Origin of the sequence: Rathayibacter sp. AY1F2 (genome assembly GCF_002930885.1) — a bacterium.
Taxonomy (GTDB): Bacteria; Actinomycetota; Actinomycetes; order Actinomycetales; family Microbacteriaceae; genus Rathayibacter.
This window is the reverse complement of record NZ_PSVG01000007.1, coordinates 1-176,658: the sequence shown is the minus strand read 5'-3', so window position 1 is coordinate 176,658 and position 176,658 is coordinate 1. Positions and strand designations below refer to the sequence as shown.

Sequence of the window (176,658 nt, the reverse complement as noted above, 5' to 3'; positions counted from 1 at the left end):
GGAGCGCGACGGCGTCCTGGTGGAGCAGCAGGCGCTGCCGTTCGGCATCGCCGCCTGGCGCCTGGGCGCCGGACGCGCCCGCCACCTGATCGGCACCGTCCTCGAGCAGCTCGCCGCCCGCTGACCCCCCAAGACCCGAGCAGCCGTCCGCGCGGGAACCCGGCTCTCGGCACGCCGCTCCGCGGCCACTCGACCAGCAGGGGCGGACGACGGACGCCCTCCCACCGCACGGTAGACACATCGCGCCCTGGAAATGGGAGTCTTGATACGCCGCTCTGCGGCTACTCGACCAGCAGGAGGAGGGAGCGCCCTCTCACCGCAAGGTGGAGGGCGCGTCCGAGAATCGCGTGGCAGCGATTCGAGGCAGCCCGACGGAATACGCTCTGCGGAACGCACCCCGTCGGGAGGCCGACCGCGCTGAGCCGCGCAGGGAGCGGCTCAGAGTCGAGCTCAACCCAGCGCCCGCTCGATCTTCTCCGTGATCTCGTTCTGGTCGAGGTAGTTGTCGATGACGACGACCTCGGCGAAGGTGCGGCCGATGCGGTCGACGAGCTCACCGGAGGTGAGGATGACCTGCGCGTCGGCGGCGAGCGCGTCGACGGAGGCCAGGTCGGAGGCGATCACCTCGGCCTCGAGGTCGAGGGTCTCGAGGGCGCGCTCGGCTCCGAGCTTGAGGATGGCGGAGGTGCCGATTCCGGCGCCGCAGAGGGTGACGATCTTCATGCGCTTCTTCCGTGGTGCGGGTGGTGCGGGGTGCTGTCGGTGAGGACGGCGTTGATGCTGCGGACGGTGCGGGCGGCGGCGAGGGCACCGACCGCGTCCGGACGGCTGAGCACATCGGCGAGCCCGGAGACGAAGCCGACGTGTCCGTGCGCCTGGGTGGCGGCGATCCCGATGACGACCGACACCGGGTCGTTGGTGCTGTGGCCGAAGGCGACGGGCTCGGCCAGCGTGACGACGGAGAGGCCGTCCGCGAGGACGTCGTTGCCGGGCCGGGCGTGCGCGAGGGCGAGCCCGGGCGCGATGACGATGTACGGCCCGAGCACGTCGACCTGCTCGACCATGCGCCGGGAGTAGGCGGCGTCCACCGCGCCGGTCCGCTCGAGCGCACGGCCCGCCTCGAGGACGGCCTCCCGCCACGATCCGGCGGAGTGGCGGAGGGCCACCGCCTCCTCGGGGAGCGCGTCGAGCGGCACCGTCAGGCCGCCTCGAAGCCGGCGCTGATCGTCTCGACGAGCTCGCGGCGCTCGTCGAGCGGCAGGAAGGCGGCGTGGGCCGCGTTCAGCTGGAAGGCCTCGAAGTCGTCGAGGTCGTACCCGAACGCGTCGGACAGGAGGGCGAGCTCGCGGCTGAGTGTCGTCGCGCTCATCAGGCGGTTGTCGGTGTTCACCGTGACGCGGAAGCCCAACTGGTAGAGCAGGTCGAAGGGGTGGTCGGCGAGCTCGGCACCCCACGCCGCGACGGCGCCGGTCTGCAGGTTGGAGGAGGGGCTGAGCTCGAGGGCGATCTCGCGGTCCTTCACCCACTCCGAGAGCTCGCCGAGGGTGACGTAGCTCGCGTCGTCGTCCTGGCGCTCGATGCGGATGTCCTCCGCGATCCGGACGCCGTGACCCAGGCGCAGGGCGCGGCCGTCGAGCAGGGCGGAGCGGATGCTGTCGAGGCCGTCCGCCTCCCCCGCGTGGACCGTGGTCGGGAAGTGCGCCGCCGCGAGCAGTTCGAAGGCGGGACGGTGCCGCGAGGCGGGGTAGCCCGCCTCGGCTCCGGCGATGTCGAAGCCGATCGCACCGCGCTCGCGGTGGCGCAGCGCCAGCTCGGCGACCTCGAGCGAGCGGTCGGCGTGCCGCATCGCGGTGATCAGCTGGCCGACGCGGATGCGGTGTCCCTCCGCCGCCGCCTCCTGCACGCCCTGCTGCAGCCCCTCCTGGACCGCCTCGACAGCCGCGTCGAGCGAGAGCCCGGCGCGCTGGTGCTGCTCCGGCGCCCAGCGCACCTCGCCGTGCACGACTCCGTCGGCGGCGAGGTCGAGCACGAACTCGCGGGCCACGCGCTCGAGCGCCGGCGCGGTCTGCATCACGGCGACCGTCGTCTCGAAGGTGGCGATGTAGTCGGTGAGGGAGCCGGAGTCGGCCGTGGCGCGGAACCACTCGGCGAGCGCGTCCGGCTCCTCGGCCGGGAGCGGCACGCCCGTCTCGCGGGCGATCTCGAGGACCGTCCCGGCCCGCAGCCCCCCGTCGAGGTGGTCGTGCAGCGACACCTTGGGGAGCTCGTCGATGAGGACGCCCTCGCCCGGGAGGAGGTACTCCTCGGTCTGATCGGTCACGGTGCTCCTCGCAGGTCGGCGGTGGTTCGCCGACCACCCTAGAGGGTCGGCGGGAGCGGCTCGCCGGGCGGCGCCTCTTCCGTGCCGGGCGGCGCGGGGCTAGGAGACGCGCTCCGCCACGAGGGGGCCGCCGTCGAGCACCTCGTCGCCGTCGTCGCCGATCCGGTAGGCACCGTCGAGCGCCTCGAGCGCCCGGGCGAAGCGCTCCGGCTCGTCGGCCGACAGCGTGAGCAGGGGCCGGCCCGCGCGGACGCGGTCGCCCGGCTTCGCGTGCAGGTCGATCCCCGCCGCGTGCTGCACCGCGTCGGACTGTCGGGCGCGTCCGGCGCCCAGGCGCCAGGCGGCGATGCCGAACGGCAGCGCCTGCTGCTCCACCAGGACGCCGTCGCGCTCCGCGACCACGACGTGGGTCTCGCGGGCCTCGGGGAGCGCCGCATCCGCGTCCCCTCCCTGAGCGCGGATGACCGCGCGCCAGGTGTCCATCGCCGCGCCGCCGTCGAGGGCGCGCTCGACGTCCGCGTCCGGCTGCCCGGCGAGGGCCAGCATCTCGCGGGCCAGGGCCAGCGTCAGCTCCCGGACGTCCGAGGGGCCGCCGCCGGCGAGCACCTCGACCGACTCCCGCACCTCGTTCGCGTTGCCGATGGCCAGACCGAGCGGCACGTTCATGTTGGTCAGCAGCGCGGTGGTCCGCACCCCCGCGTCGTTGCCGAGGTCGACCATCGCCCGCGCCAGCTCCCGCGAGCGCTCGATGTCGACCATGAACGCCCCGGAGCCGAACTTCACGTCGAGCACCAGGGCGTCGGTCCCCTCGGCGATCTTCTTCGACATGATCGAGGACGCGATCAGCGGGATCGCCTCGACGGTCCCGGTGATGTCCCGGAGCGCGTAGAGCTTCTTGTCGGCGGGGGCGAGGCCCGAGCCCGCGGCGCAGATCACGCCGCCGACCGTCCGCAGCTGCTCCAGCATCTCCTCGTTGCCGAGGTCGGCCCGCCAGCCCGGGATCGACTCCAGCTTGTCGAGCGTTCCGCCCGTGTGGCCGAGCCCGCGTCCCGAGAGCTGGGGCACCGCCACGCCGAAGGAGGCGACCAGCGGCATCAGCGGCAGCGTGATCTTGTCGCCGACCCCGCCCGTGGAGTGCTTGTCGACCGTGCGCTTGCCGAGTCCGTCGAACCGCATGCGCTCGCCGCTGGCGATCATCGCCAGGGTGAGGTCGCGGATCTCGTCGCGCTCCATCCCGTTCAGCAGGACCGCCATCGCGAAGGCCGCCATCTGCTCGTCAGCGACGTAGCCGCGGGTGTAGGCGTCGATCAGCCAGTCGATCTGCGCGGTCGAGAGCGTGCCGCGGTCGCGCTTGGTGCGGATGATGTCGACGGCGTCGAAGTCCTCGACGGGGGTGGTGCGGGTCATGCGGGGTCCTCGGTTCGGGAGTGGGAGCGGTGACGGCGGCCCTAGGAGGCGGCGTAGGCCTCGAGCGTGCGCGGGCCGAAGGCGTCGGGGATGACCTCGTCGATCGTCTTCACGCCCGACACGGTCTGGAGGAGCATGCCCTCGGCCGAGTGCTCGAAGAGCAGCTGGCGGCAGCGCCCGCAGGGCATCAGGACGCCGCCCTTCCCGTCGACGCAGGTGAAGGCGACGAGCCGGCCGCCGCCCGTCATGTGCAGAGAGGACACCAGCGCGCACTCGGCGCAGAGCGTGAGCCCGTAGGAGGCGTTCTCGACGTTGCAGCCCGAGATCGTCCGGCCGTCGTCCACGAGCGCGGCGACCCCGACGGGGAACTTCGAGTACGGGACGTAGGCGTGGCTCATGGCCTCGAGCGCGGCCTCGCGCAGCGCCTCCCAGTCGATGTCGGTCACGACGGCTCCTCTCAGGACTTCAGGTACGGCTTGCCGGCGGCGGCCGGTCCGCGGGACTGGCCGACGAGACCGGCCACCGCGAAGATCGTCACGACGTACGGCAGCATCAGCATGAACTCGCTGGGCACGGGCGAGCCGATGACGCCGAGCACGTTCTGCAGGTTGGTCGCGAAGCCGAACAGGAGCGACGCGAGCGTCGCCTTGATCGGGTCCCAGCGGCCGAAGATGACGGCGGCCAGGGCGATGAAGCCCGCACCCGCGGTCATCTCCTTGCCGAACGCGCCGACCGCGTCGAGCGTGTAGTACGCGCCGCCGACTCCGGCGATCGCCCCGGCGAGGGAGACGTTCCAGAAGCGCGTGCGGGCGACATCGATGCCCACGGTGTCCGCGGCCTGCGGGTGCTCGCCCACGGCGCGCAGGCGGAGGCCCCACTTGGTCTTGAACAGGCCCCACCACACCGCGAAGATCGCGAAGTACATCAGGTAGACGATCACCGTCTGGTTGAACAGGACGGCGCCCACGATCGGCACCTGGCTGAGCACCGGGATCGGGAGGCGGTCGAACTTCACCGGCGAGTTGAACGTCGACGCATCGGCGGAGAGGACCTGGGAGTAGAGGAAGCTCGTCAGGCCGGTCACCAGCACGTTCAGCACGACTCCGACGATCACCTGGTCGACCAGGTACTTGATCGCGAAGGCGGCCAGCACGAACGACACCAGGACGCTCGCGACCATCGCCGCGAGCAGGCCGAGCACCGGCTGGCGGGTGAGGGAGCCGACCATCGCCGCGGTGAAGGCGCCGGCGAGCAGCTGCCCCTCGATCGCGACGTTGACGACTCCGACACGCTCCGAGATGACGCCGCCGAGCGAGCCGAAGATCAGCGGAGTGGCGAGCCCGACGGTCCCGAGCAGCAGTCCCGAGACGGGCAGCGCGGCACCGGCCGACGCCCAGACGAGGAACCCGATCAGGAAGACCAGGGCGAAGACCGCCGAGAGCCAGAGCGGGATCCGGCGGCCGGCGCGGGTGAGCCCGGCCGACGCGACGGCCAGGGCGACCAGGAGGATCGCGACGACCACGCCCGTCCCCCGCGTCGGGAACGGGATGTCCGGCAGCGCGAAGAAGTCGGTCCCCGCGGCGAGGCGGAACGAGCTCGTCCCGTCGCGGCCGAGGGCCACGAAGAGGACGACGGCGAGCAGCGCGAAGACGCCGAACGCGATCGGCGCCTTCCAGCTGCGGATCACGACGCGGTCGGGGGCGGTGGCGACGGCGGTGCTCATGCGGACACCTCCGAGGTGCGGCGGGTGCGGCGCTTCGGGGCTGCCCCGGGCGTCGGGAGGCGGAAGATCGCGCGCACCAGCGGCGGTGCGGCGATGAAGAGGACGATCAGCGACTGGACGACGAGGACCACGTCGATCGGCACGCCCTCGGCGGCCTGCATCGAGTAGCCGCCCGCCTTGAAGGCGCCGAAGAGGATGCCGGCGAAGAACACGCCCCAGGGTCGGGAGCGGCCCAGCAGCGCGACCGTGATCGCGTCGAAGCCGATGCCCGCGTCGATCCCGGAGGTGAAGCCGGTCGTGACCGTCCCCATCACCTGGGCGCTGCCGGCCAGGCCGAGCAGGCCGCCGGAGAGCAGCATCGCGTACACGTAGCTGTTCTTCACGTCGATGCCCGCGACCCGTGCCGCGTGCGGGTTCTCCCCCACCGCGCGGAACTTGAAGCCGATCGTCGAGCGGTTCAGGAGCCACCAGACGAACACGGTCGCGAGGACCGCGAAGACGAAGCCGAGCGTGAGCGAGTATCCGGGGCCGAGGAGCGCCGGGAAGACCGCGGTCTCCTTCATCCCGGGCGACTTCGGGTTGTTCGAGCCGGGCGCCTGCAGCGCGCCGGGCGTCCGCAGGAGGTAGGAGATCAGGTAGAACGCGACGTAGTTGAGCATGATCGTGAGGATCACCTCGTGCGCGCCGGTGCGGGCCTTGAGCAGTCCCACGAGTCCGCCCCAGAGCGCGCCGCCCAGGATGCCGGCGGCGAGCGCGACGATCAGGTGCACGCCCCACGGGAGGTCGAAGGAGAAGCCGACCCAGCCCGCGCAGGCGGCGGCGATCAGCATCTGGCCGCGGCCGCCGATGTTGAACAGGCCGACGCGGAAGGCCAGCGCCACTCCGAGGCCGCCGGCGATCAGCGGGGTCGCGAAGGCCAGGGTGTCCGTCAGCGGCTTGATGCCGTTGGCGAAGCCCTCGCGGCGGAAGTTGTAGACCGAGCCCTGGAAGAGCGAGGAGTAGGCACCGGAGACGGACTGCCAGATCGCCTGCAGGGTGTCGAGCGGCCGGGCGAAGAAGTAGCCCGACGCCGCCTGGACGTCCTTGTCGGTCGCGGCGATCAGCACGCCGCCCGCGATGAGGGAGAGGAGCACGGCGAGCACCGACATCAGCGCGGTGCCGGAGAGGATCTCGCGCAGGACGCGGGAGGCGCCGCTCTCGAGCGGGCCGGAGCGCACCTCCTGATCCGGCTTCTGGCCGGGCTCGAGCCCGGACGCCTTCTCGGTCTCCGCGTCGGGATCGACCGCGGGCAGTTGCGCGTCGCTCACGCCGCCGCTCCCTTCTCGGCGGGCGCCTGCCCGGCCATCATGAGCCCCAGGACCTCGCGGGGCGTGTCGGCGGGGACGATGCCGATGATCCCGCCCTTGTACATGACCGCGATGCGGTCGGCGAGCGCCGCGACCTCGTCGAGCTCCGTCGACACCACGATCACGGGGACCCCGGTGTCGCGCGTCTCGACGATGCGCTTGTGGACGAACTCGATGGAGCCGACGTCGATGCCGCGGGTGGGCTGCGCCGCGATGAACAGCCGCAGCTCCCGGCTGAGCTCGCGCGCGAGCACCACCTTCTGCTGGTTGCCTCCGGAGAGGCGGCCGACGTGGGTGCCGATCCCCTGGGCGCGCACGTCGAACTCGCGCACCCGCTCCTCGGCGAAGCGCTCGAGCTCCTTCAGCCGCAGGCCCAGTCCCTTCACGAACGGACCGCGGTCGCTGCGGTCGAGCATGAGGTTCTCGGCGATCGTGAACTCGGCGACCAGACCGTCCTCGGTGCGGTCCTCGGGGACGAAGCCGACCCCCGACTCGAGGACGCGGCGCACGGACAGCCCGTCGAGGCGGCGCCCGTCCAGGGTCACCGAGCCCTCGACCCGCTCCTGCAGGCCCATGATCGCCTCGGTGAGCTCGGTCTGGCCGTTGCCCTGCACGCCCGCGATCGCGAGGATCTCGCCGCGGCGGACCTCGAAGGAGACGTCGTCGACGACGGCCTGGCCGTTGGCGTCGCGCACGGTGAGGTTCGAGACGACGAGGGCCTCGTCGCCCGGCACCGCCTGCTCCTTCTGCACCGTCAGCTCGACGGCGCGGCCCACCATCAGCGAGGCGAGCTCGGCGTTGCTCGCCGTCGGCGACGCCTCCCCCACGACTCTGCCGAGGCGGATGACGGTGATGCGGTCTCCGACCTCGCGCACCTCGCGGAGCTTGTGCGTGATGAAGACGATGGCGGTCCCGGCCGCACGCAGCTGGCGCATGATCGCGATCAGCTCGTCGGTCTCCTGCGGGGTCAGCACCGCGGTCGGCTCGTCGAACACGAGCACCCGGGCGTCGCGGGAGAGGGCCTTGATGATCTCGACCCGCTGCTGGACGCCGACGGGGAGGTCCTCGACCAGGGCGTCGGGATCCACGTCGAAGCCGAAGCGGTCCGAGATCTCGCGCACCCGGGCGCGCGCGGCAGCGAGGTCCAGGCGCCCGCCGGCCTTCGTCTCCTCGTGGCCCAGCATGACGTTCTCGGCGACGGTGAATACGGGGACGAGCATGAAGTGCTGGTGGACCATCCCGATGCCCGCCTTCATGGCGTCACCCGGACCGGAGAAGTGCTGGACCGCGTCGTCCAGCAGGATCTCCCCCTCCTCGGCCTGGTACAGGCCGTAGAGCACGTTCATGAGCGTCGACTTGCCCGCGCCGTTCTCGCCGAGGAGGCAGTGGATCTCACCGGGTTCGACGGTGAGATCGATGTGGTCGTTGGCCACGAGCGCGCCGAAGCGCTTCGTGATGCCACGCAGTTCGAGCTTCATGGGACCAATCTAACTTTCGGTTCGCGCCACGATGCGCCGTCGGCCGGGATCGATGGCCGCAGCGGAGCCGATCCGCCCGCCGGACCGACGAAGAGGCCGGCGGGCCCGAGGTGTGCTCGGGCCCGCCGGCCTCTTCGAGGAAGCGGCTAGGACGCCGCGGGAGCGGACGGGGAGGTGACGGTGATGGAGCCGTCGATGATGCCCGCCTTGATGGTGTCGAGCTCGCCCTGCAGGTCGCCCGAGACCTTCGACTCGAAGTCGTGGAACGGCGCGATGCCGACTCCGTCGTTCTCGAGGGTGCCCACGAAGGGAGTGGGGTCGAAGTCGTCGGCTCCGGCGGAGCTGGTGACGTCGGTCGTGCCGGCCTCGATGCCCTTGAGGATCGAGGTCAGGTACAGGTCGGCGCCGTCGGGGTAGGTCTCGTACAGGTCCGCGTCCACGCCGACCATCGCGATGTCCTTGCCGGAGTCGCGGATCGCCTCGATCGCCGACTGGAAGATCGGACCGCCGACGGGGAGGATGACGTCCGCGTTCTGGTCGATCAGCGACTGCGCGGCCGACTTGGCCTCGACGCCCGCCGCGAAGCCGCCGGTGAAGGAGCCGGTCTGCGCGTCGACGTCCCAGCCGACGACCTTGACGTCCTTCCCCTTCTGCTCGTTGTAGTACTTCACGCCGTCGGCGTAGCCGTCCATGAAGATCGTGACGGTCGGGAACTGCTGGCCGCCGTAGGTGCCGACGACGCCGGTCTTGGAGTACGACGCGGCCGCGTAGCCGGCGAGGAACGCCGCCTGCGAGGTGTCGAAGGTGATCGGCTTGACATTCGGCAGGTCGATCGACGCGTCGTCGATGATCGCGAAGTCGATGTCCGTGTTCGCCTCGGCCGCGGCCGACGTGGCCTCGGCCAGCGCGAAGCCGACGGTGATGATCAGGTTGCAGCCCTGGTCGACGAGGCTGGTCAGGTTCGGGGCGTAGTCCGTCTCGGACTCCGAGGTGACGGTCTTCGGCGTGACGCCGAGGTCCTCCGAGGCCTTCACGAGGCCGTTGTAGCCGAGCTCGTTGAACGACTTGTCGTCGAACCCGCCCGCGTCGGAGACCATGCAGGGCAGGAAGTCGCCACCGGCGGCGGCGCTGGAGCCGCTCTCCTCGGGGGCGGAGGCGCAACCGGCGAGAAGCGCGGTGACGCCGAGGGCGGCGAGACCGCCGAACGCGGCCTTACGCGAGGTGATAGTCAAGATGTCGTCCTCCAGGAATGCGGCCCCGCGCGACGAGCGCAGCAGGGCGTCGATTCCCACACGTTACCCAATGTGACAAGCCGCTCAGGCGCCCGGACGGTAGACCTCAGGAAGCGTTACACAGTGTTGATCTTCGCGACACGCGGAGCATGTCGTGGGTGCGAGCGGCTGGGCTCGATTCCGAGCCGCGGAGCGGCTCGGCGCGGTCGGCTGGGCTCGATTCCGAGCCGCGGAGCGGCTCGGCGCGGTCGGCTTCGCGACGGGTGCGTTCCGCAGAGCGGGTCGCGTCGGGCTGGCCTGAATCGCTTGGCACGCGATTCCGGCTCGCGGCCCTCTCCCCTGCTGCCGGACGTCGAGAGTGCTCGTGGGAGCTCCGCGCTGCGCGCGGTCGGGCACGGACGGGTGCTTCCACGGTGGTCGAGTTGCCGCGCGAGCGGAGACCCGCCCGCCAGCACCGAACGGGACGGCCGAGGCCCTCATCGAGGGTGGTCGAGTGGCCGCGCGAGCGGCGTATCAGGACCGCCGCACGCGCATGAGGCGAGGGGCGGAACGGCGAGGGGCGGAACGGCGAAGCGCGGCGCCTCCGAGGGGAGGGCCGCGCTTCGCCGGGTGTGACGGAGGGCTAGAGGACGTCGGTGCGGCCGGAGAGGCGCAGGGCGTCGACGACGCCCTTGACCTTCTGGGCGTTCTCGGTCGTGGTCACCAGGAGTGCGTCGGGGGTGTCCACGACGACGATGTCCTTCACTCCGATGAGGGCGATGGTGCGGTTGCCGCCGCTGACGACGATGCCCGTCGCGGAGTCGGCCAGAACACGCGCGTCCTCGCCGAGGATGGCGAGGTCCGAGCGGAGTCCGCTCGAGTGCAGCTTCGCGATCGAGGCGAAGTCGCCCACGTCGTCCCAGGAGAAGTGGCCGGGCACGACGGCCAGCTTGCCCGCGGCCGCGGCCGGCTCGGCGACGGAGTAGTCGATCGCGATCTTCTCCATGCCCGGCCAGATGCGGTCGACGACCGCGCCGCGCTCCGGGGTGTCCCACGCGGCGGCGAGCTCGAGCAGTCCGGCGAGCAGCTTCGGCTTGGCGCGGCCGAGCTCCTCGAGGAGGCGGTCGGCGCGGGCGATGAACATGCCCGCGTTCCAGAGGTACTGACCGCTGGAGAGGTAGGCGCGCGCGGTGTCGGCGTCGGGCTTCTCGACGAAGGAGTCGACGGCGAGCGTGTGCGTCGCCCCGTCGATCCCGAGGTGCTTCCCCGTGCGGATGTAGCCGAAGCCCACGGCAGGCTCGGTCGGCGTGATGCCGATGGTCGCGATGTAGCCCGCGTCCGCCGCGACGACGGCCTCGGCGACCGCGTCGTGGAACAGCTGCTGACCGCTGATGACGTGGTCGGCGGCGAACGAGCCGATGATCACGCCCGGCTGGCGGCGCTCGAGGATGGCGGCGGCCAGGCCGATCGCGGCGGACGAGTCGCGCGGCTCGCTCTCGAGGACGACGTTGAGGTCCTCGAGGCTCTCGAGCTGCTCCTCGACGGCGGCGCGGTGCGCGCGGCCGGTCACGACCATGATCCGGTCGGCGCCCGAGATGGGCGCGAGGCGGTCCCAGGTGTCGCGGAGGAGGGTCTGTCCCGATCCCGTCAGATCGTGCAGGAACTTCGGGGCGTCGGCCCGGGAGAGCGGCCACAGCCTCGAGCCGATCCCGCCGGCGGGGATCACGCTGTAGAAGCGGTCGAGCGGGGCGCGGCCATCGGTCTCAGGTGATGTCATGTCCGCAGGATACAAGGGAGCCCGAGCGCGACCGTCCGTTCACCCGGGCGCGCGCCGCCGTTCATCCCGCCGCCGTAGCGTCCGGGGCGTGAGAGTCGCGGTCGTCACCGAGAGCTTCCTGCCGTCCTTGAACGGCGTGACCACGAGCGTCCTGCGGGTGCTCGACGAGTTCGCGGAGCGCGGGATCGAGGCGCTCGTCGTCTGCCCGGCCGCGGGGGCGCCGGGCCACTACGCGGGCCACCGCGTCGTGGAGCACCCGGCGATCGCCTACCGCGACTTCCCGGTCGGGATCCCCACGCTCGCCCTCACCCGGGAGCTGGCCGACTTCGAGCCCGACGTTGTGCACGTCGCCTCGCCCTTCCTCCTCGGCGCCCGCGCCATCGCCTCCGCCGGTCGGCTCGGGGTGCCGAGTGTCGCGATCTACCAGACGGACGTCGCGCGATTCGCGGCCCGCTACGGCATCCGCGGCGCCCGCGCCCTCGCCTGGCGGGTGATCCGCCAGATCCACGCCGGGGCGGACCTGACCCTCGCCCCCTCCACGAGCGCCCTCGACGACCTCGCCGCCGCCGGCATCGAGCGCACCGCGCTGTGGGGCCGCGGCGTGCAGAGCGAGCGCTTCCACCCGCGCCGCCGCTCCTCCCCCTACGCGCAGGCCGTCCGTGCCGGACTCGGCGCCGACGACGCGCTCGTCGGCTACATCGGGCGCCTCTCCCCCGAGAAGAGGGTGGAGCGGATGGCGGCGCTCGCCTCCCTCCCGCACGCGGAGCTGGTCGTGGGCGGCTACGGCCCCTCCTCCGCCCGGGTCGCCGCCGCCCTCGGCCCGGCGGCGCGGATGCTCGGCCGGCTCGACGGCGACCGGCTGCCGGCGGTCTTCGCCGCGCTCGACGTGTTCGTGCACACCGGCACGGAGGAGACGTTCGGCCAGACGGTCCAGGAGGCGCAGGCGTCCGGCACCGCGGTGGTCGCGCCGCACGCGGGCGGCCCCACCGACCTCATCGAGCACGGCGTGGACGGCCTGCTCTACGCGCCCGAGAGCGACTCCGACCTCCGCCGGCAGGTGGAGCGCCTGGTCCGAGATCCCGCACTGCGCGCCCGGCTCGGCGAGGCGGGCCGCCGCCGCGTGCTCCACCGCACCTGGAGCGCGCTCACCGACGAGCTCCTCGCGCACTACGCGACCGCGGGGGCGCCCGCCCTCGCCCTGCCCCGCAGCTAAGGCTCGCCTAAGCCGCGCCCGCCTGCGAGCGCGCTTAGAATCGGAGGGCGAGTTTCTCGTCGCTCCCCGCCCCGTCCCCGTCCACGCGACGTGGGAACAGGTCAGGCCGTCGGAGCACAACCAGGGAGGGTTGTTCGTGTCAGTTCAAGCTGCTCAAACCCTCGCACCCCGGAAGCAGGGGAAGATCCGGCGTCCGGCCGGCACCCTGTACCGCGGTCGCGAAGGCATGTGGTCATGGGTGCTCCACCGGATCACCGGTGTCGCCATCTTCTTCTTCCTCCTCGTCCACGTCCTCGACTCCGCTCTCATCGCCGTGAGCCCCGAGGCGTACAACGCGGTCATCGGCACGTACAAGAACCCGATCATGGGACTCGGCGAGACCGGGCTCGTGGGCGCCATCGCGTTCCACGCGCTGAACGGCCTGCGGATCATCCTGGTCGACTTCTGGAGCTGGGCGACCCGCAACCAGCGCGTCCTCTTCTGGGTCGTCATGGGCCTCTGGGTCGTGCTGATGCTCGGCTTCGCGCCGCGCCACCTGATCAACGTCTTCAGCGAGGGGGGTGCGCATTGAGCACCGTCGCCGCACCGCGGACCCCGCACACCCCGACCCGCTCCTCCGGCACCAACTGGGAGAAGTGGGGCTGGATCTACATGCGCGCCTCCGGCGTCGTGCTGATCGTCCTGATCTTCGGGCACCTCATCTACAACCTGCTGCTGGGCGACGGCATCAAGGCCATCGACTTCGGCTTCGTCGGCGGCAAGCTGGCGAATCCGTTCTGGCAGTGGTGGGACGTCCTCATGCTGTGGCTCGCGCTGATCCACGGCGGCAACGGCATGCGCACGCTGGTCAACGACTACGCGACCTCGCCCCTGCTGGCCAAGGCCTTCAAGGGCGGCATCCTCGTCGCCGTCGTCGCGCTGATCGCGCTCGGCACCTGGGTCGTCTTCGCGTTCGACCCGTGCCCCGCCGGCACCGCCGCGGACCTGCTGCCCTCCTTCTGCGCAGCGTGACCACGGTGCCGCGGATCGGAGAGGGGCCCGCGCCCCTCCCGGTCCGCGGCACCGCGTCCCGGCACCTCCCCCTCCCATCCCCGTACGACGGAGCACCCACCCCGTGAGCACACCAGGCCACTCCCACACCGGCGCCGACCAGAGCGCCTTCGCGCAGACCGTCGGACCCGACGGCGTCCACTACCACCAGTTCGACGTCGTCATCGTCGGCGCCGGCGGTGCCGGGATGCGCGCGGCCATCGAAGCCGGCCCCAAGGCGAGGACGGCCGTGATCTCGAAGCTGTACCCGACCCGCTCCCACACCGGAGCGGCGCAGGGCGGCATGGCCGCCGCCCTCGCGAACGTCGAGGAGGACAGCTGGGAGTGGCACACCTTCGACACCGTCAAGGGCGGCGACTACCTCGTCGACCAGGACGCAGCCGAGATCCTCGCGAAGGAGGCCATCGACGCGGTCATCGACCTCGAGAACATGGGCCTGCCCTTCAACCGCACCGAGGAGGGCAAGATCGACCAGCGCCGCTTCGGCGGCCACACCCGCGACCACGGCAAGGCGCCCGTCCGCCGGGCCTGCTACGCGGCCGACCGCACCGGCCACATGATCCTGCAGACGCTGTTCCAGAACTGCGTCCGGCTCGGCATCAACTTCTACAACGAGTTCTACGTCCTCGACCTGGTGATGACCGAGGTCGACGGAGTGGCCAAGCCCTCCGGCGTCGTCGCCTACGAGCTGGCCACGGGCGAGCTGCACGTCTTCCAGGCGAAGGCGATCATCTTCGCGACCGGCGGCTTCGGCAAGATCTACAAGACCACCTCCAACGCGCACACCCTCACCGGCGACGGCGTCGGCATCATCTGGCGCAAGGGCCTCCCCCTGGAGGACATGGAGTTCTTCCAGTTCCACCCGACCGGCCTCGCCGGCCTCGGCATCCTCCTCACCGAGGGAGCGCGAGGAGAGGGTGCGATCCTCCGCAACGCCTCGGGCGAGCGCTTCATGGAGCGCTACGCCCCCACCATCAAGGACCTCGCGCCGCGCGACATCGTAGCCCGCTGCATGGTCCAGGAGGTGGCGGAGGGACGCGGCGCCGGACCGCACAAGGACTACGTGCTGCTGGACTGCACCCACCTGGGCGCCGAGGTCCTCGAGACCAAGCTCCCCGACATCACCGAGTTCGCCCGCACCTACCTGGGCGTCGACCCCGTCGTCGAGCCGGTCCCCGTCATGCCGACCGCGCACTATGCGATGGGCGGCATCCCGACCAACGTCAAGGCCGAGGTGCTCTCGGACAACACGACCGTCGTCCCGGGCCTCTACGCGGCCGGCGAGTGCGCGTGCGTCTCGGTGCACGGCTCCAACCGCCTCGGCACCAACTCCCTCCTCGACATCAACGTCTTCGGCAAGCGCAGCGGCAACAACGCCGCCGACTACGCCAAGACGGTCGACTTCACCCCCCTGCCCGCCGACCCGGCCGGCGCGATCCGCGACATGCTCGCCTCGCTCCGCTCCGCGACCGGCACCGAGCGGATCGCCTCGATCCGCAAGGAGCTGCAGGACGAGATGGACAAGAACGCCCAGGTGTTCCGCACCGACGAGTCCCTCGAGGCCGTTACCGGGACCATCCAGCGCCTGCGCGACCGGTTCCGCAACATCTCGGTGCAGGACAAGGGCAAGCGCTTCAACACCGACCTCCTCGAGGCCGTCGAGCTGGGCTTCCTGCTCGACCTCGCCGAGGTCGTCGTCTACTCGGCGCGCAACCGCAAGGAGAGCCGCGGCGGCCACATGCGCGACGACTTCCCGAAGCGCGACGACGAGAACTACATGCAGCACACGATGGCGTACCTCTCCGGTGACGCCCACTCCTCCGACGCCGGTGACCACATCCGGCTCGACTGGAAGCCCGTCGTGATCACCCGGTACCAGCCGATGGAGAGGAAGTACTAGCCATGTCGACCGCTACCCTCGAGCAGCCGCCCGCCGCGCCCGCGGCCCCGGAGGCGTTCACCGTCACGTTCATCATCCGCCGCTTCGACCCCGAGGTGGACGCCGAGCCGCGCTGGCAGGACTTCGACGTCGAGATGTACTCGACCGACCGCGTCCTCGACGCCCTGCACCGCATCAAGTGGGACCAGGACGGATCGCTGACCTTCCGCCGCTCGTGCGCGCACGGCATCTGCGGATCCGACGCGATGCGGATCAACGGCCGCAACCGCCTGGCCTGCAAGACGCTGATCAAGGATCTCGACATCTCGCAGCCGATCTACATCGAGGCGATCAAGGGCCTGCCCCTCGAGAAGGACCTCGTCGTCGACATGGAGCCGTTCTTCGCCTCCTACCGCGAGGTGCAGCCGTTCCTGGTCGCCAACACCCCGGCACCCAAGGGCAAGGAGCGCGTGCAGTCGGTCGCCGACCGTGCCCGCTTCGACGACACCACGAAGTGCATCCTCTGCGCCGCGTGCACGTCGTCCTGCCCCGTGTTCTGGACCGACGGGCAGTACTTCGGCCCTGCGGCGATCGTGAACGCCCACCGCTTCATCTTCGACTCGCGCGACGACGCCGGTGGAGCGCGCCTGGACATCCTCAACGACAAGGAGGGCGTGTGGCGCTGCCGCACGACCTTCAACTGCACGGAGGCGTGCCCGCGCGGCATCCAGATCACGCAGGCGATCGCCGAGGTGAAGCAGGCCGTCATCCGCGGCCGCGCCTGATCCTCCCCCTCGCGAACGCGTCCGGCCCGCCGGGATCCTCGGATCCCGCGGGCCGGACGCGTTCCTGCGTGCAGGCGGGCGCGTGCACGGGAGCGCCGCGAGGCCTCAGTACGCTGGAGGAATGACCGAGGCGGCCGACTCTCCCCGCGGGATCCCGGGCCTGTTCGAGCGGGTCATGCGGACGCGGCCGGTGCGGGTGATGCTGCACTACTCCGAGACCGGCGGGCCCCTCTTCGCCTCCGGACTCGCCTTCCAGGCCCTGTTCGCGGTCTTCGCGGCGCTCTTCGTCTTCTTCGCCGTCTTCGGCTTCTGGGTGCGCGACGACTCGGTGCTGCGCGACTCCCTCCTCGACCTGGTGACCCGCTCCGTCCCCGGCCTGATCGGCGGGAAGAACGCCCTCGTGTCGGTGGACGACCTGCTCGACTCGTCGATCCTCGGCTGGACGGGTGCGATCGCGGCCGCCGGCCTGCTCTGGACGGCGCTCAACTTCCTGGGGAGCCTGCGCCAGGCGGTCCGGCTGCTCTTCTCGCTCCCCGGACCCACGACCCTCTTCGTCCTGCTCAAGCTCAAGGACGCGGGGCTCGCCCTGGTCTTCGGGGCGGTGCTGCTGGTCTCGGCCGGTCTCTCCGTGTTCTCGACCTCGCTGGTGGACGTGGCGTTCGGCTTCCTCGGGATCGGCAGCGAGTCGATGCCGGCCCGTCTCGCCGGCAGCGCGGTCGGCCTGCTGATCATGCTCGCCCTGGACACGGGCACCCTGGCCGGCTCCTTCCGCATCCTCTCGGGCATCTCGATCCCCTGGAAGAACCTCTGGGCCGGCTCGCTGCTCGGCGGGATCGCTCTCGGCGCGCTCAAGGTCCTCGGGACGCAGCTGCTGGGCGGCGCCTCCCGCAATCCGCTGCTCGCCTCGTTCGCGGTCCTCATCGGTCTGCTGATCTGGTTCAACCTCGTCTGCCAGGTGATCCTGATCGCCGCGTCGTGGATCTCCGTCGGGATGAGCGACGCCGGGATCTCGGCGCGCAAGCTCACGCCGGAGGAGCGCGAGAAGGAGCGGGAGGAGCAGCTGCGCACCGCCCGCCGCACCCTCGCCGAAGCCGAGCGCGAGCGGCTTCGCGCCGCGCTGCCGGAGGCGTCCCTCCTCAAACGACGGCGCCTGGAGCGCCAGCTCGCGCAGCTCGAGGAGGAGCTCGAGCAGCTCGCCGCCTGACCGGCGGACTACTTCCCGTCCCTCCCGGCGTCGCCGCGCCCGATTCCGCCTGCCGATTCTGTCCGTTTCTGTTGACTTCCCTCCTGAACGGGTCTAAAAAGAGGTAAACGCAGATCCGAGGTCGGCAACGACACCGCGGATCCGGCGCACCACCCTCGGCGAGACGACGGAGTCCACATGTACGCACCGGAGCGGCACCAGGCGATCCTGGACCGCGCCCGCACCGACGGGCGCGTCGAGGTCCGCGACCTCGCCCTCTCCCTCGCCGTGACGCCGGAGACGATCCGCCGCGATCTCACCAGCCTCGAGAAGCGGGGCCTGCTGCGCCGTGCCCACGGCGGCGCCATCCCGGTCGAGCGCCTGGGCATCGAGCCCGAGGTCGCCGCCCGCGAGGGACACCTCGCCGGCGAGAAGGACCGCATCGCCACCGCGGCCCTCGCCGAGGTGCCCGACGGCGGCTCGATCGCCATCGACGCCGGCACCACCACGGTGCGGCTGGCGGAGCTGCTCCCCCTGGACCGCCGGCTGACGGTCGTCACCCACTCCCTCCCCGTCGCGATGGCGCTCGTCGGCCGGCCCAACATCGACCTCCACCTCATCGGCGGGCACCTGCGCGGAGTCACGCAGGCCGCCGTCGGGCCGTGGGCCGCCCAGGCCCTCTCCACGGTCTCGGTGGACGTCGCCTTCATCGGCACGAACGGCCTCAGCCTCGAGCGCGGGCTCACCACCCCCGATCTCGATGAGGCCGTCGTCAAGTCCGCGATCATCGCCTCCGCGCGCCGGGTCGTGGTCCTCGCCGACCACTCGAAGTTCGGCCGGCAGGACTTCGGGCACGTCGCTCCGCTGTCCGCGGTCGACACCGTCATCACCGACGCCGATGTCGACGACGAGCTCGCCGACGACATCGAGTCGGCCGGCCCGGAGGTCGTCCGCGCATGATCGTCACCGTCACCGCCAACCCGAGCATCGACGTCACCCTCTCCACGAGCGGCTTCGCCGTCGGCGAGGTCAACCGCGCGCACGACGTGCGGCGCGACCCGGCCGGCAAGGGCGTCAACGTCGCCCGTGCCCTCGCGCGCAACGGCGTCGAGGCGACCGCGGTCTACCCGGCCGACGCCTCCACCGGCGTCGACCTGTCCACGATGCTCCGGGCCGCCGGAGTCCGCTCGGCCAGTGCGGCGATCGCCCACCCGATCCGCACCAACATCACCGTGGTCGACGACCGGACGGGCCGCACCACCAAGATCAACGAGCCCGGCCCCGCCGTCACGGAGGAGGAGGCCCACGCCCTCTCCGAGCTGATCGGCGAGCACGTCTCGGCCTCGCCCCGCTGGCTCGTCGCCTGCGGCAGCGTCCCCCCGGGACTGGGAGCGGACTTCTACCCCGCCCTCGGCCGCCTCGCCCTGCACTTCGGCGTCCCCCTCGCCGTCGACACCTCGGGAGCCCCCCTGACCGCGATCACCGCGGCCGGCACCGCCACCCTGGTGAAGCCCAACCTCGAGGAGCTCGAGGAGCTCCTCGGCCGCTCCCTGACGACGGTCGGAGACGTCGTCGCCGGAGCCCGTGAACTCCTGCAGCTGCCCGACGCGCGAGCGCTCGTCAGTCTCGGAGAGCACGGCGCCCTCCTTGTCACGGCGCACGCGTCGTGGTGGGCGGGCGCCCCCGCCGTCGTGCCCCTCAGCACCGTCGGCGCCGGCGACAGCACGCTCGCCGGCTACCTCTCGGCCGTCGACGCCACGGAGGCGGAGCGCCTCGCGACAGCAGTCGCTTGGGGTACCGCCGCCGTCCAGCTCCCGGGCAGCGAAGCCCCGGGTCCCGACTCCCTCCGCCTCGACGACGTCTCCGTCGTCGAGAACCCCGACCCCACCCTCCCGATTGGAGAACTGAGCGCATGACTGCTCTCACCGAGGCGTCGACGGTCATCGTCGACCTCACCGCCGCCACGAAGGACGAGGCCACCGCGCAGCTCGCGAAGACGCTCGCCGACGCCGGCCGCGTCACCGACCTCGACGGCTTCCTCGCCGACGTCCGCGACCGCGAGTCGCAGATGGCGACCGGCATGCCCGGCGGCATCGGGATCCCCCACGCCCGCTCCTCCCACGTCGTCTCGCCCAGCGTGGCGGTCGGCATCGCGCAGCAGGGCGTCGACTTCGGGGCCCCCGACGGCCCGGCCGACCTGATCTTCCTGATCGCGGCTCCGGACGGCGCCGACCAGGCGCACCTCAAGATCCTCGCCCAGCTCGCCCGCAAGCTGATCCACGAGTCCTTCACCGGTTCCCTCCGCGCCGCCGCCAGCGGCCAGGAGGTCGCGGACATCATCGCCCGAGAGGTCGTCGTCTCATGAGGATCGTCGCCGTCACCAGCTGCATCGCCGGCATCGCGCACACCTACATGGCGGCCGAGGCCCTCGAGCAGGCCGCGAAGAAGAGGGGGTACGAGATCCAGGTCGAGACCCAGGGCGCCGCGGGCTCCGATCCCATGTCGGACCGGACCATCGCCGACGCCGACGTCGTGATCCTCGCCGCCGACCTCGAGGTCCGCGGCAAGGAGCGCTTCGCCGGGAAGCCCACCCTCGAGGTGGGCACGTCGGAGGCGCTCGCGAAGGCGGCGGACGTCATCGACCGCGCCGTCGCGAAGGTGCAGGACGCGCCCGCCGCGAGCCCAGCCTCCGGCCCGCGCTTCGTCGCCGTGACCAGCTGCATCGCGGGCATCGCCCACACGTACATGGCGGCGGAGGCGCTCGAGCAGGCCGCGAAGAAGCGCGGCTACCCGATCCACGTCGAGACCCAGGGCGCGGCCGGCTCGGACGAGATGACCGCGGCCGACATCGCCGCCGCGGACGTCGTCATCCTCGCCGCCGACCTCGAGGTCCGCGGCAAGGACCGCTTCGCCGGCAAGCCGATCCTCCAGGTGGGCGTCGCCGAGGCACTGTCCAAGCCGGACGAGGTCCTCGACCGCGCTCTGGCCCTCCGCGGCTCCGGCTCCGCCGCGTCCGCCCCCGCCCGCTCGACTCCGGCCGCGGCCCCCGCCGCGCCGAAGAAGGTCGGCGTCGGCACGCGCATCCGCCAGAACCTGATGACCGGCGTCTCCTACATGATCCCGTTCGTCGCGGCGGGCGGTCTGCTGATCGCGCTGTCGTTCCTGTTCGGCGGCTACCGGATCGTCGACTTCACGGCCCAGCAGATCATCGACGACGGCTTCAACGTCGCGAACATCACCGACTGGGCCGGAGTGATGTTCCTGATCGGAAGCGCGACCTTCGCGTTCCTGGTGCCGGTGCTCTCGGGCTTCATCGCCTTCGGCATCGCCGACCGTCCCGGCATCGCGCCGGGCTTCCTCGGCGGCGCGGTCGCGGTCACCGTCGGCGCGGGCTTCCTGGGCGGCCTCGCCTCCGGCTTCATCGCCGGCTACGCGGCCCTCTACATCTCGCGGATCAAGCTCCCCGCGGCGTTCAAGTCGCTGATGCCCGTCGTGATCATCCCCCTGATCGCCACCTTCATCACCGGCTTCCTGATGTTCGTGGTGCTCGGAGCGCCGCTCCGCGCACTGAGCGAGGGCCTGTCGTCCTGGCTCTCGGGCCTCTCGGGCGGCAACCTGATCATCCTGGGGATCATCCTCGGCCTCATGATGGCGTTCGACATGGGCGGTCCGGTCAACAAGGTGGCCTACGCCTTCGCGACCACCGGCCTCGCCTCCGTCCCCGCCGACGGCGACCCGAACTCCGTGCAGTTCAAGGTGATGGCGATCGTCATGGCCGCCGGCATGACCCCGCCGCTGGGTCTGGCCCTGGCCACGACGCTCCGCAAGCGCCTGTTCACCGACGCCGAGCGCCAGAACGGCAAGGCCGCCTACCTGCTGGGCGCGTCCTTCATCTCGGAGGGGGCCATCCCGTTCGCCGCGGTCGACCCGCTGCGCGTGATCCCGTCCGCCATGGTCGGCTCGGCCGTCACGGGTGCGCTCGTCGCGCTCTTCGGCTCCACCCTCCGCGCCCCGCACGGCGGCGTCTGGGTCACCGGGCTCGTCGGGCAGCCGATCCTCTACCTGGTCGCCATCCTGGTGGGCATGGTCGTCACGGCCGTCTGCGTGATCATCGCGAAGAGCATCAAGCGCGCCCCGGTGGTCGCCGAGGTGCCCGAGCCCGCCACCGCGCAGGCCGTCCCCGCCTGATCCCCTCCGACCGACCGTCCTGAGCGGTCCCGCCGGCGGTCGCCTCCGCGCTCCTCCCCCTCTCCGAGGGAGTGGCGCGAGGCGGCCGCCGGCTTCCGCGTTCCGGGGTGCGAGCGCGGCCGGGCGGCCCGCTCCGCGGCTCCGAATAGACTGCTCCGGTGACTCGCAGCACCCTCCGCATCGCCTCCGTCAACGTGAACGGCGTCCGCGCCGCCTACCGCAAGGGGATGGGCGACTGGCTCGCCGCTCGCGACGTCGACGTCCTGGCCCTGCAGGAGGTCCGCGCCTCCACGGACGACCTCACGGGGCTCCTCGGGGACGAGTGGGACGTGCTGCACGACGAGGCGACCGCCAAGGGGCGCGCCGGAGTCGCTCTCGCCTCGCGCAGGCGCGCCACGATCCACCGCGTGACCTTCGGCGCCGACGACTTCGACTCGGCCGGACGCTGGCTCGAGGCCGACTACGAGGTCGGCGGCCGCTCGCTCACCGTCGTCTCCACCTACGTCCACTCCGGCGAGGTCGGCACCCCCAAGCAGGTCGAGAAGTACCGCTTCCTCGACGCGATGGAAGCGCGCCTGCCCGAGATCCGGGCGCACAGCGAGCTCGCCGTGGTGATGGGCGACCTCAACGTCGGCCACCGCACGCTCGACATCAAGAACTGGAAGGGCAACGTCAAGAAGGCCGGCTTCCTCCCGGAGGAGCGCGCCTACGTCGACCGCTTCGTCGGCGCCGAGGGCGACCCGGACTACAACGCCGGTGCCGGACTGGGCTGGGTCGACCTCGGCCGCCGGTTCGCGGGCGAGGTGCCCGGACCGTACACGTGGTGGTCGCAGCGCGGCCAGGCCTTCGACACCGACACCGGCTGGCGCCTCGACTACCAGCTCGCCACGCCCGCGCTCGCCGACCTCGCCCGCAGCTACGAGGTCGACCGCGCCGCCTCCTACGACACCCGCTGGTCCGACCACTCCCCCGTGGTCGTCGACTACGAGCTCTGACCCTCTCCCCCGCGAACCGACCCCTCGAGGCCACCCATGACTCCCAGCACCCCGGGCGCCAAGCCCGTCATCTTCTCCGGCATGCAGCCCTCCTCCGGGTCGCTGCACCTCGGCAACTACATCGGCGCGCTGACCCAGTGGGTCGCGATGCAGGAGGACTTCGACGCCTACTTCTGCGTCGTCGACCTGCACGCGATCACGGTCCCGCAGGACCCGCAGCAGCTCCGCGAGCGCACCCGCGCGACCGCCGCGCAGTACATCGCCGCGGGCATCGACCCCACGCGCTCGACCCTCTTCATCCAGTCCCACGTACCCGCTCACGCCGAGCTCGCCTGGGTCCTCAACACCCTGACCGGCTTCGGCGAGGCCAGCCGGATGACGCAGTTCAAGGACAAGTCGGCGAAGCAGGGCGCTGAGGCCGCCTCGGTGGGCCTGTTCACCTACCCGATCCTGATGGCGGCCGACATCCTGCTGTACCAGACGGACGCGGTGCCGGTCGGCGAGGACCAGCGCCAGCACCTGGAGCTCACCCGCGATCTCGCCGCGCGCTTCAACTCGCGCTTCGGCGAGACCTTCGCCGTGCCGGAGCCCCACATCGTGCGCGAGACCGCGAAGATCTTCGACCTGCAGAACCCGGGCGCCAAGATGTCGAAGTCGGCGGAGTCGGATGCGGGCCTGCTCAGCGTGCTCGACGAGCCGAAGGCGACCGCGAAGAAGATCATGCGCGCCGTGACGGACACCGAGTCGGAGGTGCGCTTCGACCGGGCGGCGAAGCCCGGCGTCTCGAACCTGCTGACGATCTACTCGGTCCTCGCCGACCGCTCCGTCGAGTCGCTGGAGCAGGAGTACGCGGGCCGCGGCTACGGGGACCTCAAGAAGGGCCTCGTCGAGGTGGTCGCCGCCACCTTCGACCCGATCCGAGCGCGGACCGCGGAGCTGCTCGCCGACCCGGCCGAGCTCGACCGGGTCCTCTCCCTCGCCGCCGACCGCGCGTCCGAGACCGCGGAGCGCACGCTCGCCGCCGTCTACGACTCCGTCGGCCTCCTCCGCCGCGTCCGCTGAGGCGGCCGTGCTGCGGCTCGCGCTCTTCGACCTCGACGACACCCTCTTCGCCCATGCCCGCGCTGTGCGGGAGGGGATCGTCGCGTACGCCGCCTCGCTCGGCGCCGCCTACGCCGGCGAGCCGGCCGACGTGCAGCGCCGCTGGCACCTGCTCGAGGAGGAGCACTACCACCGCTACCTCGCGGGCGAGCTCGACTACGAGGGCCAGCGCCGGGCGCGCGCCACGGACTTCGCCGCGGAGGCCGGAGTCGGGCTGACTCCCGAGGAGGCGAGCTCCTGGTTCCGCGGGTACCTCGAGCACTACGTCGCCGCCTGGACCCTCCACGACGACGCGCTGCCCGTCCTCGACCGGCTCGACGCCGCCGGAGTCCGCCTCGGCGTCATCACCAACGGCGTGCTCGACTTCCAGCGGGGGAAGATCGAGGGCACGGGCCTCTCCGGTCGCTTCGAGCACGTGATCGCCTCCGGCGACGTCGGCGTCGCCAAGCCGGACGCGCGGATCTTCGCGATCGCCTGCGAGCGGTTCGGGGTCTCTCCGGAGGAGGCCCTCTACGTCGGCGACCGGCTCGGCACCGACGCCGTCGGAGCGGCCGCTGCGGGCCTTCGCGGCGTCTGGCTCGACCGCGTCGGCGGTCCCGAGCACGGCCGCGAGCTGCCGCCCGAGGCGGTCGAGCTGGGCGTGCGCCGGATCGGCTCCCTGGACGAGCTGGACGCGCAGCTCGGGCTGTCGGCGGACTGAGGCCCCGCCCGGTCCGGGTCTCGATAAGCCGCCTGCAGCGACTACGCGACCAGCATGCAGGTCCGAATTGCCGGGTCTCGATGAGCCGGCTGCGGCGAAGACTCGACCAGCATGGGTGTCCCCGAACCACCCCGTTGCGATACTCGTTGCGCCGTCGTCGGAACGACGAAGCGCCCCACCCGACCCGAGGGTCGGACAGGGCGCTTCACGTGAACGGACTCACGCCATCCGCTCGTTGCGCAAGGCGAACGGGGAGGACGCGTGTCAGCGTCGTCCCCTAGCCGGACGCGACCCGCTCCCCGAGACGCGACCACCTCGATGAGCCGACCGCGCCGCGGCAGGCAGGGACTGCCGCGGAGAAAACTACTGCACGTCCTCGTCGATCCAGTCGAAGGTCTTGGTGACGGCCTTCTTCCAGAGGCGGTACTGGCGGGCGGCCTCGTCCTGGTCCATCTGCGGGGTCCAGCGCGAGTCCTCCTGCCAGTTCTGGCGCAGGTCGTCGAGGTTCTCCCAGAAGCCGACCGCGAGACCGGCCGCGTAGGCCGCTCCGAGCGCGGTGGTCTCCGCGACGACCGGTCGGACGACCGGGACGCCGAGGATGTCGGCCTGGAACTGCATGAGCAGGTTGTTGGCGATCATTCCGCCGTCGACCTTGAGCTCCTGCAGGGGGACGCCGGAGTCGGCGTTGACCGCGTCCAGGACCTCGCGGGTCTGGAAGGCGGTCGCCTCGAGCGCGGCGCGGGCGATGTGGCCCTTGTTGACGTAGCGGGTGAGGCCGACGAGGGCTCCGCGTGCGTCGGAGCGCCAGTAGGGGGCGAACAGACCCGAGAAGGCGGGCACGAAGTACGCGCCTCCGTTGTCCTCGACCGTGGCGGCCAGCGCCTCGACCTCGGGGGCCGAGCCGATGAGGCCCAGGTTGTCGCGCAGCCACTGGATCAGCGAGCCGGAGACCGCGATCGAGCCCTCGAGCGCGTAGTGCACCTCGCCGTCGCCGAGCTTGTAGCCGATGGTGGTGAGCAGACCGTTCTTCGAGTGGACGATCTCGGTGCCCGTGTTGAAGATCAGGAAGTTGCCGGTGCCGTAAGTGTTCTTCGCCTCGCCCGGGTCGAACGCCGCCTGGCCGAAGGTCGCGGCCTGCTGGTCGCCGAGGATGCCGGCGATCGGGACCTCGCGCAGCAGCGACGAGGACTCGACGTGGCCGTAGACCTCGGAGGAGGAGCAGACCTCGGGGAGCATCGACTTCGGGACCCCGAAGGCCTCGAGGATGTCGTCGCGCCACTCGAGGGTCTCGAGGTCGAGGAACAGGGTGCGGGAGGCGTTGGTGACGTCGGTCTTGTGGACGCCGCCGTCGATGCCGCCGGTCAGGTTCCAGAGGACCCAGGTGTCCGTCGTGCCGAAGATCAGGTCGCCCGCCTCGGCCTTCTCGCGAGCACCCTCGACGTTCTCGAGGATCCAGACGATCTTGGTGCCGGAGAAGTAGGTCGCGAGCGGGAGGCCCACGATCGACTTGAAGCGGTCCGCGCCCTCGTCGCCGGCGAGGCGGTCGACGATCGACTGGGTGCGGGTGTCCTGCCAGACGATGGCGTTGTAGACGGGCTTGCCGGTCGTCCTGTCCCAGACGACAGCGGTCTCGCGCTGGTTGGTGATGCCGACGGAGGCGATGTCGTGGCGGGTCAGGTCGGCGCGGGAGAGAGCCTGGCCGATCACCTCGCGGACGTTGTTCCAGATCTCGATCGGGTCGTGCTCGACCCAGCCGGCGCGCGGGAAGATCTGCTCGTGCTCCTTCTGGCCGGTGGAGACGATCGATCCCTTCTTGTCGAAGATGATCGCGCGGGACGACGTGGTCCCCTGGTCGATAGCGATGACGTAGTCAGCCATGAATGATTACTCCTTCGTAACGGGGGTGAAAGGAAGCGCGGCGGTCTAGAGGACCGGGAGCAGCACGAGCGAGGCGAGGCCCGCGAGCACTCCACCGACGATCGGGCCGGCGACGGGCACCCAGGCGTAGCTCCAGTCGCTCGAGCCCTTGCCCTTGATCGGCAGGAGAGCGTGCGCGATGCGGGGGCCGAGGTCGCGGGCGGGGTTGATGGCGTAGCCGGTCGGGCCGCCGAGGGAGGCGCCGATCGCGATCACCAGGATGGCGACGGGCAGCGCGCCGAGCGCGGCCAGACCGCCGTCGCCCTGACGTCCGCCGCCGAAGCCGATGACGACGAAGACGAGGACGAAGGTGCCGATGACCTCGGTGACGAAGTTCCAGCCGTACGAGCGGATCGCCGGGCCGGTCGAGAAGACGCCGAGCTTGTTCGCCGCGTCGGGCTCCTCGTCGAAGTGCTGCTTGTAGGCGAGCCAGCAGAAGACGGCACCGAGGATCGCACCGATCATCTGGGCGAGGATGTAGACGAGGATCGAGACGATGTCGACGGGCACGCCGGATCCGAACTCGGTCGCTCCGCTCGCGACGAGGCCCAGGGTGACCGCGGGGTTGAGGTGCGCCCCCGAGTTGTACGAGACGATCACACCGGCGAAGACCGCGAAGCCCCAGCCGATGTTGACCATGAGGGTTCCGCCGTTGAGACCCTTGCTCTTCACGAGCGCGACGTTGGCGACGACACCGCAGCCGAGGAGCACGAGCATGGCCGTTCCCACGACTTCGGCGAGGAAGACCACTCCGAGATTGTCCACGTTGACCTTTTCCTTTTCGTAAGACGGACGCGCACAGGCGTCCGCGGCGGGCTTCGATGCCCGACGGTGTGAAGTTATCGGCGCCCTGTCCTAGCGACAAGGAACGGCGCGTGCACGTTTGTGCGTTGTCACGACGGAAGCCCCGGTCGAGGTGGTCCTCGGTCCGGGGCTTCCGTCGATCCGCGCCTGATCGCCGATCAGGAGGCGGGCACGGCCGTCGGGGTCTGCACCGAGGTGCCCCCGACGTCGACGCCGTTGTACTTCTTGAGGTGCGCGATGGTCGCGTCGACCTCCGACGCGCGGGCGGCGTCGTCCCAGCCCAGCACGGCGCCCGTGTGCTCGGCGAGCTCCTCGAGGAGCTCGCGGCTCAGGCCGCCCGTGAAGGCGTGGTTGGTGCGGCGCATCACCAGGTCGATGAGGTGCACCACGCTCTCGCGCTGGGCGAGGTAGCGGATCTCACCGGTGGTGAAGTCCTTGTCGAAGTCGAGCGCCTCGTCGTGTCCGTCGGCCAGGGCCTCGATGACCTCCTGCGCGCGGGTGCCGTAGCGCTCGAGCAGCTGGCCCGTGCGGGCCGAGGAGAGCCCGGAGCGGTGCTGGCTGATCCACTGCGCGCGGGACGCGTCGGTGCGCGGGAAGCCCTTGCCGCCTCCGATGGGGGTCTTCACGGTGGAGACGCGACGGGTCACGCCGATCCGCTTGAAGACCTCGTTCGAGAGGTGCTCCGACAGGGCGCGGAACGTCGTCCACTTGCCGCCGACCAGGCTGAGCACGGGCGAGCCGTTGCCGGGGAGCGTCGAGGGCTCGATGCGGTAGTCGCGGGAGACGAAGCCCGGGGCCTCGTCGTCGTGGCGGGGCAGCGGGCGGATGCCGGAGAACTTGAAGACGATCTGCGAACGGTCCACGCGGATGGCCGGGAAGACGTGGTTGACGAGCTCGAAGAAGTAGTCGATCTCCTCCTCCGTGCACACCGCCGGCTTCGTGGGGTCGGCGTCGATGTCGGTCGTGCCGACCATCACGCGGCCCTTGAGCGGGTAGATGAGGACGATGCGTCCGTCGCTGTGCTCGAAGAACATCTCGCGACCCTCGCAGGCCTCGACCAGCTCGGGGTTGTCGAGCACGATGTGCGAGCCCTTGGTGCCGCCCATGAATTTCGTCGACGTGCCGAGGGCCGTGTTGGTGAAGTCGGTCCACGGTCCGGAGACGTTGACGACGACGTCCGCCGCGAAGGTGAACTCCTCGCCGGACTCGCGGTCGCGGAGGACGACGCCCTTCTCGTCGGCGCCGACGGCCTCGACGTAGTTGGCCGCGCGGGCCTTCCTGCCGCCGATCAGCGCGTCGTGGAGCACGTCGAGCGCGAGGCGCTCGGGCTCGTGCACAGAGGCGTCGAAGTAGGTGGCGGTGTACTTGATCTTCGGGTCGAGCTTGGGGAGCTCGTTCAGCGAGCGCTTGCGCCCGTGGAACTGGTGGCGCGGGACCGTGCCGCCGTCGCGGGAGAAGAAGTCGTACATCGTGAGGCCGACCTTGATCAGCAGCGCACCGCGCTCCTGCGGCTTGCCCGACTTGTGGGTCAGGAAGCGCAGCGGAGCCGCGAGGATGCCCGAGAACGTCGAGTAGATCGGGATCGTCGTCTGCAGCGGCTTCACGTAATGGGGAGCGATCTTCAGCAGGCCGTTGCGCTCGTGCACGCCCTCGTTGACGAGTCGGAACTCGCCGTTCTCGAGGTAGCGGATGCCGCCGTGGATCATGTGGCTCGAGGCGCTCGAGGCACCGGAGACGTAGTCGCCGCGCTCGACGAGGGCGACGTCGACGCCGTTGAGCGCGAGCTCGCGGAAGGTCCCGATGCCGTTGATGCCACCGCCGATGACCAGGACCGTGGCGCGGGGGTTGTCGCGGAGAGCAGCGACGCTCTCGCGCAGAGCGGAGTTTCCGGGAGTTCCGTCGGACTGTGCCACTTCGTACTCGCCTTCGTGTCGTAGGGGTGTCGTCGAGGCCTCCGCACCAGCGTGCACCGGGGAGATGACCGATTGATTTCGCGGAGGAATACAGCCATCCTTGACCCGACAACACATCCGGTCAAGACGGGTGGAAATCCGTGCAGGGAGCGCTATGACCCCGGTGAGACCGGTCGTCGAACTCGACGAGACGACCCACGCGACCCATCCCGACAAGACGCGGGACGCGCTGCGTGCGGCCCAGCTGTACTACATGCAGGATCTGACGATGGACGCGATCGCGCACGAGCTGCACACGTCGCGCTCCTCCGTCTCGCGCCTGCTCTCGCACGCCCGCGCGACCGGCCTGGTCGACATCCAGATCCGCTCCCCCCTCGACCGGGCGAGCGCCCTCTCGGCCGAGGTGCGGTCCCACTTCGACATCACGGCGCACATCGTGCCGGTGCCGGACCACACCAGCGAGATCGACCGGCTCGAGCGGGTCGCCCTGTCCGCAGCGAGGATCCTCGGGCAGTTCATCGACTCGAACATGATCGTCGGCATCGCCTGGGGCTCCACGATGAGCGCGATCAGCCGCCACCTGATCGCCAAGGAGACGCACAACACGCAGATCGTGCAGCTGAACGGCGCCGGCAACACCGAGACCACGGGCATCAACTACTCGAGCGAGATCCTCCGCCGCTTCGGTGACGCCTACGCGGCGAAGGTCCAGCAGTTCCCGGTGCCGGCGTTCTTCGACGACCCGACCACCAAGCAGGCGGTGTGGCGCGAGCGCTCCACCCGACGGGTCCTGGAGCTGCAGCAGCGGATGGACGTGGCGCTGTTCGGGCTCGGGTCGCCGTTCGCGGCGGTCCCCTCGAAGGTCTACATCGGCGGCTACCTGGAGCCGAGCGACTTCACCTCGCTCAGCGGCTCCGGGGTCGTCGGCGACGTCGCGACGGTGTTCTACCGGTCCGACGGCAGCTGGGACGACATCCCCATGAACGAACGTGCAAGCGGTCCGGACCTCTCCACCGTGCGCCGCGCGTCGCGCCGGATCTGCGTCGTGTCGGGCGCCTCGAAGCTGCCGGGCCTGCGCGGCGCCCTGGCGGCCGGCCTCATCACCGACCTCATCCTCGACGAGGGAACGGCCCGCGCCCTCATCTCGGACTGACGACTCCCGCCCTTCCGCGGGACGCGCTCGGGTACGCGGCACGCCGACCCAGGCGCACCGGAGCGGCGTCTCGCGGGAGCGGTCAGGACTCGCGAGCGTGCGCGTCGAGGAACTCGTAGACCTCGGCGTCGTCGATGCCGGGGAAGGTCCCCGACGGCAGCGGCGCGAGCACGTGCGCGTGCAGGCGCGCGCTCGGCCAGGCGTTGCCGTCCCAGCGCGCGGCGAGCTCCGACGGGGCGCGTCGGCAGCAGGACTCGTCGGGGCAGCGGGAGAGCTCGCGGCGGTCGGTGTCGCGGCCTCGGAAGAAGCGGGCCTCGGCGAACGGGACGCCCACGGTGATCGAGAACTCCTCGGTGGCGGTCGTGCCGGTCTGCGACGCCGACCAGAAGGTGCCCGCCGGAGTGTCGACGTACTGGTAGTACTCCGTCGTCCGGTTGGTCCGGGTGAACGCGGAGCGCGCCGACCAGTAGCGGCAGACGACCTGGCCCTCGACGGCCCCGGTGACGTCGGTCGGCAGCGGCAGCCCGTCGTTCTCGTAGGCCTTCTGGATCGAGCCGTCTCCCAGCACCCGCAGGAAGTGCATCCGGATGTCGAGGTGCGAGGTGAGCAGGTTCGTGAAGCGCAGGGCGGCGGCCTCGTGGGTGACGCCGAAGCCGTCGCGGAAGTCCTCCACCGAGATGTCCCGCTCGCGCTTCGCCTCCTGGAGGAACGCGACCGCCGGCTCCAGCGGCATCAGGCACGCGGCGGCGAAGTAGTTGATCTCGAGGCGCTGGCGGAGGAAGTCGGCGTAGGTCACCGGCCGCTCGTGCCCGAGGAGGCGGTGCGCCATCGCCTGCAGCGCCAGCGCCCGCAGGCCGTGCCCCCCGGGGATCGAGGCGGGCGGGAGGTAGATCCTGCCGTTCGCGAGGTCGATCACCGAGCGGGCGGAGTGCGGCAGGTCGCCGACGTGGATGATCTCGAAGCCGAGGTGCCGGGCCATCTTCGAGACGGAGCTGTGGGTCAGTGCTCCTCCGCGGTGCCCGACGGTCCGGAGCATCTCGCCCGCCACCTCCTCGATCTCGGGCAGGTAGGAGCTGCGCTCGCGCAGCTGGAGCCGCTGGGCGGTGTTGGCCCGGCGCGCCTCCTCCGGTGTGGCACTCGCCTCGCTCCGGCGCCGTGCGAGCTCGCGGTAGACGCCGAGGAACGCCTCCAGCACGGGCGTGCTCAGCCCCTTGTTGACCTTGAACTCGGGCAGGCCGAGCGAGCGGTACAGCGACCCCTTCTGCACGCGCGCCAGCTCGATCTCCAGCGCGGCCCGCTCGCTCGGCGGCTCGTCCGAGAGCAGCGCCGCCAGCTCGACGCCGAGCGCGGCCGCGAGGCGCTGCAGGAGGGAGAGGCGCGGCTCGCGGCGGCCCGTCTCGATCAGCGAGAGCTGGCTCCCCGACACGTCGACGCGCTCGGCGAGCTGCCCGAGGGTCAGTCCGCGCCGGGTGCGGAAGTGGCGCAGGCGCTGCCCGAGCAGCACGGCGTCGGAGCCCGGGGCGGGTGTCGAGGGATCGGTCACGGCGAGCTCCAGCGGTCGGTTGTGACGGAAGCGCAAAAAGGCGGTTTCTTGACCGCCTGAGCGCCGGGAATACCTCCTGATCCTCCTCCATCCTGGCTTCAGGCGCCACTGAGCGCCCCTCCCGGCCCAGCCGGCCTCTTCCCGGCTGCGGCCGGCGACTCCCCACCCCCGTCGACGACGACCACCGAAAGCGGAGCCAGCATGAGCATCTACAGCAACACCGTCCGACTCGAGCCGAGCACCATGACCGCGCCGACGTCCGTCCCCGCGCCCGTCGTGCCGCCGGCGCCCCTCGCCCTCCGCCGCTGGGTGCGCGAGACCGCCGCGATCCTCCAGCCCGACGCGATCGAGTGGAGCGACGGCTCCCCCGCGGAGTGGTACCGCCTGACCGAGCGGCTCGTCGCCTCCGGCACGCTCCTCCCGCTCAATCCGGAGTGGCGGCCCGGCTCGTTCCTGGCCCGCACCGACCCGGACGACGTCGCCCGGGTCGAGGACCGCACCTTCATCTGCACGAGCGACGAGGCCGACGCGGGACCGACCAACAACTGGCGCGAGCCCGCCGCGATGAGGGCCGAGCTCGCTCCCCTCCTCGACGGAGCGATGCGCGGACGGACGATGTACGTCGTCCCGTTCTCGATGGGGCCCGTCGGCGGTCCGCTCTCGCAGCTGGGCGTCCAGGTCACCGACTCGGCCTACGCGGTGCTGAACCTGCGGATCATGGCGCGCGTGGGCTCCGAGCCGCTCGCCGCCTTCACCGAGGAGACCCCGTTCGTCCGCGGCGTGCACACCGTGGGGCTGCCCCTCCGCGACGCGGACGGCGTCTCCCGCGAGGACGTCGCCTGGCCGTGCAGCCCCGTGAAGTACATCACTCAGTTCCCGGAGACGCGCGAGATCGTCTCGTACGGCTCCGGCTACGGCGGCAACGCCCTGCTGGCGAAGAAGTGCTTCGCCCTGCGCATCGCCTCGGCGATGGGGCGCGAGGAGGGCTGGCTCGCCGAGCACATGCTGCTGATCCGCATCGTCTCGCCCGAGGGACGGCGCTACCACGTCGCCGCCGCCTTCCCGAGCGCGTGCGGCAAGACCAACCTCGCGATGATGCAGCCCGCGATCCCCGGCTGGCGGGTCGAGACGCTGGGCGACGACATCACCTGGATGCGCCGCGGGGAGGATGGACGCCTCTGGGCGATGAACCCCGAGACGGGCTTCTTCGGCGTCGCTCCCGGCACCGGGGAGACCTCGAACCCGAACGCCGTGCAGACGCTCTGGGGCAACACGATCTTCACCAACGTCGCGCTCCGCGAGGACGGCGACGTGTGGTGGGAGGGCCTGACCGACGAGGTCCCGGAGCGGCTGACCGACTGGCGCGGGCACCCGTGGACGCCGGCGTCCGGCACGCCTGCCGCGCACCCCAACTCCCGCTTCACCGCGCCGGCCGCGCAGTGCCCGTCGCTCTCCGCCGACTGGGACGCCCACGAGGGCGTGCCGCTGGACGCGATCGTCTTCGGGGGCCGACGGGCGAGCAACGTCCCGCTGGTCACGCAGGCCACCTCGTGGCAGCACGGCGTCTTCCTGGGTGCGACCGTCGCCTCCGAGAAGACCGCGGCCGCGGAGGGCACGGTCGGGGAGCTGCGCCGCGATCCGTTCGCGATGCTCCCCTTCTGCGGCTACAACATGGCCGACTACTTCGCGCACTGGCTCGCGATCGGCGCCGAGCTCGGCGATGCGGCGCCGGCCGTGTTCCAGGTCAACTGGTTCCGGAAGGACGCGGACGGCGAGTTCCTCTGGCCCGGCTTCGGCGAGAACGCGCGGGTGCTGCAGTGGCTCGTCCGCCGCCTGGAGGGGCTGGCGGAGGCGCGGCGGAGCCCCCTCGGCGACCTGCCGGTCGCGATCAACACGCACGGGCTCCGGCTCTCCGCGGCCCAGAAGGAGGAGCTGTTCTCCGTCCCGGTCGAGGCGTGGCTGGAGGAGTGCGCGCTCACGGAGGAGTTCTTCACGCGGTTCGGCGACCGGCTGCCGCCCGAGCTGACCGCCGAGCTCCGGGCCCTGCGGCTCCGGCTCCTCGCCGAGAAGCTGCCGCTGGCGGCCTGATCCCCCTGACCGAGCCGGCTCCGGCCGGACACCCCTGTGGCCCGCGGGCGGATCATCCCCCTTTCCTCGCACCCCCGCGGGTCCACTCTCCCCTTCCGCTCCCACGACGACGGGCACCATGACCGACCGCATCACGCTCCGCTTCCTCGCCGCCCCGCAGGACGCCACCGCCGACGGCCGCAGCGCCCAGGCCGGCCGCGTCCTCGAGTGGATCGACAAGGCCGGCTACGCCTGCGCCGTGGGCTGGAGCGGCGGCTACTGCGTGACGGCGTACGTCGGCAACGTCCACTTCACCCGGCCCATCTCGGTCGGCAACCTGATCGAGGCGACCGCCCGCGTCATCCACACCGGGCGCACGAGCATGCACGTGCTGGTGCAGGTCGCGCAGGCGGATCCGCGGACCGGCCTCTACGAGGGCGCCACGCACTGCCTCCTCGTGTTCGTGGCCGTCGACGACGAGAAGAGGCCGCGGTCGGTCCCGGAGTGGCGGCCCCGCTCGATCGAGGACCTGTCCCTCGCCGAGGGCGCCGCCGCGCGCATCGACGGCCGCCGACGGCTGCACGACGTGATGCGCGCCCAGGAGTACACCGAGGAGGGCACCGGTCCGCGGATCGTGTTCCGCTTCCTCGCGGCGCCGGGCGACGTCAACTGGGGCGGCAACGCCCACGGCGGGATCGTGATGCGCTGGATCGACGAGGCGGCCGACGCGGTCGCGCAGCGCTGGACCGGCCGCGACGCGGTGGCCGTCTACTCCGGCGGGATCCACTTCTACCGTCCGGTGCGCATCGGGCACCTCGTCGAGGTGGAGGCGCGCCTCATCCACACGAGCGCCCGGAGCATGCACCTGGCGGTGCACGTGCGCTCCGGGGACCCGCGGACCGGCGAGCTGGAGCTGACCACGCAGTGCCGGAGCGTCTTCGTGGTGCGGGGCGCCGACGGGGCGGCCGAGCCGGTTCCGCCTCTCGAGCTGCGGACCGAGGAGGACCGGCGTCTGGACGCCCATGCGCGCGAGCTGATCCTCCTGCGCGCGGCGCTGCCGTCGCTCCCGCTCGCGGGGACGGCCGGCGCTAGGGTCGGAGCGTGAAGCTGCCGATCCTCGTCCTCAACGGCCCGAACCTGAACCTGCTCGGCACCCGCGAGCCCGAGCTCTACGGCTCGGACACCCTCGCTGACGCCGAGGCGCTGGCGGCGGAGGCGGCCGAGCGGCACGGCTTCACGGTCGAGACCTTCCAGAGCAGCTCGGAGGGCGCGATCGTCGACCGGCTGCACGCGGCTCGCGGCTCCGTCTCGGGAGTGGTGCTCAACGCCGGGGCGTACACGCACACGTCGATCGCGATCCGCGACGCCGTCCTCGCGACCGAGCTGCCGATGGTCGAGGTGCACGTGAGCAACGTGCACCGGCGCGAGCCGTTCCGGCAGCACTCCTACCTCTCGGACGTCGCGATCGCCGTGATCGTCGGCGCGGGGATCGCCGGCTACGGCTACGCGGTGGACGTGCTCGCGCGGGCGGCGGAGAAGCGATGAGCGGCCTCGGACGCTCCTTCGGCAGCGCGGTCGACGCCTACGACCGCGGGCGGCCCGGCTACCCCGACGACGCCGTCGACTGGATCGTGGGGCACGCCCCCGCGCGGGTGGCGGGCGCCTTCGTCCCGGAGCGGGCCCGCGCGGCGGGAGCCGACGCCTCCGATCGGCTGCGCGCCGTGGACCTCGGCGCGGGAACGGGCAAGTTCACCGCGTCGCTCGCGTCCCGCGGCCTCGCCGTGACCGCGGTCGAGCCCGACGCGGAGATGCTCGCGCGGCTCGCCTCGAATCTGCCGGGGGTCCGCCCCGAGGAGGGGACGGCCGAGGCGATCCCCGCCGCGGACGCCTCCGCGGAGCTCGTCACCGCCGCGCAGTCGTGGCACTGGGTCGACGCCGAGCGCGCGGGAGCCGAAGTCGCCCGCGTCCTGGTGCCGGAGGGCGTGCTCGCGCTGGTGTGGAACATCCGCGACGAGTCGGTCCCCTGGGTGCGCCGGCTCGGCGAGGTCGCCGGGGCCTCCACCGCCGAGCGCTTCGAGACGCTCCGGCCGCCGCTCGGCTCCGCTCTCGAGCGGGTGGCGTTCGCGGCCTTCGAGTGGTCCTTCGAGCTGGACCGAGCCGGGGTGCGCGACATGTTCGCGTCCCGCAGCTACATCATCGCGATGCCCGACGAGGAGCGCGCCGCGGTCCTCGCGGCGGTCGACGCCGTGGTGGACGAGGAGTCGGGCGGGAGCGGGACCGTCGCGATGCCGTACTCGACGCGCGTGACGATCGCGCGCCGCTCCTCCTCCGCCTGACTCCGCGCCGCGCGCCGCGGACCGCCCCGCCCGCCGACTACCCTCGGAGGGCGCCGCACCGGCGCGAGCACCGAGAGCACGAGGAGAGACGCACGTGAGCATCATCGCCGCCGCAGACGGGTCCGCACTGGGCAACCCCGGCCCCGCCGGCTGGGCCTGGTACGTCGACGACGAGCGCTGGGCCGCGGGCGGCTGGTCGCACGGCACGAACAACATCGGCGAGCTCACCGCGGTGCTCGAGCTGCTGCGCGCGACCGCGCAGGAGGAGGAGCCGCTGCACATCCTCTGCGACAGCCAGTACGCCATCAAGGCCTGCACCGAGTGGCTGCCGGGCTGGAAGCGGAAGGGCTGGCGCAAGGCCGACGGCAAGCCGGTGATGAACGTCGAGATCATCAAGGCGCTCGACGAGGAGCTGCAGGGCCGGGCCGTCACCTTCGAGTGGGTGAAGGGGCACGCCAACCACCGGATGAACGAGGCCGCCGACGTCCGCGCCCGGAGCGCCGCGACCGCCTACCAGCGCCGGCAGCCCGTCGACGCCGGACCCGGATGGCCGACGGCCGCCGCCGCGCCCGCCGCGGCCGCCGCGCCCCCCGTCGAGGACTCCGCCACCCTCTTCTAGCCGCGTTCCCCCTGGGGCAGCCGCAGCAGCCCCGTCGCCACCAGCTCGCGCACCCGCGGCAGCACCGAGTCGGACACCGCCTCCTCCTCGACCTGGAGGAGCGAGGCGACCGCCGCCGCGATCGCCGCCACCGAGAGCTCGCCGTCGCAGGCGCCGACCACGGCGGCGAGCGCCGTGTCGACCTCCTCGACCCGGGCGAACCCGCCGCCCTGGCGCAGCCGCAGCACCGTCGGATCGTCGTTGCCCGGCCAGTAGTGCCGCTCCTCCGTGACGTCTCCGGCGACGACCAGGGCGAGACCCGCCAGAGCGCGATCGTCGATCGACGCGAGGGCCTCGGCCGCGTCGAGGCAGGCGGCGAGGTGGCCGCCCAGGCCCGCGGTCGCGACCGGCGTGGTGATCCGCTCGAGGCGGCGGATCGGCGGGCGGGGCTGCTCGGGCAAGCGGAGCGTGACGTAGCCGAAGCCGACGCCGGTCACCCCGCGCCGCTCGAAGTCGGTCAGCCAGGCGTCGACCAGCGCGTCGAACGCGGGGCCGCGAGTCGTGCCGCCGTCCCGGATCCAGGTCTCGGCGTAGACCGCCGGATCCTGACGCTCGCGCTCCACGACCCAGACGTCCAGAGGAGAGGCGGTCCCGCCCATCCAGGCGTCGAGCCCCTCGGGCCCCGCCTCGAGCGCCTGCTCCAGCGGGCTGCGGGCGTCGGCGAGCCAGTCCGCGATCCGGTCGAAGGCGTCCGCGCCCTCCCGGTACTCCCAGTTCCCCAGGAGCTGCGCGACACCGCCGGGCACCAGGTGCTCGGCTGCTCCGAGGATCACGCGGCGCACGATCTCGTCGCCCTCCAGCCCGCCGTCGCGGTACTCGTAGGAGGGGACGCCCTCGACTCGCGGCGTGATGACGAACGGCGGGTTCGTGACGATGTGGTCGAAGCGCTCCCCCGCGACCGGCTCGTAGAGGCTGCCGAGGCGGAACTCGATGTTCTCGATCCCGTTGAGCGCCGCGGTGAAAGAGGCGAGCGCGAGCGCGCGCTCGGAGATGTCGGTGGCGACCACCTGCTCGGCGTGGCGGGAGGCGTGCAGCGCCTGGATCCCGCAGCCGGTCCCCAGGTCGAGCACGCGGCCGACGGGCCGCTGGATCATCAGGCCGGTCAGCGTGAGGCTCGCGCCGCCGACGCCGAGCACGTGGTCCTCGTCGAGCGCGCGGCCGAGGGCGAGCTCCCCGAGGTCGGAGGCGATCCACCAGGAGGCAGCGCCGCGCTGGTCGACCACGTCGTAGGGGCGCAGGTCGAGGGCCGCGGTGACGACGGCTCCGGCCTCGACGCGCACCAGGCCGAGCTCCACCGCCCCCTCCAGCGCGAGAGCGCCGAACGCCTCGTCCGCGTCGTCGGCCGAGACGGGATCGGCCAGGAGGAACAGGCGGGCGAGGGTGGCCAGCGCGTCGTGGTCGCCGCTGCGCTCGAGGGCGCGGCGGGCGGGGACCCGGTCGCCGCGGTGCAGCGCCTCGGCCGCTTCGTCGCCCCAGAGCCCCCGCACGGCGTCCACGCCGTAGCGGGCGCGGATCAGGTCGTCGCGCAGGAGGGCGATACGGGCTCGGTCGAACGGGTCTGCGGAGAACACCGCTCCATCCTCCTGCACACGGGTCGGCCACCGGGGCCGCCGCGGCCGTACGATCGGAGGCATGCCGCTGACCGGAGAGTACGAACCCAGCACGTCCGAGTGGGCCCGCGAGCAGGCGGAGCTCTACGAGCGGACCGGCGGAGCCGAGGGGAACCTCCTCCGCGGCCGCCCCATCATCGTCCTGACCACCGTCGGCTCGAAGAGCGGGAAGCTCCGCAAGACCGCGCTGATGCGCGTCGAGCACGAGGGCGAGTACGTGGTCGTCGCGTCCAAGGGCGGCGCGCCCGAGCACCCCGTCTGGTACGGCAACATGCTCAAGGAGCCGCACGTCGAGCTGCAGGACGGGCCCGTGAAGAAGGACTACGCCGCGAGCGTGCTCGAGGGCGATCTGCGCGCGGCCTGGTGGGAGCGCGCGGTCGCCGCGTGGCCGGACTACGCCGAGTACCAGACGAAGACCGAGCGGCAGATCCCGCTCGTGCTGCTCACTCCCTGGTCCTGAGCGCGGCGGGCGGCTCGGCCCGTCGCTGAGGCGGCCGTCCTCCGGTCGAGGTCGCGCCGCACGGCAGGCGCCTCACGCGGGCGGCGAGCCCAGCGGATCCGGTCCGGCCTCAGACCCGGGCCGCGATGAGGTCGAGCACCTTCGGGCTCGAGAGCAGCGCGAAGTGGCCGACCACCGAGACCGCGATGTTCTCGTGCGCCCCGGCGAGGCGGCTCCCTCCGGGGATGTACTGGTCGCGCATCCCGTAGATCGACGTGATGCGCGCGTCGGCCTCGCGCTCAGCCAGCAGGGTGCGGATCAGCGGGCGGTGGGGCGCGAACTCCCGGAGCGCCCGCGCCGGGGCGATCCGTGCGAGCGACGAGCCGTTGAACGGGGTCGAGACGGCGATCATCCGCTCGATCCGCCCGTCCTCGCGGTCGTCGACGACCATCATGTGCTTGCCGATCAGGCCGCCCTTGCTGTGCGCGACGACGACGACTCCGCGCAGATCGTGCTCGCGCAGGTAGTCCTGGCCGAGTCCGGCCGACGCGACGATCGGCCGCGTGTTGTAGCCGAGCGCGGGCAGCACGTGGATCGGATGGCCCGCCGCGTGCAGCCTCTCGGCGATGGGCCGGAGGAACTGCCACGTCTCATAGATCCCGGGGATGAGCAGCACCGGAGCGCCGTCGCCGGACGCGTACCGCGACACGTCCCAGCCCTCCCGCAGGTGCACGAAGCGCGAGCCGTAGGCGTAGCGGTAGTCGCGGAGGTACGCGCGCCGCAGCGAGGTCGAGCGGCGCGGGCGGGCGGAGTCACGCGCCGGCATGGGCCCGCTCCAGCTCCGCGATGTCGAGGCGGCTCATCGCGAGCATCGCCTGCAGAGCGCGCGCGGACGCCTCGGGGTCGGCGCCTCCGAGCAGACGCGGGAGGACCTCCGGCACGATCTGCCAGGACAGCCCCCAGCGGTCGCGGAGCCAGCCGCACCGGCTCTCCTCGCCGCCGTCCGCGATCAGGGCGTCCCACAGCCGGTCGAGCTCGGACTGGCCGCCGACGGTCACGACGATCGAGACGGCCTCGGTGAACGGGAACCGCGGCCCGGCGTTGATCGCCTGGAACCGCTGCCCGTCGAGCTCGAACGTCACCGACAGCACCTCGCCGGGCGACGGAGAGCCCTCCGGCAGCACCTGGCTTCCGGTGATCCGCGAGTTCGGCACCAGCTCCGTGTAGAAGCGCGCCGCCTCCCCCGCGCCGTCGTCGAACCAGAGGAAGGTGCTGACCGCGCCCATCGGAGTCTCCGTCCTGCGCGGGAGGGTCTCCGCGGCTCCCTCAGTGTGCCGCGGAGGCGCGCTCCCCGCGACGGATCACAGCGGGTTGACGCCGAACGCCGTGGCCAGCTTGTCGATCTTCTTGGCGCGGCCCAGCCGGGGCAGGTCGCTGCCGTCGCGGATGACGCGGCCGCGGGCCTCGAAGTCGTCGAGGAAGTCGCGGGCCCAGGCGACGTCGGACGGCGTCGGGCTGATGACCTCGTTGATCACGGCGAGCTGCTCGGTGTCGAGGCAGAGCTTCCCGGTGAGGCCGAGCGAGACCGTGAGCGCGGACTGCTCGCGCAGCACGGGGTGGCTGTTCGAGACGGTCGGGCCGTCGATCGGGCCGGGCAGGTCGCCGATGCGCGAGGCGACGACCAGGCGCGAGCGCGGGTAGGCCATCGCGAGGTCGTCGGCGCTGGTGCCGGTGTCGCGGCGGTAGTCGCCGCTGCCGAACGCGAGGCGGAAGGTGCCGCGGGCGCGGGCGATCGAGACCGCCTCCTCGATGCCGAGGGCGGACTCGACCAGGGCGAGCACCGGGGTGGAGCCGCCGAGGCGATCGAAGGTCTCGGTGACGTGCTCAGCGGCCTCGGTCTTGGCGAGCATGACGCCGGCGAGGCCGGGCAGGCCCTTCAGCGCGTCGACGTCGTCGGACCAGAACGGGGTGGAGTGGTCGTTGATGCGGACCCAGGCGCGCTTCTCGCCGGTCAGCCACTCCGCGACGTCGGTCCGCGCGTCGGGCTTCGCCTTGGGGTCGACCGCGTCCTCGATGTCGAGGACGATCTGGTCGGCGCGGGACGCGTGCGCGGCGTCGAACGTCTCGGTGCGGGTGGCGTTCACCAGCAGCCAGGAGCGCGCGATCTCAGGGGCGACGTCGCGCCCCTTCCGCTTCGCGATGGCGGTGGTGGTGGTCTCGGGCAACGTCACGTTCGGGTCCTCTCGGTGGCGCGGTCCTCGCTCCGCGGACGCCACCGCTCTGCGACGGCGCCGGGGACAAGGGTAGCGGCTCCCCGTCGGCGGGGCTCCGGGCACTCCGGCGTCTCTCCACTCCGGGGCTGCGACGCCCCGAGCGCTCCGGATCAGCGGCCCTCCGGACGCTCCCACAGCGTCAGCACGGTCGTCGGCACCCGGATCCGCTCGCGCGCGACGAAACCCGCCTCAGCGAGCACCGCGTCCGCCTCGCCCTCCGGCAGCGCCTGCCAGACCCGGTCCTCCCCGGCGAGCGCGGCGAGCAGGGCCTCGCCCTCCAGGAGCACGTCGGAGTACGTCCCCGTCGTCCCGTACGGAGCGGCGAGGGCGACGTCGTCCACGCCCGCGAACGCCTCCGGGTAGGCGGCGAGCGCCAGGCGGGGCCGGAGCGAGACCGTCCCGGAGGAGCCGAGGAGGACGGCGTCGCCCGGACGGGCCCGCTCCTCGACGGCGGCCGCCAGACCGCGGAGGTCCTGCCCGGCCGGCTTCCCGGTGACCGTGCGCATCTGCACCAGGACCGGCAGGGCGGCCACCGCGATCAGGGCGAGGAGGGCGACGCCCGTCCGGGCCCTGAACGAGTCGAGCGCGAGGCCGAGGAGGACCGCGAGGGCGGGCGTGCTCGACGCGAGGTAGCGCGGAGTGAACATCGGCTCGACGAGGAGGGTCCCGAGCACCAGCACCGCCGTCGGCAGCACGATCCAGAGGACGAGGGCCGGCAGGAGCGGCCCGCGCATGCCGCCCCGCACCGCGGCGACCGCGAGGAGCGCGACGGCGATCCCGGCCAGCCACCACGCGGATCCGAAGAACGGCTCGACCAGGACGGTGAACGCGGTCACCGGCTGCGAGCGGAGCCAGCCGACCTGGCCGCTCTGCCCGGCGGCGAGGAGCAGCACCGGCACGGCGCCCAGTGCAGAGAGGGCGCTCGCCGGGAGAGCCCGCACGGCACCCCGGGGCGCCGCGGCCGCGGCGAGCGCGACGAGAGCCGGCAGCACCAGCACGGAGTAGAGGAACACCGCGTCCGCCAGACCCGCGACGGCCGCGAACGCGATCCAGCGCAGGGCTCCTCCGGAGCGGGCCGCCCGCACGACGAGGACCGCCGCTCCCACCACGAGCGCGGTGGCCAGAGCGGAGGATCGCGCCTCGGTCCCCGAGAACGAGGACCGCGGGAGCAGCACGAGCACCGCGGCGGCGAGGAGTGCCGCCCGGGGCCGGTCGAACGATCGCAGCAGGACGACGACGCCCGCCGCCGCCGCTCCCGCGGCGAGAGCGGACGGCGCCCGCACCGCGAGCTCCGACTCCCCGGCGATCGCGATCCAGCCGTGCATCATCAGGCCGTAGACCAGGTGCACCGCGTCCTTCTCCTGCACGAAGGCGAGGAGCTCCCCCACCGGGAGCCGCGCCAGGCGGAGGGTCGCGGCCTCGTCGTTCCAGTAAGAGGGGATCCAGGAGCCGACGAGGGTCAGCGCGGTGGCGAGGGCGAGGACCGCGCTCGCGGGCAGGGTCCGGAGCGCGCGCATCCCGCCAGCGTAGAGGCCGGGCTCAGCGCGCCGAGCGCTCGGCGAGACCCTTCGCGTACGCGGCCTGGCCGACGTGCTGCGTGTCGTCGTCGATCACCGAGACCAGCCGCACCCCGAGGGTCACCGGCGGATCCCACTGCTCGTCGACGACGCGCTCGAGGTCCTCGTCGCCGAGCGTGTCGAGGAGGGCGAGCGTCTGCCGGTGCACGGCGTCGGCGTACTCCGCGAGCAGCGCGGCCGGCACCGCGGCGAGCGCCGCCACCTCGGCCGGCTCCTGCCCGTAGCCGGTCTCGTCGGGCCCGAAGGGCAGGCCGGACCGGCCGTGGAAGCCGTCGGCCGTCCACACCTGCTCGTGGCCGGCGAGCGGGGCGAGGTGGTCGTCCTGCACCCGGACGAGATGCCAGACGAGCCAGGCGGGCGAGTTCGAGCGGGCGTCCGCGCGGAACGCGAGCTGATCGGGGGTGCTGTCGTCCAGGACGGCGTGCACGTTCTCGTGCACCCGGCCGAAGGCGTCGCGGAGGAGGTCGATGGCTGCGCTCATGCCGCCAGCCTGCCGCTCCCGCGCCCGGCGCGGCACCCCCTCCGCGCGCCTCGGAGGAAGTGCGGAGGCGGGTGCCCGATACTCGGCCCGTGACCTCCGGATCCTCGAACCTGGCGACGAAGCCGTGGCTGACCTCCTACGCGGAGGGCGTGCCCGCCGAGATCGACCCTCCCACCCAGACCCTCGTCGACCTGCTCGAGGACTCGATCGCGCGGTACCGCCGCGGCACCGCCCTCGAGTTCTTCGGCGCCGAGACCAGCTACGCCGAGCTCGGCGAGCAGGTCGCGCGCGCGGCGGAGGGCCTGCGGCGCCTCGGCGTGCGCGCCGGCGACCGCGTCGCGCTGGTGCTCCCGAACTGCCCGGAGCACGTGGTGGCGTTCTACGCCGCTCTCCGCCTCGGAGCGATCGTGGTCGAGCACAACCCGCTCTACACGCCGCGCGAGCTGCGGCGGCAGTTCGAGGACCACGGCGCCCGGTTCGCGGTCGTGTGGGACAAGATCGCCGACGTCGTCGCGACCATGCCCGCCGACCTGGGCATCGAGCGCGTCGTCTCCGTCGACCTCACCCGCTCCTTCCCGCTCGGCAAGCGCCTGGCGCTGCGGCTCCCCCTGCCGTCGGTGCGCCGGTCGCGCGAGAAGCTGACCGCGACCCCCCGCAGCCGCTCCCTGGTGCCCTTCGCGTCGCTGCTGAAGAACCGCCGCATCGCGCGCTCGCACCCCCGCCCGGTCCTCGGCGACACGGCCCTGCTGCAGTACACGAGCGGCACCACCGGGACGCCCAAGGGCGCGATCCTCTCCCACGCGAACCTCCGCGCGAACGCCCTGCAGGGCCGCGCCTGGGTGCCGGGCCTGCGCGAGGGCGACGAGACGTTCTACGCGGTGCTCCCCCTGTTCCACGCCTACGGCCTGACGCTGTGCCTGACCTTCGCGATCAGCATCGGCGCGAAGGTCGTGCTGTTCCCGACCTTCGACGTCGGCCTCGTGAAGGCGGCCGCGAAGTCGTCGCCGCCCACCTTCCTCCCCGCGGTGCCGCCCGTGTACGACGCGCTGGCCCGCGCCTCCGAGCGCCACGAGCTCGACCTGCGCGGCATCCGCTTCGCGATCTCGGGAGCGATGAGCCTGCCGGTCGCGACGGTCGACCGCTGGGAGCGCGCGAGCCGGGGACTCCTGGTCGAGGGCTACGGCATGACCGAGAGCTCGCCGGTCGCCCTCGGGAACCCGGTCGGCCCGACCCGCCGGCCCGGCACCGTGGGCGTGCCGTTCCCCAGCACGACGATCCGCCTCGTCGACCCCGCCGATCCGTCGGTCGACCGCGGCCCGGGCGAGTCCGGCGAGCTCCTGCTCCGGGGGCCGCAGGTGTTCCAGGGGTACTGGAAGCGGCCGGAGGAGACGGCCGAGGCCCTCCTCCCCGGCGGCTGGCTGCGCACGGGCGACATCGCGACCGTCTCGGCCGACGGCTTCGTGACGATCGTCGACCGGGCCAAGGAGCTCATCATCACCGGCGGCTTCAACGTCTCCCCCTCCGAGGTCGAGGGAGTGCTGGAGTCGCACCCGGACGTGACGCGCGCGGCCGTCGTCGGGCTCCCCCGCGAGGACGGCGGCGAGAGCGTCGCGGCGGCCGTGGTCCTGCGGGCCGGGACGGCCGTGGATCCGGAGGCGCTGCGCGACTTCTGCCGGCTGCACCTGACGCCCTACAAGGTGCCCAAGCGGATCGTCCCGGTGGACGAGCTGCCGACCTCGCTGATCGGCAAGGTGCTGCGCCGCCAGGTGCGCGAGAGTCTGCTGGACTGAGGCGACCGGAGCGGGCGGTGGCCCGCGAGGAGGAGGACGACATGGCGAGGATCGTGCAGTACGAGCGGATCGGCGGGCCCGAGGTGCTCGAGACCGTCGAGGCGCCGGAGCCCGAGGCGGGGCCCGGCACCGTGGTGGTCGCCGTCCGCGCGGCCGGCGTGAACCCGATCGAGTGGAAGGTGCGCTCCGGCCTGCGCCCGAGCCCGCCGTTCGACGGTCCGCGGAGGCTCGGGTCGGACGGCTCCGGCGTGGTCTCCGCCGTCGGTCCGGGCGTGACCGGTTGGAGCGTCGGAGACCGGGTGATCGTCAGCGGCGCCACCGGCACCTACGCGACCGCCGTCGCGGTCTCCCCCGACTCCCTCGATCCGCTCCCCGACGGACTCGGCTTCGAGGAGGCGGCCGCGCTCGGCATCCCGGTCTCCACCGCCTACCAGGCGGTGGTCTCGCTCGGCGTCGCGGAGGGATCGACGTTCGTGGTCCACGCGGGCGCCGGCGCGGTAGGACGGGCGGCGATCCAGTTCGCCGTCGACCGCGGAGCCCGGGTGATCGCCACGGCGAGCCCGGCGAACCACGAGGCGCTGCGCGCGCTCGGAGCGGTGCCGGTCGCCTACGGGCCCGGGCTGCTCGAGCGGCTGCGCGCCGCAGCGCCCGAGGGCGTCGACCGCGTGCTCGACGCGGCCGGGACGGACGAGGCGCTCGCCGCCTCGCTCGCGCTGGTGGCGGATCCGCAGCACGTCGGAACGGTGGTCGCCGGCCCTCGTGCGGCAGAGCTGGGCATCCGGGCGTGGAGCGGCGGCAGTCCCGTGCCGCTGACCGAAAAGGAGCAGCGCCTCCGCCGCGAGGGCGTGCCGCTCGCCGCCCGGCTGGCGAGCGAGGGGCGCTTCGCGGTCGCGACCGGTCCGCGCCTCCCGCTCGAGCAGGCCGCCGAGGCGCATCGGCTCAGCGAGGACGGCCACGTCCGCGGGAAGATCCTGGTCGTTCCCTGACCCGGGCCGGCATCCGGCATCCGTCTCCCCACCGCTTCCCCCGCTCTCACCGTCGAGAAGGAGTCCCCGTGTCCACTGACGACACCACCCCCGTGATCCTGGGGGGCGCCCGCACCCCGTTCGCCCGCTTCTCCGGGGCCTTCGCGCCGCTCTCGGGCGTCGAGCTCGGCGCCGCTGCCATCCGAGGGGCTCTCGAGCGCTCGGGCGCCTCCGCGGCCGACGTCGACGCGGTCGTGCTCGGCCAGGTGATCCAGGCCGGAGCCGGTCAGGGCCCCGCCCGGCAGGCCGCGGTCCTCGCGGGCCTGGGCTGGGACGTCCCGGCGGTCACGATCAACAAGCTCTGCCTGTCGGGTCTCACCGCGGTGATCGACGCGGCGCGGATGATCCGGCTCGGCGAGGCGCAGGTGGTCGTCGCCGGAGGGCAGGAGTCGATGACCAACGCGCCGCACCTCCTGCTCGGATCCCGCTCGGGCCTGGGTGTCGGTCCGCGTCCGCTCGAGGACGCACTCCTTCACGACGGCCTGCTCGATCCGTTCGACCGCCGCCTGATGGGGAGGGTGACCGACGACGGCAACGCCGCACGGGGCATCCGCCGCGAGCGCCAGGACGCCTTCGCCGCGCTCTCGCACCAGCGGGCCGCCGCGGCACGGTCCACCGGCGTGCTCGCCGAGGAGATCGTGCCGGTCGCGGTGCCGCAGCGGCGCGGACCAGACCTCGTCGTGTCCGCCGACGACGGGATCCGGGAGGACAGCACGGTCGAGACGCTCGCCCGGCTGGCCCCCGCGTTCTCAGCCGAGGGCACGATCACCGCGGGCAGCTCGTCACCGATCACCGACGGTGCCGCCGCGCTGGTCGTCGTGTCCCGCGGCTGGGCCCGCGAGCGGGGACTGCCCTGGCTCGCGACCGTCGCCGAGCACGGGCAGGTCGCCGGACCGGACAACTCCCTCCACTCGCAGCCGTCGGCGGCGATCCTCCAGGCGCTCGGCCGCCGCGGTGCAGCGGTGTCCGACCTGGACCTGATCGAGATCAACGAGGCGTTCGCCTCCGTCGTCCTCCAGTCGGCGGACGATCTCGGCGTCGAGCCCGAGACGGTCAACCTCGACGGCGGGGCGATCGCGCTCGGCCACCCGGTGGGCGCCTCCGGAGCACGGCTGGCCCTGCACCTGGCGCTGGCCCTCCGTCGCCGGGGCGGCGGGCTCGGCGTCGCCGCGCTCTGCGGCGGAGGCGGCCAGGGCGAGGCGCTGATCCTCGAGGACTGACCGGCGGTCCGCCCCCAGGAGCGCGTCGGCGCCTCCGGCTACGCTCGCGGGATGAGCATCCTGAGCGCCGACGGCCTCGCCTTCGTCACCGAGCGCCACCTGGCCACCCTCTCCACCCCCGGCCGCCAGGGCCGCCTGCACGTGGTCGCCGTGGGCTTCACCTACGAGGACGGCGTCGTCCGCGTCATCACCTCCCGCGAGAGCCAGAAGGTGCTCAACGTCCGGCGGGGCGGCACCGCGACGGTCGGGCAGGTCGACGGCATCCGGTGGCTGAGCCTGGGCGGTCCGGCCACGATCGAGGAGGAGCCGGACGCCGTGCAGCACGCCGTCGAGCTCTACTCCCAGCGCTACCGCACCCCGCGCCCGAACCCCCTCCGCGTCGCGATCCGCATCGACGTCGACTTCGCCCTCGCCTCCTCCGGCCTGCGCGCGGAGTAGCCGGGTGGCCCGCGGCGACGCGCTGGGCGGGGGCGGCGCCGTCTCCTCCCTCCGCACCTACCGCTACGTCCGCCTCTCCCTGGTGGCGGCCGTGGTGCTCCTCACGGCCGGCCTCGTCCACCAGCTCGTCGTCGGAGGCCCGCTGCGCTCGATCAGCGCCTCGTACTACACCCCGGTCCGCTCCCTCTTCACCGGGGCGCTCTTCGCGGTCGGCGTCGCGCTGGTCGTCCTCGCCGGGAGGAGCGTGCGGCGCTTCCTCCTGCTGCTGGCGGGCATGACGGCGCCGGTCATCGCGATCGTGCCGGTGCCCCTCGCCTCGGAGGAGCTGCAGCGCCTCCAGGGAGCGGTGTGCCCGGCGGGAGGGGCGTCGTGCCTTCCCGCGACGGCCGCGGGTGAGGTCGCCGCCTCCCTGCCCGCCTACCTGGTCACGGCCGCGGCCGTCCTCGTCGCCTCCGTGATCCTGCTCGCCCTCGACCGGGTCCTCGACCGCTGGGCGCTCGTCCGCACCGCGATCGCCGCCGCCCTCCTGATCGCTCTGGCGGCCTGGAGCACGCTCCCGTCGTTCCTGCGGCTCGGCCACTACGCCGCCGCCGGCGTCTTCTTCCTCCTCATCGCCGTCACCGCGGGTCTGCACGCCGTCGCGGTGCGCGAGGAGGGAGCGAGCGGGCCGGGGACGCCGCGCTTCTACTCCCGCTGCTACGCCGTTCTCGCGGTGCTGATCGCCGCGGTCGATGCGGCGCTGGTGCTCCTGCTTCTCACGGGGCGGGGAGCGGAACTTCTCGGCGAGCAGTGGCTCCTGCTCGGCGAGGCCGTCGCGCTCGCCCTCTTCGGGATCTTCTGGGTGCTGCAGACCGTCGAGAACTGGGATCGTCCCGACGTGCTGCTCGTCGCGCCGGGCTGAGGGGGCCGGTGACGGACGGCCCCCTCAGCCGCTCAGCGCTTGAGGGTGATCGAAGAGCTCCGCCCGAGGTTCCCTGCGGCGTCGTAGGCGTGCGCGACGATCGCGTACCGCCCGGCCGGGTAGGAGGAGGCCGAGACGGTCAGGCGCCACGTGCCGTCCGACGCCCTCGTCGCGTCGCCCAGCCGCGTGGCTCCGCTCCAGAAGCTCAGCTTCGTCGTGCCGACGTCGTCCTTGGCGGTGGCGACCAGGGTGACAGAGCCGCGCACCGTCGATCCGCTCGTCGGCGCGGTGATGACGGTCTTCGGAGCCGTCGTGTCGCGCGACGGCGCGGGCGAGCCCGTGGGTGCCGGAGCAGGAGCCGCGGTGGGCGCCGACGTGGGAGTCGGGGTCGGGGTCGGAGCCGGTTCGTCGCCGAGGCCCCAGGCCGTCCACAGCTCCTCCGCGATCATCGCCTGGCCGGCGACGTTCGGGTGGAAGTAGTCGACGTCCGTCGAGAGCTGGTCGAGCGAGATCGGAGCCGCCGTGAGGGCGCCGCCGTCCCAGACGCAGTCGTTCGCGGCGGATGCGCAGGCCGATTCGAGTGCCTCGTTGAAGGCGGCCTCCCGGTCCTCCGCCGCCGCGAGCGAGGCAGTGTAGGCCGAGCCGGTCAGCGCGGCTCCGGTCGTGGCGTCGACTCCGCGCTGGGTCCGGCAGACCCCGCCCCAGGCCCAGATCGCGGCGCCCGGCGTCGGCTTCACGGCCTCCCACTCCGACTCGATGTCCGGGACCGAGCCGACGAGCACCGTCGCCTCCGGCCACTCCTCGCCGATCGAGCGCAGGATCCGGGTCGCCGACGCGGCGAAGGAGGCCGCGGGCGTCATCGCGTAGCCGTCGCGGGAGTCGGGCGAGAGGCTCAGCGAGCAGAGGTCGTTGCCGCCGATCAGCAGCGTGACCACGTCCGGCTCCTCCCCGGCCGCGACCGCGGCGTCGATCCGCGACTCGACTCCGCTGATGACCGCGCCCGACTTCGCGTAGTTCACCGCGCGGACCGCCGTCCGCGGATCCGCCGCCGCCATCCGGTTCGCGATCGAGTCGACCGCGGGCGCCGATCCCGTCGCCCAGGAGTTCTCGACGCAGTCGCGGTTCACCCCGCAGGTCGTGGCCGCGCGCGTGATCGAGTCGCCGAGCGCGAGCAGCGTCTGCGTCCCGGACGCCTGCGCCGGCGGTGCCGCCAGGAGCCCCGCCAGGAGCGCGATCGCCCCCGCGCCGACCCCTGCCGCTCTCCGCCGTGCCCTGTGTGCTGTGGTCCCCATGTCGTCCCGTCCCCTGGTCGTCCGTCGCTCGAGTGCCTCGCGTGCTGCGAGAGCACGAGGGGCGAGCGTACGTCGCTGCGGATCCCCCGACGGACCGGAGGAGAACGGCTCCCGCCCGGCGCGGCCCGGATGGGGGACACGGAGGACGCACGGAGGCGGGCGGCCCACAGCTTCGGGCGCCCGATCGTCAGGACCTGCACGACCGGCCCGCGCGCTCTCCCGCCCGGAGAGCACGTGGACCGACGGCTCCTCCTCGATACTCTGAGGCGATGATCGGCCGTCGCCGTGGAGGGAAGAGGGATCAGCATGGACTACTCGAACGAGGACGATCTCAAGCAGAGGATCGGTATCGTCTCCTGGAGGAATCTGTCGAAAGAGAACTTCATCGCGTTCGCATCCGAGTTGCCGAACATGAGCGAGGAGCTCGCCCTGAAGGTCGTCGAGCAGTTCCCGGATTTCAGGAATCTCGTCCTCGACTCGTTCAGTGAAGTGCGAGATCAGGCGAGTTCAGCCGTTCGAGCCAACTGGAAGAGTCAGAAGAAGGTTCACAGGGCCTTCGCCGAGTACCGCGCCGTCCTGAACCGCGAGCTGGATCGTGACACCCTGAGCGCGGCGGACCGCTACTCGGTCCTTCGGCTGTTCAAAGAAGCGATCGACGACGAAGCACTCAAGGATTCGGAGCACAAGGCGTTCGTGCTCCGGGCACTGGGCATCGTCGCGATGGTCGCAGTCGCCGGAGTCTCGACGGGAGTCGCCGTCCTCGGCGGTCGAGCCAGGATCGGCGGAGACGCCTAGTACCGAAGCCGATCCAACGGACCACTCCTCCGCCGACGAGCGCGTCGAGGCCGCGAGGCGGTCGACCCGCCGAACAGGCGAGGTTCCCGATCCGGCCGCCGGGAGAACACAGAAGGCCCGCTCTCTCGAGCGGGCCTTCTGTGGTGGTGGACCTCCTGCACGCCTACTCCAAACAATCACTGGGCACTCCCCCAGTCCAGTCACTCGTTGCCAACGCGCGCGACTCGTTGCGTATTGGCGCCGGTGCGCCTGCAGTGAAGCGTGCACGGCAGCTCCGCGCGGACGAGGTCGGCGCGCTCGTCGACCACTACCGCGAGCGCGGTAGCGTCATCGCGGCGGCGAAGGCACTGAGCATCACGCGGCAGACGGCAGGCAAGCATCTGGCTGAAGCGGGAATCACCACGGTTCGGCGGATGACGGAGGCTGATGTCGCCGCGGCGCGATCGGCACACTCGGCGGGCACATCGGCGACTGCCATCGGGCGCCGTCTTGGCTTCTCCGTGAACACAATCATCAAGGCACTGAATCAGGACATCCGCGACACCGGCAATGAGGTCGTCGGTCGAGCGGCCGAGAATCTGCACGATTGAGCCGAGCTGGCTATGTCACTGCTCGTTGATCGCGTACCCCCGCACAACAATGCCTCGAGGCAGGTTCGCCGCCTGCGACACAGTCCTCGAGCCCTCTTTACTAACTGATCGGAATCCGAGCAATTGCCTCAGCTGACAGCTCCCCGATCCGCGAAGACACCCTCGATGTGCCCGCTGAAGTTGGCCTTCGATGAATGGAACAAGTAGACCAGCGGCGCCCGTGTCAGCCAGACCGTCTTAGCGTTGAAGTGCACCTCCAGCGTGTTCGCACCGACTTCGCGCTGAAAAAGACGATCTCGCCCGTTGGCGGTTCAGTCCTCCTGCCGTATTCTCCGGCCGCCACGGAGCGACCAACAGTTGGATCTGGCTTCGAGGATTGGACGTTGAGCGGTAGAGATGCTCCATCGGCCCCTGAGCATGCGAAACGTTGTTCGATCCGTCGAGACCACGGCGTCTGCCCAGCAAGCGATCAGACCACCAGTTGCGCAAGCGGCGCGACGGCGGGATGCAGTCGCCCTCCGACGAGCAGCACGATGATTCGCTGACGAGCGCGGGAAAAGACAACATAGAGCAGCCTGCTCGTCGTCGGAAACGGCTCGACCTCCTTGCCCATGAAGTCTCCTTCACGAAGAACGACGATAGTCGCGTCTGCCTCGCGACCCTTGGTTTGATAGAGATTCATCAACTGCACTTCTCGCGGGCGCAGGACCGAGTCGGTGAGAGCGGCGTACCCAGCCTCGCGCGATTCAGCCGAGATTGTCGCGACGATCTGCATACCGCTCTGGTCCCTTCCCTGCCGAATTGCGCGGGCGTGCATGACCGCAACCAGAACGCCCGCCTGCGCCCATGCGCCTGACTTCTGCGGTAGTCCAAGAGCGTCGTGGGCCGCACGCGCTTCGTCGAGCGCCGTCTCGACTACTACGGCGTCAGTCAACCGGCCGCGAAGTGCAGTCAGCCGTTCGAGCAGCGTCTGCGGGCCGGTCCCGTTCAAGATCTGCGTTGCCAGCACCGGTACCTGGGCACCACGCCGTGCGCTCGTAAGAAAGACCGCGAGTGACTCGAGCACATCCTCCCACGAAGCGTCTCCGAATCGGAACTGCATCATCGTCACTTGGGCGTCCAAAGCAGCCGCGAGCGCATCACTCAGCCCGGCAATCTCGTGCTCAATGCCCTCTGCTTCGAGCGCATCCGACAGTGACGCGAGCATGTCGTTGTGGTGGGTGAAGACCGCCACGCCGAGCCCCTCGCTGCTGAGTTCGGTGACGAGCTGTGCCACGCCGGACGCCTCGTCGCTGAGCGCGATTCCGCTCCGGACGACCAATCGGCCCCCTTCGATGGCGCTCGCCAGCGCTGGCGCATCGAACTGACGCGTTCGAATGGCGTTCGCTACTGCCGGGATGACGCCGGAGGGGTCACGGAATGATGTCTCCGGGAGCACGATCGTGTGCTCCTGTCCGGCGGCCGCACACGCCTCGTTGATTCGTTCGACGCGGACACCATCCGCGACGAGAAAGGTGTAGATGCACTGATTGGGATCACCGAGCAAGAGCATGCGGCTGCTCGGGGTGATCAGCTCGAGCAGTTTTTGCTGCGCATCGCCGGTGTCTTGGAATTCGTCCACGATCACCAGGCCCCAGCGCGTGCGAAGGTGAGCCGCAACCGCAGGCGACGCTCGTGCGATCTCGAGCGCCAACGGCAGAAGACTCCCGTAGCCGATCTCATTGCCCGCCAGGCCGAGCTTTTCCCGGGCAGGGCTGACGAGCACCACGTCACCGCGTCCGATCATGCTCCCAAACCTCCGGACGATCGAGAAAGCAAGGGAGTGGAACGTCATCACATCGACGCGATCCGCGCTCTTCCCGAGTACCTCACTTGTCCTGGACGCGATCCGGCCGACGGACGCGCGAGAAAAGGAAAGAAACAGCACTCGCTCGTGGGGCTTCGCATCCTGAACCCGATCAAGGTGCGCGGCGGCGGCCGCCAGCGCGCTCGTCGTCTTGCCAACCCCCGCACCCCCGAGCACAACCGTGAGCTCGGCCTCTGTCTCAACGATCTGAGCTTGCTCGGGGTTCTGGGCTACCCAGGTCATGAGAGCGCAGGAAGGTCGATGCGCCCCAGCTCACCGACGCAGAGCGCCTCGATCACGGCGCGGGCGGTCGGCGGCTGGACCGTGAGTGCCTCGACCCACGCGGGCCCAAGCCCCTGCTTCTTCAGGATCTTCTTGGAGATCAGGTGTTCGGCGATCGCATCGTCGGCGAGATCGTCTGGCAGAGACGGCATACCGAGCGTGGCCAGCGACTCGACGACCTCCCGCAGGTTCTCCCCCGGTACTCCTCGAATGAGCGCCGCTTCAACTGCTGTGCGATCAGGAAGCACCACAAGTTGCTCGGTCAGCGCCTCCAGCGCGACGACGGCCGGATCCTCTTGCCCAGGTTTGTCGTTGTCGACAATCGCACGCACATGGAAGCCAAGCTGTAGCGCAACCTCAGCTATCGCCGGCAGCCGCGAGATACCCCCGTCAGTACCCGGTGGCGCGATCAGACGAATGCCGTTCGCGGCCAATCCATGCTTGCGCTTACCGGTCTTCCTGAAGAGCCTCGCGGCCAGTGCGCCGTAGCCCTCGACGTCGAGGGGGCCCTCGACCAGCGCGACCGTTCGCGCGCTTAGCGCAGCCAGGAGCTGGTCGAGTACGAGCCGACGCGTGACTCGGGCCGCCTTGTCCGTTACGTCAGGAAGCTGGTGCTGCGATCGGCCACCTTCGGTGCGTGTCAAGCGAACAAGCTCCTCCGGCTTGAAGGCGCGCACGACTTCTGGGCGACGCGTCGTGAGGATGGACTGGCCCGCGGTCGCGTGCAGTAGGCCTGCCATGTACTCGGACGACGAGGCATCCAGACCGTCGCCGAAGTCATCACCGATAACGACAACGCCGGACTCCCCCGCGCGCGCCGCCGCGATGGCTTCGGCCACCGAGAACACACTCTGGATCGTCGACCCGTGCGAACGGATGGGCAAGGGACCTGCCGCATCGAGCGACAGCGCAGGCTGCAGCGCGCGAAGAAGGGCTGCGAGCGAACCGTCATCGGCCACGAAGTCAACCGCACCGGGATCGTCCACACCGAACAGTGTCTTCGGACCGGCGTCGAGTACCTGCTCAAGCACGTCCGTCACGACGGATGCGCCCGCGAATTCAGCTGTTGCCGATCGCACACCGTCATTCAGGCCAGCAAGTGCATCGTCGAGTCCACTTGAATCCGATGCGGCCAACAGGGTTCGAAGTGCCCCCTCGGCGCGAAGCTGGAGAGCGGGCGCATTGTCGATGAACTGCACGGGCAACGCCTCGCGTTCCACGCGGCCGACCCGCTTGAATGAGTTCGCCGCGGCGTCGCTCCGTGCGGGGAAGTCGACCCAGTGATCGCCGCTGTCGGCGTCAAGGTCGTAGCGGATGCGGTAGCAGAGGCGAACGCCGAGCACGGCGCCCGCGCCGCCGCCCGTCCCTGCGGGCGTCGCAGCCGAAGGGTCAAATGCTTCGAGGCTGTCGCTGAGTAGCGTCTCGAGCTGCGCGCCAAGCTCGAGGAGCGTTACCTCCACCTCAGTCAGGGTTTCGTTTGCGATGGGGCGGTGAATGTCGAGCGGATTGACACGCGCCCGTGTGCTGCGCGGGTCGAGCACGCGCCGAAGCGCCTCCACAAGGTCACTGCGGCCCGCCTGCGGCTCCCCTGCGATGACGACATCGGCGGGGATCACCAGTTCGGCTTGCTCAAAGCCGCGGAAGCGCTGGATCCGGACTCTCGCAACTCTCATGACATCGCCTCCCTCGGCGCGGCCGTCGCCGGAACCCGCGACGCAGCGATGGCATAGAGCCCAACGGGTAGCCCTGAACCAGCGAGGAATGAGGCTTCGTCCACTCCAGCCTCAAAGAGCACCTCACGCGCGCGCGGCAGCATCGACGGCATCTCCAGAGACGAGATCCGCCCCGGCTCCGCTCGGCGCCAACCGTTCTGTGACATGCGGATGACTGCGTTGCGGTAGGAGACGTCGCTCATGATGCCCAGCGCACGCGTCCGGTAAAGGAGCGCCGCAAGGCTCACGCCCCAGTATTCCTTTAGCTCTGCGAGGCGCGCCCAGGCTTTGCCCGCGGTGGAAACCGGGAGGGACGGCGCGATCTCCTCGGCTGGCATCAGGAACTCGGATGCGAACCGGTTGGCTTGCTCCTCGGCAACCTTCCCTCCGGGCTCGGCGTCGTGATGCATTATCAGATGGCCGAGTTCATGGGCAGCGTCGAAGCGCTGCCGGTAGTAGTCATCTTTCACCGGGTTCAACACGATGATCGGTCGGGTCGCCGAATGGAGCGAATACGCATCAATCGCGGCAACGCCAGGCTCGCTGAACACCACGACGACTCCGCTGCGTTCGACGAGACGGACGACATGCTGCACCGGCCCCGGCGCGACGCCGAAGAAGGCCCGCGCCTCGCGTGCGGCCTCCTCGGGCGTCATCGAACGCTCATCGGGGTCGACCGGGAGGTCCGGCAAGAGGGCCTCAGGAAACTCGACGGCGTTCTCCAGCATCCCCGCGATCTCAGCTACGAATCGTCCGTACGCTTCAGCCTCGTCCTGCGCGATCTGTGGTGTCGAGCGGAGCGAGCGAAAATGCGGCTTGTTTGTCTTCGGCGGCGCTCCTCCCCCGAAGAACTGCGGCTCGACTTGAAGCGCTAGCGCGAGCTTGGCCACCGTCGCGCGGTTGGGCTGCTTAGCGCCGCTCTCCCAGGCCGTCACGGACGCAGGCGACATCTCGATGAGGCTCGCTAGGTGGGACTTCTTGAGTCCCTTGAGCTGGCGCGCCATGGTTAGGCGCTCACCGTTGAAGAACGAGGCTGCGGCGGCGAGCGTCTGGGACGGCCGGCGCACCTCAACCATTTGCCGCGCCCGACCCTTCGCCCGCACCCGTCCGCTTGATCCGCACCGGCACGTCGTCGACTTCCGTCGAAGCGCCACCGTTCGGCATCGTGGGCGCGACGGGAATTCCACCGCCACCCGCCGGGGTACCGCCGGACAGCAGCACCTTCTTCCAGTGCCAGCAGGAATCGTCTGCATGTTCCGGGTTCTTGCTCTGGCCGAGGTAGAGCTCGAACTGCTTGGTGGTCGGGTTGAAGGCATGGGCCGCGATCAGCGTCACGCCGGTGAAGTCGTCATCGTCCGGGATACCCGGGATCGACTCGAGCCCAAACTCCTCGTCGGAGAAGAGCGTGTTGTCGCCGACGAACAGTTGGTCCGCGACGCGTCTCTTCGCGTCGCTGCGCTGCACCCACTTGATGTCGTCGACCTTGCCGAAGGGGTAGGACTGCAACAGCACCCGATAGCCCTCCACCGCCCACCCAGGAGACTGCTTGTAGTCCCGACGCACGACGGCACCCGCCGCCAGACGCGGCATCATGTTGAACGCCTCCGGCGTAATGCCGCGCTCGAGCACGTCCCCACCGAGGCTGTCGAGTCCCTCACCCAGCTTGAACCGCCCGTTTGAGGTCGCCCGGTCGACGAGATCCCGTAGGTGCTTGAAGTTGAGGTAGCCCACGACGCCTTGGTCGTGGCCCTGGTCCTCGTCGTAAAGCTGATCCGTCGCCTCGAACGCCACCGGCGCCCCCCACTTCAGGACATCGAGGAGCGCGGAAGCCTGGAGGACGGAGAGAGCGTCATCTTCTGCGGTCATGAGCCCAGAGTACACGCGGTCAGTAGACGACGCGCCTATCTTCACTCCTGGCATGTCGAGTATGCCAATACCCTCGCTAGCGCGGTCTGCGCGCGCGCGATCGACCCAGCAGTCCTGCCTCACGCACTTGATGCAGTTCCAAAAGGTGCGCGACGCGCTCCTCGGCGGCGCGGAAGGGGGTTGCGCGATACAGGCTCGCCACGCGCTCGTCGAGCTCTGAGTGAGCCTCGCGGAGAGCGCGTGGCATCGTCGTCTCGTCGTAGAGCCATGCAAGGGTTCTATCCGGGTAGCTCGCCCGAGCAGTCAGCACAGCGCCCGCCAGCATTGCGAGTTCGTCGCTCGCCGAGGCATCGAAATCGGGGAAGACAAAGTTGTTGTAGACGACGTCCTTCGAATAGCGGTAGTCGCTTTTCAGTCGACCGCCCACCGTTCGCACCCAGTCCATGTGTATCTCGCTGTTGAGCAAAGCAAAATCAACGAGGCTCGCTCCCACGATGACGAGGCACCCGTCGGATGCAACATGTCCGGGCTCGAAGAAGGCCATAGGCACGTAGCGCCGTCTCTCCGACGAAGTCCTCGGCACAATCAGGAACGGCGCAATGGGCCTCTGAGTGATCTGCGCAAATAGCTGAGGCGTCGCCGCGAGCTGCGGACGAGCGGAGTCGAGCCTGACAGCACGAGTGGCCTCGACGCGACGCGCGATCTCAGGGATCTCACGCCACTCGGCTTCCGGTACACCATCGAGCCAGATGCAGAATCGATCGATGCCGTTTATGAATTCACGCGACCCGTAGAAAGGCAGGACGAACCGCTCAGCTTCGGGCGACTGCGAAAGCAATACATTTCGCTCATCCGGCGATAACAGCAAATTGCCCTTGTCTGCCGCCATATTCCCGAAGACCATTTCCTGCCTGCCAGAGATCTGCGAGTGGCGGTTTCCAACCGCATACTCAACTCCGCCGGTGAGGTAGGGACTGATCGTCTTCGGGTTTGTCTCAAGCGGCACCCCCCGCCCACGCGCGTAGGAGAAGAGACGCTTGGGTGCTGCGTTGTCAGGCGAGTAGCCAATGATGACGCAGTGCACCGCGGCCGCGTCTGGGGATTCGTTGTCCCACTCGAACGTCTGGTGCGCGAAATTGATGTGCATCCCCGCGGCGTACATCGGACGCCATATGATAGCGGGCTGCTCACCCTGAGCCACTGAATTCGTCGAGACAAGCGCGGACTTGATGCTTGGGTTCTCCGACATCATGCGAGCAGCGAGCAAGTACCATCCGGCGACGTAGTCGAGGAGCCCCGCCTCACGCATACCGTGGGCGACTGAGCGCAACTCCGCTTTCTGAGCGGCGCTCATCGTGCGCGAACCGTTGAACGGCGGGTTACCTACGATGTACCTCAGCTCGGCAGCGGGTACGACATCGTTCCAGTCCGTCGAGAGTGCGCTGCCGAGATGAATCTTCGGCGCGATTTGGATGGGCAGCCTGTCTGGCGCGAGGCCAAAGTCCTCCGCCATGCGCTGATTGGCGAGGTGGTCGACGAGCAGCATCGCCGTCTCGGCGATACGCGCAGGCCACTCCTCGATCTCGATGCCATAGAAGTGATCGAGGCGGACCTTGAGATCTCCGGTGACGTCGAGTGAGAGTTGAGCGTAGTTCTTTCCCTTGTCCTGAAGATCTAGCTGCCGCTGCCGTAGCAAAAGTTCGAGTTCGAGCGCACGAAGTTCGCGGTACGCGACGATGAGGAAGTTCCCGCAGCCGCACGCCGGATCAAGCACACGGATCTTTCCGAGTTCGTTGTGGAGACGAGTGAGCTGCCCGCGGTCGTTCCAGGCGCGCTCGAGTCGATCGCGAAGACCGTCCATGAAGAGCGGATTGATCGTCCGAAGGATGTTCGTCTCAGTCGTGTAGTGCTCGCCGCCACCGCGACGATCCGAACGTGTCTTGACCGTCTGGAACATCGATCCAAAGACCGCCGGAGAGATGACCGACCAGTCGAAGTCCCCCGCATCGATTAGCTCCGCGCGGAACGCCCCGGTGAGTGGCCCCATCGTGAACTCGTCGGTGAACAGTCCGCCGTTGACGTACCGGAACTCGCGGACCACTTCAGGCAATTCTGGCCGTCGCCGCTCTTGGCTGAGCGCTTCGAACAACTCGCTCAGGTCATCAGCTAGCGTGTCGACAGTGGTGTGGTCGACAAGGAAAGCCTGGAATTGGTCAGGACGCCCCGAGTGCTTCCACATGCCCGAGTCGTCGGCGAAGTACAGGAAAAGAAGCCGGGCAAGGAGCAACGTCGAGTTGTGCTGGTCCCACCCCGATCCTTCGAGCTCGGCGTACAGGATGCTCATGAGTCGCGCCGCCTGCGCGGCGGTTGTTTCAGCTTCGTGGTCGAAAGCCCCGCGCATACGCGAGAGGAGATCGACAAGCGTCAGTTCTTCGTCGAACCCGATCGCGATGGCCTGAAGCTGGCGGACAAGTCGGGCATCGCTGTCGCCGACTCGGCGCTCATGGAGGACCAGCTTGGCGTTCGCGCCGCCCATCTGCGCCCGTCGTGGCCAGCGCCAGGCTTGGTTGTTCTCATCGGCAAATACGACGAGGCGCTCGAGGTTCTTCGCGCCGATCGTCTGGTCGATCAGACGCTGCTCTGACCGCGCGGGCATTCCATCGTGGAACCAAACGCGCAAGCCTTTGAACCCAGCGACCTGCGTCAGGCGGTAGCTACCGATCTCTGTGGCTACCTCGAAGTCTCCCTGATCTGGGTTGCTCCAGCCCAGGTGGTCGACGAAGAGGTCTCGGAACTCCCGTCGATCAACGAGTTCTAGAAGCACGGAAGTGTCCACGGCTAATTCACTCCCATGGTGCTCACGATGCGAATGGAGTCGTTGCCCGATCGACGTTCGATGACGAGCTTGTCCTCCCGAGCCAATGCGGCGACACGGCTGGCAAGCTCGTCATCCGACGCGCCGTTGCGCACGGCGTTGCGAAGCCGTCGGTCTGCCTCGTTGGTCAACGGGTGCTGGTAGAGCAGATCAAGCGCTGCTGATGCCTCGGGCCCGAAATCAAACAGACTCTCGCCGAGTCGCTTCCAGATCTGTCGGCGAACCCCTCGAAGACGCCCCGCAGCGACGATCGGATTGGCAAGAGGCCCGCGCACGAGATCGGTTACCAACTCGTCGTGGTTCGGCAACCGATCCGTTGAAGGTTCGTCCGGGCTGCTCTCGAAAACACGGAGCGTCTCGAATCCTGTCAGGAGCCGAGTCTCACCCGCGGGAGTAGTCCACCCGAAACCGTCGATGCCAGCCTCAGTGCGGATGTAGCAGCCGACCCCCGCTTCAACATCGGTGACACGCTTTGCACGGGTCGCGTCAACCAGATCCGGTAGGCGACGAGCACGCTCCGCGGCCTCCGGGGTCTGCTCCAGTGCGTTACTCCAGTACTGATACGCCAGGCTCGCCGCGTCGATGTCCTCAACATCTTCGGCCTCGTCAAGGGTGCCGTCGTAGAGGTCGTTGATCGCCCGAACCTCGTCCTCAGAGCCAAAGAACTGCTCGTCGGAGCCGAAGGCCTGCGCGTTCTGCTGCAGGCGATCCGCGATGCGCTGACGAAGCGAAAGGACGTTGTTCAGAGACCCGTGGAAAATCGAGTAAAGCAGGACTTCGGAAGACTCTTGCCCAACCCGGTCGACGCGACCAGCGCGCTGAATCAGACGGACGATTGCCCAGGGCAGGTCGTAGTTGACGACGATGTGCGCATCCTGGAGGTTCTGTCCTTCGCTGAGGACATCGGTGGAGATAAGCACACGAAGCTCATCACCCCCGTTTTCGACGGCGCTCTTACCGCGCAGCTTGTTCGAACGAGGAGAGAAGCGACGTGCGAGCTGAGTGGGATCCTCGTCGCCTCCCGTTGCGGAATCGACGGCATCGATCCCCATCGAACGGAGTGCGGCCGCGACGTAATTGGCGGTGTCTTTGTACTCCGTAAAAACCAAGACCTTGTCGGCTGGGTGCTCGTCCGTGATCAACTTGGCAAGCGCCGCGAGTTTAGAGTCGCGTCCGATCTCCCACGACCCGTACGCATCAAGGAGAGCGGCCAGCGCCTCGGTATCGGCGCTCAGTGCGTCTCGTAAGCCAGGAGTGAACAGTTCCGGGCGGATCCACGTCATGTAGCCAGGATCCGCATCGACCAATGCCTGGTAGCGCTGCGCGGTCGCATCCCCCAACCGCTCCGTGTCATCTACCTCGTGTTCAATGATGTCGTCATCGTCCAAGAGGTCCGCCTCTTGAATGGTGCCGGTCGGCAACGGGAGGCCGCTATCGATCGCGTAGAGGAACAGCTCGTTCCGCGCGACGTGACGCCGCAGCGAGAGTGTGAACGCATAGCCACCGGACGAGAGTCGCTTGTACAGAGTGGTGCGCACGAAGCCTGCTACCTGGCCACGCGCACGACGCAGGTTCTCGACGACCATTTTGTCGTCGTCAGACCACTCGGACTTACGCTTCTCATCGACGTACGCGATGAGTGAATAGCGCGGGAGTATGAGGTTTTGAAGCGTGTTGAGCGTCTCATCGCTGACCATCAGCGCTGCCGGGTCGCCGTTGTCGAACGGGTGGTCGATCGGCCGCGCCACGCGGTCGGGGAATCGGAACTTGGTGCCGTCAGCGAAGCGGAGATACTTGGATCCGTCGTCGTCCGTGTCGGAGTAGTTGTTCTTGATGAACGTCCTGGTGCGCCGCACCAAGTGCTCGCTCATGAGTCGCTTCCAGTCGTCCGGATCCTCGGATCGCTTGAATGCCTGCAGCGTGGTGACCTTGCCATCGACGCGGTCCGCGAGCCTCGGGTCCGCCGCGAGCGCGTTGACCGGCGAGATGCCGAGGTCCTCGTCGGGCTGGATGAAGAGCCCAAGCTGGTTTGCCACGTCCTCGAAGCGTCGGTTGTACGGCGTCGCCGTCAGCAGCAGCGCCCTCGCCCCGACCCGGTCGATGTACTCCAGCACGGCCTGGTAGTCACGACGCTTGTCGTTTCGGAGGGTGTGAGACTCATCAACGATGACGAACCGGTAGCGGCTGATCGCCGGCAGCACATTGTGCGCCTCGGTGTAGGAGACGACACGTCCCGGAACCTCGTAGGCGTCGAAGTAGTCCTCCCACATCTGCTTGAGATTTTTTGGGCAGACGACCAGGGGAAGATACCCGTGCTCCTCACGAAGCATCAACGCGACCGCGACCGCAGTAATTGTCTTGCCGAGACCAACCACATCGCCCAGCATGGTGCCGCCGCGCGTAACGATCCTGCGCGCAAGCGTGCGCACAGCCGTCGCCTGGTACTCAAGAAGCTCGGACTGCACCTCGAGCGGAACGGAGTACTCGTCCTGGCCCTCTCGAACATCACGCGAAAGGTCATAACAGAGCTTGAGGAACACCTCGTAAGGAGGCTTCGGCTTCACCGAAGCCCACGACTCATCGAGTAGGGCCAGCAAATCGGCAGTGACGACGCGGCTGTGCGGGTCGTTCCAGCGAGCGTCGAACCACGCCGCGAGATCCTTGCCGCCGCCAAACGAATCCGGCACGTCGACGTTGAGTTCGAGGTTCGAGTTCAGCCCGGGCGCAGTCAGGTTACTGCTCCCGACAAATCCCATGATCGGCGAGTTGAGATCCTGGCGATGGAAGATGAAGGTCTTGCCGTGGAGCGGACGACGCGTGAATACCCGCACCTCGACCTTGCCTGCCTCGAGGTGTTCGCGAAGGGACGCAAGCGTCTTGCGATCGGCAGCCGTAGGAACTCCTCGCATCAGCTGCACCCGTAGATGCTCGAGGAGCTGCGCCTTACGCTCCTTCGAAATCTGAGCATCCGCATCGGGACGCGGCTGACCGTCTACCGTCGCCTGGAGCTGGTCGAGCGTCTCTTCTTCGGGTCCGGCGAAGACCATTCCGATGAGGATTCGGGCGACAGGTGCCCCTGTCGCTTCTTTCGCGGCGACGATCTCGTCGAACTCGCTCCAGCCCCGGAGGTTGAAGTAACCAACCGCGACATCCATGCGATCAAAGTCGCCCAGCGTCGCCTGAAGGTGCTCGCCGAGGCGAAGCTCGATGTTGTCAAAAATCCGCGTCACGGCGCTCCTTCGTCGCTTCCCGGACTGCCAGGAAGATGGTTCTCCCTCAGGGTATCGAGGCGCGCAGACAACACCCAGAAACAGGGCGTGGTGGGCGTGGCGGGAAATCAGGCGAGCGCGTCCGCGGCGTCCAGTACCTTTATCGTGGCCAGCACGGTGTTGTCGCGGTACTGCCGGAACCCGCCAGCTCGCGAACCGTCCTCACTACCTCAGCTGCTCCAACCACCGCAATCGGGCCTACGTTAACGAACTGCTGAGCCCAATCGCGCACGTCGGTCACGCTCCCACCGCCGGCGAACTTGCCGACGTGGACGGACTTGCGGGTGCGGCGCTTGACCGGCAGTTTGAGCGCGGTCGAGACGACGAGCCCCCCGACGATGTGTCGAAGGGCTCAGACCTGCGGAGGCGAGAGCGGGCGCGTAGCCGGACCATGTCCCCAACAGGGAGTTGGCGACGATTGACTCAACCAGGCCATCTTCCGCCGACTCTGGATCATCGACCTCGAACGAGTGCAGTCCGAACTCTCCGAACCTGCCCAACTCCTCGTCGAAGCGCAGATGACATGGCAGACGGCACAGTTCGCACAGCAGCCAATGCAAAATCCCCGCCCGCCAACGGCGGACGGGGACTTCCCAACTGTTACTTCAAGCTCAACTCTCCGCACCGACGATGGCAATGTTTGGAGTAAGCGTTCTCTGGTGGATCCGAGGGGATTCGAACCCCTGACCTCTTCATTGCGAACGAAGCGCGCTACCAACTGCGCCACGGACCCGTGCCTTCCGAGCCGTCACCGGCCCGAACAACTCGTCCACACTAGCACGGACGAGCAGGCGCCTCGCACTCGGGTCAGGCCCCGCGGCGGCGCTGCAGAGCCTGGTCGAGGTCGATCGCGTCGACGCCGTCCACGACGCCCATCGCGGCGAAGCGGGAGGAGGGACGCGGAGCCTCGGGAGCGGGAGCGGCGGCACGCGGGACGCGCAGCGGCGCCACCTCGGGAGCGGTCGCGGCGGCGCGCTGGGCGAGCTCCGCCTCCGCCGCGGCGGTGCGCAGGCGCTCCACGGCGTCGATCGACGCCATCGCGGAGGCGGCGACCGTGCCCCGGGAGAGGTACAGCGGCTTGGGGAGCGGCTGCGGCGTCCAGCTCGCACGGTCCTCGGCGAGCTCCTCGGAGGCGTCGTCCGCCGCCTCCTCGGCGAGCTCGGCCTCGAAGACCTCGGCGCGCCGGCGCTCGGTCGCGGCGGCCGTCGTCGCTGTTGCGGCCGGAGCGGCGGCGCGGCGGCGACCCGGCGCCAGCAGGATCAGCGTGCCGAGCCCCGCGACGGCGAGGAGCAGGCCGACGAGCGGCACCGCACCCGTGCCGCCGAAGGGCAGCATCACGAGCCCGACCAGCGCGGCGACCGCCCCGACCAGCACGGCCAGCGCGGCGCCCTGGCGCCAGCGCAGGACCGAGGGCCCTGACCGCGTGCTCCGCCGTGCGCTCGCGGTCGCCCGTCGCAGCGCGTCGCGCGCCGCCTTCTCCGCCTGTGCCAGCTCCATCGCCTGTGCCTTCTCTTCGGCTCGTCGTCGTGTCTCGGTCACCCGGAGCCGGCGCTGCTGCAGCGCCACCTCGCGGGCTGTCGCCTCCGCACGCACGTGCTCGGGCACTTCCGCGGTCTCGGCGAGGATCCGCAGCGTCTGCTGCAGCCTCACCGCGTTGCGCTCGGTCGCGTTGTACGACCGCCTGCGCATCCACGTGGGGATCAGATAGGCGACCCACAGAACGGCGGCGAGCGCCCAGACGACGCCCCCGCCCAGCCAGTCGCTACTCATGCGGACAACGCTAGGAGCACCGGGCACTCCCGTCCGTCATTACGGGTAGGTGTGTCCGTGCGGATCGCGGATCAGCCGGGGCCCCGTCGGAGGGACACCGGCGCCGTCGGAGGGTCCGGAGAGACCCGAGCGGCGCGAGGCGCGGAGGTCCGCGTCGGTCGGCAGGCCGACCTCCGACGGGACCTGCCCGTCGAGGTAGCGGCGGAGCACGCCGCGGGGCACCTCCTCCGCCACGAGGGCGAAGCAGAAGTGGTCCCGCCAGTCGCCGTTGATGTGGATGAAGCGCCGCCGCAGGCCCTCGTAGCGGAAGCCGAGCTTCTCGACCACGCGCAGGCTCGGCCGGTTCTCCGGGCGGATGCAGATCTCGATCCGGTGCAGGCCCAGGTCGAGGAAGGCGTGGTCGGCAGCGAGTGCCACGGCGATCGGAGTGATCCCCCGCCCGGCGTAGCGCTCGGACACCCAGTAGCCGATCGACCCGGAGGAGAGCGAGCCGTACCCGATGTTCGAGATGTTGAGCTGCCCGGCGAGCTCGCCGTCCCAGTCGATGAGGAACGGCACTCCCCCGCCGGCCCGCGCGTTCTGCTGCAGCGAGCGGATGCTGGCGCGCACGTCGAATGCGGCGCCTCCCCGGGGGTCGGACGCCTCCCACTGGCGCAGCCACGACCGGTTCGCGATCAGCTCCCGCTCGAGAGGGCGGGCGTCGCGCACGCGGATGGGGCGGACGGTGACACGACCCTCGGTGAGCGTCGGGATCGGGAGCGGCATGATGCGACCCTACTGCTCCGCCGCGCTGCGGGAGGGGACTGGACTCCGCGGCGTTCCGTGCTCTCGGGGAACGGACGAACGGACGGGATCCCGTGCCGCAGCAGGGGGTCCCGTCCGTTCCGGAGGAGCGCTCGCCGGGGCTCAGAGGCCGGCGACGAAGTCCTTCAGCCAGGGCTTGAGGTCCTTGCCGAGGTCGTCGCGGTCGGAGGCGAGCTGCACGATGGCCTTGATGTAGTCGAGCTTGTCGCCGGTGTCGTAGCGGCGGCCGCGGAACACGACGCCGTAGACGCCGCCGAACTCGGCCGGATCCTGGGCCATGCGCTCCAGCGCGTCGGTCAGCTGGATCTCGCCGCCCTTGCCCGGAGCGGTGTGCTCGAGCACACCGAACACGTCGGGCTTCAGCACGTAGCGGCCGATGATCGCGAGGTTCGAGGGGGCGTCCTCCTTGGAGGGCTTCTCGACCAGCCCGGTGATCCGCACCACGTCGTCCTCGTCGGTCGCCTCGACCGCCGCGCAGCCGTAGAGGTGGATCTGGTCGGGGTCGACCTCGAGCAGCGCGACCACCGTGGTGTCGCGCTGCTCGGCGACGTCGATCATGCGGGAGAGCAGCGGGTCGCGGGCGTCGATCAGGTCGTCGCCGAGGAGCACGGCGAAGGGCTCGTCGCCGACGTGGCGCTGCGCGCGGGAGACCGCGTGGCCGAGGCCCTTCGGCTCGCCCTGGCGGACGAAGTGCACGTCGGCGAGGTCGCTGGCGTACTTGACGTGCTCGAGCTTCTTGTCGTCCTTCTTCTGGGACAGGTTCTGCTCGAGTTCGGGCACCGAGTCGAAGTGGTTGGCGAGCGCGTTCTTGTTGCGCCCGATGATCACGAGCACGTCCTGGAGGCCGGCGTCCGCCGCCTCCTCGACCACGTACTGGATCGCCGGCTTGTCGACGACCGGCAGCATCTCCTTGGGGATGGCCTTCGTCGCCGGCAGGAAGCGGGTGCCGAGACCTGCGGCGGGGATGACTGCTTTGCGGATTCGAGTGCCCATGGGGCGCCATCCTAGCGGCGGGGGAAGTCGCGGGAGTTTCGCGCCAGGACCGGCGACGGAAGGCGCCGGACCCCGTTCCGGGGCGGTCCGGGACGAGCGTCCCTCAGGGTAGTCCGCGCGGAGGCCGGCGCGGGGCCCGGTTCTAGACTGAGCGCATGCCAGCCGACATCACGCACGAGAAGCGGGCGCTGCGCGCCGAGCTGCGCGAGCGCCGCCGCACGCAGACCTCGACCGCTCGCGACCAGGCCGCGGAGCAGATCACCGCCCACCTGATCGAGCTCGCCACCCGCGTGGGGGCCCGCTCCCTCGCGTGCTACCTCTCCGCTCCGGACGAGCCGAGCACCCGGCCGTTCCTGGGCTGGGCCGAGAGCGACGGCATCCGCGTCCTCTTCCCCGTCTCGCGCCAGGACGGCCTGCTCGACTGGGCGGTCGGCGACGGCCACACCGAGACCCAGGGCCTGTTCGGCATGCCCGAGCCCGTCGGGCAGCTGCTCGGCCCCATCGCGATCAACGACGTCGACCTCATCGTCGTCCCGGCCGCCACCGTCGACCGGCAGGGGATGCGGATGGGCTGGGGGCGCGGCTACTTCGACAAGACCCTCGGCTCGATGGAGAAGTGCCCGCCGGTCTACGCCGTCGTCTTCGACAGCGAGCTCGTCGACCGGGTGCCCAGCGAGGTCCACGACCAGGCCGTCGACGGAGTCGTCACTCCCTCCGGCATCGTCGACCTGCGCCACTGACCCCGTCCTTCTTCTCCCCCACCCGCCTCCGAGGAGCCCCCTGTGCCCACCTACTCCTACCGCTGCACACAGTGCGGCAACGCCTTCGACATCCAGCAGAAGTTCACCGACGACACGCTCACCGAGTGCCCGAGCTGCCAGGGGGCGCTGCGCAAGGTGTTCAGCGCGGTCGGCGTGACCTTCAACGGCTCGGGCTTCTACCGCACCGACTCCCGCTCCGGCGGGAAGTCGAGCGAGGGCGGCTCCTCCTCCTCCTCCTCGGGTGCCGGCTCGTCCGGCTCGGGCGCATCCGGCTCCGGCTCATCCGACTCGTCGTCGGGCTCCTCGGGATCGGGCGGCTCCTCCTCCGGATCCTCGGGTTCATCGGGCTCGGGCGGCTCCTCGTCCGGCTCGGGGTCCTCGGGCTCCGGATCGTCCTCCTCCTCGTCGTCCTCGGGCTCCTCCGGGTCCTCCTCCTCGGGTTCCTCCTCCGGGAGCTGACCCGCCACCCACCGCTCACGGCAGAAACGGAACGATCATGATCAACGGCTTCAAGGAGTTCATCCTCCGCGGCAACGTCATCGACCTGGCTGTCGCCGTGGTCATCGGCGCCGCCTTCACGACCATCGTCAACGCGATCGTGACGGGGATCTTCAACCCGCTCATCGGCGTGATCTTCGACGCCTCCTCCCTCGAGGCCCTGGTCTGGCCCATCCGACCGGGAGAGAACGGCGAGGACCCGACCGTCATCGCCTACGGCTCGGTCGTCTCGGCCCTGATCCAGTTCGTGATCGTCGCCTTCGTCCTCTACTTCGCGTTCGTCCTGCCGATCAACCACCTCAAGAACGCCGCGTTCGCCAAGAAGGCCGCCGACGCCCCCGCCGCGGAGGACAAGGCCCCCACCGAGCTCGAGCTCCTCGCCGACATCCGCGACCTGCTCGCCAACAACGGCACCGCCACCACCGCGAACTCCGGCAAGCACGTCGACTGAGTCGCTCTGTCTCCTTCCGCCGGAGGCGGAAGAGGACCGCGGTCGATTTCCCGATCGGGGAACGCTTCGCAGAGCGTTGTGCGAACGGTGCGTCCGAAACGTCGGCACGCGTTTCGGACGGCACCTGCACCTTCGGGAGGTCGCCGAACGGGACCTTCGGCGTCTCCGACGGGGACTGATCGGCCCTGTCTCCACGCGCTCCTCGGAAACCGCCGGGCACCGGGCGGGAAGCGATCGGTCAGCGGGCATTGGACGGAAGCAGTCGGTCACCGGGCGCTAGGCGCACGCGGTCGCCAGCGGGCGCCGGGCCGAAGCAGTCGGTCAGCGAGCACCGGAAGGAAGCGGTCGTCTGCGGGCGCCGGACGGAAGCGGTCGGCCACCGTCGACGGGCCCGACGTGAGCGGTCGGCAGGCGTCGGCGTGACGTGGTCGCTCGTCGAGCAGGGGTGTGCCGGGGTGAGGTCCGAGGTCGCCGACGGGACATGTCTCGACTCGCGGATAACCGACCGGTCCGGCTGACGTCAGTAGTGCGGGGGGACGTCCTGGCGCAGGCGCGCGTCGTTCGGGCCGGTGTCGGGGCGCGCGGGCGGCGCGGAGGGGTCGGCGACCGGAGCATCGTGCGGCGACGGATCGGTGCCGGGCTTCGCGGGGAGCGTCGCCCGCCGGCCGCCGCGGGTGCGCCGCAACGGGCGGTCGGCACCCGCGGGGGCGTCGGGATCCGGCGCCACGATCAGTCGTGCGGCAGCGGCTCGTCGGGCTGCGTCTCCCCCGACGCCGGAGCGGCGGCGGCAGCAGGAGCGGCGGGAGCAGCGGCGGCGGCGGCAGGAGCGGCGGGAGCAGCAGCAGCCTCGCCGGCGGCGGGAGCAGGGGTCTGCTCCTCCCCCGCGGTCGCGCCGATCAGCCCGGCCACCCGCGCGGCCACGGCCTCGGGGTCGGCGAACAGCTCGAAGTTGTGCACCCGCAGGTAGTGCCAGCCCAGCCGGCGCAGCAGCTCCGGACGCAGGCGCAGCGACACGCGCAGGCTCTGCGTGCTCACGTCGCGGTCGGTCTCGACCACCACGGCACGGGTCCCGTGCGCGGCGACGAGGGCCAGCTTGCCCTTGTGCCCGATGTTGACCCGGAGTCCACGGCGCTCGAGGCGCGCGGCGAGATCCACCAGCATCGGCTCCGAGTAGTCGTCGCGGTCGCTCGGCTGGACGCGGTCCTCCGCCTCCTGCAGCACCTGCGCGAGCGCGACCATGCCGTAGCGCATGCGCGACTCGTCGATGTCGCCCGGGCGAAAGCACGAGACGATGTCCATCGAGCGGCGGGCACGGGTCATCCCGACTGCCAGCAGGCGCTCTCCGCCCGGCTCCGCGAGAGCGCCGAAGTTCGACAGCAGGCGGCCGTGGGGCGTCCGGCCGTAGCCGATCGAGAAGATGACGCGGTCGCGGCTCTGCGCGACCGACTGCTCCAGCGTCACGACGGCGAAGGGCTCGGGACGGTCGCCGAGGATGAAGTCGCTCAGATCGGTGCGCTTGGCGAAGGCCGTCAGCACCGCCTGCTGCACCCGCACGGCGTGGCGAGGACTCGCGGTGATGACCATCAGCGACTCGCGCGGACGGATCACGGCGTGCTCGAGCACCAGCTCGACCACCTTCGCGACCTCGGCGTCGACGGACTCGACGGCTCCGGAGTCGTTCTCGGGCATGCCGTGCCCGCTCGCGATGTAGTGGAAGCGGAGCGAGTCGTGTCCGAGGAACGAGCCGGCCCAGGGCAGCGAGTCGATGCGGCCGCCGTAGAAGCGGCGGTTGACCAGCTCGGCCAGGTCCTCGCCGCCCGCGCGGTAGCTGCGGGTGAGCGTGACGGTGTTGAGCAGCTCGCCGAGTCGGGCGAGCGCCGACTGGGCGTGCAGCGCCTCCACGTCGGTCCGCGAGGCGGTAGAGCCGAACTCCGGCGTCTCGTCGACGCGCAGGCCGAAGGGAGTGGGGGTCTGCGTGACCGGGTCGCCGAACGCGACGACCTGCTTCGCCCGGCGGATCGCTCCGACGTTCTCGGCCAGCGTGGTCGCCCCGGCGTCGACGAGGAACACCGCGTCGAAGGTCGTCTCGGTGCCGATGCGGTGCACCTCGTACGGCGAGGCGAGCCAGGCCGGAGCGAGCACGCGCGAGAGGTGCGGAGCGGCCTTCTGCAGCTCCTGAGGGGTCGTCGCCGCCTCGGTGCGCAGCAGCGCGCGCAGCGCGTCGCGCTCCTGCGGCCAGTCGACGAGCCCGATCTTCCAGGTCTCGGAGAGCTTCCAGGCCAGCAGCTCGGCGCTCGAGGCGGCGTGCGCCTCGTCGACGAGCTTGAAGTCGGCCTCGAGCCGGTCGAGCACGCTCGTGTTGCCGCCGAGCAGCGCACGCTCGTCGGTCAGCATGATCTCGAGCGCCGAGCGCCACCAGGCCAGGTCCAGCTCGCCCGCGACCAGCTCGGCCGGCACGTGGCGGCGCGAGAGATCGGTGAGCAGCGGGTCCAGGCCCCAGTCGCGCAGGGTGGCGAGGAGGGTCGTCCGCTCCTGGAGGTTGGCGAGCACCTCGCTGTCCTCGGCGAGGCCGGACACCATCGAGGCCAGCTCGGCGAGAGGGAGCGAGGCGAGCTGCAGGTTCGTCCCGCGTCGGCCGAGCGGCTCGTCGAGACGGCTCAGCTGGTCGGTCACCTGCTGGTAGGCCACCTGCACGTCGGCGACGCCGACCGGGACCTCGGGGATCGTGCCGGCGACCGCGTAGCGCTGCCACAGCGTCCGCTGCTGCTGCACCCGGCGGAGCGCCGCGTTCAGGTCGGTGACGTGCGCGCCGGGACGCAGGTACTCGCGGGCGAGCTTCTTCAGGCGCCGGCGGTTGGTGGACGACATCTCGGCTGCCTCGCGGCGCGGCGAGGTGGCGACGATGAGGTCCTGGATCGAGCGGTCGAAGACGGCCGGCTGGAACTTGTCCAGCGTCTCGCGGACGTCCTGCAGCAGGCGCAGGTAGATGCCGAGCTCGGCGACCGACTCGAACGGGCGCATCCGTGTCTGGCCGATGACGTCCTGGGCGCGGTCGAGCAGGCGCGGCAGGTCGCGCAGGTGCAGGCGCTTGGCCAGCTCGTGGGCGATCTCGGCGTCGGCGGTGGAGTCGAACTGGGCCCCGTACCAGGGCGAGTCGCCCGGGCCGTAGCGGAACTCGCCCAGGCGCGCCGACTCGATCAGCATCCGGGTCGCCTCGGGGCGGCTGTGCGCGAGAGCGGTGACGGAGCGGCGGTCGAGGCGGGCGGCGGTCGACGGGGGCGTCCGCAGCTGCGAGAGGCGGGCGAGCTCCTCGAGCGCCTGCAGCGCCGAGACGCCGAAGCTCTCGTCGCGCCGGGAGAGCGCGCCGCGGTAGTCGAGCAGCACCTTCCGCAGCCGGAGCAGGGCGTCGTCGATCTCGCTGACGGAGGGGCGCGCGGCCTTCTCGTTGCGGCCGATCGACTGGATGAGGTCGCGGCGGAGCGTGCGGGGCCCGACCGCGATGCCGCCCAGGCCCGCCGAGAGCAGGCGCTGGTGGATGCTGTCGAGGCTCGACCGGCGGGCGCTGACGACCAGCACGCGCTTGTGCTGGGCGGCCAGGGCGCCGATCGCGTTGACGATGGTCTGGGTGCCGCCCGTGCCGGGGAGGGTCTTCACGACGAGCGAGTTGCCGGCCGCGATGTTCGCGATCACCTGCTCCTGCTCGGCGTCCGCGTCGAGGAGGAGGTTGTCGGTCGCCGGAGGACGCTCGTCCTGCGGGATGATCGACGCCACCTTCTGCGACTGCTGCAGCGCCCGCTTGGCGGCCGGGTTCCCGGCGACGGCGTCGAGGACCGGGTGCTCGAGCATCCGGGCGTCGCGGAGCATGTCGCCCGCCACGTCGGCGAAGCTCGAGACCACGAGGCGCGGGTGCACGGCGAACCACGGCAGGTGCGAGGTCAGGCCGCGCAGCTGGTCGATGACCGGCTGCGGCTTGAAGACGCCGTTCTGCACGGCCAGCTCGACGAACTGCTCGGGGTCGATCGTGATGCCGAACTGCTGCTTGAGGGCGCGCGCGAGCTGCGGATTGAAGTAGGGCTGGCCCTTGAGCTTGAGCTCGAAGTCGCGGCCGTAGCGGCGGATGGCGAGCGGGCGCAGGAGCACGGGTGCGGTGAACTCCGTGTCGCCGGCGCGCCACTGGGCGAGGCCGATGGCGAGGTGGACGCCCTCGATGCCGCGGACCGAGCGCAGCTCGATCCCCTTGTCGGTGATCGCACCCGCGGCGTTCTTCGCGGTGCGCAGGGCGAGCTCGTCGCGGATGAGCGAGGAGAGGAGCGTCGTCTTTCCCGAGATGAACGGGGGCAGCCCGCCGGGGTGCGTGGTCGAGAGCTCGATGCGCGTCCGGGGCGAGTCCACGAAGTGGAGCAGGGGCGACGGACCGCCGACCTTGGCGAGCTCGTCGCGCCACGACTGCCACACCGGATCGGCCACGTTGCCGCCCTGGTAGCCGGCCTCGCCGCTCGTCACCTGCACGGGAGAGGTCGCCGTCGGGGAGAGCCGATGCGCGGACGCCTCCCCCTGGTCACCGGATTCGGGTGAGGTCGCCACCGGTCCGGCTCCTGGGAAATCGTCGACTCGTTGCACACGGACACCCTAAACCGGGCACCTCCGAAAGGCCGTAGCGACGCGGGTCGGCGGCACGGCACCTCCGAACGGCTCACCTGCCTGGAGCATCACGCGGAGCGCCGGGTCGGATCGGCGAGCGCGTCCGCCCGATCGGGGCGGGCGGGGGGCTCAGGAGGGCCAGACGGCCAGGGGCGGCGCCGTCTCGACCCGGCGCTCGTCGCCGACCACGCGGATCCGGCTGCTCACGCGGTCGTGCCCGGCGGCCGCGGCGACCGCGGTCATGACGAGCCGGGCGTGGTCGCGCGTGAGATGCCCGAAGGCGCTCCGCAGATCGACGGGGCGGCCGGTGGCGAGCGACACGGCGATGCGGGCGACCGCCTCCTCCGAGAGGTCGAGGAGGCACGCCTGCTCGGCGAGGACGGCGAAGTCGATCCGCGGCGCGGCCTCCGTGGCGGCACCGGCCGCCCACGGGTGCTCGGGGCGGAGGCATCCGGCGCGGACGAGGAGCTGCTCCGCGGCTTCGAGGCCGGGCCCGGCGAGGACGGGGATCATGCCGCGGTCCGCTCGGCGCGGCGCCCGGAGGCGCGGACCCCGACGGACACGACGGCCGACAGCAGGCAGGCGACGCCGGCGATCAGCGGCGCGAGCCAGCCGAGGACGCTCACCTCGTCGACGTCCGCGCCGAAGTACTGCCAGTGCGCGATGGCGTAGACGAAGAGGGAGAAGAAGCAGAGCGCGACGCCCGTGAGCGCCGACACCAGGTCCGCCGGACGGACGAGGGGCTCGTGCTCCGCCGAGGCGGCCTGCTCGATAGCGGGCTCGGAGAGGGCGGCGGGCGGGACCTGCGGGAGGGTCGCGGTGGCGGGGTGCTGCGTCATGTCTCCGAGGCAACCAGCCGCGCAGTGTCACGGTCGTCACTCGCTGGCATGACGTCCTGAGCCGAGCGGATGGTGGCGCGGTCGGCCGGTCAGGGAGCGACGGGGACGTCCGCTCGGGCCGGTCGGCGTCCGAGCGACGACTGGAACCGCAGAAGGTACCCGTCCGGATCGGCCACCACCAGCTGACGGACGCCCGCCTCCTCCGCTCCGACCCGGTACCAGCGGGTCTCGAGCGGCGAGAACAGCGGCGTCCCGGCCTCGGCGAGCGCCGCCGCCGTCCGGTCGGCGTCGTCGACGTGCAGCTGCAGGTTCATCCCCCGGCCGAGCGGGCGCTCCAGCGGTGCAGCGATCCAGTTGCGGCCCCGCCCCGCCTCGTCGAGCATCACGTGCGCGGAGCCGAGGACCAGGTACGCGAAGCCCTCCTCGGGCCGGGCGTAGTGGATCCGGAACCCGCAGGGACCGCACCAGAACCCGAGGCTCCGGTCGAGGTCGGCGACGAGCAGCTCGGGGACGAGATCGGGATCGGCCATCCGCGCGTTCTACGCCTCGGCGCTTTCGGGGCGCTTCGTGCGGCCCGGGAGCAGGAGCAGGCCCGAGACGCCCACGACGATCAGCAGGATGGCCGCGACCGTCACGAAGGAGGCCAGCGCCAGCACGGGCATGATGATCGTCAGGACGCCCGCGATGACCGAGGCGATCCCTGCCGCGATCGGCAGCCACGCGGGGCCGGCGACGGTGCGGCCGCTGGTGATGCTCGAGACGCCGTCGAGGATCCAGCCCGCGCCGATCACGAGGCCCAGGACACTCAGCGACTCGAACGGGTTCGACAGGCACAGGATGCCCGCGACCAGGATCAGGGCGCCGAGCAGGCCCGCGAGCCAGCGCACCCGGGCATCGAGCCGCGAGGCGGTGAAGGCCAGCAGCAGGCGGAAGACGCCCGCGGCGATCAGGTGGATGCCGAAGACGATGGCGACGGTCAGCAGCGTCGGACCGGGGATCAGGACGGCGATGACGCCGAGCACGATCGCGATCAGCGAGACGGCGATGATCCACCAGCGCTCGACGGAGGTGCGGGACATCGTGGGCGCGGCGGTCTCGGACATGGCGTTCCTTCGCGTCGGGGAGTGCGGACCCCTCGAACGTTAGGGCACCGGGGCGGGGTGGCGCGGGGCCTTGCGCCCGCCCGCCCGAGGACGCAGGTCAGTGGCGCGATCCGGTGCGCGCCGCGGCACGGTGCCGCCGCACGCGGCGCACCACGAGCGCGAGCAGCAGCACGCCGAACGCGCTGTAGATGATCGCGTCGAGCACGCCCGCGTACTGGTCGACGAGCTCGTACTGCGTGCCGAGGGCCGCGCCGAGGCCGATCAGCAGGCCGTTCCAGACGCCGGAGCCGAGGATCGTCAGTCCCGAGAACAGCAGCAGGTTCATCCGCTCGGCCCCCGCGGGGAGCGAGATGAGGCTGCGCACGCCCGGGATGAGGCGACCGAAGAGGACCGCCCAGGTGCCGTGCCGGCGGAACCAGCCGACCGCCTTCTCGAAGTCCTCGCGGTCGACCAGCGGGAGCTTGGAGAGCAGGCGGATCGAGCGCTCCGTGCCGATGCGGTAGCCGAGCGCGTAGAGGATCAGGCCGCCGAGGTAGGCGCCGAGGGTCGCCGTGATCACGACCAGCACCAGGTTCATCCGGCCCTGCTGGGCGAGGAAGCCGGCCAGCGGCAGCACGAGCTCGCTCGGGATCGGCGGGAACACCGTCTCGATCAGCGTCAGCAGGCCGACGCCCGCCTCTCCGAGCGCGGCGATCACCCGCGCGGCGACGCCGACGAGCCCGGAGAGCTCGTCGATGCTGTCGGAGGAGGAGGCGGTCGCCACGGAGGCGGGGGCGAGGGCGAGGGTCGCGATCGTCATGACTGAGAAGCTACTCAGTCCGCCGAGCGCGCACCTGGGAATCCGGCGGCCCGCTCAGGGGCGGCCGGTGAGCACGACGGTGTCCGATCCCTGCAGCCGCACCTCGACCGAGGCGATCTCGGACAGCGGGAGCCCGGTGGCGAGGCTGGGCTCCATCGTCGTCCCCGGCGCGCTCGTCCACGATCCGACGGCCTCGGTGCCGCCCGAGGTGTCCGTGACGTAGAGGACGTAGCCGGCCGAGCCCGCGTACTGCTCGGCCGTGTCGGCCCAGCTGCAGTCCATGTCGATCCGCGTGCCCCACTGCTGCGGCACGAACCGCACGGAGGCCTCGACGGGGACGCCCGGAGCCGCGGCGAGCGAGACGGTCGAGCCGACGGTCTCGACGGGGGCGAGGGACGGGCCGATCGCGAGCGGCAGGGCGACGGCGGCGGCGGCCGAGACGCCCGCGGCGGCGAGCACCAGGCCCGCGATGCGCAGCCGCGTCCGGCGGCGGACGGAGTCGGTGGCCGCGGCGAGGCGGGTCAGCAGTGCCGCCGGAGCCGGATCGCCGGCCGCCTCCGGCTCCTCGACCAGGCGCATCGCCTCGTCCTGGGGCAGGTGGGCCAGCAGGCCCGGCAGCGGGACGAACTCGGCGAGGGACTCGCGGCAGCCGGGGCAGGCGCGCAGGTGCAGCTCGTACTCGCGGCGGTCGGCAGCGGTCAGGGATCCGAGGAGGTACGCGGCGTCCCAGTCGCGGAAGGGGTCGTCGTGCCGGTCGTCGGAGGAGGGGTCGCGGCTCACAGCTCCGTCACCCCCCGCTCCTGCAGTGCGAGCTTGAGGGCCCGCATCCCGTAGTGCATCCGCGACTTGACGGTGCCCGGGGCGATCCCCAGCAGCGCGGCGATCTCGGTGACCGTGCGGCCGCCGTAGTAGGCGTGCACGATGACGGCGCGGTGGTCGTGGCTCAGTCCGCTGAGCGCGTCCGAGAGCAGCCAGGCGTCGAGCACCTGGTCGGTGCGGTCGGCGGTCGGGCGCTCGGGGACCTCGTCCGTGCCCAGCTCCCGGGCGTAGCGGGCGCTGCGGCGGTCGTCGATGACGAGGTTCCGGGCCACGGTGTAGAGCCAGGAGCGGGCGGCGGCCTCGCCCTGGGCGAGGATCTCGGGGTGCTTCCAGGCGCGCAGCAGCGCCTCCTGCACGACGTCCTCCGCCATCTGGCGGTCGCCGGTCAGGCGCAGCACGAACCGCCAGAGCGCGCTGGCGTGCTCGTCGTGCAGCGCACGCAGCATCTGGGCCTGATCCTCGGACATCTCCACCTCTTCCTGCACCAACGTAACGGGGGCCCGAACGGTTCAGCCGGTTCGCGCGAGCGGCCGCACTCTGGTACTCCGGAGTCGATGACCTTCCCCGATGCCGACGACGCCGCCCGCGTGCGCTCCTTCCTCCGCGACAACCGCTCGCGGATGCTCGACGACGTCCGGCACCTCGTGATGATCGAGAGCCCCAGCGACTCCCTCGAGGCGCTCGGCGAGCTGCACGCCTTCCTGGTGCACTGGGTGGGAGAGCGGCTCGGGCACGACGCCGACGTGCAGCACCGGCGTGCGCAGGACGCGCCGACCGCGACCAGCTGGACCGTCCCGGCGAGCGGCGGCGCGAGACCGCACCGGGGCACGCGTCCGTTCGTGGCGCTGCTCGGCCACTACGACACGGTGTGGCCCCTGGGCACGACCCGCTCCTGGCCCTTCGCCGTCGACGGCGACCGCCTGAGCGGACCGGGCAGCTACGACATGAAGGCCGGGCTGGTGCAGATGGTGTGGCTGGTGGCCGCGCTCCGCCACGCCGGCGTCCCGCATCCGGCCGTCCGCCTGGTGATGAGCGGGGACGAGGAGATCGGCAGCGCCGCCTCCCGCCCGTTCCTGGAGCGGCAGTGCGCGGGCGCCGACGCGGTCCTGGTGTTCGAGGGCGCGATCGGCGACGCGGTCAAGACGGCGCGCAAGGGCATCGGGCGCTTCGTGATCGACGTGGTCGGCGTCGAGGCGCACGCCGGGGTCGAACCGGAGAAGGGGGCGAGCGCGATCCACGAGCTCGGCTCGCTGATCCCGCGGGTGCTGGCGATCGCGCGGGAGGAGGAGGGCACCTCGGTCAACATCGGAGTGGTCTCCGGCGGCTCGCGGGTCAACGTGACGACGGCCCGCGTGCGCCTGGAGCTGGAGGCGCGGATCCGCGGATCCGCCGAGGCCGCCCGCGTCGAGGCCGAGCTCGACGCGCTCGCCGCCGTCGACCCGCGCATCCGGCTGGAGGTGCGCGGCTCCTGGGAGCGGCCCGTCTTCGAGCGGACCGCCTCCGTCGCCGCGCTCTACCGCAGGGCCGAGCGGGTCGCGAAGCGGATCGACGTCCCCCTCCGCGAGATCGCGGTCGGCGGGGCGAGCGACGGCAACCTCGTCGCCGCGCTGGGCCTGCCGGTCCTCGACGGGCTCGGCGCCCCGGGCGAGGGGGCGCACGCGCGCAGCGAGGCGATCGGCATCGAGGGCATGCTGGAGCGGACGGCGCTCGCCGCGCTGCTGGTCGCCAGCTTCGGCGACGAGCACTGACCGGCTGCAGAGGAAGGACGAGCTGATGACCCTGTACGAATCGCGCCCCGTGGGCGTCGTGATCGAGGCTCCGGCCGCGGAGGTGTACGCCTTCGTCTCCGACCCGGCGAACCTCCCGCTGTGGGCCGCGGGCCTCGCCTCCTCCGCGCTCGAGCAGGTCGACGGACGCTGGTTCGCCGACTCGCCGATGGGCCGGGTCGAGGTGCGCTTCGCCCCGCAGAACCCGTTCGGCGTCGCGGACCACGAGGTCACGCTCCCCGACGGGACGGTGGTGGACAATCCGCTCCGGGTGCTCGTGAACGGGGACGGCGCCGAAGTGGCCTTCACCGTGCGGCGGCGCCCCGGGATGAGCCTCGACGACTGGGACGAGGACTGCGCGCGGGTCGCGGACGACCTCGAATCGCTCCGGCTGCTGTTCGAGCGCGGGGCGCTGTAGGTTCGTCACAGCTCCGGCGCAGGGCCGGCAACCGTGAGAACGAGGACGCGATGACCTCCCCCGATCGTCCGAGCACCCGCCCCGCCGGCGGCATCGAGCTCAACGGCCTCGACACGATCCAGGAGTCGGAGCGGCACGGCCGCCCTCGCGACCTGTTCTGGCCGTGGTTCGCCGCGAACGTGTCCGTGCTCGGGCTGAGCTACGGCTCCTTCCTCCTCGGCTTCGGCCTCTCCTTCGGGCAGGCGACGCTCGTCAGCGTGATCGGGATCGTCGTCTCGTTCCTCTTCTGCGGTCTGGTCGCCGTCGCCGGCAAGCGCGGCTCCGCCCCGACGATGGTGCTCAGCCGGGCGGCCTTCGGGGTCGACGGCAACCGCCTCGTCTCGGTGATCTCCTGGCTTCTCACGGTGGGCTGGGAGACGGTGCTGGCCTCCCTCGCGGTGCTCGCGACGGCGACGGTGTTCGAGGAGTTCGGCTGGGACGGCGGCGTGCTCACCAAGGTGGTCGCGCTGATCGTGGTCGCCGCGCTCATCGTGATCGCCGGGATCGCGGGCTTCCGCCTGATCATGCGGCTCCAGCTCGCGATCACCGTCGCGACCGCCGTGCTGACCGTGGTCTACGTCGTGCTCGTCCTCGACCGGATCGACCTCGCCGCCGTCGGCGCCCTGCCCGCGGGCTCGGCCGCCGCGGTCATCGGCGGGCTCGTGTTCATGATGACCGGCTTCGGGCTGGGCTGGGTGAACGCCGCGGCCGACTACTCCCGCTACCTCCCCCGCGGTGCCCGCACGAGCGGAGTGATCGCGTGGACGACGATCGGCGGAGCGGTCGCGCCCGTCGTGCTGGTGGTGGTCGGCCTGCTGCTGGCCGGCTCCTCGCAGGAGCTCTCGGACGCGATCGCCGCGGACCCGATCGGAGCGCTCGCCGGGATCCTGCCGACCTGGTTCCTGCTCCCCTTCATCGTCGTCGCGCTGCTCGGCCTGATCGGCGGGGCCGTGATGGACATCTACTCCTCGGGCCTGGCGCTGCTCAGCACGGGGCTCAAGGTCTCGCGGCCGGTGGCCGCCGGGATCGACGGCGTGCTGATGGTCCTCGGAGCGGTCTACGTCGTGTTCGTCGCGGGCGACTTCCTCGGCCCGTTCCAGGGCTTCCTGATCACCCTCGGCGTGCCGATCGCGGCCTGGCTCGGCGTCTTCCTCGCGGACCTCCTCCTCCGTCGGCGCGACTACGACCAGGAGGCTCTGTACGACTCCCGCGGCCGCTACGGCAGCGTCTCGGCGGTCCCCGTGGCCCTCGTGCTGATCGGCGCGATCGTCGGCTGGGGCCTGGTGGTCAACTACTCCCCCGGGTTCGAGTGGGAGGGCTACCTCCTCGGCCCGCTCGGCGGCCGCGACGGCGACTGGGCCGGCGCCAACCTCGGCGTCCTCGTGGCGCTCGTGATCGGCTTCGCGGGAACGCTCGCCCTCTCGCGCGGGGCCGTCCGCCGCCAGGAGGCCTCGGCGTGAGCCTGCTCGTCGCGATCGACCTGCAGCACGTCTTCGCCGACGCCGAGTCGCCGTGGGGATCCGGCGGATTCGAGCGCGCGGCCGAGGGGACCCGCCGGCTCCTCCCGGCGTTCGGCGAGCGGGTCGTGACCACCCGCTTCGTCGCCCCGGAGCGGCCCGCCGGCGCGTGGATCCCCTACTACCGCGAGTGGCCGTTCGCGCTCGTCCCCGAGAGCGACCGGCTCTACGAGCTCGCGGCCGGGTTCGAGGGCCACCGCACGATCACCGCCACGACCTTCGGCAAGTGGGGGCCCGAGCTCGAGGCCGAGCTCGACGACTCCCGCGAGCTCGTGCTCACCGGCGTCTCGACCGACTGCTGCGTGCTCTCGACGGCGCTGGCGGCCGCGGACGCCGGAGTGCGGGTCAGGGTCGCCGCGGACGCCTGCGCGGGCGCCTCCGAGGCCGACCACCAGCGCGCGCTCGACGCCATGTCCCTGTACGCGCCGCTGATCGAGATCACGAGCGTGGACGCGGTGCTGGCGGACCTGCGCGACCGGGGCTGAGACCGCGGTCGGGACGCGAGCCGCTTGCGCCGGTCGGCCCCGCGCGTCGCGGGGCGACCCCGTCACCCGGCATGATGTCGGCATGTCCTCCACCGACGAGCGCGTCAGCCCGGCTTCCCGCACCCTGGTCATCGGCGAGGCGCTGATCGACATCGTCGAGCGCGACGGCAGCGCCACGGAGCACGTCGGCGGCTCCCCGGCCAACGTCGCCCTCACGCTCGCCCGACTCGGGCGGCCCGCGACCCTCGTCACCGACATCGCCGACGACGAGCGCGGCCGCCGCATCAGCGCCCACCTCGAGGCCTCCGGCGTGGAGGTCCGGCACGGCGGCTCGGAGCGCACCAGCACCGCTCGGGCGGTCCTCGCCGCGGACGGGTCGGCCCGCTACGTCTTCGACCTCTCCTGGAACCCGCCGGCGGCGGACCCGGAGGGCGCCTCCCACGTCCACACCGGTTCCATCGCGATCTTCCTCGAGCCGGGCGGATCCGCCGTGCTCGAGCTCCTCGAGGCACTGCCCGCCGGAGTGACGGCGAGCGTCGACGCGAACATCCGCCCGGCTCTGGTCGGCGCGCACGCCGAGGCGCTCGCGCGCTTCGAGCGGATCGCCGCCGCGTGCGAGGTCGTGAAGCTCAGCGACGAGGACGCGGAGTGGCTCTACCCGACGATGCAGCTCGACGAGGTCCTCAGCCGGCTGCTCTCCCTCGGGTCGCAGCTCGCGGTCGTCACCCGCGGCGCGGAGGGACTGCTGCTGGCCTCGGCCATGACGCGGGTGACCGTGCCCGCCGCCCGGATCGTGGTGGCGGACACGATCGGCGCCGGCGACTCCGCGATGGGCGCGATCCTCGACGAGGCGTTCCGCCAGGGCCTCGGCGCCGCGAACGGGATGCTCCTCGACGGCCCCGCCCTGCACGCGATCGGCCGCCACGCCGCGCACGTCGCCGGCATCACGACCTCCCGCTCCGGCGCGAACCCGCCCACCCGCGACGAGCTCTGAGGACCGGGGGCGGACCTTCTGCAGGACGCCCCTGGTGCTCGCGTCGGGACGCGGAGATACTGGGCGCACCTCGACGGAAAGGCGTGCCGTGCCCACTTCACTGAGCCCCTACATCGGCTTCGACGGCTCCGCGCAGGAGGCGATGGAGTTCTACCGGGACGTCCTCGGCGGCGAGCTCAGCTCCAGCCGCTTCGGCGACTTCGGGATGAGCGCGGATCCGGCCGACCAGGACCGGATCATGCACGCCCAGCTCGTCACGCCGAGCGGGATGATCCTGATGGGCTCCGACTCCCCCTCCTCGAGCCCGGCCGAGAGCGGCGCCCGCATCACGATCGCGCTCTTCGGCGACGACGACGCCGAGCTGAGCGGCTACTGGGACGGCCTGGCCGAGGGCGGCACGGTCGTCGAGCCGCTGGTCGCCTCGTCCTGGGGCGACCGCTTCGGGATGCTGGTCGACCGCTACGGCGTCGGCTGGATGGTGAACATCGCCGCTCCGCCGGCCTGACGCTCCTCCCCAGCGCGGGATCGGGGCACGCCTCCCCCGGGTGCGTCCACCCGTCCCGCCGGGCGCCGCGGCAGGCGCAGAATGGAGGGGCCGCTCCCGCTCCGGGAGCCGTCCCACCTCTCACGAAGGCTGCAGATGACGATCACGCTCGGGTACAAGGCATCGGCGGAGCAGTTCGGCGCCCGGGAGCTCGTCGAGCTCGCGGTCGGCGCCGAGCGGCACGGCTTCGAGACCGCGGTCGTCTCGGACCACTTCCAGCCGTGGCGGCACACGGGCGGGCACGCGCCGTTCTCCCTCGCCTGGCTCGCCGCGGCCGGTGAGCGCACCTCCACCATCACCCTCGGCACCTCCGTCATGACCCCGCACTACCGCTACAACCCCGCCGTCATCGCCCAGGCGTTCGGCACGCTCGGCGTGCTCTACCCCGAGCGGATCATGCTCGGCGTCGGCACCGGCGAGGCGCTGAACGAGGTCGCCACCGGCTATCAGGGCGCGGGCGAGCAGACCTGGCCCGACTTCAAGGAGCGCTTCGCCCGCCTGCGCGAGGCCGTGCGGCTGATGCGCGCGCTGTGGGCGGGCGACCGCGTCACCTTCGACGGCGAGTACTACTCCACGCACGAGGCGTCGATCTACGACAAGCCCGAGAGCGGCGTGCCGGTCTACATCGCGGCGGGCGGCCCCGTCGTCGCCAAGTACGCCGGCCGGGCGGGCGACGGCTTCATCTGCACGTCGGGCAAGGGCATGGAGCTCTACACCGAGAAGCTGCTCCCCGCCGTCGAGGCGGGCGCCGCGGCGGCCGATCGCGACTCCTCGACCATCGACCGCATGATCGAGATCAAGCTCTCCTACGATCCCGATCCGGCGCTCGCGCTCGAGAACACGCGCTTCTGGGCGCCGCTCTCGCTGTCGCCCGAGCAGAAGCACTCGCTGACCGATCCGGTCGACATGGAGCGCGCCGCCGACGAGCTGCCGATCGAGCAGGTCGCGAAGCGCTGGATCGTCGGCTCCGACCCCGAGGAGACGGTCGCGCAGATCAAGCCCTACGTCGACGCGGGCTTCACCCACCTGGTCTTCCACGCCCCGGGCGACGACCAGCAGCGCTTCTTCGACGCCTTCGAGCGCGACCTCGCGCCGCGGCTGCGCGCGCTCTGACCTCCCGCCTCCGCCACGACCCCCTTCGGAAGGGCCGCTCCCGCATGACCACGGCCACCCTGCTCGCCCGGCTCGACCGCGGCGAGGCGTTGACGCGCGTGACCGCCGAGGAGCTCCTCGGCGCGCGCGGCGACGACCTCGACCTGCTGCTGGAGGCCGCCGGCCGCCTGCGCGACGACGGACTCGCCCGCCGCGGACGGCCCGGCGTCGTCACCTACTCGCGGAAGGTCTTCGTCCCGCTGACCAAGCTCTGCCGCGACCGGTGCCACTACTGCGTCTTCGTGGAGACACCGGGCGGGCTCGCGGCCAAGCGCGAGTCGACCTTCATGGAGCCGGAGGAGATCCTCGAGGTCGCCCGCGCCGGTGCCGAGCTCGGCTGCAAGGAGGCCCTGTTCACGCTCGGCGACCGCCCGGAGGACCGGTGGCCGGTCGCCCGCGCCTGGCTGGCCGAGCACGGCTATGCCTCGACGCTCGAGTACGTGCGCGCGATGGCCGTCCTGGTCATGAGCGAGACGGGCATGGTCACGCACCTGAACCCCGGCGTGATGTCGTGGGCCGAGCTGCAGCGGCTCCGCCCGGTCGCGCCCTCGATGGGCATGATGCTCGAGACGACCGCCGAGCGCCTCTGGTCCGAGAAGGGCGGCGTGCACTACGGCTCCCCGGACAAGGACCCGGCGTTGCGCCTGCGCGTGCTCGAGGACGCGGGACGCAGCCGCATCCCCTTCACCACCGGCGTGCTGCTGGGCATCGGCGAGAACGCGGCGGAGCGGGCGGACGCCCTCTTCGCGATCCGCGAGTCCCACGAGCGGTGGGGCCATGTGCAGGAGTGCATCGTCCAGAACTTCCGCGCGAAGCCGCGGACGGCCATGCAGAACGAGGTCGACCTCGAGCTGCAGGAGTACGTGGCCAACGTCGCGGTCGCGCGCCTCGTGCTGGGCGCCGAGGCGACGATCCAAGCGCCGCCGAACCTCACCGACGAGCAGGAGCTCGGGCTGCTGCTGCGCGCCGGGGTCGACGACTGGGGCGGTGTCAGCCCGCTCACGGCGGATCACGTGAATCCGGAGCGCCCCTGGCCGAACATCGACGACCTCGCGCGGCTCACCGCGGCGGCCGGCTACCGGCTGCACGAGCGGCTGACCGCCCACCCGCAGTACCTCCGCGACTCGGCCACCTGGATCGATCCGCGCGTCGCTCCCTACGTCGAGGCACTCGCCGACCGCGGGACCTGGCTCGCCGACGAGGCGGCGGCGGTCCTCCCCCGGCCCTACCGCGACTCGCTCGACCCCCTGCCCCGACCGGTCGCGCCCGCCCTCGGCGCCGTGCTCGCCCGGGCGGAGACGGACCCCGCCGGTCTCGAGGACGCCGACTACCTCGCCCTGCTCGCAGCCGACGGCGACGACCTCGACGCCCTCTCCGCTCTGGCGGACGACCTGCGGCACGACGCCGCCGGCGACGAGGTCTCGGTCGTCGTGAACCGCAACATCGACACCTCGCTCTGGGGAGTCGGCGATCTGACCGTCGAGCGGCTGGAGGAGCTCGCCGACGAGGCGGTCGCGCTCGGCGCCACCGAGCTCTGCCTCCAGGGCGCGATCGGACCGGAGCACCCGGGCGACGATCTGCTGCTGATCGTCCGCACGCTGAAGCAGCGGCAGCCCTCGCTGCACCTGCACGCCTACCGGCCCGGCGAGATCCTCGAGGTCGCCCGGCGTACGGGCCGAACCCTGCCCGAGATGCTCGACGCTCTGCGCGAGGCCGGCGTGGACTCCGTCCCGGGGACCGCCGCCCGCATCCTCGACGACGACGTCCGCGCCGTCCTGAGCGAGGGGACGGACCCGACCGTGGCCGAGTGGCGGGAGGCGATCACGGCCGCGCACCGCAGCGGCCTCCGCTCCACCTCGACCATGGTCTACGGACACGTCGAGACCCCCGAGCAGCAGCTCGCGCACCTGCGCACGCTCGCGGCGATCCAGGACGAGACGGGCGGCTTCACCGAGTTCATCGCGATGCCCTTCGTCCCGGCGGAGGCGCCTCCTTCCGTGGTGCGCGCGAGCCGGGGCGGGCCGACCCTCCGCGAGACCCGCGCCGTGCACGCCGTCGCACGGCTCGTCCTCCACGGCCGGATCGCCCACGTGCAGACCGCCTGGACCAAGCTCGGACTGCACGCGGCGCAGGTCCTCCTCCGCGGCGGGGCGGACGACCTCGGCGGCCTGCTGCTCGACGGGGCCCTGCGGCCCGAGGCCGGAGCGGAGGCCTACCGCTCGCTCGACATCGCGACCGTCGCCCGGCTGAGCGGCGAGATCGGCCGCGGCTGGCGCCAGCGCACCACGACGTACGGCGTGGTCGCGCCGGAGAGGGCGCTGCGGGCGGAGCCCGTCGCAGCGGCGGGTCCTCAGCGGATGCGCCTCCCGGTCCGCGGGACCCGCCGGGCGTCATGACCCGCTCCGAGTACCTGCGGCGCCAGGCCGAGCTGGTCCGGGAGGAGCGGATCGAGTCGGACAGCGCCACCGTGCGGCTGCTGACCGCGGGCGCCGGGAGCCCGCGCGCGGTCCTGATGCTGACCGGCGTCGGCCGGGGCGCGCGGAGCGACACCGGGCTGCTGCTGCCGATGCTGGCGCGGCGCCACCGCGTCGCCGCGCTCGAGCTCGCCGATCTCGGCGACCCCTGGCTCGACGGACCCGCCGCGGTCCGCGCCTCCCTGGACGCGCTCGGCGCCGACGAGGCCGTCCTGATCGGCCACTCGCTCGGAGCCGCCGTGGCCCTCGCCGCGGGCGATCGGCGGGTGCGCGCCCTCGCCCTCGTGGCCGGATGGCTGCGGCCGACGGAGCGCCTCCTCCGCGCGGCGCGCCTCTGGCCGATGCTCCCGCCCGACGCGCAGGAGGAGGCCGCTCGGCTCCTCGCCGTCCGCTCGGCCACCGCCTCCTCCCCGTGGGGCGCCGACGTCGCCAGGATGCTCGCCGCCTCCGCCCGGGCCGACGTCGCTGCGGCCGCCTCGGACTGCCGGGTTCCGACCCTCGTGGTCGGCTGCTCCGCCGACGCTGTCGCCGGAGTCGAGGGCGCCGAGGCCCTGCTCGGCGCGATCGACGACGCCCGCTACGCCGTCCTCGACGCCGGTCACGCGGTGCTCGCCGAGCGGCCCGCCGAGCTCCTCGCCGTCCTCGAGCACTTCCTCGCCGATCCGCACCGCGACCCGGCGGGCAGCGTCCTGGCGAGGACGACGGTCTGATGGACGTCGACGTCGTCGTGATCGGCGCCGGGTTCGCCGGGCTCGGAGCCGCGGTCCGCCTGGAGCGCCGCGGCGGGACCTCGTTCGTCGTGCTGGAGCGCGCCGAGCGGATCGGCGGGACCTGGCGGGACAACGTCTACCCCGGAGTCTCCTGCGACATCCCCTCGCACCTCTACTCCTACTCCTTCGCCCCCGAGGCCGACTGGTCGGCGTTCTACGCCCCCGGGGCCGAGATCCAGTCCTACCTCGAGCGCGTCGTCGAGAAGGAGGGCCTGGCGCCCCGACTCCGGCTGGGGACCGAGGTGCTCGAGGCGGTCTTCGACGAGGAGGCGCACCGCTGGCGGGTGCGCACCTCCCGGGGCGACTACTCCGCCGCGGTCCTCCTCGTCTGCGCGGGGCGCCTCTCCGAGCCCCGCCTCCCGGCCGTCCCGGGCCTGGATTCGTTCGCGGGTCCCGCCTTCCACTCCGCCCGCTGGAGGGACGACGTCGACCTCGACGGGAAGCGCGTCGGCATCGTCGGCTCGGGAGCCTCCGCCGTGCAGATCGTGCCGCACCTCGCCGAGCGCGCCGCCGAGGTGGTGCTCTTCCAGCGCTCAGCCCCGTACGTCGTCCCCCGCCGGAACCGCCCGTACCCGCCGGAGGAGCGCCGAACCCTCTCCCGCGCGCCCGGGGCCCTGGCGAGGCTCCGCGAGGAGCTGTTCTGGCGCGCCGAGCTCGGCTTCGCCGGCCGCGTCGCCGTGCCCGAGGCCATCGACCGGCTGCGGGCGGAGGCGCTCGGCCACCTCGAGTCGCAGATCATCGATCCCGCACTCCGCACCGTGCTGACTCCGGACTACGAGATCGGCTGCAAGCGCGTGCTCCTCTCGGACGACTACTACCCCGCTCTCGCGCAGCCGCACGTCCGCGTCGTCCCCGGTCCGCTCCGGCGCCTCGAGGAGGGGGCCGCGCTCGGCGACGACGGCGTCCCGCACGGGGTCGACGTGCTCGTCTTCGCGACCGGCTTCCACTCCACGCGGCCGCCCTTCGCCCGGCGCATCCGCGGCCGCGGCGGCGTCCTCCTCGCCGACCGCTGGGCCGACGGCATGGTCGCGTACGAGTCGACCGCGGTCCACGGCTTCCCGAGCCTCTTCGTCGTCAACGGCCCCAACGCGAGCCTCGGCCACAACTCCGCGGTGCACATGATCGAGACGCAGATCGCCTACGTGCTCGCCGCGCTCGACCACCTCGCGGTCTCCGGCGCCGACCGGCTCGAGGTCACCGCCGAGGCCGAGGCCGCCTCCGTCGCCCGCCTCGACGCCCTCAGCGCCGACACCGTCTGGACCAACGGCGGCTGCGAGAGCTGGTACCTGGACGACAACCGGCGACTCACCCTGCTCTGGCCCGACTTCGCCTTCGCCTTCCGCGAGGAGCTCGGCCGGTTCGACCCCTCGGCCTACACGACCTGACCGCGGCTCGCTATCGTGACCGCATGACCGACCGCGTGCTCGCTCCCGAACCGCCCGCCGACGGTGCGAAGCCGAAGGGACCGGCCTCGTACTTCCCGAGCATCGAGAAGACCTACGACCGTCCCGTCCAGGACTGGCTGGACCTCGCCGACGAGCGTCTGCGCTCCGAGCCGCACATGCAGGTCGTCACCTGGCTGAAGACCGAGCACGGCCTGGGCCACGGCCACGCCAACGCGATCGTCGCCTACGTCCGGGCCGCCCGCGCCTGACCGGTCCGCCCGTCGTCCGCACAGGCTAGGCCCGCCGGCCTCCCCGGACCACCCGTCGTCGGCGCCCGCGCCGTCCGGGGATAATCGGGGCATGCGCGAAGACGACGATGTCGATCTGGTGATCGACGCGTGGGCCGGGGCCCTGCCCGACCTCGATTTCGCGCCTCTGGACGTCGTCTCCCGCCTCCGCCGGCTCAGCCCGCGCGTGCAGGAGGTGCGGCGGCAGTCCTTCGCCGTCAGCGATCTCGCCCCGTGGGAGTTCGAGCTCCTCTCGCTGCTGCGGCAGCGCGGGGAGGGCGGGATGACGCCCTCGGCCCTGGCCACGCACCTCGCGCTGTCCAGCGGCAACCTCGCCAGCCGCGTCGACCGCCTCGGGGCCCGCGGGCTCGTGGTCCGCGAGCAGAACGCCGCCGACTCGCGCAGCAAGATCGTCTCGCTCACCCCGCGGGGCACGAAGCGGGTCGACGAGGCGATGCGCAATCTCGTCGCCGCCGAGGGCGAGGTGCTCGCCGACCTGGACGCCGCGCAGGTGTCGGTCCTCATCGAGTGCCTGCGGCGGATCAGCGACACCCTCGACCGACTGCAATGAGGCACTACGCCCGACGAGCCTGAGAGGTCAAGCCCGTTCGGAGAGACGGGCACCGGACGTAGCGTGAAGCGTGCACGGTCGAGGCGTCAGCCACCCGTGCGGATGATCGCGAAAGCGGAGAGCACCATGACACAGATTTCTTCTATCCAACCCGCGCGATGGAGCCGGAACGGAGTCAGGATCGTCGTCGTTCCCGGGGCGGAGCTGCCCCGGTTCCGACTCGAGATCGACGCCCGACTGACCACCGCGCCCTCCCTCGTCCCCACCGGACCCTTCTCGACCGTCGAGGAGGCCGAGCGGGCCGCCGAGGTCGCCGCCGGCCTGCTGGGGGCGAAGATCCCGGCCTGAGCGCACACCCGTCGAGACGGCCGGATCAGCCCGCGAGCTCCGCGAGCGATCCGGTCGGGACCGCGATCCACCCCTCGGCCTCCGCCGCCTCCTGCAGTTCGGGAGGCACCGGCAGGGTCGCGCCCAGGGCGTGGGCGCGGGCGTTGAGAGCGGCGACGACGGCGTCGAACGCGTCGTCGGAGCGGCTCATCAGCGCGAGCGCGGGCGCCGGCACATCGAGCCAGGGTGCGGCCCGTCGCAGCGACTCCGCGGCGAGCGCCACGGCCTCCGGTCGCGTCTTGTACCCCGTGGTGTCCACTCCCCAGAGCCGCAGCGCCGCCGCCGGGTACGCCTCGACGAGCCGTCCGCGCCCGGAGCGGTCGACGTCCTCCCCGCTCGCGGCGAAGGCGTCGAGCAGCTCCGCGCAGCGCATCGCGGTCATCCCGAGCCGGTCGGTCGAGACGCTGAGCGGCCAGCGGCCGGTGACCTCGCGCGCCACCCGGTCCGTCTCGCGGTACGCGAGGCGGCGGCGCCAGTCGCGTCCCGCGAGCGTCCGCGGCGAGACCTCCCGTCGCGTGTGCGCGGAGACGAACGCCGCGAACTCCACCGGCCAGCCGAACGCGCAGTCGATCCCGATGACCGCCGCGTCCCGTGACGCCTCGACGATCGTCGCGTCCTCGGCGCCGAGTACGAGCGAGCGGACGACGGCCCGGCCGCCGGAGAACTCGAGGGCGGCGAGAGCGGTGCGCACCGGCTCCGCAGCGAGGTCGACACCGATCGTGAGCACGGGGACAGGGTAGGCGCTCCGGCGCTACGCTCGAGCGATGACGCCACCCGCTCCCTCCTCCCGGGCGGAGTCGGCCCGCGTGCCGGTCGCGCTCCTCCGCCTCCTCGTGGCCGCCGCCGTTCTGGTGGCCGTGATCGCGACGGCCGTCGACACCGCCTCTCGGACGCCGCTGAACCCGTTCAACTTCTTCGGCTTCTTCACCATCCAGAGCAACATCGTGCTGGCCGTCGTGCTCGGAGCCACCGCCGTGCTCGCGCTCCGCCGCCGTCCCGCGCCCGGCGGGCTCCTACTGGTGCGGGGTGCCTTCACCGGGTACATCATCGTCGTCGGCCTCGTCTACAACACCCTCCTCACCGATGTGGCGGGCGGAGTGGCGCTGCCGTGGGCCAACACCGTCATGCACGTGCTGTTCCCCGTCTACGGACTGCTCGACTGGCTGCTGCTCGCGGATCGCCCTCCGCTGCCGTGGCGCAGGCTCTGGCTGGTCGTGGTCTACCCGATCGTCTGGCTCGTCGTGGTGCTGATCCGCGGAGCGACGGACGGCTGGGTGCCCTATCCGTTCCTGGATCCCGCGACCGGGTACGGGCAGGTGTCGGTGTTCGTCGTCGTGATCGCGGTCGCGTTCCTCGCGTCGGGGGCGCTGGTCTGGGCGATGAGCCGGCTGCGGATCGTGCCGGTGGCAGGCGGCTGAGAGGACGCTCGCCTTCCAGACGGTTCCGCCCGCCGGACGACCGGATCCGCTGCCGTCGCGCACATCCGGCCCGTTCTGGGGTCACCCGTTCGGGGTCATCCGGGGCGCCGCTCCCCTAGCGTCAGCACCGACGGTTCCCCCACCGTCCTCCCCCTCGAGAACGGTCCCCCATGAGCCTCTCCCTCTCCCGCCCGCCGACCCCGAGCCGCCGCGTCCGCGCCCTCGCCGTCGGAGCCGCGCTCGCCCTCGCCGCCGCGCTGCTCCCGGCGCAGGCCGCCGCCGCCGCCACTCCCGCCACCCTCTCGGTGCTGAGCCTCGGCGACTCCATCACCCAGGCCTACGGGACCTGCGGCTCCTTCGCGGACTGCCCCCGCAACAACTGGTCCACCGGCACCAGCTCCTCCGTGAACTCCTTCGCCTCCCGCTTGCGGACCGCGCTCCCCGGCACCACCGTCACGACCGCGAACTTCGCCACCACCGGCGACGTCGTCGCGCAGGTCCCCTCGCGGATCGACGCCGCGGTCGCCGCCGGCGTGCGGCCGGACGTCGTCACCCTGCTCATCGGCGGCAACGACCTCTGCTCGCCCGACAACCGCGTCGCCTCCGACGGCTACACGATGACCCCGGCGAGCACGTTCCGCACCGGAGCCTCCGCCGCGATCACGAAGATCCGCACCACGTGGCCCTCCGCCCGCATCGTCCTCTCGTCGATGCCGAACGTGGCCTCCGAGTGGTCGGTCGTGAAGACCGGAGTCGGCGCGCTCGTCTGGGCGGGCGGCGACCTCTGCCGGACCACGCGCGGCGTCAGCTCCACCGGCCGCAGGCTCAGCAGCACAGCCGCTGCCGCCTCCGCCGCTGCCGCGAAGACGCGGACGACGCAGTACAACACCGCGCTGCAGACGGCGTGCAGCGCCGCCGGTCAGCTCTGCGACTGGGACGGCGGAGCGCTCACCGCGACCCCCGTCACCAAGGGCCTGATCGGGACCACCGACTACTTCCACCCGAGCGTCGCGGGTCAGGCGAAGATCGCCTCGATCCAGTGGGCGGCGTCGAACTTCTCGAAGTAGCGGCCTCCGGAGCGGCCGCTCACGCGTCGAGCGGCCGCTCACCCTCGCGGCGGCGACGCTGCTCCTCGGCGAGCCGCGCGTAGTGCGCCTCCTCGCGCTCGAGGTCGGCGAGCTGCTCCTCGGTGCTCTTCGGAGCGGGCCGCACCACCATCGGCGGCGGCGCCTGCTTCCGGCGGCGGGGCACTCGGCCGCCCGGCACGAAGGATCCGCCGTCGCCGCGCTTCCAGTCGTGCCCGAGCAGGAACCACAGCGAGACGCCGATGAGCGGGAGGAAGAAGATCAGCAGGATCCACACGATCTTGGGCAGGTTCTTGATGACGTTGTCCGGCTGCCGTACGACGTCGACCAGCGCGAGCACGGTCAGGACGATGATCAGCAGCGAGAAGACGAACCCCATGCAGACGAGGGTACGACGCCGCCGCGCGAGCAGAGTGCTACTCGGAGAGTCGCATCACGACTCCGGCGTCGAACACTCCGCGGTCCGCTCCTTTCCTCTCGCGCACCGCTTCGACCTCGCTCCAGGCCACTCCGAGCTCCGACGCGAGCGCATGCAGGACTTCCGCGACGTCCGCCAGCTCTTCGACGGACGGGGCAGCCAGGACCTCGTCGCATTCCTCCTTCAGCTTCGCCAGGAGCCAGGCCCGCCGCTCGCCGGCATCGACGGATCTGAAGCGCGCGTCGACACCGAGACCCCAAAGCAGTGCCGGTACACCGTCTCGGACGAGCTTCTCCCTCGTCATGTCAGCAGCCGGACGAGCTCTGATGCTGACGCGACGGACCCGCCCGCGTCGACGTCGGGGGCCCGGAGAGCGTCGACTGCACCACGGACATCGCTCCACGGAGGACGGTCTCCGGTCACATCGACGGCCGGGCCCCATCGAGTACCCTCCGCTGAAAGTGGACCGAGCACCTTCCCCCACCCCGACAACTCCACCCGATACCCGTTCGAACGCCTCTCCGGATTGTGACCTGGAAGAATGACGGCTGGCACCCCTGATGCCACGCACGTCGTCGCGATTCCATGTCCTCCGTGATGCACGACGGCAGCCAGCTCCGGAAACACTTCTTCGAGATCCCAGAGAGCCGCGACGTGGATGGCGTCCGGGACATGTCGATACGAATCCGCTGACGCCTGGTCTCCGGTCGCCACATAGATTTCTCCTTCCCAGTTCTCGAAAGCGTGCAGGAACTCCGAGTCGATTCCTCCTACCGTCCGATAGAACAGCAACCCGGATCCATGCAGACCCGCTTTGACCGGTCCGAGAACGCCAGTGAAAACCACTTCTCTCATACCGACGCGGCTCTCCATTACGTCAAGACTCGGCGCACTCGGTATTGCGATCAGCCCGCGTTCGAACAGTTCTCGAACATCTCGATCGACCAGGGGAAGCCCTCGCCGCCCAAGAGCCTCGTTGACCGCCATGAGCGGTCCGGTCCAGATCTCGGACACTCCCTCGCCCTGATAGCGGTAGCCGACGAGCTGATTGTCTTGGCATAGCGTGACGATCGGGATGGAGAGCGAAGCGCAAGCTACGATCATCGACAATCGGTTATCGTTGATCACCCGGTCCGGCCTGAACCGCTGGAGCACAGCGACGTCAGCAACGACTGCTTTATCGAACACGCCAGGATCTCCCCATTCTGCCCATGGGTCGATGTCTGCGACACCTTCGCGGTAATAGGCTGTCGTGAAGATTCCCGCCTTCGAGACCAATCGATCGTGCACCGCATTCTGCCGACCGAGTAGAACACAGTCCCAACCCGCGGAGTGAAAAGCCCGACCTATGGCTACCAGGCGCGTGACGTGGCCGTTCCCCCTTCCCCACGAGACATGCAGTACAACGGGGCGCTTCATGTCGCCCTCGCAAACCGAAAATTCTCAACGAGCGCGACGACAGTCGAATGCGATGCAGCGGCGACCAGGCCCACCTCTTCTCCCGCGAGAGCGAGTTCCCAGTCGGCGAGATCTGGAGTTGCGTTCGCTCGCGCGATCACCGTACGCAGGTGATGCGGAGGAAGAGAGCGCGTCAATGGCGCGACGACCTTTTCGTGCGCATTGCCGATGACAACGTAGCCATCGACATCGCTACCAAGGGCTAGGACGTCTCGCCATGATGAGATCTCGATCTCTTGCGCTATTCCTGCATAGCCCCGCAGGTCTAGGGCGCCGGGGATCATGTGGACGTGCATGTGATGACAGAGGCGCTCTCCAGGACGACTTCGAAGACAGTGACCGGTACGCCCGTGCTCGAACAGAACGTAGTCCCCGAACTTCGCACAGATGCGCTTACAAAGGTCGGCCTCCAATGCGTCGAGCCGCTCTGCCGCCTGCGCATCCATGTCTGCGGCCGATGGATAGTGCTCGGTTGTGTAGATGAGGAGGTGACCCTGCCGAAGGGGAGCTGGATCAGAACAGACCGCGAGTCCGTCTTCCTCCCACACTCGACGCGGATTCGACCTGCAGAAGACCCATTCGGGGTCCCAGGTGACCGACATTCTTCATCATTTCCTTTCGCTCGAACTCGATGAGATGGACTGGACTGCGGCAAGTGCTAGATCGACCTCATTTGTCGTAGTTCTCGGCCCGAAACTCACCCGGACAGTCCCGCCATCGCCTGTGCCGAGAGTCTCGTGGGCCAGAGGAGAGCAATGCAGTCCGGCGCGAACGAGAATGTCGAAGCGTTCTTCGAGGAGCGAAGCAGCAACACTCGGGGTCACACGGTTCATCCGGAACGACACCACTCCGACAGGTTCTTCGGCGCTGGGCGATTCGATGAGGGTGACCGCGCCACCACCACTGAGACCAGTAACGAATCGTTCTCGCAAATCGGTTGCTCGACGCCGCCTTCTGGCGATCTCGGCCCCGTCCAACAGCCTCAGAGCCGCGCCTAACCCGGCGATTCCGATCCCATTCTGTGTTCCCGCCTCTTGCGACCAGGGCAGCCAGCAGGGATGATCCCGACTTTCAGAACGTCCACCCGATTAGCCGGTGACGAAAGGCGACAACCGGACACCTTCTCCGACAACAGCGCCACCAACACCCAAAGGTCCCCCCAAACCCTTGTGCCCAGCGAACACCAGCACGTCCGCAAGACCCGCGTCGACATCAAGGTACCCAAGCGCCTGCGCCCCATCCACGGCGATGAAAACACCGGCCTCTCTGCAGATTTCAGAGATTTCACGGATCGGAAGCACTGAACCGGAGACGTTGGAGGCCCAGGTGACAATGACCCCGGCGACTCCGCCGGCAAGCAGTTGCTCCTGCAGTCGATCGAGATCGAACGGTCCGCTGGTCGAGGGCGGAATGATCTCATGCCGGACCGAACCCTCCTGCGCCGCTGCATGAAGTGGCCGAACCACTGAATTGTGTTCGAAAGCGGACGTCAGGACGCGGCCCCCGATCGAGCCCAGGTGGTGCACAACCGCATTGAGAGACATCGTTGCATTCAGCGAGAAGGTCACCCGCTCCGGATCGATGCATTTGACCAGATCTGCTAGCGACTCACGAGCTGCCCAGACTTGGCCCTCAGCCCAAGCGAATAGCCGGTGCCCCGACCTGCCTGGGCTTGTTCCACGTTAAGCATAGGATTTCATGGCGTCCACTACATGATGCTCCTTGGGAAAAGACGTGGCCGCAGAATCGAGATAAATCACTCCGCACCTCTTCGTGTGGGTCTTCGTCGGTTCGATGTGATGATGAACATATATCCCACAGCCATCCACGCCGACGACTGGCACGAAATGACACTCGCCGCGCCTGGCTCTGTGAGAGCTGGACAGCGGGCGAGCCTTGGCGCCACGTCTGCGCGTGCGCACGGTGTTCACGACCCGAGGGGTGCCACGCGCGCCACACTCTGGTCGCCGAAGGGCACAGCCTGCTACGGTCTCGCACATCGAATTGCTAAGTCACAAGCGAACTGACGTGAAGCGATCACTCCTTTACCGCGACATCGCGGAGTGCAGTCCGCAACGTACAATGAGGGCCGGCTCTGCGATGCCTCCAGGTACGCGAGAAAGGATGAAGGCATGTCAGGACCGTTGATCTTCCCGCAGAAAGAAGACGGTGTTTCTCCGGAGGTTTCAGTCGTCGTTCCGACCTATGACCGCCCTGACGAGTTGAGAAGAACTCTGACGACATTAGCGCAACAAGAGGCGTCGTTCACCTATGAGGTCATCGTCGCAGACGACGGCTCTTCGAGCGATACCGTTGCGGTCGTCAAGGCCTTCGAACACGCGATTGACATCTCATACACTCGCCAACGAGACGACGGGTTCCGCCTGAGCGCGGTAAGGAATCTCGGCGCGCGAGCATCTCGGGGCAGAACACTGATCTTCCTCGATTGCGGCACTCTCGCGGGCGAGAACCTGATTCAGTCCCATGCGGCGAACGTGGAAGTCGGTAAACGCAGTACAGCAGGGCCGACCTACGGCTGGGACTTCTCTGGCGAAGATGCCCATTCATTCCGTTCTCTTGTCAGCGGCCCGGACTGGCGCACAAGACACATGGAGATGGCTACGCGGCCCGGCTACGCTGATTATAGATCGGACAAGTGGTTGGATGTCGATGTCCGGCGGGTTCCGCTGGCGGTCCCCTGGCGTTTCTACTGGGGACGGAACATTGCAGTGGCGCGATCGGATTTCTTCTCCGCGGGCGGTTTCGACGAGCGCTTCTCAACTTATGGAGTCGAAGATGTGGAGTTCGGCTACAGGCTATGCCGGATGGGCCTTTCTCTTCACTGGATAGAGGACGCGTGGGGCGTAGAACTGCCGAGCATCTCCGAAAATACAGCCGAACAAGCAAGAAGCAATCGAGCTAACCTGGAACAGTGGGCCGATCGATGTGTCGATATGGAAATCGAGTTCTTCATCTGCAACAGGCCCCTGGCGCAATTGGAGCAGCCCGAGTGGGAGCGCGTCGCGAGGTGGGCTCGAGATTCAACGAACAGCCGAGCTGACCTGCAGATCCTTCGTCAGCATCCGAACGACACATCGATGCTTTTCGTCGGACTGATGTCTGAAGTAGCTCATTCACGGTCCGTCGTCGCGCTCGGGCCGGGTTTTCCCATTGCGTCCGAACATCCGAGCGGCTGGTCGACTGCACGGCGACCGGTCAATCTCAACGCGATCGGGATCCGATGCGGTTTCGCCGAACGCGAATTCGACATGGTGTACCTGAGCGATGCGATGGCGCCCCTGGCTGCAGTGTGGGGTGAGCATCTTCTGGCCACGGCCCGGAGGTGCGGGAAGGACCTGTTGCTGGGGCGCGGTCTCGCCGCGACATTTCAATCAGCGGGGATAGGGTCGGACGGCTTTTAGGTGAGAGATATTCAGTGGCGCGCATCAGTTTCGGATCGCAACGACCCGGGCGACATCGAGGATCCACCTTCGTCCGTCCGCGCCAACTAGACCGGTCAGCGACTAAGGAGGAACCACTGTCTGGCGCTCGCGTCCCACAATCCGTCGCCCTGACCCTGCTGAGCAACGCGACCATCGGAGGCCTCACGAGCGTAGCCGTTCCCGTCTCCCTCGACTCGGCCGGTCACTCAAAGGGCGAGATCGCCGTGTTCTTTCTCGTCAACGCGGCCGCCGCCATCGTCTACAACACCCTGCTCGTCCCTACAGTTCGCCATCACGGGTACCCGCGCAGCGCATTGGTCCTGACCTGCGCAGCCGTCCCGGTCGCCCTCCTTGCACTCCGCGCGACCGCAGGTACATTCGTGCTCGTAATGCTGAGCGGCGTTCTCCTGCTCCTCGTCAGCACGATCGTCCCGCAGATCTTCGGCCGCGTCGCCGCGCAGCTGAGTGACGACGAACAGGTCGCCGCGGTCACGCGTCTTCGGCTGATGACGGTCGGCGGATACATCCTCGGCCTCGTCATCTACTCGGCCGTGTCCGCGCTCGGGCTCGATCCTCTCTTGATCGCCTCCGTGTTCGGCGGCATCACGATGATCGGTGCGACCTGCAGACCATTCGCTGGACGCGCGTTCCCGCGCGAGCACGATGGCGGAGAAGTCGGAACGCCTCGAGCGAGAAGCGGAGCGTTTTTCACTGCGCTTGTCCTCGTGGCGCTTCTCAAGTCGGCCGACACCCTTCGGGGGATCTATCTGCCGCTGTTCGCTGTCTCGTCCGGGCTCCGCCCTGCCGAGGTGCCTCCTTTGTTCCTGATATCGGCTCTACTGGAGTTGGCCGCGCTGCCTCTGCTCGGTCGGCTCAGCGCGGCCCGCGGCAGCGCCGTCACCCTCGTCGTGATCGCCCTCTTCGGGGTCGCATCGTTCTCGCTCCTGCTCCTCGCGACCACCTATCCGGTGCTGCTGCTGGCCCAGGTGCTCTACGCCGTAGTGGGCGTCGGCTTTCAGAGCACCGGCCTGGTCCTGCTCGGTCGAACGAGCAGGGGCGGAGTCGGCGCGGGCGCCAGCGCATACACGGCCGTGACGCAGGTCGGGACCGTCCTCGGAGCAGTGCTGCCGCTGATGGTCGAGGGCTACTCGTCCGGGATCTTCGTCATCGCGACCGTCCTGGTGGCGCTGGCCGGGATGCTGGCCGTCGCGCTGCGGGCGGTCGGCGGACGCTGGTGACGGCATCCGATCGCGCCAGCACACCGGCGACTCTTGCGCACCGGATGCTGACTTTCTCGCGAAGCGCTGAATCAGACCGATGCACGCGTCTCAGCCGTAGTTGCGCACCCCCGCCCGGCCCTTCCGCGCTCATGACACCATCGGATGATGACCGAGACGCCGCCCGCCCCCGCCTCGACACCGGTGAAGAAGCGCCTCACGGCCGCCCGTCTCGCCCTGATCGCCGGCCTCGTCCTCGCCGTCGCCGGCCTGGCCGCGCTCGCACTCGTGCCTCTGCAGTACGCGAACATCGACCGTCAGGGCTTCGACTACGTCTGCAGCGTCAGCCTCGGCGGTGTCCCGCCCGAAGCGGGAGAGCTCGTCCGCGGCTTCTGGTCGTGGTGGCCGCTCGGCGCAGCCTGTGAATGGAAGCTCCTCAACGGCACGACGGTCGTCGACCTCCCCGACTGGTCGACGACCGCCGTCGCGATCGTGGGCGCCGTCCTGCTCGTCGTCGGAGCGGCGCTCGCGATCGCGTCGCCGTTCCTCCGCCGCCGGAGCGCTCCGGCCGGGACCGCCTAGCGGTCGAAGAGGTTCCCGAGGTCGCCGAGACCCGGCAGCTGGAAGTCCGAGCCGAACTCGGACACCTGCTCCCCCAGCCCGGACACGTGCTCGCCCGCGCCGGAGACGAACTCGCCCGCGCCGCCCGTGATGTCACCGAAGTCGCCCAGATCGCCGAACCCGCCGGCGAGGTTCTCGAAGTCCACGCCGAGGCCGGACGCCTGCGCGAGCAGCGGACCGGCGACGCTGCTGATCACGGCACCGCCCGCGACCGCCGCGAGCAGTCCGCCCGCCGCGCCGAGCCCGATGCCCGCCGCCGCTCCGACGCCGGCACCCGCGAGGGCGCCGCGGGTCCCCGGCTTCGAGAACATCTTCTTGAGGAACCCCGGATCGTTCACCTCGCCGCGCGTCGCCGCGCGCGCCAGGTCCTCGGGGGCGGAGGACCGCGGCTGCTCGTTCGCGGGCAGCTCGTCGCGGAGCCGCGCCTCGACCTGTGTGCGCTGCGCCGTCGTCAGCTTCGCGAACGCATCCCGGTGCACCTGCTCGAGCTGCTCGGGGTCGGCGGTGCGGAGGAGGTAGTCGTAGCGCGCGATCGCTGCGCGGTCCTCCTGCGTGACCACCGGCTGCTGCCCGGGCCGGGCGTCCTGCGGGCGCGCGGAGGGTCGCCGCGGTGAGCCGTACTGCTGAGGCGGCTGGGCCTGCCCGCTCCGCGAGTCGCCCGTCACCTTGTCGGCGGCGGTGCGCACGAGGTCGCGCCAATCGGTCGTCCCGCTCGAGGACGACCCCGAGCCGCTCTTCGAATCGAGCGCCTTCGACGCCATGCCGAGAACGCGCTTGAACATGCTCACAGAGAACCTTCCGTCGAGTACCAGCCTCGATCATGGCGGCGCCGCCTGAGCGAAGGCCCGCGAGACGCCCTCAGAAGGCCGTGAGCGGTCGGGCGGTGGGCGTCGCTCCGAGATGTCCTCTCCGCCCTCGCCTGATCGAGGAGCTCGCGCACGCACCGCGGGCGGAGGACGGCCCGCCACATCCAGCCGAGGAAGGGGGTCTCGAATTCCGACAGCGACCGCCTGCGGACGGCCGCCATGCGACCGGCTATCGCGAGCAGCGCGCTGAATCCCGCGAGTCGGCTTTTCGCGAACGCGTTCCGCTGAACGGAGAGGCTCAGGACGAGGACGGCCGCGAACCCGCGAAGGAGCTCCTCGGTCGTGCCTCCCTGCCGCCGAGGAGTCCCCACCCGGGCAGGACCATCGAGGACTCGAACCGTCGGCGCCTCGACCAGCACAGCTCGGAGTGCTGGGCGGGCGGCAGACCGTGGCGTCAGACGGAGCGACGGCGGCGGTCGTCCGATGGACTGATCCCGATTGCGGATCGTGGTGCCCCTGGAGGGACTCGAACCCCCAACCTGCTCCTTAGGACGGAGTCGCTCTTCCATTGAGCTACAGAGGCTGGCCGAGCCAGTGTACCCGCCGTGCCCCGCCCCCCGCGAAGCGACGACAGGGCCCCACCACAACGCCAGCGAAGCACGCCACGGCCCTCGTCGCGGCGACTGCGCGGCACACCCCTCTTGACACGAAGGCCTCCCGCCTCCATGGTTAGTTACAACACCAACTAACCACCCAACCCCGCACCGAAGGAGCCCGCGTGGACGACTCCCGCCCGCTCTTCCTGCAGATCGCCGAGCAGATCGAGAACGACATCATCGACGGCGCACTGCCGGAGGAGTCGCAGGTCCCGTCGACCAACGAGTTCGCCGCGTTCCACCGCATCAACCCGGCCACCGCCGGCAAGGGCGTGAACCTGCTCGTCGACGACGGGGTGCTCTACAAGAAGAGGGGGATCGGCATGTTCGTCGCCGAGGGGGCGCGCGACCGGCTGGTCGAGAAGCGCCGCACGCAGTTCCGCGACCAGTTCGTCGCTCCGCTGCTCGCCGAGGCCGCCAAGCTCGGCCTCAGCACCGAGCAGCTCGCCGACATGATCACAGAAGGGGGATCGCGATGAGCGCGGTCATCGAGGTCCACGACCTCACCAAGACCTACGGACGCATGCGCGCCGTCGACGGCATCGGCTTCGCGCTGGAGGAGAACCGCATCCACGGCCTCCTCGGCCGCAACGGCGCGGGCAAGACGACACTGATGTCGCTGCTCACCGGCCAGGAGTTCGCCAGCTCGGGCGAGATCCGCGTCTTCGGGCAGTCGCCTGTGGAGAACGCCGCCGTCCTCTCCCGCACCTGCTTCATCAAGGAGAGCCAGAAGTACCCGGACGACTTCAAGGTGAAGCACGTCCTGCGCAGCGCTCCCTGGTTCTTCGACGGCTGGGACGAGGCGTTCGCCCGCGAGCTCGTCGAGGACTTCCGCCTCCCGGTCGACCGCAAGATCAAGAAGCTCTCCCGCGGACAGCTCTCGGCGATCGGAGTGATCGTCGGTCTCGCCTCCCGCGCCCCGCTCACGTTCTTCGACGAGCCGTACCTGGGGCTGGACGCCGTCGCCCGGCAGCTGTTCTACGACCGCCTCCTCCAGGACTTCGCTGAGCACCCGCGCACGGTCGTCCTCTCCACCCACCTCATCGACGAGGTCAGCAGCCTGCTCGAGCACGTCCTCGTCATCGATCAGGGCCGCCTCGTCGTGGACAGCGACGCGGAGGAGCTGCGGGGTGCTGCGGCAACGGTCATCGGATCCCGGCAGGCCGTCGAGTCGTTCACCGCCGGACGCGAGGTCATCGCCCGCTCCGCTCTCGGCAGCCGTGCCTCGGCCACGCTCCCCCGCCTCGACGACGCCGGCCGCGCCTCCGCCGCCCGCCACGGGCTCGAGCTCGAGTCCGTCCCTCTCCAGCAGCTCGTCGTCCAGCTCACCACCGGGAAGGCCTCGGAATGACCGCCCTCACCGGCGCCCCCGCGCGCCACGACACCGCCGCCGGCCGCCTCGGCAGCATCGTCCGCCTGCACTTCGCGAACCCCGCCACCATCCTCTACACGCCGCTGATCATCACGGCCGTCATCCTGGCGGGCAACCTGGTCGTCTGGTGGCTGATCCTCCGCGGGCTCGACTCCGGCGAGCGCCTCGAGGCGCAGGAGGGGATGACCTACTCCGGCGCGTCCTTCTTCCTCTTCGTCTACATGATGGTCGTGGCCGTCCAGTCGGTGAACGTCACCTTCGGCCTCGCCCTCGGCTACGGCGCCACCCGCCGCGACTTCTCCCTCGGCACGGCCCTCACCTTCGTCGCCCTCTCGGTCTTCTACACCGGCGTCTTCGTGGTCCTCGGGATCGTGGAGCGGGCGACCGACGGCTGGGGCTTCGGCGGCAGCTTCTTCCGCTCGATCTACTTCGGCGGGGACTCCGTGGGCGAGCAGGCTGTCGCGGTGCTCTGCGCCCTGCTCTTCTTCTTCTTCATCGGAGCGGCGACGGCGGCGGTCTACGTACGCTGGCGCCAGCGCGGGATGCTGCTCTTCTTCGGGATCCTCGGCGCCCTCCTGCTGGCCGTGATCACCCTCCTCACGCTCACCGAGAACTGGCCCGCCGTCGGCTCCTTCTTCGGCAGCGTCGGATACGCGGGCGGCTACGCCCTCTCGCTCATCCCGACCGCGATCGCCGGAGTCGCGGGCTGGGCGATCCTCCGCCGCGCCACCCCGCGCAGCAGCTGACACCACCGCCCCCGATCCGAGAGGACCGACCATGACCGCCCCCGCCCGCCGCTCCGCCTCCTCGCGGAGGATCCTTTCCGTTCTGAGGCTCCACCTCGCCCACCCCGGGACGGTCCTCGGCTGGCCGCTGCTCGTCCTGCTCGCCGTCCTCGCCGGCAACCTCGTGATCTGGTGGCTCGTCCTCCGCGGGATCGGGGCCGAGCGGGGCGGCGGCGACTCCGGCATCCTCCTCGTGGGGCCGGGGATGCTGATCGTCGTCTTCCTCTTCATCGGCTCCATCCAGGCCACGACGGCCACCTTCGGGCTGGCCCTGAGCTACGGAGCGACCCGGCGCGACCACGTCCTCGGCAGCGCCCTCGCCTTCGCGGCACTGTCCGTGCTCTGGTCGGCGATCGTCGTGGTCCTCGGGGCGATCGAGGAGGCGACCGGGGGCTGGTGGCTGGGCGGCGCGCTCTTCCTCGCCTCTCCCCTCGACGGCCCGTGGCTCGAGCGCTTCGTCGTCCTGCTCTGCTCGCTCCTCGCCGCCTTCGCCCTCGGCGGAGCAGCGGGAGCGGTCTTCCTCCGCTGGCGTGAGCGCGGAGTGACGGCCTTCCTCCTCGCCCTCGGAGCGGTGGCACTCGCGGTGGTCGTCGTCGTCGCTCTCGCCGGGGGCCGGCCGGTCGTGGCGGACGTCCTCGAGAGCGCGGGCACCGCCGGAGCCGCCGCTCTGCTCCTCGTCCCCGCCGCGCTCCTGACGGCGGTGGGCTCGCTGGTCCTCTGCCGGGCGACGCCGCGCGGCTGACCCCCTCCGGAGCCGGGCCTGCAAGGCCCTTCCGCCCCGGGCGTCCGGATGCCAGCGTGGGCACATGGCCGACTCCCCCGCTCCGTCTCTCCTGCCCGTCCCCGAGCACAGCTGGATCGCGCGACCCCCCGACGCCGAGCTGACCCAGGACACTCTCGACACGGTCGACGCCTGGTGGCGCGCCGCGAACTACCTCGCGGTCGGGCAGATCTACCTGCTCGCGAACCCGCTCCTGAAGACCCCGTTGAGCCGGGAGGACATCAAGCCCCGCCTGCTCGGCCACTGGGGCACCACCCCCGGCCTCAACCTGATCTACGCGCACCTGAACCGCGCGATCCGCGAGCGCCGCCAGCCGACCCTCTACATCACCGGTCCCGGCCACGGCGGACCGGGCATGGTCGCCAACGCCTACCTCGACGGCACCTACAGCGAGATCTACTCCCACATCGACGAGTCGGAGGAGGGGCTGCGCCGCCTCTTCCGCCAGTTCAGCTTCCCCGGGGGCATCCCCAGCCACGTCGCCCCCGAGACCCCGGGCAGCATCCACGAGGGCGGAGAGCTCGGCTACGCGCTGAGCCACGCGTACGGAGCGGCTTTCGACAACCCGGACCTCCTGGTCGCGGCGGTCGTCGGCGACGGCGAGGCCGAGACCGGCCCGCTCGCCACCAGCTGGCACTCCAACAAGTTCGTGAACCCGCTCACCGACGGCGTCGTCCTGCCGATCCTGCACCTCAACGGCTGGAAGATCGCGAACCCGACCGTCCTCGCCCGCATCCCGCAGGAGGAGCTCGACAGCCTCCTCCGCGGGTACGGCCACGAGCCGTTCCTTGTCGAGGGCGGCTTCGACGGCGAGGACCCGATGCGCGTGCACGAGCGGTTCGCCGACGTCCTGGACACGGTGCTCGACCGCATCGCGGCGATCAAGGAGCGCGCCGCCGCCGGCGACCTCTCACGCCCGGCCTGGCCGATGATCGTGCTGAAGACCCCGAAGGGCTGGACCTGCCCGACCGAGATCGACGGCGTCCAGGTGGAGGGCACCTACCGCTCGCACCAGGTCCCGCTGCCCAACGCCCGCGACACCGAGGCGCACACCCGCCTCCTCGAGGACTGGCTCCGCTCCTACCGGCCCGAGGAGCTCTTCACCGAGGAGGGCGGCGTGGTCGACCGCGTCCGCTCGCTGGCCCCCGAGGGCGAGCTGCGGATGAGCGCGACCCCGCACGCGAACGGCGGGCTGCTGCGGCAGACCCTCGACCTGCCCGACTTCCGCCGCTACGAGGTCGTCGTGGAGCAGCCGGGTGGCACCGTCGCGGAGGCGACGAAGGTGCTCGGCGAATGGCTCGCCGACGTCATCCGCGCCAACCCGACCAACTTCCGCCTCTTCGGGCCGGACGAGGTCGCGAGCAACCGGCTGCAGTCCGTCTACGCCGCCACCGACAAGCAGTGGGACGCCGAGCTCAGCCCCCTCGACGACCACCTGGCCCGCGCCGGGCGGGTCATGGAGGTGCTCTCGGAGCACCAGTGCCAGGGCTGGCTGGAGGGCTACCTGCTCACCGGCCGCCACGGGCTCTTCACCTGCTATGAGGCGTTCATCCACATCATCGACTCGATGTTCAACCAGCACGCGAAGTGGCTGGACGGCACCCGCGACATCGAGTGGCGCCGCCCGATCGCGAGCCTCAACTACCTGCTCTCGAGCCACGTCTGGCGCCAGGACCACAACGGCTTCAGCCACCAGGACCCGGGCTTCATCGACCACGTCGTCAACAAGAAGCCCGAGGTCGTGCGCGTCTACCTGCCCTTCGACGCGAACACGCTCCTCTCGACCTACGACCACTGCCTCCGCAGCGTGGACTACGTCAACGTGGTCGTCGCCGGCAAGCAGCCCTCGCCCCAGTGGCTCACGATGGCGGAGGCGGTCGCGCACTGCACGCGCGGCCTCGGCATCCTGGAGTGGGCGAGCAGCGAGCGGCAGGGCGAGTCCCCGGACGTCGTGCTCGCCTGCGCGGGCGACGTGCCGACCCTCGAGACCCTCGCGGCGGTGAGCATCCTCCGCGAGAAGCTGCCGGACCTCGCGATCCGCACGGTCAACGTGGTCGATCTGATGCGCCTGATGTCGGAGTCGGAGCACCCGCACGGCCTCTCCGACCGCGAGTTCGATGCGGTCTTCACCCCCGACCGCCCGATCGTGTTCGCGTACCACGGCTATCCGTGGCTCATCCACCGCCTGACCTACAAGCGGACCGGCCACGGCAACCTGCACGTGCGCGGGTACAAGGAGAACGGCACCACCACCACTCCGTTCGACATGGTGATGCTCAACGACCTCGACCGCTACTCGCTGGTGATCGACGTCATCGACCGGACCCCCGGCCTCGGCGCCCGCGCCGCCGGTCTCCGCCAGGAGATGCAGGACGCCCGCATCCGCGCCCGCGCCTACACCCGCGAGCACGGCGAGGACATCCCCGAGGTCGCGAACTGGACCTGGGCCGGCGAGCGCCCCGGCAACGCCAGCGCCAACACCGGCAACGACAACGAATGACGCGGCGCGAGGGACGACCTCAGCGGCGTTGTCGTCAGGCGCGATACCGCCGGTATCGCTTCCTCCTCCGCCTTGCCGAGCCCGCCCCTCGCACCGCGTCCACTCGAACGGCGGAACGTCGTCATCGGATATCCGCGGGGGCGATGCCGACTCCGCAGCGTCAGGCTGCGGGCGCCAGGTAGTCGTCCCAGTCGGGCTGCGTCCGCTCCGCGCCGCGCACGAGCCAGGAGCCGGCGCGCGGCATCCGGGGGACGGTGCGCAGACGCCATCCCATCTCGTGCGGGGTGCGGTCGCTCTTGACGTTGTTGCAGCGCTGGCAGCAGGCGACGAGGTTCTCCCACGTGTCCCGGCCCCCGCGCGACTTGGGCTGGATGTGGTCGATCGTCGCCGCGTGCTGACCGCAGTAGCCGCAGCGGTGGTTGTCCCGGCGGAGCACGCCCCGGCGCGACACCGGCACGCTGCGGCCGCTCGGGATGCGCACGTACCGGGTCAGCACGATCACCGAGGGCCGCACGTGGTCGCCGTGCGCGCTGTGCACCGGATTGCCCTCGTCCGCGGCGATCACGGTCGCCTTCTCCGTCATCAGCAGGACCAGGGCCCGCTTGAACGACACCACCGCGAGCGGCTCGTAGCCGGCGTTGAGAACCAGAGTGCGCATCAGTGACCTCCGTGCTGTCGCACGCCGTCGCGCGAAGGCGCCGCGACCACGAGCAAGGGCGCCGTCGTGATGACGGCGCCCTGCGAGGCCGCGGCGGAGTGCCGCGCGATGACGTGGAGTCGTATCCGCGTGTCGGAGGAGTGCACCGCCGCGGTGAGGACCCGCGCGCGTATCGAATCGGCCGGCCGCACGCGCGCGCGCAGCCCCACGCTGTGGCGCCCGCTCCGCTCGGCCATCCCGGCACTCCGTCCCTCGACGAATCGATCCGCTCGCCACGCGAGCGGACTGGGGTTCAGGTTAACCCTTCACGCCCGGAACACCAGGGGTCGGTCCGGATTCGTCACGCGGCGTTCACACGGCGGGACGACGAGAGCCCGCCCCCTCCAGGAGGGGACGGGCTCTCGAGCGGATCGACCGGATCAGCCGTTGATGCGCACGATCCGGTAGTCGGAGGTCCACAGCGGCTGCACGCGGACGCTCGCGCCCTCGTACGGCGCGTGCAGGATGTTGCCGTTGCCCGCGTAGAAGCCGTCGTGGCCGTCCATGATGACGAGGTCGCCGGGCTGCGCGTCGGCGAGCGAGACGGGGGTGCCCATGGCGCCCTGGCCCGCAGCCGAGTGCGGCATCGAGATGCCGTACTGGGCGAAGACGTACATCACGAAGCCGGAGCAGTCGAAGCCGCTCGGGTCGGCTCCACCGAAGACGTAGGGCACGCCCTGGTACTGCATCGCCGTATCGAACACCGCCGAGAGGCTGTAGCTGGTGGTCGGGGCGGCGGCCGCGATCTCGCTGGCCGAGGCGCCGGAGTAGGAGTTGAACTCCTCGGCGGTCTCGGCGCGCGCCTCCGCGACGTCGCTCGTGTCGACGACGGGCTCGGCCACCACGACGGGCTCGGGCTCCGGTGCGGGCGGCGGGGGCGCCGCCTCGGCCGAGAAGCCGTCGCGGGCGATCGCGGCCTGCACCACTCCGCCGTCGACGGCGACGGTCTGCGCGGAGCCCTGGCGGAGGAGGTCGGCTCGCGACGCCGCGAACAGGCCGTCGTCCTGGCTGCCCGGAGTGAAGGCGTAGGCGGGGAGCGCCATCGTCGCGACCAGCGCGCCGGCGAAGCCGACCATCGCGACCTTGCCGACGACACGGCCCCGGCGCTTGCGCGGGGTCCCGGCCGGCGACGGCACGAAGTCGGTGATGTCCGCGCGGCGGGCAGGAGCTGCGGGAACGGCGCGACGGGAGACGGGTGCGTCCCCGTGGATCCGGGCGCGGATGACCGGGGGCCGGTTCTCGAAGTTCGCGTCGCCGGAGCGGTCGGGGTGGTTGGAGCGGAACCGGTCGGGTGAGCCGGCGTCCTCGTTCGGGGTGAGGGGGTTCTGGGGCAAGGGGGAGATCCTCCGACGTCCCCTCAGCCCAGGCAGCTGTCCCGTCTCATGCACGAAGCATCGGTGTGCACAGGATCCGAGACGGGTGTGGGGGCGTCGGATCCCGCGCCCTGAGACCGAGGCTCGGCCGCAGGGCTCCACAGAGCGTAAGCGACCGTTACCGATTTGTCACCTTCTCGGCGGGAAGAGACCGCTCTCCCGTTCGCCTCCGGTCACCGGATGCGGTAAGGGACCGTACGGGCCACTCCCAGGGAGGCGGGGGTCAGACGACGAGGAAGATGTGCGCCGCGACCTCGTTGGGCAGCTCGATGCCCGCCTCGGCTCCGTCGATGCGAGCGAGCACGTAGCCGTTGAGGGCCGAGAACTCGCCCTCGGCACCGGGCACGACCCCGGCCTGCTTGAGCTGGAGGAGGAGCTCCGGATCGACCTGCGCCGGCTCGCCGAGGCGACGGACGACGCCGCGGCGGGGCTCGCTCGACCCGGCGACGAAGCGCGGCAGGCTGATGACGCCGTCGGCGAAGCGGGAGGCGGGGGTGTCGCCGAGCTCGTCCAGGCCCGGGATCGGGTTGCCGTAGGGCGACTCCGTCGGGTGGTCGAGCATCTCGAGAAGGCGGCGCTCGACCTGCTCGCTCATCACGTGCTCCCAGCGGCAGGCCTCCTCGTGCACGAACTCCCAGTCGAGCTTGATGACGTCGTGGAGGAGCCGCTCGGCGAGGCGGTGCTTGCGCATGACGTGGATCGCCTTGCGGCGGCCGTCGGAGGTGAGCTCGAGGTGGCGGTCGCCCGAGACGACGACGAGGCCGTCGCGCTCCATGCGACCGACGGTCTGCGACACGGTCGGCCCGGAGTGGCTGAGCCGCTCCGAGATGCGCGCGCGCAGCGGGATGATGTTCTCCTCCTCGAGCTCGAGGATGGTGCGCAGGTACATCTCGGTGGTGTCGATCAGATCCGTCATCTCAGCCTTCCCGTCTCGGCGCGCTCCACCCTAGTGGTCGCCACGACGCAGCATCGGCGCTGCGGCGCGACGCAGGCCTCCGTCGCTCGGAGGAGGGGTGCGGGCCGGGAACCCTAGTATTAACGCATGCCGGACCTCACCATTCCTCGCGAGCTGCTCCCCCACGACGGACGGTTCGGCTGCGGCCCGTCCAAGGTGCGGCACGACCAGCTCGCCCATCTCGCGACGCAGGGCGCGCACCTCCTCGGGACCTCGCACCGCCAGGCGCCCGTCAAGGACCTCGTCGGGCGCGTGCGCGAGCACCTCGCCACGCTGTTCCGCATCCCCGAGGGCTACGAGGTCCTGCTGGGCAACGGCGGCTCGACCGCCTTCTGGGACGCCGCGGCCTTCTCCCTCATCGAGCGCCGCGCCGAGAACCTCACGTTCGGCGAGTTCGGCCAGAAGTTCGCGGCCGCCGCCTCCGCGCCGTTCCTCGAGCCGGCCCACGTCGTCTCCGCCCCCGCGGGGTCCCGGAGCGAGGTCGAGGTCGTCGAGGGGATCGACGTGTACGCGTGGCCCCACAACGAGACGAGCACCGGAGTGATGGCCTCCGTCCTCCGGGTCCGCGGCGACGAGGGCGCGCTCACCGTCATCGATGCCACCAGCGCGGCGGGCGGCATCGACGTCGACATCGCCGAGGCCGACGTCTACTACTTCGCCCCGCAGAAGAACTTCGCCTCCGACGGCGGACTCTGGTTCGGCCTCTTCTCCCCCGCCGCGATCGAGCGGATCGAGCGCATCGCGGCGAGCGGCCGCTACATCCCCGAGTTCCTGAGCCTCAAGAACGCCGTCGACAACTCGCGCCTGAACCAGACGCTGAACACTCCGGCGCTCTCGACCCTCCTGCTGATGGAGTCGCAGCTCGAGTGGATGAACGCCTCGGGCGGCCTGGCCTGGGCGTCGGCGCGCACGGCCGAGTCCTCCTCCACGATCTACGACTGGGCCGAGGCCTCGAGCCTCGCCACCCCGTTCGTCGAGGTGCCCGAGCACCGCTCCCAGGTCGTCGCGACCGTCGACTTCGACGCCTCCGTCGATGCCGCTCTCGTCGCGAAGATCCTCCGCGCGAACGGGATCGTCGACACGGAGCCGTACCGCAAGCTCGGCCGCAACCAGCTGCGCGTGGCGACGTTCGTCGCGATCGAGCCGGACGACGTCCGCTCGCTGCTCGGCTGCATCGACCACGTCCTCGAGCGCCTGGCGGTCTGAGGCACGCCATGCGGCTGTGGCTGCGCGAGGAGGAGCGGCGGCCCGCGCCGCCGCCCTACGCGAGCGACGACGCGACGGCTCTGCTGGTCGGGTGCGTCGTCTGGGCGGTCGCGCTCGTGGCCGTGCTCGTGGCGACGGCCGTCGGAGCCGTCATCGAGCCGGTCGTCCTGTCGACCGTCGTGATCGGACTGGTCCTCGGCACGATCGGGCTGTTCTACAGCCGCAACCGACGCTAGACCGCGTCGGTCTCCATCCGGAGTCCGGTGCCGTCGGCCTCGGGCTCAAGACGGACGCGCAGGCCGGTGAACTCGCCGAGGCGCTCGACGTGGGTGCCGCCGCACGCGATCGCGGCGTCCCCCGCGGGGAGGGTGCAGCGCCATGTCCGCCGCGTGCTGAGGAGGTCGTCGTCGCGCTCGATGCGCACCTCCGCGTCCGAGGCGATCCACTCGGCGAGGAGGGCGTTCACCCGCTCCTGCACCTCGACGATCTCCGCCAGCAGGCGGGCGGTGTCCATCCCGCTGCGTCGGAGGGACTTGCCGAGGCGGTAGACGTCGGTGGAGCCGGACTCGCGGATCCGCGAGGTCTGGATCGCCGCCTGGTCGAAGTCCGGGTTGCCCAGGGCGTCGGTGCGCGCCGGCTTCGACCAGAACGAGGCCAGAGCGGCGTTGAGGGCGAGGGAGGCGAGGTGGCAGGCGGTGTGCCCGCGGGAGAGCTCGTGCCGGTGGTCCGCGTCGACCTCGACGTCGACCTCGTCGTCCACGTGGAGTGAGGAGGCGTCGTCGACGATGTGGACGACGACGAAGCTCCACTCTGGAGTGCCGAGCCGCGCCGGGAGCCGCTCGCCGACGTGCAGCTCGCCGCCCTGCCACGCCCCGATGCGGCAGTCGATGAGGGGATGCCGCTCCCCCGCCACGGCCAGCGCGCCGCGGTCGGGCCCCTGGTCGGGCCAGGTCGGGTCGACGGGGTGAGCGGAGGTCGCATCGAGGACGACCGCCCAGCGGCCGTCCTCCAGCCGGCCCACGTGCTGCACGCGCCCGGAGGAGCGAACGGCGCCGCCGGGATAGGCGATGCGGGTGTCGGAGTCGATGCTCACCGGGCGGCGCCGGACCGGATCAGCGGCGACGGCGACGGCGACGGGTCGTCGGGGCGGGAGCGGGCTCGGGCTCGACGTCGTCGGAGTCCTCGTCGTCGGAGTCCTCGTCGTCGGAGTCGTCGTCCGGGTCGTCGGAGTCGTCCTCGTCCGAGTCCTCGTCGTCCGAGTCGTCGTCGTCGGAATCGTCCTCCGAGTCGTCGTCGTCATCCGAGTCGTCGTCGTCGCCCGCGTCCTCGTCCTCGTCGGAGTCGTCGCCCGAGTCGTCGTCGAGGTCGTCTTCCTCGGCGTCCTCGAGCTCGTCGTCGTCCGCGTCCTCGACCTCCTCGCCGAGCGCGTCCTGCGCGGTCTGGTAGTCGGCGAGACGCACGGACCACGGCACCCAGTCCGGAGCGAGGACCGCGCCCTCGCCCGGCAGCAGCTCGACCTCCAGGACGTTCACGTCCTCGGTCTCGTCGATCCGGGACAGCGTCGCCGTCCACAGCCAACCCGGGTAGCCGCGCATGAGGTTCGCGAACTGCAGCGACACGACGTGCTCGCCCTGCGCCAGAGTCGTGACCAGCTCGCCGATCGTCCCCTCGGGGGCGATCTCGGCGAGCGCGGCGCGAGCGACATCGAGAGACCCCGCGAGCACGGCGTCCGCCTCGTAGACGGGCTCGGGAGCCTCGTCCGCGGCGGCCTCGTCCGCCTCCCCCGGGGAAGCGTCGTCGTCGGCTGACGTCGCGTCCGCCGCCGGTGCGCCATCGGCGTCGGAAGGTTCGTCCATGACGAGGGCGGAATCCTCAGCAGAAGTCGCATCCTCAGCAGGAGCCGAGTCGTCAGCAGGAGCCACGTCCTGAGCAGGAGCCGAGTCCTCAGGTGTTCCCCCGTCGTCAGCAGGAGTCGAGTTGTCAGCAGTGGCCGCGTCCTCAGCAGGAGCCGGCACTGCAGCAGAAGCAGTGCCCGAGCCGGAGACTCCCGCCTCCGCGGCGACGTCGTCGGCCGGAGGAGTCTCCTCCGCAGAGGCGGAGTCCTCGCCAGAAGCCTCGGTCACCGGGAGGGCCGCGTCGCTCTCACCCTCGCCGGAGGGAGCCTCGTCGACAGGAGCCGCCTGGTCAGCGTCGGTCTCCTCGTCGGCTCCGCGCGCGTCCTCAGCGGAGGAGTCAGAATCGGCGGGAGTCGCGTCGGGCTCGGCGCCGGAGACGCCCTCTCCCGAGGACTGCTCCACGCGAGCGTCCTCCGTGGTCGGAGCGGCGACGGTCTCCTCGACCGGGCCCCGCTCGTCGGTCGTGCCGTCGGCGTCAGGCATCCAGCTCGTCCGCAACCCGGCGCAGGAGCGCCGCGATCGTGCGCCCGTGCGCCTTGTCGGGGTAGCGGCCGCGCTTGAGCCCGGCGCCGATCCCGTCGAGCAGCTTGACCGTGTCCTCCACGATCACGGACATGTCGTCCGCGGACTTCCGGTTGAGCTTCACCAGGCTCGGCGGAGCGTCGAGGACGCGCGCCGAGAGCGCCTGCGCCCCGCGCTTGCCGTCGGCGATGCCGAACTCGAGGCGGGTGCCGGCCTTGACCGCGGTCCCGGAGGGCAGCGCGGAAGCGTGCAGGAAGACCTCCTGGCCGTCATCAGTGCTGATGAAGCCGAAGCCCTTCTCCTCGTCGTAGAACTTGACCTTGCCGGTAGGCATGCAGACCCCTCCTGGAAATGAAGCAGCCATCAGTTTAGTCGACCGGGGCCGCCCTATCCTTGACGGGTGAAGCCACAGGAGCCGGCGGGCGTCGGACGCGCGGAGCGCACGCTCGCCTACATGTTCATCGCGATCATCGTCGTGACGGTCCTCGCGTTCCTCGCGATCCTGGTCGCCCCCGCGCTCGGGATCCGCGAGTACGCCGGCCCGTTCTGGCAGTTCGTCTTCGCCGTGCCGCTGGTGGGCCTGCCCATCGCGTTCCTCATGATGATCGCGATGCTCATCGTGGGGGTCCGGCGCCGCCGCGCGCAGTCCTGATCGGACGCGGTCTCCTCCTGCCGCACCGCCTTTCGTCAGGCGTTCCCCGCCGCCGAGCCGGCACCGAGCGCCTGGACAACCGACTCCCAGACTCCGTGCAGCCGACGGCCAGATACTGTCCTGCATGGACGGACCCCGCATTCTCATCGTCGACGACGAGCCCAACATCAGAGACCTGCTCACCACGAGCCTCCGCTTCGCCGGCTTCGCCGTGCGTGCGGTCGGCAACGGGGCCCAGGCCATCTCGGCAGTCCTCGAGGAGGAGCCGGACCTGATCATCCTCGACGTGATGCTCCCCGACATGAACGGGTTCGGCGTGACCAAGCGCCTCCGCTCGGCCGGGTACACCTCCCCCATCCTCTTCCTCACGGCGAAGGACGACACCGAGGACAAGATCACGGGCCTCACCGTCGGCGGTGACGACTACGTCACGAAGCCGTTCAGCCTCGACGAGATCGTCGCGCGCATCAAGGCGATCCTCCGCCGCACCATGCACGCCGAGGAGGACGCGGTCATCCGGGCCGGCGAGCTGACCATGGACCAGGACACGCACGAGGTCCTCGTCGGCGACGAGCCGGTGGAGCTCAGCCCCACCGAGTTCAAGCTGCTCCGCTACCTGATGCTCAACCCGAACCGGGTGCTCAGCAAGGCGCAGATCCTCGACCACGTGTGGGAGTACGACTTCAACGGCGATGCGGGCATCGTCGAGTCCTACATCTCGTACCTGCGACGTAAGCTCGACACGCATTCGGAGGAATCGCTCATCCAGACCAAGCGAGGATTCGGATACATGCTGAAGGTCGCGAAGGCCTAGCCTCCGCCACCTCGGCGCCACCTCCCGCCGGAGGCGCGGCGCCCGCCGATCCCGAGGGAGTTCCACCGCCATGCACCAGGGTCTGGCCGAGCGGTGGAACTCCATCTCGTTGCGCACGAAGATCACCGCGGTCACGGTCCTCCTGCTCACGCTGGGACTCCTCGTCTCCGGGATCGGGACGATGACGATGCTGAAGCCGCAGCTCGTCGCCCAGCTCGACGCGCAGCTGGCCGACCAGGTCCAGCGGACGGCGAGCGACCTCTCCGTCAACGACTTGGCCGCGATCGACGAGTCCAAGGCCGATTTCGGCGCCGTCTACGACCAGTACGGCACGCTCGACAACACGAACGCGTCCGGCGCGGCCGACCCCGCCTTCCCGCAGACCTTCACCCTCGAGCAGGCGCTGCAGGGCGGCGACAAGCCGATGGAGATCTGGAGCTCCAACGGCAAGGTCGAGTACCACGTCATGTCGACGGTGTTCACGAGGGGCACCGAGTACCAGACGCTCCTGCTCGCGGTGTCGACCCGCAGCGTCGACGTCATCATGACGACGTACCTCACGATCTTCCTCGGCTTCGGAGTCGCGATCGTCGTGATCGGCGCACTCCTCACCCGCCTGCTGGTCACCACCACCTTCGCCCCGCTGCGCGAGGTCGAGCAGACCGCCGCCGCCATCGCCGACGGCGACTTCAGCCAGCGCCTGGACGGCACGACACCCAACACCGAGGTCGGACGCCTCAACCGCTCCCTGAACGCGATGCTCGGGCGGATCGACTCCGCCTTCCGCGACCGCGCCCGCACGATCGACCAGATGCGCCGCTTCGTCGGCGACGCCAGCCACGAGCTGCGCACCCCGCTGGTCTCCGTCCGCGGCTACGCCGAGCTGTACCGGATGGGCGCTCTGCAGACGCCCGAGGCCGTCGGCCAGGCGATGGAGCGCATCGAGAAGGAGGCGATCCGGATGGGCGGCCTGGTCGAGGACCTCCTCGAGCTCGCCCGCCTCGACGAGACGAAGCCTCTCGCACTCGCGCCCGTCGATCTGATGCCGCTCGCCCGCGACGCCGCGATGGACGCGATGGCCTCCTGGCCCGACCGCGACTTCGGCGTCGAGACCCGCGACGACACCCCCGTGGAGACGCCCGCGCTCGAGCCCGACGAGGCCGGCGCCTCCGCCACTCAGACCATTGAGCTGACGAACCCCGGGCTCACCGGCCCGATCGCCGCGGCAGGAGCGAGGCTCGCCCGATTCCGCCGGCGTCCGCGCCGGGTCAACGCCGAGGAGATCGCCGCCGGCACCGCCACCGCCCCCGAGGAGCCGGGCGTGCCCGCGATGGTGATGGCGGAGGAGAACAAGATCCGCCAGGTCCTGACGAACCTGATCGGCAACGCCGTCCGCTACACGCCCGAGGACACTCCGATCGAGATCGGCGTCGCCGTCGACCGCTCCCGCCGCCTCGCCCTGCTGGAGGTCATCGACCACGGCGAGGGCATCCCGCCGCAGATCCGCGAGAAGATCTTCCAGCGCTTCTGGCGCGCGGACACGTCGCGGACCCGCGAGACCGGCGGCAGCGGCCTCGGACTGGCGATCGTGTCCTCGATCGTCGCCGCGCACAAGGGCCGCGTGGACGTCGTCGAGACGCCGGGCGGAGGCGCGACCTTCCGCGTCGCGCTGCCGCTGCTCACGGTCGGCCAGAACGGCGAGACCTCCCCCGCCTCGGTCTGATCCGCACCGCGGTCCGTCCTTCCTCGGGGGCCCCTTCGGTCCGAGCTCTCCCGTCGACGTCCGCGAGCGGCACAGATCGATCCGCCCGAGCGACCGTGACCTCGCCCACCCGGCCCGCACGGCCGCGCACGGCCGCGCACGGCTCACTCTCTCCTCTTGGGGACCAACGGGCGGCGAGCCCGCCCGGACCGCTGGAGATGACACCCGACGCTCGACGGATGCCGCGTCGCCGGCTCTTGCAGAGTCGCCGTCCGCATCCGTTCGGCCGACGACATCTCCGCCCCGACCCCGTACGTCGCGACCCGCACCGGCGCACCCCACGCGCTTCTGGTGCCGGTGTCCGCTGAGGAGACCGAGGCGGCGCGGAGTGCGGTGCCACCGCAGGAGGACCGCCGTTGTGGTCGCGGAGCGGATTCAGAACCACCTGCCGGTTCGGTCGCCTGCTGCTCGCTCAGATGCCTCCGGAAACGCCGAAGGCGGCTCCCCCGGAGGGGAACCGCCTTCTGCATGGTGGGGGGACGGACTAGAAGTCCATGCCTCCGGTGGGGTCGCCGCCCGCGGCGACCGGGTTCTTCTCGGGCTTGTCGGCGACGACGGCCTCCGTGGTGAGGAAGAGACCGGCGATCGACGCCGCGTTCTGCAGAGCGGAGCGCGTGACCTTGACCGGGTCGATGATGCCCGCGGCGATGAGGTCGACGTACTCGCCGGTCGCGGCGTTGAGGCCGTGTCCGGTGGGCAGCTCGCGGACCTTCGCAGCGACGACGCCGGGCTCCATGCCCGCGTTGAGGGCGATCTGCTTGAGCGGGGCGTCGATGGCGACCTTGACGATGTTCGCGCCGGTCGCCTCGTCTCCGACGAGCTCGAGCTTCTCGAAGGCGAGCTTGCCGGCCTGGATGAGGGCGACGCCACCACCGGCGACGATGCCCTCCTCGACGGCGGCCTTCGCGTTGCGGACGGCGTCCTCGATGCGGTGCTTGCGCTCCTTGAGCTCGACCTCGGTCGCCGCTCCGGCCTTGATGACCGCGACGCCGCCGGCGAGCTTCGCGAGGCGCTCCTGGAGCTTCTCGCGGTCGTAGTCGCTGTCGGTGTTCTCGATCTCGCCGCGGATCTGCGCGACGCGGCCGGCGATGGCCTCGGCGTCGCCGGCACCCTCGACGATCGTGGTCTCGTCCTTGGTGATGACGACCTTGCGGGCCGAGCCGAGCAGGTCGAGGGTGACGTTCTCGAGCTTGAGGCCGACCTCCTCGGAGATGACCTGGCCGCCGGTGAGGATCGCGATGTCCTGGAGCTGCGCCTTGCGACGGTCGCCGAAGCCGGGGGCCTTGACGGCGACCGACTTGAAGATGCCGCGGATCTTGTTGACGACCAGGGTCGCCAGCGCCTCGCCGTCGACGTCCTCGGCGATGATCAGCAGCTGCTTGCCCGCCTGGATCACCTTGTCGACGACCGGGAGCAGGTCCTTGATGTTCGAGACCTTGGAGTTGACGATGAGGATGTAGGGGTCCTCGAACACCGCCTCCTGACGGTCGGGGTCGGTCACGAAGTACTGCGACAGGTAGCCCTTGTCGAAGCGCATGCCCTCGGTGAGCTCGAGCTCGGTGCCGAAGGTGTTCGACTCCTCGACGGTGACGACGCCCTCCTTGCCGACCTTGTCGATCGCCTCGGCGATGATCGCGCCGATCTCGGGGTCCGCGGCGGAGATGGAGGCGGTCGCCGCGATCTCCTCCTTGGTCTCGATCGCCTTCGCGCCGGCGATGAGCTCGGCGGTGACGGCCTTGACGGCCTTCTCGATGCCCTTCTTGAGGCTGATCGGGTCGGCGCCGGCCGCGACGTTGCGCAGGCCCTCGCGGACGAGCGCCTGAGCGAGGACGGTCGCGGTGGTGGTTCCGTCGCCGGCGACGTCGTCGGTCTTCTTGGCGACCTCCTTGACGAGCTCGGCGCCGATCTTCTCGTACGGCTCGTCGAGCTCGATCTCCTTGGCGATGGAGACGCCGTCGTTCGTGATGGTGGGAGCGCCCCACTTCTTCTCGAGGACGACGTTGCGGCCGCGCGGGCCGAGGGTCACCTTGACCGCGTCGGCCAGAGTGTTGAGTCCACGCTCGAGGCCGCGGCGGGCTTCTTCGTCAAAAGCAATGATCTTGGCCATGTGTGTTTCTCGTCCCTCCCGGACGTCGTGAAATGTCTGTGCTGGCACTCGACCGGAGCGAGTGCCAAGGTCGATTCTGGCACTCGCGGTGGACGAGTGCAAGCGACCGGCACGCGCTCCGACACGAAGGAGCCGCCGCCCGCACGAGGCGGACGACGGCTCCCGGGAGGCTCGGCGGTCAGGCCGGGCGGACCGATTCGGCCTGGGGGCCCTTCGACCCCGTGCCGACCTCGAACGCGACCTGCTGCCCCTCCTCGAGGACCTTGTACCCCGACATGTCGATCGCGGAGTAGTGGACGAAGACGTCCTGTCCGCCGCCGTCGACCGTGATGAAGCCGTAGCCCTTCTCAGCGTTGAACCACTTGACGGTTCCGTTCGCCATCTCTGTACTCCCCAGTGCTGTGATGCCCGCGGCACGAGCGATGTGCTGGTGCCTGGTCAGGAATACTAATCCGGCTATCGGCCCCGGGAGGGGCTGGAAAGGGCCTCGCGGGGAAGAGTTGCCCGGGATTCAACACGGAGGAAACGTGCCCGTAACAGAGGGCCCCGATCAGCCCTGCTCGAAGGCGTAATCGGCCCCCAGGACCACGACGACGGAGCCCGTCTCGACGAAGTCCTGCGAGAGCAGGACGGTCCCCGTTCCGAGCGAGTCGACGAGACCGAGGGCCGCTCCCTCGAGCGCTGGGTCGGTGTAGTAGACGGTCGTGGCGGCGATGTCCTCGGTGTTCGCGTTCGCGACGGTCGGGACGCTCCATCCGGCCGTCGTCAGGGCGTCGCCGGCGCTGGCGGCGAGTCCGACGGTGGCGGTGCCGTTGAGGACGGCGACGGCGAGATCGGGATCGAGCGTCGCGGCTGCGGTCGGGGTCGCCTCCGCGGTCGCGGTCGGCGGAGTGAAGACATCCGTGAACTGCACCCGGTCGTCGATGACCAGCAGCCCGATGAAGCCGAGCAGGACGATGACTCCGGTGGCGAGGGCGGCCCAGGCGAGGGCGACGGCGCGGGCGTGAGGGGCCGGCGGCCGGCGGTGGGCGCCGACGCGCGCCTCCGTCGCCGGGACCTCGTCGAAGCGGTCTCTCGGGTGCGTGTTCGACATCGGGGGTACGGCCGGCCTTCCGTTGGTGGACTCGAGCAGCTCGTCTACTCGAGGCGCCCGAGGCGTCGCGAGGCGCGGGCGCCGGCGCGCTGGTCGCGGATGCGCTGCAGCCGCGTGACGAGCATCGGGTCGTGCGCGAGGGCGGCCGGAGAGGCGAGCACCGCGCTGAGCACCTGATAGTAGCGGGCGGCCGACAGTCCGAACTGGGAGCGGATCGCGTCGTCCTTGTCCCCGGAGCGGGCCGTCCACTCGCGCTCGAAGGCGAGCACCCGCAGCTCGCGCTCGGACAGACCGGTGCCCGGTCTCGGGTCCGTCGTCCTGCTCATCCGTCCAGGGTAGGCAGGCCCACGGCCGCCGCCGGGGAGGCGCTCCGAACACCTCGTGACCGTGTCGCGGCATGGAGGCGGGGAGTCTCCTCCACAGCCCGCGGAGGCGGAATGGAGCCGTCGCCCCGGGGGTTGGACCAGGTGGAGGGGCGCGACCGCCCCCGTACACTGACGAGGATTCCGAGGGAGACCCATGTCGTCGTATTCCGTGAACAAGTCCGACGCCGAGTGGCGCGAGGAGCTCGACCGCGACCAGTACGCGGTCCTGCGCGAAGCGGCCACCGAGCGCCCGTGGACCGGCGAGCTGCTCGACGAGCACCGCTCCGGCCTCTACACCTGTGCCGCCTGCAGCGCCGAGCTCTTCAAGAGCGGCACCAAGTTCGACTCCGGCTGCGGCTGGCCGAGCTTCTACGAGTCCGTGAACCCGGACGCGGTCCAGCTGATCGAGGACAGCACCCTCGGCATGGTCCGCACCGAGGTCCGCTGCGCGAACTGCGGATCCCACCTGGGACACGTCTTCCCCGACGGCTTCGGCACGCCCACCGGCGACCGCTACTGCATGAACTCGATCGCCCTGAACTTCCAGGCCGAGGGCGAGTGACCGTGTCCTCCTCCCCCGTGCTCGAGGCCGTCCTCGCGCGCCGATCGCGCTCGAAGGTGACGCCGGAGGCTCCGGGGCACGACGAGATCGCGGCGTTCGTCTCGGCGGCGTCGCGTCTCGCCGATCACAGCTCGCTGCGCCCGTGGCGGGTCATCGAGATCCGCGGCGCCGCCCGCGACCGGGTCGGCCGCAGCTTCGCGGTCGCCTCGGGGGCGAAGAAGGACCCGCGGAAGTACATCGAGAAGACGCACCGCGCCTCCCTGCTGCTGGCCGTCGTGGTCAGCGTCAAGAAGTCGAAGGTGCCGGCCTGGGAGCAGGAGGCCGTCGCCTCGGGCGTCGCCCACCTCCTGAGCCTGCTGCTCGACGAGGCGGGCTGGGGTGTCTTCTGGCGCACCGGCTCCTACACGCGCGACAAGGCCGTGCGGAAGGCGCATCGCCTCGAGAAGGGCGAGGAGCTGCTCGGCTGGCTCTACGTCGGCCGTCCCGACGGGAAGATCGGCGGCCCCAAGCGTCCCGCTCCCGCAGAGCGGCACCTCAGCATCCTCGAACCGTGAGACGCGGCGGGCCCCGATCCGGGCGGATCCGGGGCCCGCGATAGGGTGGCCGGGCGCGCGAGCGCACCTGCCGACGTGGCGCAATTGGTAGCGCACCCGACTTGTAATCGGGCGGTTACGGGTTCAAGTCCCGTCGTCGGCTCAGGAGAGAAGAAGGCCCCGACCGCTGTGTGCGGTCGGGGCCTTCTGCATGCGCGGGGCTCCTGCGCGTCCGGGGCTCAGCCCGCGGCGGCCGGAGTGGGCTCGGAGGAGGCCGGAGCCTCGGTGGAGACCGGGGCGTCGCTGGGAGCGGGGGTCTCGGTCGACGCGGGCGTCTCGGTCGACGCGGGGGCCTCGGTCGAGGCGGGCGTGTCACTCGGCGCCGGGGTCTCGGAGGAGGTGGGCGCGGGAGTCGCCGACGAGTAGGAGTCGGCGGCGGCCGAGAGCACGAAGGAGCTGAAGGCGTCCGGGTCGGTCAGCGAGCCCGAGTACGCCTCGCCGTTGACCAGGACGGTCGGGGTGCCCGTGACAGCGGGCACGTCCGTGCCGGGCAGCGGACCCGAGGTGGCGCGCTCGGTCGCGGCGCGGACCCAGCTCACGAAGCTCTGGTCGTCGATGCAGGTGTTCACGGCCGCCGTGTCCTCGACGCCCGCCTGCGAGGCGTAGTCCTTCAACTGGTCGTCCGAGAGTCCGTCTGTCCCCTCCGCCGGCTGGTTGGCGAACAGCAGGGAGTTGAAGTCGAAGAAGGAGTCGGGCGAGCGGTCCGCGACGCACGCGGCGGCGTTGGCCGAGCGCTCCGAGTACTTGGTGCCGTTGGAGCGGGTCGTGAGGATGGCGATCGGGTGGATCTCGACCGTCGCGGCACCGCTGGTCACCCACTCCTTGATCTGGTCGCCGTTGGTCTTCTCGAACTGGCCGCAGTAGGGGCAGAGGTAGTCGAGGTAGACCCGGATGTCGACCGTGCCGGCCGAGGTGTCGAGCGCGCTGGGGGTGGGCGTCCCGTCGGCGGCGACGGCGCCGCTCGTCTGCGCGACCATGTTCTCGCCGATGACGACACCGTCGCTCGCCATGTTCGCCGGGCCCGGGCCCGCGGGGCGGATGCTCGAGGTGACGGCGAAGACCACGATCACGACGACCGCGATCACGACGGCGGCGAGCCCGCCCTGCAGGGCGAAGCGGCTCACGCGGTCGCGGCGCTTCTGCTGCTCGCGCAGGCGGCGCGCCTTCTCTCGGGCGGCCTCTCGTCGCTGGTTCTTCGAGAGACGGTCGTTGGCTCCGCCGGTGGTCATGACAAGAACGCTCCGAATGAGAGAGGGGGAAGAAGGGGGTCGCCGGGCGCGACTCGCCGGAATCCTACGCGCGAGCCCTGGGAAACCTCCAAACGACGGATACGCGGTGCCCGACCGACGACTGTCGGCCCCGTGGCATACTGTGACGGTTGGTCGGAGTCGCCCACGCGATGATGACCATCACTTCCATTCACTCGGATCGTCCGGCACGTACCTGCCGGTGAAGGAGCAAGAACAATGGCGTCCGTAACTTTCGACCACGCGTCCCGCGTCTACCCCGGGGCCACTCGTGCCTCCGTCGACAAGCTCAACCTCGAGGTGGGCGACGGCGAGTTCCTCGTCCTCGTCGGCCCCTCCGGCTGCGGCAAGTCCACCTCCCTGCGCATGCTCGCCGGCCTCGAGGAGGTCAACGAGGGCCGCATCCTCATCGGCGACCGCAACGTCACGGACGTTCCGCCGAAGGACCGCGACATCGCGATGGTCTTCCAGAACTACGCGCTGTACCCGCACATGTCGGTCGCCGAGAACATGGGCTTCGCGCTCAAGATCGCCGGCGTCAACAAGGACGAGCGCGCCGCGCGGGTCCTCGAGGCCGCGAAGATGCTCGACCTCGAGCCCTACCTGAACCGCAAGCCGAAGGCGCTCTCCGGTGGCCAGCGCCAGCGCGTCGCGATGGGCCGCGCCATCGTCCGCAAGCCCCAGGTGTTCCTCATGGACGAGCCGCTGTCGAACCTCGACGCCAAGCTCCGCGTGTCCACCCGCACCCAGATCGGCACGCTCCAGCGCCGCCTGGGCATCACCACGGTCTACGTCACCCACGACCAGACCGAGGCGCTCACCATGGGCGACCGCATCGCGGTCCTCAAGGACGGCCTCCTCCAGCAGGTCGGCTCGCCCCGCGACCTGTACGAGAACCCGAACAACGTCTTCGTGGCCGGCTTCATCGGCTCGCCCGCGATGAACCTGTTCCACGCGGACGTCACCGACGGCGGCGTCAAGTTCGGCGACACCGTCCTCCCGATCGCCCGCGAGGCGCTCGCGAAGACGAGCCAGAAGGTCGTCACGCTCGGCGTGCGACCCGAGGACGTCACCGTCTCGACCCAGCCAGGCGGACTGCCGATCGAGGTCGACCTCATCGAGGAGCTCGGCTCGGACGGCTACCTCTACGGCCACACCGAGGTCGAGGGCCGCCGCACCGACATCGTTGCGCGCGTCGACGGCCGCGTGCACCCGACCGCGGGCGACCGCGTGTACGTGACCGCGAACCACCGCGTGCACATCTTCGACGCGGAGTCGGGCGAGCGCCTCTCCTGAGCCTCCTCCTGCACCGCACGCTGCCGCCGTCCCCTCCAGGGCGGCGGCAGCGTCGTCTGCGGCTCCCCCACCGTCCGACACGCGACACGAACGGCGCACCATGTCCGGCTCCCTGAACATCACCTCGGCCACCGTCGACCCGGCCCTGCTCGACCTGCCGTGGAACCTGCGGCTCGACGACTGGCCCGACGAGTACATCGCCGCCCTGCCGAAGGGCATCTCGCGGCACACGGTCCGTTTCGCCCACCTCTCCGGTCACGTCGTCGCCGTCAAGGAGACGACCGCCGAGATGTCGCGGCGCGAGTACGAGATGCTGAAGACGCTGCAGCGCCTCGACGTGCCGTGCGTGGTGCCGGGCGCGGTGATCACGAACCGCACCGACGACGAGGGCGAGGCCCTGCCCGCCGTGCTGGTCACCCGTCACCTCAAGTTCTCGCTCCCCTACCGGGCGCTCTTCTCGCAGACGCTGCGGCCGGACACGGCGACCCGTCTGGTCGACGCGCTGGCGCTCCTCCTGGTCCGCCTGCACGTGATCGGCTTCTTCTGGGGCGACGTGTCCCTTTCGAACACCCTCTTCCGGCGCGATGCCGGCGCCTTCGCCGCCTACCTGGTCGATGCGGAGACCGGGCAGCTCTACTCGGGCGGCCTCTCGAACGGCCAGCGCGAGAACGATCTGGAGATCGCCCGCGTCAACATCGCCGGCGAGCTGCTCGACCTCGAGGCCGGCGGTCGCGTCGACGACGACCTCGATCCGATCACGGTCTCCGACGGCATCGTCGCGGCGTACCGCAGCCTCTGGAAGGAGCTGACCGGTGCCGAGTCGTTCGCGACCTCGGAGCGCTGGCGGATCAACGACCGCGTGAACCGGCTGAACGAGCTGGGCTTCGACATCGAGGAGCTCGCGATCAAGACCGACGAGGCCGGGTCCACGGTGCGGATCCAGCCGAAGGTGGTCGACGCCGGCCACCACCAGCGGCGGCTGCTCCGTCTCACCGGGCTGGACGCGCAGGAGAACCAGGCGCGGCGCCTGCTCAACGACCTCGACTCGTACACGGCGACCTACGACAAGCAGGGCCTGGACGAGGAGATGGTGGCGCACGAGTGGCTGGCGCAGGTGTTCGAGCCGGTCATCCGCTCGATCCCCCGTGATCTCAAGGGCCGCCTGGAGCCGGCCGAGATGTTCCACCAGCTGCTCGAGCACCGCTGGTTCATGTCGCAGCAGCAGGCGCGCGACGTCCCCCTGGCGGAGGCGGTCACCGCCTACGTGAACGACATCCTGCGTCATCGCCGCGACGAGGCGACGGTCATCGCTCCTCCTACCGAGGCGCTGACCCTCCCGAACCTCGTCCTCGACGAGTCCGGCGACGCCGAGCTCACCGACGAGGACGCCGACGTCGACTGGACGAAGAACGTCTGACCCCCCACCACCGCAAGAGGGCCCGCGCTGTCAGCACGGGCCCTCTTCGCATCCCCCCGGCTCGCTCGCCGCAGGCGGCGCACTCGGTCCGCTCGCCGCAGGCGGCGCCCCTGTCCGCTCGCCGAAGGCGGCGCCCCTGACATCCAGACCTGGAGCGCGGGTGCCGGCGCGGTGAGCTGCAAGGCGGAGGAGGAAGCGATACCGGCGGTATCGCGCCCGACGACAACGCCGCAGATCGCCGTGCCGGTGCCCGCGCGGTGAGCTGCAAGGCGGAGGAGGAAGCGATACCGGCGGTATCGCGCCCGACGACAACGCCGCAGATCGCCGTGCCGGCGCCCGCGCTACTCGGAGGCGGAGCGGAGTTTGGAGATCTCGTAGAGCGCGACCGACGCCGCGATCCCGGCGTTGAGGGATTCGGTGGCGGAGCTGATCGGAATGGAGACGACGGCGTCGCACTGCTCGGTGACGAGGCGGGAGAGGCCCTTGCCCTCGCTGCCGACGACGACGAGGAGCGGCCGGTCGGCGAGTTCGAGGCCGGGCAGCATCACGTCGCCGTCGCCGTCGAGTCCGATGACGAAGACGCCGGCGCGCTTGAAGTCCTTGATCATGGCGGTGAGGTTGGACGCCATCGCGACGGGGATGCGCGCGGCGGCTCCGGCGGAGGTCTTCCAGGCGGCGGAGTTGAGGCCCACGGAGCGGCGCTGCGGGACGATGACGCCCTGGCCGCCGAACGCGGCGACGGAGCGGATGATCGCTCCGAGGTTGCGCGGGTCGGTGATGCCGTCGAGGGCGACGAGGAGGGGGACCGCTCCGCGGGAGACGCTGCGCTCGAGCAGGTCGCTCGGGTGGGCGTACTCGTAGGGCGGCACCTTCAGCACGAGGCCCTGGTGCACGGAGTCGGGGCCGGCGAGGCGGTCGAGCTCCGGGCGCATGACCTCGAGCACGGGAAGGCCGCGGGCGGTGGCGATCTTGAGCGCCTCCTTGACCCGGTCGTCCATCTCGATGCGGGTCGCGAGGTAGAGGGTGGTGGCCGGGATGCTGGCGCGCAACGCCTCGAGGACCGAGTTCCGGCCCGTCACCATCTCGAAGTCGTCGCCGCTCTTGGGCTTGCGCGACGGAGCGGGGCGCCCCTGTCCGCGGGCGGCCGCGGAGAGGGCTCCGCCGGGGCGGCCCTTGCCGCCTGCGGCGACGAAGCGCTCGCGCGCGAGCTTCGCCTTGCCTGCGGGGTGGTAGGGCCGGTCCTCGGCCTTGGGCGTGGGCTTCTTGCCCTCGAGGGCCTGACGGCCCTGACCGCCGGAACCGACGGCCTTGCCCTTGCTCTTCTTTCGGACCGCTCCGGGGCGGCCGGGCTTATTCGCCATCGAGACTCCAATGCGCACCCGTCTGGGTGTCTTCGATCGTGATTCCCGCCGCGGCGAGATCGGTTCGGATGCGGTCGGCGCTCGCCCAGTCGCGCTGCTCGCGCGCGGTCTGGCGTTCGGCGACCAGGCGGTCGACCAGCACGCTGAGCGCGCGGTACGAGGGTTCGTCGTCGGAGCGCGCCCACTCGGGCGCCTCCGGGTCGATGCCGAGCACGGCCGCCATCGCGAGCACCTGGGTGCGCAGGGCCGAGACGGAGCCGAGGTCCTCGGCGTCGAGGGCGGCGTTGCCGGCGCGCACGGTCTCGTGCAGGACGCCGATGGCCTGCGGGACGGACAGGTCGTCGTCCATCGCCTCGGCGAACTCCTCCGGAACCACCGGCTCGCCGAGCGCGGCGAACCGCGTGCCGTCGAGGCGGCGGCGGGAGCGCTCGAGGAAGCCCTCGATCCGCTCCAGCGCCGCTTCGGCCTCCTCGAGGGCCCCGTCGTGGAACTCGAGGGTGGAGCGGTAGTGGGCCGAGCCGAGGTAGTAGCGGACGACGAGCGGGCGGGCCGCCTCGAGCAGCTCGGAGGCGAACACCGAGTTGCCGAGCGACTTGCTCATCTTCTGGCCGATGACGGACACGAGGCCGTTGTGCAGCCAGTAGCTGGCGAAGGCGTGGCCGGCGGCGCTGGACTGGGCGAGCTCGTTCTCGTGGTGGGGGAAGCGCAGGTCGAGCCCGCCGCCGTGGATGTCGAACTGGGTGCCGAGGTACTTCGTCGACATCGCGGAGCACTCGATGTGCCAGCCGGGGCGCCCGGCGCCCCACGGCGAGGCCCAGGCGGCCGACTCGGGCTCCTCCGCCTTGGCGCCCTTCCAGAGAGCGAAGTCGTGCGGGTCGCGCTTGCCGCGCGGGTCGGCGTCGGTCGCCGCCTCCATGCTCTCGAGGCGCTGGTGGGTGAGCGAGCCGTAGTCCGGCCAGGACCGCGTGTCGAAGTAGACGTCGCCGGAGTCGTCGGGCGCCGGGTAGGCGTGACCGCGCTCGATCAGGGTCTGGATGAGGGTGATCATCTCGGCGATGCTCGCGGTCGCGCGCGGCTCGTAGGTCGGCGGGAGGATGCCGAGGGCCGTGTACGCGGCGGTGAACTCGAGCTCGACGCGGTAGGCGAGCGCCCACCACTGCTCGACCGGCGCGCCCTCGGGCACCCGACGCCGCGCGTCCTCGGCGATGGCGAGGATCTTGTCGTCGATGTCGGTGACGTTGCGCACCAGGGTGACCTGGAAGCCGCGGTACGCCAGCCAGCGGCGCAGCTGGTCGTAGGCGAGGGCGGAGCGCAGGTGCCCGATGTGGGGCGAGGACTGAACGGTGGGTCCGCAGACGTACATCCCGACCTCGTTCTCGCGGAGGGGGACGAAATCGACGAGGGCCTGGGCCTTCGAGTCATGCAGTCGCAGAGTCACGCGGGCGAGTTTACCGGGCGGACCGCTCCCGGCCGGGTCGGCGGCTCCGCCCGGGGACTACCGGGCGACAGCGGGGGTGGGGAGGACGAGTGCCGTCGCGGTCGCGGCGACCCCCTCGCCCCGGCCGGTGAAGCCCAGCGCGTCCGAGGTGGTGGCGGCGACGCTGACCGGTGCGCCGAGCAGCTCCGAGAGCAGCCTCTGCGCCTCTTCGCGCCGCGGCGAGAACTTCGGGCGGTTGCCGATGAGCTGCACCGAGACGTTGCCGATGGCGAAGCCGGCGGCCTCCACCAGCTCGCGGGTCGCGCGGAGGAAGACCTCGCCGTGGGCGTCCGCGAAGCGCGGGTGGGTCGTGCCGAAGCGGGAGCCGATGTCGCCGAGACCCGCCGCCGCCAGGAGCGCGTCGCAGATCGCGTGGGCGACCGGGTCGCCGTCGCTGTGCCCGGACAGGCCCCGCTCCCCCGGCCAGTGGAGCCCGGCGAGCCAGAGCGGCGACGCGTCGTCGAACGCGTGCACGTCCGTGCCGATGCCGACGCGCGGCACGACGACGGCGGGCGGCGGTGCGAGCACCTGCTCGGCGCGGGCCAGGTCCCAGGGGGTGGTGATCTTGAAGGCGAGCGGGTCGCCGGCGACGACGATCGAGGGACCGCCGCGCGAGGCGAGGAGCGCCGCGTCGTCGGTGAAGTCCTCCTCCGCCGAGGCGTAGGCCTCGTCGAGGAGCGCGCGCGGGAAGCCCTGCGGCGTCTGCACCGCGGCGAGCTCGGAGCGGTCCACCGTGCCGAGGATCCCGCCGTCGGCGCGGATGCGCTTGATCGTGTCGGTGACCGGCAGACCCGGGATCACTCCGCCGCCCGTCTCCCGGACCGCCGCGATCACCCGCTCGAACTGGTCGACGGGCGTGAGGGCGCGGGCGGCGTCGTGCACGAGCACCGTCTCGACGGCCGGGCCGAGCGCCCGGAGCCCTCGAGCGACCGACTCCTGGCGGCTGGCGCCTCCGGCGACGACGCTGACGGAGCCGTCCGGGGCTCCGGCGGCGTGCGTCAGAGCGGCCGTCTCCTCGAGGAGGGCGGCGGGAGCCACGACGACGATCTGGACCGGCTCCGCGAGCAGCAGCACCGTGCGCAGGCTGCGCTCGAGGATCGTCCTCCCCGCGCAGTCGACGTAGGCCTTGGGGCGCTCGCGGCCGAGCCTCGTGCCGCTGCCGGCGGCGACGACGACGACGGCCGCGGTCGGCGCGCCGGCCGGACCGTTCAGGATGCGAGGACCTCGTCGAGGAGCACGGAGGCGGCGTCCTCGTCGGTCTTCTCGGCCAGGGCGAGCTCGGAGACGAGGATCTGGCGGGCCTTGGCGAGCATGCTCTTCTCCCCCGCCGAGAGGCCGCGGTCGCGGTCGCGGCGGGTGAGGTCGCGGACGACCTCGGAGACCTTGACGACGTCTCCGGACCCGAGCTTCTCGAGGTTGGCCTTGTAGCGGCGCGACCAGTTGGTCGGCTCCTCGACGACCTCGGCGCGCAGGACCTCGAACACGCGCTCGACGCCCTCGCGGCCGATGACGTCGCGGACGCCGACCAGGTCGACGTTGTCGGCGGGCACCTCGATGACGAGGTCGCCCTGCGCGACGCGGAGCTTCAGGTACGTCTTCTCCTGGCCCTTGATCGTCCGGGTCTTCACCTCGGCGATCGTGGCGGCTCCGTGATGGGGGTAGACGACCGTCTCTCCGACCTCGAACTGCATGCGACGTCCTTTCAGCGGCGGACAGATTACCATGCGCGCCGAGCGGGAAGGGAGTCCGGACGGGCGGAGCCGCGGTGCTCGCTACGCTAGCCTGGTGTCGGCTCGTGCACAGTGAAGTCGCCCTGTCCGGGGCGAGCGGGGCCGACGATCTGGAGGTTCCTGTGAAGGCGCGTATCGCTGCATCCGTCGTTCTCGCGGTCGGCGTCGCCCTCGCTACCGCCGGCTGCAACCTCGTCGCCCCGCAGGCGACGCGCAAGATCTACGACCCGAGCGACGGAGTCGGCGCGACGATCGGCGATCTCGCCATCCGCAACGCGATGATCGTCTCGGACGACGGCGAGGCCGGCACCCTGATCGTGACGCTCGTGAACTCCACCGATGAGGCGCTGAGCGTCGAGGTGCAGTACGAGGGCTCCGCGGGCCGCACCAGCGACACCGTCGACGCCGTCCCCGGCCGTACCGAGGTCCGCCCCGACAGCACCGAGGCCGTCCAGATGGACGACATCGACACAATCCCCGGCGGCCTGCTCCCCGTCTACTTCCAGTACGGCTCCGAGCAGGGCAAGGAGCTCCTCGTCCCCGTCCTGACGAACGCCCTCGAGGCCTACTCGACGCTGACCCCCGCGCCCTCCGCGACGCCGACCGTCACCCCGACGGCCGACCCCGCCCGGACCGCGCTCCCCACTCCGACCGCCGAGCCCGGCGTCGACGCTCCCACCGCGGAGTAGCCCCCTCCGCCCTCGAGGGCCGTCCACCCCGGTGGGCGGCCCTTCGTCGTCCCCGCAGTTCTCGACACACCCGCTCGGCCAACCACTCACCACCAGGCGGGCGACGTCCGGCTGCGCGGGTCTCGATACGCCGACCACTCGAGCACCACGCCCTGAGCGACGCCCCCGCCCGGCTCGTCGCGAAGCGACGGCCCCACCCCGCGGCTCGTCGCGCAGCGGCGGCCCCGCACCTCACCCCTCCAGTACAGGGTTGATCGCGGGTCCTGGCGGGGTGAGCTGCAAGGCGGAGGAGGGCGCGATACCAGCGGTATCGCAACCGACGACAACGCCGCAGATCGCCCCGCCAGGGCCCGCGATCAAGCGTCGAAGCGGTAGCCGAGGCCGCGGACAGTAACCAGGAGCACCGGCTCCTTCGGCGTCTTCTCGATCTTCGAGCGGATGCGCTTGACGTGGACGTCGAGGGTCTTCGTGTCGCCGAAGTAGTCGCTCCCCCAGACGCGGTCGATGAGCTGGCCGCGGGTGAGGACGCGGCCCGCGTTGCGGAGGAGCATCTCGAGGAGCTCGAACTCCTTGAGGGGCATCGGGGTCTCGACGCCGTCGACTTCGACCGTGTGGCGTTCGATGTCCATGCGGACGGGGCCCGCGACGACGATCCGCTCCTCGCCGGGCTCCTCGGTGCGGCGTCGGAGGACGGCGCGGATGCGGGCGAGCAGTTCGCGGGTGGAGTAGGGCTTGGTGACGTAGTCGTCCGCGCCGAGCTCCAGGCCGACGACGATGTCCACTTCGGAGTCCTTGGCGGTGACCATGATGATCGGGACGGAGGAGCGGGTGCGGATCTCGCGGCAGACCTCGGTGCCGGGCATGCCGGGCAGCATGAGGTCGAGGAGGATCAGGTCGTAGTCGCCCTCGTCGAAGGCGGCGACGGCGCGGTTGCCGTCCTCGGCGACGGTGACGTCGTAGCCCTCGCGTTCGAGCAGGTAGCTGAGGGGCTCGCTGAGGGCGCTCTCGTCCTCGACGAGCAGGATGCTGGTCACGCGTGTTCTCCTATCGGGGCGGTCGCCGCGAAGGGCGTCCGGGCGGGGTCGGCTTCGGGGAGCCGGATGGTGAAGGTGGAGCCGCGGCCGGGCTTGGACCAGACGCGGACGTCGCCGCCGTGGTTCTGCACGGCGTGCTTGACGATGCTGAGGCCGAGGCCGGTGCCGCCGGTGTGGCGGGAGCGGGCCTGGTCGACGCGGTAGAAGCGCTCGAACACCCGGTCGAGGTCCTCCTCCGGGATGCCGATGCCCTGGTCGGTGACGGCGATCTCGACGACTCCGCCGGTGGAGCGGACGCCGATGCCCACGCGGGAGCCTGCGGGCGAGTACTGGATGGCGTTGGCGAGGAGGTTGTGCAGCGCCGAGACGAGCATCTTCTCCTGCCCCACGACGTAGGCCTTCTTCATCCCGCCCTTGACCAGGGTGACGTCGTGCGACTCCGCCATGACGTGGGTGGTCTCGAGCGCCGCCGTGACGACGTCGTCGACGCGGATGATCTCGGCGGAGCCGGCGACGTCGGCGGCCTGGAGGCGGGAGAGCTCGATGATCTCGCGCGTGATCTTCGCGAGGCGGTGCGACTCCTGGGTCAGCCGGTGCGCGAAGCGGCGCACCTGCTGGGGGTCGTCGGCGGCGGAGTCGAGGGCCTCGGCGAGCAGGCCGACGGCGCCGATCGGGGTCTTCAGCTCGTGGGAGATGTTGGCGACGAAGTCCCGGCGGACGGCCTCGAGCCGGCGCGCCTCGGTGTGGTCCTCGGCGATGACGAGGACGTAGCGGGAGCCGAGGCGGGTCGCGTGGACGACGAGCGTCACGGCGGCGTCGGAGAGCGGGCTGGTCGCGAGCTCGAGGTCCTGGACGATGTCGTCGCCGAAGCGGCGGACGCGGTCGACGATGGCGGCGAGGTCGGGGTGGAGCAGCGTGTCCTGCGAGACCAGGCCGAGCGCGACGGCGCGGGTGGACGCCTTCAGCACGTTGTGAGACGGGTCGGTCACGAAGGCGGGCGAGCCGACGGCGTCGATGATCGCCTCGATCCCCTCGGGGAGCCCGACCGAGATCACGTCCTGCGCGATGCGGCCCTGGCGGGCGGCGAGCGTGAGCACGGTCGTCAGAAGGATCCCGATCGCGACACCGAGAACGAGCGACAGAACCACGATCAAGCCCGAATCCACGGACCCAGGCTAACCATCCACCGGGCGTCCCCCTACCGGACTCCCGTCGATCCTCCGGGGGTCGAGTACTGTTCAAACGCCCGGCACCGTCCGTTAACCTGCCGTGGTCATCATGACTGCGCCTGCGCCCACGGAGTGCAGTCGCAGCGGCGTGCGAGGTGCTCGCCGCAGATCCGGCGCCGTCGTCCGCGCGCGCCGTAGAGAGGGTCGAACACAGATGCGCGAAGTTTTCCAGCAGGAGCTGGCCGAGGTCCAGGAACGACTCGTCGAGATCTCCGGACTCGTCGAGATCGCCATCGAGAAGGCGACCCAGGCGTTCAACCACTCCGACGTCACCCTCGCGGAGGAGGTCATCGCGAGCGACGCGCGCATCGACGAGCTGGCCATCAGCCTCGACGAGCTCGCGATCGACATCCTCGCCCGGCAGAACCCGGTCGCCCGCGACCTGCGGATCGTCGTCTCGGCGCTGCGCATCAGCGCGTCGCTCGAGCGGATGGGCGACATCGCCGAGCACATCGCCCAGCTCTCGCGCTACCGCTTCCCCGACAAGGTGGTCCCCAAGAGCCTGCGTCCGACGTTCGTCGAGATGGGCCGCCTCGACGTGGTCGTAGCACACAAGCTGACCGACCTGCTCCGCTCGCAGGACCCGCGCATCGCCGAGGAGATCCGCGACGAGGACGACAAGATCGACGAGCTGCACGTCAGCGTCTTCGACAAGGTGCTCAGCGAGGCGTGGAAGGGCCAGGCCGCCGACACCGTCGACGCGACCCTCGCCAGCCGCTACCACGAGCGCTTCGCCGACCACGCCGTGTCGATCGCCAAGAAGGTCCAGTACCTGATCTCGGGCGACTACTCCTAGTCGACACCTCGGGCTCCGGCCCGTCTCACCGTCCGGCCCGCAGGAACGAGCGTCTCCTGCGGGCCGGACGTGTCCGTGCGCTCCGCCTCCGGGGCTACGGGAACGGCCCGCCGGAGTCGAGGACTCGGGCGGGCCGTTCGCGCGTGCGGGGCGGTGCTACTTCTTGGCGCCCTGGGCGGCGACGGCGGCGGCACCGGCGGCCGCGGCCTCGGGGTCGAGGTAGCGCGCCTCGCCGATGGGCTCGAAGTCCTCGTTCAGCTCGTAGACGAGCGGGATCCCGGTCGGGATGTTGAGCTCCGCGATGTCCGAGTCCGAGATGCCGTCGAGGGTCTTCACCAGCGCGCGGAGGGAGTTGCCGTGCGCGGTGATCATGACGGTCTTGCCCGAGGCGAGGTCCGGCTTGATGTCGGACTCCCAGTACGGGAGCATCCGCTCGATCACGAGCTTCAGCGACTCGGTGCGGGGCAGGGCGTCGCCGAGGTCGGCGTAGCGCTCGTCGTGCGCCTGCGAGTACTGGTCGTCGTCGTCGAGCGGGGGCGGCGGCACGTCGAAGGAGCGGCGCCAGGTCTGGAACTGCTCGGGGCCGTACTCGGCGAGGGTCTGCGCCTTGTCCTTGCCCTGCAGGGCGCCGTAGTGGCGCTCGTTGAGGCGCCAGGAGCGCTTGACGTCGATCCACAGGCGGTCGGCGACCTCGAGGGCGATGTTGGCGGTCTGGATCGCACGCGTCTGGCGCGACGTGTAGACGATGTCGGGGTGCAGGCCCGCCTCGGTCAGCAGCTCGCCGGCGCGGGTGGCCTCCGCGACTCCCTGCTCGGTCAGGCGCACGTCGACCCAGCCGGTGAAGAGGTTCTTCTGGTTCCACTCGCTGTTGCCGTGGCGCACGAGGATGAGGGTGTAGGTCTCGGACATGCGTCCAGCTTAGAGGCGGCCCCCTCGCCCGCGGATACGCTGGAGAGCATGCCCATCGGAGCCGTCACCCGCGGAACGACGGGCACGAACCGCCTCCGCCGGGTCGACCGCCGGCTCGCCGAGCTGCCCGTCCTGCGCAGCACCGCCTCCCCGCTCGTCGTCGATCTCGGCTTCGGGGCGAGCGCGGTCACCACGCTCGAGCTGCACCGCCGGCTCGTCCGGGCCGCGCCCGACGTCGAGGTGCTCGGCCTCGAGATCGAGCCCGCACGGGTCGACACCGCTCGGCGCCAGCTCGCCCGGGTGAGGGAGGGCGGCACGCCGTTCCCCGCGGACGCGCGCGTGCGCTTCGAGCGCGGCGGCTTCGAGGTGCCCCTGCCCGCGGGGCGGCGGGCGGGCGTCATCCGCGCCTTCAACGTGCTCCGCCAGTACGACGAGGACGCGGTGGAGGGAGCCTGGGCGACGATGACGGACCGTCTGCAGCCCGACGGCGTCCTGGTCGAGGGCACCTGCGACGAGATCGGCCGCATCTGCACCTGGATCGAGGTCGGCCGGGAGGGCCCGCGCTCGCTGACCCTCTCGCTCCGGCTCGCGGCGACCCCCTCGCCGATGACGGCGGCCGAGCGCCTGCCGAAGGCCCTCATCCACCGCAACGTGCCCGGCGAGGGCGTGCACGCCTTCCTCTCCTCCCTCGAGCGGGCGTGGACGCTGAACGCCCCTCTCGCCGTCTACGGTCCGGGTCAGCGCTGGATCGCGGCGGTCCGGGACCTCCGGCCGGAGTGGCCGGTCCTCGGCGGGCCGCGGCGCTGGCGCCTGGGCGAGGTGACGGTCGCGTGGGAGGCGGTCGCCCCCTCCTCCTGAGCGCCCGACTGAGCACCGGACCTCCTGAGCCCTAGGCGAGCGGGGGCAGGGCGGCCCGCGCCTCGGCGGGAGCGGCGCCGGTCGCCGTGAGCAGGTCGACGACGAGCGGGCGGAGCAGGACGAGCACCGTCTTCTCGGCGAGGCGCGCCTCCGGGATCAGCCGCTGGGGGTCGAGCGTGGTCGCGAGCAGCACGATGTCCTGACGCGCCAGGGCGAGCACCGACGGATCGGCGACCGCGCGGCCGAGCAGCGCGATGCCCGGGCCGAGGGCGGCGACCGCTCCGGCGAGCTCCGGCCGCGGGGCGCCGTCCCGGACGAGGAAGTCGGTGCGGCGCGCGACGATGCGCAGGTTGCGGGTCGCGAGGTCCAGCGCGGACAGCATCACGGCCTGGCGGGAGAGCTCGCCGCGGTGCCGGCGGACGAACGGCGAGATCCGGGCGACGCCGGTCGCGGAGTCGAGCGCCGCGGTCCAGCCGTCGATGACCGGCTGCGTCCCGCGGATCCGCTCGAGGGCTGCGGTGGACGCCGAGGAGTCGCCCCGGCGGAGCGCCTCGGCCAGCTCCTCCACGGTCCGGCTGAGCGCGGTGAGGAGCCGGTGCGCCTCGGCCCGCGCTGTGCGCAGCGGCGGGCGGGGCACGATCGCCGTGCAGAGCAGCGCCGCGAGCCCGCCGATCAGGCCGTCGACGCTCCGGGTGAAGACGCCTCCGTCCGGCGCAGGGAGGACCATCACCAGCATCGCCTGGGTCCCGGCGGCCACCGCGAACCCCGGCGAGGGCGAGAGGGCCCGGCCGAGCGTGAAGACGATCGCGAGGACGACGGCGAGCTGCCAGACGCCGCTCCCCCACAGCAGGAGCAGGACCTCGCTGGCCGTGATGCCGATGAGCATCCCCGTCGCTGTCTCGGCCACCTGCTTGGGGCGGGTGTCGCGCGCGATGCCGAGGCTCGAGATCGTGGCCGTCAGCGCCAGCACCGGCGCGGGGTGCCCGAGGAGGAAGTGCGCGACGGAGTAGGCGAGGGTCGCCGCGAGCACGATCTGCAGCACGGCGGGGAGCGACGCCCCCGCGCGGGCGAGGGCGCGCGCGGGACTCAGCTCGGGGGTCCGGACGAGACCGCGCAGCCGCTCGGCCGCCCGGCCCCGCTCGGCGGGACGTGCGGCCACCACGGCGTGGCCTACCTGGTCGTCGCCCCGAGGCGGGGCAGGCGGGGCACTCCCGCCTCCGCTCCGGCTCCGGGCGGGACCACGACCTCCTGGGCCGCGGCCACGCGCGAGTCGCCGGCCAGCACGGTCAGCTCGAGGTCCACCGGGACGCTCCGCTTGACGACCGCGAGGGCGACCGGTCCGTCCTCGTAGTGCCAGGCGCTGGAGGTGACCGTGCCGACCTCGACCGGCTCGCCGCCCTTGAGCGCCGTGACGACGTCGCCGTGGGCGGGGAGGACCGAGTCGGAGCCGTCGAGCTGCAGCAGGACCAGGCGCCGCGGCGGGTGCCCGAGGTTGTGCACCTTCGCCACCGTCTCCTGGCCCCGGTAGCAGCCCTTGGCGAGATGCACGCTCGAGCGGAGGAGGTCGAGCTCGTGCGGGATGGACCGCTCGTCGACCTCCGTCGCGTGGCGCGGGCGCCAGGCGGCGATGCGCAGGGCCTCGAGGGCGTCGACCCCGGCGAGGGCCACTCCCACCCCGACGGCCGTCTCCGCGAGGGCCTCGAGGGCCGCTCGCGGGACCAGGACCTCGCGGAGCTCCCAGGAGGCCCCGGGGTGCTCTGTGGTCAGCGCGTACTGCCAGCCGCCCGGCTGGACCAGCGACCACGGGTCGCTCCAGACGACGGGCTCCTCGGCCAGGGACAGGGCGAGCGTCAGGGCCGGCCCGTCGCCGAGGACGGCGAGGGTCGCGAAGTCGTCGGTGCGGTCGGCGACCTCGACGCGGAGCATGAAGCGCATCCGGTCGAGCCAGGCGGCCAGGCCGGCCGTCTCGTCGCGGTCGAGCAGGAGCCAGGCGGTCTCGCCGTCGTCGACGAGGCGGATGACGTGCTCGATCCGGCCGGTCGGGTCGAGCAGGAGCGTCTCGGCGGACGCGCCGGGAGCGAGGCGCGAGACGGCCTGGCTGGTGAGCGAGTCGATCCAGGTGAGGCGGTCCGGCCCCGTGACGGTCACGACGCCGCGGCCGGAGAGGTCGACGAGCGCGGTGCCCGCGGCGAGAGCGCGCTGCTCGCGGAAGGGCTCGCCGTAGTGGGCGGCGACGCCGGGCTCGGCGGCGCTCGTCGTCGCGACGGCGCCCGGGGCGGCCAGGAGCGGGGAGGGCGCGTCAGTCGACACGGGCGAGCCGTCCGGAGGAGTGGGTCCGCAGGCCCTGGCCGAGCGCGGCGATGTCCCACGCCCAGAGCAGGTGGTCGTCGACCAGGCCGTAGAGGCGCGTGGCGGCGGCGTAGTCCTTCGCCGCGGCGGTGCGCATCACCGCGTCGGTCGCGAGGTCGATCCGCGGCCCCTTGACCTGACCGAGGTAGAGCTCGCTGACCCCGTCCGGGTGCACGAGCGAGACCTCGATGTCGAACCCGCCGGCGGCGTTGCGCAGAGTCTCGACGGACTCCGCGTCGGGGAAGGCGGGTGCGCCGCGGCCGGGCAGCATTCCCGGGCCGGCGTCGGAGTCGGTCAGAGCGCGGCTGAGGCGCCAGTAGCCGGTCTCGGTGACCAGCGGCCGGGGCGCCTCCTCGGCGCCCTCCTCGATCAGCCACGTGTAGGAGTTGTAGTTGAGGTACGGGAGGCCGTCGTAGCTGAAGCTGATGCGATGGCCGAACTCGGCCTGGACGGAGTCGTCGCCGATCGTGTAGTCGATGACGCCCGAGCCCTCCCAGACGCCGAGCAGCCAGGACAGGGGGACGAGCTCGGGCGGCAGGCCCGACGGAAGCGAGATCACTCGGGCTCCGGCGGCGGCTAGCGCTGGCCGCGGTAGAGCTTGTAGACGACCACGCCGGAGACCCACGCGATGGCGAGGGAGGCGAGCCCGAGCAGACCGAGGTAGAAGAGTTCCAGGGCGAGAAGCATGCGCTCATCCTACCCGCCGCCTCCGACGCCGGGGCGGGGCGGACGCGGCCGCTCAGGCGGTGCGGATCCGGGTGCTCGGGACAGGACGGCGCGACCGCTCAGGCGGGGAGGAGGAGGGCGATCCCGCTCGCAACCGCGACCACGGCCATCGCTCCGACGATGCTCGTCATCGCGCGGAGGAGGTACCCCTCGGCGCGGGCCACGGCGAGCTGCACCGCGAAGGTCGCGAGCACGCAGCCGCCGAACGTCAGCGCGAGCCAGAGCTGCCGGGACTCCGGAGCGGCGATCGCCAGAGTCAGCACGGAGCCCGCGAGTGCGAGCGCCCAGACGACTCCGATGCCCACCCGATCCCTGCCCATCCGACAATTGTGCCCCAGGCGGACGCCCCTCCCGGCCCGCCGCTAGTATTGCGGGCAGACCAGTTCTGGAGGATCCGTGGCGCAGTTGTTGATACTGACCTCGGCGGGAGGCGCCGAGGTGCTCCCCGCACTGGGGCTCCTCAGCCACCGGACCCGGCAGATCCCCGCGGAGCCCGCCCAGCTCGTGAACGCCCCGAGCTGCGATCTGATCCTGGTCGATGCGCGGCAGGACCTCGCCAGCGCCAAGTCGCTCTGCAAGATCCTCACGACCACGGGCATCAACGTCCCCCTCATCCTGATCCTCACGGAGGGCGGGCTCACGGCCGTCTCGGCCGACTGGGGCGTCAACGACGTCATCCTCGACTCGGCCGGCCCCGCCGAGGTCGACGCCCGCATCCGCCTGGTGATCGGCCGGCTGGCGCAGGAGCAGTCGACCTCGCGCATCCAGGCGTCGGGCGTCGTGATCGACGAGGCCAGCTACTCCGCCAAGGTGCACGGGCGCCCGCTCGACCTCACCTTCAAGGAGTTCGAGCTCCTCCGCTTCTTCGCCACGCACCCCTCGCGCGTCTTCACCCGCGAGCAGCTGCTGAGCGAGGTGTGGGGCTACGACTACTTCGGCGGCACCCGCACGGTCGACGTGCACGTGCGGCGCCTCCGCGCGAAGCTCGGCGACCTGGAGTCGCTGATCGGCACGGTCCGCAACGTCGGATACCGCTTCAACGTGTACGAAGAGGACAATGAGCGAGTCGCTCAACCTGTCCGTTGAGGATCTGGCCGATCCCGCGGTGGCGGCCGGCCTCGAGCACCTGATCGGGCGCGCCGCCTGGTTCGACCACCAGCCCCCCTTCAGCGACCAGACGCTCGTCGACGCCCGGGCCGGCTCGCGCACCCTCCTCGTGGGGCTGCGCGCGGACGTGGTCGTGGCGGCGGCGATCCTCGGGCAGGGCGAGCTGGAGTTCGTCGTCGATCCGGAGTGGCGCGGGGTCGGCTTCGGCACCGCGACCCTGGAGCAGGTCCTCGCGAGCGGCCGGACGGGCCTGCTCGCCTGGGCGCACGGCGACCACCCCGCCGCCCGGGCCCTCGCGGCCTCCCACGGCTTCGCACCGGTTCGCACCCTCCTGCACCTCGAGCTCGAGCCGCTCGCCGCTCCCGAGGTCCGCGTCCCCGAGGGCGTCGTCCTCTCGGACGCCCGCGACCTCGCTCCGGCCGAGTGGATCGCCCTGAACGCGCGGGTCTTCGCCGCGCACCCCGAGCAGGGGCGGATGACGGAGGAGGACCTGGCGGCCCGCCGCGCCGAGCCGTGGTTCGACGAGGGCGACTTCCTCCTGCTCCGCGACGCCGACGGCACGCTCCTCGGCTACGACTGGCTCAAGATCGAGCCCGGATCGACGACCGGCGAGATCTACGTCCTCGGGGTCGCCCCCGAGGCGGCCGGACGGGGACTCGGCCGCACCCTGCTGAACGCCGGGCTCGCGCGGATGCTCGAGCGCGGCTGCACCACGGCCGACCTCTACGTCGAGGCCGAGAACCGGTCGGCGGTGGCGCTCTACCGCTCGCTCGGGTTCACGGACGCCTCCGTCGACGTGCAGTACCTGCAGCGGGCCGCGCCGCTGCGCTGAGCCGGCACTCCTCCACAGGGCCTTCCCCGGCCCCGTTCATCCGGCATTCACGAGCGGCGGCGCGGAGCGGACGGACGCGGTGCCAGGATGGTCGCATGGACGGCGACAACCTGCTTCTCGAAGACGGTCTCAGCGATGACCTCGACGACGACTTCGACGACGAGGAGGAGCACTCGGACCCGCTCCTCCCCGACAACCGCTACCTCGACCGGGAGCTGAGCTGGCTGGCGTTCAACCAGCGCGTGCTCGAGCTCGCGGAGGATCCGCTGGTTCCGGCGCTCGAGCGGGCGAACTTCCTCGCGATCTTCTCGTCCAACCTCGACGAGTTCTTCATGGTCCGGGTCGCCGGCCTCAAGCGCCGCATCCTCACGGGGCTCGCCCTGACGACGAACATCGGGCGCGTGCCGGTCGACGTGCTGACCGACATCTCGGAGAAGGCGCACCTGCTGCAGCAGCGCCACTCCCGAGCGTTCAAGGAGCTCGTCGAGCCCGCCCTGCGCGACGGCGGCATCGACCTCGTCCGCTGGGACGAGCTGAGCGACGCCGAGCGCACCGTGCTGGACGACTACTTCTCGGCCCAGGTGTTCCCGGTGCTGATGCCGCTCGCGGTCGACCCGGCGCACCCGTTCCCCTACATCTCCGGCCTCTCGCTCAACCTCTCGGTGCGGGTGCGGAACCCGAAGACGCAGAAGGTCGAGTTCGCGCGCCTCAAGGTGCCGCAGATGCTCCCCCGCTTCGTGCGGATCGCCGGCGTCGCGGCGCCGGGCGAGCCGATGCGGTTCATCTCGCTCGAGGACCTGATCGCCAACCAGCTGGACGACCTGTTCCCCGGCATGGAGATCCTCGACCACCACGTGTTCCGGGTGACGCGCAACGAGGACGTCGAGGTCGACGAGGACGAGACCGAGAACCTGATCAAGGCCCTCGAGAAGGAGCTGCTGCGCCGCCGGTTCGGCCCGCCCATCCGCCTCGAGGTCACCGACGACATGGACGACGAGACGCTGGGCCTGCTGGTCCGCGAGCTCGACATCACGACGCAGGAGGTCTACAAGCTCCCGGCCCCGCTCGACCTCAGCGGGCTCTTCAGCCTGCAGAAGATCGACCGCCCGGACCTGAAGTACCCCAACCACGTCCCGACGACGGCGGTGCAGCTCTCGCCCAGCGAGCCCAACCAGCGGCAGGACGTCTTCAAGGCGGTCTCCCGTGGCGACGTGCTCCTGCACCACCCCTACGAGTCCTTCGCGACGAGCGTGCAGTCGTTCCTCGAGCAGGCGGCGGCCGATCCGGACGTGCTCGCGATCAAGCAGACGCTCTACCGCACCTCCGGCGACTCCCCCATCGTCGAGGCGCTCATCGACGCGGCCGAGTCGGGGAAGCAGGTGCTCGCCCTGGTCGAGATCAAGGCGCGCTTCGACGAGCAGGCGAACATCTCGTGGGCGCGCAAGCTCGAGAAGGCGGGCGTGCACGTGGTCTACGGGCTCGTCGGGCTGAAGACCCACTGCAAGCTCGCGCTCGTCATCCGCCAGGAGAAGGGCGGAGTGCTCCGCCACTACTCCCACATCGGCACCGGCAACTACAACCCGAAGACCTCGCGCATCTACGAGGACCTCGGACTCCTGACGGCCGACCCCGAGGTCGGCAAGGACCTCACGCGCCTGTTCAACGAGCTCTCGGGCTACGCGATCGAGAAGAAGTTCAAGCGCCTGCTCGTCGCGCCGCGCCACCTCCGGAAGGGCCTGCTCAAGCGGATCGCCGCCGAGACCGAGAACGCCCGCGCGGGGCGGCCCTCGGGCATCCGGATCAAGGTCAACTCGATCGTCGACGAGTCCGTGATCGACGCGCTCTACCGCGCCAGCCAGGCCGGCGTGCCGGTCGACGTCTGGGTGCGCGGCATCTGCGGGCTGAAGCCCGGCCAGGAGGGGCTCTCCGAGACCATCCGCGTGCGCTCGATCCTCGGCCGCTACCTCGAGCACTCCCGCATCTTCAGCTTCGTCAACGGCGGCGAGCCGGACGTCTTCATCGGCAGCGCCGACATGATGCACCGCAACCTCGACCGCCGCGTCGAGGCTCTGGTGCGGATCGTCGAGCCGGCGCACCTCAGCGAGATCGACGACATGTTCGAGCGGGCGATGGACGAGCGGACCGCCTCCTGGTGGCTCGGCCCGGACGGCGACTGGACGCGGCACCACCTCGACGAGGAGGGCGCTCCGCTCGCCGACCTCCAGAACCAGCTGATGCAGCACATCACCCATCGCAAGCGCGCGGCGACACGGTCCGCCAACCGGGCCTCCAGCCGCTGACGCCCGTGACGGGCACCGTCTACGCAGCAGGAGCGGTGTGCTGGCGGATCATCGAGGGCCGCCCGCACATCCTCGTGATCCACCGGCCGCACCGCCGGGACGTCAGCCTGCCCAAGGGCAAGGTCGACGCGGGCGAGTCCCTCCCGGAGACCGCGGTCCGCGAGATCCGCGAGGAGACCGGGCTCTCGGTGGCGCTCGGGGTGCCGCTGGGGTGCACCGAGTACACGCTGCCGAGCGGGCGCCCGAAGGCCGTCTACTACTGGGCGGCGCAGGTGACCGAGAAGGCCGTCCTGGCGTCCGACTTCCTCCCGAACGACGAGGTCGAGGCGCTCGAGTGGGTGACGCTCAAGCGGGCCCGGAGCTACCTGACCTATCCGCACGACGTGACGATCGTCGACGAGTTCGCCCGGATAGCCGCACGCGGTGCGCTCGAGACCTTCGCGATCGTGGTCCTGCGGCACGCGAAGGCGGTGCCCGCCTCCTCCTGGGACGGCCGCGACTCCACCCGCCGCCTCACCGGGCGCGGCCGGGTCGAGGCCGCTGCCGCCGCTCAGGCCGTGGCCGCCTGGCGCCCGCGCCGCCTCGTCTCGAGCACCGCCAAGCGCTGCCGGTCGACCATCGCCCCGCTGTCCGGTCTGGTCAGGAAGCCGGTCAAGCTGCGCGACGACCTCAGCCAGGAGGCGCACGAGCAGGGCACCGCCGACGTCCGCGCCCTGGTCGGCAAGCGGGTCCGCGCCCGCCGCACCGCCGTCCTCTGCAGCCACCGGCCGGTGATCCCCGAGATCCTGCGCGAGATCGCCCTCGCCACGGCGACCCCTCTCGGCGCCTACCTCGACGAGGCGGCAGCGCTGCCGACCGGGGGCTTCGCCGTGGTGCACCTCTCCACCGGTCATCCCGGATCCGGCATCGTAGCGATCGAGACGCACACGCCGCTGGCCTGACCGCCCGGGCGCGCTGCGTGACCGGCTCGACGGGTCCGTCCGCACCAAGCCGGTCGCGCCGCCGGGACCCGCCGGACGCACCGCGCCTTCCCCGCCGCCCCGTCGCTCCGCAATCCCCGAGGCGGACCCGTTCACCGCGCGTTCACCGAGCGGTCGGTGCCAGGACACGACCCCTCCGTACTCTCGCTCGCGGGCTGCACCAGGCCCTGTTCTGTTTTCCACGCTTTCCTACCCGAAAGGGATACTTGTGAGATTCTCGCGTCTCGGCCAGGCGGCCGTCGTCGCCGCCGTCGCAGCGATCACGCTGACCTCCTGCGCTGCCAACGAGGCACCGGCCGCAGGCGGCAGCTCCGGCTCCGCCACCACCTCCACGCTCTCCGGCACCATCACCGGGATCGGCTCGTCCGCTCAGGGCACCGCGCAGACCACCTGGGCCGCCGCGTTCCAGACCGCGAACCCCGAGGTCACGGTCAACTACGACCCGCAGGGCTCCGGCGCCGGCCGCACCAACTTCATCGACGGCGCCGCCGACTACGCCGGCTCCGACTCCGCGCTCAAGGACGAGGAGCTCGCAGGCACCTTCGCCGCCTGCGCCCCCGACACCAAGGCGATCGACCTCCCGGTCTACATCTCGCCGATCGCGGTCATCTTCAACGTGGAGGGCGTCGACGAGCTCAAGCTCGACGCGGCCACCATCGCTGGCATCTTCAAGGGCACCATCACCTCCTGGGACGCCCCGGAGATCAAGGCCCTGAACCCCGACGCGACCCTCCCGTCGGCGAACATCACCTCCGTGCACCGCTCGGACGACTCGGGCACCACGCAGAACTTCACCGACTATCTCGCGGCCACCGCGAGCGACGTCTGGGACGCTCCCGCCGCGCAGACCTTCCCGTACCAGAGCGGTGACGGCGCCAAGGGCACCTCGGGTGTCGTCGACGCGGTCAAGAACGGCACCAACACGATCGGCTACGCCGACGAGTCCGGCGCCCAGGGCATGGACATGGCCCAGCTGAAGGTCGGCGACGCGTTCTCGACCATCTCGGCCGACGGAGCCGCGGCGGTCGTCGCCGCCTCGCCCATCGCCGACGGCCGCGAGGACAACGACCTCGCGATCAAGATCGACCGCACCGGCACCGAGGCGGACGCCTGGCCGATGGTCCTGGTCAGCTACCTCATCGTGTGCCAGGAGTACGCGGACGCCGACAAGGGCGAGGTCGTCAAGTCCTTCGCCTCCTACGTCGCGAGCGAGGAGGGCCAGGAGGCCGCCGCCGCTCAGGCCGGCTCCGCTCCCCTGAGCTCCGAGCTCGCCTCGACCGTCGCCACCGCGATCGAGTCGATCAAGTAGTCCCACCGGCAGGGCCCGTCTCGCAGCACGATCCGCGGGACGGGCCCCGCCTGTGCCGGGCTCGACCCACCGGACGCCCCTCCGAGCCCTAGCATCTCCCTGTGCGCCCCGCCGAACCCCCTCGTCTGAAGAGAGTCCCCTGGAATGGCAACTGAGACCGTCGTCCGCCCGAAGGCGAAGGTGCGTGTCGGAGATCGGGTCTTCTCGATCTCGACCGTCGCCGCCGGCTCCCTCATCCTCCTCGTCCTCGCCGCCGTCGCGATCTTCCTCATCGCGCAGTCGATCCCCGCGTTCACCGCGCCGGCCGGCAGCCTCCCCGGCGACGCGACGAGCTTCTGGGCCTACGTCGGCCCCCTGGTGTTCGGCACGGTCTGGTCGGCGGTGATCGCCCTGGTGATCGCCCTGCCGCTCTCGATCGCGATCGCCCTCTTCATCTCGCACTACGCGCCGCGCCGCATCGCGATGGCCCTCGGCTACGTGGTCGACCTCCTCGCCGCCGTCCCCTCGGTGGTCTTCGGCCTCTGGGGCGCGACCGTGCTGGCGCCGATGGTGCAGCCCTTCTACCTCTTCCTCAACGTGAACATCGGCTGGTTCCCGCTCTTCGGCGGCCAGGCGTCGGGCACCGGCAAGACGATCCTCACCGCCTCGGTGGTGCTGGCCGTCATGGTCATCCCGATCATCACCGCGGTCTGCCGCGAGATCTTCCTCCAGGCCCCGCGCCTGCACGAGGAGGCGGCGCTCGCGCTCGGCGCGACCCGCTGGGAGATGATCCGCATGGCCGTCCTGCCCTTCGGCGCCCCGGGCATCGTCTCGGCCGCCATGCTCGGCCTCGGCCGGGCCCTCGGCGAGACGCTCGCCGTCGCGATGGTGCTCTCGCCCGCGACGGTCGTCTCCTTCCTCCTGCTCACCTCGCAGAACTCGAACACCATCGCCGCGAACATCGCGCTGCAGTTCCCGGAGGCGAGCGGAGTCGGCGTCAACGTCCTCGTCGCCTCGGGCCTCATCCTCTTCGTCATCACCCTCGTCGTGAACTCGGTCGCGCGGTTCATCGTCAACCGCCGCAAGGCCTTCTCGGGAGCCAACTGATGTCCGCCGCCACCTCGTCGATGCCCTTCTCGCTGCAGGCGGGCAAGCTGCCCAAGGGCACCCCCTGGATGCTGCTCGTCGGCAGCTGGGTCGTGTTCGCCGCCGTCTTCCTGATCCTCCAGGCGGCCGGCATGATGAACGACTTCAGCCTCGTCGGCGCGATCTTCTGGGGCACCGTCCTCTTCGACGTCGCCATCTACGTGGTCTCGCGCCTGGTCGAGGGCGGCCGCAAGGCTGTCGACCGCCTCGTGACCTCGCTGGTCGCGACCGCGTTCATCATCGCGCTGCTCCCGCTGATCTCCCTGCTCTACACGGTCGTCTCCAACGGAGTCGCGCGGTTCGATCCGCTCTTCTTCTCCTCGTCGATGCGCAACGTCATCGACGCGGGCGGCGGCGCCCTCCACGCGATCATCGGCACGCTCGAGATCACGGCCATGGCCGCGCTGATCTCGGTGCCGATCGGCCTGCTCACCTCGATCTACCTCGTCGAGTACGGCCGCGGCCACCTCGCCCGGGCGATCACCTTCTTCGTCGACGTGATGACGGGCATCCCCTCCATCGTCGCGGGCCTGTTCGCCTACGCGCTCTTCGCGCTGCTCCTCGGCCCCGGCGTCCGGATGGGCTTCGCCGGCTCGATCGCCCTCGCCGTGCTGATGATCCCCGTGGTCGTCCGCTCGTCGGAGGAGATGCTGAAGCTGGTCCCGAACGAGCTGCGCGAGGCGTCCTACGCCCTCGGCGTGCCGAAGTGGCTGACCATCGTCAAGATCGTGCTGCCGACCTCCATCGCCGGCATCACGACGGGCATCACCCTCGCGATCGCCCGCGTCATCGGCGAGACCGCCCCGCTGCTCATCGTCGCCGGCTTCACCGCGTCGATGAACTACGACCTCTTCAGCGAGCGGATGATGACCCTCCCGGTCTTCGTCTACACGCAGTACGCGAACCAGGGCCCCGACGCCGAGGCGTTCCTCAACAGGGCCTGGACCGGCGCGCTGGCCCTCATCCTGATCGTCATGGCGCTGAACCTGGTCGCCCGCCTGATCGCGAAGATCTTCGCCCCCAAGCTCGGCCGCTGACACCCACCACTCGGCTCCGGCCGGAATCCCCGAAGGAAGCAATGTCCAAGCGCATCGAGGTCAACGACCTCAACGTCTACTACAGCCAGTTCCTCGCGGTGGAGGGCGTCTCGCTCGCCATCGAGCCCCGCACGGTCACCGCCTTCATCGGCCCGTCCGGCTGCGGCAAGTCGACCTTCCTCCGCACGCTCAACCGCATGCACGAGGTCATCCCCGGCGCGCACGTCGAGGGCGAGGTCCTGATCGACGGCAACAACCTGTACGGCCCGGGCGTCGACCCGGTGCAGGTCCGCCGGCAGGTGGGCATGGTCTTCCAGCGCCCCAACCCGTTCCCGACGATGTCCATCCGGGACAACGTGCTGGCCGGCGTGAAGCTCAACAACCGCCGCATCTCGAAGTCGGACGCGGACGCGCTCGTCGAGCGCTCGCTCCAGGGCGCGAACCTCTGGAACGAGGTGAAGGACCGCCTCGACAAGCCGGGCTCCGGTCTCTCCGGCGGCCAGCAGCAGCGTCTGTGCATCGCCCGCGCGATCGCCGTCTCCCCCGACGTCCTCCTGATGGACGAGCCCTGCTCCGCCCTCGACCCGATCTCGACCCTCGCGATCGAGGACCTCATCGAGGAGCTCAAGAACGACTACACGATCGTCATCGTGACCCACAACATGCAGCAGGCCTCGCGCGTCTCGGACCGCACCGCGTTCTTCAACATCGCGGGCACCGGCAAGCCGGGCAAGCTCATCGAGTACGACGACACCGCGACGATGTTCTCGCGGCCGTCCGTCCAGGCGACCGAGGACTACGTCTCGGGCCGCTTCGGCTGATCCGCCGCAGACGAGAGCGAGCCGCGTCCCTCCGGGGTCGCGGCTCGCTCTCGTTCCACCGCGTTCCCTCCGGGAACGAGAAGAGCCGCACTCCGTCATGGGAGTGCGGCTCTTCTCGTGCTCGGGCCGTCAGGCGATGTCGATCGCCAGTATCGGATCGGTGGTCGGAGTCGGCGAGCCGCCGGCGTCCTCGACCGTCACGGCGACGACTCCGCCCTCGGTCAGGCTCCCCTCGAGCGGGGCCACGGTGCTGCCCTCTCCCCCGTCGAACGTCCCTGCGGCGACCGGACCGGATGAGCCGATGTACCAGAGCTCGTAGGTCTTGTCCTCCGGCAGCGGCGCCAGGTCGTCCACCACGAGGGCGGAGCGGCCGAGCGAGCTCGACCAGACCAGCGTCGCCTGCTCGCCGGTGGCGACCGTGCCGGTCGTCTCCTGCGCGTCGGGGGCGCTGCGGATCTGCTCCAGAGCCGTCTGCTGCTGCGTCTGGCCGGGGCCGGACGAGAGCAGCGGCCGAAGGGTCACTCCGCCGACCACGATCACCGCGGCGGCCGCGGCCGCCGAGAGGTAGACCGCGGGGCGGGCGAACCAGCGGCTCCGTGCGCGGTTCGCGGCGCTGCCGCCACCGTCCCGGCGAGCCGTCGGACCGCTCCGCTCGCCCTCGGAGGCGACGGGGACCAGACGGGGCGCGGCGGGCGCCTCGTGGTCCTCGTCGGGCTCCTCCAGCGGCAGCTGCGGAGTGGTGGCGATGAGCGCCATCAGGTCGGCCTTGAAGCCCGGCGAGGGCTCCACGGCGGGTGCGTCGGCGACCAGCGCCTCCGCCACCTCGGCGAACGCGTCGGCCTCGCCGCGCGCCTCCGGGTGCTCGGAGAGGAAGCGCTCGTAGCGCTCCTGCTCCTCGGGCGTCAGGATGCCCAGTGCGTGACCCGCCGCGAGATTGCGCGGGTCGTCCATCCCGTCGGGGAGTCGCACATCGTTCACAGGGCCACCCCCATCTCTTCTCGAAGTCTGATCATTCCGTCACGCAGGCGTGTCTTGACGGTTCCCACGGGGCACTGCAGGATCCCCGCGATCTCGCTGTGCGAGTATCCGCCGTAGTAAGCGAGCTGCAGCGCCTGCCGCTGCAGTTCCGTCAGGCGGCCCATGGCGGCCGCGACCTTCTCGTGCTCGAGGGACACCTCCGCCTGCTCGGAGACCTGGTCGTAGTCGCGTCCGAGGTCTCGGATTCCGATGCGCATGTCCCGATCACGGCCGGCTTGAGCCGCGCGGACCCTGTCGATGGCCCTGCGGTGTGCCATCGTGAGGATCCAGGTCGTCGCGCTTCCTTTATTCGGAGCGAAACGCCCAGCGGTTTGCCAGATCTCGAGGAAGACCTCCTGGGCCACCTCCTCGGACTGGGAGCGGTCGACGAGGACGCGGATGATCAGGCCGAGGACCCGGCCGGCCATCTGGTCGTAGAGCGCGGCGAACGCGGCCTGCTCTCCCCCGGCGATGCGCTCGAGGAGGACAGCCGCCTCCGCTGTGGTGTCGTCCGTCATCAGCCCCGCCTCGCCCGCGCCCGGGCTGAAAGATTCCGCGTCATCCAGAAGGCTGTCACGGCCAGGCCTGCAACGACGACCGACACCTCGATCGGGTGCGTCACGAATCGGACATCCAGCGCCAACGTGCCGATCGGCACGAGCGCGGGGTCGCCCAGCCGGGGGGCCAGCCAGAGCGAGATCACGGCCACCGCCGCAGCGGTGATGCCCGGATAGCTGCGCGGGCGGATGAGGACCCAGAGCCCGGCGAGCACGTCGAGGACCGCGAGGACGCGCATCACCGTGCCCTGCGAGAGCGAGACCCCCGCGGCGAACTGGGCGCCCTCCGCGTCGTCGACGCTCGGCGCGGCGAGGAGGTAGAGGGCGGCGACGACCAGCAGCCCCGTCCCCGCCCAGACGCGCGCGCCGATCCGGAGAGCTCTGCTGTTCTTCATTCCGCTGGCGCCTGTCTGTGGGGACTCGGGCGAGGATCGACTCCTCCTGGGCCCTCGCCTCGCGCACCGTGGCCTCGATGCGAGCAGAGAAGGGGCCGGACCGCAGGAACGCCTCTCGGCGCGAGGCCGCTCGAAGCGGCTATAAGTGGAGCCCGGGGTTACTGCGATCCGGCTTCCGCCAGTCTACCAAAGGCCTCCGCGGTGGCGGCGAGCGGCGTTCGCAATGGGTGAACGCGGGTTGCGCGTCACTCCAGGGAGTCGCTCCGCCACAGCCGCGCGCAGCTCACGAGCTCGGCCGCGGTGGTCGAGAGGCGCAGGGCGCGGGTGGTCAGCTTGCTCGCCCGGGCGGGGTTCACCGGCTCCACGTCGTCGGCGACCGAGACGGCTCCGGAGGCGCTCACGCGGCAGAACGCCGCGGCGCGGTCCAGTGCCACCGCGAAGTCGCCGTCGAAGACGCCGCGGAGGATCCGGTCGGCCAGCTCGGTGATCTCGGCCGGCCCCGTGGGAGTGCTGGCTCCGGCGACCACCGGGTCGATCGTGGCGGACAGCTCGACTCCGCGCTGGTAGAGGAAGCTCGTGCTCTCCGGGTCCTGCCGGATGACCAGCCGCAGCAGGTAGATCCGCCAGAGGGCGCCCGGCAGGCTCGCCGCGCTGGAGCGCGCCCAGAGCTCGGCGAGCGCGTCGATGCCGTTGTGGTCGGTGTACTCGACCAGGCGGTCGATGACCACCGGGTCGGGGTCGTTCCGGACACGGCTCAGCAGCGCGATCGCGGTCTCGTGGGCGACACGGCTGATCTGCGCCGGGTCCTCTCCTCCCTGGAACGCCTCGAAGACGTGGGAGGGGAACTTGGTCGGCTTGTGGAAGCCGTCTGTCATGGGGCCGCCTTCCGCGGTCGTGCGCGCGGACGCTCTCGCGCTCGCGCTCCGTAGGGGGTTCGAGGAGGGTAACGCCCGCGGCTGGGCGGGTATGCCCGCGCGGAGGACGCGGTCCGCTCCGGGATCGTCCGCGCTACGGGCCGCACCTGCTCCGGGCCGCACCTGCTCCGGGCCGCACCTGCTCCGGGGGCGTCGACGGCCCGCTACCCTGGAGCGCGCGGGCCTCTAGCTCAGTTGGCAGAGCAGCGGACTTTTAATCCGCGGGTCGTCGGTTCGAGCCCGACGGGGCCCACCACTCGACCGCCTGGTCGCGCTTTCCGGACAGTGCCAGGGCGCAGCCAGGTCGCCGCACTACCGTGCAGAGGTGCTGACCGTCCTCCGCGTCCTCCTGCGCCGGCCTCGGCTGTGCGAGGCGTGCCGCGTCCGGCCGGCCCGCCGCCGTAACCCGTTCTGCTCGACGGACTGCGCGAAGACGTACTACCTCTACCTCTGACGCCTCGTCCGGGCCGCGGTGCTCCGCGACGGCGTCACTCGTGGCAGAGCGACCACACCTCGTCCGGGTAGTCACGGACCTTCTCGCCGACGAGCAGGCGCCAGCGGCCGTCCTGGTGCTCGAGCAGGCGGCCGGTGACGACCTCCGAGAGCCAGTCGGAGTCGATCCGGTACCAGCGGACGAGGCGGACAGTGGTCGCGGTGTGCGAGACGCGGGTCGTCATCGCGGGAGTCCCTTCTCGAGGAGGGAGCGGGGTGCTGGAACCAGCGGAACGTTCGACGCGCGAACGGGGGGATGACCCGCACCGGGACGACTCCGTTGTCGACCGGCCGGGAGACTGCGGCGGGCATCCGGCGGACCGGATGCCAGGAACTCTAGACGACCGCGCGGACGGTGTCTGTCCCGTCGCCGGTCACAGCGGAGCGGCTCCGTTCAGCAGGCTCAGGGGTGGACGGTGCAGCCGGCCGGGCGCGTCTGCCGGAACGCGGCCGCTTCGCGGGTGCGGGAGCGGAGCCTCCTCGCGCGGCGGCGGAGGAGCCGCTCGCTCGGGCCGAAGGCTCCGGATTCGAGGAGCTGGCGGAGGGACAGGGTCACCTGCCGGGCCAGACGGGGATCGATGCGGCCGGGGATCCGGATCGCGTCGATGAGGTCGAGGGCGTTGCGCGTGGTGCGGGAGATCGCCATGACGGAACCCTAGGGACGCCGGGGCGCGGTGTGCGCGCCCCGGACGGGGGCGCCGACGGGGACTGATGCTCAGCCCCGGGGCGCCCCGGCGGGATCAGTCGTGCCCGTTGCTGCCGTCGCCACGGCCCGTGGAGGACTGCAGGCGGTCGATGTGCTCGGAGGCCTGGGCCTTGGTGAGGTCGGCGGGCAGGGTCTCGCCCGCCTCGCGCGCGAGGGTGTCGAGGTAGCTGCGCTGCGGGCCGGTCATCGGCTCGTCGCCGGTGACCCAGTCGGACGGGTCCTTGCTGGCGCTGGTGTCGCTGCCGTCGTCGGCACGGGCGCCGAGGACGTCGCCCTCGGTCTTGACATCGGGATCGGTGGTGTTGTCATCGCTCATGGTGCGACCGTACGCCCGACCACCGACGCCGACGAGGGCTTGCGGAGCGGGCCCGGGCGCCCCGCTTCACGAGCCGAGCAGCGCGTGCGCGACGGTGAAGATGACCAGCCCGGCCAGGGAGCCCACGACGGTGCCGTTGATCCGGATGAACTGGAGGTCCTTCCCGACCTGCAGCTCGAGCTTCTCGGACGTCTCACGCGGGTCCCAGCGGTGGATGGTGTCGCCGATGATGCTGGCGATGTCGGTGCGGTAGCGGTCGACCAGGTTGGCCGCGACCGATCCGATCCAGGAGTCGACGGTCGCCGCGAGACCGGCGTCGGTCGAGAGCCGGCGGCCCAGATCGACCACGATCGACTCGATGCTGCCGCGGAGGGGGCTCGACGGGTCGTCCATCGCGCCGAGGAGGGAGGCCTTCGTCGCCTCCCAGGCGTCCCCGGCGAGCTCGCGGACGCGCGGGCTGTCGAAGGCGCGGTTCTTGATCTCCTCGACCCGGGCGATCAGGTCGGGGTCTGTGCCCAGATCCTGCGCCAGCGTGGCGAGGTAGCCGTCGATCGCGATCCGGAACGGGTGCACCTGGTCCTCGCGCACCGCGGCGACGAAGACGAGCGCCTCGCGGTACAGCCGCTCGTCCACCGCTCGGCTGACCGCGGAGGGCAGCCAGCTCGGCAGGCGGCCGCTGACCATGCGGGTGAAGCTCTGCGGGTTCGCGGTCAGCCACGCCTCCGCCTGCTCCACCAGCGTGTCCACGAGGCGCCGGTGGTGGCCCGCCTCGACCACGCTTCCCACCAGCGAGCCCAGCGGCGGGCCCCACTGCGGGTCGAGGAGGTGGCGCCGTGCCAGCGCCTCGATCACGCGCTGCACGTCGGAGTCGTCCAGCAGGGCGATCGCCGAGCGGACGGCCGCGGCGCTCTCGCCGCCGACCCGGTGCGCGTTCTCCGGCTCGGCGAGCCACAGCCCCGCCCGCCGGGCGATCCCGAAGGAGTCGAGCTTCTCGCGCACGATGGCGCCGCGGAGGAAGTTCTCCTCGACGAACTGCGCGAGGCTCGCGCCGATCTCGTCCTTCTTGGTCGGGATGATCGCGGTGTGCGGGATCGGCAGGCCCAGCGGCCGCCGGAACAGCGCGGTCACGGCGAACCAGTCGGCGAGCGCGCCGACCATCCCGCCCTCGCTCGCGGCCCGGACCCACTGCAGCCACGGGTAGCGCTCCTGCAGGGCGAACGACACGGCGAAGACGACGGCCATCACCACGAGCAGGCCCGTGGCGAGCCGCTTCATCCGGACGAGAGCGACGCGCTTGGCCTCGTCGTCGCGCCCGACCGCCGCGAGGGTGGTCATGACGCGGTGGGGAACCCCTCGTGGCGGATGCCCCACGCGACGGTCCACTCCTCGCCCGGCTCGAGCCAGCGCAGGCCCTGCCCGCTGTTGAACGCCTCGGCGGGAGCGGTCATCGGCTCCACGGCGATCGCGGTCTTCACGTCGTCGCCGTCGGGGAAGATCCGGGTGATGAAGACCTGGATGAAGTTGTGCGAGGCGTCGGCCCAGAGGAGCACGCGGCGGCCGTCCGCGGCGCGGAGGCCGTGCACGCTCTCGCCGTCGACCATCCGGACGTCGGCCCAGGCGTCGTCGAGCTCGAGGTCGCCGATGCGGCGGCCGGAGCGGAGGTCCCACTCGGTGCCCTCGACCGGGTTCTGCACGGTGGGGTTGAGGCGCTCGTCGACCTCGATGTGCACCGCCGCGTCGACGGTGATCTCGAGCTCGTCGGTCGGGACGTCGCCGATGGCGAGGAAGGGGTGCGTGCCGATGGCGACGGGTGCCTCGTCGGCGCCGACGTTGACGACGCGGTGGACGACCTTCAGCCCGTCGGCCTGCAGCTCGTAGCGGACCGAGGTCTCGAGGTGGAACGGGTAGCCCGCCTGCGGCACGACCGGCGCGGCCAGCTCGACGAAGGACGGGCCCTGGTCGACGAGGCGGTACGGGGTGCTCACCAGCAGGCCGTGGATGGCGTTGTGGTACTTCGGCTCGGTGATCGCGAGCTGGAGCGTCTCGCCGCGGTGGTGCCAGCGCCCGTCCTTCACGCGGTTGGGCCAGGGCATCAGGACGATGCCCGAGCCGAACGGCGGAACGGTGCTCTCCGGGTAGGAGGCGGTGATCTCCACTCCGTCGACCGAGAGGTGGCGCAACGCTGCGGCCACCTCCGTCACGACGGCGTGCAGGGTGCGTCCCTCGGCGGTGAGGTCGAGCGAGAACTGGCGCCCGGTGGCGGGGGCGGGGGTGAAGTCGGCCATTCCTCGATCCTACGGACTGACGCGCTCGCCGAGCGCCCGGCAGCGGGTGACCGCGAGCCCCGCCTCCTCCAGAGCGGCGACGAGTCCGTCGGCGGCGCCCGCCCCCGTGAGCAGACGGTCGAACTCGTCGGGAGCGGCGACCCGGCCGAGGTCGACCACTCCGAGCTTCGAGGAGTCCGCGACCACGACCCGGCGGGTCGCCGCCTGCAGCATCCGGCGCTTCAGGGTCGCCTCCGGGAGGTTGACGTTGGTGACGCCGGCCTCGGGGTGCACGCCGGTGCAGCCGATGAAGGCGATGTCGGCGCGGATCCGCTCGAGCAGCTCGGACGCGAGCGGCTCGACCAGCGAGTGCTGCAGCGGCCGCAGAGTGCCCCCGGTGACGACGACCGTGAAGCGCGGGATGGCCGGCTCGAGCGCCAGCGCCGTGGAGAGGCCGTTCGTGATCACCGTGACGTCGCGCAGCTCCTCCCGCGCCACGAGCGCGTGCGCGATGGCGAGCGGGGTGGTACCCACGTCGAGCACGATGCTCTGCCCGGAGGAGACGGAGGCGGCGGCCTCCTCGCCGATCGCGGCCTTCTCGTCGGAGGCGGCGCTCAGGCCCTCCTCGAGCGAGCGCTCGCCGGTGGGTCTCGGCGCCGGGATCGCCCCGCCGCGCACCCGCTGGAGGACGCCCTCGCTCGCGAGCAGGGCGAGATCGGAGCGGACGGTGACGACCGAGACCCCGAGCATGTCGGCCATCGGGGCGACCCCGACGAAGCCCGAGCTCTCGGCGGCCAGGCGCAGCCGCAGCCGGCGCTCGATCGCCGACGTGGACTCCTGCTCGCCGTCCGTCCTCATCCGCCCATCGTGCCCGCGGTCGAGTGGACTTGTCAAAGCGAAAACGAGCTTTCCTTTTCGAAGGTGCGGCCCTAGTCTGACTCCTGCCATGAACGAAGCGATCACCCTCTCCGCCGGCGTCGTCAAGCGCCCGCACACGCTGGCCGACGGCCGCGAGCTCCTCTACTTCGACGACGCCGACACGACCCTCCCCCCGGAGCGCGCCGCCGACGCCCGCCACCTCGACCCCCGCCCTGCCACCGCGCGGATGCGCCAGGACGTGCTGACCGGCGAGTGGGTCTCCATCGCCGCGTCGCGCCAGAACCGCGTGTTCCTGCCGCCGGCCGAGCTCGATCCGCTCGCCCCGGCGTCGCCGACGAACCCGTCGGAGGTGCCCAGCCGCTACGACGTCGCCGTCTTCGAGAACCGCTCCCCCTCCTTCGGCCCGCTCCTCGAGGACGCGGACGCGCCCGCCTCCCTGGAGGACTTGCGCACTCTCGGGCTCGGCCGGACGCTGACCAGCGTCGGCCGCTGCGAGGTCGTCTGCTTCAGCCCCGAGCACGAGGGCTCGTTCGCCACGCTCAGCGCCTCCCGCGCCCGGACCGTGGTCGAGGCCTGGGCCGACCGCGTGGGCGCCCTCTCGGCCCTTCCCGGCGTGCAGCAGGTCTTCCCGTTCGAGAACCGCGGCGAGGCGATCGGCGTCACGCTGCACCATCCCCACGGGCAGATCTACTCCTACCCCTACGTCACGCCGCGCACGACCCGCCTGCTCGCCTCGCTCGACAGCTACGGGCCGTCGATGTTCGCCGACGTCCTCGCCTTCGAGCAGGCCGGCGAGCGCGTCCTACTCCGCGGCGAGCACTTCACCGCGTTCGTGCCGTTCGCCGCGCGCTGGCCCGTCGAGGTGCACCTCCTGCCGCACCGCCACGTCCCGGACCTGGCGGCGACGACCCCGGAGGAGCGCGACGAGCTGGCTGTGATGTACCAGCGCCTGCTCCGCGGCATCGACGCCCTCTACGACACCCCGACGCCCTACATCGCCGCCTGGCACCAGGCCCCGGTGCACGAGCGCCGCGACGAGGTGCGCCTGATGCTCCAGATCACCTCGCCCCGCCGCGCCGAGACGAAGCTCAAGTACCTCGCGGGGAGCGAGGCCGCGATGGGCGCCTGGATCGGCGACATCGCCCCCGAGACGAGCGCCGCGGCCCTGCGCGCGGCGATCGAGCGGGCCGAAGCGGCCGTGCTCGAGGCCGGGATCGCACAGCGCCCCGACGCGGCGCTGCCGGTCGCCGCGCACAGCGACGACTCGCTTCCCGGCGGCGCCGCCACTCCCGCCACCACCGCCGCCGACATCGCCGAGGAGAACCGATGACCGCCGCTCCCGCATCCCTGACCGCCGTCGCCGAGAGCGCGGCCGCCGCCTTCGAGCGCACCTTCGGCCGCCCCGCCGCGGGCGTCTGGGCCGGCCCCGGCCGCGTGAACCTGATCGGCGAGCACACCGACTACAACGACGGCTTCGTCTTCCCCTTCGCGATCGACCGCGCCACGGCGATGGCCGTCGCTCCGAGGGAGGACCGCCTGATCCGGATCAGCAGCGCCTTCTCCCCCGAGGTGGTCGAGGTCGCTCTCGACGAGCTCGGCCCCGGCGCCGTGACCGGCTGGTCGGCCTACCCGCTCGGCGTGGTCTGGGCGCTCACCGAGTACGGCGTCGACCTGGGCTCCCGCTCGGGCTTCGACGCGTACGTCGACTCCGACGTGCCGGTCGGCGCGGGGCTCTCGAGCTCGGCGGCGCTGATGTGCGCGATGGCCGTCGCCCTCGACGAGCTCTGGGACCTCGGCTTCGACCGCGCGACGATGGCCCGCGTCGGCCGTCGCGCCGAGAACGTCGCGGTCGGCGCCCCCACCGGGATCATGGACGAGTCCGCCTCCCTCTTCGGGAAGCGCGACGCCGCGGTGTTCCTGGACTGCCGCAGCCTCGACACCGAGGTCGTCCCCCTCGGCTTCGAGGAGGCCGGCCTCGTCCTGCTCGTCGTCGACACGCGCGTCGAGCACGCGCACGCCACCGGCGGCTACGCCGAGCGGCGCGCCTCCTGCGAGCTCGGCGCCGCGACCCTCGGCGTGCCGTCGCTCCGCGAGCTGACGGTCGACGACCTGCCGCGCGCCCAGGAGCTCCTCGACGACGTCACCTACCGGCGCGTGAAGCACGTCGTGACCGAGGACGTCCGCGTGCTCGAGACCGTCCGCACCCTGCGCGAGCACGGTCCCCGGGCGATCGGCGATCTGCTCGACGCCGGCCACGTCTCCCTCCGCGACGACTTCGAGATCTCGGTGCCCGAGCTCGACACCGCCGTCGAGGCGGCGCGCGGCGCCGGAGCGATCGGCGCCCGGATGACCGGCGGCGGCTTCGGCGGCTCCGCGATCGCCCTCACCCCGGTGGAGAAGGAGGAGGAGGTCCGCGCCGCGGTCCTCGCCGCCTTCGCCGAGAAGGGCTTCACGACTCCGGAGCTCTTCCTGGTCACGGCCGCCGACGGCGCGGGTCGGGTGCTCTGACCTCTGCTTCCGTCGACGCCCCCTGCGACCTCGCGTCGCAGGGGGCGTTCCTCGTCCAGCCGCTACGGCGCCGGATCCGGCGGAACGACGGCGCGCCCTTCTCCCCCGGTGACCCGAACCAGCTCGGCGAAGCTCGTCGGGTAGACGGTGTGCGCGTGCCCGGCCGCAGCCCAGACCACGTCGTAGGCGGCGAGGGCCGTGTCGACCACGATGCGCAGCGGCGCGGGATGGCCCACCGGCGCGATCCCGCCGATCGTCTGGCCCGTCGCGGACTTCACCTCCGCGGCCGGCGCCCGGGTGATCGATCCGCCCAGCTGCACGCCCAGCCAGGCGGTGTCGACGCGGTGGCCGCCGCTGGTCAGGACCAGCAGCGGCGCACCGTCGATCAGGAACACGAGCGAGTTGGCGATCTGGCCGACGTCGACGCCCAGCGCCTCGGCCGCCAGTGCCGCCGTCGACGCGGCCGAATCGAGCCAGCGCACGGTCGGGTGCACGCCGTGCCGGTCGAGGTCGGCGAGGACGCGGTCGACGGCCGGGTGGCTCCGTTCGCTCATGCCGCCGAGGCTAGCGCCCCGGCCGCCCTCACTTCTCGAACGTGGAGGCGTCGATCACGAAGCGGTAGCGGACGTCCGAGGCGAGGACGCGCTCGTAGGCCTCGTTGATCTGCGACGCCGAGACGACCTCGACCTCGCTCGCGATGCCCTTCTCGGCGCAGAAGTCGAGCATCTCCTGGGTCTCGCGGATGCCGCCGATGCCCGAGCCCGCGAAGGAGCGACGGGCGCCGAAGAGCGTGAAGACGTGCAGCGGCAGCGCCTCGGCCGGAGCGCCCACGTTCACCATCGTGCCGTTGCGGCGCAGGAGCCCCAGGTAGGCGTCGAGGTCGAGGGGCGCGCTGACCGTGTTGACGATCAGGTCGAAGGTGTTCGCGAGATCGGTGAAGGTCGCCTCGTCGCGCGTCGCGTAGTAGTGGTCGGCGCCCAGGCGGAGGCCGTCCTCCTTCTTGCTGAGGGTCTGCGAGAGCACGGTGACCTCGGCGCCCATCGCGTGCGCGAACTTGACGGCCATGTGGCCGAGCCCGCCGAGGCCGACGACGGCCACGCGCTTGCCGGGGCCCGCCTCCCAGTGCGAGAGCGGCGAGTAGGTCGTGATGCCCGCGCACAGCAGCGGAGCGGCGGCCTCGTAGGGGATCGACTCCGGCACGCGGAGCACGAAGTCCTCGACGACGACGACGTGCGTGGAGTAGCCGCCCTGGGTGATGGTGCCGTCGCGGTCGACGGAGGCGTAGGTGCCGGTGTTGCCCTTCAGGCAGTACTGCTCCTCGCCCGCGAGGCAGTTCTCGCACTCGCGGCAGGAGTTCACCATGCAGCCGACGCCGACGCGGTCGCCGACGGAGTGCTTGGTGACCTCGGAGCCGACCTCGGCGACGACGCCGACGATCTCGTGGCCGACGGTCAGCGGGTACGCCACCGGTCCCCAGTCGCCGCGGACGGTGTGGATGTCGGAGTGGCAGATGCCGGAGTAGGCGATCTCGATGAGCACGTCGTGCGGTCCGACGTCGCGGCGCTCGATGGTGGTGGGGACGAGCGGCTCGGTCGCGGAGGGGGCGGCGTAGGCGGTGACGGTGAGCATGGGTTCTCCTCGTGGGGCGGGGCGCGCTCCGAGGACGTGTCCGACGGGGTGGGGGACGCGAGAGCGCCGGGCCACGCTACCGGCAGGCGACTGGACGTCGCCCCCGAGCGCGGTCCGGCGCGGGTCCTGTGGCGCGGGACCGGTCAGCGCAGGGCGCGCTCGGCCGCCGTCACCACGTTGTGGATGAGCATCGCGCGCGTCATCGGGCCGACTCCGCCGGGCACGGGCGACAGCCAGCCCGCGACCTCCGCCGCCTCCGGTGCGACGTCGCCGGTCAGCTTCGCGCGGCCCGTCTCCGGGTTCTCGACCCGCGTGATGCCCACGTCGAGCACGGCGGCGCCGGGCTTCACCCAGTCGGCGCGGATGAGCCCGGGCACGCCCACGGCGGCCACCACGATGTCGGCGCGGCGCACCTCCGCGGCGAGATCGGCCGTGCGGGAGTGGGTGAGGGTCACGGTGGCGTCGAGGCCCTTCCGCGTGAGCAGGAGCCCGAGCGGACGGCCGACGGTGAGCCCGCGGCCCACGACGACGACATGCCGGCCCGAGGTCGGGATGCCGTGGCGCTGCAGCATCTCGACGATCCCGTTCGGCGTGCAGGGCAGCGGGCTGTCCAGCTCGCCCTCGACGCCGAGAACCAGGCGGCCGAGGTTGGTGGGGTGCAGGCCGTCGGCGTCCTTGTCCGGATCCATGAGCTCGAGCATCGCGTTCTCGTCGATGCCCTTCGGCAGCGGGAGCTGGATGATGTACCCGGTCACGGCCTCCGAGTCGTTGAGCTGCCGGATGGCGGCGCGGATGTCGTCCGCCGACGCGGTCGCGGGGAGGTCCACGCGGATCGACTCGATCCCGACCTCCGCGCAGTCGCGGTGCTTGCCCGCGACGTACGAGCGGGAGGCGGGATCGTCCCCCACCAGCAGCGTTCCGAGCCCGGGCACGACGCCCCGCTCGCGCAGAGCGGCGACCCGCTCCGCGATCTCCGTCTTGACCGCCGTCGCCGTCGCGACGCCGTCGAGTACCTGTGCCGTCATCTCGGGCTCCTCGGTCGTTGCGCGGCGGAGGGGGACGGTGCCCCGGCCTCCGCCGCGCGGGTGGTGCAGCGGATCGACTACAGCCCGGGGTAGAGCGGGAAGTCGTCGGTGAGGCGGGCGACACGGCCGCGCAGCGCCTCGAGGTCGGCCGAGGGCTTGAGCGCCTCGGCGATGACGTCGGCGACCTCGGTGAACTCCGTGTCGCCGAAGCCGCGGGTCGCGAGCGCCGGCGTGCCGATGCGCAGGCCCGAGGTGACCATCGGCGGGCGGGGGTCGAACGGCACGGCGTTGCGGTTGACCGTGATGCCGACCTCGTGGAGGCGGTCCTCGGCCTGCTTGCCGTCCAGCGGCGAGTCGCGCAGGTCGGCGAGGACGAGGTGGACGTCCGTGCCGCCGGTCAGGACGTCGATGCCCTCGGCCTTCGAGTCGGCCGCCGTGAGGCGCTCGGCGAGGATCTGCGCGCCGCGGATGGTGCGTGCCTGGCGGTCGGCGAACTCGGGCTCGCCGGCGAGCTTGAACGCGGTCGCCTTCGCGGCGATCACGTGCATGAGCGGGCCGCCCTGCTGGCCGGGGAAGACGGCCGAGTTCAGCTTCTTGGCGTACTCCTGCTTCGCGAGGATGAGCCCCGAGCGCGGGCCGGCCAGCGTCTTGTGGACGGTGGTCGTCACGACGTCGGCGTAGGGCACCGGCGACGGGTGCAGCCCCGCCGCCACGAGGCCTGCGAAGTGGGCCATGTCGACCCAGAGCTTCGCGCCGACCTCGTCGGCGATGGCGCGGAACGCCTCGAAGTCGAGCTGACGGGGGTAGGCGGACCAGCCGGCGATGAGCACCTGCGGACGGACCTCGAGGGCCTTCTCGCGGACCGCGTCCATGTCGATGCGGAAGGTCTGCGGGTCGACGCCGTACGCGGTCGCGTTGTAGAGCTTGCCCGAGAAGTTCAGCTTCATGCCGTGGGTCAGGTGGCCGCCGTGCGCGAGCTCGAGGCCGAGGATGGTGTCTCCGGGCTGCACGAGCGCGGCGAGCGCCGCGGCGTTGGCGGAGGCTCCGGAGTGCGGCTGGACATTGGCGAACTCGGCGCCGAAGAGGGCCTTGGCGCGGTCGATCGCGAGCTGCTCGGCGATGTCGACGTACTCGCAGCCGCCGTAGTAGCGGCGTCCGGGGTAGCCCTCGGCGTACTTGTTGGTCAGGACGGAGCCCTGCGACTCGAGGATCGCGCGCGGCACGAAGTTCTCGCTCGCGATCATCTCGAGGTAGCCGCGCTGGCGGTCGAGCTCCTGCTGGAGCACGGCGGCGATCTCGGGGTCGACCACCGACACGGGCTGGTCGAACGAGGCGGCGACGCCGGGGCTGGCGGGGGAAGAGGACACGGACGCTCCTTGGCTGGGAAACGGAAGGGGCCCGGCAGGTCGCTGCGGCGCGACACGGCTCGTTCGGGCGACCCGATCTACGGTATCCGTTCCAGCCCAGGCGTGCGGCGGGAAAAGTGTCCGGGGCGCTGCCCCGGAGGAGGTGCCGCTCCCTGATGGTCACCCATCCGAACGCCAGTCGCGGCGGGCTCACTCTAGCAAGCGGGCCGGGTGGCGCGGGAGTCGCGCCAGTCGGGGGCGGGCACGCGCGATCGTGCGACGATCCCTCGGGCGGTCCCGGCGCGGGACCGGGAGGGAGGGCGTCGCCGTGGGTCCTCGACGCCGCTCCGAGCGCATCGACGGCCGCAGCGACGAGGAGCTCGTCGCGCTGGTCCGGGAGGGCCGCACCGACGCGGTCTCCGAGCTCTGGCGCCGCCACTCCTCGGCCGGGCGCACCGTGGCCCGGGCGTGGGCGAGCAGCTCCGACCCCGACGACCTGGTCTCGGAGGCGTTCCTCCGCGTCCTGCGGGCGATCGAGCGCGGCGGCGGACCCGAGGGCGCCTTCCGCCCCTACTTCTTCACCACCGTCCGCAACGTCGCGGGATCCTGGGCCCGGCGGGACCGGCACGAGCGGCCGTTCGACGAGGCCGACCGCGCCCTCCCCTCTGCCGGCCCCGATCCCGAGGCGCACGCCCTCGCCGCCCTCGAGCGCGACCTGGGCGCGCGCGCGTTCCGGGCGCTGCCGCCGCGCTGGCAGGAGGTGCTCTGGTACACGGAGGTGGAGGGCCTGTCCCCCGCCGCCGCCGCACCGCTGATGGGCCTGCGGCCCAACGCGGTCGCAGCGCTCGGGGTGCGGGCGCGGGAGGGGCTGCGCTCCGCGTGGATCCGGGAGCACGTGGCGGACGCCTCGGCGACGGGCGAGTGCGAGTGGGTGCTCGAGCGGGCGGGGACGTACGCGCGAGGACGAGCCCCCGTCCGGGACAGGCACCGCATCGACCGGCACCTGGACGGGTGCCTCTCCTGCCGGGAGGCGCTGGCGGAGGCCGAGAGCACTGCGCGCCGCCTCGCGTCGGTGCTGCTGCCGCTCTCGGCCGGCGTGAGCGGTGCGGCAGCCTGGGCGGCGGGCGGGGGCTCTGGCGCGGCCTCCGGTCCGCTGCCGAGCGCGGTCCGGGCGTCGAGCGCGGTTCGAGCGTCGAGAGCGGTCCGAGCGTCGAGAGCGGGCAGCGGAACAGGAGTAGTCGTCGCCGCGTCCGCTGCGGCGGCACTCGCGGTCGCGGGAGTCGTCGGCGCGGTGGTGCTGCTGTCCGGGAACGGGGGCGGCGCGCTCGTGGCGGCGGAGGACGCCTCCGCGCGGGTGGACGAGCGCGCAACGGCCGAGGCGGCTGCGCCGGCGTCGAGCGGAGGAGCGACGGCGAGCGCCGACCGACCGGAGACGGACCCGGAGGCCGCGGACCGGACGAGTGCAGCGGACGGCGATCCGGCGGGGCGGTCCAGGGGTTCCGGCGCCGCTCCGAGGAGCACGGTGCCGGCCGTGGCCGGACGGGCCGCGTCGGACGATGCCGGAGCGACGCGCGCGACCCCCGGGAGGACGGGACGCCCGCCGCAACAGGAGCCGTCCCACGATCCCGTCGGCGCACCGGCGTCGAGAGGGATCGAGGCGACCGCCTCCCCGACTCCTGCCGCCGAGCCCGCCCCGTCCCGCCCTGCCGTGACCGGCGGCCCCGCACCGGCGCCCTCCCCTGCCGTCACCGAGGCTCCGGCCCCCTCCGGGCCGCCGGGGGCCACGACCGGGGGCTCCGCGCCGGGCCCGATCGGCAACGGCCCGGCCCTGCCCTCCGTTCCGGTCCCGACCCCCGCACCCAGCACTCCGGTCCCGGTTCCTGTTCCGATCGTGACTCCCCCACCGGACACTCCGGCTCCGGCAGCGACGCACGTACCGAGCACTCCGGCGCCGGTCCCTACAGAGGCGCCGAGCACCTCCGCTCCGGTCTCGACTCCCGCACCGGTCACGACTCCCGCTCCGGCCGCACCTCCCGCTCCGGCCGCACCGACCCTCGCGCTCGACACCGACGGCCGGCTGCTGCCCGATGCCCGGGGCACCGCCGCGCCCGGCGCCGAGGTGCTCCTCGAGGACGCCTCCGACGGACACCGCGTGGGCTCCGCCACCGCCGACGCCGACGGCTCCTGGACCGCGCCGGCGCTCCCCCTCCCCGCGGGCACGACCACGGTGCTGGCGCGCACCGCTGCAGGAGTCAGCGCCCCCGAGGCGGTCGACCTGCGCGCTCCGGTGCTCCTCGCCCGGGCCGCGTCGAGCGGGGGCGCGGTCGGCGTGCTCGTGCTCGCCGATCCCGACGCGGACGGCCTCGACCTCCTGGTCGACGGCGGGCAGGTGCGGTCCCTCGCTCCCGGAGCCCCCGTCCTCGCCGCGACCCTGGAGGTCGGTCCCGGGAGGCACACGATCGGCGTCCGCTACTCCTCCCCGGACGGGCGGACGGGACCCGTCGCCGTCGTGTCCGTCGACGCGGGCTGAGGCGCGCGGACCGCCCCGTGCCCCACCGTTATCCTGGGCGGATGCAGCCCGAACCCGCCGCGTCCGCGACTCCCCGGCCCGCCCCCGCGAGCACCCGTCCGACGGGCAGCGACGCCGCGTGGTCCGGCGCCCGGCCCGCGGGAAACCACTGGACCCTGACCTTCGCCTGCCCCGACCAGCCGGGCATCGTGCACGCCGTGTCCGGTGCCGTCGTCCAGGCCCGCGGCAACATCACCGAGAGCCAGCAGTTCTCGAGCGCCGACACCGGCCGCTTCTTCATGCGCCTGCAGGTGGAGTCGCCGATCAGCCGCGAGGAGTTCGCCGCCGCCCTGCTGCCGATCACGGAGCACTACGGGATGACCTGGCGCCTCGACGTCGTCGGCCGGCCGCTGCGCACCCTCGTCCTCGCCTCCACCGCCGCGCACTGCGTCAACGACCTGCTCTTCCGCCAGCGCGCCGGGCAGCTCGCGGTGGACATCCCGATGATCCTGTCCAACCACGGCAGCCTTCGCGACCTCGCCGAGTTCTACGGCGTGCCCTTCGAGTCGCGACCCGTGGTCTCGCCGGAGTCGAAGCGCGGGTTCGAGGAGCGCGTGCTGGAGGTCGTCGAGGAGCACGACGTCGAGCTCGTGGTCCTGGCGCGCTACATGCAGATCCTCTCCCCCGAGCTCTGCGCGCGACTGGCCGGCCGCGCTATCAACATCCACCACTCGTTCCTGCCGGGCTTCAAGGGCGCGAACCCCTACAAGCAGGCGCACGCCCGCGGCGTCAAGCTGATCGGGGCGACCGCGCACTTCGTCACCAGCGACCTCGACGAGGGGCCGATCATCGAGCAGAACGTGGTGCGCGTGGACCACTCGCACTCGGTCGCCCAGCTCGTGGCGATCGGGCAGGACGAGGAGAGCCGTACGCTCACGCAGGCGGTCAAGTGGTTCGCGGAGGACCGGGTGCTCCTCGACGGGGCCCGCACCATCATCTTCCGCTGACCTCCGGCGGCTAGCATGGTCGGCGTGAATCGAGCAGGAGCGGACACCGCGGGCACCGACATCAGGATCGGCCCGAACGCGATCCTCCGGTTCCTCCTGGAGCTCGTCGCGCTGGCGACCTTCGCCCTCTGGGGCTTCGCGTCGTGGGACCTCCCGTGGAACATCGTCCTCGGCATCGGCGCTCCGGTGGTCGCCGCGCTGATCTGGGCGCTCTTCCTCTCGCCGCGCGCGGTCCTCGCGATCGACGTCTACGGCCGCTCGCTGATCGAGCTGCTCGTGATGGGCGCCGCCGCGCTGGCGTGGCTGGACCTCGGCCAGCCGGTCGTCGCGATCGTCTTCGGCGTCCTCGCCGTCGTCTCCGGCGTCATCGCGGGACGCCGCTCCCTCTGATCCTGACGGCGGCCGCTCAGGCCGAGGGGGGCGCTCGCTCGGAGCCGTCCACCGCTGTCCCCGAGGGTGCACCGCGGTCCCCGTGCGCTCGCCGCCGCCTCGGACCGGAACCGAACGCGTCGTCCCGGCTCGCAGCGGCAGGTCGCCACCGCGTTCTCCCGTCGATGCACCTCCGGGGATGCGCGACCGCAGCGGGACCCCGGGCCGATCGCGCCGCCGGGCCCCCAGTCGGAGGTGCTCCGCCCCGCCTGATCGTCGATCTCTCCCCGACCCGCTCCCGCCTCCGCTCTCGAGCCGTTCCCCCACGCAGCCCGGCTGGTCCTGCTCCCGGCCCGCACCACGAGCCGCCCCGTCTCCGCCTCCCCCGCCCGAGAACGGCGAACGGCCGCCCCCGCCGCTCCGGGAGGAGCAGGGGGACGGCCGTTCGCGGCGGTCGCGGAGGACTACTCCGCGGCGCCCGCCTCACGCTGCGCCAGGGCGCGGCGTCGGAGGCCGGTGATCACAGCACCTGCACCGAGGAGGGCGAGGGCGGCGGCTCCGAGGAGACCGCCGTCGAAGCCCGTCGACGGGAGGCCGCCGGCGCCGTGGCCGGGCGCGCCCGGTCCGGCGGTCGGCGTGGAGGTGGGCTCCCCCGGTCCGGCGGTCGGCGTGGAGATGGGCTCCCCCGGTCCGGCGGTGGGGCCGGCCGTCGGCGTCGCGGTCGGCTCCGGGGTGCCCGTGGGCTCCGGAGTCGCGGTCGGCGTCGGGGTGGGGGTGACCGCCTCGGTGACGTCGACGCTCACGAGCGACGCGAGTCCCGAGTCGGTGTAGGCGACACGGCCGAGGTAGCGGGCCGGGCCCGCCAGGTTCGACCAGGAGACCGCGTACGCGATCGGCTCGCCCTGCACGGCGTCGACCACGGCGGGGTCGGTGCTCAGCGAGCCGAGACCGTTCTCCGGAGTGATGACGAAGCTGCGGAAGTCGAACGTGACGGTCGAGGATCCCGGAGCGGTCGAGTAGACATCGGCCTGGACCGTGTACTCGCCCGGAGCGGGGTCGGCGATGTCGACGCGCTCGTCGGCCGAGCCGGTCGCCGAGGTGAAGACCTTGTCGGTGCTCTCGCTGGTGACGGTGAGGTCGAGGTCGGCCGCGTCGTCGAGCGAGTCGAGGTCGAAGCGGGCGAACTCGGCGCCCTCCGGCACCACGACGGTGGTCGTCAGCGACTTCCCCGTGGGGAGCGTCGCCGAGTGGCCGTCAGCGGCGGTGGCGTCCTCGGCGAGGACACCCTCGGCGAGACCGCTCGCGGTGAGCGGCAGCGCGCCGGTGATGCCGGGCGTGACCGTCACCGTGCCGGTGCCGGTCGAGCCGGTGCCGGAGACCTCGTAGGGCGCGTCCAGCAGGACGGGGCGCACCGCGATCGGGCTGCGGACGTCGTGCTCCGCGCTCGCCCAGGTCAGGTAGCCGGTGGCGAACTGGTTGAGCGCCGCCGAGCCGGTGGTGAAGGAGACCGTGTACTCCGCCGTCTGGCCCGCACCCGTGAAGGAGAGGGTCGAGGGCGAGACGACGGTGTCGATCCCGGCGAGGCCGTCGACCGAGGCGGTGTAGGTGCCCGCGCCGGTCGAGGTGACCGTGCGGGTCACGGTCTGCGTGCCCGCGAGGGCGCCGATCGCGATCGAGGCCTGGTTGAGGTCGGACGGGTCGATCGCGGCGATCGGGTCGATCACCGGGTTCGAGGTGAAGACGTAGCCCGCACCCTTGAGGAACGCGATCCAGTCCTCCGTGCCGCTCTGGTAGAGCAGTCCGGGATCGAGGAACGCGGCAGGGTCGACGTGTCCGGCGCCCTGGGCGAAGACGTCCTCGGACGCGGCGCCCGACTGGTCGACGCTGTCGTAGGCGGAGGTCATCATGGCCGACTTCACCGCGGACGGCGAGGCCTTCGGGGTCGCGCCGAGGATCAGCGCGCCGAGGCCCGCCACGTGCGGCGACGACATCGAGGTGCCGGACTCGAACGCGAAGGCGGGGTCGTCGCCCTCGGCGTTGAAGCTGTCGGCGAGGATCGCGACGCCGGGCGCCGTGAGGTCGGGCTTCAGCACGTCGGCGCCGTCCGCCTCAGCGGGTCCGCGCGACGAGAAGCCGGCGACCTGCGGGACGGGGATGGAGGCTCCGGACGAGTTGCCCTCGGAGAGGGTCACGGTCGCACCGGCGGTGCCGGCGTAGGTCGTGATCGCCTGGTAGGCCTGCGAGTCGATCTGGATGCTCGGGACCGAGTGGTCGTCGACGTGCAGGGCGTTCGGGGTCGGGTTGAGCAGCAGCATGCCGATGCCGCCGGCCCGCTCGACCTCGGCCGACTTGGAGACGCGCGCGGTGACGCCCGCGGTGCAGGCGACGATCGTGCCCTTCACCTTGTCGGGGTCGAGGGTGCCGGTCTCGCAGATGGCGGGGTTCTCGGCGCCCGAGCGGACGACGTCGGCGCTGTTCACCAGCGGTCCGGTGACGTCCTCGTGGACCGAGATGGATCCTCCGACGAACTTCTGGCCGTCGCCGAGAGCGGCGGTCGCGGTGTAGGTCGGGATGGAGGACGCGGCGACCGTGGTGTACCAGGGCGACGCGTGGTCGAGCGTGGAGGCGCCCGCACCCGAGTTGCCGGCCGAGGCCGCGACGAAGACGCCCGCGGCGGCGGCGTTGAGGAACGCCTCGTCGATCGCGGTCAGGGTCGAGGTGGCCGAGCCGCCGCCGATCGAGAAGTTGATGACGTCGACGCCGTCCTTGGTCGCGGCGTCGATGGCCGCGAGGATGCCCGCTCCGGAGCAGAAGTCGTCGTCGTCGGTGCCCTCGTCGGGTCCGTTCCAGCAGACCTTGTACGCGGCGACCTTGGCGGCCGGGGCGACTCCGGAGATCTTCCCGTAGTCGTAGCCGTCGACGCTCGCCTCGACGCCGTTGTTGCCGGCTGCCGTGCTCGCGGTGTGCGAGCCGTGTCCGTCGGCGTCGCGCGGGGAGCGGTACTCGGGGTTGTCCGTCGAGCCGACCTCCTCGTCCGCGAGGAACCAGCGTGCGCCGATGAGCTTCTGGTTGCACTCGTCGCCGTCCCACTGCTCGGAGGCGGGGAGCCCCGGCGAGCAGGAGCCGACGAAGGTGCCGCCGTCCGACTTCACGAAGGAGGTGGTGGTGCCGTCCGTGTAGGGGGCAGCTCCGGGCGAGGTCGCCAGGGGCGCGCCCGCGAAGGAGGGGTTCTCGGGCGCGATGCCGGAGTCGATGACGCCGACGACGACGCCCTCGCCCGCCTTGTCGATGCCGCCCAGCTTCTGCCAGACGCCGTTCTCGCCCTCGAGGCCGAGGAAGTCGGTGGAGCGCTGCTGTCCGGTGTCGGGCACCGGGGTGCCGGCGGCGGCCGCGGCGAGCGGCGAGGCCTGCGCGGCGCGGTCGACCTTCAGGTTCTCGACCTTGCGGACCTGGGCGACGTCGCGGCGGCTCGCGAGCTCGCCCGCCTGCTCGCCCGAGAGGGTCGCGGAGAAGCCGTTGAGGGCGACGGTGTAGTGGTAGCCGATGGCGGCGTCGACCGCGGAGGCGACGTCCTCCTGGCGCTGCTCGAGGTGGGCGGAGTAGTCCTCCACCGGAGCCGAGGCGGCCTGCAGCTGCGCACCGTCGACGGGCGCGGTGCGGGCGAAGCGGGCATCGCTGCCCTGGTAGGTGGCCGCGGAGGGCTCGACGAGGGTGACGACGTAGTCGCCGTCGTAGAAGCTCTGGCCGACGGAGAGCCCGCCGACGAGCGAGGCACTGCCGGCGAGAGGGGCGGCACTGGCGCCGGTGGTGGCGAAGGCCGCGGTCGCGGCGACTCCGAGGACGGCGAGGCCCGCGAGGATGCGCCTCTCAGCGCGGCGGACGGGTGGTCGGTGGGACAGGTGGATCGGCAATCGATGTCCTTACTCACATTCGCTGGGAACCGGATCGGTTTCCACACAGAAACGACCCTACGAACTCGATTGCTCAGCTTTGTTACGAACAGGTAACGAAGTTGACACCGAAAGGGGCCGATCCGTTGGCACTCCCCCTCCGCGAGTGCTAATTTATTCGCGTTGAGCCGGGTCGGCTCAACTCTTGGAACTCTTCGTTGCACGACTGAATGGAGTGATCTCATGGCTGTCACCTACGACCCCGTCCGCGAGCTGGACCGCCTCGCCACCGCCCTCCTCGGCTCCGGTCAGGGGCCCCGCCGGATGCCGATCGACCTGTACCGGGACGGCGACCACTACGTCCTCACCGCCGACCTCCTCGGCATCGACCCCGGGTCCGTCGACGTCGACGTGGACGGGCAGCTCCTCACCATCCGCGCCCAGCGCACCGTCGCGGGCGGCGACGACGTCACCTGGATCACCCGGGAGCGCCAGTCGGCGACCTTCGTCCGCCAGCTGAGCCTCGGCCAGGGCGTCGACACCGAGCGCATCGCCGCGTCCTACGACAACGGCGTGCTATCGGTGACCATCCCGGTCAGCGAGAAGGCGCGTCCCCGCCGCATCGAGGTCGTCTCGACCGCCCGCCCCGAGCAGGTGCGGATCGGCGAGGCGGCCGCCGAGTAGGACGACGAGCGAGGGCCCGTCCGCGATCGTGCGGGCGGGCCCTCCGCGTGTCCGCACGCCCTACGCTGGCCGGATGCGCGCCTCCTCCTCCGACACCGCTGTCGGCGTCCTGCTCCTCCGCGATCTCCCCGCCTCCGAGGTGCTCGGCTACGCCCGCCGCGCCGAGGAGCTCGGCTTCGACGAGCTCTGGGCGGTCGAGGACCTCGGCTTCCGCGGCGGCATCGCCCAGGCCGGCGCGGTACTCGCCGCCACCGAGCGGATCGTCGTCGGCATCGGCATCCTGCCCGCCGCCGTCCGCACGGCGGCCTTCACCGCGATGGAGCTCGGCACTCTCGCCGAGCTGTTCCCCGGCCGCGTCCACGCCGGCATCGGGCACGGGATGCCGCACTGGATGCGCGGCCTCGGCGTCTGGCCGCGCAGCCCGCTCACCCTGCTCGAGGAGCAGTTCGGCGCGATCCGCTCGCTGCTCTCCGGCGAGCGCACCGACCGCTCCGGCCGCTACGTGCACGTGGACGGCCTCGTCCTGGAGTCGCCGCCCGCCGTCGTGCCGCCGCTGCTGGCCGGCGTCCGCGGACCGAAGTCGCTGGCGCTCGCGGGCCGGATCGCCGACGGGGTCGTCCTGGCCGAGCCCGTCACTCCGGAGTACCTCGCGGCGGCCCGCGGCCACCTGGGCGGCACCGGACGGATCGTCGCCTACAACGTGGCCGCCGTGGACGACGACGCGGCCGCCGCGCGCGACGCGGTCCGGCCGGGACTCGAATGGATCGGCGAGTCGGACTGGGCGCCGCACATCGAGCCGCTCCCCTTCGCCGAGGACTTCGCCCGCCTGCGGGCCGAGAGCGCCGACCGCGCCGCCTTCGTCCGCGACCTGCCCGACGCCTGGGTCGACCAGCTGGCCGTCGTGGGCACTCCCGAGGACGCTCGTCGCCGCATCGGCCTGCTGCACGAGGCCGGTGCGTCGAGCGTCGTGCTGATGCCGTCGGGGCCCGATCCGCTCCACGCGATGGAGGAGCTCGCCCGGGCGCTCTGAGGCGCTCGGCCCGGGCGCGTCCCACCGGGCCCGGAGACGCGTCCGGCCCGCAGGATCCGAGGATCGTGCGGGCCGGACGCGTCTGCTGAAGCCGGTGATCAGGCCGACATGCGGGCCTTCAGGTTCTCGTCGAGGGTCGCGAGGAACTCCTCGGTCGTCTGCCAGCCCTGCTCGGGGCCGACGAGCAGGGCGAGGTCCTTCGTCATCTTCCCGGACTCGACCGTCTTGATGACCACGTCCTCCAGGGTGAGCGAGAAGTCGATGAGCTCCTGGTTGCCGTCGAGCTTGCCGCGGTGCGCGAGGCCGCGCGTCCAGGCGTAGATCGAGGCGATCGGGTTCGTCGAGGTGGGCTTGCCGGCCTGGTGCTGGCGGTAGTGGCGCGTGACGGTGCCGTGCGCCGCCTCCGCCTCGACGACGCTGCCGTCGGGCGTGGAGAGCACGGAGGTCATCAGGCCCAGCGAGCCGAAGCCCTGCGCGACGGTGTCGGACTGGACGTCGCCGTCGTAGTTCTTGCAGGCCCAGACGTAGCCGCCCTCCCACTTCATGGCCGAGGCGACCATGTCGTCGATGAGGCGGTGCTCGTAGGTGAGGCCCGCGGCGTCGAAGCGCTCCTTGAACTCGGTCTCGAAGATCTCCTCAAAGATGTCCTTGAAGCGGCCGTCGTAGGCCTTGAGGATCGTGTTCTTGGTGGAGAGGTAGACCGGGTAATTGCGCGAGAGGCCGTAGTTCAGCGACGAGCGGGCGAAGTCGCGGATCGACGCGTCCTGGTTGTACTGGACCTGCGCGATGCCGTCGTCCGGGGCCTTGTAGACCTCGAACCTCATCGGCTCGGAGCCGTCCTCGGGCGTGAACTCGACGGTCAGCGTGCCCTTGCCCTTGAAGACGAAGTCGGTGGCGCGGTACTGGTCGCCGAACGCGTGGCGGCCGATGATGATCGGCTTGTTCCAGCCGGGGACCAGGCGCGGGATGTTCGAGATGATGATGGGCTCGCGGAAGATCACGCCGCCGAGGATGTTGCGGATCGTGCCGTTGGGCGACTTCCACATCTTCTTGAGGCCGAACTCCTCGACGCGGGCCTCGTCGGGGGTGATGGTCGCGCACTTCACGCCGACGCCGTGCTTCTGGATGGCGTGCGCCGCGTCGATCGTGACCTGGTCGTCCGTCTCGTCGCGGTACTCGATGCCGAGGTCGTAGTACTCGAGGTTCACGTCGAGGTACGGGTGGATGAGGGTGTCCTTGATCTTCTGCCAGATGATGCGCGTCATCTCGTCGCCGTCGAGCTCGACGACCGTTCCCTCAACCTTGATCTTGGACATTGCTCTCCCATGGTGTCGATGACCCCGCACCTGTGCGGGACGGGCGGCTCTGCACCGCTCCGGATGGCCTCCGCCAGCCTACCCGAGGCCCGAACTGTCTCGATGTCGAGACAGTTCTCGATCGTCCGCGCCGGGGCCGGCGCACGTCGCCCGACAGGAGGATGCCCGCCGTCCTGCGCCGCCGGTACAGTGACGGCATGAGTGACCTCCGCCTGGAAGAGCTGTCCGCCTCGAACATCTCCGCCGTGAACGGTCTGAGCCTCAAACCCGGCCAGGAGCAGTTCATCGCGCCGGTCTCCTACTCCGCCGCCGCCGCGGTGATCGACCCGGGCGCCTCCTGGCAGCGGGCCGTGATGGACGGCGACGAGCTGGTCGGCTTCATCCACGCGCACTTCGACCCGGAGGCGGCGGAGGAGTTCCGCAGCTGCATCTGGCGCATCAACATCGACGCGGCGAAGCAGGGCCGCGGCGTGGGCACCTTCGCCGTCCGCGCCACCGCCGACGAGGCGCGCGCCCGCGGCTTCCACACCCTCACGGTGATCTGGGAGTCCGGCGAGGACGGCCCGGAGCAGTTCTTCCGCTGGATCGGCTTCGAGGTCGTCGGCGAGACGCAGTACGGCGAGAACATCGGGGCGCTGACGCTCTGAGCGCGGCGCCGGAGGCAGCGGAGCCGGCCGACTTCGTCTCCGCCGTCCTCGAGGTGGTCGCCTCGATCCCGCCCGGACGCGTGATGGCCTACGGCGAGATCGCCGCGGTCCTCGGCACTCGTGCGGCACGCGCGGTCGGCACGGTGATGGCCCGCTACGGCTCCGACACCGCCTGGTGGCGCGTCGTCCGCGCGGGAGGAGCGCCCCCGGTCGGCCACGAGGAGCGCGCCCGCCGGGAGTACGAGCGCGAGGGCACGCCCCTCGTCGTCACGCCGGGCGGCTGGCGCGTCGACGTGCGCAGCGCCCGCTGGCGCCCCTGAGCCGGGAGCGGCTCCGGGACGTGAGTCGCGAGCAGCAGCCGATCAGACGAGCGAGCCCCGCCAGGCCGCGTGCAGGGTGGCGAAGCGGCCCTCGCCGGCGATGAGCGCCTCCGGGGTGCCGTCCTCGACGATGCGGCCGTGCTCCATCACCAGCACCCGGTCGGCGATCGCGACCGTCGAGAGGCGGTGCGCGATGATGACCGCCGTGCGGTCCGCCAGCAGCGTCTGCAGGCCCTGCTGCACCAGGCGCTCGCTCGGGATGTCGAGGGAGGAGGTCGCCTCGTCCAGGATCAGCACCGCCGGGTCGGCCAGGAACGCGCGGGCGAATGAGATCAGCTGGCGCTGACCGGCCGAGACGCGGCCGCCGCGCTTGTTCACGTCGGTGTCGTAGCCGTCCGGAAGCGCCTGGATGAACTCGTGCGCGCCGACCGCCTGCGCGGCCCGGACGATCTCGTCGTAGGACGCGGTCGGCCGCCCGATCGCGATGTTGTCGGCGACGGATCCGGAGAAGAGGTACGCCTCCTGGGTGACCATCACGATCGCGCGCCGCAGGTCCTTCGGGTGCAGCCGCCGCAGGTCCACGCCGTCGAGGGTCACCACGCCGTCGCTCGGGTCGTAGAAGCGCGAGATCAGCTTGGCGAGCGTCGTCTTGCCGGCGCCCGTGGACCCGACGAGGGCGATGGTCTGCCCGGCGGGGATGTCGAGGTCGAAGCGCGGCAGCACCTCGCGGTCGGCGGTGTAGGCGAAGCGGACGCCCTCGAAGCCGAGGCGGCCCCGCGCCTGGCGCAGGTCGACCGGGCGGGCCGGATCCGGGACGCTCGGCTCCTCGGCCAGCACGCCCGAGATCTTCTCGAGCGCGGCGGCCGCCGACTGGTAGGAGTTGTAGAACATCGCCATCTCCTGCACCGGGTCGAAGAAGCGCCGGGTGTAGAGCAGGACCGCCAGCAGCGCGCCGATCTCGAGCCCGCCGTCGAGCACGCGGACGCCGCCGATGAACAGCACCACGGCGACGGTGACGTTGCCGATCAGCACGAGCCCGGGGTCGAAGGTGCCGAACACCCCGAAGACGCGCTTGTAGGCGAGCCGGTACTGCTCGACGACCCCGCCGAACACGGACTCGTTGCGCTTCTGCGTGCGGAAGGTCTGCACGGCGCGGATGCCGGTCATGGACTCCACGAACTGCACGATGAGCCGCGACGAGGCGACGCGAGTGCCGCGGAACAGCGCCTGCGACCGTTTCTGGAACCAGCGGGTGAGCAGCGCGAGCGGCACCAGGGCGCAGGCGAGCACGATGCCGCTCACGCCGTCCAGGGAGACCAGGGCGATCGCGACGAAGCCCATGTAGAGCGCACCCTGCACCAGCTGGTTGATGCCGGAGTCGAGCAGCTCGCGGATGGAGTCGAGGTCGCTGGTCTGGCGCGAGATGATCCGGCCGGAGGTGTAGTTCTCGTGGAACTCCAGGCTCAGCTTCTGGGTGTGCAGGAAGACTCGCTTGCGCAGGTCGATCAGGATCGCCTGGCTCACCCTCGCGGAGAGCACGGTGTACCAGGCGACCAGGAGCGCGCCGACGAGTCCGGTGAGGATGTAGGCGCCGACCGTGACCGCCAGCGGGACCGCGTTCCCCGCGAGGACCGCGGGCAGACCGTTGTCGATGCCCGCCGCGATCAGCGCCGGTCCCGCGACCTGGGCAGCGGTCGCGACGACGACCACGACCGCGGTGAGCACCAGCCGCAGCCGGAGCGGCCGCAGCAGGGAGCCGAGCAGCCGCAGCGAGCGCCGGCGCAGAGCCGCCGACTCCGCTCTGCTGAGGTCGTCGCGCTCCTCGGAGGAACCGAGCGTGCTCATGATCGCGTCTCCTGGTGGGTCGTCGTGGGGCGGGAGCCGATGCGCTCGGTCCCGGCGGGCCGGGTCAGCTCGTCCTCCTCGAGGCTCGAGATGACGAAGCGGTAGTGCGGGCTGCTCGCGAGCAGCTCGCTGTGGGTGCCGACCGCGGTGATGCGGCCCTCCTCCATCAGTGCCACGCGATCGGCGAGCGCCACCGTCGAGGGGCGGTGGGCGACGATGATCGCCGTGGTGTCGCCGAGCACGCGGCGCAGCCCCGCCTCGACGCGCGCCTCCGTGTCGACGTCGAGCGCCGAGAGCGGGTCGTCGAGGACGAGCACCGCCGGACGCGCGGCCACCGCGCGGGCGAGGGCCAGGCGCTGGCGCTGGCCGCCGGAGAGGCTCATCCCCTCCTCGCCCACCTTCGTGTCCAGGCCCTCGGGGAGGCGGTGGACGAAGTCGGCCTGCGCGATCTCGAGGGCCTCGAGCAGCTCCTCCTCGGTCGCGTCGGGTCGGCCGAGGAGGACGTTCTCGCGCACGCTGGTGGAGAAGAGCGTCGCGTCCTCGAACGCCATGCCGATGTGCGTGCGCAGCTCGTCGCGGCGGAGCCGGCGGATGTCGACGCCGTCGAGCTCGATGGCTCCGCCGGTCACGTCGTAGAGGCGCGGGAGCAGCGCGGTGAGCGTCGTCTTCCCGGAGCCGGTGATGCCGACCAGTGCCATCGTCTCGCCCGGCTCGACCTCGAGGTCGACGCCGTCGAGGAGGTCGCGGTAGCGCTCGGGGGCGTCCTGGTAGCGGAAGTGGACGTCGCGGAAGCGGACCCGACCGCGCGGCTCGAGGATCGTCTCGGGGTCCTCCGGGTCGGTGATGGTGTTCCGGCTGTCCATCACCTCGAAGTAGCGGTCGACCGCCGTGCGGGTGTCGAAGGTCATCGAGAGGAGGAAGCCGATCGACTCCACCGGCCAGCGCAGCACGGTCGCGGTGGCGAAGAAGGCGAACAGCTCGCCGACGCTCAGCTGGCCGGCCGCGGCGAGCCAGACCCCGCCGAGCAGGCAGAGCGCGAACGCGATGTCCGGCACCAGCAGCAGGACGAGCCAGATCCCGGCGATGGCGCGGGCCTTGTCGATCTCGATGCCGCGGAGCTTCTCGGCCTGGCCGGCGAAGTTCTCCAGCGCGTGCTGGTGGCGGCCGAAGGCCTTGAGGACGCGGATGCCGTGCACCGACTGCTCGACGGTCGTGGCGAGGTCGCCCGCCTGGTCCTGGCTGCGGCGCGCGATGCTCGAGTAGCGCTTCTCGAACGCGAACCCGTAGATCCAGACCGGGATCGAGCACACGACGAAGAGCACGCCGAGGATCGGGTTCCAGTAGACGAGGACGCCGAAGCCGACGACGATCGTCAGCGCGTTGACCACGAGCAGGACGAAGCCGAAGGCGATCCAGCGGCGGATGAGGCTGAGGTCGCTCATCGCCCGCGACAGGAGCTGCCCGCTCTGCCAGCGGTCGTGGAACGAGACGGGGAGGTCCTGCAGGCGGCTGTAGAGCGCCGAGCGCATGCGCGCCTCGATCCGCGTGCTGGGGGTGAGGACCATCCGGCGGCGCAGCGCGATGGCACCGGCCTCGACGACGCCGAGCACGAGGATGACGGCGACCGGGCCGATCAGCGGCCCGAGGTCGCCGGAGCCGGCGGAGGCCGCTCCGTCCCCCAGCGGCCCGTCGACGAGCTGCTGCAGGACGATCGGGATGACCAGCGACACCAGGCTCGCCACGAGCGCGACCGCGATGCCGCCGACCAGCCGGGGCAGGGAGTCGCCGACGAAGGGGACGAGGCGCAGCAGGGTCTGCAGCGTGCTCGGGCGCTTCTGCGCGGGGGCGCCGGGAGACGGGAGGGCGGGAGCGGACACGGCGGAGGGCTTTCGCGACGAGGGCGGGGCCTCCCC

At 71.3% G+C, this 176,658-nt stretch carries 168 protein-coding genes, 4 tRNA genes and 1 pseudogene; 85 read left to right on the top strand and 88 right to left on the bottom strand.

Features of this window, described 5'->3' with window-relative positions:
* Positions 1-450 precede the first annotated feature (450 nt).
* The 10 genes from C5C54_RS08155 to C5C54_RS08110 all read right to left on the bottom strand — a co-directional run bounded on the left by C5C54_RS08155 (position 451) and on the right by C5C54_RS08110 (position 11,262).
* Positions 451-723, bottom strand: coding sequence for a PTS sugar transporter subunit IIB (locus C5C54_RS08155; RefSeq protein WP_104226416.1), 273 nt, complete (start codon positions 721-723; stop codon positions 451-453).
* The gene (locus C5C54_RS08150; protein ID WP_104255398.1) at positions 720-1,196 is read right to left on the bottom strand and encodes a PTS sugar transporter subunit IIA; all 477 of its coding nucleotides are present in this window, start codon (positions 1,194-1,196) and stop codon (positions 720-722) included. Before C5C54_RS08150 ends, C5C54_RS08155 begins: the two co-directional genes overlap by 4 nt.
* 2 nt (positions 1,197-1,198) lie before the next feature.
* Positions 1,199-2,320 carry an adenosine deaminase gene (locus C5C54_RS08145; protein ID WP_104288110.1) on the bottom strand — a complete coding sequence of 374 codons (1,122 nt, stop codon included), beginning with the start codon at positions 2,318-2,320 and terminating at the stop codon, positions 1,199-1,201.
* A gap of 99 nt (positions 2,321-2,419) precedes the next feature.
* A complete protein-coding gene (locus tag C5C54_RS08140; protein WP_104288109.1) occupies positions 2,420-3,727 on the bottom strand; it encodes a thymidine phosphorylase in 1,308 nt (435 codons plus the stop codon).
* A 41-nt stretch (positions 3,728-3,768) separates the two neighbouring features.
* Complete coding sequence (locus tag C5C54_RS08135) at positions 3,769-4,173, bottom strand: cytidine deaminase (protein ID WP_104223180.1); 405 nt, start codon at positions 4,171-4,173, stop codon at positions 3,769-3,771.
* Positions 4,174-4,184: 11 nt separating this feature from the next.
* Complete coding sequence (locus C5C54_RS08130) at positions 4,185-5,450, bottom strand: ABC transporter permease (protein WP_104223181.1); 1,266 nt, start codon at positions 5,448-5,450, stop codon at positions 4,185-4,187.
* The gene (locus tag C5C54_RS08125; RefSeq protein WP_219812170.1) at positions 5,447-6,757 is read right to left on the bottom strand and encodes an ABC transporter permease; all 1,311 of its coding nucleotides are present in this window, start codon (positions 6,755-6,757) and stop codon (positions 5,447-5,449) included. The genes C5C54_RS08130 and C5C54_RS08125 overlap by 4 nt, the downstream gene beginning before the upstream one ends.
* Complete coding sequence (locus C5C54_RS08120; RefSeq protein WP_104226419.1) at positions 6,754-8,274, bottom strand: ABC transporter ATP-binding protein; 1,521 nt, start codon at positions 8,272-8,274, stop codon at positions 6,754-6,756. The genes C5C54_RS08125 and C5C54_RS08120 overlap by 4 nt, the downstream gene beginning before the upstream one ends.
* Positions 8,275-8,420: 146 nt before the next feature.
* Positions 8,421-9,506, bottom strand: a complete 1,086-nt coding sequence (locus C5C54_RS08115) for a BMP family protein (protein WP_104246690.1) — start codon at positions 9,504-9,506, stop codon at positions 8,421-8,423.
* 622 nt (positions 9,507-10,128) lie between these two features.
* Positions 10,129-11,262, bottom strand: coding sequence for a mannose-1-phosphate guanylyltransferase (locus C5C54_RS08110; RefSeq protein ID WP_104288108.1), 1,134 nt, complete (start codon positions 11,260-11,262; stop codon positions 10,129-10,131).
* Positions 11,263-11,350: 88 nt separating this feature from the next.
* Between C5C54_RS08110 and C5C54_RS08105 the strand changes: the two genes are divergently transcribed.
* The 13 genes from C5C54_RS08105 to C5C54_RS08040 all read left to right on the top strand — a co-directional run bounded on the left by C5C54_RS08105 (position 11,351) and on the right by C5C54_RS08040 (position 24,356).
* Positions 11,351-12,475 carry a glycosyltransferase family 1 protein gene (locus C5C54_RS08105; RefSeq protein ID WP_181065415.1) on the top strand — a complete coding sequence of 375 codons (1,125 nt, stop codon included), beginning with the start codon at positions 11,351-11,353 and terminating at the stop codon, positions 12,473-12,475.
* Positions 12,476-12,659: 184 nt separating this feature from the next.
* A complete protein-coding gene (gene sdhC, locus C5C54_RS08100; RefSeq protein ID WP_258059417.1) occupies positions 12,660-13,046 on the top strand; it encodes a succinate dehydrogenase, cytochrome b556 subunit in 387 nt (128 codons plus the stop codon).
* Entirely contained in the window at positions 13,043-13,486 is a 444-nt protein-coding gene (locus tag C5C54_RS08095) for a succinate dehydrogenase hydrophobic membrane anchor subunit (RefSeq protein WP_104223187.1), read from the top strand. Before sdhC ends, C5C54_RS08095 begins: the two co-directional genes overlap by 4 nt.
* 202 nt (positions 13,487-13,688) lie before the next feature.
* The gene (gene sdhA / locus C5C54_RS08090; protein WP_244230709.1) at positions 13,689-15,425 is read left to right on the top strand and encodes a succinate dehydrogenase flavoprotein subunit; all 1,737 of its coding nucleotides are present in this window, start codon (positions 13,689-13,691) and stop codon (positions 15,423-15,425) included.
* Between the two features lie 2 nt (positions 15,426-15,427).
* Positions 15,428-16,189 (top strand): succinate dehydrogenase iron-sulfur subunit, encoded by a 762-nt coding sequence (locus C5C54_RS08085; RefSeq protein WP_068254543.1) that lies wholly within the window; start codon positions 15,428-15,430, stop codon positions 16,187-16,189.
* Positions 16,190-16,310: 121 nt separating this feature from the next.
* Positions 16,311-17,393 carry a YhjD/YihY/BrkB family envelope integrity protein gene (locus tag C5C54_RS08080; protein WP_104288107.1) on the top strand — a complete coding sequence of 361 codons (1,083 nt, stop codon included), beginning with the start codon at positions 16,311-16,313 and terminating at the stop codon, positions 17,391-17,393.
* A 177-nt stretch (positions 17,394-17,570) separates the two neighbouring features.
* Positions 17,571-18,332, top strand: coding sequence for a DeoR/GlpR family DNA-binding transcription regulator (locus tag C5C54_RS08075; protein ID WP_104226423.1), 762 nt, complete (start codon positions 17,571-17,573; stop codon positions 18,330-18,332).
* Positions 18,329-19,288, top strand: coding sequence for a 1-phosphofructokinase family hexose kinase (locus C5C54_RS08070; RefSeq protein WP_104288106.1), 960 nt, complete (start codon positions 18,329-18,331; stop codon positions 19,286-19,288). The genes C5C54_RS08075 and C5C54_RS08070 overlap by 4 nt, the downstream gene beginning before the upstream one ends.
* A complete protein-coding gene (locus C5C54_RS08065) occupies positions 19,285-19,737 on the top strand; it encodes a PTS sugar transporter subunit IIA (RefSeq protein WP_104288105.1) in 453 nt (150 codons plus the stop codon). Before C5C54_RS08070 ends, C5C54_RS08065 begins: the two co-directional genes overlap by 4 nt.
* On the top strand, positions 19,734-21,560 hold the full coding sequence (locus tag C5C54_RS08055; RefSeq protein ID WP_258063267.1) for a PTS fructose-like transporter subunit IIB: 1,827 nt from the start codon (positions 19,734-19,736) through the stop codon (positions 21,558-21,560). Before C5C54_RS08065 ends, C5C54_RS08055 begins: the two co-directional genes overlap by 4 nt.
* 158 nt (positions 21,561-21,718) lie before the next feature.
* Positions 21,719-22,555, top strand: a complete 837-nt coding sequence (locus C5C54_RS08050) for an exodeoxyribonuclease III (protein ID WP_104263197.1) — start codon at positions 21,719-21,721, stop codon at positions 22,553-22,555.
* Between the two features lie 36 nt (positions 22,556-22,591).
* Positions 22,592-23,617 (top strand): tryptophan--tRNA ligase, encoded by a 1,026-nt coding sequence (gene trpS / locus C5C54_RS08045; protein WP_104246695.1) that lies wholly within the window; start codon positions 22,592-22,594, stop codon positions 23,615-23,617.
* 7 nt (positions 23,618-23,624) lie between these two features.
* Complete coding sequence (locus C5C54_RS08040) at positions 23,625-24,356, top strand: HAD family hydrolase (RefSeq protein WP_104261093.1); 732 nt, start codon at positions 23,625-23,627, stop codon at positions 24,354-24,356.
* 363 nt (positions 24,357-24,719) lie between these two features.
* Here C5C54_RS08040 and glpK read toward each other — a convergent pair whose 3' ends face one another.
* The 3 genes from glpK to C5C54_RS08025 form a co-directional block, all read right to left on the bottom strand.
* A complete protein-coding gene (gene glpK / locus C5C54_RS08035; RefSeq protein ID WP_104226427.1) occupies positions 24,720-26,234 on the bottom strand; it encodes a glycerol kinase GlpK in 1,515 nt (504 codons plus the stop codon).
* A gap of 45 nt (positions 26,235-26,279) precedes the next feature.
* On the bottom strand, positions 26,280-26,990 hold the full coding sequence (locus tag C5C54_RS08030; protein WP_244230707.1) for an MIP/aquaporin family protein: 711 nt from the start codon (positions 26,988-26,990) through the stop codon (positions 26,280-26,282).
* Between the two features lie 245 nt (positions 26,991-27,235).
* Complete coding sequence (locus C5C54_RS08025; RefSeq protein WP_258063266.1) at positions 27,236-28,990, bottom strand: glycerol-3-phosphate dehydrogenase/oxidase; 1,755 nt, start codon at positions 28,988-28,990, stop codon at positions 27,236-27,238.
* A 154-nt stretch (positions 28,991-29,144) separates the two neighbouring features.
* Here C5C54_RS08025 and C5C54_RS08020 point away from each other — a divergent pair, with 154 nt between their 5' ends.
* Complete coding sequence (locus C5C54_RS08020; protein ID WP_104223198.1) at positions 29,145-30,143, top strand: sugar-binding transcriptional regulator; 999 nt, start codon at positions 29,145-29,147, stop codon at positions 30,141-30,143.
* 82 nt (positions 30,144-30,225) lie between these two features.
* On the opposite strand, the gene C5C54_RS08015 is transcribed toward C5C54_RS08020, so the two are convergent.
* A complete protein-coding gene (locus C5C54_RS08015; protein ID WP_104223199.1) occupies positions 30,226-31,686 on the bottom strand; it encodes a helix-turn-helix domain-containing protein in 1,461 nt (486 codons plus the stop codon).
* Positions 31,687-31,929: 243 nt separating this feature from the next.
* Here C5C54_RS08015 and C5C54_RS08010 point away from each other — a divergent pair, with 243 nt between their 5' ends.
* The 5 genes from C5C54_RS08010 to C5C54_RS07990 all read left to right on the top strand — a co-directional run bounded on the left by C5C54_RS08010 (position 31,930) and on the right by C5C54_RS07990 (position 36,708).
* A complete protein-coding gene (locus C5C54_RS08010; RefSeq protein ID WP_104288117.1) occupies positions 31,930-33,774 on the top strand; it encodes a phosphoenolpyruvate carboxykinase (GTP) in 1,845 nt (614 codons plus the stop codon).
* A gap of 118 nt (positions 33,775-33,892) precedes the next feature.
* Positions 33,893-34,858, top strand: a complete 966-nt coding sequence (locus tag C5C54_RS08005; RefSeq protein WP_104288103.1) for an acyl-CoA thioesterase — start codon at positions 33,893-33,895, stop codon at positions 34,856-34,858.
* The gene (gene aroQ / locus C5C54_RS08000; RefSeq protein WP_104238317.1) at positions 34,855-35,298 is read left to right on the top strand and encodes a type II 3-dehydroquinate dehydratase; all 444 of its coding nucleotides are present in this window, start codon (positions 34,855-34,857) and stop codon (positions 35,296-35,298) included. Before C5C54_RS08005 ends, aroQ begins: the two co-directional genes overlap by 4 nt.
* Positions 35,295-36,089 carry a class I SAM-dependent methyltransferase gene (locus C5C54_RS07995; protein WP_104288102.1) on the top strand — a complete coding sequence of 265 codons (795 nt, stop codon included), beginning with the start codon at positions 35,295-35,297 and terminating at the stop codon, positions 36,087-36,089. The genes aroQ and C5C54_RS07995 overlap by 4 nt, the downstream gene beginning before the upstream one ends.
* Positions 36,090-36,183: 94 nt before the next feature.
* Positions 36,184-36,708: a ribonuclease H gene (locus tag C5C54_RS07990; protein WP_104223203.1), complete on the top strand. Its 525-nt coding sequence runs from the start codon at positions 36,184-36,186 to the stop codon at positions 36,706-36,708.
* Here the strand turns inward: C5C54_RS07990 and C5C54_RS07985 are convergent.
* Positions 36,705-38,318 carry a methyltransferase gene (locus C5C54_RS07985; protein ID WP_258063265.1) on the bottom strand — a complete coding sequence of 538 codons (1,614 nt, stop codon included), beginning with the start codon at positions 38,316-38,318 and terminating at the stop codon, positions 36,705-36,707. The genes C5C54_RS07990 and C5C54_RS07985 overlap by 4 nt on opposite strands.
* A gap of 61 nt (positions 38,319-38,379) precedes the next feature.
* Here C5C54_RS07985 and C5C54_RS07980 point away from each other — a divergent pair, with 61 nt between their 5' ends.
* On the top strand, positions 38,380-38,817 hold the full coding sequence (locus C5C54_RS07980; RefSeq protein ID WP_104223205.1) for a nitroreductase family deazaflavin-dependent oxidoreductase: 438 nt from the start codon (positions 38,380-38,382) through the stop codon (positions 38,815-38,817).
* 109 nt (positions 38,818-38,926) lie between these two features.
* Here C5C54_RS07980 and C5C54_RS07975 read toward each other — a convergent pair whose 3' ends face one another.
* From C5C54_RS07975 to C5C54_RS07955, 5 genes are all read right to left on the bottom strand, one after another.
* Positions 38,927-39,622, bottom strand: a complete 696-nt coding sequence (locus C5C54_RS07975) for a triacylglycerol lipase (RefSeq protein WP_104249466.1) — start codon at positions 39,620-39,622, stop codon at positions 38,927-38,929.
* On the bottom strand, positions 39,609-40,082 hold the full coding sequence (locus C5C54_RS07970) for a VOC family protein (protein WP_104223207.1): 474 nt from the start codon (positions 40,080-40,082) through the stop codon (positions 39,609-39,611). Before C5C54_RS07970 ends, C5C54_RS07975 begins: the two co-directional genes overlap by 14 nt.
* Before the next feature lie 75 nt (positions 40,083-40,157).
* Positions 40,158-41,021 (bottom strand): CoA ester lyase, encoded by an 864-nt coding sequence (locus C5C54_RS07965; protein ID WP_208543400.1) that lies wholly within the window; start codon positions 41,019-41,021, stop codon positions 40,158-40,160.
* Positions 41,022-41,179: 158 nt separating this feature from the next.
* On the bottom strand, positions 41,180-42,586 hold the full coding sequence (locus C5C54_RS07960) for a glycosyltransferase family 39 protein (protein ID WP_104288100.1): 1,407 nt from the start codon (positions 42,584-42,586) through the stop codon (positions 41,180-41,182).
* Between the two features lie 22 nt (positions 42,587-42,608).
* Positions 42,609-43,127: a DinB family protein gene (locus tag C5C54_RS07955; RefSeq protein WP_104223209.1), complete on the bottom strand. Its 519-nt coding sequence runs from the start codon at positions 43,125-43,127 to the stop codon at positions 42,609-42,611.
* Between the two features lie 89 nt (positions 43,128-43,216).
* Here C5C54_RS07955 and C5C54_RS07950 point away from each other — a divergent pair, with 89 nt between their 5' ends.
* From C5C54_RS07950 to C5C54_RS07930, 5 genes are all read left to right on the top strand, one after another.
* Positions 43,217-44,917, top strand: coding sequence for a long-chain-fatty-acid--CoA ligase (locus C5C54_RS07950; protein WP_104288099.1), 1,701 nt, complete (start codon positions 43,217-43,219; stop codon positions 44,915-44,917).
* A gap of 41 nt (positions 44,918-44,958) precedes the next feature.
* Positions 44,959-45,903: an NADP-dependent oxidoreductase gene (locus C5C54_RS07945; protein WP_104288116.1), complete on the top strand. Its 945-nt coding sequence runs from the start codon at positions 44,959-44,961 to the stop codon at positions 45,901-45,903.
* Positions 45,904-45,971: 68 nt separating this feature from the next.
* A complete protein-coding gene (locus C5C54_RS07940) occupies positions 45,972-47,162 on the top strand; it encodes an acetyl-CoA C-acyltransferase (RefSeq protein ID WP_104288098.1) in 1,191 nt (396 codons plus the stop codon).
* A gap of 51 nt (positions 47,163-47,213) precedes the next feature.
* Positions 47,214-47,600 carry a pyridoxamine 5'-phosphate oxidase family protein gene (locus C5C54_RS07935; protein ID WP_104223212.1) on the top strand — a complete coding sequence of 129 codons (387 nt, stop codon included), beginning with the start codon at positions 47,214-47,216 and terminating at the stop codon, positions 47,598-47,600.
* Positions 47,601-47,604: 4 nt separating this feature from the next.
* Positions 47,605-48,501 carry a hypothetical protein gene (locus tag C5C54_RS07930; protein ID WP_104288097.1) on the top strand — a complete coding sequence of 299 codons (897 nt, stop codon included), beginning with the start codon at positions 47,605-47,607 and terminating at the stop codon, positions 48,499-48,501.
* Between the two features lie 32 nt (positions 48,502-48,533).
* Here C5C54_RS07930 and C5C54_RS07925 read toward each other — a convergent pair whose 3' ends face one another.
* The gene (locus C5C54_RS07925; protein ID WP_104288096.1) at positions 48,534-49,793 is read right to left on the bottom strand and encodes a GDSL-type esterase/lipase family protein; all 1,260 of its coding nucleotides are present in this window, start codon (positions 49,791-49,793) and stop codon (positions 48,534-48,536) included.
* Positions 49,794-50,099: 306 nt separating this feature from the next.
* Between C5C54_RS07925 and C5C54_RS07920 the strand changes: the two genes are divergently transcribed.
* Both C5C54_RS07920 and C5C54_RS07915 read left to right on the top strand, forming a co-directional pair.
* Positions 50,100-50,588 carry a hypothetical protein gene (locus C5C54_RS07920; protein ID WP_104288095.1) on the top strand — a complete coding sequence of 163 codons (489 nt, stop codon included), beginning with the start codon at positions 50,100-50,102 and terminating at the stop codon, positions 50,586-50,588.
* A gap of 140 nt (positions 50,589-50,728) precedes the next feature.
* The gene (locus tag C5C54_RS07915; protein WP_104288094.1) at positions 50,729-51,178 is read left to right on the top strand and encodes a hypothetical protein; all 450 of its coding nucleotides are present in this window, start codon (positions 50,729-50,731) and stop codon (positions 51,176-51,178) included.
* A 469-nt stretch (positions 51,179-51,647) separates the two neighbouring features.
* Here C5C54_RS07915 and C5C54_RS07910 read toward each other — a convergent pair whose 3' ends face one another.
* The 10 genes from C5C54_RS07910 to galU form a co-directional block, all read right to left on the bottom strand.
* A complete protein-coding gene (locus C5C54_RS07910; protein WP_104288093.1) occupies positions 51,648-53,267 on the bottom strand; it encodes a UvrD-helicase domain-containing protein in 1,620 nt (539 codons plus the stop codon).
* Positions 53,264-54,979 carry a hypothetical protein gene (locus tag C5C54_RS07905; RefSeq protein WP_104288092.1) on the bottom strand — a complete coding sequence of 572 codons (1,716 nt, stop codon included), beginning with the start codon at positions 54,977-54,979 and terminating at the stop codon, positions 53,264-53,266. The genes C5C54_RS07910 and C5C54_RS07905 overlap by 4 nt, the downstream gene beginning before the upstream one ends.
* Positions 54,976-56,094: an XRE family transcriptional regulator gene (locus tag C5C54_RS07900; protein ID WP_104288114.1), complete on the bottom strand. Its 1,119-nt coding sequence runs from the start codon at positions 56,092-56,094 to the stop codon at positions 54,976-54,978. The genes C5C54_RS07905 and C5C54_RS07900 overlap by 4 nt, the downstream gene beginning before the upstream one ends.
* Positions 56,087-56,884: a hypothetical protein gene (locus C5C54_RS07895; RefSeq protein ID WP_104288115.1), complete on the bottom strand. Its 798-nt coding sequence runs from the start codon at positions 56,882-56,884 to the stop codon at positions 56,087-56,089. The genes C5C54_RS07900 and C5C54_RS07895 overlap by 8 nt, the downstream gene beginning before the upstream one ends.
* A gap of 76 nt (positions 56,885-56,960) precedes the next feature.
* On the bottom strand, positions 56,961-59,720 hold the full coding sequence (locus C5C54_RS07890) for a DNA methyltransferase (RefSeq protein WP_104288091.1): 2,760 nt from the start codon (positions 59,718-59,720) through the stop codon (positions 56,961-56,963).
* A 2-nt stretch (positions 59,721-59,722) separates the two neighbouring features.
* Positions 59,723-62,989, bottom strand: a complete 3,267-nt coding sequence (locus tag C5C54_RS07885) for a helicase-related protein (RefSeq protein ID WP_258063264.1) — start codon at positions 62,987-62,989, stop codon at positions 59,723-59,725.
* A 696-nt stretch (positions 62,990-63,685) separates the two neighbouring features.
* Positions 63,686-63,761, bottom strand: a tRNA-Ala gene (locus C5C54_RS07880).
* A 74-nt stretch (positions 63,762-63,835) separates the two neighbouring features.
* Complete coding sequence (locus tag C5C54_RS07875) at positions 63,836-64,798, bottom strand: hypothetical protein (RefSeq protein ID WP_104223216.1); 963 nt, start codon at positions 64,796-64,798, stop codon at positions 63,836-63,838.
* Between the two features lie 39 nt (positions 64,799-64,837).
* Positions 64,838-65,563: a GNAT family N-acetyltransferase gene (locus C5C54_RS07870; protein ID WP_104273095.1), complete on the bottom strand. Its 726-nt coding sequence runs from the start codon at positions 65,561-65,563 to the stop codon at positions 64,838-64,840.
* 141 nt (positions 65,564-65,704) lie between these two features.
* On the bottom strand, positions 65,705-66,595 hold the full coding sequence (galU, locus tag C5C54_RS07865; protein WP_104223218.1) for a UTP--glucose-1-phosphate uridylyltransferase GalU: 891 nt from the start codon (positions 66,593-66,595) through the stop codon (positions 65,705-65,707).
* Positions 66,596-66,750: 155 nt separating this feature from the next.
* Between galU and C5C54_RS07860 the strand changes: the two genes are divergently transcribed.
* The 3 genes from C5C54_RS07860 to mscL are packed head-to-tail and all read left to right on the top strand — an operon-like array spanning position 66,751 to position 68,305.
* Complete coding sequence (locus C5C54_RS07860; RefSeq protein WP_104288090.1) at positions 66,751-67,335, top strand: 5-formyltetrahydrofolate cyclo-ligase; 585 nt, start codon at positions 66,751-66,753, stop codon at positions 67,333-67,335.
* A gap of 42 nt (positions 67,336-67,377) precedes the next feature.
* The gene (locus C5C54_RS07855) at positions 67,378-67,815 is read left to right on the top strand and encodes an FmdB family zinc ribbon protein (protein ID WP_104288089.1); all 438 of its coding nucleotides are present in this window, start codon (positions 67,378-67,380) and stop codon (positions 67,813-67,815) included.
* A 37-nt stretch (positions 67,816-67,852) separates the two neighbouring features.
* Positions 67,853-68,305 (top strand): large conductance mechanosensitive channel protein MscL, encoded by a 453-nt coding sequence (mscL, locus tag C5C54_RS07850; protein ID WP_181027096.1) that lies wholly within the window; start codon positions 67,853-67,855, stop codon positions 68,303-68,305.
* 520 nt (positions 68,306-68,825) lie between these two features.
* On the opposite strand, the gene C5C54_RS07845 is transcribed toward mscL, so the two are convergent.
* From C5C54_RS07845 to C5C54_RS07805, 9 genes are all read right to left on the bottom strand, one after another.
* Entirely contained in the window at positions 68,826-69,032 is a 207-nt protein-coding gene (locus C5C54_RS07845) for a hypothetical protein (protein ID WP_104232858.1), read from the bottom strand.
* 2 nt (positions 69,033-69,034) lie between these two features.
* Positions 69,035-72,889, bottom strand: coding sequence for a DEAD/DEAH box helicase (locus tag C5C54_RS07840; protein ID WP_374953282.1), 3,855 nt, complete (start codon positions 72,887-72,889; stop codon positions 69,035-69,037).
* A gap of 186 nt (positions 72,890-73,075) precedes the next feature.
* On the bottom strand, positions 73,076-73,459 hold the full coding sequence (locus C5C54_RS07835) for a hypothetical protein (RefSeq protein ID WP_104232859.1): 384 nt from the start codon (positions 73,457-73,459) through the stop codon (positions 73,076-73,078).
* A complete protein-coding gene (locus C5C54_RS07830; protein ID WP_104288088.1) occupies positions 73,456-73,785 on the bottom strand; it encodes a hypothetical protein in 330 nt (109 codons plus the stop codon). Before C5C54_RS07830 ends, C5C54_RS07835 begins: the two co-directional genes overlap by 4 nt.
* A gap of 89 nt (positions 73,786-73,874) precedes the next feature.
* Positions 73,875-74,315, bottom strand: a complete 441-nt coding sequence (locus tag C5C54_RS07825; protein WP_104288087.1) for a VOC family protein — start codon at positions 74,313-74,315, stop codon at positions 73,875-73,877.
* Positions 74,316-74,324: 9 nt separating this feature from the next.
* Positions 74,325-74,888 (bottom strand): HdeD family acid-resistance protein, encoded by a 564-nt coding sequence (locus C5C54_RS07820; protein ID WP_104225073.1) that lies wholly within the window; start codon positions 74,886-74,888, stop codon positions 74,325-74,327.
* 97 nt (positions 74,889-74,985) lie between these two features.
* Positions 74,986-75,687, bottom strand: coding sequence for a DedA family protein (locus C5C54_RS07815; RefSeq protein ID WP_104288086.1), 702 nt, complete (start codon positions 75,685-75,687; stop codon positions 74,986-74,988).
* A 54-nt stretch (positions 75,688-75,741) separates the two neighbouring features.
* The gene (locus C5C54_RS07810) at positions 75,742-76,467 is read right to left on the bottom strand and encodes an anti-sigma factor (protein WP_104225071.1); all 726 of its coding nucleotides are present in this window, start codon (positions 76,465-76,467) and stop codon (positions 75,742-75,744) included.
* Positions 76,464-76,973 (bottom strand): sigma-70 family RNA polymerase sigma factor, encoded by a 510-nt coding sequence (locus C5C54_RS07805; RefSeq protein ID WP_104225070.1) that lies wholly within the window; start codon positions 76,971-76,973, stop codon positions 76,464-76,466. Before C5C54_RS07805 ends, C5C54_RS07810 begins: the two co-directional genes overlap by 4 nt.
* Before the next feature lie 87 nt (positions 76,974-77,060).
* Between C5C54_RS07805 and C5C54_RS07800 the strand changes: the two genes are divergently transcribed.
* The 13 genes from C5C54_RS07800 to C5C54_RS07740 all read left to right on the top strand — a co-directional run bounded on the left by C5C54_RS07800 (position 77,061) and on the right by C5C54_RS07740 (position 89,256).
* A complete protein-coding gene (locus C5C54_RS07800) occupies positions 77,061-78,254 on the top strand; it encodes a M20/M25/M40 family metallo-hydrolase (RefSeq protein WP_104288085.1) in 1,194 nt (397 codons plus the stop codon).
* Between the two features lie 25 nt (positions 78,255-78,279).
* The gene (locus C5C54_RS07795; RefSeq protein WP_104288084.1) at positions 78,280-78,690 is read left to right on the top strand and encodes an SRPBCC family protein; all 411 of its coding nucleotides are present in this window, start codon (positions 78,280-78,282) and stop codon (positions 78,688-78,690) included.
* Between the two features lie 50 nt (positions 78,691-78,740).
* Entirely contained in the window at positions 78,741-80,189 is a 1,449-nt protein-coding gene (locus tag C5C54_RS07790; protein ID WP_104288083.1) for a cytosine permease, read from the top strand.
* Entirely contained in the window at positions 80,186-80,731 is a 546-nt protein-coding gene (locus C5C54_RS07785; protein WP_104266865.1) for a cysteine hydrolase family protein, read from the top strand. Before C5C54_RS07790 ends, C5C54_RS07785 begins: the two co-directional genes overlap by 4 nt.
* A gap of 82 nt (positions 80,732-80,813) precedes the next feature.
* Positions 80,814-81,725: a carbohydrate kinase gene (locus tag C5C54_RS07780; protein WP_104288082.1), complete on the top strand. Its 912-nt coding sequence runs from the start codon at positions 80,814-80,816 to the stop codon at positions 81,723-81,725.
* 88 nt (positions 81,726-81,813) lie between these two features.
* Positions 81,814-82,230 (top strand): VOC family protein, encoded by a 417-nt coding sequence (locus C5C54_RS07775; RefSeq protein WP_104288081.1) that lies wholly within the window; start codon positions 81,814-81,816, stop codon positions 82,228-82,230.
* A gap of 135 nt (positions 82,231-82,365) precedes the next feature.
* Positions 82,366-83,382: a glucose-6-phosphate dehydrogenase (coenzyme-F420) gene (gene fgd / locus C5C54_RS07770; RefSeq protein WP_181074566.1), complete on the top strand. Its 1,017-nt coding sequence runs from the start codon at positions 82,366-82,368 to the stop codon at positions 83,380-83,382.
* Positions 83,383-83,426: 44 nt separating this feature from the next.
* Entirely contained in the window at positions 83,427-85,817 is a 2,391-nt protein-coding gene (gene cofG / locus C5C54_RS07765; RefSeq protein ID WP_104288080.1) for a 7,8-didemethyl-8-hydroxy-5-deazariboflavin synthase CofG, read from the top strand.
* Positions 85,814-86,605: an alpha/beta fold hydrolase gene (locus C5C54_RS07760; protein WP_104246720.1), complete on the top strand. Its 792-nt coding sequence runs from the start codon at positions 85,814-85,816 to the stop codon at positions 86,603-86,605. Before cofG ends, C5C54_RS07760 begins: the two co-directional genes overlap by 4 nt.
* Positions 86,605-88,050 (top strand): NAD(P)/FAD-dependent oxidoreductase, encoded by a 1,446-nt coding sequence (locus tag C5C54_RS07755; RefSeq protein ID WP_104246721.1) that lies wholly within the window; start codon positions 86,605-86,607, stop codon positions 88,048-88,050. The genes C5C54_RS07760 and C5C54_RS07755 overlap by 1 nt, the downstream gene beginning before the upstream one ends.
* Before the next feature lie 23 nt (positions 88,051-88,073).
* Positions 88,074-88,319, top strand: a complete 246-nt coding sequence (locus tag C5C54_RS07750) for a DUF4287 domain-containing protein (protein WP_104232872.1) — start codon at positions 88,074-88,076, stop codon at positions 88,317-88,319.
* Between the two features lie 91 nt (positions 88,320-88,410).
* Positions 88,411-88,908, top strand: coding sequence for a MarR family winged helix-turn-helix transcriptional regulator (locus C5C54_RS07745; RefSeq protein ID WP_104225059.1), 498 nt, complete (start codon positions 88,411-88,413; stop codon positions 88,906-88,908).
* A gap of 126 nt (positions 88,909-89,034) precedes the next feature.
* Complete coding sequence (locus tag C5C54_RS07740; protein WP_146076606.1) at positions 89,035-89,256, top strand: hypothetical protein; 222 nt, start codon at positions 89,035-89,037, stop codon at positions 89,254-89,256.
* A gap of 25 nt (positions 89,257-89,281) precedes the next feature.
* On the opposite strand, the gene C5C54_RS07735 is transcribed toward C5C54_RS07740, so the two are convergent.
* On the bottom strand, positions 89,282-90,022 hold the full coding sequence (locus C5C54_RS07735) for a DUF429 domain-containing protein (RefSeq protein WP_104246722.1): 741 nt from the start codon (positions 90,020-90,022) through the stop codon (positions 89,282-89,284).
* Positions 90,023-90,059: 37 nt separating this feature from the next.
* Between C5C54_RS07735 and C5C54_RS07730 the strand changes: the two genes are divergently transcribed.
* Entirely contained in the window at positions 90,060-90,713 is a 654-nt protein-coding gene (locus C5C54_RS07730; RefSeq protein ID WP_104246723.1) for a Pr6Pr family membrane protein, read from the top strand.
* Between the two features lie 170 nt (positions 90,714-90,883).
* Positions 90,884-91,780 carry a GDSL-type esterase/lipase family protein gene (locus C5C54_RS07725; protein WP_104246724.1) on the top strand — a complete coding sequence of 299 codons (897 nt, stop codon included), beginning with the start codon at positions 90,884-90,886 and terminating at the stop codon, positions 91,778-91,780.
* Positions 91,781-91,799: 19 nt separating this feature from the next.
* Here C5C54_RS07725 and C5C54_RS07720 read toward each other — a convergent pair whose 3' ends face one another.
* The 5 genes and pseudogenes from C5C54_RS07720 to C5C54_RS18285 all read right to left on the bottom strand — a co-directional run.
* Entirely contained in the window at positions 91,800-92,177 is a 378-nt protein-coding gene (locus C5C54_RS07720; RefSeq protein ID WP_104246725.1) for a PLD nuclease N-terminal domain-containing protein, read from the bottom strand.
* A gap of 37 nt (positions 92,178-92,214) precedes the next feature.
* Positions 92,215-92,520: a nucleoside triphosphate pyrophosphohydrolase gene (locus C5C54_RS07715; RefSeq protein ID WP_104226465.1), complete on the bottom strand. Its 306-nt coding sequence runs from the start codon at positions 92,518-92,520 to the stop codon at positions 92,215-92,217.
* On the bottom strand, positions 92,517-93,635 hold the full coding sequence (locus tag C5C54_RS17595) for a glycosyltransferase (protein ID WP_146078809.1): 1,119 nt from the start codon (positions 93,633-93,635) through the stop codon (positions 92,517-92,519). Before C5C54_RS17595 ends, C5C54_RS07715 begins: the two co-directional genes overlap by 4 nt.
* Complete coding sequence (locus C5C54_RS17590; protein ID WP_146078808.1) at positions 93,632-94,276, bottom strand: hypothetical protein; 645 nt, start codon at positions 94,274-94,276, stop codon at positions 93,632-93,634. The genes C5C54_RS17595 and C5C54_RS17590 overlap by 4 nt, the downstream gene beginning before the upstream one ends.
* Before the next feature lie 6 nt (positions 94,277-94,282).
* Positions 94,283-95,332: pseudogene (locus C5C54_RS18285) on the bottom strand (aminotransferase class V-fold PLP-dependent enzyme); the annotation flags it as partial.
* A gap of 474 nt (positions 95,333-95,806) precedes the next feature.
* Here C5C54_RS18285 and C5C54_RS07690 point away from each other — a divergent pair.
* From C5C54_RS07690 to C5C54_RS07680, 3 genes are all read left to right on the top strand, one after another.
* Entirely contained in the window at positions 95,807-97,096 is a 1,290-nt protein-coding gene (locus tag C5C54_RS07690; protein ID WP_104288079.1) for a glycosyltransferase, read from the top strand.
* Positions 97,097-97,341: 245 nt separating this feature from the next.
* Positions 97,342-98,355 (top strand): hypothetical protein, encoded by a 1,014-nt coding sequence (locus C5C54_RS07685; RefSeq protein WP_104288078.1) that lies wholly within the window; start codon positions 97,342-97,344, stop codon positions 98,353-98,355.
* Positions 98,356-98,502: 147 nt separating this feature from the next.
* Complete coding sequence (locus tag C5C54_RS07680) at positions 98,503-98,916, top strand: hypothetical protein (RefSeq protein WP_104339898.1); 414 nt, start codon at positions 98,503-98,505, stop codon at positions 98,914-98,916.
* Here the strand turns inward: C5C54_RS07680 and C5C54_RS07675 are convergent.
* Together C5C54_RS07675 and C5C54_RS07665 are read right to left on the bottom strand one after the other, a co-directional pair.
* The gene (locus C5C54_RS07675) at positions 98,913-99,737 is read right to left on the bottom strand and encodes a hypothetical protein (protein ID WP_258063263.1); all 825 of its coding nucleotides are present in this window, start codon (positions 99,735-99,737) and stop codon (positions 98,913-98,915) included. The genes C5C54_RS07680 and C5C54_RS07675 overlap by 4 nt on opposite strands.
* 532 nt (positions 99,738-100,269) lie before the next feature.
* Positions 100,270-100,344 (bottom strand) — tRNA-Arg (locus tag C5C54_RS07665).
* A gap of 195 nt (positions 100,345-100,539) precedes the next feature.
* On the opposite strand from C5C54_RS07665, the gene C5C54_RS07660 reads away from it, so the two are divergent.
* The 5 genes from C5C54_RS07660 (at position 100,540) to C5C54_RS07640 (ending at position 105,855) form a co-directional block, all read left to right on the top strand.
* Entirely contained in the window at positions 100,540-100,896 is a 357-nt protein-coding gene (locus C5C54_RS07660; RefSeq protein ID WP_104224613.1) for a GntR family transcriptional regulator, read from the top strand.
* The gene (locus C5C54_RS07655; protein WP_104288075.1) at positions 100,893-101,768 is read left to right on the top strand and encodes an ABC transporter ATP-binding protein; all 876 of its coding nucleotides are present in this window, start codon (positions 100,893-100,895) and stop codon (positions 101,766-101,768) included. The genes C5C54_RS07660 and C5C54_RS07655 overlap by 4 nt, the downstream gene beginning before the upstream one ends.
* Positions 101,765-102,535, top strand: a complete 771-nt coding sequence (locus C5C54_RS07650) for an ABC transporter permease (RefSeq protein WP_104233881.1) — start codon at positions 101,765-101,767, stop codon at positions 102,533-102,535. The genes C5C54_RS07655 and C5C54_RS07650 overlap by 4 nt, the downstream gene beginning before the upstream one ends.
* 31 nt (positions 102,536-102,566) lie before the next feature.
* Positions 102,567-103,316, top strand: a complete 750-nt coding sequence (locus C5C54_RS07645; protein WP_104288074.1) for a hypothetical protein — start codon at positions 102,567-102,569, stop codon at positions 103,314-103,316.
* Between the two features lie 64 nt (positions 103,317-103,380).
* Complete coding sequence (locus tag C5C54_RS07640; protein ID WP_104247680.1) at positions 103,381-105,855, top strand: phosphoketolase; 2,475 nt, start codon at positions 103,381-103,383, stop codon at positions 105,853-105,855.
* A gap of 160 nt (positions 105,856-106,015) precedes the next feature.
* On the opposite strand, the gene C5C54_RS07635 is transcribed toward C5C54_RS07640, so the two are convergent.
* The 3 genes from C5C54_RS07635 to C5C54_RS07620 form a co-directional block, all read right to left on the bottom strand.
* Complete coding sequence (locus C5C54_RS07635) at positions 106,016-106,513, bottom strand: HNH endonuclease (RefSeq protein WP_104224608.1); 498 nt, start codon at positions 106,511-106,513, stop codon at positions 106,016-106,018.
* Positions 106,514-106,932: 419 nt separating this feature from the next.
* Positions 106,933-107,886, bottom strand: a complete 954-nt coding sequence (locus tag C5C54_RS18280) for a C40 family peptidase (RefSeq protein ID WP_258063262.1) — start codon at positions 107,884-107,886, stop codon at positions 106,933-106,935.
* A 262-nt stretch (positions 107,887-108,148) separates the two neighbouring features.
* Positions 108,149-108,841 (bottom strand): metal-dependent transcriptional regulator, encoded by a 693-nt coding sequence (locus C5C54_RS07620; RefSeq protein WP_104224606.1) that lies wholly within the window; start codon positions 108,839-108,841, stop codon positions 108,149-108,151.
* Positions 108,842-108,967: 126 nt separating this feature from the next.
* On the opposite strand from C5C54_RS07620, the gene serC reads away from it, so the two are divergent.
* Together serC and C5C54_RS07610 are read left to right on the top strand one after the other, a co-directional pair.
* The gene (gene serC / locus C5C54_RS07615; RefSeq protein ID WP_104288073.1) at positions 108,968-110,086 is read left to right on the top strand and encodes a phosphoserine transaminase; all 1,119 of its coding nucleotides are present in this window, start codon (positions 108,968-108,970) and stop codon (positions 110,084-110,086) included.
* Positions 110,087-110,094: 8 nt separating this feature from the next.
* Positions 110,095-110,322 (top strand): DUF2530 domain-containing protein, encoded by a 228-nt coding sequence (locus C5C54_RS07610; protein WP_104224604.1) that lies wholly within the window; start codon positions 110,095-110,097, stop codon positions 110,320-110,322.
* Here C5C54_RS07610 and C5C54_RS07605 read toward each other — a convergent pair.
* The 3 genes from C5C54_RS07605 to C5C54_RS07595 are packed head-to-tail and all read right to left on the bottom strand — an operon-like array spanning position 110,319 to position 112,837.
* Positions 110,319-111,179: a metal-dependent hydrolase gene (locus tag C5C54_RS07605; RefSeq protein WP_258063261.1), complete on the bottom strand. Its 861-nt coding sequence runs from the start codon at positions 111,177-111,179 to the stop codon at positions 110,319-110,321. The genes C5C54_RS07610 and C5C54_RS07605 overlap by 4 nt on opposite strands.
* 19 nt (positions 111,180-111,198) lie before the next feature.
* A complete protein-coding gene (locus C5C54_RS07600) occupies positions 111,199-112,464 on the bottom strand; it encodes a DUF3027 domain-containing protein (protein WP_104288072.1) in 1,266 nt (421 codons plus the stop codon).
* On the bottom strand, positions 112,457-112,837 hold the full coding sequence (locus tag C5C54_RS07595; protein WP_104224602.1) for a cold-shock protein: 381 nt from the start codon (positions 112,835-112,837) through the stop codon (positions 112,457-112,459). Before C5C54_RS07595 ends, C5C54_RS07600 begins: the two co-directional genes overlap by 8 nt.
* 66 nt (positions 112,838-112,903) lie before the next feature.
* On the opposite strand from C5C54_RS07595, the gene C5C54_RS07590 reads away from it, so the two are divergent.
* From C5C54_RS07590 to C5C54_RS07580, 3 genes are all read left to right on the top strand, one after another.
* Entirely contained in the window at positions 112,904-113,155 is a 252-nt protein-coding gene (locus tag C5C54_RS07590; protein WP_244229474.1) for a hypothetical protein, read from the top strand.
* A 124-nt stretch (positions 113,156-113,279) separates the two neighbouring features.
* Complete coding sequence (locus C5C54_RS07585; RefSeq protein ID WP_055787731.1) at positions 113,280-113,969, top strand: response regulator transcription factor; 690 nt, start codon at positions 113,280-113,282, stop codon at positions 113,967-113,969.
* 70 nt (positions 113,970-114,039) lie between these two features.
* Positions 114,040-115,692, top strand: coding sequence for a HAMP domain-containing sensor histidine kinase (locus C5C54_RS07580; RefSeq protein ID WP_104247685.1), 1,653 nt, complete (start codon positions 114,040-114,042; stop codon positions 115,690-115,692).
* A gap of 523 nt (positions 115,693-116,215) precedes the next feature.
* Here the strand turns inward: C5C54_RS07580 and groL are convergent.
* From groL to C5C54_RS07560, 4 genes are all read right to left on the bottom strand, one after another.
* Entirely contained in the window at positions 116,216-117,838 is a 1,623-nt protein-coding gene (gene groL / locus C5C54_RS07575) for a chaperonin GroEL (protein WP_104224600.1), read from the bottom strand.
* Positions 117,839-118,016: 178 nt separating this feature from the next.
* The gene (locus C5C54_RS07570) at positions 118,017-118,220 is read right to left on the bottom strand and encodes a cold-shock protein (protein WP_104224599.1); all 204 of its coding nucleotides are present in this window, start codon (positions 118,218-118,220) and stop codon (positions 118,017-118,019) included.
* A gap of 168 nt (positions 118,221-118,388) precedes the next feature.
* On the bottom strand, positions 118,389-118,931 hold the full coding sequence (locus C5C54_RS07565) for a LytR C-terminal domain-containing protein (protein ID WP_104247686.1): 543 nt from the start codon (positions 118,929-118,931) through the stop codon (positions 118,389-118,391).
* 44 nt (positions 118,932-118,975) lie between these two features.
* A complete protein-coding gene (locus C5C54_RS07560; RefSeq protein WP_104224597.1) occupies positions 118,976-119,257 on the bottom strand; it encodes a DUF3263 domain-containing protein in 282 nt (93 codons plus the stop codon).
* Positions 119,258-119,450: 193 nt separating this feature from the next.
* Between C5C54_RS07560 and msrB the strand changes: the two genes are divergently transcribed.
* From msrB to C5C54_RS07545, 3 genes are all read left to right on the top strand, one after another.
* Positions 119,451-119,858 (top strand): peptide-methionine (R)-S-oxide reductase MsrB, encoded by a 408-nt coding sequence (gene msrB / locus C5C54_RS07555; RefSeq protein ID WP_104224596.1) that lies wholly within the window; start codon positions 119,451-119,453, stop codon positions 119,856-119,858.
* Complete coding sequence (locus C5C54_RS07550) at positions 119,855-120,412, top strand: nitroreductase family protein (protein ID WP_104226480.1); 558 nt, start codon at positions 119,855-119,857, stop codon at positions 120,410-120,412. Before msrB ends, C5C54_RS07550 begins: the two co-directional genes overlap by 4 nt.
* 69 nt (positions 120,413-120,481) lie before the next feature.
* Positions 120,482-120,554, top strand: a tRNA-Thr gene (locus C5C54_RS07545).
* A 76-nt stretch (positions 120,555-120,630) separates the two neighbouring features.
* Here the strand turns inward: C5C54_RS07545 and C5C54_RS07540 are convergent.
* Positions 120,631-121,680, bottom strand: coding sequence for a thioredoxin domain-containing protein (locus C5C54_RS07540; protein WP_104224594.1), 1,050 nt, complete (start codon positions 121,678-121,680; stop codon positions 120,631-120,633).
* A gap of 237 nt (positions 121,681-121,917) precedes the next feature.
* Between C5C54_RS07540 and C5C54_RS07535 the strand changes: the two genes are divergently transcribed.
* On the top strand, positions 121,918-122,994 hold the full coding sequence (locus C5C54_RS07535; protein ID WP_104224593.1) for an ABC transporter ATP-binding protein: 1,077 nt from the start codon (positions 121,918-121,920) through the stop codon (positions 122,992-122,994).
* A gap of 100 nt (positions 122,995-123,094) precedes the next feature.
* The gene (locus tag C5C54_RS07530; protein ID WP_104226481.1) at positions 123,095-124,411 is read left to right on the top strand and encodes a DUF4032 domain-containing protein; all 1,317 of its coding nucleotides are present in this window, start codon (positions 123,095-123,097) and stop codon (positions 124,409-124,411) included.
* A gap of 341 nt (positions 124,412-124,752) precedes the next feature.
* Here the strand turns inward: C5C54_RS07530 and rlmB are convergent, their stop codons facing one another.
* Genes rlmB through C5C54_RS07510 form a run of 4 tightly spaced genes read right to left on the bottom strand, consistent with a single transcriptional unit; the run spans position 124,753 to position 128,940 of the window.
* The gene (rlmB, locus tag C5C54_RS07525) at positions 124,753-125,772 is read right to left on the bottom strand and encodes a 23S rRNA (guanosine(2251)-2'-O)-methyltransferase RlmB (RefSeq protein WP_104224591.1); all 1,020 of its coding nucleotides are present in this window, start codon (positions 125,770-125,772) and stop codon (positions 124,753-124,755) included.
* Complete coding sequence (cysS, locus tag C5C54_RS07520) at positions 125,762-127,210, bottom strand: cysteine--tRNA ligase (RefSeq protein ID WP_104247688.1); 1,449 nt, start codon at positions 127,208-127,210, stop codon at positions 125,762-125,764. The genes rlmB and cysS overlap by 11 nt, the downstream gene beginning before the upstream one ends.
* Before the next feature lie 57 nt (positions 127,211-127,267).
* Positions 127,268-128,464, bottom strand: a complete 1,197-nt coding sequence (gene ispD / locus C5C54_RS07515) for a 2-C-methyl-D-erythritol 4-phosphate cytidylyltransferase (RefSeq protein WP_181127862.1) — start codon at positions 128,462-128,464, stop codon at positions 127,268-127,270.
* Positions 128,458-128,940: a CarD family transcriptional regulator gene (locus C5C54_RS07510; RefSeq protein WP_104224589.1), complete on the bottom strand. Its 483-nt coding sequence runs from the start codon at positions 128,938-128,940 to the stop codon at positions 128,458-128,460. The genes ispD and C5C54_RS07510 overlap by 7 nt, the downstream gene beginning before the upstream one ends.
* Before the next feature lie 161 nt (positions 128,941-129,101).
* Here C5C54_RS07510 and C5C54_RS07505 point away from each other — a divergent pair, with 161 nt between their 5' ends.
* On the top strand, positions 129,102-129,668 hold the full coding sequence (locus C5C54_RS07505; protein WP_104224588.1) for a hypothetical protein: 567 nt from the start codon (positions 129,102-129,104) through the stop codon (positions 129,666-129,668).
* A 356-nt stretch (positions 129,669-130,024) separates the two neighbouring features.
* Here C5C54_RS07505 and C5C54_RS07500 read toward each other — a convergent pair whose 3' ends face one another.
* On the bottom strand, positions 130,025-130,702 hold the full coding sequence (locus C5C54_RS07500; RefSeq protein ID WP_104227263.1) for a response regulator transcription factor: 678 nt from the start codon (positions 130,700-130,702) through the stop codon (positions 130,025-130,027).
* On the bottom strand, positions 130,699-131,868 hold the full coding sequence (locus C5C54_RS07495) for a cell wall metabolism sensor histidine kinase WalK (protein ID WP_104224692.1): 1,170 nt from the start codon (positions 131,866-131,868) through the stop codon (positions 130,699-130,701). The genes C5C54_RS07500 and C5C54_RS07495 overlap by 4 nt, the downstream gene beginning before the upstream one ends.
* A gap of 217 nt (positions 131,869-132,085) precedes the next feature.
* On the opposite strand from C5C54_RS07495, the gene phoU reads away from it, so the two are divergent.
* A complete protein-coding gene (gene phoU / locus C5C54_RS07490) occupies positions 132,086-132,727 on the top strand; it encodes a phosphate signaling complex protein PhoU (RefSeq protein ID WP_104224693.1) in 642 nt (213 codons plus the stop codon).
* A 156-nt stretch (positions 132,728-132,883) separates the two neighbouring features.
* Here the strand turns inward: phoU and C5C54_RS07485 are convergent, their stop codons facing one another.
* A complete protein-coding gene (locus C5C54_RS07485; protein ID WP_104224694.1) occupies positions 132,884-133,636 on the bottom strand; it encodes a phosphoglyceromutase in 753 nt (250 codons plus the stop codon).
* A gap of 48 nt (positions 133,637-133,684) precedes the next feature.
* Between C5C54_RS07485 and C5C54_RS07480 the strand changes: the two genes are divergently transcribed.
* The gene (locus C5C54_RS07480; protein WP_104247689.1) at positions 133,685-134,494 is read left to right on the top strand and encodes a class I SAM-dependent methyltransferase; all 810 of its coding nucleotides are present in this window, start codon (positions 133,685-133,687) and stop codon (positions 134,492-134,494) included.
* Between the two features lie 31 nt (positions 134,495-134,525).
* Here the strand turns inward: C5C54_RS07480 and C5C54_RS07475 are convergent, their stop codons facing one another.
* The 4 genes from C5C54_RS07475 to C5C54_RS07460 all read right to left on the bottom strand — a co-directional run bounded on the left by C5C54_RS07475 (position 134,526) and on the right by C5C54_RS07460 (position 137,889).
* Entirely contained in the window at positions 134,526-135,656 is a 1,131-nt protein-coding gene (locus C5C54_RS07475; RefSeq protein ID WP_104247690.1) for an aromatic acid exporter family protein, read from the bottom strand.
* A gap of 8 nt (positions 135,657-135,664) precedes the next feature.
* Complete coding sequence (locus tag C5C54_RS07470; RefSeq protein ID WP_104273394.1) at positions 135,665-136,804, bottom strand: folate-binding protein YgfZ; 1,140 nt, start codon at positions 136,802-136,804, stop codon at positions 135,665-135,667.
* Complete coding sequence (locus tag C5C54_RS07465) at positions 136,794-137,402, bottom strand: FABP family protein (RefSeq protein ID WP_104224698.1); 609 nt, start codon at positions 137,400-137,402, stop codon at positions 136,794-136,796. Before C5C54_RS07465 ends, C5C54_RS07470 begins: the two co-directional genes overlap by 11 nt.
* A gap of 226 nt (positions 137,403-137,628) precedes the next feature.
* Positions 137,629-137,889: a hypothetical protein gene (locus tag C5C54_RS07460; RefSeq protein WP_146076503.1), complete on the bottom strand. Its 261-nt coding sequence runs from the start codon at positions 137,887-137,889 to the stop codon at positions 137,629-137,631.
* Positions 137,890-137,965: 76 nt separating this feature from the next.
* Here C5C54_RS07460 and C5C54_RS07455 point away from each other — a divergent pair, with 76 nt between their 5' ends.
* The 8 genes from C5C54_RS07455 to pstB all read left to right on the top strand — a co-directional run bounded on the left by C5C54_RS07455 (position 137,966) and on the right by pstB (position 147,080).
* Positions 137,966-138,655 (top strand): winged helix-turn-helix domain-containing protein, encoded by a 690-nt coding sequence (locus tag C5C54_RS07455; RefSeq protein WP_104224700.1) that lies wholly within the window; start codon positions 137,966-137,968, stop codon positions 138,653-138,655.
* Positions 138,627-139,508: a mycothiol synthase gene (gene mshD / locus C5C54_RS07450; RefSeq protein ID WP_104227268.1), complete on the top strand. Its 882-nt coding sequence runs from the start codon at positions 138,627-138,629 to the stop codon at positions 139,506-139,508. Before C5C54_RS07455 ends, mshD begins: the two co-directional genes overlap by 29 nt.
* Positions 139,509-139,603: 95 nt before the next feature.
* Entirely contained in the window at positions 139,604-141,808 is a 2,205-nt protein-coding gene (locus tag C5C54_RS07445; RefSeq protein ID WP_104288071.1) for an RNA degradosome polyphosphate kinase, read from the top strand.
* A 5-nt stretch (positions 141,809-141,813) separates the two neighbouring features.
* On the top strand, positions 141,814-142,749 hold the full coding sequence (locus C5C54_RS07440) for an NUDIX domain-containing protein (protein WP_104224703.1): 936 nt from the start codon (positions 141,814-141,816) through the stop codon (positions 142,747-142,749).
* 247 nt (positions 142,750-142,996) lie between these two features.
* Positions 142,997-144,097 carry a phosphate ABC transporter substrate-binding protein PstS gene (gene pstS, locus C5C54_RS07435; protein ID WP_104224704.1) on the top strand — a complete coding sequence of 367 codons (1,101 nt, stop codon included), beginning with the start codon at positions 142,997-142,999 and terminating at the stop codon, positions 144,095-144,097.
* 144 nt (positions 144,098-144,241) lie between these two features.
* Complete coding sequence (gene pstC, locus C5C54_RS07430) at positions 144,242-145,183, top strand: phosphate ABC transporter permease subunit PstC (RefSeq protein ID WP_104227270.1); 942 nt, start codon at positions 144,242-144,244, stop codon at positions 145,181-145,183.
* Positions 145,183-146,259: a phosphate ABC transporter permease PstA gene (pstA, locus tag C5C54_RS07425; RefSeq protein ID WP_104224706.1), complete on the top strand. Its 1,077-nt coding sequence runs from the start codon at positions 145,183-145,185 to the stop codon at positions 146,257-146,259. Before pstC ends, pstA begins: the two co-directional genes overlap by 1 nt.
* A 41-nt stretch (positions 146,260-146,300) precedes the next feature.
* The gene (pstB, locus tag C5C54_RS07420) at positions 146,301-147,080 is read left to right on the top strand and encodes a phosphate ABC transporter ATP-binding protein PstB (protein ID WP_104224707.1); all 780 of its coding nucleotides are present in this window, start codon (positions 146,301-146,303) and stop codon (positions 147,078-147,080) included.
* 129 nt (positions 147,081-147,209) lie between these two features.
* Here the strand turns inward: pstB and C5C54_RS07415 are convergent, their stop codons facing one another.
* The 4 genes from C5C54_RS07415 to C5C54_RS07400 form a co-directional block, all read right to left on the bottom strand.
* Positions 147,210-148,058: an anti-sigma factor domain-containing protein gene (locus C5C54_RS07415; RefSeq protein ID WP_146078807.1), complete on the bottom strand. Its 849-nt coding sequence runs from the start codon at positions 148,056-148,058 to the stop codon at positions 147,210-147,212.
* Complete coding sequence (gene sigK, locus C5C54_RS07410) at positions 148,055-148,615, bottom strand: ECF RNA polymerase sigma factor SigK (RefSeq protein WP_104224709.1); 561 nt, start codon at positions 148,613-148,615, stop codon at positions 148,055-148,057. The genes C5C54_RS07415 and sigK overlap by 4 nt, the downstream gene beginning before the upstream one ends.
* Positions 148,615-149,049 carry a hypothetical protein gene (locus tag C5C54_RS07405; protein ID WP_104227272.1) on the bottom strand — a complete coding sequence of 145 codons (435 nt, stop codon included), beginning with the start codon at positions 149,047-149,049 and terminating at the stop codon, positions 148,615-148,617. Before C5C54_RS07405 ends, sigK begins: the two co-directional genes overlap by 1 nt.
* 245 nt (positions 149,050-149,294) lie before the next feature.
* Positions 149,295-149,924 carry a DNA-directed RNA polymerase subunit beta gene (locus C5C54_RS07400; RefSeq protein WP_104288069.1) on the bottom strand — a complete coding sequence of 210 codons (630 nt, stop codon included), beginning with the start codon at positions 149,922-149,924 and terminating at the stop codon, positions 149,295-149,297.
* A 219-nt stretch (positions 149,925-150,143) separates the two neighbouring features.
* Between C5C54_RS07400 and C5C54_RS07395 the strand changes: the two genes are divergently transcribed.
* Both C5C54_RS07395 and C5C54_RS18275 read left to right on the top strand, forming a co-directional pair.
* A tRNA-Lys gene (locus C5C54_RS07395) sits at positions 150,144-150,219 on the top strand.
* A 69-nt stretch (positions 150,220-150,288) separates the two neighbouring features.
* The gene (locus C5C54_RS18275; RefSeq protein ID WP_258063260.1) at positions 150,289-150,417 is read left to right on the top strand and encodes a hypothetical protein; all 129 of its coding nucleotides are present in this window, start codon (positions 150,289-150,291) and stop codon (positions 150,415-150,417) included.
* A 34-nt stretch (positions 150,418-150,451) separates the two neighbouring features.
* Here C5C54_RS18275 and C5C54_RS07390 read toward each other — a convergent pair whose 3' ends face one another.
* From C5C54_RS07390 to C5C54_RS07365, 6 genes are all read right to left on the bottom strand, one after another.
* Positions 150,452-150,640, bottom strand: a complete 189-nt coding sequence (locus C5C54_RS07390; RefSeq protein WP_104224712.1) for a hypothetical protein — start codon at positions 150,638-150,640, stop codon at positions 150,452-150,454.
* Between the two features lie 218 nt (positions 150,641-150,858).
* The gene (locus tag C5C54_RS07385; protein WP_104273395.1) at positions 150,859-151,101 is read right to left on the bottom strand and encodes a hypothetical protein; all 243 of its coding nucleotides are present in this window, start codon (positions 151,099-151,101) and stop codon (positions 150,859-150,861) included.
* A gap of 94 nt (positions 151,102-151,195) precedes the next feature.
* Entirely contained in the window at positions 151,196-151,477 is a 282-nt protein-coding gene (locus C5C54_RS07380; protein ID WP_104224714.1) for a DUF3072 domain-containing protein, read from the bottom strand.
* Between the two features lie 66 nt (positions 151,478-151,543).
* Positions 151,544-152,812 (bottom strand): DUF445 domain-containing protein, encoded by a 1,269-nt coding sequence (locus C5C54_RS07375; RefSeq protein WP_104224715.1) that lies wholly within the window; start codon positions 152,810-152,812, stop codon positions 151,544-151,546.
* Positions 152,809-153,762, bottom strand: a complete 954-nt coding sequence (locus C5C54_RS07370) for an aldose 1-epimerase family protein (protein ID WP_104263066.1) — start codon at positions 153,760-153,762, stop codon at positions 152,809-152,811. The genes C5C54_RS07375 and C5C54_RS07370 overlap by 4 nt, the downstream gene beginning before the upstream one ends.
* Before the next feature lie 9 nt (positions 153,763-153,771).
* Positions 153,772-154,599, bottom strand: coding sequence for a DeoR/GlpR family DNA-binding transcription regulator (locus tag C5C54_RS07365; protein WP_104288068.1), 828 nt, complete (start codon positions 154,597-154,599; stop codon positions 153,772-153,774).
* 88 nt (positions 154,600-154,687) lie between these two features.
* Between C5C54_RS07365 and galT the strand changes: the two genes are divergently transcribed.
* Together galT and galK are read left to right on the top strand one after the other, a co-directional pair.
* Positions 154,688-155,950 carry a galactose-1-phosphate uridylyltransferase gene (gene galT, locus C5C54_RS07360; RefSeq protein ID WP_104263068.1) on the top strand — a complete coding sequence of 421 codons (1,263 nt, stop codon included), beginning with the start codon at positions 154,688-154,690 and terminating at the stop codon, positions 155,948-155,950.
* Positions 155,947-157,128, top strand: coding sequence for a galactokinase (gene galK, locus C5C54_RS07355; RefSeq protein ID WP_104224719.1), 1,182 nt, complete (start codon positions 155,947-155,949; stop codon positions 157,126-157,128). Before galT ends, galK begins: the two co-directional genes overlap by 4 nt.
* Before the next feature lie 62 nt (positions 157,129-157,190).
* Here the strand turns inward: galK and C5C54_RS07350 are convergent, their stop codons facing one another.
* From C5C54_RS07350 to glyA, 4 genes are all read right to left on the bottom strand, one after another.
* Entirely contained in the window at positions 157,191-157,682 is a 492-nt protein-coding gene (locus tag C5C54_RS07350) for a YbaK/EbsC family protein (protein ID WP_104288067.1), read from the bottom strand.
* 28 nt (positions 157,683-157,710) lie between these two features.
* Positions 157,711-158,757, bottom strand: a complete 1,047-nt coding sequence (locus tag C5C54_RS07345; protein ID WP_104233905.1) for an NAD(P)-dependent alcohol dehydrogenase — start codon at positions 158,755-158,757, stop codon at positions 157,711-157,713.
* Positions 158,758-158,900: 143 nt separating this feature from the next.
* Positions 158,901-159,782: a bifunctional methylenetetrahydrofolate dehydrogenase/methenyltetrahydrofolate cyclohydrolase gene (locus tag C5C54_RS07340; protein ID WP_104247702.1), complete on the bottom strand. Its 882-nt coding sequence runs from the start codon at positions 159,780-159,782 to the stop codon at positions 158,901-158,903.
* A 77-nt stretch (positions 159,783-159,859) separates the two neighbouring features.
* Positions 159,860-161,149: a serine hydroxymethyltransferase gene (gene glyA, locus C5C54_RS07335; RefSeq protein ID WP_104224723.1), complete on the bottom strand. Its 1,290-nt coding sequence runs from the start codon at positions 161,147-161,149 to the stop codon at positions 159,860-159,862.
* A 307-nt stretch (positions 161,150-161,456) separates the two neighbouring features.
* On the opposite strand from glyA, the gene C5C54_RS07330 reads away from it, so the two are divergent.
* The 3 genes from C5C54_RS07330 to C5C54_RS07320 are packed head-to-tail and all read left to right on the top strand — an operon-like array spanning position 161,457 to position 165,034.
* Entirely contained in the window at positions 161,457-163,658 is a 2,202-nt protein-coding gene (locus C5C54_RS07330; RefSeq protein ID WP_181069055.1) for a sigma-70 family RNA polymerase sigma factor, read from the top strand.
* A gap of 41 nt (positions 163,659-163,699) precedes the next feature.
* A complete protein-coding gene (purU, locus tag C5C54_RS07325) occupies positions 163,700-164,644 on the top strand; it encodes a formyltetrahydrofolate deformylase (RefSeq protein ID WP_104224944.1) in 945 nt (314 codons plus the stop codon).
* Positions 164,645-164,668: 24 nt separating this feature from the next.
* A complete protein-coding gene (locus C5C54_RS07320; RefSeq protein WP_104276971.1) occupies positions 164,669-165,034 on the top strand; it encodes a YrdB family protein in 366 nt (121 codons plus the stop codon).
* 443 nt (positions 165,035-165,477) lie between these two features.
* Here the strand turns inward: C5C54_RS07320 and C5C54_RS07315 are convergent, their stop codons facing one another.
* Positions 165,478-168,924, bottom strand: a complete 3,447-nt coding sequence (locus C5C54_RS07315; protein WP_104288065.1) for a S8 family serine peptidase — start codon at positions 168,922-168,924, stop codon at positions 165,478-165,480.
* Between the two features lie 222 nt (positions 168,925-169,146).
* Between C5C54_RS07315 and C5C54_RS07310 the strand changes: the two genes are divergently transcribed.
* Both C5C54_RS07310 and C5C54_RS07305 read left to right on the top strand, forming a co-directional pair.
* On the top strand, positions 169,147-169,587 hold the full coding sequence (locus tag C5C54_RS07310) for an Hsp20/alpha crystallin family protein (RefSeq protein WP_104288064.1): 441 nt from the start codon (positions 169,147-169,149) through the stop codon (positions 169,585-169,587).
* A gap of 73 nt (positions 169,588-169,660) precedes the next feature.
* A complete protein-coding gene (locus C5C54_RS07305) occupies positions 169,661-170,617 on the top strand; it encodes an LLM class flavin-dependent oxidoreductase (RefSeq protein ID WP_104288063.1) in 957 nt (318 codons plus the stop codon).
* A gap of 98 nt (positions 170,618-170,715) precedes the next feature.
* Here the strand turns inward: C5C54_RS07305 and C5C54_RS07300 are convergent, their stop codons facing one another.
* Complete coding sequence (locus C5C54_RS07300) at positions 170,716-171,933, bottom strand: NADP-dependent isocitrate dehydrogenase (RefSeq protein WP_104224939.1); 1,218 nt, start codon at positions 171,931-171,933, stop codon at positions 170,716-170,718.
* A gap of 197 nt (positions 171,934-172,130) precedes the next feature.
* Here C5C54_RS07300 and C5C54_RS07295 point away from each other — a divergent pair, with 197 nt between their 5' ends.
* Positions 172,131-172,580, top strand: a complete 450-nt coding sequence (locus C5C54_RS07295; RefSeq protein ID WP_104288111.1) for a GNAT family N-acetyltransferase — start codon at positions 172,131-172,133, stop codon at positions 172,578-172,580.
* Positions 172,577-172,900 (top strand): MGMT family protein, encoded by a 324-nt coding sequence (locus C5C54_RS07290; protein ID WP_104238475.1) that lies wholly within the window; start codon positions 172,577-172,579, stop codon positions 172,898-172,900. Before C5C54_RS07295 ends, C5C54_RS07290 begins: the two co-directional genes overlap by 4 nt.
* Before the next feature lie 42 nt (positions 172,901-172,942).
* On the opposite strand, the gene C5C54_RS07285 is transcribed toward C5C54_RS07290, so the two are convergent.
* Together C5C54_RS07285 and C5C54_RS07280 are read right to left on the bottom strand one after the other, a co-directional pair.
* Positions 172,943-174,745 (bottom strand): ABC transporter ATP-binding protein, encoded by a 1,803-nt coding sequence (locus C5C54_RS07285; protein WP_104288062.1) that lies wholly within the window; start codon positions 174,743-174,745, stop codon positions 172,943-172,945.
* Positions 174,742-176,622, bottom strand: coding sequence for an ABC transporter ATP-binding protein (locus tag C5C54_RS07280; protein ID WP_104288061.1), 1,881 nt, complete (start codon positions 176,620-176,622; stop codon positions 174,742-174,744). Before C5C54_RS07280 ends, C5C54_RS07285 begins: the two co-directional genes overlap by 4 nt.
* Positions 176,623-176,658 lie beyond the last annotated feature (36 nt).

Excerpts from the sequence above, each read along its gene's own strand:
- C5C54_RS08155 (WP_104226416.1), bottom strand. The coding sequence starts at position 723 with ATGAAGATCGTCACCCTCTGCGGCGCCGGAATCGGCACCTCCGCCATC.
- C5C54_RS08140 (WP_104288109.1), bottom strand. The coding sequence starts at position 3,727 with ATGACCCGCACCACCCCCGTCGAGGACTTCGACGCCGTCGACATCATC.
- C5C54_RS08130 (WP_104223181.1), bottom strand. The coding sequence starts at position 5,450 with ATGAGCACCGCCGTCGCCACCGCCCCCGACCGCGTCGTGATCCGCAGC.
- C5C54_RS08120 (WP_104226419.1), bottom strand. The coding sequence starts at position 8,274 with ATGAAGCTCGAACTGCGTGGCATCACGAAGCGCTTCGGCGCGCTCGTG.
- C5C54_RS08110 (WP_104288108.1), bottom strand. The coding sequence starts at position 11,262 with ATGACATCACCTGAGACCGATGGCCGCGCCCCGCTCGACCGCTTCTAC.
- C5C54_RS08085 (WP_068254543.1), top strand. The coding sequence starts at position 15,428 with ATGTCGACCGCTACCCTCGAGCAGCCGCCCGCCGCGCCCGCGGCCCCG.
- C5C54_RS08080 (WP_104288107.1), top strand. The coding sequence starts at position 16,311 with ATGACCGAGGCGGCCGACTCTCCCCGCGGGATCCCGGGCCTGTTCGAG.
- C5C54_RS08075 (WP_104226423.1), top strand. The coding sequence starts at position 17,571 with ATGTACGCACCGGAGCGGCACCAGGCGATCCTGGACCGCGCCCGCACC.
- C5C54_RS08070 (WP_104288106.1), top strand. The coding sequence starts at position 18,329 with ATGATCGTCACCGTCACCGCCAACCCGAGCATCGACGTCACCCTCTCC.
- C5C54_RS08065 (WP_104288105.1), top strand. The coding sequence starts at position 19,285 with ATGACTGCTCTCACCGAGGCGTCGACGGTCATCGTCGACCTCACCGCC.
- C5C54_RS08055 (WP_258063267.1), top strand. The coding sequence starts at position 19,734 with ATGAGGATCGTCGCCGTCACCAGCTGCATCGCCGGCATCGCGCACACC.
- trpS (WP_104246695.1), top strand. The coding sequence starts at position 22,592 with ATGACTCCCAGCACCCCGGGCGCCAAGCCCGTCATCTTCTCCGGCATG.
- glpK (WP_104226427.1), bottom strand. The coding sequence starts at position 26,234 with ATGGCTGACTACGTCATCGCTATCGACCAGGGGACCACGTCGTCCCGC.
- C5C54_RS08030 (WP_244230707.1), bottom strand. The coding sequence starts at position 26,990 with ATGCTCGTGCTCCTCGGCTGCGGTGTCGTCGCCAACGTCGCGCTCGTG.
- C5C54_RS08020 (WP_104223198.1), top strand. The coding sequence starts at position 29,145 with ATGACCCCGGTGAGACCGGTCGTCGAACTCGACGAGACGACCCACGCG.
- C5C54_RS08010 (WP_104288117.1), top strand. The coding sequence starts at position 31,930 with ATGACCGCGCCGACGTCCGTCCCCGCGCCCGTCGTGCCGCCGGCGCCC.
- C5C54_RS08005 (WP_104288103.1), top strand. The coding sequence starts at position 33,893 with ATGACCGACCGCATCACGCTCCGCTTCCTCGCCGCCCCGCAGGACGCC.
- C5C54_RS07995 (WP_104288102.1), top strand. The coding sequence starts at position 35,295 with ATGAGCGGCCTCGGACGCTCCTTCGGCAGCGCGGTCGACGCCTACGAC.
- C5C54_RS07980 (WP_104223205.1), top strand. The coding sequence starts at position 38,380 with ATGCCGCTGACCGGAGAGTACGAACCCAGCACGTCCGAGTGGGCCCGC.
- C5C54_RS07975 (WP_104249466.1), bottom strand. The coding sequence starts at position 39,622 with ATGCCGGCGCGTGACTCCGCCCGCCCGCGCCGCTCGACCTCGCTGCGG.
- C5C54_RS07970 (WP_104223207.1), bottom strand. The coding sequence starts at position 40,082 with ATGGGCGCGGTCAGCACCTTCCTCTGGTTCGACGACGGCGCGGGGGAG.
- C5C54_RS07960 (WP_104288100.1), bottom strand. The coding sequence starts at position 42,586 with ATGCGCGCGCTCCGGACCCTGCCCGCGAGCGCGGTCCTCGCCCTCGCC.
- C5C54_RS07955 (WP_104223209.1), bottom strand. The coding sequence starts at position 43,127 with ATGAGCGCAGCCATCGACCTCCTCCGCGACGCCTTCGGCCGGGTGCAC.
- C5C54_RS07945 (WP_104288116.1), top strand. The coding sequence starts at position 44,959 with ATGGCGAGGATCGTGCAGTACGAGCGGATCGGCGGGCCCGAGGTGCTC.
- C5C54_RS07935 (WP_104223212.1), top strand. The coding sequence starts at position 47,214 with ATGAGCATCCTGAGCGCCGACGGCCTCGCCTTCGTCACCGAGCGCCAC.
- C5C54_RS07925 (WP_104288096.1), bottom strand. The coding sequence starts at position 49,793 with ATGGGGACCACAGCACACAGGGCACGGCGGAGAGCGGCAGGGGTCGGC.
- C5C54_RS07920 (WP_104288095.1), top strand. The coding sequence starts at position 50,100 with ATGGACTACTCGAACGAGGACGATCTCAAGCAGAGGATCGGTATCGTC.
- C5C54_RS07910 (WP_104288093.1), bottom strand. The coding sequence starts at position 53,267 with ATGACCTGGGTAGCCCAGAACCCCGAGCAAGCTCAGATCGTTGAGACA.
- C5C54_RS07905 (WP_104288092.1), bottom strand. The coding sequence starts at position 54,979 with ATGAGAGTTGCGAGAGTCCGGATCCAGCGCTTCCGCGGCTTTGAGCAA.
- C5C54_RS07900 (WP_104288114.1), bottom strand. The coding sequence starts at position 56,094 with ATGGTTGAGGTGCGCCGGCCGTCCCAGACGCTCGCCGCCGCAGCCTCG.
- C5C54_RS07895 (WP_104288115.1), bottom strand. The coding sequence starts at position 56,884 with ATGACCGCAGAAGATGACGCTCTCTCCGTCCTCCAGGCTTCCGCGCTC.
- C5C54_RS07875 (WP_104223216.1), bottom strand. The coding sequence starts at position 64,798 with ATGAGTAGCGACTGGCTGGGCGGGGGCGTCGTCTGGGCGCTCGCCGCC.
- C5C54_RS07870 (WP_104273095.1), bottom strand. The coding sequence starts at position 65,563 with ATGCCGCTCCCGATCCCGACGCTCACCGAGGGTCGTGTCACCGTCCGC.
- galU (WP_104223218.1), bottom strand. The coding sequence starts at position 66,595 with ATGGGCACTCGAATCCGCAAAGCAGTCATCCCCGCCGCAGGTCTCGGC.
- C5C54_RS07860 (WP_104288090.1), top strand. The coding sequence starts at position 66,751 with ATGCCAGCCGACATCACGCACGAGAAGCGGGCGCTGCGCGCCGAGCTG.
- mscL (WP_181027096.1), top strand. The coding sequence starts at position 67,853 with ATGATCAACGGCTTCAAGGAGTTCATCCTCCGCGGCAACGTCATCGAC.
- C5C54_RS07835 (WP_104232859.1), bottom strand. The coding sequence starts at position 73,459 with ATGATCCCCGTCCTCGCCGGGCCCGGCCTCGAAGCCGCGGAGCAGCTC.
- C5C54_RS07830 (WP_104288088.1), bottom strand. The coding sequence starts at position 73,785 with ATGACGCAGCACCCCGCCACCGCGACCCTCCCGCAGGTCCCGCCCGCC.
- C5C54_RS07825 (WP_104288087.1), bottom strand. The coding sequence starts at position 74,315 with ATGGCCGATCCCGATCTCGTCCCCGAGCTGCTCGTCGCCGACCTCGAC.
- C5C54_RS07820 (WP_104225073.1), bottom strand. The coding sequence starts at position 74,888 with ATGTCCGAGACCGCCGCGCCCACGATGTCCCGCACCTCCGTCGAGCGC.
- C5C54_RS07815 (WP_104288086.1), bottom strand. The coding sequence starts at position 75,687 with ATGACGATCGCGACCCTCGCCCTCGCCCCCGCCTCCGTGGCGACCGCC.
- C5C54_RS07805 (WP_104225070.1), bottom strand. The coding sequence starts at position 76,973 with ATGTCCGAGGATCAGGCCCAGATGCTGCGTGCGCTGCACGACGAGCAC.
- C5C54_RS07800 (WP_104288085.1), top strand. The coding sequence starts at position 77,061 with ATGACCTTCCCCGATGCCGACGACGCCGCCCGCGTGCGCTCCTTCCTC.
- C5C54_RS07795 (WP_104288084.1), top strand. The coding sequence starts at position 78,280 with ATGACCCTGTACGAATCGCGCCCCGTGGGCGTCGTGATCGAGGCTCCG.
- C5C54_RS07790 (WP_104288083.1), top strand. The coding sequence starts at position 78,741 with ATGACCTCCCCCGATCGTCCGAGCACCCGCCCCGCCGGCGGCATCGAG.
- C5C54_RS07780 (WP_104288082.1), top strand. The coding sequence starts at position 80,814 with ATGTCCTCCACCGACGAGCGCGTCAGCCCGGCTTCCCGCACCCTGGTC.
- fgd (WP_181074566.1), top strand. The coding sequence starts at position 82,366 with ATGACGATCACGCTCGGGTACAAGGCATCGGCGGAGCAGTTCGGCGCC.
- cofG (WP_104288080.1), top strand. The coding sequence starts at position 83,427 with ATGACCACGGCCACCCTGCTCGCCCGGCTCGACCGCGGCGAGGCGTTG.
- C5C54_RS07760 (WP_104246720.1), top strand. The coding sequence starts at position 85,814 with ATGACCCGCTCCGAGTACCTGCGGCGCCAGGCCGAGCTGGTCCGGGAG.
- C5C54_RS07755 (WP_104246721.1), top strand. The coding sequence starts at position 86,605 with ATGGACGTCGACGTCGTCGTGATCGGCGCCGGGTTCGCCGGGCTCGGA.
- C5C54_RS07750 (WP_104232872.1), top strand. The coding sequence starts at position 88,074 with ATGACCGACCGCGTGCTCGCTCCCGAACCGCCCGCCGACGGTGCGAAG.
- C5C54_RS07745 (WP_104225059.1), top strand. The coding sequence starts at position 88,411 with ATGCGCGAAGACGACGATGTCGATCTGGTGATCGACGCGTGGGCCGGG.
- C5C54_RS07740 (WP_146076606.1), top strand. The coding sequence starts at position 89,035 with ATGACACAGATTTCTTCTATCCAACCCGCGCGATGGAGCCGGAACGGA.
- C5C54_RS07730 (WP_104246723.1), top strand. The coding sequence starts at position 90,060 with ATGACGCCACCCGCTCCCTCCTCCCGGGCGGAGTCGGCCCGCGTGCCG.
- C5C54_RS07725 (WP_104246724.1), top strand. The coding sequence starts at position 90,884 with ATGAGCCTCTCCCTCTCCCGCCCGCCGACCCCGAGCCGCCGCGTCCGC.
- C5C54_RS07720 (WP_104246725.1), bottom strand. The coding sequence starts at position 92,177 with ATGGGGTTCGTCTTCTCGCTGCTGATCATCGTCCTGACCGTGCTCGCG.
- C5C54_RS07715 (WP_104226465.1), bottom strand. The coding sequence starts at position 92,520 with ATGACGAGGGAGAAGCTCGTCCGAGACGGTGTACCGGCACTGCTTTGG.
- C5C54_RS17595 (WP_146078809.1), bottom strand. The coding sequence starts at position 93,635 with ATGAAGCGCCCCGTTGTACTGCATGTCTCGTGGGGAAGGGGGAACGGC.
- C5C54_RS17590 (WP_146078808.1), bottom strand. The coding sequence starts at position 94,276 with ATGTCGGTCACCTGGGACCCCGAATGGGTCTTCTGCAGGTCGAATCCG.
- C5C54_RS07690 (WP_104288079.1), top strand. The coding sequence starts at position 95,807 with ATGTCAGGACCGTTGATCTTCCCGCAGAAAGAAGACGGTGTTTCTCCG.
- C5C54_RS07680 (WP_104339898.1), top strand. The coding sequence starts at position 98,503 with ATGACCGAGACGCCGCCCGCCCCCGCCTCGACACCGGTGAAGAAGCGC.
- C5C54_RS07675 (WP_258063263.1), bottom strand. The coding sequence starts at position 99,737 with ATGTTCAAGCGCGTTCTCGGCATGGCGTCGAAGGCGCTCGATTCGAAG.
- C5C54_RS07655 (WP_104288075.1), top strand. The coding sequence starts at position 100,893 with ATGAGCGCGGTCATCGAGGTCCACGACCTCACCAAGACCTACGGACGC.
- C5C54_RS07650 (WP_104233881.1), top strand. The coding sequence starts at position 101,765 with ATGACCGCCCTCACCGGCGCCCCCGCGCGCCACGACACCGCCGCCGGC.
- C5C54_RS07645 (WP_104288074.1), top strand. The coding sequence starts at position 102,567 with ATGACCGCCCCCGCCCGCCGCTCCGCCTCCTCGCGGAGGATCCTTTCC.
- C5C54_RS07640 (WP_104247680.1), top strand. The coding sequence starts at position 103,381 with ATGGCCGACTCCCCCGCTCCGTCTCTCCTGCCCGTCCCCGAGCACAGC.
- C5C54_RS07635 (WP_104224608.1), bottom strand. The coding sequence starts at position 106,513 with ATGCGCACTCTGGTTCTCAACGCCGGCTACGAGCCGCTCGCGGTGGTG.
- C5C54_RS07620 (WP_104224606.1), bottom strand. The coding sequence starts at position 108,841 with ATGACGGATCTGATCGACACCACCGAGATGTACCTGCGCACCATCCTC.
- serC (WP_104288073.1), top strand. The coding sequence starts at position 108,968 with ATGCCGGACCTCACCATTCCTCGCGAGCTGCTCCCCCACGACGGACGG.
- C5C54_RS07610 (WP_104224604.1), top strand. The coding sequence starts at position 110,095 with ATGCGGCTGTGGCTGCGCGAGGAGGAGCGGCGGCCCGCGCCGCCGCCC.
- C5C54_RS07600 (WP_104288072.1), bottom strand. The coding sequence starts at position 112,464 with ATGCCTGACGCCGACGGCACGACCGACGAGCGGGGCCCGGTCGAGGAG.
- C5C54_RS07595 (WP_104224602.1), bottom strand. The coding sequence starts at position 112,837 with ATGCCTACCGGCAAGGTCAAGTTCTACGACGAGGAGAAGGGCTTCGGC.
- C5C54_RS07585 (WP_055787731.1), top strand. The coding sequence starts at position 113,280 with ATGGACGGACCCCGCATTCTCATCGTCGACGACGAGCCCAACATCAGA.
- C5C54_RS07580 (WP_104247685.1), top strand. The coding sequence starts at position 114,040 with ATGCACCAGGGTCTGGCCGAGCGGTGGAACTCCATCTCGTTGCGCACG.
- groL (WP_104224600.1), bottom strand. The coding sequence starts at position 117,838 with ATGGCCAAGATCATTGCTTTTGACGAAGAAGCCCGCCGCGGCCTCGAG.
- C5C54_RS07570 (WP_104224599.1), bottom strand. The coding sequence starts at position 118,220 with ATGGCGAACGGAACCGTCAAGTGGTTCAACGCTGAGAAGGGCTACGGC.
- C5C54_RS07565 (WP_104247686.1), bottom strand. The coding sequence starts at position 118,931 with ATGTCGAACACGCACCCGAGAGACCGCTTCGACGAGGTCCCGGCGACG.
- C5C54_RS07560 (WP_104224597.1), bottom strand. The coding sequence starts at position 119,257 with ATGAGCAGGACGACGGACCCGAGACCGGGCACCGGTCTGTCCGAGCGC.
- msrB (WP_104224596.1), top strand. The coding sequence starts at position 119,451 with ATGTCGTCGTATTCCGTGAACAAGTCCGACGCCGAGTGGCGCGAGGAG.
- C5C54_RS07540 (WP_104224594.1), bottom strand. The coding sequence starts at position 121,680 with ATGACCACCGGCGGAGCCAACGACCGTCTCTCGAAGAACCAGCGACGA.
- C5C54_RS07535 (WP_104224593.1), top strand. The coding sequence starts at position 121,918 with ATGGCGTCCGTAACTTTCGACCACGCGTCCCGCGTCTACCCCGGGGCC.
- C5C54_RS07530 (WP_104226481.1), top strand. The coding sequence starts at position 123,095 with ATGTCCGGCTCCCTGAACATCACCTCGGCCACCGTCGACCCGGCCCTG.
- rlmB (WP_104224591.1), bottom strand. The coding sequence starts at position 125,772 with ATGGCGAATAAGCCCGGCCGCCCCGGAGCGGTCCGAAAGAAGAGCAAG.
- C5C54_RS07510 (WP_104224589.1), bottom strand. The coding sequence starts at position 128,940 with ATGCAGTTCGAGGTCGGAGAGACGGTCGTCTACCCCCATCACGGAGCC.
- phoU (WP_104224693.1), top strand. The coding sequence starts at position 132,086 with ATGCGCGAAGTTTTCCAGCAGGAGCTGGCCGAGGTCCAGGAACGACTC.
- C5C54_RS07485 (WP_104224694.1), bottom strand. The coding sequence starts at position 133,636 with ATGTCCGAGACCTACACCCTCATCCTCGTGCGCCACGGCAACAGCGAG.
- C5C54_RS07480 (WP_104247689.1), top strand. The coding sequence starts at position 133,685 with ATGCCCATCGGAGCCGTCACCCGCGGAACGACGGGCACGAACCGCCTC.
- C5C54_RS07460 (WP_146076503.1), bottom strand. The coding sequence starts at position 137,889 with ATGGGCAGGGATCGGGTGGGCATCGGAGTCGTCTGGGCGCTCGCACTC.
- mshD (WP_104227268.1), top strand. The coding sequence starts at position 138,627 with ATGAGCGAGTCGCTCAACCTGTCCGTTGAGGATCTGGCCGATCCCGCG.
- C5C54_RS07445 (WP_104288071.1), top strand. The coding sequence starts at position 139,604 with ATGGACGGCGACAACCTGCTTCTCGAAGACGGTCTCAGCGATGACCTC.
- pstC (WP_104227270.1), top strand. The coding sequence starts at position 144,242 with ATGGCAACTGAGACCGTCGTCCGCCCGAAGGCGAAGGTGCGTGTCGGA.
- pstA (WP_104224706.1), top strand. The coding sequence starts at position 145,183 with ATGTCCGCCGCCACCTCGTCGATGCCCTTCTCGCTGCAGGCGGGCAAG.
- pstB (WP_104224707.1), top strand. The coding sequence starts at position 146,301 with ATGTCCAAGCGCATCGAGGTCAACGACCTCAACGTCTACTACAGCCAG.
- sigK (WP_104224709.1), bottom strand. The coding sequence starts at position 148,615 with ATGACGGACGACACCACAGCGGAGGCGGCTGTCCTCCTCGAGCGCATC.
- C5C54_RS07405 (WP_104227272.1), bottom strand. The coding sequence starts at position 149,049 with ATGAAGAACAGCAGAGCTCTCCGGATCGGCGCGCGCGTCTGGGCGGGG.
- C5C54_RS07400 (WP_104288069.1), bottom strand. The coding sequence starts at position 149,924 with ATGACAGACGGCTTCCACAAGCCGACCAAGTTCCCCTCCCACGTCTTC.
- C5C54_RS07390 (WP_104224712.1), bottom strand. The coding sequence starts at position 150,640 with ATGACGACCCGCGTCTCGCACACCGCGACCACTGTCCGCCTCGTCCGC.
- C5C54_RS07385 (WP_104273395.1), bottom strand. The coding sequence starts at position 151,101 with ATGGCGATCTCCCGCACCACGCGCAACGCCCTCGACCTCATCGACGCG.
- C5C54_RS07380 (WP_104224714.1), bottom strand. The coding sequence starts at position 151,477 with ATGAGCGATGACAACACCACCGATCCCGATGTCAAGACCGAGGGCGAC.
- C5C54_RS07375 (WP_104224715.1), bottom strand. The coding sequence starts at position 152,812 with ATGACCACCCTCGCGGCGGTCGGGCGCGACGACGAGGCCAAGCGCGTC.
- C5C54_RS07370 (WP_104263066.1), bottom strand. The coding sequence starts at position 153,762 with ATGGCCGACTTCACCCCCGCCCCCGCCACCGGGCGCCAGTTCTCGCTC.
- C5C54_RS07365 (WP_104288068.1), bottom strand. The coding sequence starts at position 154,599 with ATGAGGACGGACGGCGAGCAGGAGTCCACGTCGGCGATCGAGCGCCGG.
- galT (WP_104263068.1), top strand. The coding sequence starts at position 154,688 with ATGAACGAAGCGATCACCCTCTCCGCCGGCGTCGTCAAGCGCCCGCAC.
- galK (WP_104224719.1), top strand. The coding sequence starts at position 155,947 with ATGACCGCCGCTCCCGCATCCCTGACCGCCGTCGCCGAGAGCGCGGCC.
- C5C54_RS07350 (WP_104288067.1), bottom strand. The coding sequence starts at position 157,682 with ATGAGCGAACGGAGCCACCCGGCCGTCGACCGCGTCCTCGCCGACCTC.
- C5C54_RS07345 (WP_104233905.1), bottom strand. The coding sequence starts at position 158,757 with ATGCTCACCGTCACCGCCTACGCCGCCCCCTCCGCGACCGAGCCGCTC.
- C5C54_RS07340 (WP_104247702.1), bottom strand. The coding sequence starts at position 159,782 with ATGACGGCACAGGTACTCGACGGCGTCGCGACGGCGACGGCGGTCAAG.
- purU (WP_104224944.1), top strand. The coding sequence starts at position 163,700 with ATGCAGCCCGAACCCGCCGCGTCCGCGACTCCCCGGCCCGCCCCCGCG.
- C5C54_RS07310 (WP_104288064.1), top strand. The coding sequence starts at position 169,147 with ATGGCTGTCACCTACGACCCCGTCCGCGAGCTGGACCGCCTCGCCACC.
- C5C54_RS07305 (WP_104288063.1), top strand. The coding sequence starts at position 169,661 with ATGCGCGCCTCCTCCTCCGACACCGCTGTCGGCGTCCTGCTCCTCCGC.
- C5C54_RS07300 (WP_104224939.1), bottom strand. The coding sequence starts at position 171,933 with ATGTCCAAGATCAAGGTTGAGGGAACGGTCGTCGAGCTCGACGGCGAC.
- C5C54_RS07295 (WP_104288111.1), top strand. The coding sequence starts at position 172,131 with ATGAGTGACCTCCGCCTGGAAGAGCTGTCCGCCTCGAACATCTCCGCC.
- C5C54_RS07285 (WP_104288062.1), bottom strand. The coding sequence starts at position 174,745 with ATGAGCACGCTCGGTTCCTCCGAGGAGCGCGACGACCTCAGCAGAGCG.